General features: G+C 56.7%; 239 protein-coding genes, 5 tRNA genes, 1 other RNA gene and 2 pseudogenes (1 of these 247 only partly in view). 123 read left to right on the forward strand and 124 right to left on the reverse strand.

Features of this window, described 5'->3' with window-relative positions:
* The coding region (locus tag BM320_RS03030) for a metal ABC transporter solute-binding protein, Zn/Mn family (RefSeq protein ID WP_165615042.1) at positions 1–413 on the reverse strand (413 nt) is incomplete at its 3' end.
* Between the two features lie 69 nt (positions 414–482).
* On the opposite strand from BM320_RS03030, the gene BM320_RS03035 reads away from it, so the two are divergent.
* The 3 genes from BM320_RS03035 to BM320_RS03045 are packed head-to-tail and all read left to right on the forward strand — an operon-like array spanning position 483 to position 2,499.
* Positions 483–965 carry a transcriptional repressor gene (locus BM320_RS03035; RefSeq protein WP_090196280.1) on the forward strand — a complete coding sequence of 161 codons (483 nt, stop codon included), beginning with the start codon at positions 483–485 and terminating at the stop codon, positions 963–965.
* Positions 962–1,711 (forward strand): ATP-binding cassette domain-containing protein, encoded by a 750-nt coding sequence (locus tag BM320_RS03040; RefSeq protein ID WP_090196283.1) that lies wholly within the window; start codon positions 962–964, stop codon positions 1,709–1,711. Before BM320_RS03035 ends, BM320_RS03040 begins: the two co-directional genes overlap by 4 nt.
* A complete protein-coding gene (locus tag BM320_RS03045; RefSeq protein ID WP_090196286.1) occupies positions 1,711–2,499 on the forward strand; it encodes a metal ABC transporter permease in 789 nt (262 codons plus the stop codon). Before BM320_RS03040 ends, BM320_RS03045 begins: the two co-directional genes overlap by 1 nt.
* A gap of 15 nt (positions 2,500–2,514) precedes the next feature.
* Here the strand turns inward: BM320_RS03045 and dtd are convergent, their stop codons facing one another.
* From dtd to BM320_RS03090, 9 genes are all read right to left on the reverse strand, one after another.
* A complete protein-coding gene (gene dtd / locus BM320_RS03050; RefSeq protein ID WP_090196288.1) occupies positions 2,515–2,952 on the reverse strand; it encodes a D-aminoacyl-tRNA deacylase in 438 nt (145 codons plus the stop codon).
* A complete protein-coding gene (locus tag BM320_RS03055; RefSeq protein WP_090196292.1) occupies positions 2,949–3,854 on the reverse strand; it encodes a carbohydrate kinase family protein in 906 nt (301 codons plus the stop codon). The genes dtd and BM320_RS03055 overlap by 4 nt, the downstream gene beginning before the upstream one ends.
* A gap of 18 nt (positions 3,855–3,872) precedes the next feature.
* Entirely contained in the window at positions 3,873–4,949 is a 1,077-nt protein-coding gene (locus BM320_RS03060; RefSeq protein WP_090196294.1) for a TFIIB-type zinc ribbon-containing protein, read from the reverse strand.
* A 60-nt stretch (positions 4,950–5,009) separates the two neighbouring features.
* Positions 5,010–6,128, reverse strand: coding sequence for an SPFH domain-containing protein (locus tag BM320_RS03065; RefSeq protein WP_090196298.1), 1,119 nt, complete (start codon positions 6,126–6,128; stop codon positions 5,010–5,012).
* 27 nt (positions 6,129–6,155) lie between these two features.
* Complete coding sequence (locus tag BM320_RS03070) at positions 6,156–7,091, reverse strand: DUF2927 domain-containing protein (protein ID WP_165614976.1); 936 nt, start codon at positions 7,089–7,091, stop codon at positions 6,156–6,158.
* A gap of 23 nt (positions 7,092–7,114) precedes the next feature.
* Positions 7,115–8,305 carry a toxic anion resistance protein gene (locus BM320_RS03075; protein WP_090196303.1) on the reverse strand — a complete coding sequence of 397 codons (1,191 nt, stop codon included), beginning with the start codon at positions 8,303–8,305 and terminating at the stop codon, positions 7,115–7,117.
* The gene (locus BM320_RS03080; protein WP_090196306.1) at positions 8,302–9,198 is read right to left on the reverse strand and encodes a 5-bromo-4-chloroindolyl phosphate hydrolysis family protein; all 897 of its coding nucleotides are present in this window, start codon (positions 9,196–9,198) and stop codon (positions 8,302–8,304) included. The genes BM320_RS03075 and BM320_RS03080 overlap by 4 nt, the downstream gene beginning before the upstream one ends.
* Positions 9,199–9,300: 102 nt before the next feature.
* Positions 9,301–10,119, reverse strand: coding sequence for a TerC family protein (locus BM320_RS03085; protein WP_090196308.1), 819 nt, complete (start codon positions 10,117–10,119; stop codon positions 9,301–9,303).
* A 63-nt stretch (positions 10,120–10,182) separates the two neighbouring features.
* Positions 10,183–10,983, reverse strand: coding sequence for a pseudouridine synthase (locus BM320_RS03090; RefSeq protein WP_090200298.1), 801 nt, complete (start codon positions 10,981–10,983; stop codon positions 10,183–10,185).
* Positions 10,984–11,049: 66 nt separating this feature from the next.
* Here BM320_RS03090 and BM320_RS03095 point away from each other — a divergent pair, with 66 nt between their 5' ends.
* The 8 genes from BM320_RS03095 (at position 11,050) to BM320_RS03130 (ending at position 16,247) form a co-directional block, all read left to right on the forward strand.
* Complete coding sequence (locus BM320_RS03095; RefSeq protein WP_090196310.1) at positions 11,050–11,496, forward strand: nucleoside deaminase; 447 nt, start codon at positions 11,050–11,052, stop codon at positions 11,494–11,496.
* Positions 11,497–11,624: 128 nt separating this feature from the next.
* Positions 11,625–11,912, forward strand: coding sequence for an Asp-tRNA(Asn)/Glu-tRNA(Gln) amidotransferase subunit GatC (gene gatC / locus BM320_RS03100; RefSeq protein WP_090196313.1), 288 nt, complete (start codon positions 11,625–11,627; stop codon positions 11,910–11,912).
* Positions 11,912–13,393, forward strand: a complete 1,482-nt coding sequence (gatA, locus tag BM320_RS03105) for an Asp-tRNA(Asn)/Glu-tRNA(Gln) amidotransferase subunit GatA (RefSeq protein ID WP_090196315.1) — start codon at positions 11,912–11,914, stop codon at positions 13,391–13,393. Before gatC ends, gatA begins: the two co-directional genes overlap by 1 nt.
* Before the next feature lie 39 nt (positions 13,394–13,432).
* On the forward strand, positions 13,433–14,167 hold the full coding sequence (locus BM320_RS03110) for a hypothetical protein (protein ID WP_090196318.1): 735 nt from the start codon (positions 13,433–13,435) through the stop codon (positions 14,165–14,167).
* Positions 14,168–14,226: 59 nt separating this feature from the next.
* A complete protein-coding gene (locus BM320_RS03115; protein WP_090196320.1) occupies positions 14,227–14,847 on the forward strand; it encodes an N-acetylmuramoyl-L-alanine amidase in 621 nt (206 codons plus the stop codon).
* Between the two features lie 12 nt (positions 14,848–14,859).
* An RNA gene (rnpB, locus tag BM320_RS03120) (RNase P RNA component class A) lies at positions 14,860–15,228 on the forward strand.
* 117 nt (positions 15,229–15,345) lie between these two features.
* The gene (gene rpmG / locus BM320_RS03125; protein ID WP_008233681.1) at positions 15,346–15,513 is read left to right on the forward strand and encodes a 50S ribosomal protein L33; all 168 of its coding nucleotides are present in this window, start codon (positions 15,346–15,348) and stop codon (positions 15,511–15,513) included.
* Positions 15,514–15,983: 470 nt separating this feature from the next.
* Positions 15,984–16,247, forward strand: coding sequence for a hypothetical protein (locus BM320_RS03130; RefSeq protein ID WP_131802259.1), 264 nt, complete (start codon positions 15,984–15,986; stop codon positions 16,245–16,247).
* 81 nt (positions 16,248–16,328) lie between these two features.
* Here BM320_RS03130 and BM320_RS03135 read toward each other — a convergent pair whose 3' ends face one another.
* From BM320_RS03135 to BM320_RS03145, 3 genes are all read right to left on the reverse strand, one after another.
* Positions 16,329–16,757, reverse strand: coding sequence for a cupin domain-containing protein (locus tag BM320_RS03135; RefSeq protein ID WP_242650943.1), 429 nt, complete (start codon positions 16,755–16,757; stop codon positions 16,329–16,331).
* A gap of 68 nt (positions 16,758–16,825) precedes the next feature.
* Positions 16,826–17,602, reverse strand: a complete 777-nt coding sequence (locus tag BM320_RS03140) for a Bax inhibitor-1/YccA family protein (protein WP_090196325.1) — start codon at positions 17,600–17,602, stop codon at positions 16,826–16,828.
* 114 nt (positions 17,603–17,716) lie between these two features.
* A complete protein-coding gene (locus BM320_RS03145) occupies positions 17,717–17,941 on the reverse strand; it encodes a DUF1127 domain-containing protein (RefSeq protein WP_090196328.1) in 225 nt (74 codons plus the stop codon).
* Positions 17,942–18,055: 114 nt separating this feature from the next.
* Between BM320_RS03145 and BM320_RS03150 the strand changes: the two genes are divergently transcribed.
* Complete coding sequence (locus tag BM320_RS03150) at positions 18,056–18,928, forward strand: LysR family transcriptional regulator (protein WP_090196331.1); 873 nt, start codon at positions 18,056–18,058, stop codon at positions 18,926–18,928.
* Here BM320_RS03150 and BM320_RS03155 read toward each other — a convergent pair.
* Complete coding sequence (locus tag BM320_RS03155) at positions 18,918–19,877, reverse strand: NADPH:quinone oxidoreductase family protein (RefSeq protein ID WP_090196334.1); 960 nt, start codon at positions 19,875–19,877, stop codon at positions 18,918–18,920. The two genes, BM320_RS03150 and BM320_RS03155, sit on opposite strands and share 11 nt — an antisense overlap.
* Before the next feature lie 275 nt (positions 19,878–20,152).
* On the opposite strand from BM320_RS03155, the gene BM320_RS03160 reads away from it, so the two are divergent.
* The 4 genes from BM320_RS03160 to BM320_RS03175 all read left to right on the forward strand — a co-directional run bounded on the left by BM320_RS03160 (position 20,153) and on the right by BM320_RS03175 (position 23,216).
* On the forward strand, positions 20,153–20,524 hold the full coding sequence (locus BM320_RS03160) for a helix-turn-helix domain-containing protein (RefSeq protein ID WP_090196337.1): 372 nt from the start codon (positions 20,153–20,155) through the stop codon (positions 20,522–20,524).
* A 72-nt stretch (positions 20,525–20,596) separates the two neighbouring features.
* Positions 20,597–21,406, forward strand: a complete 810-nt coding sequence (locus BM320_RS03165) for an inositol monophosphatase family protein (RefSeq protein WP_090196340.1) — start codon at positions 20,597–20,599, stop codon at positions 21,404–21,406.
* Positions 21,399–22,733, forward strand: coding sequence for an 8-oxoguanine deaminase (locus tag BM320_RS03170; protein ID WP_090196342.1), 1,335 nt, complete (start codon positions 21,399–21,401; stop codon positions 22,731–22,733). The genes BM320_RS03165 and BM320_RS03170 overlap by 8 nt, the downstream gene beginning before the upstream one ends.
* A gap of 9 nt (positions 22,734–22,742) precedes the next feature.
* Positions 22,743–23,216, forward strand: coding sequence for a CAP domain-containing protein (locus tag BM320_RS03175; RefSeq protein ID WP_090196345.1), 474 nt, complete (start codon positions 22,743–22,745; stop codon positions 23,214–23,216).
* Here BM320_RS03175 and guaD read toward each other — a convergent pair.
* A complete protein-coding gene (gene guaD / locus BM320_RS03180) occupies positions 23,213–24,502 on the reverse strand; it encodes a guanine deaminase (RefSeq protein WP_090196347.1) in 1,290 nt (429 codons plus the stop codon). The genes BM320_RS03175 and guaD overlap by 4 nt on opposite strands.
* Before the next feature lie 100 nt (positions 24,503–24,602).
* Between guaD and mgtE the strand changes: the two genes are divergently transcribed.
* Genes mgtE through BM320_RS03195 form a run of 3 tightly spaced genes read left to right on the forward strand, consistent with a single transcriptional unit; the run spans position 24,603 to position 27,268 of the window.
* A complete protein-coding gene (mgtE, locus tag BM320_RS03185; protein WP_090196350.1) occupies positions 24,603–25,976 on the forward strand; it encodes a magnesium transporter in 1,374 nt (457 codons plus the stop codon).
* A complete protein-coding gene (locus BM320_RS03190; RefSeq protein WP_090196351.1) occupies positions 25,973–26,524 on the forward strand; it encodes a 5-formyltetrahydrofolate cyclo-ligase in 552 nt (183 codons plus the stop codon). The genes mgtE and BM320_RS03190 overlap by 4 nt, the downstream gene beginning before the upstream one ends.
* A gap of 33 nt (positions 26,525–26,557) precedes the next feature.
* Positions 26,558–27,268 carry a leucine-rich repeat domain-containing protein gene (locus BM320_RS03195; RefSeq protein ID WP_090196358.1) on the forward strand — a complete coding sequence of 237 codons (711 nt, stop codon included), beginning with the start codon at positions 26,558–26,560 and terminating at the stop codon, positions 27,266–27,268.
* Between the two features lie 3 nt (positions 27,269–27,271).
* On the opposite strand, the gene BM320_RS03200 is transcribed toward BM320_RS03195, so the two are convergent.
* The 3 genes from BM320_RS03200 to BM320_RS03210 form a co-directional block, all read right to left on the reverse strand.
* Complete coding sequence (locus BM320_RS03200; protein ID WP_090196360.1) at positions 27,272–28,021, reverse strand: YebC/PmpR family DNA-binding transcriptional regulator; 750 nt, start codon at positions 28,019–28,021, stop codon at positions 27,272–27,274.
* 72 nt (positions 28,022–28,093) lie between these two features.
* Positions 28,094–29,875: an SLC13 family permease gene (locus tag BM320_RS03205; RefSeq protein ID WP_090196363.1), complete on the reverse strand. Its 1,782-nt coding sequence runs from the start codon at positions 29,873–29,875 to the stop codon at positions 28,094–28,096.
* A gap of 47 nt (positions 29,876–29,922) precedes the next feature.
* On the reverse strand, positions 29,923–30,738 hold the full coding sequence (locus tag BM320_RS03210) for a TIGR00282 family metallophosphoesterase (RefSeq protein ID WP_090200300.1): 816 nt from the start codon (positions 30,736–30,738) through the stop codon (positions 29,923–29,925).
* Between the two features lie 106 nt (positions 30,739–30,844).
* On the opposite strand from BM320_RS03210, the gene BM320_RS03215 reads away from it, so the two are divergent.
* A complete protein-coding gene (locus tag BM320_RS03215) occupies positions 30,845–31,747 on the forward strand; it encodes a DMT family transporter (RefSeq protein WP_090196366.1) in 903 nt (300 codons plus the stop codon).
* A 1-nt stretch (position 31,748) separates the two neighbouring features.
* Here BM320_RS03215 and choV read toward each other — a convergent pair whose 3' ends face one another.
* From choV to choX, 3 genes are read right to left on the reverse strand one after another with little or no spacing between them, the layout of a single operon-like run.
* On the reverse strand, positions 31,749–32,762 hold the full coding sequence (gene choV, locus BM320_RS03220; RefSeq protein WP_090196368.1) for a choline ABC transporter ATP-binding protein: 1,014 nt from the start codon (positions 32,760–32,762) through the stop codon (positions 31,749–31,751).
* A complete protein-coding gene (gene choW / locus BM320_RS03225) occupies positions 32,759–33,610 on the reverse strand; it encodes a choline ABC transporter permease subunit (protein ID WP_090196371.1) in 852 nt (283 codons plus the stop codon). The genes choV and choW overlap by 4 nt, the downstream gene beginning before the upstream one ends.
* Before the next feature lie 60 nt (positions 33,611–33,670).
* On the reverse strand, positions 33,671–34,594 hold the full coding sequence (gene choX, locus BM320_RS03230; protein WP_090196374.1) for a choline ABC transporter substrate-binding protein: 924 nt from the start codon (positions 34,592–34,594) through the stop codon (positions 33,671–33,673).
* Between the two features lie 93 nt (positions 34,595–34,687).
* Between choX and betI the strand changes: the two genes are divergently transcribed.
* The 5 genes from betI to BM320_RS03255 all read left to right on the forward strand — a co-directional run bounded on the left by betI (position 34,688) and on the right by BM320_RS03255 (position 40,254).
* On the forward strand, positions 34,688–35,269 hold the full coding sequence (gene betI, locus BM320_RS03235; RefSeq protein ID WP_090196377.1) for a choline-binding transcriptional repressor BetI: 582 nt from the start codon (positions 34,688–34,690) through the stop codon (positions 35,267–35,269).
* Positions 35,266–36,774: a choline-sulfatase gene (gene betC / locus BM320_RS03240; RefSeq protein ID WP_090196378.1), complete on the forward strand. Its 1,509-nt coding sequence runs from the start codon at positions 35,266–35,268 to the stop codon at positions 36,772–36,774. The genes betI and betC overlap by 4 nt, the downstream gene beginning before the upstream one ends.
* 43 nt (positions 36,775–36,817) lie before the next feature.
* A complete protein-coding gene (betB, locus tag BM320_RS03245; RefSeq protein WP_090200301.1) occupies positions 36,818–38,269 on the forward strand; it encodes a betaine-aldehyde dehydrogenase in 1,452 nt (483 codons plus the stop codon).
* Entirely contained in the window at positions 38,269–39,927 is a 1,659-nt protein-coding gene (gene betA, locus BM320_RS03250; protein WP_090196381.1) for a choline dehydrogenase, read from the forward strand. The genes betB and betA overlap by 1 nt, the downstream gene beginning before the upstream one ends.
* A 90-nt stretch (positions 39,928–40,017) precedes the next feature.
* On the forward strand, positions 40,018–40,254 hold the full coding sequence (locus BM320_RS03255; protein ID WP_090200303.1) for an HP1242/YdcH family protein: 237 nt from the start codon (positions 40,018–40,020) through the stop codon (positions 40,252–40,254).
* Between the two features lie 6 nt (positions 40,255–40,260).
* Here BM320_RS03255 and BM320_RS03260 read toward each other — a convergent pair whose 3' ends face one another.
* The 3 genes from BM320_RS03260 to BM320_RS03270 are packed head-to-tail and all read right to left on the reverse strand — an operon-like array spanning position 40,261 to position 43,436.
* Positions 40,261–40,722, reverse strand: a complete 462-nt coding sequence (locus tag BM320_RS03260; RefSeq protein ID WP_090196382.1) for an SRPBCC family protein — start codon at positions 40,720–40,722, stop codon at positions 40,261–40,263.
* 48 nt (positions 40,723–40,770) lie between these two features.
* Complete coding sequence (locus tag BM320_RS03265) at positions 40,771–42,171, reverse strand: helix-turn-helix domain-containing protein (protein ID WP_090196383.1); 1,401 nt, start codon at positions 42,169–42,171, stop codon at positions 40,771–40,773.
* Between the two features lie 53 nt (positions 42,172–42,224).
* A complete protein-coding gene (locus BM320_RS03270; RefSeq protein ID WP_090196384.1) occupies positions 42,225–43,436 on the reverse strand; it encodes a multidrug effflux MFS transporter in 1,212 nt (403 codons plus the stop codon).
* 181 nt (positions 43,437–43,617) lie between these two features.
* Here BM320_RS03270 and BM320_RS03275 point away from each other — a divergent pair, with 181 nt between their 5' ends.
* The 5 genes from BM320_RS03275 to BM320_RS03300 all read left to right on the forward strand — a co-directional run bounded on the left by BM320_RS03275 (position 43,618) and on the right by BM320_RS03300 (position 49,026).
* Positions 43,618–45,141: an acyl-CoA carboxylase subunit beta gene (locus tag BM320_RS03275; protein ID WP_375342063.1), complete on the forward strand. Its 1,524-nt coding sequence runs from the start codon at positions 43,618–43,620 to the stop codon at positions 45,139–45,141.
* Between the two features lie 50 nt (positions 45,142–45,191).
* Entirely contained in the window at positions 45,192–45,980 is a 789-nt protein-coding gene (locus BM320_RS03280; RefSeq protein ID WP_131802261.1) for a hypothetical protein, read from the forward strand.
* Positions 45,981–46,039: 59 nt separating this feature from the next.
* On the forward strand, positions 46,040–46,402 hold the full coding sequence (locus BM320_RS03285; RefSeq protein WP_090196406.1) for a hypothetical protein: 363 nt from the start codon (positions 46,040–46,042) through the stop codon (positions 46,400–46,402).
* 329 nt (positions 46,403–46,731) lie between these two features.
* Positions 46,732–46,932: a hypothetical protein gene (locus BM320_RS03295; RefSeq protein WP_090196411.1), complete on the forward strand. Its 201-nt coding sequence runs from the start codon at positions 46,732–46,734 to the stop codon at positions 46,930–46,932.
* Positions 46,933–47,028: 96 nt separating this feature from the next.
* Positions 47,029–49,026 (forward strand): acetyl-CoA carboxylase biotin carboxylase subunit, encoded by a 1,998-nt coding sequence (locus BM320_RS03300; protein WP_090196413.1) that lies wholly within the window; start codon positions 47,029–47,031, stop codon positions 49,024–49,026.
* 5 nt (positions 49,027–49,031) lie between these two features.
* Here the strand turns inward: BM320_RS03300 and BM320_RS03305 are convergent, their stop codons facing one another.
* Positions 49,032–49,502, reverse strand: coding sequence for a DUF4174 domain-containing protein (locus BM320_RS03305; RefSeq protein WP_090196415.1), 471 nt, complete (start codon positions 49,500–49,502; stop codon positions 49,032–49,034).
* An 87-nt stretch (positions 49,503–49,589) separates the two neighbouring features.
* On the opposite strand from BM320_RS03305, the gene scpA reads away from it, so the two are divergent.
* Positions 49,590–51,707, forward strand: a complete 2,118-nt coding sequence (gene scpA, locus BM320_RS03310; protein ID WP_090196418.1) for a methylmalonyl-CoA mutase — start codon at positions 49,590–49,592, stop codon at positions 51,705–51,707.
* A 189-nt stretch (positions 51,708–51,896) separates the two neighbouring features.
* Entirely contained in the window at positions 51,897–52,529 is a 633-nt protein-coding gene (locus BM320_RS03315; protein WP_165614977.1) for an outer membrane protein, read from the forward strand.
* Here BM320_RS03315 and BM320_RS03320 read toward each other — a convergent pair.
* Positions 52,517–53,113, reverse strand: a complete 597-nt coding sequence (locus BM320_RS03320) for a GNAT family N-acetyltransferase (protein WP_131802263.1) — start codon at positions 53,111–53,113, stop codon at positions 52,517–52,519. The genes BM320_RS03315 and BM320_RS03320 overlap by 13 nt on opposite strands.
* Positions 53,114–53,319: 206 nt before the next feature.
* On the opposite strand from BM320_RS03320, the gene BM320_RS03325 reads away from it, so the two are divergent.
* Positions 53,320–54,438, forward strand: a complete 1,119-nt coding sequence (locus tag BM320_RS03325) for a Hint domain-containing protein (protein WP_090196426.1) — start codon at positions 53,320–53,322, stop codon at positions 54,436–54,438.
* Here the strand turns inward: BM320_RS03325 and nhaA are convergent.
* Complete coding sequence (gene nhaA / locus BM320_RS03330) at positions 54,435–55,613, reverse strand: Na+/H+ antiporter NhaA (protein WP_090196429.1); 1,179 nt, start codon at positions 55,611–55,613, stop codon at positions 54,435–54,437. The two genes, BM320_RS03325 and nhaA, sit on opposite strands and share 4 nt — an antisense overlap.
* A 120-nt stretch (positions 55,614–55,733) precedes the next feature.
* Between nhaA and BM320_RS03335 the strand changes: the two genes are divergently transcribed.
* From BM320_RS03335 to BM320_RS03350, 4 genes are read left to right on the forward strand one after another with little or no spacing between them, the layout of a single operon-like run.
* Positions 55,734–56,333 (forward strand): VOC family protein, encoded by a 600-nt coding sequence (locus BM320_RS03335; RefSeq protein WP_090196432.1) that lies wholly within the window; start codon positions 55,734–55,736, stop codon positions 56,331–56,333.
* Entirely contained in the window at positions 56,330–56,797 is a 468-nt protein-coding gene (locus BM320_RS03340) for a GNAT family N-acetyltransferase (protein WP_090196435.1), read from the forward strand. Before BM320_RS03335 ends, BM320_RS03340 begins: the two co-directional genes overlap by 4 nt.
* 11 nt (positions 56,798–56,808) lie before the next feature.
* Positions 56,809–57,489 carry a molecular chaperone DjiA gene (locus tag BM320_RS03345; protein WP_090200305.1) on the forward strand — a complete coding sequence of 227 codons (681 nt, stop codon included), beginning with the start codon at positions 56,809–56,811 and terminating at the stop codon, positions 57,487–57,489.
* Positions 57,486–58,493, forward strand: a complete 1,008-nt coding sequence (locus tag BM320_RS03350; protein WP_090196437.1) for an endonuclease/exonuclease/phosphatase family protein — start codon at positions 57,486–57,488, stop codon at positions 58,491–58,493. The genes BM320_RS03345 and BM320_RS03350 overlap by 4 nt, the downstream gene beginning before the upstream one ends.
* Here BM320_RS03350 and BM320_RS03355 read toward each other — a convergent pair.
* The 5 genes from BM320_RS03355 to BM320_RS03375 all read right to left on the reverse strand — a co-directional run bounded on the left by BM320_RS03355 (position 58,490) and on the right by BM320_RS03375 (position 65,025).
* Positions 58,490–59,296 carry a PP2C family protein-serine/threonine phosphatase gene (locus BM320_RS03355; protein ID WP_090196441.1) on the reverse strand — a complete coding sequence of 269 codons (807 nt, stop codon included), beginning with the start codon at positions 59,294–59,296 and terminating at the stop codon, positions 58,490–58,492. The two genes, BM320_RS03350 and BM320_RS03355, sit on opposite strands and share 4 nt — an antisense overlap.
* A gap of 94 nt (positions 59,297–59,390) precedes the next feature.
* Positions 59,391–60,932: a Ppx/GppA family phosphatase gene (locus BM320_RS03360; protein ID WP_090196444.1), complete on the reverse strand. Its 1,542-nt coding sequence runs from the start codon at positions 60,930–60,932 to the stop codon at positions 59,391–59,393.
* 107 nt (positions 60,933–61,039) lie between these two features.
* Positions 61,040–63,208 carry an RNA degradosome polyphosphate kinase gene (locus BM320_RS03365; RefSeq protein WP_090196447.1) on the reverse strand — a complete coding sequence of 723 codons (2,169 nt, stop codon included), beginning with the start codon at positions 63,206–63,208 and terminating at the stop codon, positions 61,040–61,042.
* Between the two features lie 57 nt (positions 63,209–63,265).
* Positions 63,266–63,919 (reverse strand): P-loop NTPase family protein, encoded by a 654-nt coding sequence (locus tag BM320_RS03370; RefSeq protein ID WP_090196449.1) that lies wholly within the window; start codon positions 63,917–63,919, stop codon positions 63,266–63,268.
* Positions 63,920–63,921: 2 nt separating this feature from the next.
* A complete protein-coding gene (locus BM320_RS03375) occupies positions 63,922–65,025 on the reverse strand; it encodes an AI-2E family transporter (protein WP_090196451.1) in 1,104 nt (367 codons plus the stop codon).
* 172 nt (positions 65,026–65,197) lie between these two features.
* On the opposite strand from BM320_RS03375, the gene proS reads away from it, so the two are divergent.
* On the forward strand, positions 65,198–66,535 hold the full coding sequence (gene proS / locus BM320_RS03380) for a proline--tRNA ligase (protein WP_090200307.1): 1,338 nt from the start codon (positions 65,198–65,200) through the stop codon (positions 66,533–66,535).
* On the opposite strand, the gene BM320_RS03385 is transcribed toward proS, so the two are convergent.
* The 4 genes from BM320_RS03385 to BM320_RS03400 are packed head-to-tail and all read right to left on the reverse strand — an operon-like array spanning position 66,520 to position 68,523.
* Entirely contained in the window at positions 66,520–67,155 is a 636-nt protein-coding gene (locus BM320_RS03385; protein ID WP_090196453.1) for a class I SAM-dependent methyltransferase, read from the reverse strand. The genes proS and BM320_RS03385 overlap by 16 nt on opposite strands.
* A 13-nt stretch (positions 67,156–67,168) precedes the next feature.
* Positions 67,169–67,816 carry a DUF2306 domain-containing protein gene (locus tag BM320_RS03390; RefSeq protein WP_090196456.1) on the reverse strand — a complete coding sequence of 216 codons (648 nt, stop codon included), beginning with the start codon at positions 67,814–67,816 and terminating at the stop codon, positions 67,169–67,171.
* A gap of 32 nt (positions 67,817–67,848) precedes the next feature.
* Positions 67,849–68,070, reverse strand: a complete 222-nt coding sequence (locus BM320_RS03395; RefSeq protein WP_090196459.1) for a helix-turn-helix transcriptional regulator — start codon at positions 68,068–68,070, stop codon at positions 67,849–67,851.
* A 3-nt stretch (positions 68,071–68,073) separates the two neighbouring features.
* Positions 68,074–68,523, reverse strand: coding sequence for a hypothetical protein (locus BM320_RS03400; RefSeq protein WP_090196461.1), 450 nt, complete (start codon positions 68,521–68,523; stop codon positions 68,074–68,076).
* A 182-nt stretch (positions 68,524–68,705) separates the two neighbouring features.
* Between BM320_RS03400 and BM320_RS03405 the strand changes: the two genes are divergently transcribed.
* Genes BM320_RS03405 through BM320_RS03425 form a run of 5 tightly spaced genes read left to right on the forward strand, consistent with a single transcriptional unit; the run spans position 68,706 to position 72,415 of the window.
* Entirely contained in the window at positions 68,706–69,308 is a 603-nt protein-coding gene (locus BM320_RS03405) for a DUF2937 family protein (RefSeq protein ID WP_090196464.1), read from the forward strand.
* Positions 69,305–70,015 (forward strand): ThuA domain-containing protein, encoded by a 711-nt coding sequence (locus BM320_RS03410; protein ID WP_090196467.1) that lies wholly within the window; start codon positions 69,305–69,307, stop codon positions 70,013–70,015. Before BM320_RS03405 ends, BM320_RS03410 begins: the two co-directional genes overlap by 4 nt.
* Before the next feature lie 25 nt (positions 70,016–70,040).
* The gene (locus BM320_RS03415) at positions 70,041–71,294 is read left to right on the forward strand and encodes an ABC transporter permease (protein ID WP_090196470.1); all 1,254 of its coding nucleotides are present in this window, start codon (positions 70,041–70,043) and stop codon (positions 71,292–71,294) included.
* Positions 71,287–71,970: an ABC transporter ATP-binding protein gene (locus BM320_RS03420; protein ID WP_090196474.1), complete on the forward strand. Its 684-nt coding sequence runs from the start codon at positions 71,287–71,289 to the stop codon at positions 71,968–71,970. Before BM320_RS03415 ends, BM320_RS03420 begins: the two co-directional genes overlap by 8 nt.
* Before the next feature lie 55 nt (positions 71,971–72,025).
* Complete coding sequence (locus BM320_RS03425; RefSeq protein WP_090196476.1) at positions 72,026–72,415, forward strand: c-type cytochrome; 390 nt, start codon at positions 72,026–72,028, stop codon at positions 72,413–72,415.
* Between the two features lie 381 nt (positions 72,416–72,796).
* Here BM320_RS03425 and BM320_RS03430 read toward each other — a convergent pair whose 3' ends face one another.
* From BM320_RS03430 to BM320_RS03440, 3 genes are all read right to left on the reverse strand, one after another.
* A complete protein-coding gene (locus BM320_RS03430; protein WP_090196479.1) occupies positions 72,797–73,576 on the reverse strand; it encodes a hypothetical protein in 780 nt (259 codons plus the stop codon).
* A complete protein-coding gene (parE, locus tag BM320_RS03435) occupies positions 73,573–75,537 on the reverse strand; it encodes a DNA topoisomerase IV subunit B (protein ID WP_090200308.1) in 1,965 nt (654 codons plus the stop codon). The genes BM320_RS03430 and parE overlap by 4 nt, the downstream gene beginning before the upstream one ends.
* Positions 75,538–75,629: 92 nt before the next feature.
* Positions 75,630–76,016: a DUF1761 domain-containing protein gene (locus BM320_RS03440; RefSeq protein WP_090196483.1), complete on the reverse strand. Its 387-nt coding sequence runs from the start codon at positions 76,014–76,016 to the stop codon at positions 75,630–75,632.
* 94 nt (positions 76,017–76,110) lie between these two features.
* Between BM320_RS03440 and BM320_RS03445 the strand changes: the two genes are divergently transcribed.
* The 4 genes from BM320_RS03445 to BM320_RS03460 all read left to right on the forward strand — a co-directional run bounded on the left by BM320_RS03445 (position 76,111) and on the right by BM320_RS03460 (position 79,658).
* The gene (locus BM320_RS03445; protein WP_090196486.1) at positions 76,111–76,995 is read left to right on the forward strand and encodes an NAD-dependent epimerase/dehydratase family protein; all 885 of its coding nucleotides are present in this window, start codon (positions 76,111–76,113) and stop codon (positions 76,993–76,995) included.
* A 113-nt stretch (positions 76,996–77,108) separates the two neighbouring features.
* Positions 77,109–77,549 (forward strand): acyl-CoA thioesterase, encoded by a 441-nt coding sequence (locus BM320_RS03450; protein WP_090196490.1) that lies wholly within the window; start codon positions 77,109–77,111, stop codon positions 77,547–77,549.
* Positions 77,550–77,613: 64 nt separating this feature from the next.
* Positions 77,614–78,021, forward strand: coding sequence for a thiol-disulfide oxidoreductase DCC family protein (locus BM320_RS03455; protein WP_090196493.1), 408 nt, complete (start codon positions 77,614–77,616; stop codon positions 78,019–78,021).
* On the forward strand, positions 78,018–79,658 hold the full coding sequence (locus BM320_RS03460; protein WP_090196496.1) for a saccharopine dehydrogenase family protein: 1,641 nt from the start codon (positions 78,018–78,020) through the stop codon (positions 79,656–79,658). The genes BM320_RS03455 and BM320_RS03460 overlap by 4 nt, the downstream gene beginning before the upstream one ends.
* Here BM320_RS03460 and BM320_RS03465 read toward each other — a convergent pair.
* A complete protein-coding gene (locus BM320_RS03465) occupies positions 79,641–80,276 on the reverse strand; it encodes a TIGR02453 family protein (protein ID WP_090196498.1) in 636 nt (211 codons plus the stop codon). The two genes, BM320_RS03460 and BM320_RS03465, sit on opposite strands and share 18 nt — an antisense overlap.
* Positions 80,277–80,363: 87 nt before the next feature.
* Between BM320_RS03465 and BM320_RS03470 the strand changes: the two genes are divergently transcribed.
* A complete protein-coding gene (locus BM320_RS03470) occupies positions 80,364–81,710 on the forward strand; it encodes an MATE family efflux transporter (protein ID WP_090196501.1) in 1,347 nt (448 codons plus the stop codon).
* A 3-nt stretch (positions 81,711–81,713) separates the two neighbouring features.
* Here BM320_RS03470 and BM320_RS03475 read toward each other — a convergent pair whose 3' ends face one another.
* From BM320_RS03475 to lgt, 4 genes are all read right to left on the reverse strand, one after another.
* Positions 81,714–82,487: a Hint domain-containing protein gene (locus BM320_RS03475; protein WP_090200310.1), complete on the reverse strand. Its 774-nt coding sequence runs from the start codon at positions 82,485–82,487 to the stop codon at positions 81,714–81,716.
* A 320-nt stretch (positions 82,488–82,807) separates the two neighbouring features.
* Positions 82,808–83,563 (reverse strand): peptidoglycan editing factor PgeF, encoded by a 756-nt coding sequence (gene pgeF / locus BM320_RS03480; protein WP_090196502.1) that lies wholly within the window; start codon positions 83,561–83,563, stop codon positions 82,808–82,810.
* The gene (locus BM320_RS03485; RefSeq protein ID WP_090196505.1) at positions 83,560–84,618 is read right to left on the reverse strand and encodes a class I SAM-dependent methyltransferase; all 1,059 of its coding nucleotides are present in this window, start codon (positions 84,616–84,618) and stop codon (positions 83,560–83,562) included. The genes pgeF and BM320_RS03485 overlap by 4 nt, the downstream gene beginning before the upstream one ends.
* The gene (lgt, locus tag BM320_RS03490) at positions 84,615–85,493 is read right to left on the reverse strand and encodes a prolipoprotein diacylglyceryl transferase (protein WP_090196508.1); all 879 of its coding nucleotides are present in this window, start codon (positions 85,491–85,493) and stop codon (positions 84,615–84,617) included. Before lgt ends, BM320_RS03485 begins: the two co-directional genes overlap by 4 nt.
* Positions 85,494–85,587: 94 nt before the next feature.
* Here lgt and BM320_RS03495 point away from each other — a divergent pair, with 94 nt between their 5' ends.
* Entirely contained in the window at positions 85,588–85,827 is a 240-nt protein-coding gene (locus tag BM320_RS03495) for an accessory factor UbiK family protein (RefSeq protein ID WP_090196510.1), read from the forward strand.
* 150 nt (positions 85,828–85,977) lie between these two features.
* Here the strand turns inward: BM320_RS03495 and BM320_RS03500 are convergent, their stop codons facing one another.
* Both BM320_RS03500 and BM320_RS03505 read right to left on the reverse strand, forming a co-directional pair.
* Complete coding sequence (locus BM320_RS03500; protein WP_090200312.1) at positions 85,978–87,009, reverse strand: M42 family metallopeptidase; 1,032 nt, start codon at positions 87,007–87,009, stop codon at positions 85,978–85,980.
* 102 nt (positions 87,010–87,111) lie between these two features.
* A complete protein-coding gene (locus tag BM320_RS03505) occupies positions 87,112–88,044 on the reverse strand; it encodes a hypothetical protein (RefSeq protein WP_131802265.1) in 933 nt (310 codons plus the stop codon).
* Positions 88,045–88,335: 291 nt separating this feature from the next.
* Between BM320_RS03505 and BM320_RS03510 the strand changes: the two genes are divergently transcribed.
* From BM320_RS03510 to BM320_RS03525, 4 genes are all read left to right on the forward strand, one after another.
* Positions 88,336–88,839: a type III secretion system chaperone family protein gene (locus BM320_RS03510; RefSeq protein WP_090196515.1), complete on the forward strand. Its 504-nt coding sequence runs from the start codon at positions 88,336–88,338 to the stop codon at positions 88,837–88,839.
* Positions 88,840–88,918: 79 nt separating this feature from the next.
* Positions 88,919–89,734 carry a pyrroline-5-carboxylate reductase gene (gene proC, locus BM320_RS03515; RefSeq protein WP_090200315.1) on the forward strand — a complete coding sequence of 272 codons (816 nt, stop codon included), beginning with the start codon at positions 88,919–88,921 and terminating at the stop codon, positions 89,732–89,734.
* Positions 89,727–90,065: a tRNA-binding protein gene (locus BM320_RS03520; protein ID WP_090200314.1), complete on the forward strand. Its 339-nt coding sequence runs from the start codon at positions 89,727–89,729 to the stop codon at positions 90,063–90,065. Before proC ends, BM320_RS03520 begins: the two co-directional genes overlap by 8 nt.
* Positions 90,062–91,009, forward strand: coding sequence for a 2-hydroxyacid dehydrogenase (locus BM320_RS03525; RefSeq protein ID WP_090196518.1), 948 nt, complete (start codon positions 90,062–90,064; stop codon positions 91,007–91,009). Before BM320_RS03520 ends, BM320_RS03525 begins: the two co-directional genes overlap by 4 nt.
* On the opposite strand, the gene BM320_RS03530 is transcribed toward BM320_RS03525, so the two are convergent.
* Positions 91,006–91,416, reverse strand: a complete 411-nt coding sequence (locus BM320_RS03530; protein ID WP_090196520.1) for a hypothetical protein — start codon at positions 91,414–91,416, stop codon at positions 91,006–91,008. The genes BM320_RS03525 and BM320_RS03530 overlap by 4 nt on opposite strands.
* 167 nt (positions 91,417–91,583) lie before the next feature.
* Positions 91,584–92,786 (reverse strand): pyridoxal phosphate-dependent aminotransferase, encoded by a 1,203-nt coding sequence (locus tag BM320_RS03535; protein ID WP_090200317.1) that lies wholly within the window; start codon positions 92,784–92,786, stop codon positions 91,584–91,586.
* 82 nt (positions 92,787–92,868) lie between these two features.
* Here BM320_RS03535 and BM320_RS03540 point away from each other — a divergent pair, with 82 nt between their 5' ends.
* Together BM320_RS03540 and BM320_RS03545 are read left to right on the forward strand one after the other, a co-directional pair.
* A complete protein-coding gene (locus tag BM320_RS03540; RefSeq protein ID WP_090200318.1) occupies positions 92,869–93,264 on the forward strand; it encodes a helix-turn-helix domain-containing protein in 396 nt (131 codons plus the stop codon).
* Positions 93,261–93,533, forward strand: coding sequence for a succinate dehydrogenase assembly factor 2 (locus BM320_RS03545; RefSeq protein ID WP_090196523.1), 273 nt, complete (start codon positions 93,261–93,263; stop codon positions 93,531–93,533). Before BM320_RS03540 ends, BM320_RS03545 begins: the two co-directional genes overlap by 4 nt.
* A gap of 43 nt (positions 93,534–93,576) precedes the next feature.
* On the opposite strand, the gene BM320_RS03550 is transcribed toward BM320_RS03545, so the two are convergent.
* Complete coding sequence (locus BM320_RS03550) at positions 93,577–94,518, reverse strand: alpha/beta fold hydrolase (protein ID WP_278246410.1); 942 nt, start codon at positions 94,516–94,518, stop codon at positions 93,577–93,579.
* A gap of 87 nt (positions 94,519–94,605) precedes the next feature.
* On the opposite strand from BM320_RS03550, the gene BM320_RS03555 reads away from it, so the two are divergent.
* The gene (locus BM320_RS03555; RefSeq protein WP_090196529.1) at positions 94,606–95,325 is read left to right on the forward strand and encodes a helix-turn-helix transcriptional regulator; all 720 of its coding nucleotides are present in this window, start codon (positions 94,606–94,608) and stop codon (positions 95,323–95,325) included.
* 96 nt (positions 95,326–95,421) lie between these two features.
* Positions 95,422–95,943, forward strand: coding sequence for a MarR family winged helix-turn-helix transcriptional regulator (locus tag BM320_RS03560; RefSeq protein WP_207496844.1), 522 nt, complete (start codon positions 95,422–95,424; stop codon positions 95,941–95,943).
* Here the strand turns inward: BM320_RS03560 and BM320_RS03565 are convergent.
* The 4 genes from BM320_RS03565 to recJ form a co-directional block, all read right to left on the reverse strand.
* Positions 95,940–96,644 (reverse strand): DUF1194 domain-containing protein, encoded by a 705-nt coding sequence (locus tag BM320_RS03565; protein ID WP_242650944.1) that lies wholly within the window; start codon positions 96,642–96,644, stop codon positions 95,940–95,942. The genes BM320_RS03560 and BM320_RS03565 overlap by 4 nt on opposite strands.
* Before the next feature lie 17 nt (positions 96,645–96,661).
* The gene (locus BM320_RS03570; RefSeq protein ID WP_090196531.1) at positions 96,662–97,090 is read right to left on the reverse strand and encodes a VOC family protein; all 429 of its coding nucleotides are present in this window, start codon (positions 97,088–97,090) and stop codon (positions 96,662–96,664) included.
* A gap of 110 nt (positions 97,091–97,200) precedes the next feature.
* Positions 97,201–97,275, reverse strand: a tRNA-Glu gene (locus BM320_RS03575).
* A gap of 86 nt (positions 97,276–97,361) precedes the next feature.
* Complete coding sequence (gene recJ / locus BM320_RS03580; protein ID WP_090200324.1) at positions 97,362–99,116, reverse strand: single-stranded-DNA-specific exonuclease RecJ; 1,755 nt, start codon at positions 99,114–99,116, stop codon at positions 97,362–97,364.
* Between the two features lie 180 nt (positions 99,117–99,296).
* Here recJ and BM320_RS03585 point away from each other — a divergent pair, with 180 nt between their 5' ends.
* Positions 99,297–101,102 (forward strand): glycosyltransferase, encoded by a 1,806-nt coding sequence (locus BM320_RS03585; RefSeq protein WP_165614978.1) that lies wholly within the window; start codon positions 99,297–99,299, stop codon positions 101,100–101,102.
* Here the strand turns inward: BM320_RS03585 and galE are convergent.
* The 8 genes from galE to BM320_RS03625 all read right to left on the reverse strand — a co-directional run bounded on the left by galE (position 101,062) and on the right by BM320_RS03625 (position 108,231).
* Positions 101,062–102,039, reverse strand: a complete 978-nt coding sequence (gene galE / locus BM320_RS03590; RefSeq protein WP_090196537.1) for a UDP-glucose 4-epimerase GalE — start codon at positions 102,037–102,039, stop codon at positions 101,062–101,064. The two genes, BM320_RS03585 and galE, sit on opposite strands and share 41 nt — an antisense overlap.
* Before the next feature lie 140 nt (positions 102,040–102,179).
* The gene (locus BM320_RS03595) at positions 102,180–102,605 is read right to left on the reverse strand and encodes a hypothetical protein (RefSeq protein ID WP_090196540.1); all 426 of its coding nucleotides are present in this window, start codon (positions 102,603–102,605) and stop codon (positions 102,180–102,182) included.
* Between the two features lie 115 nt (positions 102,606–102,720).
* Positions 102,721–104,196 carry a nucleotidyltransferase family protein gene (locus BM320_RS03600; protein WP_090196543.1) on the reverse strand — a complete coding sequence of 492 codons (1,476 nt, stop codon included), beginning with the start codon at positions 104,194–104,196 and terminating at the stop codon, positions 102,721–102,723.
* Complete coding sequence (locus BM320_RS03605; protein ID WP_090196545.1) at positions 104,193–104,861, reverse strand: glycosyltransferase family 2 protein; 669 nt, start codon at positions 104,859–104,861, stop codon at positions 104,193–104,195. Before BM320_RS03605 ends, BM320_RS03600 begins: the two co-directional genes overlap by 4 nt.
* Positions 104,858–105,610, reverse strand: a complete 753-nt coding sequence (locus BM320_RS03610) for a glycosyltransferase family 2 protein (RefSeq protein ID WP_165614979.1) — start codon at positions 105,608–105,610, stop codon at positions 104,858–104,860. Before BM320_RS03610 ends, BM320_RS03605 begins: the two co-directional genes overlap by 4 nt.
* Positions 105,607–106,668, reverse strand: a complete 1,062-nt coding sequence (locus tag BM320_RS03615) for a phosphoenolpyruvate carboxykinase (ATP) (RefSeq protein WP_090196551.1) — start codon at positions 106,666–106,668, stop codon at positions 105,607–105,609. Before BM320_RS03615 ends, BM320_RS03610 begins: the two co-directional genes overlap by 4 nt.
* 7 nt (positions 106,669–106,675) lie before the next feature.
* Complete coding sequence (locus BM320_RS03620; RefSeq protein ID WP_165614980.1) at positions 106,676–107,047, reverse strand: PqqD family protein; 372 nt, start codon at positions 107,045–107,047, stop codon at positions 106,676–106,678.
* Between the two features lie 80 nt (positions 107,048–107,127).
* A complete protein-coding gene (locus BM320_RS03625) occupies positions 107,128–108,231 on the reverse strand; it encodes an O-fucosyltransferase family protein (protein WP_090196557.1) in 1,104 nt (367 codons plus the stop codon).
* Positions 108,232–108,818: 587 nt separating this feature from the next.
* Between BM320_RS03625 and BM320_RS03630 the strand changes: the two genes are divergently transcribed.
* From BM320_RS03630 to BM320_RS03655, 7 genes are all read left to right on the forward strand, one after another.
* Positions 108,819–109,226, forward strand: a complete 408-nt coding sequence (locus BM320_RS03630) for a TadE/TadG family type IV pilus assembly protein (RefSeq protein WP_090196559.1) — start codon at positions 108,819–108,821, stop codon at positions 109,224–109,226.
* 1 nt (position 109,227) lies between these two features.
* On the forward strand, positions 109,228–110,592 hold the full coding sequence (locus BM320_RS03635; RefSeq protein ID WP_090196562.1) for a Tad domain-containing protein: 1,365 nt from the start codon (positions 109,228–109,230) through the stop codon (positions 110,590–110,592).
* 226 nt (positions 110,593–110,818) lie between these two features.
* Positions 110,819–110,983 (forward strand): hypothetical protein, encoded by a 165-nt coding sequence (locus BM320_RS16340; protein WP_165614981.1) that lies wholly within the window; start codon positions 110,819–110,821, stop codon positions 110,981–110,983.
* Positions 110,984–111,050: 67 nt separating this feature from the next.
* Positions 111,051–111,539, forward strand: a complete 489-nt coding sequence (locus BM320_RS03640; RefSeq protein ID WP_131802269.1) for a hypothetical protein — start codon at positions 111,051–111,053, stop codon at positions 111,537–111,539.
* Positions 111,540–111,578: 39 nt separating this feature from the next.
* On the forward strand, positions 111,579–112,241 hold the full coding sequence (locus tag BM320_RS03645) for a response regulator (protein ID WP_090196566.1): 663 nt from the start codon (positions 111,579–111,581) through the stop codon (positions 112,239–112,241).
* On the forward strand, positions 112,238–113,578 hold the full coding sequence (locus BM320_RS03650) for a sensor histidine kinase (RefSeq protein WP_090196569.1): 1,341 nt from the start codon (positions 112,238–112,240) through the stop codon (positions 113,576–113,578). Before BM320_RS03645 ends, BM320_RS03650 begins: the two co-directional genes overlap by 4 nt.
* 222 nt (positions 113,579–113,800) lie before the next feature.
* A complete protein-coding gene (locus tag BM320_RS03655) occupies positions 113,801–114,385 on the forward strand; it encodes a hypothetical protein (protein WP_131802271.1) in 585 nt (194 codons plus the stop codon).
* Positions 114,386–114,472: 87 nt separating this feature from the next.
* Here BM320_RS03655 and BM320_RS03660 read toward each other — a convergent pair whose 3' ends face one another.
* Positions 114,473–115,132, reverse strand: a complete 660-nt coding sequence (locus tag BM320_RS03660; RefSeq protein ID WP_090196575.1) for a GntR family transcriptional regulator — start codon at positions 115,130–115,132, stop codon at positions 114,473–114,475.
* A 98-nt stretch (positions 115,133–115,230) separates the two neighbouring features.
* Between BM320_RS03660 and BM320_RS03665 the strand changes: the two genes are divergently transcribed.
* The 8 genes and pseudogenes from BM320_RS03665 to BM320_RS03700 form a co-directional block, all read left to right on the forward strand.
* Positions 115,231–116,418 (forward strand): mandelate racemase/muconate lactonizing enzyme family protein, encoded by a 1,188-nt coding sequence (locus BM320_RS03665; RefSeq protein ID WP_207496846.1) that lies wholly within the window; start codon positions 115,231–115,233, stop codon positions 116,416–116,418.
* On the forward strand, positions 116,415–117,635 hold the full coding sequence (locus tag BM320_RS03670) for an ABC transporter substrate-binding protein (RefSeq protein WP_090196581.1): 1,221 nt from the start codon (positions 116,415–116,417) through the stop codon (positions 117,633–117,635). Before BM320_RS03665 ends, BM320_RS03670 begins: the two co-directional genes overlap by 4 nt.
* 26 nt (positions 117,636–117,661) lie before the next feature.
* On the forward strand, positions 117,662–118,546 hold the full coding sequence (locus BM320_RS03675; RefSeq protein WP_090196584.1) for a carbohydrate ABC transporter permease: 885 nt from the start codon (positions 117,662–117,664) through the stop codon (positions 118,544–118,546).
* Between the two features lie 3 nt (positions 118,547–118,549).
* Entirely contained in the window at positions 118,550–119,383 is an 834-nt protein-coding gene (locus BM320_RS03680; protein WP_090196587.1) for a carbohydrate ABC transporter permease, read from the forward strand.
* 3 nt (positions 119,384–119,386) lie between these two features.
* Positions 119,387–120,445 (forward strand): ABC transporter ATP-binding protein, encoded by a 1,059-nt coding sequence (locus BM320_RS03685; RefSeq protein ID WP_090196590.1) that lies wholly within the window; start codon positions 119,387–119,389, stop codon positions 120,443–120,445.
* Positions 120,442–120,774 (forward strand): L-rhamnose mutarotase, encoded by a 333-nt coding sequence (locus BM320_RS03690; RefSeq protein ID WP_090196592.1) that lies wholly within the window; start codon positions 120,442–120,444, stop codon positions 120,772–120,774. The genes BM320_RS03685 and BM320_RS03690 overlap by 4 nt, the downstream gene beginning before the upstream one ends.
* A 21-nt stretch (positions 120,775–120,795) precedes the next feature.
* Positions 120,796–121,533: an SDR family oxidoreductase gene (locus BM320_RS03695; protein WP_090196595.1), complete on the forward strand. Its 738-nt coding sequence runs from the start codon at positions 120,796–120,798 to the stop codon at positions 121,531–121,533.
* A 261-nt stretch (positions 121,534–121,794) separates the two neighbouring features.
* A pseudogene (locus BM320_RS03700) lies at positions 121,795–122,050 on the forward strand (IS3 family transposase); the annotation flags it as partial.
* Between the two features lie 101 nt (positions 122,051–122,151).
* Here BM320_RS03700 and BM320_RS03705 read toward each other — a convergent pair.
* On the reverse strand, positions 122,152–123,045 hold the full coding sequence (locus BM320_RS03705) for a LysR family transcriptional regulator (RefSeq protein ID WP_090196598.1): 894 nt from the start codon (positions 123,043–123,045) through the stop codon (positions 122,152–122,154).
* Between the two features lie 94 nt (positions 123,046–123,139).
* Here BM320_RS03705 and BM320_RS03710 point away from each other — a divergent pair, with 94 nt between their 5' ends.
* The 9 genes and pseudogenes from BM320_RS03710 (at position 123,140) to BM320_RS03750 (ending at position 130,275) form a co-directional block, all read left to right on the forward strand.
* Complete coding sequence (locus tag BM320_RS03710) at positions 123,140–123,433, forward strand: DUF2218 domain-containing protein (protein ID WP_090196601.1); 294 nt, start codon at positions 123,140–123,142, stop codon at positions 123,431–123,433.
* Positions 123,434–123,476: 43 nt separating this feature from the next.
* A complete protein-coding gene (locus tag BM320_RS03715) occupies positions 123,477–123,947 on the forward strand; it encodes an ester cyclase (RefSeq protein ID WP_090196604.1) in 471 nt (156 codons plus the stop codon).
* A gap of 54 nt (positions 123,948–124,001) precedes the next feature.
* Positions 124,002–124,493, forward strand: coding sequence for a nuclear transport factor 2 family protein (locus BM320_RS03720; protein ID WP_242650945.1), 492 nt, complete (start codon positions 124,002–124,004; stop codon positions 124,491–124,493).
* A gap of 57 nt (positions 124,494–124,550) precedes the next feature.
* Positions 124,551–125,396 carry an NAD(P)H-binding protein gene (locus BM320_RS03725; protein WP_090196608.1) on the forward strand — a complete coding sequence of 282 codons (846 nt, stop codon included), beginning with the start codon at positions 124,551–124,553 and terminating at the stop codon, positions 125,394–125,396.
* 53 nt (positions 125,397–125,449) lie between these two features.
* A complete protein-coding gene (locus BM320_RS03730) occupies positions 125,450–126,070 on the forward strand; it encodes a protein-methionine-sulfoxide reductase heme-binding subunit MsrQ (RefSeq protein WP_242650946.1) in 621 nt (206 codons plus the stop codon).
* Between the two features lie 102 nt (positions 126,071–126,172).
* A pseudogene (locus BM320_RS03735) lies at positions 126,173–127,345 on the forward strand (IS3 family transposase).
* Between the two features lie 31 nt (positions 127,346–127,376).
* Positions 127,377–127,574 carry an alpha-ketoglutarate-dependent dioxygenase AlkB gene (locus BM320_RS16585; protein ID WP_090196612.1) on the forward strand — a complete coding sequence of 66 codons (198 nt, stop codon included), beginning with the start codon at positions 127,377–127,379 and terminating at the stop codon, positions 127,572–127,574.
* A 500-nt stretch (positions 127,575–128,074) separates the two neighbouring features.
* Positions 128,075–129,658, forward strand: coding sequence for an AAA family ATPase (locus BM320_RS03745; protein ID WP_165614982.1), 1,584 nt, complete (start codon positions 128,075–128,077; stop codon positions 129,656–129,658).
* Positions 129,658–130,275, forward strand: coding sequence for an HNH endonuclease family protein (locus BM320_RS03750; protein ID WP_090196616.1), 618 nt, complete (start codon positions 129,658–129,660; stop codon positions 130,273–130,275). The genes BM320_RS03745 and BM320_RS03750 overlap by 1 nt, the downstream gene beginning before the upstream one ends.
* A 9-nt stretch (positions 130,276–130,284) precedes the next feature.
* Here BM320_RS03750 and BM320_RS03755 read toward each other — a convergent pair whose 3' ends face one another.
* A complete protein-coding gene (locus BM320_RS03755; RefSeq protein ID WP_090196619.1) occupies positions 130,285–131,289 on the reverse strand; it encodes an HNH endonuclease signature motif containing protein in 1,005 nt (334 codons plus the stop codon).
* 264 nt (positions 131,290–131,553) lie between these two features.
* Here BM320_RS03755 and BM320_RS03760 point away from each other — a divergent pair, with 264 nt between their 5' ends.
* The 5 genes from BM320_RS03760 (at position 131,554) to BM320_RS03780 (ending at position 136,028) form a co-directional block, all read left to right on the forward strand.
* Entirely contained in the window at positions 131,554–132,765 is a 1,212-nt protein-coding gene (locus BM320_RS03760) for a tyrosine-type recombinase/integrase (RefSeq protein WP_090196622.1), read from the forward strand.
* On the forward strand, positions 132,713–133,444 hold the full coding sequence (locus BM320_RS03765) for a hypothetical protein (protein WP_090196624.1): 732 nt from the start codon (positions 132,713–132,715) through the stop codon (positions 133,442–133,444). The genes BM320_RS03760 and BM320_RS03765 overlap by 53 nt, the downstream gene beginning before the upstream one ends.
* Before the next feature lie 113 nt (positions 133,445–133,557).
* Positions 133,558–133,782 (forward strand): helix-turn-helix transcriptional regulator, encoded by a 225-nt coding sequence (locus BM320_RS03770; protein WP_090196627.1) that lies wholly within the window; start codon positions 133,558–133,560, stop codon positions 133,780–133,782.
* A 22-nt stretch (positions 133,783–133,804) separates the two neighbouring features.
* Positions 133,805–135,577 (forward strand): bifunctional DNA primase/polymerase, encoded by a 1,773-nt coding sequence (locus BM320_RS03775; protein ID WP_165614983.1) that lies wholly within the window; start codon positions 133,805–133,807, stop codon positions 135,575–135,577.
* 154 nt (positions 135,578–135,731) lie between these two features.
* On the forward strand, positions 135,732–136,028 hold the full coding sequence (locus BM320_RS03780; protein ID WP_090196633.1) for a hypothetical protein: 297 nt from the start codon (positions 135,732–135,734) through the stop codon (positions 136,026–136,028).
* 344 nt (positions 136,029–136,372) lie between these two features.
* Here the strand turns inward: BM320_RS03780 and BM320_RS03785 are convergent, their stop codons facing one another.
* Positions 136,373–136,603, reverse strand: a complete 231-nt coding sequence (locus tag BM320_RS03785; RefSeq protein WP_090196635.1) for a hypothetical protein — start codon at positions 136,601–136,603, stop codon at positions 136,373–136,375.
* Between the two features lie 293 nt (positions 136,604–136,896).
* On the opposite strand from BM320_RS03785, the gene BM320_RS03790 reads away from it, so the two are divergent.
* The 4 genes from BM320_RS03790 (at position 136,897) to BM320_RS03805 (ending at position 142,207) form a co-directional block, all read left to right on the forward strand.
* Positions 136,897–137,097 (forward strand): hypothetical protein, encoded by a 201-nt coding sequence (locus tag BM320_RS03790; protein ID WP_090196638.1) that lies wholly within the window; start codon positions 136,897–136,899, stop codon positions 137,095–137,097.
* Positions 137,098–137,252: 155 nt separating this feature from the next.
* Positions 137,253–139,028: an ATP-dependent nuclease gene (locus BM320_RS03795; protein WP_090196641.1), complete on the forward strand. Its 1,776-nt coding sequence runs from the start codon at positions 137,253–137,255 to the stop codon at positions 139,026–139,028.
* Positions 139,021–140,478 carry a UvrD-helicase domain-containing protein gene (locus BM320_RS03800; RefSeq protein ID WP_090196644.1) on the forward strand — a complete coding sequence of 486 codons (1,458 nt, stop codon included), beginning with the start codon at positions 139,021–139,023 and terminating at the stop codon, positions 140,476–140,478. The genes BM320_RS03795 and BM320_RS03800 overlap by 8 nt, the downstream gene beginning before the upstream one ends.
* A gap of 178 nt (positions 140,479–140,656) precedes the next feature.
* A complete protein-coding gene (locus tag BM320_RS03805) occupies positions 140,657–142,207 on the forward strand; it encodes a hypothetical protein (RefSeq protein ID WP_090196647.1) in 1,551 nt (516 codons plus the stop codon).
* 208 nt (positions 142,208–142,415) lie between these two features.
* On the opposite strand, the gene BM320_RS03810 is transcribed toward BM320_RS03805, so the two are convergent.
* From BM320_RS03810 to hisD, 8 genes are all read right to left on the reverse strand, one after another.
* Positions 142,416–142,490: transfer RNA gene (locus tag BM320_RS03810), tRNA-Phe, on the reverse strand.
* Between the two features lie 94 nt (positions 142,491–142,584).
* Positions 142,585–142,770: a DNA gyrase inhibitor YacG gene (locus BM320_RS03815; protein WP_090196650.1), complete on the reverse strand. Its 186-nt coding sequence runs from the start codon at positions 142,768–142,770 to the stop codon at positions 142,585–142,587.
* Complete coding sequence (locus BM320_RS03820) at positions 142,770–143,804, reverse strand: ribonuclease E/G (protein WP_090196652.1); 1,035 nt, start codon at positions 143,802–143,804, stop codon at positions 142,770–142,772. The genes BM320_RS03815 and BM320_RS03820 overlap by 1 nt, the downstream gene beginning before the upstream one ends.
* The gene (locus BM320_RS03825; RefSeq protein WP_207496888.1) at positions 143,801–144,379 is read right to left on the reverse strand and encodes a Maf family protein; all 579 of its coding nucleotides are present in this window, start codon (positions 144,377–144,379) and stop codon (positions 143,801–143,803) included. The genes BM320_RS03820 and BM320_RS03825 overlap by 4 nt, the downstream gene beginning before the upstream one ends.
* 78 nt (positions 144,380–144,457) lie before the next feature.
* Positions 144,458–144,676, reverse strand: a complete 219-nt coding sequence (infA, locus tag BM320_RS03830; RefSeq protein ID WP_090196658.1) for a translation initiation factor IF-1 — start codon at positions 144,674–144,676, stop codon at positions 144,458–144,460.
* Between the two features lie 138 nt (positions 144,677–144,814).
* The gene (locus BM320_RS03835) at positions 144,815–145,294 is read right to left on the reverse strand and encodes an arsenate-mycothiol transferase ArsC (protein ID WP_090200327.1); all 480 of its coding nucleotides are present in this window, start codon (positions 145,292–145,294) and stop codon (positions 144,815–144,817) included.
* Between the two features lies 1 nt (position 145,295).
* Positions 145,296–145,775, reverse strand: coding sequence for a UPF0262 family protein (locus tag BM320_RS03840; RefSeq protein ID WP_090196660.1), 480 nt, complete (start codon positions 145,773–145,775; stop codon positions 145,296–145,298).
* Complete coding sequence (gene hisD, locus BM320_RS03845) at positions 145,772–147,082, reverse strand: histidinol dehydrogenase (protein ID WP_090196663.1); 1,311 nt, start codon at positions 147,080–147,082, stop codon at positions 145,772–145,774. The genes BM320_RS03840 and hisD overlap by 4 nt, the downstream gene beginning before the upstream one ends.
* Before the next feature lie 274 nt (positions 147,083–147,356).
* Here hisD and BM320_RS03855 point away from each other — a divergent pair, with 274 nt between their 5' ends.
* Positions 147,357–148,010, forward strand: a complete 654-nt coding sequence (locus BM320_RS03855) for a DUF6000 family protein (protein ID WP_131802273.1) — start codon at positions 147,357–147,359, stop codon at positions 148,008–148,010.
* Positions 148,011–148,179: 169 nt separating this feature from the next.
* Here the strand turns inward: BM320_RS03855 and BM320_RS03860 are convergent, their stop codons facing one another.
* The 3 genes from BM320_RS03860 to BM320_RS16345 are packed head-to-tail and all read right to left on the reverse strand — an operon-like array spanning position 148,180 to position 150,074.
* The gene (locus BM320_RS03860; protein ID WP_090196673.1) at positions 148,180–148,653 is read right to left on the reverse strand and encodes a DUF2948 family protein; all 474 of its coding nucleotides are present in this window, start codon (positions 148,651–148,653) and stop codon (positions 148,180–148,182) included.
* Positions 148,653–149,918 (reverse strand): UDP-N-acetylglucosamine 1-carboxyvinyltransferase, encoded by a 1,266-nt coding sequence (gene murA, locus BM320_RS03865; RefSeq protein ID WP_090196676.1) that lies wholly within the window; start codon positions 149,916–149,918, stop codon positions 148,653–148,655. Before murA ends, BM320_RS03860 begins: the two co-directional genes overlap by 1 nt.
* A 6-nt stretch (positions 149,919–149,924) precedes the next feature.
* Positions 149,925–150,074: a hypothetical protein gene (locus BM320_RS16345; RefSeq protein ID WP_165614984.1), complete on the reverse strand. Its 150-nt coding sequence runs from the start codon at positions 150,072–150,074 to the stop codon at positions 149,925–149,927.
* 86 nt (positions 150,075–150,160) lie between these two features.
* Here BM320_RS16345 and BM320_RS03875 point away from each other — a divergent pair.
* A tRNA-Thr gene (locus BM320_RS03875) sits at positions 150,161–150,235 on the forward strand.
* 85 nt (positions 150,236–150,320) lie between these two features.
* Here the strand turns inward: BM320_RS03875 and BM320_RS03880 are convergent.
* The gene (locus BM320_RS03880) at positions 150,321–151,712 is read right to left on the reverse strand and encodes a surface lipoprotein assembly modifier (RefSeq protein ID WP_242650947.1); all 1,392 of its coding nucleotides are present in this window, start codon (positions 151,710–151,712) and stop codon (positions 150,321–150,323) included.
* 109 nt (positions 151,713–151,821) lie between these two features.
* On the opposite strand from BM320_RS03880, the gene thyX reads away from it, so the two are divergent.
* The 5 genes from thyX (at position 151,822) to BM320_RS03905 (ending at position 155,134) form a co-directional block, all read left to right on the forward strand.
* The gene (gene thyX / locus BM320_RS03885; RefSeq protein WP_090196681.1) at positions 151,822–152,727 is read left to right on the forward strand and encodes an FAD-dependent thymidylate synthase; all 906 of its coding nucleotides are present in this window, start codon (positions 151,822–151,824) and stop codon (positions 152,725–152,727) included.
* A complete protein-coding gene (locus BM320_RS03890) occupies positions 152,724–153,782 on the forward strand; it encodes a DUF4062 domain-containing protein (RefSeq protein ID WP_090196684.1) in 1,059 nt (352 codons plus the stop codon). Before thyX ends, BM320_RS03890 begins: the two co-directional genes overlap by 4 nt.
* Positions 153,783–154,050: 268 nt before the next feature.
* The gene (locus tag BM320_RS03895) at positions 154,051–154,374 is read left to right on the forward strand and encodes an arsenate reductase family protein (protein ID WP_090196686.1); all 324 of its coding nucleotides are present in this window, start codon (positions 154,051–154,053) and stop codon (positions 154,372–154,374) included.
* A gap of 19 nt (positions 154,375–154,393) precedes the next feature.
* The gene (locus tag BM320_RS03900; RefSeq protein ID WP_090196689.1) at positions 154,394–154,723 is read left to right on the forward strand and encodes an arsenate reductase family protein; all 330 of its coding nucleotides are present in this window, start codon (positions 154,394–154,396) and stop codon (positions 154,721–154,723) included.
* A gap of 42 nt (positions 154,724–154,765) precedes the next feature.
* A complete protein-coding gene (locus BM320_RS03905; protein WP_090196696.1) occupies positions 154,766–155,134 on the forward strand; it encodes a hypothetical protein in 369 nt (122 codons plus the stop codon).
* Here BM320_RS03905 and BM320_RS03910 read toward each other — a convergent pair.
* From BM320_RS03910 to BM320_RS03945, 8 genes are all read right to left on the reverse strand, one after another.
* Positions 155,118–155,669 carry a DoxX family protein gene (locus BM320_RS03910; protein ID WP_090196697.1) on the reverse strand — a complete coding sequence of 184 codons (552 nt, stop codon included), beginning with the start codon at positions 155,667–155,669 and terminating at the stop codon, positions 155,118–155,120. The genes BM320_RS03905 and BM320_RS03910 overlap by 17 nt on opposite strands.
* An 11-nt stretch (positions 155,670–155,680) precedes the next feature.
* Complete coding sequence (locus BM320_RS03915) at positions 155,681–156,412, reverse strand: HvfC/BufC N-terminal domain-containing protein (RefSeq protein WP_090196700.1); 732 nt, start codon at positions 156,410–156,412, stop codon at positions 155,681–155,683.
* The gene (gene bufB, locus BM320_RS03920) at positions 156,409–157,263 is read right to left on the reverse strand and encodes an MNIO family bufferin maturase (RefSeq protein WP_090196703.1); all 855 of its coding nucleotides are present in this window, start codon (positions 157,261–157,263) and stop codon (positions 156,409–156,411) included. The genes BM320_RS03915 and bufB overlap by 4 nt, the downstream gene beginning before the upstream one ends.
* A 62-nt stretch (positions 157,264–157,325) precedes the next feature.
* On the reverse strand, positions 157,326–157,628 hold the full coding sequence (locus BM320_RS03925) for a BufA1 family periplasmic bufferin-type metallophore (RefSeq protein ID WP_090196706.1): 303 nt from the start codon (positions 157,626–157,628) through the stop codon (positions 157,326–157,328).
* A 237-nt stretch (positions 157,629–157,865) separates the two neighbouring features.
* Complete coding sequence (gene thrS, locus BM320_RS03930) at positions 157,866–159,812, reverse strand: threonine--tRNA ligase (protein ID WP_090196707.1); 1,947 nt, start codon at positions 159,810–159,812, stop codon at positions 157,866–157,868.
* A 126-nt stretch (positions 159,813–159,938) separates the two neighbouring features.
* Positions 159,939–160,358, reverse strand: coding sequence for an MAPEG family protein (locus tag BM320_RS03935; RefSeq protein ID WP_090196711.1), 420 nt, complete (start codon positions 160,356–160,358; stop codon positions 159,939–159,941).
* A gap of 1 nt (position 160,359) precedes the next feature.
* Positions 160,360–160,806, reverse strand: a complete 447-nt coding sequence (locus BM320_RS03940) for an SRPBCC domain-containing protein (protein WP_090196713.1) — start codon at positions 160,804–160,806, stop codon at positions 160,360–160,362.
* Between the two features lie 14 nt (positions 160,807–160,820).
* Positions 160,821–161,564 carry an ArsR/SmtB family transcription factor gene (locus BM320_RS03945; protein ID WP_090196716.1) on the reverse strand — a complete coding sequence of 248 codons (744 nt, stop codon included), beginning with the start codon at positions 161,562–161,564 and terminating at the stop codon, positions 160,821–160,823.
* Positions 161,565–161,655: 91 nt separating this feature from the next.
* Here BM320_RS03945 and BM320_RS03950 point away from each other — a divergent pair, with 91 nt between their 5' ends.
* The 3 genes from BM320_RS03950 (at position 161,656) to BM320_RS03960 (ending at position 164,090) form a co-directional block, all read left to right on the forward strand.
* Positions 161,656–162,420 (forward strand): alpha/beta hydrolase, encoded by a 765-nt coding sequence (locus BM320_RS03950; RefSeq protein ID WP_090196718.1) that lies wholly within the window; start codon positions 161,656–161,658, stop codon positions 162,418–162,420.
* Positions 162,421–162,428: 8 nt separating this feature from the next.
* Positions 162,429–163,283: an alpha/beta hydrolase gene (locus tag BM320_RS03955; RefSeq protein ID WP_090196721.1), complete on the forward strand. Its 855-nt coding sequence runs from the start codon at positions 162,429–162,431 to the stop codon at positions 163,281–163,283.
* 111 nt (positions 163,284–163,394) lie between these two features.
* Positions 163,395–164,090 (forward strand): alpha/beta fold hydrolase, encoded by a 696-nt coding sequence (locus tag BM320_RS03960; protein WP_242651014.1) that lies wholly within the window; start codon positions 163,395–163,397, stop codon positions 164,088–164,090.
* Here the strand turns inward: BM320_RS03960 and phaZ are convergent.
* Complete coding sequence (gene phaZ / locus BM320_RS03965; protein ID WP_090200333.1) at positions 164,087–165,361, reverse strand: polyhydroxyalkanoate depolymerase; 1,275 nt, start codon at positions 165,359–165,361, stop codon at positions 164,087–164,089. The two genes, BM320_RS03960 and phaZ, sit on opposite strands and share 4 nt — an antisense overlap.
* Positions 165,362–165,427: 66 nt before the next feature.
* Between phaZ and BM320_RS03970 the strand changes: the two genes are divergently transcribed.
* The 3 genes from BM320_RS03970 to phaR all read left to right on the forward strand — a co-directional run bounded on the left by BM320_RS03970 (position 165,428) and on the right by phaR (position 168,519).
* Positions 165,428–167,224 carry a PHA/PHB synthase family protein gene (locus BM320_RS03970; RefSeq protein WP_090196724.1) on the forward strand — a complete coding sequence of 599 codons (1,797 nt, stop codon included), beginning with the start codon at positions 165,428–165,430 and terminating at the stop codon, positions 167,222–167,224.
* Positions 167,225–167,367: 143 nt separating this feature from the next.
* Entirely contained in the window at positions 167,368–167,814 is a 447-nt protein-coding gene (locus tag BM320_RS03975; protein WP_090196726.1) for a phasin family protein, read from the forward strand.
* Between the two features lie 168 nt (positions 167,815–167,982).
* On the forward strand, positions 167,983–168,519 hold the full coding sequence (phaR, locus tag BM320_RS03980) for a polyhydroxyalkanoate synthesis repressor PhaR (protein ID WP_090196729.1): 537 nt from the start codon (positions 167,983–167,985) through the stop codon (positions 168,517–168,519).
* A 9-nt stretch (positions 168,520–168,528) separates the two neighbouring features.
* On the opposite strand, the gene BM320_RS03985 is transcribed toward phaR, so the two are convergent.
* Complete coding sequence (locus BM320_RS03985) at positions 168,529–169,500, reverse strand: hypothetical protein (protein WP_131802275.1); 972 nt, start codon at positions 169,498–169,500, stop codon at positions 168,529–168,531.
* 147 nt (positions 169,501–169,647) lie between these two features.
* The gene (locus BM320_RS03990; protein ID WP_090196734.1) at positions 169,648–171,015 is read right to left on the reverse strand and encodes an aminotransferase; all 1,368 of its coding nucleotides are present in this window, start codon (positions 171,013–171,015) and stop codon (positions 169,648–169,650) included.
* 120 nt (positions 171,016–171,135) lie between these two features.
* Between BM320_RS03990 and BM320_RS03995 the strand changes: the two genes are divergently transcribed.
* Positions 171,136–172,095: a LysR family transcriptional regulator gene (locus tag BM320_RS03995; protein ID WP_090196736.1), complete on the forward strand. Its 960-nt coding sequence runs from the start codon at positions 171,136–171,138 to the stop codon at positions 172,093–172,095.
* Here the strand turns inward: BM320_RS03995 and BM320_RS04000 are convergent.
* The 14 genes from BM320_RS04000 to BM320_RS04065 all read right to left on the reverse strand — a co-directional run bounded on the left by BM320_RS04000 (position 172,092) and on the right by BM320_RS04065 (position 185,507).
* Positions 172,092–173,276, reverse strand: a complete 1,185-nt coding sequence (locus BM320_RS04000) for a DegT/DnrJ/EryC1/StrS family aminotransferase (protein WP_090196739.1) — start codon at positions 173,274–173,276, stop codon at positions 172,092–172,094. The genes BM320_RS03995 and BM320_RS04000 overlap by 4 nt on opposite strands.
* A gap of 68 nt (positions 173,277–173,344) precedes the next feature.
* On the reverse strand, positions 173,345–174,649 hold the full coding sequence (locus BM320_RS04005) for an NAD(P)/FAD-dependent oxidoreductase (protein ID WP_090200335.1): 1,305 nt from the start codon (positions 174,647–174,649) through the stop codon (positions 173,345–173,347).
* Positions 174,650–174,716: 67 nt separating this feature from the next.
* Entirely contained in the window at positions 174,717–176,069 is a 1,353-nt protein-coding gene (locus tag BM320_RS04010) for a glutamine synthetase family protein (RefSeq protein ID WP_090196742.1), read from the reverse strand.
* Entirely contained in the window at positions 176,066–176,749 is a 684-nt protein-coding gene (locus BM320_RS04015) for a type 1 glutamine amidotransferase (RefSeq protein WP_090196744.1), read from the reverse strand. Before BM320_RS04015 ends, BM320_RS04010 begins: the two co-directional genes overlap by 4 nt.
* Before the next feature lie 116 nt (positions 176,750–176,865).
* The gene (locus tag BM320_RS04020) at positions 176,866–178,197 is read right to left on the reverse strand and encodes a glutamine synthetase family protein (protein ID WP_090196747.1); all 1,332 of its coding nucleotides are present in this window, start codon (positions 178,195–178,197) and stop codon (positions 176,866–176,868) included.
* Positions 178,194–179,000: an ABC transporter permease gene (locus BM320_RS04025; RefSeq protein WP_090196750.1), complete on the reverse strand. Its 807-nt coding sequence runs from the start codon at positions 178,998–179,000 to the stop codon at positions 178,194–178,196. Before BM320_RS04025 ends, BM320_RS04020 begins: the two co-directional genes overlap by 4 nt.
* Positions 178,997–179,881, reverse strand: a complete 885-nt coding sequence (locus tag BM320_RS04030) for an ABC transporter permease (protein WP_090200336.1) — start codon at positions 179,879–179,881, stop codon at positions 178,997–178,999. The genes BM320_RS04025 and BM320_RS04030 overlap by 4 nt, the downstream gene beginning before the upstream one ends.
* A 68-nt stretch (positions 179,882–179,949) precedes the next feature.
* On the reverse strand, positions 179,950–180,672 hold the full coding sequence (locus BM320_RS04035) for a transporter substrate-binding domain-containing protein (protein WP_090196752.1): 723 nt from the start codon (positions 180,670–180,672) through the stop codon (positions 179,950–179,952).
* A gap of 23 nt (positions 180,673–180,695) precedes the next feature.
* The gene (locus BM320_RS04040) at positions 180,696–181,469 is read right to left on the reverse strand and encodes an ABC transporter ATP-binding protein (RefSeq protein WP_090196753.1); all 774 of its coding nucleotides are present in this window, start codon (positions 181,467–181,469) and stop codon (positions 180,696–180,698) included.
* 132 nt (positions 181,470–181,601) lie between these two features.
* Positions 181,602–182,042 (reverse strand): tellurite resistance TerB family protein, encoded by a 441-nt coding sequence (locus BM320_RS04045; protein WP_090196756.1) that lies wholly within the window; start codon positions 182,040–182,042, stop codon positions 181,602–181,604.
* 36 nt (positions 182,043–182,078) lie between these two features.
* The gene (locus BM320_RS04050) at positions 182,079–182,867 is read right to left on the reverse strand and encodes a 23S rRNA (adenine(2030)-N(6))-methyltransferase RlmJ (RefSeq protein WP_090196759.1); all 789 of its coding nucleotides are present in this window, start codon (positions 182,865–182,867) and stop codon (positions 182,079–182,081) included.
* 15 nt (positions 182,868–182,882) lie between these two features.
* Positions 182,883–184,526 carry a CTP synthase gene (gene pyrG / locus BM320_RS04055; protein WP_090196760.1) on the reverse strand — a complete coding sequence of 548 codons (1,644 nt, stop codon included), beginning with the start codon at positions 184,524–184,526 and terminating at the stop codon, positions 182,883–182,885.
* A gap of 157 nt (positions 184,527–184,683) precedes the next feature.
* Positions 184,684–185,034, reverse strand: coding sequence for a preprotein translocase subunit SecG (gene secG / locus BM320_RS04060; protein ID WP_090196762.1), 351 nt, complete (start codon positions 185,032–185,034; stop codon positions 184,684–184,686).
* 77 nt (positions 185,035–185,111) lie between these two features.
* Positions 185,112–185,507 carry a DUF6524 family protein gene (locus BM320_RS04065; RefSeq protein ID WP_090196768.1) on the reverse strand — a complete coding sequence of 132 codons (396 nt, stop codon included), beginning with the start codon at positions 185,505–185,507 and terminating at the stop codon, positions 185,112–185,114.
* A 137-nt stretch (positions 185,508–185,644) separates the two neighbouring features.
* On the opposite strand from BM320_RS04065, the gene BM320_RS04070 reads away from it, so the two are divergent.
* Both BM320_RS04070 and BM320_RS04075 read left to right on the forward strand, forming a co-directional pair.
* On the forward strand, positions 185,645–186,940 hold the full coding sequence (locus BM320_RS04070) for an adenylosuccinate synthase (protein ID WP_090196773.1): 1,296 nt from the start codon (positions 185,645–185,647) through the stop codon (positions 186,938–186,940).
* Positions 186,940–187,155, forward strand: a complete 216-nt coding sequence (locus BM320_RS04075; RefSeq protein ID WP_165614985.1) for a DUF2842 domain-containing protein — start codon at positions 186,940–186,942, stop codon at positions 187,153–187,155. Before BM320_RS04070 ends, BM320_RS04075 begins: the two co-directional genes overlap by 1 nt.
* A gap of 58 nt (positions 187,156–187,213) precedes the next feature.
* Here the strand turns inward: BM320_RS04075 and BM320_RS16215 are convergent, their stop codons facing one another.
* Entirely contained in the window at positions 187,214–188,884 is a 1,671-nt protein-coding gene (locus tag BM320_RS16215; protein WP_242650948.1) for a hypothetical protein, read from the reverse strand.
* Between the two features lie 203 nt (positions 188,885–189,087).
* Between BM320_RS16215 and BM320_RS04085 the strand changes: the two genes are divergently transcribed.
* Entirely contained in the window at positions 189,088–189,765 is a 678-nt protein-coding gene (locus tag BM320_RS04085; RefSeq protein WP_090196776.1) for a thiamine diphosphokinase, read from the forward strand.
* Here BM320_RS04085 and BM320_RS04090 read toward each other — a convergent pair.
* The 3 genes from BM320_RS04090 to BM320_RS04100 are packed head-to-tail and all read right to left on the reverse strand — an operon-like array spanning position 189,710 to position 192,658.
* On the reverse strand, positions 189,710–190,615 hold the full coding sequence (locus BM320_RS04090; RefSeq protein ID WP_090196779.1) for a DMT family transporter: 906 nt from the start codon (positions 190,613–190,615) through the stop codon (positions 189,710–189,712). The two genes, BM320_RS04085 and BM320_RS04090, sit on opposite strands and share 56 nt — an antisense overlap.
* Entirely contained in the window at positions 190,599–191,972 is a 1,374-nt protein-coding gene (locus BM320_RS04095) for an L-serine ammonia-lyase (protein ID WP_090196781.1), read from the reverse strand. Before BM320_RS04095 ends, BM320_RS04090 begins: the two co-directional genes overlap by 17 nt.
* Positions 191,972–192,658: a glutathione S-transferase family protein gene (locus tag BM320_RS04100; protein WP_090196784.1), complete on the reverse strand. Its 687-nt coding sequence runs from the start codon at positions 192,656–192,658 to the stop codon at positions 191,972–191,974. The genes BM320_RS04095 and BM320_RS04100 overlap by 1 nt, the downstream gene beginning before the upstream one ends.
* Positions 192,659–192,815: 157 nt before the next feature.
* Here BM320_RS04100 and rpiA point away from each other — a divergent pair, with 157 nt between their 5' ends.
* The 5 genes from rpiA (at position 192,816) to BM320_RS04125 (ending at position 198,761) form a co-directional block, all read left to right on the forward strand.
* Positions 192,816–193,604, forward strand: coding sequence for a ribose-5-phosphate isomerase RpiA (rpiA, locus tag BM320_RS04105; protein WP_090196787.1), 789 nt, complete (start codon positions 192,816–192,818; stop codon positions 193,602–193,604).
* A gap of 28 nt (positions 193,605–193,632) precedes the next feature.
* On the forward strand, positions 193,633–194,988 hold the full coding sequence (gene gor, locus BM320_RS04110; RefSeq protein WP_090196790.1) for a glutathione-disulfide reductase: 1,356 nt from the start codon (positions 193,633–193,635) through the stop codon (positions 194,986–194,988).
* 77 nt (positions 194,989–195,065) lie between these two features.
* Positions 195,066–196,214 (forward strand): FtsH protease activity modulator HflK, encoded by a 1,149-nt coding sequence (gene hflK / locus BM320_RS04115; RefSeq protein ID WP_090196793.1) that lies wholly within the window; start codon positions 195,066–195,068, stop codon positions 196,212–196,214.
* Complete coding sequence (gene hflC, locus BM320_RS04120; protein ID WP_090196796.1) at positions 196,214–197,095, forward strand: protease modulator HflC; 882 nt, start codon at positions 196,214–196,216, stop codon at positions 197,093–197,095. The genes hflK and hflC overlap by 1 nt, the downstream gene beginning before the upstream one ends.
* Positions 197,096–197,279: 184 nt before the next feature.
* Complete coding sequence (locus tag BM320_RS04125) at positions 197,280–198,761, forward strand: Do family serine endopeptidase (protein ID WP_375342064.1); 1,482 nt, start codon at positions 197,280–197,282, stop codon at positions 198,759–198,761.
* A 57-nt stretch (positions 198,762–198,818) separates the two neighbouring features.
* Here the strand turns inward: BM320_RS04125 and BM320_RS04130 are convergent, their stop codons facing one another.
* Genes BM320_RS04130 through BM320_RS04140 form a run of 3 tightly spaced genes read right to left on the reverse strand, consistent with a single transcriptional unit; the run spans position 198,819 to position 202,349 of the window.
* Positions 198,819–199,202 (reverse strand): GFA family protein, encoded by a 384-nt coding sequence (locus tag BM320_RS04130; RefSeq protein WP_090196799.1) that lies wholly within the window; start codon positions 199,200–199,202, stop codon positions 198,819–198,821.
* Between the two features lies 1 nt (position 199,203).
* Positions 199,204–201,291 (reverse strand): TRAP transporter permease, encoded by a 2,088-nt coding sequence (locus tag BM320_RS04135; protein WP_090196802.1) that lies wholly within the window; start codon positions 201,289–201,291, stop codon positions 199,204–199,206.
* 56 nt (positions 201,292–201,347) lie between these two features.
* Positions 201,348–202,349, reverse strand: coding sequence for a TAXI family TRAP transporter solute-binding subunit (locus BM320_RS04140; RefSeq protein ID WP_090196804.1), 1,002 nt, complete (start codon positions 202,347–202,349; stop codon positions 201,348–201,350).
* 280 nt (positions 202,350–202,629) lie between these two features.
* Here BM320_RS04140 and BM320_RS04145 point away from each other — a divergent pair, with 280 nt between their 5' ends.
* Together BM320_RS04145 and BM320_RS04150 are read left to right on the forward strand one after the other, a co-directional pair.
* Entirely contained in the window at positions 202,630–202,953 is a 324-nt protein-coding gene (locus tag BM320_RS04145) for a 2Fe-2S iron-sulfur cluster-binding protein (RefSeq protein WP_090196806.1), read from the forward strand.
* A complete protein-coding gene (locus BM320_RS04150; protein WP_090196809.1) occupies positions 202,953–203,645 on the forward strand; it encodes an FG-GAP repeat domain-containing protein in 693 nt (230 codons plus the stop codon). Before BM320_RS04145 ends, BM320_RS04150 begins: the two co-directional genes overlap by 1 nt.
* On the opposite strand, the gene BM320_RS04155 is transcribed toward BM320_RS04150, so the two are convergent.
* Positions 203,642–204,394, reverse strand: coding sequence for an adenosylcobinamide-GDP ribazoletransferase (locus BM320_RS04155; RefSeq protein ID WP_242650949.1), 753 nt, complete (start codon positions 204,392–204,394; stop codon positions 203,642–203,644). The genes BM320_RS04150 and BM320_RS04155 overlap by 4 nt on opposite strands.
* Before the next feature lie 77 nt (positions 204,395–204,471).
* On the opposite strand from BM320_RS04155, the gene cobT reads away from it, so the two are divergent.
* Positions 204,472–205,482, forward strand: coding sequence for a nicotinate-nucleotide--dimethylbenzimidazole phosphoribosyltransferase (gene cobT / locus BM320_RS04160; RefSeq protein ID WP_090196814.1), 1,011 nt, complete (start codon positions 204,472–204,474; stop codon positions 205,480–205,482).
* Here the strand turns inward: cobT and BM320_RS04165 are convergent.
* The 3 genes from BM320_RS04165 to BM320_RS04175 all read right to left on the reverse strand — a co-directional run bounded on the left by BM320_RS04165 (position 205,479) and on the right by BM320_RS04175 (position 211,427).
* On the reverse strand, positions 205,479–207,353 hold the full coding sequence (locus BM320_RS04165) for a monovalent cation:proton antiporter-2 (CPA2) family protein (protein ID WP_090200342.1): 1,875 nt from the start codon (positions 207,351–207,353) through the stop codon (positions 205,479–205,481). The two genes, cobT and BM320_RS04165, sit on opposite strands and share 4 nt — an antisense overlap.
* 113 nt (positions 207,354–207,466) lie before the next feature.
* A complete protein-coding gene (locus tag BM320_RS04170) occupies positions 207,467–210,025 on the reverse strand; it encodes a hypothetical protein (RefSeq protein ID WP_090196815.1) in 2,559 nt (852 codons plus the stop codon).
* A gap of 109 nt (positions 210,026–210,134) precedes the next feature.
* The gene (locus BM320_RS04175; protein WP_090196818.1) at positions 210,135–211,427 is read right to left on the reverse strand and encodes an O-acetylhomoserine aminocarboxypropyltransferase/cysteine synthase family protein; all 1,293 of its coding nucleotides are present in this window, start codon (positions 211,425–211,427) and stop codon (positions 210,135–210,137) included.
* 86 nt (positions 211,428–211,513) lie between these two features.
* On the opposite strand from BM320_RS04175, the gene BM320_RS04180 reads away from it, so the two are divergent.
* The 3 genes from BM320_RS04180 (at position 211,514) to BM320_RS04190 (ending at position 213,311) form a co-directional block, all read left to right on the forward strand.
* A complete protein-coding gene (locus tag BM320_RS04180; protein ID WP_090196821.1) occupies positions 211,514–211,930 on the forward strand; it encodes a VOC family protein in 417 nt (138 codons plus the stop codon).
* A gap of 6 nt (positions 211,931–211,936) precedes the next feature.
* The gene (locus BM320_RS04185) at positions 211,937–212,461 is read left to right on the forward strand and encodes a hypothetical protein (RefSeq protein ID WP_090196825.1); all 525 of its coding nucleotides are present in this window, start codon (positions 211,937–211,939) and stop codon (positions 212,459–212,461) included.
* A 73-nt stretch (positions 212,462–212,534) separates the two neighbouring features.
* Positions 212,535–213,311 carry a methyltransferase domain-containing protein gene (locus tag BM320_RS04190; RefSeq protein WP_090196828.1) on the forward strand — a complete coding sequence of 259 codons (777 nt, stop codon included), beginning with the start codon at positions 212,535–212,537 and terminating at the stop codon, positions 213,309–213,311.
* A 7-nt stretch (positions 213,312–213,318) separates the two neighbouring features.
* Here the strand turns inward: BM320_RS04190 and BM320_RS04195 are convergent, their stop codons facing one another.
* Complete coding sequence (locus BM320_RS04195) at positions 213,319–214,320, reverse strand: GT-B fold glycosyltransferase domain-containing protein (protein ID WP_090196831.1); 1,002 nt, start codon at positions 214,318–214,320, stop codon at positions 213,319–213,321.
* A 114-nt stretch (positions 214,321–214,434) separates the two neighbouring features.
* The gene (lipB, locus tag BM320_RS04200; protein WP_090196833.1) at positions 214,435–215,079 is read right to left on the reverse strand and encodes a lipoyl(octanoyl) transferase LipB; all 645 of its coding nucleotides are present in this window, start codon (positions 215,077–215,079) and stop codon (positions 214,435–214,437) included.
* A gap of 138 nt (positions 215,080–215,217) precedes the next feature.
* Between lipB and BM320_RS04205 the strand changes: the two genes are divergently transcribed.
* A tRNA-Leu gene (locus BM320_RS04205) sits at positions 215,218–215,304 on the forward strand.
* 416 nt (positions 215,305–215,720) lie between these two features.
* Here the strand turns inward: BM320_RS04205 and BM320_RS16350 are convergent.
* Positions 215,721–215,804: transfer RNA gene (locus tag BM320_RS16350), tRNA-Tyr, on the reverse strand.
* A 132-nt stretch (positions 215,805–215,936) separates the two neighbouring features.
* On the opposite strand from BM320_RS16350, the gene rlmB reads away from it, so the two are divergent.
* Both rlmB and BM320_RS04215 read left to right on the forward strand, forming a co-directional pair.
* Positions 215,937–216,713 (forward strand): 23S rRNA (guanosine(2251)-2'-O)-methyltransferase RlmB, encoded by a 777-nt coding sequence (gene rlmB, locus BM320_RS04210; protein WP_090196836.1) that lies wholly within the window; start codon positions 215,937–215,939, stop codon positions 216,711–216,713.
* A gap of 152 nt (positions 216,714–216,865) precedes the next feature.
* Positions 216,866–217,285, forward strand: coding sequence for a CoA-binding protein (locus tag BM320_RS04215; RefSeq protein WP_090196839.1), 420 nt, complete (start codon positions 216,866–216,868; stop codon positions 217,283–217,285).
* On the opposite strand, the gene BM320_RS04220 is transcribed toward BM320_RS04215, so the two are convergent.
* From BM320_RS04220 to BM320_RS04240, 5 genes are all read right to left on the reverse strand, one after another.
* A complete protein-coding gene (locus BM320_RS04220) occupies positions 217,282–217,587 on the reverse strand; it encodes a phosphoribosyl-ATP diphosphatase (protein ID WP_090196841.1) in 306 nt (101 codons plus the stop codon). The two genes, BM320_RS04215 and BM320_RS04220, sit on opposite strands and share 4 nt — an antisense overlap.
* Positions 217,584–218,342 (reverse strand): imidazole glycerol phosphate synthase subunit HisF, encoded by a 759-nt coding sequence (gene hisF / locus BM320_RS04225; RefSeq protein WP_090196844.1) that lies wholly within the window; start codon positions 218,340–218,342, stop codon positions 217,584–217,586. The genes BM320_RS04220 and hisF overlap by 4 nt, the downstream gene beginning before the upstream one ends.
* Before the next feature lie 33 nt (positions 218,343–218,375).
* Positions 218,376–218,837 carry a DUF2867 domain-containing protein gene (locus BM320_RS04230; protein WP_090196847.1) on the reverse strand — a complete coding sequence of 154 codons (462 nt, stop codon included), beginning with the start codon at positions 218,835–218,837 and terminating at the stop codon, positions 218,376–218,378.
* Positions 218,838–218,981: 144 nt separating this feature from the next.
* Positions 218,982–219,701, reverse strand: a complete 720-nt coding sequence (gene hisA, locus BM320_RS04235) for a 1-(5-phosphoribosyl)-5-[(5-phosphoribosylamino)methylideneamino]imidazole-4-carboxamide isomerase (protein WP_090196848.1) — start codon at positions 219,699–219,701, stop codon at positions 218,982–218,984.
* A gap of 142 nt (positions 219,702–219,843) precedes the next feature.
* Positions 219,844–220,296 carry a VOC family protein gene (locus BM320_RS04240; protein WP_311135489.1) on the reverse strand — a complete coding sequence of 151 codons (453 nt, stop codon included), beginning with the start codon at positions 220,294–220,296 and terminating at the stop codon, positions 219,844–219,846.
* Between the two features lie 200 nt (positions 220,297–220,496).
* On the opposite strand from BM320_RS04240, the gene BM320_RS04245 reads away from it, so the two are divergent.
* Positions 220,497–220,886: a DUF2147 domain-containing protein gene (locus BM320_RS04245; RefSeq protein ID WP_090200344.1), complete on the forward strand. Its 390-nt coding sequence runs from the start codon at positions 220,497–220,499 to the stop codon at positions 220,884–220,886.
* Between the two features lie 91 nt (positions 220,887–220,977).
* Here BM320_RS04245 and BM320_RS04250 read toward each other — a convergent pair whose 3' ends face one another.
* The 3 genes in view from BM320_RS04250 to hisH are tightly spaced (at most 46 nt apart) and all read right to left on the reverse strand, a layout consistent with a single transcriptional unit that may run on beyond the window.
* On the reverse strand, positions 220,978–221,841 hold the full coding sequence (locus BM320_RS04250; RefSeq protein WP_090196851.1) for a hypothetical protein: 864 nt from the start codon (positions 221,839–221,841) through the stop codon (positions 220,978–220,980).
* A gap of 46 nt (positions 221,842–221,887) precedes the next feature.
* A complete protein-coding gene (locus BM320_RS04255) occupies positions 221,888–222,358 on the reverse strand; it encodes a lytic transglycosylase domain-containing protein (protein ID WP_090196853.1) in 471 nt (156 codons plus the stop codon).
* A 16-nt stretch (positions 222,359–222,374) separates the two neighbouring features.
* Positions 222,375–222,728, reverse strand: partial view of an imidazole glycerol phosphate synthase subunit HisH gene (gene hisH / locus BM320_RS04260; protein WP_090200346.1) — the 3' portion only. 285 nt of this gene lie beyond the right edge of the window; 354 of the gene's 639 nt are visible here — the last part of the coding sequence; the start codon falls outside the window, past its right edge — the gene reads right to left on this strand; it ends in the stop codon at positions 222,375–222,377.

The following is a 222,728-nucleotide window of genomic DNA, read 5'->3' on the forward strand; positions in this document are numbered from 1 at the left end:
TCATGCTCGTCATGCTCGTCATGCTCGTCATGCTCGTCATGCTCGTCATGCTCGTCATGCTCGTCATGCATTTCGGGTGCGCGCGGGGTCAGCTTTTCCCAGCCGTCGGAGTCGAGCAGGCTGCGTTTCTGCGCACCGGGGGCCAAGGTTTCAAGCGGTTCTTCAAGCCAAGGGGTCAGCCCGTGCCCGACCCAAATCACCAGATCGGCGGCACCCAGACGGCGGGCGTCGCTGGGGCGCAGCGAAAAATCATGCGGGTCCGCATGTGGCGGCAGCAGCAGATCAGGCGCGCCCAGTTCCCCCATGACTTGCGCCGTTAGACTGTGGATCGGCGCGATATCGGTCAAAACAGTTGGCACATCTGCGGCGGCAGAAAGCGGAAGCAGGCAAATGGCGGTGCACATACGAATCATATTCTTGTCCTTGTCCTTTGATGACGGCACGGCTATAGGGTGTATGTTATAACATCACAAGGCGGAATTATGCCCTCGGAATCGCTTGGCTTTACCAGTCATGACCATACAAGCTGTGTCGCAAGCGCGCTGGCCTGTGCCGAAGCCACCTGCAAAGAGCGCAAGGCGCAGCTGACGCCAGTGCGCCGCAGGGTGCTGGAAATCCTGTTGGAAAATCATAGCGCTATGGGGGCCTATGATGTTCTGGCGCGGCTTGATGCCGAAGGGTTCGGATCAAAACCACCGATCGCTTACCGTGCTTTGGCGTTTTTGGTTGAACAGGGGTTCGTCCACCGGATCGAGCGGCTGAACGCCTTTATCGCCTGCACCCATCCGGGCACCGTGCATGACCCGGCCTTTATGATTTGTCGCGATTGCGGGCTTGTCGCCGAAGCGCAATCCGCAAATCTGGCGCTGCAAAAGGCGGCGACAGAAAGCGGGTTTCAGCTTGAACAAACGGTGATCGAGGCCCAAGGTCTGTGCCCCGCATGCCAGACAGGTGCCACCACATGAGCCTGATTTGCGCACAAAACCTTGAATTTGCCCATGGCGGCCAAACGGTACTGCATGCCGTCAACCTGACGCTTGCACCGGGCGAGATTGTGACCATCGTCGGGCCGAACGGTTCCGGCAAATCGACCTTGTTCCGGCTGCTTATCGGGGCGTTGCAACCGCACAAAGGTCAGGTAATCCGCAAACCGGGGCTGCGGATCGGCTATGTGCCACAAAAGCTGCATATCGATCCGACCCTGCCGATCACCGTCGGGCGGTTTTTGAACCTGCCGCAGCGCGTGTCGGTGGGTGATGCAAGGCAAGCGCTTGAAATCGCGGGCGTTCCTGGCATCAGAGATCAACAGATGGCGCAGCTATCGGGCGGGCAGTTCCAGCGGGTTTTGCTGGCGCGCGCACTTTTGGGCAAGCCCGATGTGCTGATGCTTGACGAGGCCACGCAGGGGCTGGACCAACCCGGATCAGCGTCATTCTACCGCCAGATCGACGCTGTGCGGCGTGACATGGGCTGCGCCGTTTTGATGATCAGCCATGAATTGCACGTCGTGATGAGCGCCTCTGACAGGGTGATTTGTCTTAACGGGCATGTCTGTTGCGAAGGCACGCCTGAAGTCGTATCCGCCGCACCCGCCTACCGCGAATTATTTGGCACGGGGACGGGGGGCGCCTTGGCGCTTTACCGGCATGACCATGACCACGCGCATGACCACGACCACCCGCATACACATACCCATGAGGCCGCTGAATAATGTTGGATGATTTTTTGGTGCGCGCAGCGCTTGCGGCATTTGGCACGGCGGTGGCTGCGGGGATGTTGGGCTGTTTTGTGGTCTGGCGGCGGATGGCCTATTTTGGCGATGCGACAGCGCACGCGGCTGTTTTGGGTGTCGCATTGGCACTTGGGTTTGGCACGTCGATCACCTTGGGCGTTGTGATTGTCGCGCTTGCGATGGCGGTGCTGATCCACGGGCTGACAGGGCAGGGCGCTGCGGTCGATACAATGCTGGGCGTGCTGTCGCATGGGGCTTTGGCGCTGGGCCTTGTGGCGGTCACGATGATACCGGGGCAACGCATTGATCTGGATGCCTATTTATTCGGGGATGTGCTGAGCGTGACGCGCGCGGATCTGGCAGTGATCTGGGGTGGCTGCGCGATTGTGGGCGCAATTCTTTGGTGGCAATGGTCCGCGATGCTGACCGCCACACTCAGCCCAGATCTGGCCTATGCGGCAGGGATCAACCCGCGCCGCGCGCAGCTGGTGCTGACGCTTTTGCTGGCGGGGGTAGTGGCTGTCGCGATCAAAGTGGTGGGAGCGCTGCTGATAACTGCGCTGCTAATCATCCCTGCGGCCACAGCCCGCGCATTTGCCGCCACCCCCGAACGCATGGCGATGCTGTCGGTTGGTATTGGAGGCGTTGCGGCCTTGGGCGGGCTGCGGTTGGCGGTGATCTATGACACGCCTGTTGGCCCGTCGATCATTTGCATGGCTGCCGCGTTATTTGCTGTCGCAACCGTTGGCGGTAAATTACGGAGGTAATGCCGCCAATTGCGCCTAGTGATCAAGCCAGATTGTGACCGGGCCGTCATTGGTCAGGCTCACCGCCATATCCGCGCCGAATGCGCCCGTGGCCGTCGTGATGCCAAGCGCAGCTACATCGCGGATAAATTGTTCATATAGCGCCTTGCCCTCGGCGGGTGGGGCTGCGGCAGAAAATCCTGGGCGATTGCCGCGCGATGTATCAGCGGCCAAGGTAAACTGGCTGACGATCAGCGCCGCGCCGCCGGTATCAACCAGCGATTTGTTCATTTTTCCTACATCATCGGTGAAAATCCGCAATTTGCTGATTTTGGCGGCCAGCTGCGCGGATTTGGTCGCGTCATCGCCCTGCATCGCGCAGATCAGGATCAAAAGGCCGTGGCCGATTTCACCGATGATCTGCCCGTCGACGCGCACAGATGCTTGGGTGACGCGCTGGACTAAAGCTCTCACAATTCGTTGGCCCAAGGCGGGTTTGCGCCTGCGCGGCTGACAGTGATCGCCGCGACCCGTGCCCCGAATGCGGCGGCGGCGGTCAGATCGGCTTGGGTTGCGGTGGCAATCGCCTTTTTGGTCAGCAATCCGCGTGTGTCCAGCTCGGCCAGAAAACCGGCGCTGAACGTGTCGCCAGCGCCCACGGTATCCACAACGCTGGCCTTTTGCGCAGGCACATCAAACTGGCTGGTTGGCGTAACAACGGTCACCCCTTCGCTGCCGCGGGTGAGCAAAATGATCTTGGCGCCGGTGCTTTCCAACAGTTCTTGCGCATCCGTGTTGCCGGTGATCCATTCCAGATCTTCGTCCGAGGATTTGATAATATCCGCAGCACCGAGCATGCGGGTCAATCGTGCGCGATAGGCGGTCTCGTCGGTGATGAAACTCGGGCGAATATTTGGGTCGATCATGGTAACGCGGGTCGGTGCCTCGCGCAGCATCAGCGCCTCATAGGCGGCACCGCAGGGTTCCACGACAAGGCTGATTCCGCCAAAAAACAGCGCGTCCGCTCCAGTCGCGGGCAGATCATCCACGCCCAGCATGCGCCCTGCGGTGTTTTCATCATAGAACGCATAGGACGCATGACCGTCGGTCAATGTGACAAAAGCCAAGGTCGTGGGGCGGTCGGATAGCGCGGCGGGGCTGGCATCGACATGCGATTGCGCCAGCCGCTCGCGCAGGATGTCCCCGAACAAATCATTGGAAAGCCCCGAGAAAAACTGCACAGGTCGGCCCAGCCGCCCCAATGCGACGGCGGTGTTGAACACAGCGCCCCCCGCATGGGGCGCAAAGGTGGGTTCGCCCGTGTCACTGTGCCGTGGCAACATATCAATCAAGGCTTCGCCGCAGCAGATGATCATGGGGATTCTCCGAATTGCTTATTGACCGTTAGCGATAACAATCCCTGCAATTACTGCAAGTATCACCGCAATAACAGCCCCAATTTTCCAGATGGAATAGGGGCGTTCGCCTTGCACTTCGCCTGTGCGGCCATTCACGACAAAGCGGTAGGTCTTGCCTCGGTACTTATAGGCGGCCAGCCAGACGGGCAGCAAGATATGCTTGAAGGTCACATCGTTGACGTTGGTGCTGATCTTGTCGACGCGCTGGTCGTCGCCGCCGATGTCCGACCTTACATCGCGGTTGATGACTGCATCCATATGCGCGCGGGCCTCGGTATAGCCGTCGTCGATTTCAACCTGATATCCTTCGGCGCGAAAACCCGCCAGATATTCAGGCTGATAGGGTTCAAGCGATGAAAGATCCCATGGTTGTAGCCCGTCTGTATAGTGCTTGGGCAAAGATTTCGACGCGAGAACAAGCACATCGTCAAAAAAGCGCGCGACCTGACCGGATGCGGGTTTCCAGCGCGTCTTGCGTTCCTGAACCTGCGTTTTCTTGCCATCGCGCATGACTGTTTTTGTCACATAGTAGTGCGTGCCGCGCTGGCCCGAATATTTGCTTTTGGTATCGGCATCAAAGGTCCAATAGGGCACGTAAATACCGTTCAGCTTGCGGCCCTTGCGCGCATATTCTTGCAGCCCGTTTGGCGCAAACCACAGGCTGCCCAGCCATTTTGTGACGCCGTCCCGTGCGCTTGGTTCATCAAGCCCAAAGGGCAGGACCGCTTGTGGTTTGATTTGGCGGTGCGTGCCCGTATCAGTGACCACAGGCGTGGCGCAAAACGGGCATTCGGTTGCATGCACGTCGGCATCAAATTCGGTTTGCGCCCCGCAGTTGGGGCATGAGGTGACGCGCGTTTCCGCGATATCTTTGGCGGGCAGGTTATTGGCGCTGGCGGCTTGGAAATCCAGTTCTGCAATCGTGCCGCTTGGCGCCGGAATAGCTGCGGTCGCGCCGCAATGGTCACAAGTCAGGTGGCGTCCGGTCGGGTCATACCGCAAATCCGATCCGCAGCTGTTGCAGGGAAACCGGTGTTCAATTTCGGTGCTCATGACAATCACTTTGATGGAAATGGAAATATGCGGCACCCGATCCGGATACCGCAGGTCAATTTAGGCGGCAGGTGGCGGCGGCGGCAAGATGGTGAATAGCTGCGCCAGTTCCATCACGTCGCCCGCTTTCTTCCAGCCGTCCTGACCTTGGGTCCAGACCATGCTGTCGCGGGTTAATGTGCCCTCTGAAACCTTGCGCCCCATTGCAGCCTTTGAAAACGGGCCCGAGGTTTCGCCAGCAACAGCGATGTGCCAGACGTGTTCAACGGGCGGCGGCGGTGGCGGCGGGGCCACGGCAGCAGGGGCGGCGGCGGGCATGGCACCCCATGGCCCTTGGGTCATTTGGCCGGCCATCGCCAGCCCCATACCTGCGCCCAGACCTGCGGCCATCCCGCCACCGGCGGGGTTACTGGCAGCGGCGGTCATGGCTTCGGCGGCAGAAAACTGCGTGTATTTGCCCAGATCGCCCGCAACACCGATTGATGTGCGTTTATCAAGCACGGCCTCGACAGCCGGAGGCAAGCTGATGTTTTCGATATAAAGTTCAGGGATCGACAGCCCGTACTGTTTCATTGTTTCGTCGATCGCCGTGGCAATAAGTTTGCCCAGATCGGCGGTATTGGCCGCCATATCCAGCACCGGAATACCTGACGACGCAATCACGCGGCTGAATTCCTGCACGATGATATTGCGGATTTGATAGCTGATTTCATCCATCGTGAATTCGCCGTCGGTGCCGACGATTTCGCGCAAGAACACGGCAGGGTCTGCGACCTTGATTGTGTAGGTCCCATAGGCACGGATGCGGGTCGGCCCGAATTCGGGGTCGCGCAGCATAATCGGGTTCTTGGTCCCCCATTTGAGATCCGCAAACCGCGTTGTGTTCACAAAATAGATTTCCGATTTGAACGGGCTTTGGAACCCGTGATCCCAATGCTGCAGGGTCGTCATGATCGGCATGTTGTTGGTTTCAAGCATATAAAGGCCCGGGGTGAACACATCGGCCAACTGGCCTTCATGTACGAACACGGCTGCTTGCCCTTCGCGGACTGTCAGCTTGGCACCGTATTTGATTTCGTGGTCTTCACGCTGGAACCGCCAGACCATCGTGTCACGGGTGTCGTCTGTCCAGTGGATAACGTCGATAAATTCGCCGGTTAGAAAATCAAAAATGCCCATCTGTATGGTCTCCGTGTTTGTAATTCTTTAGCTGGCCCCTTGGGCCATCATTTCGCGCGCGATCTGGCGCGCAATGGGGGCGGCGGTGGCAGGGTCCATGCCCGCCTGAAGCCGCGGATCATAAAGCATCCGCAAAAGCATTTCGTCATGCGTCGTCAGCAGTGCAAATTCTTCGTCATCGTTAAAGATCGACGGGCGCGCGCCGGGGCTGTCGTTGGCCAGCCCCATGCCTTGGGCCAGTTCCTCGTGGATGCAGGCGCTGCGCATCAGGCTCGGGTGTTCGGCGCGGATGATCGCAATCGCCTTGCGATAGGTGGACTGGCCCGGATCAAAGCTGCCGATCACCACACAAAGCTGGTCGCGCGGCAGTTCAACAATTGCGCGCACGGTGGCCGCCGATATCGACGGGATCAGCGCACGCAGGCGTGGTTCAATCGCACGCCGGTCGTCTTCGCCAAGGAAAAGCACATGGTAGTTGGGGTGCGGCTGGCCAAAGGAAATCGGCACACCCGTCACCCGCGACAGGCGCGCAGCATAGGCTTCGACGCTGGCGCTATCGCGGTCGCGCTGGGCAAAGGCAACTGTGTCGCCAAATTCGATTTGCATGCGGATCGGTTCCGCCCAGCGGCGCAGGTTCGACACCGTGCTTTGCGCGGTGCGAAAATCGCTGTCGTCGCGGTATTCGTTGAACAAGGCAATGCGAATGAAATTGCGCGCAAGGATCGTGTCGGTGAATTGCGTATCCGGCCCGCCGCCATCACCGCGCAGCAAGCCTTGGGTTAGCAGATCATTCTGCAGCCGCTCGTAATAGGCCGCAAGCCGCTGGCTCTCGGCGCTGGGGGGGCTTGCGGTTGGCAGGGCCTGCGTTTGGGGTTCGGCGGGCGGTGTTGCGGGCAGATCGGGCGCAGGCGTCATGCAAGCCGCCGTGCCTGCCAGAATGGCAAGCAGGCAAAGCCGCCGCATGATCCCTGCACCCACCATCCGGATTAGTCGCTGACCGAAGTGCCGACAGTCGCGCCCAAACCGGTTGCCTTGGCTTTGGCGGCGGCAAGCGTGTCTTTGAGCTCGGCTTCCATCTTTTTCATTTCGGTCTCGGCCTCGGCGCGTTTGCGCTTGCCTTCATCCGCGATCTCAAGGCTTTCGTTGATGGTCGCGATCAGATTGGCGTTGGCTTCTTTCACCGCTTCGATATCAAACACACCGCGTTCCATTTCCTCGCGGATGGTGCGGTTGGCCTGACGCAGGTTTTGCGCATTGGCGGTCAGCAGTTCGTTGGTCAGATCATTGGCATCGCGCACGGCTTCGGCGGCTTCGGAAGACCGCTGGATCGTGACGGCTTGGGCCAGTTGCGTTTCCCACAAAGGCACGGTGTTAACCAATGTTGAATTGATCTTGGTCACCAGCGATTTGTCGTTTTCCTGCACAAGCCGGATGGACGGAAGCGACTGCATGGTGACCTGACGAGTCAGTTTCAGATCATGCACACGGCGTTCCAGATCGTCACGTGCAGAGCGGATATCACGCAATTCCTGCGCTTGCATCACGGCCTGATCTTCGGGGGCTGCTTGTACTTCGACCTCTTTTGCGGGGATGGTATTGGCGTCAAGATCTGCGATCTTGGCTTCGCCCGCCGCGATATATAGCGCAAGTTCATCGTAGAATTGCAATGTCTTGTCATAAAGCACATCAAGGCTTTCGATGTCTTTTAGCAGCACATGTTCATGGCTCAGCAGATCATCGGTGATCTTGTCGATCTGGCCTTGGACTTCTTCGAACTGGGCAGCAAATTTTGCCATTGGCGCCGCGCGGCCCAGCAATTTTTCCCACCAGCTGCGTTTGCGGCGGACATCCAGTTCAGAGATCGAAAAGCCGCGAATCGTCGTGACGATATTGCGCAGGCTGTCACCGGCAGGGCCGACATCCTTGTTGCGCACACCAGCCAGCATTTCCTGACTGATCACCTGCAATTCGGCCTGCGCGGATGACCCGAAGGACACGATTGAATTTGTGTCGGTCACGTCAATTTCGGCAATGCGGCGCGTGATTTCTTCGCTTGTGGGGGCGTCTGCGGCTTCAAGCGTGACGATCTCGCCTTTGGGTTCGGGCAAGACAACGGCGGTGATTTTAGCAACATCAGCAAGGCTGGCTTCGGCTTTTTGGCGTGTGGTTTCGGTCATGCGTCGGTTCCTTTATTTTGCATGGCGACGCCTTCACGTTGGAGGCGGTCACGTAATACGTTAATTTCAATATCCATGTCGCTGCGATTGTCGCGCAACATCACATCGGTGCGCGCGGCAAAATTGGTCTCAAGGTCGTCCAGCAGCGCTGCGTAATTTCCCTGTGCATCACTGTCGGGTTTGCGTTTGTAAAGATCAACAAATTTGATGGTCGCATCACGCGCCCCTTGCAGATAGATGCCCAGAAACTTGCGCGCGGCGGACAGGTCGCGCGGGTCTTCTTCGACGGTGCGGATCATCTTGCGGGCCACGGTTTGGAACGCTGCGACCCGCATGGTCAGTTTGCGGTCGTCCAGCATGTCGATTTGTTCTTGCATGGTTTTTAGATGGGCTTCGGCCTTGTCGACAACGCGTGCGACACGGTCTTGCTGGAAATCGTCAACGCCTTCCATGCGCTTATCCGCCAGCGGATCAATGCCAAAGGCCGCGATATGCAGCCCGATTGCGGCAACCCCGTAAAGCACCGATCCGAAAATGCCGGAATCGCCAGTAAATGCCGCAATTGTGATCCCGATGCCCGTTAGGACGCTGGCCATCATTTTGCGCGGGATGGCGGGGCGGCGTGCAACCTTGCGCGCGTCATAGGCCGCCTGCGCGGCCAGACCTTCTTGCAAAAGCCAAGCCGCCAGCGTCAGGACCGCCCCGCCGATCAGCGCCATGACCAATGTCGTCGGGCCATTGTTGAGCGATGTCACAACAAGGATAATGCCAGGCACATACAGCAGCCGCGCAGGTGATTTTGCCGCGCGTATCTTGCGCGCATCAATCACGGTTTCGCGCGGGGTGTCACTGGTGCCATCGGGGCTGTATTTTCCGCCAAATCGTTTTGCCATTATGACGCCCCTAGCCAGCCTGACGTCACGCCAAACATAAGAATGACAAGAACGATATAGCTAATACGCTTGAATGTCTGATGCATGATCAGGTCCTCGGGGTTAGCGTTTTTGTTCGGCGCGACGCTGCGCAGTCAATTTGCGGCTATAACCGGATTGGATAATCTCGACCGCAACCAGCACCAGCACAGAAAAGTAGAAAGTAGTTTTGGACATCGGGATGATGTCTTTGCCAAAGACCTTGATATTCAAACTATCGTCATGCACCGCGTGGGCGGCGGCAGGGCCTGCTTCGCCCAAAAGCACAACGCCGACAATCAGCAGGATGAAAAGGCCAAGAACCTCGTACATGCGGTTCTTTTCCAAAAACCGTGTCACGCCGTCGGCCAGCACCAGCATCGCAAGCCCCGACAGGATGATCGCAATTGCCAGAACAGGAAAGACATCGGTGATGGCCAGTGCCGAAAGCACGGAATCAAAGGAAAAGATCAGGTTCATGATGACAATCATGATGACCACCTGGGCCGCTGATTTTCCGGCTTTGCCGTTCACATCATGGCCAAGGTCATCCATCGACAGCATATGCGCGATTTCCTTGACGGCTGTATACATGATGAAAATGCCGCCAAAGACAAAAACGATGGTGGCAAAGTTTACGCCGCCTTCAAGAATGCCGGTCCAATCCATGATAAAGAAAGGTTCGGCCAGCGCATCAATGAGTTTGATCATCGCAAACAGCAGCACAACGCGCAGCGCCACGGCGATGATAATCCCCCACGTGCGCACCGATTTTTGTTTCTCGGCAGGGGCGCGTTGGCTCTCGATCGAGATATAAAGCAGGTTGTCGAAGCCCAGGACAGCTTGCAAAAAGCAAAGCATGAGCAAATTGGTTGCGTTTTCAAGCGTCAGCAGGTCGGTCAATGCAAAAGTCCCCTAAAAAGTCTCTGCCCCTAACATGCACAACGCTTGAAACAGAACAAGGGTTCAACTGCGGCGATTTTTCCCCGTAGCGGGGCGATTTACCGGTTTGCGTACCCGCGTCGGTGTAGGCTTGCCCGAGATGCCCAATTGATCGCGCACGACACGCTGTTTGAGTTCCTCAACTTCGCCTTGTTTGAGATCACCCAGCTGGAACGGGCCATAGCTGACGCGGATCAAGCGGTTCACGGTGACGCCGATGGCCTCCATCGTGCGGCGGATTTCGCGGTTTTTGCCTTCGCGGATGGATACTGTCAGCCATGCGTTTGCGCCTTGCTGGCGGTCAAAGGTCACAATCATCGGCTGGTATTTGATACCGTCGACCATGATTCCCGCGCGCAGCTGGTCCAGTTTTGCCTCGCTGACCGATCCGTTGATGCGCACGCGGTAACGGCGCAGCCAGCCGGTGGCAGGCAGTTCGAGCTTGCGCTTTACGCCGCCGTCATTGGTCAGCAAAAGCAGCCCTTCGGAGTTAAGATCAAGCCGCCCCACCGACATCACCCGTGGCATGGTTTCAGGCAAGGTGCCGAACACGGTCGGGCGGTCCTTTTCATCGCGTTCGGTTGTCACAAGGCCCGCAGGTTTGTGATACAGCCAGATACGTGGCGGGTCAGGTTCGCCAACCAGTTTGCCGTCGACCGTGATTCGGTCCGCCTCGGTCACGTTCAGCGCGGGGCTGTCGATGGTCTTGCCATTCACGGTCACGCGGCCGTCAGCGATCATACGTTCCGCCTCGCGCCGGCTTGCGATACCTGCGCGTGAAAGGGTTTTGGCGATCCGGTCGCCAGAAGGTGTGTCATTGCTCATACCCTTGCCCATAGCCGCTTTGATCGCCCCTTGCCAGTGGGTGCGTTGGCAGGGCATGACATTGTCATGAATTTTCGCAGCCATATGGATATCGCCCTGACAGAGGCCCGCGCAGCCGGAGCGCGCGGTGAAGTGCCAGTGGGTGCCGTGATCGTCGGCCCGGAAGGCGTGATTGCACAGGCAGGGAACAGGACGCGCGAGTTGAATGATCCAACTGCCCACGCGGAAATACTGGCGATCCGCGCGGCATGTGCTGTTTTGGGTCAAGAGCGGCTGGCGGGCTATGATCTTTATGTGAGCTTGGAGCCTTGCCCGATGTGCGCCGCCGCGATCAGCAATGCACGCATTGCGCGGCTGTATTACGGGGCAGGGGATCCGAAATCCGGCGGCGTTGCGCAAGGACCGCGGGTGTTTGCGCATCCGCAATGCCACCACAGGCCCGAGGTCTATGACGGGATCGCAGCAAAGGACTCCGAGCAGCTATTGTCCGATTTTTTCGCAGCGCGGCGGTGACAATGCCTTTCAAAGGCATTGGCCACAAACGCTCAATGAAAGTTTGATCACCTTATTTTGCGGCCATTGCTTGCGACCAGAAGCATGTAGCGGTAAACGCGGAGGAAAGATTTACCGGAGAGCGTTCCATGTCGATTGACACTCAAACCGCCCGCCGCGTGGCAAAACTTGCCCGCATTCAGGTGGAAGACGATGCATTGCCAGCTTTGGCCGCTGAATTCAGCGCGATCCTTGGCTTTATTGAACAGCTGAACGAGGTCGATGTGGACGGTATCGAACCCATGACATCCGTTACCCCGCAGCGCCTCAAGCGGCGCGATGATGTTGTCACCGATGGTGATCAACAGCCCGCCGTGTTGAAAAACGCGCCCGATGCCCGCGAAGGGTTCTTTGCCGTGCCGAAGGTGGTAGAATAATGACTGATCTGACAAAACTGACAATCGCCGGCGCACGTGATGCGATGCGCAATGGTGAAACTTCTAGCGCGGAAATCACCGCTGCTTGCCTGTCTGCTATCGAAGGGTCTGGCGCGCTGAACGCCTTTGTCCACAACACGCCCGAAATCGCCACCGCCCAAGCCGCCGCCGCTGACGCGCGGATCAAAGCAGGTGATGCACCCGATATGTGTGGCATTCCGCTAGGTATCAAAGACCTGTTCTGCACCAAAGGCGTGCCGTCACAGGCGGCATCGCGGATTCTTGAAGGCTTCAAGCCTGAATACGAATCAACGGTGACCAGCCAATTGTTTGGCGCGGGCGCCGTCATGCTGGGCAAGCTGAACATGGATGAATTCGCCATGGGGTCGTCCAACGAGACTTCTGTCTATGGCGATGCCGTGAACCCGTGGAAGGTCGACGACCGCGCGCTGACCCCTGGCGGATCGTCGGGCGGATCGGCTGCGGCTGTGGCGGCTGACCTGTGTCTCGCTGCGACAGGCACCGATACCGGCGGTTCAATCCGCCAGCCCGCCGCCTTTACAGGCATCACCGGCCTGAAACCCACTTATGGCCGCGTGTCACGCTGGGGCGTTGTGGCCTTTGCGTCTTCGCTTGATCAGGCGGGCCCGATGACCAAAGACGTGCGCGATGCGGCAATCATGCTCGAGGCCATGTGCGGCTATGACCCCAAAGACAGCACTAGCGCCGATCTGGCCGTGCCGAATTTCGAGGCTGCACTGACCGGCGATATCAAGGGCAAAGTGATCGGCATCCCCAAAGAATACCGCATGGATGGCATGCCCGCCGAGATTGCAAAGCTCTGGGACGATGGCACTGCCATGCTCAAGGACGCAGGTGCCGTGATCAAGGATATCACCCTGCCGCACACGAAATATGCGCTGCCTGCCTATTACGTAATCGCCCCTGCCGAAGCCTCTTCCAACCTTGCGCGCTATGATGGGGTCCGCTTTGGTCACCGCGCGACATTGGCCGCAGGCGATGGCATCACGGAAATGTATGAAAAAACCCGCGCCGAAGGCTTTGGCCACGAGGTGCAGCGCCGCGTGATGGTGGGCACATATGTGCTTTCGGCTGGTTTCTATGACGCCTATTACAACCGTGCGCGCCGCGTGCGGGCCTTGATCAAACGCGATTTTGACAATGTGTTTGCGGATGGCGTCGATGCGATACTGACCCCCGCGACGCCTTCGGCGGCCTTTGGTCTGGGTGAAATGACCGAGGCTGATCCGATCCAGATGTATCTTAACGATGTGTTTACCGTCACTGTGAACCTTGCGGGTCTGCCGGGTATTGCGGTGCCTACGGGGACGGATGCCAGCGGTCTGCCGCTTGGGTTGCAACTGATCGGTCGCCCGTGGGAAGAGGCTGATTTGCTGAATGTGGCTTATAGTCTCGAGCAATCGGCGGGTTTTGTAGCCAAACCGAACAAGTGGTGGTAAGTGTCGACAAAAGAAGACGCTGAGTAGCAGGTAAATGCGATGAGAATAGCTGTTTTGGCCGCGCTGGGCGCAGTCGTTTTGGGGGCTTGTGCGCCATCGGAATCTGTACGTGCGCGCGGCGTAGGGTTTGATGATTATTCGACTTATGAGCTGGAACGCGCCCGCCGAGAGGCGGCTTTGGCATCGGGGAGCGCGTCAATCATTCCGCCTGCGCAGATCAACTCGATCCCCGCGCCGGTCACATCCACACCCGCGATTTCCGCGACAGATCTGGCAAATGCCGGAATCGGTCAGGGGCAACCGACCGCGGCCCTGACACCGGCGCAGCCTGTTGCGCCCGTGGCCACGCCGACACCATTGCCTGCGACCACCACCAGCAATACAGGCATTTCCGACGAGCAGAACTTTGACGCCGTCGCTGGCCGCGAAACGATCGAAAGCGACGCGGCCCGCCGTGAGGCGCAAGCCGCCGCGCGCCAGCAGATCGCGGCTACCGCCGTGCCGGAACGCCCTGCCAACACAGGGCCGAATATCGTGGAATACGCAGTAAATGCGCCCAATGTGAAAGGTCAGGAATGGTATAGCCGGTCTTTGCTTTCGGGTGAAACGCGCTTTCGCCGGAATTGTGCCGATTATGCCACTGCCGATGACGCGCAGCGCGATTTTCTGGCGCGTGGCGGACCAGAACGCGACCGCCGCGGGATTGATCCTGATGGTGACGGGTTTGCCTGCGGCTGGGATCCGGCGCCGTTTCTGACGGTTTACGGCAACTGAGACTAACCACATATAATTCGCCCAATTGCGGGCTGCGACGGGGCGATGTGCGCCCCGATATGGTGGTGCTGCACTATACGGCCATGAAATCGGCGCGGGCCGCGCGTGATACGCTGTGCAACCCCGAGGCCGAAGTATCGGCGCATTACCTGATTGCCGAAGACGGAGAGGTCATGTCGCTTGTGCCCGAAGCCCTGCGCGCATGGCATGCGGGTGCAGGGCGTTGGGGGGCGTTCACGGACGTCAACAGCCGTAGCATCGGGATCGAGATCGCCAATGACGGGTTCAGCCCCTTTGCGGCCCCGCAGATGGACGCGCTTACCAGTTTACTGACAGGTATCAGGGCGCGCTGGGATATCCGGCCCGAACGTGTGATCGGGCATTCGGATATGGCGCCTGGGCGCAAGATTGATCCGGGCGCACGGTTTGACTGGCGCAGGCTTGCGTGCAGTGGTCACGCGGTCTGGCCGCAGGCTGTGGCACCTTGTGATCCTGTCCAATTTGTTCCCGCAATGCACGCATTCGGCTATACGGCCACCGATGATCCCGAACTGTTGCTGTCGGTGTTCCGGCTGCGGTTCCGGCCGTGGGCATCGGGACCGCTGGATGAAACTGATGCGGGAATGATCACCGACCTTGCCAGCCGTTTCCCCGTTGACGTGAATGCCGCTTGGGCCTAATTGCGGACCTGCGCGGATGGCTGGATGGCTGCGGGCGGTAACGTCCGAGGAAAGTCCGGACTCCAAAAAGCACGGTGCCGGGTAACGCCCGGCGGGGGTAACCCTAGGGATAGCGCCACAGAGAACAGACTGCTCTGCATGCAGAGTGATGGTGAAACGGTGGGGTAAGAGCCCACCGCGCGAGCGGTAACGCAAGCGGCACGGCAAGCCCCACCGGGAGCAATGCCAAATAGGGACTGCGCGCCGCAAGGCAGGGGGGCTTGAGCCCGAGCAGTCCGGGTTGGCAGCTAGAGGCCGTCTGGCAACAGGCGGTCAAGATGAATGGTCATCCATTTGGGGCAACCCAAAGGACAAAATCCGGCTTATAGGCCGTCCGCGCATATTCATCCCCGATTTTGGTGTCTTTACGGTTGACTCGGGGCGCGGCTGGCGTAAAAGGCAGCTTCATGAGATTTATGCGCTGTGCCAATGAAGGCCCGCAACCAGGAGAGATGAGACATGGCGAAGCCTACCACCATCAAGATCCGCCTGAACTCCACCGCGGGGACCGGGCACTTTTACGTCACGAAAAAGAACGCACGTACAATGACCGAAAAAATGGTCATCAAAAAGTACGACCCCGTTGTGCGCAAGCACGTGGAATACAAAGAAGGCAAGATCAAGTAATTGATCGCCCTTTGACGGAATTGAAGGCCACGCATTCGCGTGGCCTTTTTCGTTTTCGGCCTCCATCACCCGTTTCGCGAATGGATACGGTCAAATGAAACGCGTTATGTGGCGTTCAAAGCACAATCACAACAAAATCCAGGGTTGAGTGCGTCGCGGCTTTTGCGAATCCAAATGCCGCAGTAAGGGATATCCGTCGGAAATGCTTACAAAAGGAGGGCGACCATGTTTACACCTGTATGTTCAATCGCCCTTTGGCGACGTGCATTGCCGGCAGCGATGGCGAACCGCCATCTGTCAGCATCATAATCTGACCCATTGGATTTCAGTCTGAATTCAGGCTGGACCAACTTTCCACCACCCTAACCGACATTAAAAGCCCAAAGCGTACAGCGTGCGCGCGCTTGATCATGTCATCAATCTCAAAAAAAGGAGCTGTGCGCATTTTTGCGTGCAGTCAGGATATCCAAATGAACGCGACACCTGTTAAAGAACAGTCTTTCCTTAAGGAAGCCATCGATGAACTGGTTGCAACCTTCGGCGCAAAGAAAGTTTTGATCGAAGTTACCGCAAGACTGTTCAGAAAAATTCATCCGCCTGACACTGCGCGGCCAACCGACGTGCAGGTTTACGGCATGTCTGATCACATAAGAAAGGATATTGGTCTGCCCCTGCATGCCGATGGTCCGCAGCAAATCAATCCGGTCGTGGTTCATATGCTAAACCGGTTCTAATCAACATTGGGGCACGCAGTTAAGGGTGCCCCAATGGCTGGTTGCGCTGGTATGGCGAAACGGTCGGTTGCCCGTCCAGCGTCACATACCGCCGTTCACCTGTTGTCCGGTCAAAATGCAGCAGCAGTTATGGTCGGGGTAGGTGATCACGTCACTGCCAGCACGGGTGCCGATGACAAGATAGGTGGCGGCCGCGCCGCTGGTGTTTTCAAGGTAGTGCCCGACTGGCACGCCTGCCTTGAACGTGGCGCTGTCACCGGCGTGCAACAGCGCTGAAGCATCGCCTTCGTGGACGGTGACCGTGCCCGATAGCATATAGATCATCTCGTCTTCGGTTTGGTGCCAGTGGCGCAGGGATGATTTCGAAGACGGCGGTAGAGTTTCGGTAAATGCCCCGAATTGATCTAACCCGCCGCTGTCACTCAAAAGCATGGCGGTAAAGGTGCCAAGCACCGGATGTGGCTGGGTGGACTGATCGGTGATTGCCTGACCCGCGCGAATAATTGGCATTCCTGACACTCCTTAACAAAAAGGGCCGGCGTTTCCGCCAGCCCTTTGTTCGTTCAATCTGCGGCGTGCTATTCGCGGTTGCCGAACAGTTGCAGCAAGAAGATGAACATGTTGATGAAATCAAGGTACAGGTTCAACGCGCCCATAATCGCTGATTTCGCCAACCATTCGCTGTCGCCATGAGCGGCATGTGCGATGTAGTCGGTCTTGATCTTTTGCGTGTCATAAGCTGTCAGGCCCGCAAAGATCAGCACGCCGATGGCCGAAATCGCAAACATGATCGCAGGCGACTGCAAGAAGATGTTGACGATCATCGCGACGATCAGCCCGACCAGACCCATCATCAGGAATGTGCCCATGCCGGACAGGTCCTTTTTGGTGGTGTAGCCGTAAAGCGACAAGCTCGCAAAGGCGATCGCCGTAATCAGGAAGATCTGCACGATTGACGCGCCGGTATAGACCAGGAAGATCGAGCTAAGCGAAAGCCCCATTACGGCGGCAAATGCGTAGAACACAAGCTGTGCCGTCGCGGACGACATGCGGTTGATCATCGCGCTCAGGCCAAAGACAAAGGCCAAAGGCGCAAACATGATGACGTAGCGCAGCGGTGACATATAGATTGTTTCACCCAGACCGGTCAGGAACTGGCCTTCGCGTAGCATAACGGATGCGCCTGCGGGGTCAGTTGTGACCGCAAGCCCGGCAATCGCCCACGCAGCAAGCGCCGTTATGACCATGCCAACTGACATCGTCCCGTAAACTTTGTTCATATGCGTGCGCAGACCTTCGTCAATAACGCTGCCGCGCGCCTGCGCGCCGGTATTTGCCCAATCGGTTTGTGGCATAGTAACCTCCAATAAATCTCGTGGCCCCGTGAACTGGAACCCTTGCTGTCGATATTGGCAGTTAGCCGCGATTTTTCAAGGGCTATGGCGATCTGACCGACCCTTTTTGTCATATTAGTTGCGGCGCGCGCACCAATGCTTGGGTGCATCCCATATCGGACGATTTGCTTCGCGTAGCGCGGCGTCGCGGCTGATACCAATATCACAAAGAAGATGCGCGTCGAGCTGGCGCAGATGGCGCCGTTGCCGCGCGGTTCCGATGGCCGTGCGCAGGCGCGTAAACAGGTTGATCGGCCGATGGGGCTGCCAAGTCGCGGCATGTTGTTTTGTGGTAATCATTGCATGTCCTTTCGTGATGGATTGTCTGCTTCACATTTCGATGCTTGATATATACGGCGCATCTGTGCATTATGAAAATGAATGTTTGAGTAATAACACATCAAGGAATTTGATATGGCCCGTAATCTTGACCTTACCGCGCTGCGGTCGTTTGTGGCTGTTGCCGATACTGGCGGGGTGACAAAGGCCGCGGGGCTGTTGAACCTGACGCAATCTGCGGTGTCGATGCAGCTTAAGCGGCTTGAAGAATCGCTTGATGCTGCATTGCTGGACAGGTCTGCGCGCACGATCGGGTTGACATCGCAGGGGGAATTGCTGCTCAGCTATGCGCGGCGGATGCTCGCGTTGAATGACGAAATCTACGGCAAGCTGACGGCCACGCAGTATGAATGCGAAATCACGCTTGGCGTGCCGCATGACATTGTCTATCCGGTTATCCCCACTGTGCTGAAACGGTTTTCGGCCGCCTATCCGCGCGTGCGGGTGCATCTGGTGTCGTCGTTTACCCGTGAACTGGTGGCGAATTTCAAACAAGGCAAGCTGGACGTGATTCTGACCACCGAAGACACGGTCGATGCAGGCGGTGAGACCTTGACCCAGATCCCGCTGATCTGGGTTGGTGCGCCAGGCGGGCAGATCTGGAAACAACGCCCCTTGCGGCTGGCCTATGAAGAACACTGTATTTTCCGCAAATTTGTGCAGCACCGTCTGGACGAGGCGGGAATCCCTTGGGAAATGGTGGTCGAAAGCAATTCAAGCCGCACGATCGAGGCCACGGTCAGCGCCGATATGGCCGTGCATTCGATGCTCGAAGGCACCCAGCCGCGCCATCTTGAGCAAATCAATCACCAAGGCAGCCTGCCAAGATTACGCGAAATGAACGTGAATATGTATCACGCGAATCTTGATGGCGGTCCGGTGATCCGCGATTTGGCGGTGTTTATCCGAGAAGGGTTTGCGACATTGCGCGCGCAGGTTACGGCGTAACCACGACCTTGCCGATGGATTTGCGGCTGCGCAACAGTTCCAGCGCATCCGCCGCCTGCGACAGTGGAAATTCATCGCTGATATGGGGGTTTAGGCGGCCTTCGACCTGCCATGCCAATAAGGTTTGCAGGCTTTGGGTCAATGCGGCGGGATTGAATTTCAGATAGCCGCCCCAATAGAATCCGATCACGCTGATGTTCTTGACCAGCAATATATTGGCCGGAACCTGTGGCACGTCACCGCTGGCAAAACCGATCGCGAGTACCCGTGCTTCGGGGTTGCACGCGCCAAGCGCTGCATTGAACTGGTCGCCGCCTACCGGATCATAGACAACATCGGCACCACCCAAGGCTTTGACAGCGGATTTCAGATCGGCGGCGGTGCTGTCAATCAGATGATCCGCGCCCGCATCGCGCGCGGCTTGCAATTTATCTGCACCGCGCGCCACCGCGATAACGGTTGCGCCCATGGCTTTGCCAATCTCGACAGCCGTCAGCCCGACACCGCCCGCAGCCCCCAGCACCAATAGCGTCTCGCCGGGTTGCAATTGCGCGCGGCGCGACAGCGCCAGATGCGATGTGCCATAGGCAATCATGAAACCCGCAGCCGCAGCAGACGACAGCGTATCGGGGACAAGGATGCAACGACCGGCCGGAAACACACCCTGATCGGCCAAGCCACCCGCGCCACCAAAAACAACCACACGTGCGCCTATTGCGGGCGATGTGACGCCCGGACCTTGGGCGATGACGGTGCCGCAGACCTCCATCCCCAATGTAAAGGGCAGGGCGGGCGTGTCCTGATAGGTGCCTTTGGACATCAACAGATCAGCGAAATTCAGACCGCAGGCCGCGATATCCAGCAAAACCTCGCCTGCTTTTGGCGTTGGCGCGGGGATTTCGGCGATTTGCGGCGCCTTTTCATGTGATGTGACCTGAAATGCGCGCATGTGACCCCGAATCATCCAAAAAATTGGTAAATATTACTTAGCAGACGCGCCGCTTTGGGTTCAATTCGTCCGGAATATTGCCGGCGCGTCACAATTTCTTCCGGTTGAACCTGTCCTTAAGGGCAGGATAGGCGCTGCAACCGTTGCGTGTTCTTATTTCAAGATGCAATGCAAGTGTATCGGCGACACTTGGCAGCGCGGTTTGCACGTCATGCGGTCCCAAACCCATAAAGCGGATAGCGATTAGCCGCAGTAAATTGCACGAAGGAAGACTGATGAAACACCCTGTAGATGTACATGTAGGCAAACGCATTCGTCACCGCCGTTGGATGAACGGCACCACGCAACAGCAGCTTGCTGAAAATGTCGGGATCAAGTTCCAGCAAATCCAGAAATACGAAACCGGTATGAACCGCGTCAGCGCGTCGCGGCTATGGGACATTGCCAATGTTCTTGACGTGCCCGTGTCGTTCTTCTTTGAAGGATTGGGCGAAGACGTGCAAAACGATAAGGCCAGCGGTAATATGCCTGGCGATATTCTGACGGATAAAGAAGCACTTGAGCTGCTTCGTTCCTATTACGCGATCCCCGAAAACCAGCGCCGCCGCCTGTTCGATCTGGCCCGCGCGCTAAGCGACGCCGCCTAAAGCTGCCTTGACCTGCCTGTCTGCCGCGCGTTACCGCTTTGGGACGCACATAACGCAGACGGGACAGATCACATGACTATCGACAGCAAACTTCAGGCCGAATTGATCCGCGTGGCGCATCTGCTTGCCCAGGCGGCGCGGCCCGAAACATTGCGCCACTTTCGCGCTGCCGGTCTGGTGGCGCAAGACAAGGGCGCAGAAGCATTTGATCCCGTCACGATTGCAGACCGCGCCGCCGAAGAGGTGATGCGCAATATTCTTGCGCGCGAACGCCCCAATGACGCGATCTTGGGCGAAGAGTACGGTGCAACCTCCGGTACAACGGGGCTGACGTGGGTTTTGGATCCGATTGACGGCACGCGGGGCTATATCAGTGGCACCCCGACTTGGGGCGTGCTGATTTCCGTGGCCGATGACAGTGGCCCGCTTTTTGGCATTATTGACCAGCCGTTTATCGGCGAACGTTTTGTTGGCGGTTTCGGGCTGGCCGAAGTGACAGGCCCCACGGGAATTCATTCGCTAACGACCCGATCCGCGCGCGATTTGTCCGAAGCGATTATCCTGACCACCTTCCCCGAAGTTGGCACAAAACCCGAAGAACACGCATTTCACGGGCTGGCCAAACGCGCGATGCTGACCCGCTATGGCATGGATTGTTACGGTTATGCGCTGCTGGCGGCAGGTCAGGTCGATCTGGTGGTCGAAGCGGGCCTGAACGCCTATGATATTCAGGCGCCGATTGCCGTAATTCAGGCCGCTGGCGGGATCGTCACCGATTGGCGTGGCGGCCCTGCGCATCATGGCGGGCGCGCACTGGCGGCTGCAAACCGTGATATCCACGCGCAGGCGTTGACCATTTTGCACGAGCTGATCAATGACTGAAGTCTTGATCCAAAACGCCTCTGTCGTTCTGACAATGGATGACGACCGCCGCGAATTGAAAAATGCGGATATTTTGATCAAAGACGGGGTGATTGCGGCCGTAGGGCAGGGGTTGTCAACACGCGGGCGCGTGGTGGATGCAACCGGCACAATTGCCACACCGGGGTTGGTGAACACGCACCACCATTTGTACCAGACGCTGACCCGCGCTGTGCCCGGCGCGCAAGACGCGCTGTTGTTTGGCTGGTTGCAGCGGCTCTATCCTATTTGGGCGCGCTTTGGCCCCGAGGAAATGTTTGTCTCGGCCCAAGTCGGGCTGGCAGAACTGGCGCTTTCGGGCTGCACGCTGACGTCGGATCATCTGTATCTTTATCCGAACGGGTCGCGGCTTGATGATACAATCGCCGCCGCCCAAGAGATCGGATTGCGGTTTCACGCAACGCGCGGCGCGATGAGCATTGGCGAAAGCGATGGCGGGCTGCCCCCTGATGCGCTGGTCGAGGATGAAAACGCGATCTTGCAAGACAGCATTCGGGTTATCGATACGTTCCACGACCCGAACCCCGGCGCGATGGTGCGCGTCGGTGTGGCCCCGTGCAGCCCGTTTTCGGTCAGCCGCGATCTGATGCGCGAAGCGGCCAGTCTGGCGCGTGACAAAGGCGTGATGATGCACACGCATCTGGCAGAAAACGACGAAGATATTGCCTATTCGCTGGAAAAATTCGGCTGCCGTCCTGGCCAATATGCCGAAGATCTGGGCTGGACGGGGGATGATGTCTGGCACGCGCATTGCGTGAAGCTAGACGGGCAGGAAATTGATCTGTTTGCGCGGTCCGGCACCGGCGTCGCGCATTGCCCCTGTTCGAACTGCCGGCTTGGGTCGGGCATCGCGCCTGTGCGCGCGATGCGTGACGCGGGCGTGCATGTGGGCTTGGGCGTTGACGGATCGGCCAGCAACGATATCGGCAATCTGATCGGCGAGGCCCGCCAGACAATGCTGCTGCAGCGGGTGCAAAACGGGGCCGATGCGATGTCGGCGCGCGAGGCGCTTGAAATCGCGACACGCGGCGGCGCACAGGTTTTGGGCCGCCATGATTGTGGCCAGATTGCGGTCGGTATGCGCGCCGATATCGCGCTTTGGGATGCGCAAACGGTTGAAAATGCAGGGTCTTGGGACCCCGCGGCAATTGTCTTGGCAGGGCCACAAAAAACCCGCGATTTGTTTGTAGAAGGAAAACAGGTCGTGTCGGATGGGCAAATGACAACCCTTGATCTTGACGCGACGATCCGCCGCCAAAACGATTTGGCGCGTAAGCTTATGGATTAGGAGACTACATTGCTTATTCAAAAACTGTTGTTGGCTTGTGCCGTTGCGGCGCTTGCTGCTTGCACTGTTTCTGCGCCGACGACGGCCGCATCGACACGTTCGGCGCCTGTGTCAGGGCAATTTGATAGTGATTTGAACCAGTTCCGCGCGGCGAATGGTGTTGGGGCCATTCAAGCCAGTGCAATGTTAAACGCAATTGCCCAAGCCCATGCCGAAGACATGTACACGCGCGGCTATTTTTCACATGATTCCGTTGGCGGCCCCAATGGTGTTACCATGACGCAGCGCCTGAATGCAGGCGGATGCCGCCCTCCAGCCGCCGCTGAAAATATCGCGTGGGGGCAGCAAACGGATGCCGCCGTTTTCGCTGCATGGAGCGTATCTGACAAACACCGCACCAATATGCTTGGCGCCCGCTATAACCGCTACGGGTTAGGCCATGCGGGCAATATCTGGGTCACGGTCTACGCTGCAGGCTGCTAGGCCCGCCGTTTCCCCGCCACATAAACATCGCGGATTGCCCTGTCGTCGCCCATCATGATGGTCGGAAACAGGGCGTCCCAGATATCGGATGCGCGCGCGCTGCGCTGGCTGATCGCGGGCGTCGATGCCAGATCAATCACCGTGATATCGGCCATAGCACCCGCGCCAAGATGCCCGATTTGCCCTTGCATATGAAGCGCCTTCGCTGACCCTTCGGTCGCAAGCCACATCAATTGCGCAGGGTGCAGTGCTGTGCCCCGCAATTGCCCGATCTCATAGGCGGCCGCCATCGTGCGCAGCATCGAAAACGACGATCCGCCGCCCGTATCTGTGGCCAGCCCGATCGACAGCCCCGCCTTGGCCAGCCCCATCAGATCGAACAGCCCCGACCCGATAAATGTATTGGATGTCGGGCAATGCACCACGGCGGCACCAACGTCCCGCAGGCGGTCAATCTCGCGCGGCTCAAGATGGATCGCATGGCCATAAAGCCCTTTTTCGCCAAGCAAGCCAAAGGCCTCATAGGTATCCAGATAATCGCGCGCATCCGGAAACAACCCGCGCACCCAGTCGATTTCAGGCAGTTGTTCGCTCAGGTGGGTTTGCATCAGGCAATCGGGATGTTCGGCCCAAAGCGCGCCCAATGCTGTTAGTTGGTCTGGCGTCGAGGTCGGTGAAAACCGTGGCGTGATCGCATAGTTTGCGCGCCCCTTGCCATGCCATTTCTCAAGCAGGGCCTTGCTGTCATCATAGGCCGATTGTGGCGTATCGCGCAGGTTTTCAGGCGCATTGCGGTCCATGCAGGTCTTGCCTGCGACCACGGCCATATTGCGCGCGCCAGCCGCCCCGAAAAACGCATCGACACTGGCGGGGTGGATCGTGCAGAAACTGGTTAGCGTGGTGGTCCCGTGATCCAGCGCCAGATCAAGTGTGCGCCCCGCGATGTCAGCGGCATAGGCCGGATCGGCAAACCGCGCCTCTTCGGGGAATGTATAGGTGTTCAGCCAGTCAATCAGCTGCTTGCCCCAGCTCGCGATCATGGCGGTTTGTGGGTAATGCATATGTGCATCGACAAACCCCGCGCTGATCAGCGCATCGCCGTAATCGGTGACGTTCGCATCAGGATGGGCCGCGCGTAGCATGGCCGCGGGGCCGGTTTGCACAATGCGGTCACCGTCGATCAGCACCGCACCGGCGCTGTCGAAAACCACCGCATCCTGCCAATCCTCGACCAGCGGGTTGCCACAAAAGCCAAGCGTTTGGCCAAGAAGAATTTGTTTTGTCATATCCTGATCATAGGGCCGTGATAGGGGCGGGTAAATCGCGGAAATGCCGTTGCCGTTGCTGCATGATCAGATATGTTACGCACGAATTTGGAGGCAAGTCATGTCAGAGCAAGTTGAAATTGACGAAGACGAAGCCTTTGGTATTACCGACCGTTTGGTCGCAGAGGTGCTTGCCGCGGTTGAAGCACAAGATGCGCTGGCGGTTGATGCGCTGCTTGATCCGCTGCATGCGGCCGATATCGCCCACCTGATCGAACAAATCGACAGCCGCGACAGGCGTGATCTGATCACCGTCTGGAAGGGCGGGATGGACGGCGATACGCTGTCAGAGCTTGACGAAAACCTGCGCGAAGAAATTATCGCGCTGCTGGCCCCCGCCGAGCTGGCCGAGGCGGTCCGCGAGCTGGAAAGCGACGATGTCGTTGATCTGGTTGAATATCTTGATGATGACCAGCAAGAGGCCGTGCTGGGCGCGCTGGACGCTGGCGACCGTGTGGTTGTCGAACAAGCCCTGTCCTACCCCGAAGAATCTGCCGGCCGGCACATGCAATCGGAACTGGTGCGCGCCCCAGAACATTGGAACGTCGGCGATGCAATCGACTATCTGCGTTCCGAAGTTGTTTTGCCGGATCAGTTTTACCACGTCATTCTGGTTGATGCCCGGCTCAAGGCCGTGGGCTATGTGACGCTTGGCCGGATTCTTAGCCATCCGCGGAACACACCGCTGCTGGAACTGGTCGAGGATACATTCCGCACCTTCCACGTCACCCAAGATGTCGAAGAAGTCGCCCAAGCGATCAACCACTATCACATGATCACCGCGCCGGTTGTCGATGACGACGACCGGATCGTCGGTGTGATTACCATTGATGATGCGATGGCGTTTTTGGAAGAAGAAGCCGAAGAAGATCTGTTGCGTCTTGCCGGTGTCGGCGAAGGGTCGCTGTCGGACCGCGTGATCGACACAACCAAACAGCGGTTTCCGTGGCTTGCGGTGAACCTGTTGACCGCGATTTTTGCGTCGATGGTGATTTCACTGTTCGAAGACACAATTGCAGGGCTTGTCGCCTTGGCCGTGCTGATGCCGATTGTGGCCTCTATGGGCGGGAACGCCGGTACCCAATCGCTGACGGTCGCCGTGCGCGCAATTGCAACCCGCGATCTGACTGCCGCCAACGTCTGGCGCGTGATCCGGCGCGAAGTATTGGTCGGGCTGATCAACGGGCTGATTTTTGCTGTCGTGATGGGGGTTGTGGGCATCTTGTGGTTCGGATCACCGATGCTGGGCGCCGTGATTGGCGTGGCGATGGTGATCAATATGGTGGTCGCGGGGTTGGCGGGCACCGTAATTCCCGTGCTTTTGGAACGGTTTGGCATTGACCCTGCGCTGGCCTCTGGCGCCTTTGTGACGACCGTGACCGATGTGGTCGGGTTCTTTGCGTTTCTCGGGCTGGCCGCGGCATGGTTGCTATGATCGATAAATCCGCCGCGCGGCAGGCCGCATTTGCGCGGCGCAAAGATGCCCATGCAGCGGCGCATGCCAGTGCAGGATATCTAAGCGAGGTGCTGGCCGGATATCGCGGTGTGCCGATTTCGGGCTACATGCCCATGCGCACCGAGATAAACCCGCTACCCGCCATGGAAGAAGCGGCGGCACATGGCCCTGTTGGCGTACCTGTGATTGTTGCAAGCGGGCAACCCTTGCAATTTCGTACATGGGAACCGGATTGCGCGATGATCAAAGGGGATTTTGGCGCATTGATCCCCGTGGCAGGCGCATGGATGGTGCCAGAAATCGTGATTGTGCCATTGGTGGCTTTTGATGCTCAGGGCGGCAGGCTGGGCTATGGCGGCGGTTTTTACGACCGGACCTTGGAACAGTTGCGCAGCCAACGGCCCACTTTGGCCATCGGTTTTGCCTATGCCGCTCAAGAAGACAACGCGCTGCCGCTGGAACCCACCGACCAGCCGCTTGATCTGATCGTGACAGAAAGAGGTGTCATTACACCAAAATCGCGCTAGGGTTGATGTGCAGCCGGATACGGGGGATATGACATGCGGTTCTTGGCTTATTTTGCAGCGCTTTTGTTTCTGGCAAGCTGCCAACCCGAAGTCACGGTTGAGCAGCGGATCGCAGAACGCGAAGCTGCCGCGCAGGCATTGATTGCCGATTGCGCTGCAACGCGCTGCACGGTGCTGGATCTCGACGGGCAGGGGATCGCGGATTACAGCGTGCTGAACGATTTGACCCATCTGCGGGTGCTGATGATCAGCTACACCGATTTTAGTGATTTGAATGACATCGCGGGATTGTCGGGGCTCGAGGAGCTGCACATCGGATCAACAAATGTGGCGGACCTGACGGCGCTTACCAATTTTCCAAACCTGCGGTTGCTGCATATCCAGAACACGGATTTCACGGATATCGGCAGCCTTGCCAGCCTGCGCAACCTTGAAGAACTGGCTATTGGCGGCAATAGCCTGAACGATATCAGCTTTGTGCGCGGCATGCCGAAGTTGCGAAATCTTGATATCTCAAGCACTGACGTTGCAGACCTGTCGCCGCTGCGCATGCATCCGGCGCTGCAAACGCTCGCACTGGAATATGCGCCGGTCACCGACCTGTCCCCGCTGTTGCAGATCAGAACACTGCGCCAGATCGGTGTGCTTGATCCATACACCCAAGACGCATTGACCGCCCAGCATGAACTGCTGCGCGATCAAGGAATTATTGTAGAATATGAACCAGTTATGGTGGTTTGCTAAAGGCTATTCTTCGGCAAAGGCGGCCATCACCTCGTCCGAGGCCTCAAAGTTGGCGGTGACGCGCTGGATGTCGTCATCGTCCTCAAGCACATCAATCAGCTTCATCAATTTGGTCAGCCCTTCAACGTCCACTTCGGTGGTCATGTTGGGTTTCCAGATCAATTTGGTTGATTCACTCTCGCCCAATGCGGCTTCAAGCGCGGTGGACACTTCGTTCAGATCGGTGTCAGCGCAATAGATGACATGGGATTCATCATCGCTTTGCACATCTTCTGCGCCAGCCTCGATTGCGGCCATCATGACAGTGTCCGCATCGCCGACCGAGGCAGGATAGGTGATTTCGCCGGTGCGATCGAACATGAACCCGACGGATCCGGTTTCGCCCAGATTACCGCCATTCTTGGAAAACGTGGAACGCACGGTTGATGCGGTGCGGTTGCGGTTGTCGGTCATGGCTTCGACGATCACGGCAATGCCGCCAGGACCGTAGCCTTCGTAACGGATTTCGTCATAGTTTTCCGCATCGCCGCCTTGCGATTTCTTGATCGCGCGGTCGATCACATCCTTGGGCACAGAGCTGGATTTCGCCTCTTTTACGGCCATGCGCAGGCGCGGGTTTTTATCGGGGTCGGGGTCGCCCATTTTGGCGGCCACGGTGATTTCCTTGGCAAGTTTGGAAAACAGCTTGGAGCGCAGCTTGTCCTGCCGCCCTTTGCGGTGCTGAATATTCGCCCATTTGGAGTGGCCAGCCATCAGAAAACCTCGTGATTAAGAGTATAAATTTGCGTCTCTATACGGCATCCGCACAGGCCCCCGCAACCCTTCCTATAGGGGCCAGAAATACGGAATCGCAAAGGAAACGATCGGCGCGAGCGTCAGGTTCAGCGGAATCCCGAATTTCAGGAAATCGGCAAACTTATATCCGCCTGGCCCGTATACCAGCGTATTGGTCTGATAGCCGATTGGCGTGGCAAAGCTCGCGCTGGCGGCGATCATCACGGCAACGACCAGCGGGCGCGGATCAACGCCAAGCGCCGAAGCCAGCCCGATTGCGATGGGGGTCATCACAACGGCAACCGCATTGTTGGACACCAGTTCTGTCAATGTAGACGCCAATGCAAACACTGCCAGAACAATAAAGAATGGCGGCAGCACCATCATGACGGGCGATAATGTGTCGGCGATCATCGCAACGGCGCCCGATGATTCCAGCGCCGAACCAACGCCGAGCATCGCAAAGATCAAGGCAAGAAGGCGCCCGTCGATTGTTGAAAACGCCTCGTCCGCGTCGATACAACCTGTCGCCAGAACAAGCGTGACCCCGATCATCGCCAGTAGCAGGATCGGCGCAACACCAATTGCGGCCAGCGCCACAACCGCAAGCAATACCCCGATTGCAATCGGGGCATGGCGGCGGCGGTAGGCGCGTTGCGACGGTTTGGACACATCGCCAAGGTTCATATCTTCGGCCAGCCGCTGGATATCTTCGGGGGCACCTTCCAGCAAAAGCGTATCACCAACGCGCACGATCATATCCTCAAGCTGCTGGCCAAGGTTCGTATCACGCCGGTGTACCGCCAACGTATAGACTGCATAGCGCCGCCGCAGCCGCATCGCACCCAGACGCCGCCCGACCATCTTGCAGTTGGGGGTAATCAACACCTCGACGGTGGTGGTTTCGACCGCAGAAAGCTGATCCACGCGGCGCAGGTCTTTGGTCGCTTGCAAAGACAATAGTTCGGCCATCGCAGTGCGCAATACCACACGGTCACCGACCTGTAGTGTGACGTCTTTCAGGTTCCGGCGCAGCGATGTATCGCCGCGCACAACGTCGATCAGCCGCACACCTTCGCGTTTGAACAGCTGCACGCCGGTGACCTCGCGCCCGATCAGGTTGCTTTCGGGGGGGATGATGGCCTCGGAAAAGAACCGCATTTTGGATCGGTCAGACAGCATGGTTGCCATGCTTGTGCGATCGGGCAGCAGGCGCGGGCCCGCAAAATAAAGATACATGAACGTCCACGAAACAACGATCAGGCCAATTGGGAAAATCTCGACGATACCAAAAGGTTCCATTCCCGAATGCCGCGCAACCCCGTCCACCAGCAGGTTTGTCGAGGTCCCGATCAGGGTCATCGTACCGCCCACAATGGCCGCATAAGAAAGCGGGATCAGCAATTTTGACGCCGATGTGCCAAGCGTGCGCGCAAGCTGCACAAAGACAGGGATCATCACAACGACCAGCGGTGTGTTGTTCATAATCGCAGAGGCGAAAGCCACAAAGATCAGGCTGCCGCCGATTGCACGGGCAGGGCTGATTTTGGCTTGCCGTTCAACCACTTGGGTCATCGCGTTCAGCGCGCCCGTGCGCACCAATGCGCCGACAATGATAAACATCGCGGCAATCGTCCAAGGGGCAGGGTTGGCCAGCACGGCCACTGCATTTTCATAGGGCAATACGCCGGAAACCAGCAGGATTGACACGCCGATCATCGCGACCACTTCGGTCGGGTAGGCCTCGCGCAGGAACATGATGAACATGCCCGCAACAACAGCCATTGTCAGCACGGCCGATTGGCCTTGGGTCAGAGAAATAAAACTATCCATAGCTCACAGTCTTGCGGGTTGTCGCGCCGCACGCAAGCGGTCGCGCATTATTTTGGTCCCGATTGAGCAAGCCGGCCGCCTTGGCGCACCATTTCAACGCGCGTCGCCTTGCCGGTTCGGTCATCGGTTTCGACATAAAGGCCGGACAGCGTGGCATCGCCCGTCGCGGGGGTGAAACGTGCCTTTGGCATGCCGGTGATAAAGCGGCGCATCGGTTCGGCTTTTTCCATCCCGATGACCGAATTGTAATCGCCGCACATGCCCGCGTCTGTCAGATAGGCCGTGCCACCGGGCAGGATCATCGCATCGCCCGTCGGCACATGTGTGTGGGTGCCCACAACGATACTGGCGCGCCCATCACAATAGTGACCCACGGCCATCTTTTCAGAGGTCGCCTCGCAGTGAATATCAACAAGGCTCGCATTGACCTGACCGCCCATCGGGAATTGCTTGAGCACCCCGTCAAGCGCGGAAAACGGATCGTCAAAGGGGCGTTTCATGAACACCTGACCCAAGACCTGCGCGACCAGCACCTTGCGGCCACCGGTGGCGGTGAACACGCGCGCCCCGACGCCCGGCGCGGATTTCGAGAAATTCAAGGGCCGGATGATGCGCTGTTCAGTTGCGATATGGGTCAGCATATCCTTTTGATCAAACGCATGATCGCCAAGGGTCACAACATCTGCGCCTGCGTCAAAGATGATCTTGGCATGATCACCCGAAAGCCCCATGCCCGCCGTTGCATTTTCGCCATTGACGACCACAAAATCAAGCTTCCATTCCGACCGTAAACGCGGAAGCTCGGTGCTGATTGCAGCGCGGCCTGCACGGCCCATGACATCGCCAAGAAACAGTATTTTCATGCACACCCTGTTAAGCCGATCACGCGGCTTCTGCCAGATGATTTTTCGCGAAAAATCATTGCAGCCCCATCTTGCCTTTGCGCGGCCAAGCTGCGACCCATCTGTCATGGATAAGCAAAAACAATCGCGTCCGCTTGCCGGTGTTGGCTGGATGGTCTTCACTGGGCTGATGTTTGTGGGTGTCACAGCCGTGGTCAAACATGTTGGCGATGATGTGCCCGCAGCCGAAGCCGCGTTTTTGCGCTATCTTCTGGGCATCGTGTTTTTGGTGCCGATGATCAAGCCGATCCTGGATGCGCATCTGACCCGCAGGCAGTTGAATCTTTTTGCGCTGCGCGGGGTGGTGCATACATTGGCGGTGATCTTGTGGTTTTTCGCAATGGCCCGCATCCCCATCGCCGAAGTCACCGCGATGAACTATCTATCGCCCGTCTATGTATCTATTGGCGCGGCGCTGTTTTTGGGCGAACGCCTACCGCCGCGCCGTTTGGTTGCGGTCATTGTGGCCCTGATCGGGGCGCTAATCATCTTGCGCCCAGGGGTCAAGGAAATTGAACCCGGTCACATTGCGATGCTTGGCACGGCTGTTTTCTTTGCAATCGGCTATCTGATCGCAAAGCAGCTTTCGGGCGAGGTGTCCGCCGCCGTCGTGGTGGGCATGTTATCTGTCACGGTGACAATCGGTCTGGCGCCTGCCGCAATGGCGGTTTGGGTCACGCCGACATTGACGCAACTTGGCTGGCTGTTTCTGGTCGCCTGCTTTGCCACGGCGGGGCATTACGCGATGACGCTGGCCTTTGCCGCTGCACCGCTGACGGTGACGCAGCCTGTGACATTTCTCCAGCTGGTTTGGGCGGTGCTTTTGGGTGCGGTCGTGTTCGGAGAGGCCGTAGACGGCTGGGTTGTGTTTGGCGGGGCTGTAATTATGGCATCGGTCAGCTTCATCACATGGCGCGAGGCGGTCGCGCGGCGCCATGTGACGCCGCCCGTGCCAGCAACCAAGGTCTAGGTTATTCCGCCTGCGGCCCCAGCCGCGCCAAAAGCGATGCCCGTGTGATTTTGCCAATCGGCGCGCCGTCCTGCATCACTTGCATCGCGGTGGCATCAATCTGCGCGATGATCTTATTGACCGGGGTTTCGACATCAACCTGCGGCCCGTCACAATCCCCGTCCACCATCACATCGCGCGCGGTCAGCACGCCAAGCGGGTTCATATGGGCGACAAATTCGGCGACATAATCATTCACCGGATTGGTGAAAATATCGCGCGGCGTGCCGCATTGCACGATGCGCCCGCCCTCCATGATCGCGATGCGATTGCCGATCTTGAACGCCTCGTCCAGATCGTGGCTGACAAAAACAATCGTGCGGTTGCGGTCGCGTTGCAGGTCCAGCAATTCATCCTGCAATTTTGTGCGGATCAGCGGATCAAGCGCAGAAAACGGCTCGTCCATCAGCAGGATCGGTGCATCGGTGGCAAAGGCGCGCGCAAGCCCCACGCGCTGCTGCATCCCGCCCGATAATTCGCCGACCAGCGCATCCGCGCGGTCCGCAAGCCCGACAAGTGCCAGCTCCTCTGCCACCCGCTTATTGCGTGCCGGTTTGTCCATACCCGCCAGTTCCAAACCCAGCCCGACATTATCGCGCACCGTGCGCCACGGCAGCAGGCCAAATTGCTGGAACACCATCGCGACATCGTGCAGGCGCAGCGCGCGCAGGGTCTTTTTGTCAGCATTGGTGACAGAGGTCATACCCTGCGCCGTTTTGATCCGCACGTCACCGCGCACAACGGGATTTAGCCCGTTGACCGCGCGCAAAAGCGTGGATTTGCCCGAACCTGACAGCCCCATGAGCACCAGAATCTCGCCTTCCTCGACGGTCAGCGAACAATCGTGCACGCCAAGGATCTGGTCGGTTTCGGCGCGCACTTCGGCGCGGTCACGGCCTTGGTCCATCACCGGCAAGGCGTCTTGCGGCTTGTCCCCGAAAACGATTGAAACATTATCAAATTCAACGGCGCTCATTTTGATTTCACCCGCAGCATACGGTCCAGCATGATGGCCACGGCCACGATCACAAAACCCGATTCAAATCCAAGGCCGGGGTCGTTGCGCCCCAAGGCCTGCACCACAGGTTTGCCCAACCCGTTAGCCCCGACATAGGCCGAAATCACCACCATCGACAGCGACAGCATGATGACCTGATTTAGCCCCGCCATGATCTGCGGCACGGCATAAGGCAGTTCAACTTTCCACAACCGCTGCGCAGGTGTCGCGCCAAAGCTTTCGGCGGCTTCAAGCAGCGCAGTCGGCGTGTTGGACACGCCAAGGTAGGTCAGCCGGATCGGCGCGGGCAGCACAAAAATCACTGTCGCAAACAAGCCTGGCACCATGCCAAGGCCAAAAAACACGATCGCAGGGATTAGATAGACAAAGGCAGGCAGGGTCTGCATCAGGTCCAAAACCGGACTAAACGTCTGGTAAAGCTTGGGCCGATGCGCAAAGAAAATCCCCAAAGGGACCCCAAACCCCATGCAAACCACGCAAGACGATAAAACCAGCGCCAGACTATCTGTGGTTTCTTCCCAATAGCCTTGGTTCACGACGAACAGCAGGCAGACCAGCACCAATAGGCAGACAGCCCATGATTTTTGCAGCACCCAAGTCAGCCCGACAAATAGCAAGATGATCAAGAACATCGGCGGCGTTTGCAGGCACCAGACGATCCCGTCGATCATCCAGTCCAGCCCGTCGCTGAGCCTGTCAAAAAACGCGCGCCCATAGGTCTTGAGCCAGTCAACACCCGCTTCAGCCCAGTCTCCGACAGGTATCTTATGCGCGATTAGCCATTCTTCCAAGCTATAGCCGTCCATCGTTGCCCCTTTGTTATCATGAAAAAGGGGGCCGCATTATGCGACCCCCTGATCCGTAACTTATTCAGCCAATGCAGCCGTGACCGCGGCAACGGCATCACCGCCATCAATGGTGGTCACGCCGTCCAGCCAAGGTGTCCATGTGTCGGCATTGCCCGCAAGCCATGCTTTGGCCGCGTCTTCCGGATCGACGTTATCATTCAGGATCGCGCCCATGATTTCGTTTTCCATCGCAAGGCTAAACACGAGGTTTTCCAGCAGCTTGCCTGTGTTCGGGCATTCAGTGACATAGCCCGCACGGGTGTTTGTCGCCACAATCGCGCCGCCCAGATCAGGGCCGAAATAATCGTCGCCGCCCGGCAGGTAGGTCATGTCGTAATTTGCGTTCATCGGGTGTGGCTCCCAGCCAAGGAACACGACAGGCTCGTCGCGGTCATTGGCGCGTTCGACCTGTGCCAACATGCCCTGTTCAGAGCTTTCGACGACGTTAAAACCGTCCAGCCCAAAGGCATCAGCGTCAATCATATCCATAATCAGACGGTTGCCGTCGTTGCCGGCCTCAATACCATAGATATTGCCGTCCAGCGCGTCTTTGGCTTGGGCGATGGATGCAAAATCAGTGATGCCCGCCGCTACGCCCGCCGCATTGGTGGCCAGCGTGTATTTCGCGCCTTCGAGGTTGGTGCGCACGGTGTCGACAGTGCCTGCCTCGCGGTAGGTTGCGATGTCGCCTTCCATTGTTGGCATCCAGTTGCCCAAGAAGACGTCGATATCGCCTTCGGCCATTGACGCGTAGGTCACGGGCACGGACAGGATGTCGGTTGATGTCTCATAGCCAAGCGCCTCGAGCACGATGGATGTCGCGGCGGTGGTGGCCGTGATATCTGTCCAGCCGACATCCGAAAAACGCACGGCGTCACAATCGGCAAGGGCAGGGGTGGCAGCACAAAGCGCCAGAATAGACAGGGTTGATTTCAGTTTCATTTGTTGGTCTCCCGTTGGTGGTCTTTTTTTCTTGATTGACGAGTCAATAAAGAACGAACTAATCTGCTTTGGCAACCTTACAGTGAGAAATTGATGCCAAAGCTTGGGATGGAACCTATCCGGCGCGCCGCCTTAGTGAAAGCAACGATTGATGAAATCGGTGCAACGGGCACGCTTGATATTACAGTTAGTAAGATCGCCAAGCGGGCAGGCATGTCATCGGCGCTGGCGCATCACTATTTTGGCGGCAAGGAACAGATTTTTCTGGCAGCCATGCGTCACACGCTCACTGTCTATGGGGCTGAAGTGCGCGGCGCGCTTGCGATGGCGGATGGGCCAAAGTTGCGGCTTGAAGCGATTATTCGGGCTGGTTTTACGTCGTCGAATTTCCGGCGCGAGGTCATTGCCGCATGGCTGAATTTCTATGTGCTCGCGCAATCGAACCCACAGGCCCAGCGCCTGCTGACGATTTACCAGCGGCGGCTGCATAGCAATCTGGTGTTCAACCTGCGCCCTTTGGTCGGTGGCCATGCCGATGCGGTTGCCGAACGTATTGCGGGGCTGATTGACGGGCTTTACCTGCGCCGCGGGCTTGATCCGCGTGGTGAAGCTGGCGTTGATGCAACGGCACATGTTCTTGCACTTTTGCATGCAGAACTGCGCGCCGCGTCATGAGCCAACCCAATATCCTGATCATCATGGTCGACCAGCTGAATGGCACATTGTTCCCAGATGGGCCCGCCGGTTGGCTGCATGCGCCTAATCTGAAAGCACTCGCCGCGCGGTCCACACGTTTTCAAAACAGCTATACCGCGTCACCGCTTTGCGCGCCTGCGCGGGCGGCGTTCATGTCGGGCCAATTGCCCAGCCGGAACGGCGTCTATGATAATGCTGCGGAATTTGCATCCAGCATCCCCACCTATGCGCATCATTTGCGGCGCGCGGGCTATCAGACCTGCCTGTCCGGCAAGATGCATTTTGTCGGCCCCGACCAGATGCACGGTTTCGAGGAACGGCTGACCACCGACATCTACCCCGCCGATTTCGGCTGGACGCCGGACTACCGCAAACCGGGTGAACGGATCGACTGGTGGTATCACAATATGGGGTCGGTCACTGGTGCAGGTGTGGCTGAAATTACCAACCAGATGGAATATGACGATGAGGTCGCCTATCACGCGACCCGCAAAATCTATGACCTGTCGCGCGGCCATGATGCGCGGCCATGGTGCCTGACCGTCAGCTTCACGCATCCGCACGACCCCTATGTGGCGCGTCAGAAATACTGGGATCTGTACAATGATTGCGCGCATCTGGACCCTGTGGTCGGGGACATCGCCTATGATGATCTCGATCCGCATTCGCGCCGTCTTTATGACGCGATGGACGCCAAAAATTTCGACATCACACCCGAACAGGTGCGCCGCGCGCGGCAGGCCTATTTTGCCAATATCAGCTATATCGACGATAAAATCGGGGATATCCTGCAAACGCTGAACGATAGCCGGCAAGAGGCGACGATTATGTTTGTATCCGACCACGGCGATATGCTGGGCGAACGCGGCATGTGGTTCAAGATGTCGTTCTTTGACGGTTCTGCCCGCGTGCCGCTGATGATTGCCAGCCCGGACATGGAACCTGGCCTGATCGAAACACCCGTCAGCACCATCGATGTGACCCCCACGCTTTGCGATCTGGCGGGCGTTGATATGTCCGAGGTCATGCCGTGGACATCGGGCGAAAGTCTTGTGCATCTGGGGCAGGGCGGCAGCCGCGACACACCGGTGGCGATGGAATACGCCGCCGAAGGGTCCTATGCGCCACTGGTGTCGCTGCGCTATGGCAAGTGGAAATACAACCGCTGCGCGCTTGATCCCGACCAGCTGTTCGACATGAACGCCGACCCGCACGAGCTGACAAACTTGGCCGATATGCCCGCACATCAAGGCACGATCACGCAACTGCGCGCCAAATCCAAAGCCCGCTGGGGCTTGGACAAATTCGATGCCGACGTGCGCCATTCCCAAGCCTGCCGCTGGGTCGTCTACGAGGCGCTGCGCAATGGCAACTATTACCCATGGGATTATCAGCCGCTGCAAAAAGCATCCGAGCGCTACATGCGCAATCACATGGATCTCAATGTTCTCGAAGATGGCCAACGCTACCCGCGTGGCGAATAACCTCATCTTTTTTCCCGAAAATACTCCCACCGGAGGCACCGCAATGACCACACAACCCAAAGCCAGCCATTTTATCGATGGCCAATATGTCGAAGACACAGCCGGAGAGGTGATCGAGGTCATCTACCCCTACACTGGCAAGGTGATCGCGACGCTGCATGCTGCCACCCCGGCGATTGTGGATAAGGCGCTGGCGGCCGCGAAACGTGCGCAAAAGGAATGGGCGGGTTGGACCGCGACGGATCGGGGCCGCGTGCTGCGCCGCGCGGCCGATATCATGCGCGATCGGAACCACGATCTGTCGGTGCTGGAAACCTTTGACACGGGCAAGCCCTATCAGGAAACATCAGTGGCGGATGCCACATCCGGTGCGGATGCGCTGGAGTACTTTGGCGGACTGGCCGCCAGCATCACGGGCGAAACCATTCCGCTGGGCGATGATTTTGTCTATACGCGGCGCGAACCTTTGGGCGTTTGCGTCGGCATCGGCGCGTGGAACTATCCAACGCAAATCGCCTGTTGGAAAGCTGCGCCCGCACTGGCTTGCGGCAACGCAATGGTGTTCAAGCCGTCCGAGATGACCCCGCTTTGCGCGTTGAAAGTTGCGGAAATTCTGGTTGAAGCAGGCGCGCCTGCTGGCGTTTTCAACGTTATCCAAGGCTATGGCGCTGTCGGCGCATCGCTAATCACCGATCCGCGCGTGGATAAGGTGTCATTGACCGGATCCGTGCCGACGGGGCAAAAAGTTTACGCCGCCGCTGCGGAAGGGCTGCGCCATGTGACAATGGAACTTGGCGGAAAATCCCCGATGGTTGTGTTTGATGATGCCGATCTGGAAAACGCAGTATCAGGCGCGATTTTGGGCAATTTCTATTCCACGGGGCAGGTCTGTTCCAACGGGACGCGCGTTTTTGTGCAAAAAGGTATCAAGGATGCGTTCCTTAAGCGGCTGACCGAACGGTTGGTGGGGATCAAAATGGGCGACCCGCAAGACCCGGATGTGAACTTTGGGCCGATGGTATCCGCAAAGCAACGCGATATCGTGGCGGGCTTCATTGCTAAAGGCATCGCCGAGGGCGCGACACTGGTTGCGGGCGGCAAGATCGTGGATGGTGACGGCTATTTCATCGAAGCCACCGTTTTTGCCGATGTCACCGACGATATGACCATCGCACGTGACGAAATCTTTGGGCCGGTAATGGCGGTGCTGGATTTCGAAACCGAAGAAGACGTGCTTGCGCGCGCGAATGCCACAGAGTTTGGTCTTGCGGCAGGTGTGTTTACCGCTGATCTGACACGTGCGCACCGCATGGCAGCTGGGTTCGAAGCAGGTACTTGCTATATCAACACCTATAACCTCGCCCCAGTTGAGGCGCCTTTCGGTGGGTCAAAAATGTCCGGCGTGGGGCGCGAAAATTCCAAAGCCGCCATCGAACATTATAGCCAGATCAAGGGCGTTTACGTGGCAATGGGCGATGTGGAGGCACCGTTCTGATGCAAGCAGATTATGTAATTGTCGGGGCTGGATCCGCAGGTTGTGCGATGGCCTACCGTTTGGCCGAGGCCGGAAAACAGGTTTTGGTGATCGAACACGGCGGGTCGGATCGCGGCCCGTTTATCCAGATGCCTGCGGCCCTGTCCTATCCGATGAATATGAAGATGTATGATTGGGGGCTCAAAACCGAACCCGAACCGCATCTGGGCGGGCGCACATTGGTCACACCGCGCGGCAAGGTCATCGGCGGGTCATCGTCGATCAACGGGATGATCTATGTGCGTGGACATGCACGTGACTTTGATCATTGGGCGGAAAGCGGCGCGCAAGGCTGGTCTTACGCCGACGTGCTGCCCTATTTCAAACGGATGGAGCATTGGCATGATGGCGGGCACGGTGGCGACGCCGATTGGCGCGGCAAAGATGGTCCGCTGCATATCACGCGCGGCCCCCGCAAAAACCCGCTGACCCGCGCCTTTGTAGAGGCTGGTGCGCAGGCGGGCTATCCGGTGACGGGCGACTATAATGGCGAACAACAAGAGGGCTTTGGCCCCTTCGATGCGACAATCTACAAGGGGTACCGCTGGTCGGCGGCCTCTGCCTATATGCGTCCGGCGCTCAAGCGGCCGAACTGCACGCTGACCCGCGCCTTTGCGCGGCGGATCGTGATCGAAAACGGCCGCGCCGTCGGGGTTGAGGTCAGCCGTGGCAAAAAGATCGAAGTGATCAAAGCCAATGTCGAAGTAATCGTCGCGGCATCATCGCTGAATTCACCCAAACTGCTCATGCTGTCGGGGATTGGCCCAGCGGATCACCTGAAAGAACACGGGATTGATGTGGTCGCGGACCGTCCCGGTGTCGGGCAAAACCTTCAGGATCATCTGGAGCTTTACATCCAGCAGGCGGCGACAAAACCTGTCACGCTTTTTGCGCATTGGAACCTGCGCGGCAAGGCCAAGATCGGGCTGGAATGGCTGCTTTGGAAAACCGGATTGGGATCATCCAACCAATTTGAAAGCGCTGGATTTATCCGGTCTGACAAAGGCGTGGATTACCCTGATATCCAGTTCCATTTCCTACCCATTGCGGTCAGCTATGACGGTAAAGTCGCGCCCGAAGGGCACGGGTTTCAGGCCCATGTCGGCCCGATGCGATCCGTGTCGCGCGGGCAGGTCACGTTGAAATCAAACGACCCGAACACGGATCCAAAAATTGAATTCAATTATATGTCCGACCCCTCAGATTGGGAGGATTTCCGCAAATGTATCCGCCTAACACGCGAGATTTTTGGGCAAGCGGCCTTTGATGAATTCAGGGGCCATGAAATCCAACCGGGTGAGGCAGCGCAATCAGACGCGGATTTAGATGATTTCATTCGCGATCACGCCGAAAGCGCCTATCACCCTTGCGGGACGTGCAAGATGGGCGCGGCCAGCGACCCGATGGCCGTGGTAGACCCCCAAGCACGCGTGATCGGGGTTGAAGGCCTGCGCGTCGCCGACAGTTCGATTTTTCCGCGTATCACCAACGGCAACCTGAACGGTCCATCCATTATGGTCGGCGAAAAGGTCGCGGATCACATTTTGCAACGCAATCCGCTGCCGTCCGAAAATGCACAGCCATGGATCAATCCGAACTGGAAAACCGCGCAAAGATAGCATGCGACAGATCATTTGTTGATCGGGATCAAGGTCGGGCGGATCTGAGTGGACTAGGCAGGTTGCAAGACAATGAGCAAAGGAAATGACATGTCACATACTCCGCACGAACTACTTGAAGAATTTCCTGACAAGCATGATATGATGCAAGCGCTAAAGGCGGAAAATACGCATTTTTCAAAGCTTTACGATGAATACCACGTGGTAAACCGTGCTATCCACCGTGCTGAAACCAACGTCGAACCCACCGATGATCTGAATATGGCCGAGATGCGCAAACAGCGCATGGCTCTCAAGGATGAAATCGCGGGCATTCTGGCTGCCTGAAGCCGCTTAGGCGGGGGCGTCCGCGCCCTTGCCTTCGACCGTTTCCTGAAACTTCTCAAAGAACTGGTCGGTCATCTTGCGGGCAAAGCCGCCAATCACGCGGTTGCCCAATTGCGCAAGTTTCCCGCCGACCTTTACATCCGCCATATAGGTTAATTCGGTGCCTTCGGGCACGGTAAGCAGCGCAACATCCGCGCGCCCCTTGGCAAAGCCTGCAACGCCGCCTTTGCCTTCTCCGACGATGGTATAGCGATCAGGGGCGGCGATGTTTTCAAGCGTGACCGCACCTTTGAACGTGGCCGATACCGGACCGACCTTTTGCTTGACCACGGCGGCAAACCCGTCATCGGCTGATCCGGTCAATTCCTGACATCCCGGAATACAGGCGTGCAGGGTTTGCGCATTGTTCAGATGCGCCCATACGGTTGCGATATCAGCCGCAATAATGCGAGTGCCGGTAAGTTCCATGGTTTTCTTGCCCTCTGTTATGCGCCAATGCAGCCCCGCCTGTCAGCATTAGTCAAGCTGATACGGCAGGATGCCGCGCGAATTCGGGTCAACGCTTAGCTGGCGTTCAAGCGGGGGAACGGACCGCTGATGGCAATCGCGGCGTTCGCAAATGCGGCACGATATCCCGATCGGCGCATAGGCGCTGGCCGCCCCCAGATCCATATGATCCGCATAGACAAGCGCGGGCGCATGGCGCACCTCGCAGCCAAGCCCGATCGCATAGCGCCGCGTTGGCAGGTTGTAAGCGCCGCCCGATTTGCTGACATCGCGCGCAAGGCAGAAATAGCGCGCCCCATCGGGGGTTTCGGCCAATTGCCGCAGGAATTGCCCTGGATTGGCAAAAGCCTGATGCACATTCCACAGCGGGCAGGCGCCGCCAAACCGCGCAAACTGCAATGTCGTGGCTGAATGGCGTTTGGTGATTGTGCCTGCCTGATCCACACGCACAAAAAAGAACGGGATGCCTTTGGCCCCTGCGCGCTGCAATGTCGACAGCCGGTGCGCTACCTGTTCAAGCGAGGCCCCGAACCGCGTTGCCAGAAGTTCGAGATCGTGCCTGTCGGATTGGGCGGCGTGCAAAAACGCGCCATAAGGCATGAGTGCGGCACCAGCAAAATAGTTGGCCAGCCCGACCTTGGCGATGCTGCGTGCCTCGGAGGATTGAAATCTGGCAAGATCAAGCGTCGCGTCCAGAAGGTCGCTTTGCGTAATCAGTGCAAGCTGGAGCAGCAGTTGGAAACTCTGGGTTGCGGGGTGGCTGTCGCGCGACAGTGTCAGTGTTTTGCGGCCGGCGTCAAAATGCCGAAGCGTCTTGCTGGTTGCATAGGTGACGGTGATCCCATGTGCATCCAATGCGCGTATTGCGGCATGTGCGATGGTTTCATCGGGCTTGCGTTGTATCGCAAAGCGTTCGGCGCAGCGATCGACCGCATCAATATAGTTGTCGCAATAATGGAAGAAATCGCGCACCTCTTCCCATGGGCTGGGTTGCAAGCGGGCATCTTCGCGGCCCAATGCCTCGTCCAGCGACGCAAGCCTTTCATGGGTCTGCCGGTAAGCGCGGTGCAGGTCCAAAAAGGCCCGCGCAATGGCCGGTGCATTGGCCGCGACCAGTCGCAGATCGGCCAGCGCCGGTGTGGGGCCGGTCAGCACAGGGTCGGCCATGGCCTCGCGCATGTCGCCAACCAGCCGCGCCTCGTCGCCCGCTTGCAATTCGGTGACGTCAAAGCCGAATTCCTGCGCCAGTCCCAGCACAACGGCCGTGGAAACGGGCCGGTTGTTGTTTTCCATCTGGTTCAAATAGGGCAGCGACACGCCCAGCTTGGCGGCGAAATCTTTTTGTGTCAGCGACAGCCGCCCGCGCAATTCGCGCAGTTTTGCACCGGCATAGAGTTTCTGAGCAGCCATCCTTGACCCTTTTGCAAATTAGCTAACCCAAGTTAGCCGTTGCAAATCTGTGGTCAAGTGATGCGGCGTTCGCGCCATACCACCAGTAGAACGGAGACAAGCGCAAGAACGGATGTGCCCAGCATTAGCAACTGCAGCGGCAAGGTGCCCGATTCCACCGTCAGGATCCCGCCCGCAAATTGTGATAGGGCCGCGCCGCCACCGATCATGATAGCGCCGCTCAGTCCGCTGGCTGTGCCAGCCAGATGCGGGCGCACGGACACCGATCCGGCCATAACGTTTGGCAATGCGATCCCGTTCCCAAGGCCTAAAAAGACGCAAAAACCGAAGAAATTCAGCGGATGAACCACGCCCAGCAGGGTCAGAACAGCCGACAGTGCCAGCCCCGTTATCGTGACGCCCGTGCCGATAATTGCCATTTTGTTGATGCCCATGCGCACCGAATAACGCCCCGATAGGAAATTGCCGACCGCATAGCCAACCGCAGGCGCGCCAAGTGCGACGCCGCTCCATTTCGGGGAAAGGCCGAAGATTGTGCTGCCCACAAAGGACGCACCACCCAATAGCGCAAAAAAAGCGCCCGAAGAAAACGCCGCACAAAGCGCATAGCCCCAGAACCGTGGCGAGCGCAGCAATTCGGGATAGCCCTTTATCTGGTCGCGAAAGCTGACCCCGCCTTTTGCGACGGTTTCGCCAAGGTCCATATAGACCAGCAACAAGGTCGCGGCCCCTGCGATTGCCAGAAATGCAAATGTCGCGTGCCAGCCGAAGGCTTCGTCAAGAACGCCGCCGACCATTGGCCCGAACATCGGCACCAATGCAGTGCCCATCGTGACATAGCCCATCAGGGATGCGGCCTCTTCTTGCGAGACAATATCGCGAACAATCGCGCGGCTAAGCGCCATATTGGTGGCAACGGCAGCCTGCAGAATGCGAAAGAACAAAAAGGTCTGAATGGATTGCGCCAGCATCGCCCCGATCGAAGCCGCAACAAAAACGGCCAGCGCACCTAGAATCATAATGCGCCGCCCGAACCGGTCTGAAAGAGGGCCCACAAATATCTGCAAGGCCGCTGTGGCGGCAAGGTAACCTGACAGCGCGATTTGCATGATCGCATAATCCGTGCCGAAATAGCGGGTCATCTTGGCCAGAGATGGCAGGAATATCGACATGCTGAGCGCCGAGATTCCGGTGATCAGAACAAGCGTTACGATATGCGGCGGTGTGCGGCGGTCCAGAAAACGGATGAAGGGTAAATTGCTCATTGAAAAGAGTTAGGGCGCATTTTTGGGCTTGTCTATCCTTTCGGCAAAGATAGATGGAATTAGCAAATTTGCAAAAAATTCATTTTGCTAACTAAGTAGTTTGCAAATATACCCTTTCGTGCTTCGCCCAGTGCGGGTTTCGCGCTAGTGTCGCCCAAAGAACCGAATAGGGGGCGATCTGATGGATGTTTTACAAGCGCTAGAAGCGCAACGCGATGCCGCGCGGCTTGGTGGTGGCGCACGCCGGATTGCTGCACAGCACAGTAAGGGCAAACTGACCGCACGCGAACGCATTGAACTGCTGCTGGACGAAGGGTCATTCGAAGAATTCGATATGTTCGTGGCCCACCGCTGCACCGATTTCGGTATGGAGGCAGAGCGCCCCGCAGGCGACGGTGTCGTGACCGGCTGGGGTACCGTGAACGGGCGCATGATCTATGTGTTCTCGCAGGATTTCACTGTTTTTGGTGGATCGCTTTCTGAAACGCACGCGCAAAAGATTTGCAAAATCATGGATATGGCCATGAAAAACGGCGCGCCTGTGGTCGGGATCAACGATTCCGGCGGCGCACGTATCCAGGAAGGTGTCGCATCCCTTGCGGGCTATGCTGAAGTGTTCCAGCGCAATATCATGGCCTCTGGCGTGATCCCGCAGATCAGCCTGATCATGGGGCCGTGTGCTGGCGGCGCGGTTTACAGCCCTGCGATGACCGACTTTATTTTTATGGTCAAAGACAGCAGCTATATGTTTGTGACCGGCCCCGACGTTGTCAAAACCGTCACCAACGAAGTCGTCACCGCCGAGGAATTGGGCGGCGCGACAACCCATACCAAAAAATCCAGCGTGGCCGATGGCGCTTTTGAAAACGATGTCGAAGCCTTGGCCGAGGCGCGCCGTTTGATCGACTTTCTGCCGCTCAATAACCGCGAAAAGCCGCCCGTGCGTCCGTTCTTTGACGATGTCGACCGGATCGAGGACAGCCTTGATACGCTGATCCCCGACAATCCCAACGCGCCCTACGATATGAAAGAGCTGATCCACAAGCTCGCGGATGAGGGCGATTTTTACGAGATTCAGGAAGATTTTGCCAAAAATATCCTGACCGGATTTATCCGGCTTGAAGGGTCCACCGTGGGCGTTGTTGCCAACCAACCGATGGTGCTGGCGGGGTGTCTGGATATCGACAGTTCGCGCAAGGCCGCGCGTTTTGTGCGGTTTTGTGACGCGTTCGAAATCCCGATCCTTACGCTTGTCGATGTGCCCGGCTTCCTGCCTGGAACCAGTCAGGAATTTGGCGGTGTCATCAAACACGGCGCAAAACTGCTGTTTGCATACGGCGAGGCAACAGTGCCCAAAGTGACGGTGATCACCCGCAAAGCTTACGGTGGTGCCTATGACGTGATGGCGTCCAAGCACCTGCGCGGCGATTTCAACTATGCGTGGCCAACGGCCGAAATCGCGGTGATGGGCGCCAAGGGCGCGACCGAGATTATCCACCGCGGCAAAACCCCCGAGGAAATCGCCGAGCGCACCAAAGAATACGAAGACCGCTTTGCCAACCCGTTTGTGGCCGCGCAAAAAGGTTTCATCGACGAAATCATCCGTCCGCAATCCACCCGCAAACGGGTCTGCCGCGCCTTTGCCAGCCTGCGTGGCAAGCAGCTACAAAATCCGTGGAAAAAACACGATAATATTCCGCTGTGACACAAGACCCGCAATATCCTGCGCGCCAAAAAACGCCGCAACGCATTGCAATGCGCAAAACCCGAGAGAACATATTTCTTGGCGTTGTCGCGGTGTTGATGTTTTGCGGTTTGGGCGCTTGGCTCAACTATGAACCCAAGCCTAACCAGATGTTTGAAACTGGGCAGGATACATTCCTTGTGCGTGCTGATGGAAATGTCTTTGTGGGCGGGGATCTGGAAATTGTGCCGGTTCTGGACAGCCATTACGTGTCTGCCGTTCTCGCGCTGGCGCAGGATCGTGGCGGTTGGACACGGCTTTCGGCGGAGCGTCTGCGCTCGCTATGTGGTGGTCTCATCATGCGCGCAATGCGTGAAGGTGATGTGACCCGCAAGCAAATCTACCGGGTCGAGATTGGGATGATGGTAACGCTGCCAAATGAAGCTGAGCCCCAAGAGGTGAGCTATCCGGTTTCTGTGCGCGACGGAGCGTGTATTTCTGAACACGAACGCGATATGCAAGCGCTGTCATTGCCCGCGCCTATGGATCAGTGGACGCTTGTCGGTCTCGACGTTGATCAGGACGGTGAAAAAATTGAGGCGACGTTTCGCCCGTACCGTGGATTGGATTATGACACGGCGTATGCGCAATTTGATCCGAAGACGGCTTGCAATGCTTTGATGCTGGACCCCAATGAAACTGTCAGCGGACCAGTCACAGAAAATCCGGTTACGCAGATAAGCGTTGTGGCGCAAAACTGGCGCGGCAACAGCATTGCCGGCTTTGGGACTTCACAGGCATGGGAAGTCCCTGTTGCGGGCGGAGTATGTCTTGACAATTTTGACGGAGTGCCCAGTTGATGCGGCTTTGTCACCAGATAGCGGGGCGCAGTAATTTGCACGCCCAAAAGGAGCACTAAATGGCCCTGCCATATATGGATAAACATCGCGGCTTTCCGGGGCGTTTGCCGGGAACGGATTTTCAGTTTGTTTTGCGCCGCGCCAACAAAGACGGCGCAACGGCGCTGTCTGAACGCGTGCGCTATCCCGATCGCCGTCCGGCGGACAAACGTGCGGATGCGGGATTCATGCAGGCATTGCTGGAACATTTTGGCGAAGAACCGTTTGTCCGCGGCAATCTTGATGCGGGGCGCCTAAGCTGGCTGTTCGGCCGCGAGGTCGTGCCCGCCGAGGACCCGTTTGATCCCGCCGATTACGAGGCCATGCTGCGCATTGATATAAATGTCGCGCGCATCAGTTTCCCCGAGTTGTTTCCAAAATAGATGCAACATGTCGCAGATCATATGTGCAATGCGTCCCGCGCCCGGCAGGCACCCCACCAGATTTGGGGGGGGCGAACCGGCGGGTTTGCAATGGCGGATTTGCGCGGCATGATCAATTATGCGGCAGCAAAACTTCGGTTTGATGTCGTCGATCCAGACAGACACACTTACCCTTTCCCACGTCGGTTCGCCCTTTTACAAGGCGGACCGCACGGGCGGGTCGGCGGAAAAGCGACTGTTATTGCATATCATGCAACCCTACGTATTGCTTTATGTGTCAAAGAAGCCGATTCTTCGGTGAGACAATCAAACATAGAGGGCAGCACATCATGCAAAAAACATCCATTCTTCTGGCTGCGGTCGCAGCTTTTGGCCTTGCCGGCTGTATCGACAATGACGCGGAGCGTGGCGTTGTTGGCGCGGGCGCAGGTCTTGTCGCAGCTGAAATTCTTGGCACAGACCCTCTTGGCACCGCAGCAATTGGCGCGGCCGCAGGCGTGTTCTGTGATGACGCAGGCGTTTGCCGGTAACATAAATATGCGCGCCATTCCGGCGCGTCTAAATCTGATGGATCGTCGCGGGGGCCAGACCCCTGCGGCGATTTTTTGTTTGGGGGACAGAAAATAATGTTCAAGAAAATTCTGATTGCGAACCGTGGTGAAATCGCCTGCCGCGTTATCAAGACCGCGCGCAAAATGGGGATCAAAACGGTTGCCATCTATTCGGACGCCGACCGCAATGCACTGCATGTGAAAATGGCCGATGAGGCCGTGCATATCGGCCCGTCCCCTGCGAACCAGTCCTACATCGTGATCGACAAGGTGATGGATGCGATCAAACAGACCGGCGCCGAAGCCGTGCACCCGGGCTATGGTTTCCTGTCCGAGAATTCCAAATTCGCCGAGGCCTTGGCCGCTGCCGGTGTCGCCTTTATCGGGCCGCCAAAAGGCGCGATCGAAAAGATGGGTGATAAGATCACCTCCAAGAAAATCGCCCAAGAGGCCAATGTCTCCACCGTTCCGGGCTATATGGGCCTCATCGCTGACGCGGATGAAGCCGTGAAAATTTCGAACGAAGTCGGCTATCCTGTGATGATCAAAGCCTCGGCTGGCGGCGGCGGCAAAGGCATGCGGATCGCGTGGAATGATCTCGAAGCCCGCGAAGGGTTCCAATCCTCTAAAAACGAAGCGGCAAGTTCGTTCGGGGATGACCGTATATTCATCGAAAAATTCGTGACCCAACCGCGCCACATCGAAATACAGGTGCTGGCCGATGCCCACGGCAACGCGGTTTACCTGCACGAACGTGAATGTTCGATCCAGCGTCGTAACCAAAAGGTCGTTGAGGAGGCACCAAGCCCCTTCTTGGATGCTGAAACCCGCAAAGCGATGGGCGAACAATCCGTCGCCCTTGCCCAAGCCGTTGGATACACCAGCGCGGGCACCGTTGAATTTATCGTGGACGGCGACCGCAATTTCTATTTCCTCGAAATGAACACCCGCTTGCAGGTAGAACACCCTGTGACCGAATTGATCACGGGCGTTGATCTGGTTGAACAGATGATCCGCGTAGCGGCTGGTGAAAAACTGCCCTTTGCCCAAAGTGATCTGAAAATCAACGGTTGGGCAATGGAAAGCAGGCTTTACGCTGAAGACCCTTACCGAAACTTCCTGCCCTCAATAGGTCGTTTGACCCGCTACCGTCCGCCTGCGCAAGAAGCGACGCAGACACGCGCTGTGCGCAACGACACTGGCGTTGTCGAAGGCGGCGAAATCAGTATGTTCTACGATCCGATGATCGCGAAACTATGTACTTGGGCACCTGACCGCGCTACCGCGATCGAAGAAATGCGTCTTGCGCTGGACGGGTTCGAACTGGAAGGGATTGGTCACAACCTGCCGTTTCTTGCAGCCGTCTATGACCACCCGAAATTCACCAGCGGCAACATGACCACCGCGTTCATCGAGGAAGAATTCCCTGATGGGTTTGATGGCGTCACGCTGGACGATGACACTTGTGTCCGTATTTCTGCCGCCACCGTCGCCATGCACCGGATCGCTGAAATCCGCCGCACCCGTGTGTCGGGCCGGATGGGCAACCATGAACGCCGTGTTGGCACGGATTGGGTGGTATCCTTGCAAGGCGCGTCACATGACACCGTCATTGCCGCTGACCCGCGCGGCGCGGATGTGATAATCGGCGGCAAAACCCTGCGTGTGGAAAGCGACTGGACACCAGGTGATCCGCTTGCGCGCTTGACCGTCGATGGCGCACCGCTGGTGATCAAAGTGGCGAAAATTTCAGGCGGGTTCCGCGTCCGCTACCGTGGCGCAGATATCAAGGTCCATGTGCGCACCCCGCGTCAGGCGGAACTGGCAGGCTTGATGATTGAAAAACTGCCGCCGGATACATCGAAATTTCTGCTGTGCCCGATGCCGGGGCTGATTGTCAAAATCGACGTCCAAGCCGGTGATGAGGTGCAGGAAGGTCAGGCGCTTTGCACCGTGGAAGCCATGAAAATGGAAAACATCCTGCGCGCGGAACGCAAAGGCGTGGTCGCGAAAATCAACGCAGCGGCGGGCGACAGCCTTGCCGTTGATGCCGTGATCATGGAGTTCGAATAGGTGACCTACTGCGCCAACAAACGCCGGTCTTCGATCTCTTGTTGGCGCAGGGGCATTTTGTCGATGGAGCGTGAAATTTCGCGGATATCCCACGCGGATGGTTTGCGAAATGCGACGCGCCCGTCTTTGCCCAGCAGGGTCATTGAAAACCCGCGCGGGCGCAGGGCAAGCCGCACAGATGTTTGCGCATCGGGGTCGGTGTCGGTGATGATGATTACATCACGTTCCGCCAGATCATCCAGCCCGTCTGCTAGCAGATCCATTTGCTGGCGAAAATGCGGGTCGTTTGGGCTGTCTGCGAACACAACCAACGGTCGCGCAATCCAGTGGAAATCTTCCAATGTGACATCGGCCGCGTCGAAAATCGCGGTGCGATCCGCCTCCCAACGTTCAAGCACGGTTTGTTCCTGGGCGGCTGCGGCCACCCCAAAAACGATGAACAAGGCGCAAAGCCCGATGTTTGTCAGTAACTTCATACCAATAGATATAGCGCGCGGCGTGCCAAATACTAAGGCCCATGCGCAATTCAGTGAAAAAAATTCGCGCAATGCCGGAGACCACAGATGACCGATAAGAAAACATGGGAAGAGATTGCCACCAAAGAACTGCGTGGCAAACCATTGGACGCGCTGACATGGGACACGCTGGAAGGCATCGCGGTTAAGCCGCTTTATACGGCGGAAGATACCGCCAACCTGCCGCATATGGGTGGCATCCCCGGGGTTGCGCCATTCACCCGCGGCGTAAAGGCCACGATGTATGCAGGCCGCCCTTGGACGATCCGTCAATATGCGGGGTTTTCAACGGCTGAAGAATCCAACGCGTTTTACCGCAAGGCGCTTGATGCGGGGCAGCAGGGCGTTTCCGTAGCCTTTGATCTGGCGACCCACCGCGGCTATGACAGCGACCACCCGCGCGTTGAGGGCGATGTCGGCAAGGCGGGCGTGGCTATTGATAGCGTCGAGGATATGAAAATCCTGTTCGACGGCATCCCGCTTGATAAAGTGTCGGTGTCGATGACTATGAACGGTGCCGTGATCCCGATTTTGGCGAATTTTATCGTCGCGGGCCAAGAACAGGGTCACGACAAGGCGCTGCTGTCTGGGACCATCCAGAATGACATTCTGAAGGAATTTATGGTCCGCAATACCTATGTTTATCCGCCCGAACCATCCATGCGGATCATTGCGGATATTATCGAATATACTGCGGCTGAGATGCCGAAATTCAACTCGATCTCGATCTCTGGCTATCACATGCAAGAGGCGGGCGCGAACCTTGTGCAGGAACTGGCCTATACGCTGGCGGACGGGCGCGAATATGTGCGGGCAGCCATTGCGCGGGGCATGGATGTGGATGCGTTTGCGGGGCGTTTGTCCTTCTTTTTTGCCATCGGGATGAATTTCTTTATGGAGGCCGCGAAACTGCGCGCCGCCCGTCTGCTATGGTCCAAGATCATGGAAGAATTTGAACCAAAGAACCCCAAATCATCCATGTTGCGCACACATTGTCAGACGTCAGGCGTGTCGCTGCAAGAACAAGATCCCTATAACAACGTGATCCGCACCGCCTACGAGGCAATGGCGGCCGCATTGGGTGGCACGCAATCGCTGCACACCAACGCATTGGACGAAGCCATCGCGCTGCCCACCGAATTCAGCGCACGCATTGCCCGCAACACCCAGCTGATCTTGCAAGAAGAAACCGGCATCACCAATGTCGTCGATCCGCTGGCAGGGTCGTATTACGTTGAAAGCCTGACCAATGAATTGGCTGAAAAGGCTTGGGCGCTGATCGAAGAAGTCGAAGAAATGGGCGGCATGACAAAAGCCGTCGCATCAGGCATGCCAAAGCTGCGGATCGAAGAAACTGCCGCGCGCCGTCAGGCGGATATCGACCGCGGCACTGAGGTCATCGTCGGCGTCAACAAATACCGCAAAGACAAAGAAGACCCCATTGATATCTTGGATATCGACAACAATGCAGTGCGTATCGGGCAGGTTAAACGCATTGCCGCAACCAAGGCGGCTCGTGATGCGGATGCTGTTACGGCGGCACTAGATGAGCTGACACGCCGCTCGTCAGAGGGTGGCAACCTTCTTGAGGCCGCAGTCGAAGCGGCGCGCGCACGCGCCACAGTGGGAGAGATTAGCATGGCGATGGAGAAAACATTCGGGCGCCACCGCGCCGAGGTGAAGACACTGGCCGGCGTTTATGGCGCGGCTTACGCTGGCGACGAAGGCTTTGCCGAAATCCAGCGCAACGTCGAAGAATTTGCCGAAGCCGAGGGCCGCCGCCCGCGGATGCTGGTCGTCAAGATGGGCCAAGACGGGCATGACCGCGGCGCCAAGGTGATTGCAACTGCCTTTGCCGATATTGGCTTTGACGTGGATGTAGGCCCGCTGTTCCAGACCCCAGCCGAGGCCGCGCAGGATGCGATAGACAACGACGTGCATGTGATCGGGATCAGTTCTCAGGCGGCGGGTCACAAGACCCTCGCGCCGCAATTGGTGCAGGCGCTCAGGGATGCGGATGCCGAAGACATTATCGTAATCTGCGGCGGCGTGATCCCGCAGCAGGACTATCAATTCCTCTATGATAGTGGCGTCAAAGCGATCTTTGGACCGGGCACCAACATCCCCAAAGCCGCACAAGAGATCCTATCGCTGCTGCGTGGTTAATCGAACTGGTGTGAGCGCTTAGGTTGTGCGCGTACGTTTGGTGGTGCTTTTGAGTTGAATTTTGTGTCATCGCAGCAATAATATATAGTATTCAAAGGCTTATTGTGCGCCAGTGTGCGAATTCGCACATTGGGCTAGGTGACATGTGGTTTACTATTCTTGGACAATTCACATGGGTATGAAATGAGCATGTCAAAACTATCACTCTCCGCAATCGCGCTAGCCACATCTTTGGCTGGTGGGGCATTTGCCGAAACCGCAGATTTTACCGGCTATAGTATTGGGGGATCAATTGGATATGGCGACTTCGTAAGTAACGATGGAAGTAGTTTTAGCGGCGACGACATTGAAGGCGATACGCAAGCGGCTACGCTGGGCCTGCAAGTCGGGTATAATTACGCACTTCAGAACGATTGGATTATTGGCGCACAACTTGGCGTTCAGTTCCTTGGCGATGTCGACAACGACGGCTTTAGTCAGAAAAACGCGTTTGAAATTGACGACACCGAAATCTTCAATGTACGCGGTATTGTTGGCAAAGCCTTCACACCCGATATTTTTGCATACGCAGCAGTTGGCTATGAAAGCTGGGAAGTGGACTATACAGAATTTAACTCTAGCGGCCCTGACATACCGGGATCTGAACGGTTAACAGGGGCAAGTATCGGAATTGGTGCTGAGTATTTGTTGTTTGATCACCAAACGATTGGTGCGGAAGTGAAATACACCGAGTTTGAGAGCAGCGAAAGCTATGGTTTTGATGCCAATTCAATCGCGCCGGACATTACCCAGTTGATTGTTTCTTACAATTACCGGTTCTGACGGGCATTTTCCCAGTCGGTCTTCAAGACGCCATATAATGTTTGATCAAGACGGCTGCGGCCGTCTTTTTCGTAAGTTGATCCAGGTGCCGCGCGCAATTGCCCGCGCAGCACGCCTTCGACCTGCATGCCCGCACGGGCCAGCAAAGCACCCACAGCCTCGTTGCCTCCGGTGACATGGGCCGTGATTTTTTCGAACCCGCGCTTAAGAAACAACCCTTCAATCAAGATCGGAAGCCCGATGATGATAGCGCGGCGCGCTGAACGGGATGTATTTCCAACAACGAGACTGATCCGTACCGAACCATGTTTTTGCGAAATTTCGCAAAGCACCAACCCTATCAGCGCGTTTTCTTGCTTTGCAAAAAGCCCCAAGATCATTTTGCTGCGATTGTCGAAACTTGCCACATAGGCACGCATATCTGCCTTGGTCACACTTTGGGGCGCCATATTGACCGGCCCCATAATGGCCGCATCCTGATACCAGCCGACAAGCGTGTCGGTCACGTCAGAAGGGCGCAGAGAGCGAACCCTTCCTACGGGAGTGTCAATCATGAACGGGGGCGCAGGTCGCGTCGTTTTCATTTGTGCAATTCCAGTCATTTGGTTGTGTCGAACCTATGCGACTCGGCGGGGCGCGGCTATCGTCATTTTTTGACTGCATTGGCAAAACTTAGATCGCTATGCGAAGGTGAAGTTTCCGCGTAACCGGTTTATCGCGGGTTTGCAGTCGTTGAGACTTAGGTCGGCAAACGTAGCAAGCGCGTGACACGCAAAATCAGGGGCGTAAGATGGCATTTATTTCCGAACTACATTTTCGCGGGTCCGGCGTGGTGAATTCAGGCGAATTCGTTGAAATCACGCTTGGCCCAGATGACGACCCAAACGATTTTGTTGTTTCGGTTTATGATGACGACGGGACATTGCACACCAACGCAGGGATTGCTGGCGGTGAAGTGAACCTTGGCACATTGATCGGAATTCCGCACCCAGATGACCCGACATTTACGATTTACGTGATCTCGGTCGGGATAAAGAACGCAAATAGCGATGCCAACGAAGGCAGCGGCATCGCCCTGACTAATGTTGATACAAATACCGTGCTGTCATTCTATAGCGCCGATAATATCGCCGCATTTACCGCCACCGCAGGGGCCGCAAGTGGCGCGACCTCCGATAATTTTCTGGAACACACCAATGTTGCCATCGGCGAAAGCTATCAGTGGGATATCTTTGGCAATCTGACATTCGGGACGATTGATGCCGGCGATTCCGTGCTTTGTCTCTCGGGGCACACGTTGGTTAGCACGCAAAAAGGCGAAATCCACGCGCAAGACCTGAATGTGGGCGATCAAGTCTGGACAGCGGACCACGGGTATCAGCCGATCCGCTGGATCGGACGGACGACGTTAACGCCCCATTACATCGCCCAGCATCAAAACCAGCAACCTATCCGGATTGCAGCCCATAGTCTGGCGCAGGGTTGTCCGGCCAGCGATTTGATGGTGTCACGCCAGCATCGGGTTTTGATAACATCGCCTGTGGCCAAACGCATGACTGGCGATGCCGAGGTTCTGGTTCCCGCCGCAAAACTGGCGGGATTTGACGGCATTGACGTGATCACTCCGTCCGAAGGGATCACCTATGTGCATATCTTATGCGATAACCACGAGGTGCTGATCGCCAATGGCGCCTATGTGGAAAGCCTGCTTTTGACCAGCTATGCGCAGATGGCGGCGCCCAAAGGCACCGATGGCACCCGCCTGACGCTTGCAGATGCAATGCAGCCCGCGCGCAAGCTGGTTGATGGCAAACAGGCCAAACAACTGCTTGCCCGTATTGCCAAAAATAAGCGGCCCCTGTTCGAACCGGATAAGATCCGCCCGAACAGTGTCGCGCGCCGCGCCTAGTCCTTAGCTGGCTCGGTTTGGCGTGCCGCTAGCATCAGCACCGCATAACCAAGCACACCCGACACCAGTGACCCTGACAAGACGCCAAGCCGGACCTGGTTCATAAGTGCCGCGTCGTCAAAGCTGAGCGAGCCGATAAACAACGACATGGTAAAGCCGATCCCCGCGAGACAGGCAATGCCGTAGATATGCGCCCAAGTTGCCCCGTGTGGCAGCCGCGCAAAGCCCAGTTTAACCATCGCAAAGCTGACACCAAAGACCCCGATCTGCTTGCCAAGGATCAGCCCCAACGCGATGCCCAGCGGCAGCGGTGCAAACAGATCGCTAAACGACAGCCCCGTTAGAACCACACCCGCATTGGCAAAAGCAAAGACCGGCACAATCAGATACAGCACATAGGGCGTCAGCCCGTGCTCAATCGCGTGCAATGGCGATTTGCCGTAGCGGTCGGTGAGCGGGATCAAGAAGGCCGTAACAACACCTGCCAGCGTTGCGTGAACGCCGGATTTCAGCACAAAGAACCACATGATCGCACCCAGCAGGATCGAAGGCGCAATCCGGTGTGCGCCGCGCATATTCTGCACGATCAGCCCGATCAATGGCAGGATCGCAAGGAACAGGTAGTCGACCTTGAGATCAGCGGTATAAAACAGCGCGATAATCACGATGGCCCCAAGGTCATCCAAAATCGCCAATGTCAGCAAAAACACCTTGAGCGATGCCGGTGCGCGGGTGCCGACCAGTGCCAGAACACCCAAGGCAAAGGCGATATCGGTCGCCGCAGGGATCGCCCAGCCGTTGATCGTGGCCGCGTTGCCCCAGTTAAAGATAATGAACGCAAGTGCGGGCACAATCATCCCGCCCACGGCGGCCATGCCCGGCAAGATCACATCGCGCGGATTCTTGAGCTTGCCTTCGAGAATTTCGCGCTTCAACTCAAGCCCGATCAGGAAAAAGAAGATCGCCATTAGCCCGTCGTTGATCCAAAGGATCGCAGGCTTTTCCAAACCTTCGCCGTTCACGGTAATCGCGAGGTAAGCCCCCAAAAAGCGGTCATAAAGCGGCGCAAGCCCCGAATTCGCGACGATCAACGCCGCGACGGCGGATGCCATCAATAAGATGCCGCCAAAAGCGTCGTGACGAAAAAAGCGATCGAGCGCGGCGCGAAGTGCCATATCTGGGTTTCCTGACTAATTTTGTTATAGCTTCGTGCCCATCTAAGCTCTGTGGGGCTTGCATCAAGGGGAAATTGCGGATTTCCTAAGAAAAATTGCAATGATTGCACGGTGACCGCCATGTTTACACTTGATCACATTGCCGTTGCGGCAACGGACCTACAAAAGGGCACAGATTGGGTGCAGGCGCGCTTGGGTGTCGCATTGCAGCCGGGTGGCGCGCATCCGCGCTATGGCACACATAACATGCTGCTTGGCCTTGCGGACGGGCTTTACCTAGAGGTGATCGCAAAAGACCCCGCGCAAACGCCACAGGCAGGGCATAGCTGGTTCGGGCTCGATCATTTTTCAGGTGGGCCGCGGCTTGCCAACTGGATTTGTCGGGCGGATGATCTGGCCGCTTATGAAGCTGTTGCAGGCCCCGCGCAGGCGCTGACGCGCGGTGATCTGCAGTGGGATATCACAGTGCCGGATGGCGGTGATTTGCCCCATGGTGGCGCGTATCCGACACTTTTGCGCTGGGCTGCTGGCACGGTGCATCCGGCCCAAAAACTGACCCCGTCGGGGTTGCGGCTGGTGGATTTTTGCGTGGCCCATCCCGATGCCCGAGCGATTGCACAAATGCTGCGCATGGATGACCCGCGCATCAGGTTCGAAACCGGAACGGCAGGGTTTCGCGCGACCTTTGACGGGCCCGACGGCGAAAAGGTGCTGTCATGATCCGCGCCGCAACACCCGCTGATGCCGCGCAAATCGCTGCAATCTGGAACTACGCGATTCGCGAGACGACCATCACCTTTAACCCCGACGAAAAATCCACAGCCGAAGTTGCTGCGCTGACCGCGCAGGCCTGTCTGGTCTGGGAAAAGGGTGGCCGTATTATGGGGTTTGCCCGCTATTTCCAGTTTCGGGGCGGGGCAGGCTACCGGTTTACTTGTGAACATACGATCATGCTACACCCCGACGCGCAGGGGCAGGGCGGCGGGCGGCAGTTGCAGCTGGCGCTTTGCGCCCATGCCAAAGACGCAGGCATGCACACGATGTTTGCAGGTTGCAGCGGTGATAATCCGGGGGCGGTGCCTTTTCATGCGGCACTCGGGTTCGAAAAGGTTGCAACCCTGAGGCAAGTGGGGTTCAAGTTCGACAAGTGGATCGATTTGATCTTGATGCAAAAGCACCTGTGAAAGGAATGCAAATGTCGATCTGGGCGCGCATTGCCGATGCGCTAGCGGCGCTGACAGCGGGCGAAGGGCTGTCAGCAGTTTTTGAAAAACTGCGCACGGCGCCCGACCGCACTGTGGGGTTTGCCATCGCGGTGATTGCATTGGGCGCAAAAATGGCCAAGGCCGACGGGCAGGTGACCCGCGACGAGGTGATCGCCTTTCGCGAGGTGTTCACGATCCCCCCCGAGGAAGAGGCCAACGCCGCGCGCGTTTTCAACCTGTCGCGACAGGATGTCGCCGGCTACGAGGCCTATGCCCGCCAGATCAAGGCGATGTTTGGCGATGATGACACGCCGCTTTGCCATCTGCTCGAGGGGCTGTTTCAGATTGCGACTGCAGACGGGTTTTACCACCCCAACGAAGACGGGTTCCTACAAAATGTGGCTGAAATTTTCGGCTTTGACGAACGGCGGTTTCGGGGCATCCGCGCGCAATTTGTCAAAGACGCAGACCGCGACCCCTATGATGTCTTGGGCGTGGCGCCCGATGCGCCGTTGGATCAGATCCGCAAAGCATGGCGCAATTTGGTGCGCGAAACCCATCCCGACCGGATGATCGCGCGCGGCGTCCCGACAGAGGCGGTCAAGCTGGCCGAACGGCGCATGGTCGCCATCAACCGCGCTTGGGATGACATACAGGCCAGCCGCGCATGAGGATCGCCACATATAACGTTGAATGGTTCGACCGGCTGTTTGACGACAATGGCGCGCTAATTAACGATGACAGCTGGTCAGCGCGTTGGGATGTCACCAAAGCACAGCAAACTGCGGCTCTGGGCATTGTTTTTCAGGCGCTGGACGCAGATGCGATCATGATCATCGAAGCACCTGACACCAGCCCGAGCCGCAGCACCGTGCGCGCGCTTGATCAATTTGCGGCGCATTTTGATCTGCGCTGCAATACCGCCATCATCGGCTTTGCCAATGATACGCAACAAGAAATCGCACTGCTGTATGACCCGCAGGTAATCAAGGTGGCCCATGACCCGCTGCATGACGACCAATTCCCGCGGTTTGACCAGACCTTTGCGATGGATGTCGATGTCGATGCCAAACCGGACCCGATCCGCTGGTCAAAGCCGCCGCTTGAACTGGCGCTGGACGGGCCAGCCGGGCCGCTGCGCCTGATCGGAGTGCATGCCAAATCCAAAGCCCCGCACGGCGCCCGATCGGAGGCCGAAGCGATCCGCATTTCGATCGAAAACCGGCGCAAGCAACTGGCGCAATGCATCTGGCTGCGGGGCCGCGTTGAAACACATCTTGGGCGGGGCGATGACCTGATTGTCTTGGGTGACTTTAATGACGGGCCGGGACTCGACGAATATGAAAAACTGTTCGGGCGTTCAGGCGTCGAGGTGGTCTTGGGCGAAGCCGACGCCGCGCAGATGTTTGACCCGCATGCACGGCTGGCGCTAAGCCGCCGTTTGGGCGCAAGCCCCGTATCGGCGCGTTTCAAACGCAAAGGGCAACCCTATTTGCAGGCATTGCTTGATTACGTCATGGTATCGCCGGGGCTGCGCGCGCGCGGCCCGCACTGGCAGATCTGGCACCCGTTCGATCACCCCGCCTGCTATGAAAATATCGTCCTACGCGAAGCGCTTTTGCAGGCCTCTGATCATTTTCCGGTGGTTTTGGACCTGCCCGATCATCCCGCCTAGACTTGCGCGCATTTGATCACCGCAAACGCAATATTGTCCTGTTCGGGATCATCAAGTGTTTCAAGCGCCGCGAGCAATGCATCGGCCGTCGCTTGCGCCGGTTGCAGTCGGGTTTGTGCCAGAATGTCACAAATCTGGTGTTCTGGCAGGTATAGCAACCCGTCGCTGGAAACGATGATCACGTCGCCCGCGCAAATGCGGGTCGGGTTTTCCGGACAGTCGACGGTCTCGATTTCGCGGCCGCGAATGACGGATGCCAAGGTACTGCGGCTGGGATGATCGCGGCCTTCTTGTTCGCTAAGCGCCCCGATCTTGACCAGCATGTCAATTTGCGGCGCCATCGAGTGATCCGCGTTCAGGCGTTGCAACGCGCCGTCACGGCACAAAAACAATGGCGAATCCCCCACGGATAGCCAAGATAGCGCGCCGTCACGTATCACTGTCGCCAGAAGTGTCGTGCCCATGCCGTAGGTTTCATCATGCGCCTTGGCATGGGCGCCAACCAGCGCATTTGCGCTTTGGGTGGCTTGGGTCAGCACATCGGTGATTGCCACCTGTCCAGCCGCGATTTTGGCCGGTTGCGTGGTGATCTGGCGAAACACTTCGGCGCAGGCAATGCCGCTGGCCACATCACCCGCAGCATGGCCGCCCAAACCGTCAGCGACCACGGCGACGCAGGTGTTTTCACCCTCCGCTTTTTGGGCTTGCAACGTGTCTTCTTGATATGCGCGGGCGCCTTGATGCGTGGCGGTTGCCAGATCATAGCAGAGTGCAACTTCTAAACTGTCTATATTTTCCGCCAATTGCGGTCTCCTACGCGTGGTCTGTCGGGCCTAGCTAGGGGCATATCGTGGTAATCAAATGCTGAACCAGTGGCAAAATCATGTCCAAGGCCAGCTATTTTTTGAACGTAAAGCTCACGGTCGCGTCAAGCGCGCTGGCCAGTGCATTCAGCCGGTTTTCCGCAACCTCGCCAAATAGCGGGCGGGCGTGTTCCGTCAGCACAAGCCGCAATGTACGTTGCCGCGAGTTCCATTTCAAAACACCCGGCGGTTCATCCGCCGACAGCCACAGCATCGCGCCCAATCGCATGGCCTTGCCCAGAATCTGCGCGTCTTTTATTTGGGCGTCGTCAAGCATCGCAAACAGCGGGGCAAAGCGGGTCTTGTCGGTCTTGCTGGTATAGCGGTGCATCAGCGCCATCCCCAGAAATACCCGTTCATAATGCTTGAGCCCGCCAAGATTGGCGCGGGTTGCGTTGTCAAATGTGACTTCGGCGCGGTAATCGGGATGCGCGCGCCAGCTGACGTCATGCAACAGGCAGGCGGCTTTGATGATCCGTGTCCGCTGCCAATTGGCGCGAGGGAACAGCGGTTTGACAAAATCATAAAGCAACCGCCCGAACCCGGGCAGACGCGCGTCCTTGGCTTCGGCAAAACGGCAGGCTTCGATCAGCGGATCACGTTCGCGCAGCGCGCGCGGCATCTGTTCGAACAACATGCCTTCGCGAATACCGTAGGATGAAACGGCAACGTCTTTGGGTTTGAAAACACGTATCAATTCGCGCAACACGATGGATGCCAAAGGCACCAGTGCCATGCGGGTATCGGAAATATTGCAGCGGCCACGCAAATCCTGCAGGTCGGATTGGTCGATGTATTTTGCGGTCTTGCTGATCTGGCGCGATGACATGCGGTATTCGTGCAGCACCGTCAGCGGGTAATTGCGCCGTTCCATATCGACCCGCGCAATCGCGCGCCATGAACCGCCGACCAGAAACAGGCGCATGCCGGTTTCATTACCCATTTCATTATGCAAACGCGCAATCGTCTCGCGTACGAATTCCTTGACGGCTTTCTTGCCGCCCTTGATTTCACGCAATTTCAGTGGCCCCAACGCAGAGGTTACGCGTTGCCCGACCCGCCCGTCGGAAAGATCGGCAAGCTCCATCGACGAACCGCCGATATCGCAAACCAACCCATAGCTGCCTGGCCAGCCAAGCAGCACACCTTGTGCGGAAAGCCTTGCTTCTTCTTCGCCGTCGATAATCCAAAGCTTCACGCCGGTTTCGCGCAGCACTTCCTCGCGGAAATCGGGGCCGTCGCTGGCCTCGCGGACGGCGGCGGTGGCCACGGCCGTCAGCGGCAAAATGCCCATCCCTTCGGCCAGCGCCGCAAAGCGCCGGATCGCCGAAAGCGCGCGCACGCGCCCTTGCGGGTTCAGGTGCCCCGTCTCGGACAGGCCCGCGCCCAAGGCGCACATGATTTTTTCGTTATAGAAATAAGCAGGCGACCGCGCGGCACCATCAAACACCACCAGACGGACAGAGTTCGAACCGACATCAATCACACCGACACGGCTCAGGCCTTTGGCTGCTTCATCGTCAAACAGCGGGCGCCCGAACGGTCCCCAGTCGATTGTTTCGGGTTGCTGTGTCATGATGTCCCCGCGTCATTGCGACCGCAAGCATGAAGGTCATGATCCGGCCAGTCAATCGCTAGCTGCCCTGTTTTCGCCTAGACCGCAAGCGGCCTGTCGGCGTGACATCAGTCATCCGTATGCGTCAGTTGCGGCACGTCGGATGCACCGGCGGATCCGCGTCCCGACAGCGACGGGTTTTCCATAAAGAAGCGGTGGCAATTGAACGCAAATTCGCCTTCGGTGATTTCGGCGCGGGTAAAGCTGCCATCGGCGGCCATCACCCAGCTTTGGGCGACATCTGCCATATTTGCGGCCATGACCTGCCCGACGATTTGCGCTTTGACGGTCGGGTTCTTGATTTCCACCAATGTTTCGACGCGGCGGATCAGATTGCGGCCCATCCAATCGGCCGAGCTGATAAACACCCGTGCCTTTTTGCTGGGCAATGCGGAGCCGTTGCCAAAACAGACGATCCGCGAATGCTCAAGGAACCTGCCAACAATGGACTTTACGCGGATGTTTTCAGATAACCCTTTGACACCCGGGCGCAGCCCGCAAATACCGCGGATCACAAGGCTGATTTTCACGCCATCCTGCGAGGCTGCATAAAGCGCGTCGATCACATCGGATTCGATCAGCGAATTCATTTTTGCCCAGATCGACGCTGGCTTGCCGTTGCGGGCGTTTTCCGCCTCGGCGGCGATGCTATCAAGCAGGGATTGTTTCAGGCTCAGCGGTGAAATCGCAAGGTTTTCAAGGGTCTCGGGCTGGGCATAGCCCGATAGGTAGTTGAACACCTTGGTCGCATCGCGCCCCAGTTTTGCGTCACAGGTGAACAGGCTCAGGTCGGTGTAGATCCGCGCCGTGATCGGATGGTAATTGCCGGTTCCGAAATGCGTATAGGTCACCAGCTTGTCGCCTTCGCGGCGCACAACGGTGCTGATTTTCGCGTGGGTCTTATAGTTCAGGAACCCGTAAACCACATGCGCACCGGCCCGTTCAAGACGGCGCGACTGGCGGATATTGGCAGCCTCGTCAAAGCGGGCTTTCAGTTCGACCAAGGCGGTGACCGATTTGCCGTCTTCAGCGGCTTCACACAGGGCTTCGACAATCGGCGACCGGTTCGACGTGCGATAAAGCGTCTGCTTGATCGCGACCACATCGGGATCGCGCGCAGCCTGCGCCAGAAAGCGCACAACCATATCGAATGTTTCGTAAGGGTGGTGCAGCAGCATGTCCTTTTGCCGGATGGCTGCGAACATATCGCCCTCGTGGTCCTGAACCCGTTCCGGCACACGCGGCGAAAACGGCGGCCAAAGCAGATCGGGGCGGTTGTCCAGAACAAGCTCGCTCAGGTCAGCGATGCCGATCATCCCGTCAACTTCGACAACGGCCTCGGATGTGACGTGTAGCTCTGACATGACAAGGCTTTGCAAGGCGGCGGGTGCCTGCGCAGAAATCTTGAGCCGCACAACCTCGCCACGGCGGCGGCGCTTGAGCGCGACTTCGAATTCGCGCACCAGATCTTCGGCTTCGTCCTCGACCTCCAGATCGCTGTCGCGCAGTACCTTGAAGGCGCAATTGCCCTTGACTTTATAGCCTGGAAACAGCTGACTGATATGCAGCAAAAGAAGCTCTTCGAGCGGCAAAAAACGCTGCCCCTGATCTGACGGCACCGCGACAAAGCGGTCAATTTGCGCAGGCACCGGCAAAAGCGCGCGCAGGCTGCGTTTATCGGTCACGCGTTCAAGCTGCAGCGCCAGTGCAAAGCCTTCGTTGGGGATAAACGGGAACGGATGCGCGGGATCAATGGCCAGCGGTGACAATACGGGGAACACCTGTTCCAGAAACACATCTTCAAGGTATTTGACGTCGTCTTTGGACAGTTCATGGCGGGTCAGCAGATGAATGTCCTGACTGCCCATTTCGGCCTGCAGTGCGGTAAAGATCGTTTGCTGGTGGGCCATCAGTTTACGCGCATCCGCGTCAATCAACACCAGTTGTTCGGCAGGGGTCAGCCCGTCAAGCCCGGGCGTGACATTGCCCGCATTTGCCAGTTCGCGCAGCCCCGCGACCCGCACGCTGAAAAATTCGTCAAGGTTGGCCGCAGATATCGACAAAAACCGCAACCGTTCCAGCAATGGCACACGGGGGTTTTCGGCCTCTTCGAGCACGCGCCAGTTAAACCCGAGCCAGCTTAGCTCGCGGTTCACAAAACGGGCCGGTGTTGCCAGATCAATATCGAGTTCGGTCGGCGCAGGAAACGCGCCATCAAGAAAATTTGTTGTGTTCATAACGGCCTTATACGCCACAGTTGTTGCGGCTTTGTGACAATTATTGCGCTTGGGCGGTTACTTGTCCAGAAGCTCTGCGGCGAGTGTCTTGTTGATCTTGCGCCCGTTGGCCAAAGCCGCCGCATCAAGCCGCGCCACAATATCGGCTGCCGCCGCAAACGAACGTTCGATCCGCGTGGTCAGATATTGCACCAATGCGGGTTTGGGCATGATTTGTCGGTCGGCAAAGAGCTTCATGATCAACGCAGAAAGCAGCGCATCGTCCGGATTGTCGATTTGGGTGATGGTGCAGGCCTGCATCCGGCTGGCAAGATCGGGCAGGGCGATTTGCCAGCGTGTCGGCGGTACCTGCGCGGTCATCAATAGCGTGCCGCCGGTGTTGCGCAGGTGGTTATGAAGGTGGAACATGGCTTCTTGCGCGGTGGCGGGCAGGTTTTCCATATCCTCGACAATCACGCTGCTGGCGCTGGGCTGGAAATCCGCAGGGAGCATTGCGGCTTTGATGGTTTGCGCGTTGTGCTGGGTCTGGAATATGCGCGCCAGATGGCTTTTGCCGCTGCCTTTGGGGCCGACAATTACCAGTTTGCGGTCGGGCCATGATTGCGGCGCGGTCAGCATCGCAAACGCTTGGGCATTTGCGGCCGATACGAAATAATCGTTCGGCCCCAGCGCAACCCCCGTTGGCCAGCGGAATGTCAGTTGTTCGGCCATGTCTATTCGTCCGTCGACAGTCCGCGGTATAGGCGGCCACCTTTGTAATGCTCGATCGCGTAGCGGATCAGCACGCCGATGATCGCTGCAAGCGGCACGGCAACCAGCATCCCCACAAAGCCGAACAGCGACCCGAATACCGACAGGGCAAACAGCAGCCAAACAGGGTGCAACCCGACAGAGCTGCCAACAAGTTTCGGGGTCAGGATATTACCTTCGAGAAACTGACCGAACCCGAAGATGCCCGCGACAATCCCGATCCGCAGCCAGTTTGTACCATGCGCGACGGCCACACCGTCCACCATCTCGGTGCCGCTCCAGAACTGGAACAGCGCCAGCCCCACGGCCAAAACACCGCCGACAAGCGCGCCGACATAGGGGATAAAGGTGACAAGACCCGCGATAAAGCCGACGATGAGGCCAAATTTCAGCCCCGCAATCATCAGCGCAACCGCATAATAGGTGCCAAGGATCAGGCAAACGGTGCCTTGGCCGCGAATGAACGATGCCAGCGTATTGTCGATCTGGCGCGCCAGCATGCGCACCGTTTCTACATGGTCGCGCGGCACAAGTTCATCAATGCGCGCGGTCATCCGGTCCCAGTCAAGCAGCAGGTAAAACGCTACAACCGGCACGATCACCAGCAAGATCACAACGTTCAGCAATCCGATCGCAGAACTCAGCACGCTGTTCATCAATTCGCCGCCCTTGGATTGGATCGCTTCGCCAATTGCCAGCAATTGCTTGTGCACGGTGCTTTCGGAATCCAGAATAGACGGAAACCGGTCTGTCAGGGCTGCTTGGAGACGCGAAAACAATTCCGGCGCGGTATTCACCAGTTGCGTGGTTTGTGAAATCAGCGTTGGAATGACCAGCAAAATCAATATGATAAACACAACTGCGGCAGCAAGCGTGATAATCGTGACGGAAACTGTCCGGCTGAATCCCATCGCTTCAAAACGGTCCGCAATCGGATCAAGGCAATAGGCAATCGCGCCGCCCAACACAAAAGGCAGGATCACATCGCCCAGAAACCACAGGGCGATCAACAGAACAGTCGTTGCGATTCCCCAGTATTTTGCTTGTTGTTGGACTGGCAGCGCCATGGTTTTCCCCTTGGTATTTGCACAATTAGATGCGGTATGCAGCAGGCCCTTGCAAGGGTTGCGGATGAAATATCAGGCAATTGCGGCCCATTTGCTTAAATCTGAGCGCTTGCGAGGGTCGCTTGTGCAGATTAAACCCGATGCAACTGATTTTCCCAAGAAGGCCAATCCCATGCGCATGAGCCGCTATTTTCTGCCCGTTCTCAAAGAAACCCCCCGCGAGGCGCAAATCGTCAGCCACCGCTATATGCTGCAGGCGGGGATGATCAAACAAGCCAGCGCGGGCATCTATTCGTGGTTGCCGCTCGGGTTCAAAGTCCTGCGCAAGATCGAAGATATCGTGCACGAAGAACAGGCGCGCGCGGGTCATATCGCGATCCAGATGCCAACCATTCAATCGGCGGACCTGTGGCGCGAATCCGGCCGCTATGATGCTTACGGCGATGAAATGCTGCGGATCAAGGACCGTGGCGGCCGCGAGATGCTGTTTACGCCCACGGCCGAAGAACTGGTCACCGACATTTTTCGCGCCCATGTGACCAGCTACAAAGACCTGCCGCTGACGCTCTATCAAATCCAGTGGAAATTCCGCGACGAGGTCCGCCCGCGTTTTGGCGTGATGCGTGGCCGCGAATTTTATATGAAAGACGGGTATAATTTCGATCTGACCAAAGAAGACGCGCTGCACGCCTATAACCGTCATCTGGTCAGCTATCTGCGCACCTATGAACGGCTGGGCCTGCAAGCAATCCCGATGCGCGCGGATTCTGGCCCGATTGGCGGCGATGATACGCATGAATTCCTTGTGCTGGCCGAAACCGGCGAATCCGAGGTGTTCTATGATAGCGAAATCACCGATCTGAAATTCGGTGACCGTGAGATCGACTATGATGACAAGGCCGCGTGTCAGGCCGTGCTGGAAGAATTCACCAGCCGCTATGCGCGCACTGATGAAACCCATGACGAAGCGCTGTTTAACGAAGTCCCCGAGACACGCCGCAAAGTTGCGCGCGGTATCGAGGTTGGTCAGATCTTTTATTTCGGCACCAAATATTCTGACGCGATGGGCGCAATGGTCGACGATGGAAAAGGCGGCAAAGTGCCGGTGCACATGGGATCGCACGGCATTGGCGTGTCGCGTCTTTTGGGCGCGATTATCGAGGCAAGCCACGACGACAAAGGTATCATCTGGCCCGAAGGCGTCACCCCGTTCCATGTTGGCATTCTAAACATGCGTTCGGGCGATGAAGCCTGCGACGCTGCCTGTGAAGACCTGTACGCGAAGTTCACCGCAGCGGGGCTGGAACCGCTTTATGACGACCGTGATGAGCGGGCAGGGGCCAAGTTTGGCACGATGGATATGATCGGCCTGCCATGGCGGATCACTGTTGGCCCGCGCGGGATCAAGAACGGCGTGGTCGAAGTCACCTGCCGCCGCACAGGCGAGGCTGTCGAAATGCCGGCGGCAGATGCTATCGCAAAAATTCAGGCGATTTACGCGGCGCTTTGATGGTCCGTTTTCTTGGCGATCAGAAACACTGATCCGTCGGCGCGCGGGCGGAAGGTCTCGGTTATCTGCAGACCGGCCGCCGCGTGCGCTGCGATCAATGCATCTTTGGTCAGGGGCACGACCTTGGGCAGCAAACCGGTTTTGCCGATCCAGGGTAGAATGCGCACCATGAACCCGCCCGTATCGCCCAGGCACGCGGTCGAGGTAACAACATAGCCCTCCGGCTTTACGCGATCTGCAATTTCGCGTAACCCCGCTGCGGGATCATCCAGCAGATGCAAAAGAGACAGTGCAAGCGCCACGTCATAGGTTGCACCGTTGGTCGGTAAATTTGCCAATGCCGCAACGCGGAACGTGACATTACTGATCGCCTGCGCATCTGCTTTGCCTTGCGCAACTGCGATCATTGCAGGTGAAAAATCGATCGCGTCGATATGGGCCACTGACGGTGCGTGATACAAAGCAGTTGTGCCGGTCCCGCAGCCCACCTCGAGAACGCGCATCTGCGGGCGCAAAATCGCCTTGGTCATCGCAAGCTTGGTTTCATAGCTGGGCTGGTCCGCGACAGGGTTGCGGGCATAGCGTTTGGCGATGATGTTCCAGAAGGTTGCTCGGGACATGGGAATTATCCTTTCAGGATGTGGCCAGCGGTGTGGCAGGGCGCCTGTGCAGGCGGGCAATGATCAATTCGGCGACGCCAATTGTGACAACCCAAGAAACCGCAAAAACCAGATCGGCAATGACGCCCGCGGGGGGCTCGCCAGTGATCAGGTAGACCGGAAACAGGATAAACGACACCAGCGATTGCCCGACGCCGACCGCATAGGCGCGGATCATCCAGTCGCGGTGACGTGGCAGGTTGCGTTTGCGGATTGCGGCCAGCGACACCGCAAGCATCACCAACAGGGTCGCGCCCCCCGCGATGCGCATACTATCAATAAGCAGCGATGATGTTTGCGGCAGGCCCGCAATCAGGCCCAGCCCGGTCAGCGCCATCACCGCGCCGGCCAACACGAATATGCGGCCGGTGAATTTGTGCAGCCAGCCGAATTTGCGCGCCAGTACGCGCCCGAATTGCAGCGGACCCAACAGGGCAAACGTGGCCCCAGCGGCAGCATGCCCCCAGTAATGCAAGGGCATCTGCATCAGATGCGCTGTGTCCGCAGGTGTCTGGCCCAACGGGATTTGCACGACCCGCACAAGCGCCATCATGATCGGAATACTTGACAAAAACAGCAGCGCAGCTGCGACAGATATCGGGTTCACAGAACGGCGTTCCATGGGATTTCCTTTCAAAAATAATACCTTGGTGGCTAGTCCGGGTCAGGGTTGAATGTGAAAACCTCGCTTAGGGGTTTGCCGAATAAGGCGGCAATCTGAAAAGCCAGCTCAAGCGAGGGAGAGTATTTCGCATTTTCGATTGCAATGATTGTCTGGCGCGTAACGCCGACCGCCTCGGCAAGCGCTTTTTGCGTCATTTCGTCAGCGTCGAACCGGCAGCGCCGGATATCGTTTGTGATGCGCAGCTTTGCCATTTTTTACAGGCCAAACCGGTAGGCGGCCAGTTTGAACACCTCGCTTGCCACGGCCCCAAGGGCAAAGCTGGCAAGGATCAGATTCAGCACAACCAGCGCAGATGCGCCAATTGCCAAGACACCAAGGGCCAGCAAAAACCCTGCGCTGATCAGTACCATGGACAGTTGCATTGCCCGTTTGCCGATATGCGCGTCCCTTTCATCTGTCACAAAGCTAGGGTTGGCCGTTCCAGTGAAAATGGCGTGCCCGATATTGAAAAGGATCGTGACAACGATCGTGACGACAACACATGCAGGGATCATCCACAAAACCGTGCGCGCCCATAGCGTCAGCCCGTCAGGACCGTCAAAGCCGCCATCGGCCCATGTGCCCCAAATGCGCCCGCCGAAATAGACAAGCACAATCAGGCTGGTGATCAATCCGGCAACGGTATTGCGTTCTTCATAGGACATGGGGGCGGCCCTCAAGAGGTTAATGATTCTATGCTTAAGGTATGTAATCTTGTACTTGGTGTCAAAGATATTTTACACACAAATGATTGACCTTTGATGAATGACCCGCGTGCGCGCAGGCTTTGCTCTGTACGGGCTTGTCTGCTAGACTGTGCGCAAAACAACGGATCGAGCAGGTTCACATGATCAAGATTTTCTCGCTGGCGGCAGGGCTGGCCACGGGGGCATTGTGTAGTCAGGTTCCCGAATTTTCGCAGCAATACCTGCAACGGCTTGGCGGTCAGGTTGATGCGCTGACGGCCGTTGTGCTGGATTTTGATGCCTCTGCGCTTGCGTCGGGGCTTGGCCGCGAAGAAGCATTGGCGCAATTAAGTGGCGCGGCGTTTCTGGATGCCCGACAGGTTGACATGCGTGCGACATTCGCAAGACACGCGCGGCTGAGCGATCATTTGTTAACGCTGCGTGCGGCGACCCCGATGCAACGCATGATGATGCCGCACCGGATGACCGATGTCGCGACGTTTCAGGCCACATGGGCTGATTTCACGCCCGCCTTGCCCATCAGCACCGCAGGCGCCGTTGCGACGGGCAGCGGATTTATCGGCGGATGGGCGTTGGTTGGCGCAGTTTTATCGCTCATAGCCTTGCCGTTCCGCCGCGGCCAGCGCAATGTCGCACCGAAACAGACACACGCGCGGATCAAGGCTGATCCTCCGGTGGCGCGGCCAACGCCGCCCGTCGCAGCCAAAAGCCACATCCGCCCGCTAGCAGGAGCAAAAAGATGACCAAAGCCTTGATTACTTGGGGTGGCTGGGACGGCCACGAGCCGGACAAAGTGGCCGCAATTTTCAACGCCATCCTGACCGGGGCGGGGATTGAAACCACCGTCACCGATAGCCTCGATTGCTTTGATGATTCTGAGGGCCTTAAGGCCTATGATCTGATCGTGCCCGTCTGGACCATGAGCGATCTTTCCCGCGAAGCGGCCACAAATGTATCAGAGGCCGTTGCGCTGGGCACTGGCATTGCAGGTTGTCACGGCGGCATGTGTGACGCATTTCGCGGGTCGCCTTTGTGGCAGTTCATCACCGGTGCCAATTGGGTGGGCCATCCGGGCGGTGACGGGGTAAAGCACCGCGTGCAAATCACGTCCGACGATCCGCTTGTTGCGGGGATTGATGATTTTGATGTCGCAACCGAACAATATTATCTGCACACCGATCCGGCCAACAAAGTGCTGGCGACCACGCGCACCGATGTGGTCACATGGTATCACAGCGCCAACGGGCCGGTTGATATGCCTGTTGCGTGGACCCGTTCGTGGGGCTTGGGCCGCGTTTATTACAACGCGCTTGGGCATCAGGCATCGGTCATCGCCGATGGCCCCGCCAATGAGATGATCAAACGCGGGCTGCTTTGGGCCGCACAAAGCAAAGCCGCTGCCAAGGGCCGCGATGCGACCCAATTCCAAACCCCCGGTAATCACTGGTAATTCGCCCAAGAAAGAGACCGCACCTATGTCCACCAGACCGTTTGCCAAGTTCGAATGGATGATCGCTTGGCGCTATATCCGCGCCAAACGCGCCGAAGGGGGCATCAGCGTGATGACTTGGATCAGCTTGATCGGGGTGACGCTGGCCGTCTTTGCGCTGATCGCGACGCTGGCGGTGCGGTCGGGGTTTCGTGCTGAATTTGTTGACACCATCGCGGGCGCCTATGCGCATGTCACGGTACAGCAACCTGGCGGCACCATTGCCGATTTTGAAGCCGTTGCCGACCGTATCCGCGCCGTGGATCATGTCACCGACGTCTTTCCATTGGTGCGCGGGCAGGCAATGGCCAGCGCGTCGGGGCGGCTGGGGCTTGCGGATATCTACGGTATCCGGCTGGAGGATCTCAAACGCTCGGACGCGATTGTCGAAAGCGACCGCAGCTATGGCAATATCGACGATCTGCCCAACGGGATCGCGCTTGGCTCTGAACTGGCGGCGAACCTTGGGGTAACAATCGGTGACCGGATCGAGATTACAACCCGTGCCGGTGCATCAACCCCGATGGGGCAATCTACACGGCGCAACGCCTATGATGTGGTCTATATCTTTTCGACCGGACGCTACCAGATCGACGAGGTGCGTGCCTATCTGCCGCTGGATGTCGCGCAGTTTATCTTTAACCGCGACGGGGTTGCGGATGAACTGGCGGTACAGCTTGATGAAGTGATGCTGGCCGAAGGGCTAAAGCAGACGATTGGCGAAACTGCTGGCGACGGCAAATGGGCCTATAGTTGGGAGGACCGCGTGCGCCGCTATCTGCGCGCCCTGACCATCGAAGACAATGTGATGTTTATCATCCTGTCGATCCTTGTGCTGGTGGCCTCTATGAACATTATCTCAGGGCTGATCATGCTGGTCAAAAACAAGGGCCGCGATGTCGGGATTTTACGCACGATGGGGCTGACCGAAGGGTCGATCATGCGGGTGTTTTTTATCTGCGGGGCAGGGATCGGGACCATTGGCACGCTGTGCGGTGTGATCCTTGGCTGTCTGTTTGCCATCTATATCGACACGATATTCAGCTTTGTGAATTACGTCTCGGGGGGCGGGGTTTGGGACCCGTCCATTCGCGGGATCTATGCGATCCCTGCGGAATTGCACCTGTCGGATGTGCTGAAATCTGTGTCCCTGTCCTTGGGTCTGTCATGGATCATCACCATTTTTCCGGCGCGCCGTGCGGCCCGCATGAACCCCGTCGAGGCGCTGCGCTATGAGTGAATATACACTGAACGTCAAAGACCTGACAAAGACCTATAACGCCGGCAAACCCGGCGAGGTGCGCGTGCTGCAAGGTGTGTCGCTTGCGGTAAAACCGGGCGAGGTCGTGGGGCTTGTCGCCCCATCAGGCGCAGGCAAATCAACGCTGCTGCATATTGCGGGGCTGCTTGATAGTGCCGACAGCGGCAGCGTGGCGATTGCGGGCACGGATATGACCAAATTGTCGGATCGCAAACGCACCGCCGTGCGTCGCGACACGGTTGGATTTATCTATCAATTCCACCACTTATTGCCCGAATTTAGTGCGCTGGAAAACATCGTGATCCCACAGTTAGCCAATGGGGTAAGTGACACGGCGGCGCAAGCGCGGGCGCTGGATTTGCTTGACCGAGTGGGCATTGCAGATCGGGCGTCACACCGCCCTGCGGCCCTGTCGGGGGGTGAACAGCAGCGGGTGGCGTTCTGTCGTGCGCTGGCCAATGAACCCGCACTTTTGCTCGCGGATGAGCCCACGGGCAACCTTGACCCTGACACCTCTGATCAGGTGTTTGACGCGCTGATGGGGCTGGTGCGCGACACGGGGCTGGCGGCGGTGATTGCGACGCATAATCTTGCGCTGGCTGCGCGGATGGACAGGCAGGTGCGGCTGACGGCCGGCGTGCTTGAGATGATTTAGATCAATACGACCCCCAAAGAAATTGCTAAGCTAAGCAAAACAGGAGAGCGGATAAATGCGGTATATGATGATGTTTGCGGCGCTTTCATTGGCCGCCTGTGTTGAGGCCCCCGAAAGCGGCGCGCAGATTTATGCGGCCGAATGCGCGGGCTGCCATGGCGCAGATGCCCGCGGCGACGGGCCCCATGCGCGCGGCCTGGAAACGGCCCCGCCGGACCTGACAACAATTGCGGCGCGCAATGGTGGCGTGTTCCCGCGCGACCAGGTTATGAGCACCATCGACGGGCTACAACGCGACGCGCATTTCAGCGCGGCCATGCCGGAATTTGGTGCCGGTGATCTGGGCGAAACTGTGATTGTCGAGGAAAACGGGCTGGGCACGCCGGTTCCGACCAAGCTGCTGCTGCTGACCGAATATATCGCACTGTTGCAACGTACTGAATAGGGCAGGTGGGTTAAAACCCACCCTACGGGGTGTGGCGGGCGAATCGTGGGTTAAGCCCTGTATTTTATGGGGTTTGTCTGGTCGGCGCCGCGTCGGATTTGCGTCGGCAAAACGTCGGGCATTTGTCTGGCACCTGTGCGGTTAACGCTGCGTGCTGTGGGATGGTTCGGAATGGACCGCTTTGCCTAATTCCCTCCCCGCCCGGCATCGCCGGGCAGCGCCCGGGACGGGGCTTCGCCCGTTTTCACTTGAATTGATCCACTGGATCAATTCCAAGACGGTTCAAACCCTCCCCCATGGGGAGGGCGCTTCGCACCCACCCCGAGGTCCAAGCGCTGCCCTAGTTTTCGGAAAAGTCTAGCGATCTATGACGCATGTTATCTATTCATCTTCGCGCCAAGCTTTGTCTTGGGGGTGGCACCCGACAGGATGCAAGTTGGCAAGAAAACTCCATCTAACGAACTCTTTGTTCTTAGATATGGGTAACGGAAGATTGAACAGTACCAAATAGACTAAAGTGCTTATCAAAACGAAAATCCCGAAGGCGGCGCTTACTTTGTAGAGTGCCAGAACTGAAGGTGACGAAATAATAATCCACTGTGAATCAAGCAGGTAGATCCAGAGCGCAACCGCCGGGAATGCAATTGCAATGAAAACGATGCCTGAGATTGCGCTGAGCGTGTTGGAAATTGGATATTTCTCTTTGAACGAGCCATATCCTATCACTGGTGTCGCCAGTTCCATCTCGTCTTGCCCAGTGTATAGCCCGTACATACCCATAGAAAAACCACGGAGAGATAGGCGCCTTCCTTCGTGAACTCTTAGAACTATCAGCATTAATACCGTTTGAGCTTGCATGGCGATAAGAAAGAGTCCCAGGCTGGCGACCACCGTTACAAAGGCTGTTGGAACTGATGCTGTTACGCCTTGAAACGTTAAACTAACGTATTCTTCGTTACCTAGTGAGGACATCAACAGGTAGTAAACAAAAATACCCGCACCGGTTTTTGTCAGTTTCTTTGTGGCGTCGTCTTGAAGTGTTCCTAGCTGTGTGTAGACATCACGCCAATTTGCGTCAGAGGCATTTATGTACCTGAGAGTTGTACGAAATTCATGTTGCTTTATGTTACGCAGCGATACTCTTAATCGTCTATGTTTCAAACATCCAACTCCTCCGCAAACTGCGCGTTTTCTTGAATATACTGGAATCGTAGTTCGGGTTTTTTGCCCATCAGGCGCTCGACCAGATCGGCAGTGTCGCCGGGTTCGTCGTCGGTGATGGTGACGCGGATGAGTTTGCGGGTGGCGGGGTCCATCGTGGTTTCTTTGAGGTCTTTTGCGTCCATTTCGCCCAGACCCTTGAACCGCTGCACGTCGATTTTGCCTTTGCCGCCCAGACCTTTGGCCAGCACCGCGTCTTTTTCGGCGTCATCGGCCACATAGACACGCCGCGCGCCTTGGGTTAGCCGGTAAAGCGGCGGGCAGGCCAGATACAGGTGCCCTTGGTCAATCAGCGGGCGCATTTGCGTAAAGAAGAAGGTCATCAACAGCGCCGCAATATGCGCGCCGTCGACATCCGCATCGGTCATGATGATGATCTTTTCATAGCGCAGATCATCGACGTTGAATTTGGTGCCCATGCCGACACCCAAGGCTTCACAGAGGTCATTGATTTCGGCGTTGGTGGTCAGCTTGTTGGATGCAGCCCCCAGCACGTTGAGGATCTTACCCTTGAGCGGCAAAAGCGCTTGGGTTTTGCGTTCGCGTGCGCCTTTGCCGGACCCGCCCGCGGAATCGCCTTCGACGATGAACAATTCAGTGCCGATCCGGTCTTTGGAGGTGCAGTCGGTCAATTTACCGGGCAGGCGCAGCTTTTTGGTGGCCGATTTGCGCGATGTTTCTTTTTCTTGCTTGCGGCGCATCCGTTCTTCGGCGCGTAGCACCAGAAAATCAAGGATCGCGCCTGCGGATTTTGTATCGGCGGCTAGCCAGTTGTCGAAATGGTCGCGCACGGCGGCATCGACCATGCGTTGCGCGTCTGTTGTCGCCAACCGGTCTTTGGTTTGGCCAACAAATTCGGGTTCGCGGATAAAGCAGGACACAAGCGCGCCTGCACCCGTGGTCAGGTCTTCGCGGGTGATGGTGCCCGCCTTTTTGTTGCCGACCAATTCGCCGTAGGCTTTGATGCCTTTCAGGATCGCGGACCAGAATCCGGCCTCGTGTGTGCCGCCTTCGGGCGTGGGGACGGTGTTACAATAGGACTGGATGAACCCGTCGCGCGTCGGCGTCCAGTTGATCGCCCATTCGACCTTGCCCGGGACGTTGAATTTGTCGGCAAATGATACGTTGCCGGCAAAAGGTTTTTCGGAATAGGTGGTTGCGCCCGCGAAGACCTCTGTCAGGTAATCAGCCAAACCGCCAGGGAATTTGAAGGTTGCCTCTAATGGCGTGTCCCCATCGTTGATCCCTGTTTTCCAACGGATTTCTACGCCCGAGAAAAGATAGGCCTTGGACCGCGCCATTTTAAATAGTGTCTTGGGTTTGAGCGTGAGTTTCCCGAAGATTTGTTCATCGGGGTGGAATGTCACCGCGGTGCCGCGCCGGTTGGGGGCTGCGCCGATTTTCGCAAGTGGCGCTTGTGGCACCCCGCGCGAGAATTCCATCATGAACAGTTCTTTGTTGCGCGCGACCTCGACCCGCAAATGGTCTGACAGCGCGTTCACCACCGATGACCCGACCCCGTGCAAACCGCCTGATGTCTGGTAACTGTCGCCCGAGAATTTCCCGCCCGCGTTGAGCGTGCAAAAGATGATTTCGAGCGCGGATTTTTCGGGGTTCTTGGGGTGCGGGTCGGTTGGAATGCCCCGCCCGTTATCGCGTACGGTGACATGGCCGTTTTCGTGCAGTTCGACCTCGATCCATGTGGCGTGGCCAGCGACGGCCTCGTCCATCGAGTTGTCGATGATCTCGGCGACCATGTGATGGAGCGCGCGTTCGTCCTTGCCGCCGATATACATGCCGGGGCGCAGGCGCACGTGCTCCATATCTTCCAGCACTTCGATGCTGCTTGCGTTATAGCTTTCGGCGGCTGTCGTGCCGCCCGAGAGAAGATCATTGGCCATGGTGCTGCTCATACTTTTTGTTTCGTGCAGTATGGCAGGGCCAGCGGACAGGTGAAAGGGGGAAGCGGCGGCCGCCCCCTTTTGATTTTACGCTAGAGCACGCCCTGCACGATGATCATCACCACAAGCGCTGCGATCCAATAGCCCGCGTCGACATTGCGGGCATAGGCGGTTTTGCCCGAAAACGTATTGCCCGAATAGGCCAGTACCGCAAAACCCAGCGTGGCCAAGATGACCGTGGCCAGCATTTCATGCGCGGCGGTGACCCCGACAAACCAGCTCATCAGCAAAAGACCGATGGCCTGGCTGGCCATAGCGGCCAATGGCATATCATTGGCGGTGCCCAACTTGACGCCTGACCCTTCGGCCCATTTGGTCCCGAAAAGCATCGGCGAATACCACGCCCAGCCCGCGATAAACGACAGGATCGCCCCGACGATCACGGCGATAAAGTTCACGTTTGTTGTTAGCTCACCCATTTGAGGTCTCCTCGTTTATGGCGCCTATGGTTGAGGCTACCATTTTTGCGTGAATCCCGCTAATTATTCCGCCAACACAGGTTAGGGGCATCACATGCGTATCTTTTTCACAGGCGGCAGCGGTAAGGCGGGTAAGCACGCGATCACCTATTTGCAGGGGCAGGGGCATACTGTCATTAATGCGGATATTGTGCCGTCGGGGCTTGATGTGTCCGAACTGCTGATTGACCTGACAGACGCGGGTCAAGTGATTGGGGCCATGTCGCAGTTCACCGATTTTCATGAGTTGGACGCAGGCACAGGTGTGCCGAAGTATGATGCCGTCGTGCATTTTGCCGCCGTGCCACGCGTGATGATTGGCACGGACGGTGAATGTTTTCGCCAGAACACGATCACCACTTATAATGTGATCGAAGCGGCGGTAAAACTGGGCATCCCCAAGGTGATTTTTGCCAGCTCTGAAACCACCTATGCGGTCTGTTTTGCGGATGGTGAGATCAAGCCAGATTACATCCCCATCGACGAGGACCACCCCACAGTCCCACACGACAGCTACGCCATGTCCAAGATTTGTAACGAGGCCACCGCCAAATCGTTTCAGGCCCGTACGGGGATCGATATCTACGGGCTGCGGATCAACAACGTGATCGAGCCGCATGAATATGCGCAAAACTTTCCTGCGTTTATGGAAAACCCTGCCAGCCGTCGGCGCAATATCTTTGCCTATATCGACGCGCGTGATCTGGGGCATATGGTGGATTGCTGCCTGAAAACCGACGGGCTTGGTTATCAGGTATTCAACGTCGCCAACGATGATATGTCCGTGGGCATCACTACCGGTGAAGTCATTGCGCATTTCTACGAAGGGGTGCCGCAAAACCGCAAAATGCGCCCCGACGAGACATTCTATGCCAACGATAAAGCGAAAGCGATGGTCGGCTTTGCGCCGAAGCATTCATGGAGGGATGTGTTGGGGTAGAAGGTAACCGTGCCCAATCTTCGGTTGGGCAGCCCGCACCGCACCAGTTGCCATTGTGGTTGCGTCCTAGAATTCTTAGGACTGTTCCAATCCCAGCCCGAAAGCCCACACCAATGACCACCAAAACCAAAATCACGCTCGAACAGGCCAAGGCCCGCGCCGCGCATGGGCGCCAGCAGGACGACGGTGTTCTTGTTATTCGCACGATCGCAATGCCCGCCGATACCAACCCTGCGGGCGATATTTTTGGCGGCTGGATCATGTCGCAGATGGATTTGGCTGCGGGCAATTTGGCGGGGCGTGTGTCGCAGGGGCGTAGTGCCACGGTTGCGGTTGAAGGGATGCATTTTTTGCGCCCTGTGAAGGTCGGTGACGAGGTGACGCTTTATGCGAACCTGACCCATGTTGGTCGGACCTCGATGAAAGTGCATGTCGACGTCTGGGCGCGGGGCCGGTTTGGGAAGGCGGGCGCAAAGGTGACCGAGGCCGAATTCATTTTCGTCGCGCTGGATGATGCCGGATCACCGCGTCCGATCCCTTCGGATATGACCTAGCGCCAGTTTGTCCCATTGCACCCCGCGCGTGCGGCCCGCATAAGTTGTGTGAAGTGGATGCAAAATGACCCTCCGAACCCCGCCGACCGCCGTGATGGATGCGCAATGCGCGCTTTGCTCTTGGGGCGCGCGGATGATCCACCGGCTGGACCGCACAGGCGAGATCAAGATCGCCCCGATCCAATCTGAAACCGGGGCGGCATTGATGCGTGCGCATGGGCTGGACCCGCTTGATCCTGATACATGGCTCTTTATCGAAGATGGCACGGTTTGGCGCGATTTTGATGCGCTGATCCGTGTTGGCCAGCGGTCAGGCGGGCTTGGGCATGTGTTTTCCGTGCTTCGGATTATCCCGCGCCCGATCCGCAATTGGCTTTATGCCCGTGTTGCGCGCAATCGCTACGCGATGTTCGGACGCGGCGATATGTGCGGCTTGCCCGATCCGCAATTCCGCGCGAGGTTGTTGTCATGAAAATTGTCGTCTTAGGTGGCTACGGTGTTTTCGGCGCCAAACTGGCCGATCTGCTGACCCGCGACGGGCATGACGTGATCGTTGCGGGGCGGTCATTGGAAAAGGCCACTGCACTTGCTGCGCAGTTTGGGGCGGGGGCGCTGGCGGTTGACCGCGCCGGTGATCTTGGCCCGCTTTGGGCAGCAAACCCTGATGCCGTTGTCGATGCGGCGGGGCCGTTTCATGCTTATGGTAATGATCCTTATGCCTTTGCGCGGGCCTGCATTGCGCAGGGGGTGCATTATCTTGATCTGGCCGATGATCCGGCGTTTTGCGCGGGAATTACAGCTCTGGATGTAGAGGCAAAAGCGGCGGGGGTATTCGCCCTTTCTGGTGTCTCAAGCGTGCCGGCGATTTCGTCGGCGGCAGTGGCGGCGCTGGCGGATGGCGCGCAGATCGACACGATCAGCACAGCGATCCTGCCCGGCAATCGCGCGCCGCGCGGTCGGTCGGTTGTGGCCAGCATCTTGCACCAATGCGGGGTTGATTTTGACGTGCCGGTGGATGGTGCCGCGTCCCCGATGCGCAGCTGGTCGCGCCCTGCACGGTTTGATCTTGGCCAAGGGATCGTGCGCAAGGCGTGGATGATCGAAGTCCCCGATCACAGGCTCTTTGCTGACGCCTTTGGTGCACGATCGGTCCTGTTTCGGGCGGGGTTGGAACTGGGCGTGATGAACTGGTCACTGGCCGTGTTTTCATGGCTGCGCGGGTTCTGGCGGTTTCCTATACCGCGCTGGTTGGTCAGTTTCCTGCTGTTTGTGGCAAAGCTGCTGTATCCGTTTGGCACCGACGAAGGCGGCATGTCGGTGGCTGTTACATTGCAATCAGCAGAGGGCTGGCAGCGGCGGACATGGCGCATGGTCGCAACGGGCGGTGAAGGGCCATATATCCCCGCTGTCGCCGCGCGTGTGGTGTTACGCGACATTGCGGCAGTTCCCAAAGGGGCAAGGCCCGCGGTCGCGGTTGTTCCGCTTGATGCGATCTGTGCTGGCATGGCTGACCTTGCCGTCACGCACACGACGGTGACCGAAGACATCGAGCCGCTGTTTGCGCGGCACTTGGGGGCGGATTACGCAATCCTGCCGCCGCAGGTGCGTGATTTGCACATTGTCTGCGGGCCACGGCGCTGGGCCGGGCGCGGGTCCGTGACGCGGGGGCAGTCCCGCCTTGCACGGATTTTTGCGGCGGTTTTCCGGTTTCCGGAAGAGGCCAAGGATATTCCGGTGACTGTCACGATGACGCCCTATAATGGCGGCGAAGGCTGGGAACGTGATTTCGACGGGCAGCGGTTCCGGTCATTCCTGCGGCGAAACGGCGAAAGTCTGACAGAACGGTTCGGGCCGTTTACGTTTACGCTTGGCCTGCATGTGCAGGATGATTGCCTGCATTTTCCGGTCACCAAAGGGCGATTTGGACCAATCCCCATGCCGCGTTTTGCCCTGCCCAAAAGCATCGCGCGCGAATATGAAAAAGACGGGCGGTTTCATTTTGATGTGGCGCTGCACGCGCCGTTCACGGGGGCGCTGGTGGTGCATTACAAGGGCTGGCTGGAACGTAGGGTGGATCTTGATCCACCCCTGTCAGGCTTCGGCGATTGATAGCAAAAGCGCGTTCAGCGGCCAAAGTGCAGTGAAGATTGGCAGCAATGGCGCATCATGTGGCACTTCGCGGCTGGCGACGGCGCCTTTCATCCGCATGAACCGCGCAGCAGGGTGGTCCTGATCATAGGGTGCTGGCACGCGTTTGAGTGCGGGTTCGCGGAATGAAAACCCCGTCGCTTCCAGCCCGTCTAGAATAGCCAGCATACGGTCGCCATCCAGATCAAGCATTGTGCGCCAATTGGTCTGCATCGGTTTTTCAAAGCCCATCAGCCCCGCGCCTGCGCTGACGTAATCCACCCCGATCCCGAAAAAGAACACCGGATTTTGCGGCGCATCCGTTTGGATTTGCCACATCATATGCAGATGCGTGTTGTATGGGGTCTTGTCCTTGGAAAACCGCACGTCGCGGTGCGGGCGAAACAGTTTGGGTGTGACGGGTGCGCCAGCGAGGTCCGACAGGGGCGCGGTCAATTCATCCAGTAATTCAAGCGCGCCGGGCTTTAGCCTATCGTCATAGGTGGCCCGATTTTGCGTCCACCAGTCGCGGGTGTTGTTATCCGCAAGCTGCGCATAAAACGCCTGCGCTTGGCTGATCAGTGCGGCGATGCTTTGCATGGTTGTCTCCGTTCGGGTTTGATCATGTCACGCACCGCGCGTCGATGTCTATGGACGGGCCGCAAAATTCACCCTAAGCCTGACCGGATGAATGCAACAATCCAATCATATCCGGACCACGTCAAAGCCATCGCCAAACTGGGGATGCCCCTGATCCTGAGCCATGTGGCGCAGTTTGCGATCCATATGACCGATACGATCATGCTTGGCTGGTATGATGTGACGGCGCTTGCGGCATCGACGATCGCGAGCACCATGTTTTTCGTGATCTTCATTGTTGGCGCGGGCTTTGCACAGGCCGTCACCCCGCTGGTTGCGCTGGCTGCCGAAGAAAACGACGACACCCAAGTCCGCCGCGTGACCCGCATGGGGCTTTGGTTGTCGATTTTCTATGGGGTGATTGTGACCATCCCGTTCTTTTGGGCCGAAGACATATTGACCGCAATCGGACAGGATCAAAGCGTTGCGCAGATGGCGCATATCTATCTGCAAATCACGATCTGGCAGATGATCCCTGCGCTGATGGTGATGACGCTCAAATCATTCCTGTCGGCGCTTGAACATACCGCCGTTCTGCTTTGGGCGACGGTGGGTGCGGCGGTGATGAATGTTTTTGTCAATTACGCGCTGATTTTCGGCAATTGGGGCGCGCCTGAACTGGGTATTCGTGGGGCGGCGATTGCTTCGATCACGGTGACATTGGTGTCTGTCTTGATGCTGGTGATCTATACGTTGCGGGTGCTGCCGCAGTTCCAATTGTTCAAGAACTTCTGGCGCTCTGACCGTGAAATTCTGAACCGGGTCTTTATGCTGGGCTGGCCGATTGGCCTAACCTCATTGGCCGAAGGTGGGCTATTCAGCGCCAGTGCGGTGATGATGGGCTGGATTGGCGCGATTGAACTGGCTGCGCACGGGATTGCGATCCAGTTGGCAAGCCTGACATTCATGGTGCATATCGGCTTTAGTCAGGCTGCCACCGTGCGCGCAGGCCGCGCGCTGGGCCGCAAGGACCCTGTGGGTCTGCGCCGTGGCGGCATCGCCGCGATTGCGATGTCGGGGGTCTTTGCTTTGGCGACTTCGGCGTTGTTCATGCTGTTTCCGGCGTTTCTTGTCGGCCTGTTCATTGATCCGCAAGAACAAGCGCGCGACCTGCTGCTTTCTGTCGGTGTGCAGCTTGTGATGGTTGCCGCGCTGTTCCAGATCGTGGACGGGGCGCAGGTGATGGCATTGGGTCTATTGCGCGGGGTGCAGGATACAACCGTGCCGATGCTGATGGCGACGGTCAGCTATTGGGTCATCGGTCTGCCGACCAGCTATGTGCTTGCGTTCTGGCTGGGCTATGGTGCGGTTGGTCTTTGGACCGGTCTGGTTGTCGGGCTTGCGGTTGCTGCTGTGCTACTGAACCTGCGGTTCTGGACCCGCCGCCGCGCCTAGCAGCTATTCCAAAAGCTCCAGATCGCGCATCCGCAGACGCGGGTAGCGCATTTCGCCAAAATCATCCAGATCACGTTTGTGCGGGAAAAGCGCCAGATATTGCGCCAGAAGATCGCCGCGCAAACCAAGCCCGAAGAATGTTCCCGGATGCAGGCTTTCGATTTCGATGCCGTTGACCATCAGGCTTTCCTGCCGCGCAAAGCCAAGCTGGTAAAGCTGCACAGGTATGGCAGGGCTTAGCGCGATAAAATGGCTGCCATCGACAAAGTCACGCGCCGGAATATAGGCGGCACGTTTGCCGGTTAATGTGCGCACACCCGCCGCACGGTGCAACAAATGCGCGGTTGGCCCCAGCACAAGATCAGGCGTGGGCCGCGACGGGCCAAGCGCTTCGGCTGTGATCCGCGTCAGGCAGCAATGTTCCGAATTGGGTTCAACCGCATCCGGATGCAGCACCATCGACCCGCGCCATAGCAGCGTTTCACATTCACCGTTTGCCAGCCGGATACGATCACCCGGCAACAGGTCTTCGACTGTCATCGGACCGTTTTGCGTATGCACCATTGCCCCGCGCCCCAGCGCCCCGAAGGCGTTTTCGAATGTCGGCAGTGCGGGCGCCATGCGTGCGAATTCAACAATTTCATTTTCGGCGTTCAGGTAAGCGATTTCATATTTGCGCGTTGGATATTTGTTCTGGCTTTGGCGCGCCTGCACATCCGACCCTGCCCGAGGCGTCTTGGTTATTGCGCTTGCCCCCGTAAGATTGGATGTTTTCATTTTGTTGTCGCTTCTTTCTGTCATCAGACGCGCGCGCCATTCTGCGCTGCTAAATGGTTAATATTGACGCGATTTCAATTCCTTACCACCGCAATTGTCAAAAGGTATCATTTACTTAGGCTATTTTTCGCCGGTTTGTGCCCGACGATAATGCGCAGTCATTGCGTGCTGCGCTTTGGTCGCTTGGCACCTGCTGACCGCATGCCGCTGTTGGTCAGCAGCATTTCAAGATGCCTTTTGTTGCGGGGGCGTCCCCGCAGCTTCCAGCATTGGTTGCAATATGGGCATTTTTACGGCGCGGGCGCGAAAACCACGCAAAGCTAGAGTCGGATTGTTGCAATAAGCCGGCCATAGTCGGCTTCTTTTTGGTGCACGCAGCGCCGGTAGCTATAAAAGCGTTGCGGGTCTGCATAGGTGCAATGATGTGTCCAGCGTGCGTTGGCGATGCCCGCAGCGTGCAATTTATGCAGCCCGAATCCGGGGAGGTCAAAATGCAACCTGTCGCCGTTTCCCGCCACAAAGAACCGGTCGAACCGTGGATCAGCGGCAATGAATTGATCCATAAAATCGGGACCCACCTCATAGGCGCGCTGGCTGATGCATGGCCCGATCACAGCCGCGATATTTGCCGGAGTCGCGCCAAGGCCGACCATCTGCGCAACGGTGTTTTCAAGCACGCCGCCAAGCGCGCCTTTCCATCCGGCATGGGCCGCGCCGATGACCCCTGCAACCGGATCCGCAAACAGCACGGGCTGGCAATCGGCGGTCAGGATGGTTAGCGCCAGACCTTTGGTTGCGGTGACCAGCGCGTCCGCCTTGGGTTGCGGGTCGTGCGGGGTGTCCATCACGACCACATCGGCGGAATGCACCTGATGCACCCCTGCCAGTTGCGCAGGCGTTACATCCATCGCGGCGGCCACGCGCGCGCGGTTGATGTTGACAACATCGTGCTGGTCGGAACTGCCATAACCGCAGTTAAGCCCCGCAAACACCCCCGAAGAGGCGCCGCCCTTGCGCGTGAAAAAGCCATGCGCGACCCCGTTCAGATCGGGACTGGTGATAATATCAAGCGTCATGGGTCTAATCCGGGGGGCGGGGTTGCGTTGCTTGGGTAAAGTGCGATGACTTTGAAAAGGTCGCCCATTTCGCTGGGGTGGGTCAAGCGCCGATGTGCTTTGATATGCGCATCAAGCGCGTCACCCGAAAGCAGTTGCGCCAGTTTTTGGGCGCGTTGCGTAATTCCCAACCTTTCAAGAAACACCCCTTGGGGTGTCAGGCGGCTGAATTTCGCTGGCGCTGCATTTGCGGCAATGGCCGCGAAATCGACATGGGCGGTCAGATCGGCCAAGCCGGGCTGGGCCAGCGGATCAACCATTTCATGCGCGCATAGCGCCTGCAGTGTGTCACCCAGTGATACCCAATCGCCATAGTCGATGATCAGCCCCGCACCGCCAAAGCGTTCGATCTTATCGCTGAGTTGCTGCACGATACCGGGCAGGGCGGTGCAATGTTCGACCAGATCGCCGTCTTTGGTGTCATCCAAACGGTGGGCAAGCAGATCAATCGGGGCCGCCGCCGACAACCCGAGCATCAGCGCCCCATCCGAGACACCAACCATCCGTTCGCGCCAGCCGTCTGCGTCACGCACAAACTGCCGGATCGGCAGTGCGTCAAAGAATTCATTTGCAACCAGCCAAAGCGGCTGATCGGGCAGGGTGGTTGCATCATTGTGCCAGATGGCATCCGCGACGGCGGCGGCTTGGGCCTTGCGCAGCACAGGTGAAGTTTCAACAAAATGCACGCTTAGCGCCGCATGAAAGCCGGTCACGGATTTGGTGGCGCGCAGGATGTCGGCCATCAATGTTCCGCGCCCCGGGCCAAGTTCGGCCAATGTGAACTGCGCAGGTGCGCCTTGGTCCTGCCAGCTTTGCGCGAGCGATAGCCCGATGAGTTCACCAAACATCTGGCTGATTTCGGGGGCGGTGATGAAATCGCCCGCTGCCCCGAACGGATCGCGGGTCGCGTAATAGCCGTGTTGGGGATGCATCAGGCAATCGGCCATATAATCGCCTATGCTGATCGGCCCCGTGCGCCCGATGCGCGCAATCAGTTGGGTGCCAAGCGGGGTCATCTGCGGGTGGCTCTGATGATGACGCTCAGCCCGATGATGATCATCGGCAGGGTCAATGTCTGCCCCATGGTCAGCCCCCAGCCGTTATAGTGGAACGCAAGCCCCAGTTCATTCCCGACGCTTTGAAAATGTGCATCCGGCTGGCGGACAAATTCGACCAGAAACCGCGCCATGCCGTAGCCCGCAAAAAACACACCCGTCAGAAGCCACGGTTTTTTCAGCGCACCAAAGCGGAACGCGAGCAGGATCAGGATGGAGCCCAGCAACAGGCCCTCAAGCCCCGCCTCATAAAGCTGCGAAGGATGGCGCGCGCAATCGGCCAGCAATGTGGCGCAAGATTGCGCGGCTTGGCCTGGAAAGATCACACCCCAAGGCAGGTCGGTGGGGCGGCCCCAAAGTTCTGCGTTGATGAAATTCGCGCAGCGCACCAGCAGGATCGCGGGCGTTGCGGCCACGGCGATAATATCGGCCAGTTCGGACAGGACAATCTTGTTGCGCAGGCTGAACAGATAGACCGCGACGATGACACCGATGAAACCGCCGTGAAACGACAGCCCGCCTTCCCAGATCTTGATGATATCAAGCGGGCGCGCGATGAAATCGGCGGGTTTGTAGAACAGCACATAGCCCATGCGCCCGCCCGCGATCACCCCGACCACGATATAGGTCAAAAGGTCTTCGAGCCGGCTGGTCTGCATTGGCGGGCCATTGCGCCAGATTTCCGCACGCCGCAGCGCGTATTTGATCAACTGCCAGCCCAAAAATATGCCAACGATATAGCCCATCGCATACCAGCGCAGCGCAAAGCTGCGGTCAAACAAAGTGACCGAGAAAATCTCGGGGGAGATATCGGGAAAGGGGATGGCTGCTATCATGGGCTATTCCTCTAATGCTGGCACGGTGAAGTCAACCAGCTTGAACGCGCGCGGCTGTGGCCCCATATAGGGGAAAACGTGATCGGAGAAAACGATGCAAACCAAGAATAAAATGTTCGACGACATCAGCCAGTTGATGACCAACGCAATGGGCGTGGCCCAAGGTGCCAAGGACGAGGCCACAACGGCAATGTCATCCATGATGGACCGCTGGTTGGCCGACCGTGATTTCGTGACGCGTGAAGAATTCGACGCCGTGCGCGCCATGGCCCAGAAAGCCCGCGAAGAAAACGAAGCGCTGGCAGCACGGATTGCGGCGCTCGAGGGGAAGTAACTAGCTTCGATGCCAGTGCAGGAATTCTAAGAATTCCTGCAGGCAAATGATGTGTCATCATTTGCGCGTGCGGCGGGCCATAGTTCCAAAATATGCCGCCCAATAATCCGCTGCGACAGGTGCCTGGGTCGTTGTGCAGTTGCGATGTCGTTACTGTTCCGACAAATACGCCACGAGAATATCTAGCGCGGCTTGCAAATCACCCTTTTCAACCATTTCGGTGACCGTGTGGATATAGCGTGTCCCAACCACAATCCCGACGGCGCGTGCGCCTGCGGCGGCTTGTTGTGCGGCGGCCCCGTCTTGGCCCCCTGCGGCGAGCATGGTGCGCTGGTAGGGGATATCGTTTTTGACAGCGATGGCCTCGATCTCTTTGACCAGCGCCTTATCTGCGATGAATGAACTGTCGCGGATGTGCAGGCCGAACCCTTTGCCTTGCTGGGTGGTTGCGTCTTTTTCGGGGATGCCGGGCGTGTCGCAGGCAAGCGTGGTGTCGATGCCAAGCCCGATATCGGGTTTAATCGCAAAGGCCGCTGTGCGTGCGCCGCGCAGCCCGACTTCTTCCTGACAGGTGAAGGCGACATGGATTTCGGCATTGCGCCCTTTGTCACCCAACTGGCGGATTGCCTCGATCCCGAGCCAGCAGGCAATCCGGTTATCAAGCGCCTTGGACACGAATTTGTCGCCCATTTCCAAGAACGGTTCGTCCATCACGACAAAATCGCCGACCTTGACCACATCATGCGCCTTGGCGCCCATGCCGAGATCGACAAAGAATTCTCCGACTTCGGGGATCTTCTTGCGGTCCTCGGGGGATGCGATGTGCACGGGCTTGCCGCCCGGGTTCATCACGCCCTTGTAATCCCCATCGTCGGTGCAAACCAAGACACGGCGCGAAAACAGGTTGCGCGGATCGAACCCGCCGACGGGCTGTAGATACAGGTTGCCGTCCTTGTCGATATGGCTGACCAGAAACCCGATTTCATCCATGTGGCACAGCAGCATGATCTTCAGCGGGTCCGCGCCGCTGGCGCTGCGTTTACACAAAAGCGAGCCCATCGGATCAACCGAAACTTCATCAAACAGCCCGTCAATTTCGGACGTTATCAGGTCGCGCACGCGGTGTTCATTGCCGGGCACACCGGGGGTTTCACATAGGCGTTTGAGAAGATCGGTATTCATGGGTTGGCTCCTGCTATTGGGGCCAACTTGCGGGGTTGCGCGCAGATTTGCAACCATGCTTTGCGCCCGTAATCGGGGCGCAAAGCGCTGTTTAACGTGGCCCTAGAACCGCAGCGCGTAACCTGCGCTGATATAGGCCGCACCGATCATGTCTTCGTCGATATGGGCGGTTGACGCTGTGCCTTCGGCATCAAGGAATGTATCCGCGCCGTTGCCTATACCGCTGAGCCCTTCATAACCGATTTCGAATATCATCATACTATGGTCGTTTATGTTGCGTTCGAGCCTTGCCGCGATCTGTGCTGAATAGGCTGTACCGGAACTGGTGCCGCTGGCTTCTTGGTCGGTAAATCCACCTGAATCAATATTCGCATAATCGTAGGTGAAATTGTTTTCCAAGACACCGAGGTTTGCAGATACGCGCAGCGCCATATCATCGTTGATACCGTGGTAATAGCTGACGCCGCCAAAGACACCGTACATTTCATTGCGCGATGTTGATGTGATGTTGCGGGAACTATTTTGCGAGAAAGCTTCAAGGTCTTGTGCTGCTTGCCCCGCTTGAAGACCCGCGCTGACCCGCCAGGCAGGGTTGATCGCCCATTCGCCACCAACTCTGAGTGTTGCCATCTCTGTCTTGACGGTTGTGTCATAGTCGTTCGCTGACGGAAGTTGGTATCCATCGTCATAACTGCCTGGGAAGGTTTCAGACGTTGCACCAATGGTTATCGTCGTATCACCCGTGACTTCTGCGGCAGAAATGTCCACGATCAATCGCGCATTGTTGCCCAATGGGCGGCTATATGCGACGTCGATCCGCGGCCCCAGCCCGAAATTCAGCGCATCGGTGGATTGCACCTGTGCGCCGCCACCGTTGGGGGTTGTCAACGTGTCTTGCAACGTATTGAGCGGCGCGAAAATGCCTGCGCTCAATTCGATGACCTGCCCTTGGTAAAAGCTGTCTTCGGCGGTGGCTGCAGTTGCGCCCAGCGAAAGGGCAAGCGCGATTGCGGATGTATGCAAGTGTTTGGTCATCATTAATCCAATCAAGTAATTGTTAAAATGCACGGTCTGTGGTGGACCTTATGACAGGTTGGTGGCTTTTTTCATAGGCCAGCGCGTGTCATTGTTGCGCCTCTGACGGTTTTTTATCCACAAGAAATGCCCTGCGCCCCTGACTTATCCCCGACAAATGGCTTTACAGAACGTGAATCCGCTGCAACGATATGTAGTAGGGGATAAACAAGAACACTACTGTCCCTAGAGTAGGTACATAGCGCTTGGGGGCTGCCACCGCCGATGCGCCAAAGTAGCGAGGCAGGCACAATGGCATTATCCGAGCACTACCTAGAGGCCGAGGACGCCCATCCGATCGATCTGGTGGAATATATCGCAGAGCACCATAAATGGGAGTTCGACCGCGTGCATGATGACCAGATTGCGATGCTGGTCCGTGGCCAGTGGCGCAATTATTCGATCACGCTTGCATGGTCCGCCTATGACGAGACCCTGCGCCTGATCTGCACATATGAGATGGAGCCGCCAACCGACCGTCTGCCCGCGCTCTATGAGACGTTGAACACAATCAATGACCGCTGCTGGGCTGGCGCATTCACTTGGTGGGACGCGCAAAAACTGATGGTTTACCGCTATGGGCTGATGCTTGCGGGTGACCAGATGGCAGGCCCCGACCAGATTGACACGATGATCAACGCGGCAGTGAACGCTTGCGAACAGTATTATCCAGCTATCCAGCTGGTCACTTGGGCCGATAATACCCCCGAAGACGCGGTGCAGATAGCGATTGGCGGGGCTTACGGGCGCGCCTGATTTTCGAGCAGTTTAAGGGGTTTAACCTGTCCCCTGTTTTGCGTAATTTTACGGTACGAAAATTTCATAGGTGCAGATGATGAACATGCATGACGTCGCGAAACGCGGTCTTGTTTTATTGGGGTGTGGCAAGATGGGTTCGGCCATGCTTGCGGGTTGGTTGCGCAACGGATTGCCAGCGGCGTCAATCTGGGTGATTGATCCGCACCCGTCAGAGTGGCTTAGGAAACAGGGTGTGAATATTGGCGGCGCATTGCCCCAAAGCCCTGCAATTGTCGTTGTTGCGGTCAAGCCGCAGATGATGGCCGAAGCCTTGCCGGATGTGAAATCGCTGGGCGGCGGGGCCACATTGGTGATCTCGGTCGCGGCGGGCACGCCGCTTGCGTTATTCGAAGACATGCTGGGCGAAAACACCCCGATTATCCGCGCGATGCCCAATACCCCCGCCGCCATCGGGCGCGGGATTACGGCCTTGATCGGCAACGGTGATACAGGCGAATCCGACCTTGATCTGGCCGAGGCGCTGTTGCTGGCGGTGGGGCAAGTTGTGCGCCTTGAATCCGAGGATCAGATGGATGCGGTGACCGCTGTTTCCGGCTCTGGTCCGGCCTATGTGTTTCATCTGATCGAAACCCTTGCTGCGGCGGGGGTGGCCCAAGGGCTGCCTGCTGATCTGGCAATGGATCTGGCCAAGGCCACTGTCGGCGGTGCGGGCGAATTGGCCGAAACCGCTGATGATGATCCTGCGCAATTGCGGGTCAATGTGACTTCGCCCAATGGCACGACCCAAGCCGCGCTTGAGGTGCTGATGGACGACGAAACCGGCTTTGGCCCGTTGCTGCGCCGTGCGGTTGCGGCAGCCGCAGACAGATCGCGGGAACTGGGGCGTGGCTGAAATTAGCTTTGACGATTTTCTAAAGGTCGATGTCCGTGTTGGCACTGTGCTGCGCGCTGAACCCTATCCGGAAGCGCGCAAGCCGGCGATTAAACTGTGGATCGATTTTGGCGATGAAATCGGCGAAAAGAAAACATCGGCCCAGATCACCGCGCATTACACAGCTGATGCGCTGATCGGCAAACAGGTCTTGGCGGTGGTGAATTTCCCACCCCGCCAGATCGGCAAATTCATGTCCGAGGTGCTGGTGCTGGGCATGCCTGACAAAGACGGCGCTGTCGTTCTAGTTGGTCCGGATCAGGATGTACCCTTAGGAGGACGCCTACATTGAAAAAACTGCTGCTGACACGCCGTTTTCCCGATGCGACCATTGCCGCGGCGCGCGCGCGGTATGATGTGACCTTGCGCGATGTTGCCGCAGGCATGACAGTGGCCGAGGCTAACGCCGCGCTTAGGGATTACGATGCGATCCTGACCACATTGGGTGATGATTTCAGCGCGGATGCCTTTGCGGGTGATCTGCGCTGTCAGGTACTGGCCAATTTCGGTGTGGGCTACAATCATATTGATGCGGATGCCGCACGTGCGGCGGGTGTGGCCGTATCGAACACGCCGGATGTGGTGACCGATGCCACCGCTGATATCGGCATGACCCTGATCCTGTCGACCTGCCGCCGCGCGGGCGAAGGCGAACGGCTTGTGCGTGCGGATAAATGGGAAGGCTGGGCGCCGACCCATATGCTGGGCACCCATGTCACCGGCAAGACCGTGGGTATTGTCGGTATGGGCCGCATCGGGCAGGCCGTGGCGCGCCGCTGCCATTTCGGTTTTGATATGCCGGTCATCTATTTTAACCGCTCGACCAAACCCGTGGATTTTCCTGCGCGGCAGGTGGATAGCCTTGCCGATCTGATGGGGCAGGCGGATATTATCGTCGTGACCGTGCCAGGTGGTGGCGGTAATGCGCATTTGATTGACGCAAATATGCTGGCACAGATGAAACCACGCGGGATTTTCATCAATATCGCGCGCGGCGATGTGGTGGATGAGGCGGCGCTGATTGCGGCGCTTGAGACGGGGCAAATCGCGGGCGCGGGTCTGGATGTCTATGCCAAGGAACCGCAGGTGCCCGATGCATTCCGCGCGTTGGAAAACGTGGTGCTATTGCCGCATCTTGGCACGGCCGCGCTGGAAATCCGTGAGGCGATGGGCCAGATGGCATTGGACAACATCATTGCATGGGACGAAGGCCGCCCCCTGCCGCAAGCCGTCTAATCGCCGGGTTTATTGATCCGGTCGGCCTTTTTGCGCACCAGAACAGACCGCAGGTCATGCATCGCCAGCAAGAACCGGTCTGTGACGGCTTCCAGCTGGTCATCGCTGGCCTTTGACTGCGCCCATTGGGTGGCGATATTCATCTGGTCGATGGTGCGGTGGATGTCGTCGATGCCGCGCTGGGCCAGCAATGCGCAGCGGGCGGCAAGCCATGCGTCAATTGCAGCGATATCATCGGCGGTTAGCTGGTAATCACCCTGTGCTTTGTAATCGCCGCGGTTGGTGTTTACGACGGCGATCTGTTCCATCTCGATCCGGCGCTGCCGGTTTTGCGTGTCCAGACGAAACACAGCTGCCCCGTTATCACGGACGCGGAAATAATAGGGCGGGAGCTGTGGCGATTGCATTTTGTGCCTGTGATGATCCGTTTGTGGGTATCCTAACAGGCCGGTGCGCCTTGCCAAGGCTCCGTTTGCAATAATGCGAATTCGGGGGGGCGCATTGCGATCAGCACATGTGTGCCGCAAGAACCCCTTGCGGCGCTTGGGCTGCGCCGCAGGGGGATATCGGGTCTTTATGACAGCTTTGCGCAGAAATCGATGATCCGCTGGCAGGCTTGCTTAAGCGCATCGTCAGAGGTTGCATAGCTGACGCGGAAGTTGGGCGAGAGGCCAAAGGCTGCCCCGAACACGACCGCAACGCCGGTTTCTTCGAGCAGCGCGGTCGCGAACGCTTCGTCATTGTCGATCAGCGTGCCTGCGGCCGTGGTCTTGCCAATGCAATCCGCGATGGACGGGTAGACGTAGAACGCGCCTTCGGGTCTTGGGCAGACGATGCCTTGGGCTGTGTTGAGCATATCGACAACCAGATCGCGGCGCCGCACGAACATGTCATTGTTCGGCGCAAGGAAATCCTGCGTGCCATTCAGCGCCTCGATGGCCGCGTATTGGCTGACAGAGCAAGGGTTGGATGTCGATTGCGATTGCACCTTGCGCATCGCTTTGATCAGCGGCTCTGGCCCGGCAGCATAGCCGATCCGCCAGCCTGTCATGGCATAGGCTTTGGACACGCCGTTCACAGTCAGTGTGCGGTCATACAGTGCCGGTTCAACCTGCGCAGGGGTGCAGAATTTAAAATCGCCGTAGGCCAGATGTTCATACATATCATCGGTCATCACCCAGACATGCGGGTGGCGCAGCAGCACATCTGTCAACGCCTTGAGTTCATCCCAAGAATAACCCGCGCCCGTGGGGTTGGATGGCGAATTGAACAGGAACCATTTGGTTTTGGGGGTGATCGCGGCCTCGAGCTGGGCGGCGGTGATTTTAAAACTGGTGTCCAGCGATGCAGCAACGGTGACAGGCGTCCCGCCAGCGAGCAGCACCATATCAGGGTAGCTGACCCAATAGGGGGCAGGGATGATTACCTCGTCGCCTTTGTTCAGCGTGGCCATAAAGGCGTTATAAAGCACCTGCTTGCCGCCGGTGCCGACGGTCACTTGGGCGGGGGTATAGGTCAGGGCGTTGTCGCGCGCGAATTTGGCGCAAATTGCCTGCTTCAGTTCAGGGATGCCATCAACGGCGGTGTATTTTGTCTTGCCGCTGTTGATTGCGGCAATGCCTGCATCCTTGATGTTTTGCGGCGTGTCAAAATCGGGCTCGCCCGCGCCCAAGGCGATGATATCGCGCCCTGCGGCTTTCAACTCGGCGGCTTTGGTGGTGACTGCAATTGTCGGTGACGGCTTCACGCGGTCAAGGGTCGCAGAGAGAAAGGTCATTTTGGTCATCCGGTGGTAAATTATGCCTATGCCTGTCATAGGATGGGCCGACCTAAAAGCGCAAGCAACAAGGATGACGCAGATGACCGATGTGAATGACGATTGGTTCGGCGAAGATGCCGCAACATTTGGCGACAGGCTGGCAGGCGCGCGTGACGCGGCAGGGCTGGACCAAAAAGAACTGGCGGGCCGTCTGGGCGTGAAAACTGCCGTGATCGCCGCATGGGAAAACGACACAAAAGAGCCGCGCGCGAACCGCTTGCAAATGTTGTCCGGTTTGCTGGGCGTATCGCTTAGCTGGCTGTTAACCGGCGAAGGCGAAGGCCCCGATGCGCCCGAAGATACCCACGAGATTTCTGGCGACCTGCTTGATCTTTTGGCCGAAATGCGGCTTTTACAAACCCAGATCAGCCAGTCGGCCAAAAAGCTCGGGCAGCTTGAAAAGCGTCTGCGCACAGCCATTAGGGAACAGTCATGACCGAAACACGCGAAGCCATGATCAAACGGATGCGGATGCGGTCGATGCGGCGCGGTATCAAAGAGATGGATCTGATTTTATCCGCCTTTGCCGATGCGCATCTGGCAGGGATGTCCGATGCGGAACTGGCGCTTTATGACGCGCTTTTGGCGGAAAACGACCACGATATCTATGGCTGGATCGGTGGGCAATTTGCGGTGCCAGACAGCTATGCGGGCCTGATTGCGCAAGTTACCAAAGGCGCGCATGGGGTGACGCGGCCCGCTTAGGGGGCGTTGCCCTCTGATGAAACCAGAGGGCGCCGCGATCCTGTTACGGCTGCGCGGCCAGCCAGCCCAAAATCGCCGCATTTGTTTGCGCGGGCTTTTCTTGCTGGATACAGTGCCCGCAATCAAGACTGACAACATCCACATTGGGTACAAAATCGGTCAGCCTGTCTGATTTCGGAATAGTATCCCGATCACCATAGATCATCAGCGCGGGGGTGTGGATCACCGGATCAACACCGTCCAAAATGCCCCAATTGCGATCCAGATTCCGGTACCAGTTGATGCTGCCTGTGAATCCCGACGTGGTGAATGAATCGACGTAGACGGCCAGATCATCATCACTCATGAGCGGATCACCCAGCGGCGTATCCGCCTGTGCCAGATCAATCATCACCATACCGGGCGCAGGCGGTGTCAGGGGCACGTTTTTGCGAAACAAATTGCGCAGGAACTGTGCGCAATGCGCATCAAGCACGGCATCGGCTACGCCGGGTTGGCGATTGAAATGCACGAAATAATAGTCGGGGCCCAAGAATTCTTCCATCATGTCGATCCAGGGCTGCGCAGTGCGTGCCTGATAAGGCAGGGCAAGGTTGATGATTTTGCGCACCCGCGAAGGCTGCAAAAGCGCCAAGCCCCAGACGATATTCGCCCCCCAGTCATGCCCCACAAATGTCGCGTCTGTGTAACCGTAGTGATCAAGCAGCGCGGCCAGATCCCCCGTGAGCTGCGTAATGTCATAGGCGCTGACATCATCAGGGCAGGTTGATTTCCCGTAGCCACGCTGATTTGGCGCGATAACGTGATAGCCCGCAGCGACCAGCGCCGGAATTTGGTAACGCCAGGAATAGGCATGCTCTGGCCATCCGTGGCAAAGCACAATCGGGTTTCCGATGTTTTCCTGGCCGGCTTCAAAAACCTCTAATGTGACATCATTGAGGGCGATGCGCCTTGGCGCGGGGAAGCTACGGTAGTGAGTTTGCAAAACGATATCTCCTTGTTTGCTTGCGTGAATCAGAGATAGGATAAAAAGGTGCCAAAAAATGACACCTTTAACGGTCAGGTGATGAAAATGAACGCGCGTCACCGACAAGACAACATTGTCCGCCATTTGCGCCGCAACGGGACGTCGACAATCGCGGAACTTGCGCGCGAAGCGGGCGCGTCACGGCGCACAGTCCTGCGCGATATTTCTGCGTTGCGGGACGCGGGTTTTGTCATTCATTCCGAATCCGGTCGCGGTGGCGGTCTGCAGCTTGATCCGCAATCTGTGCAGACCACGGCGCGGCTGTCAGTCGCAGAAGTGTTTGCGTTGCTGATCAGCGTGGCGTCCATGCGTGCGGCAGGCAATCTGCCCTTTTCGGGGCTTGCGGATACGGGGCTTGCCAAGATTGAAAAGGCGCTGCCTGCCGATAAAATCCGCGATCTGCGGCAGTTTCTTGACTGTTTGTATGTCGGGACGCTCGCGCCGCAGGTTGATATTTCTGATTTAGGCGAGATCGACCCGGCCTTGCTGCCCGCGTTTGAAGCGGCGTTTTTGGAGCGCAGGCATCTGGCGTTTGAATACCGCGATGCAAAAGGGGTGATCACGCAGCGTTCCATTGAACCGCAAGCAATGCTGATCTTACCGCCGCTTTGGTATCTGGTGGCTTGGGATCCTGCGCGCGATGGTTTCCGGCATTTTCGCATGGACAGAATCAGCGGGCCAAATTGCGTAAAAGACACGCATTTTCGGCGACGCCATGTGACATTTGACGATACGGTGCGTCCTTTACACGATGCGCCTCGCTGACCGAAACTGTTTGGATTACCTACAATTTTAGCATTTAACTGAATGTTTTTTATTTTGTTTTAGCTTTCTGGGGCAGCTGAAGACGGAGTAAAAAATATGAGTATCCATACTGATATCGACGGGCCAAAACCCAAGGGCCATGCAGCGGCGCGCAGTGCCAGCTTTATGGCCAGCTATCTTGATGCGCTGACATTGGTTGAACGGCTGCACCGCCTATTGCTTGATGTGATCAAGGACGAATTTGAACGGGTTGGCATCCTGGAAATAAACGCGGTGCAGGCGCTGTTGCTGTTTAACGTCGGCGATAACGAGGTCACGGCCGGTGAACTGAAAACGCGCGGCTATTATCAGGGCTCGAATGTATCTTACAATCTGAAAAAGCTGGTTGATCTGGGCTATATGCACCACCAGCGCAGCGAAATCGACCGCCGGTCCGTGCGCGTGCGCCTGTCGGAAAAGGGGCGTAATGTGCGCGCCATTATTGCCCAGCTATTTGTCACCCATGCGGACGGGCTGATCGCGCGGGACGTGCTTGATCATGACGGGTTGGACAATATCACAGGCGCGTTGCGTCGTGTGGAACGCTATTGGACCGAGCAGATCCGCTATATCTACTAAAGCGATCCGATGGCGATGCTTTGTAGTTCGCGCAGCAATTTGCGTTCCATCGCGGCGGCGTAATCTTCAAATCCGCGCGCGGTTTCGACAAATGCGCCTGCGCCGCGGATCACATAGGACCGGTAATATGCGGCAAGTTCGGTATCATCCGCGGCCGCCACGACAAGCCCGTTCACGATCACACCGACCGGCACCAGATGGGGCGCGATATCTTGCGGGCGCGGACCTGTATTGGCCGCGCCGTCACCCGAAATATCAAGCGTGCGCCGCCAGCATGCGGGCTGCTGGTCAAGCAGCGCAAATCCCGTCATCATCGCCGCACCGATCGCCGTTGTGGGTGCTGCGGCCTGCCTTTGGTGGCCGTGCAGCACTGTCACAAGCCGGTTCAGCTGGGCGGGGTCGTTCAGGGCCATCCATGGCTGGATGACGGTCTGGTCGGTCGGCCCGCTCCATTCATAGATGCTGATGCTGACCGGTGCATCCGGCTGCTGGAACAGCACCGCTTGCACCGCTTCGCTTTGCAAAGCGGCGGCAAGCCCGTCAAGCTGCAGCCGGTATTCCACCGCATCCACAGAGCCTGAAACATCAAGCCCCAGCGCCAATGCATGGCGGCAGGCTGCCGTTGCCGCGACCGGAACGCAAAGCGCTAATATGGCGGCGCGCAGGATCATCGCGCCCGCGCGCAGCGTGCCTCCTCGCAATACAAGGCGCGCGCCGTTTACCAATGACCGGTGTTTTCCATGCTGGCCCAAGGTTCGCGCGCGGGCAGGTTGCCGCCGGCTTGCAAAAGCTCGATGGAAATATTGTCGGGCGAACGCACAAAGGCCATACGCCCGTCGCGCGGCGGGCGGTTGATGGTCACGCCATTGTCCATAAGGTGCTGGCAGGTCGCATAAATATCGTCGACCTCATAGGCAAGATGCCCGAAATGGCGGCTGTCGGATGGCAGTTCGTCATCGCCATCCCAGTTATAGGTCAGCTCTACAGGGCAATCCTCTTGGCCTTCGGGGGCCATGAAGATCAGGGAAAATCGCCCCGCTTCGACGTCATGGCGTCTGGTTTCTTTCAGGCCCAGCAGGGCAAAGAATGCCATGGTTTTTTCAAGGTCTTTGACCCGCACCATTGTATGAAGATATTTCAGCGGCATTTTGTGTTCCTTCGTAAAGATTTCACGGAGGAACCTAATCGGAATAGACCGCAAGGCAACCGCCAAATGCGCATGTTCGATAAAGTCTGAATGGGGTAATTTTACACCAATGGCAGTCCCTAGGGGAATTGAACCCCTCTTTCCAGGTTGAAAACCTAGCGTCCTAACCGATAGACGAAGGGACCGCACTTGGTGTGTGGCGCTTTTAGAAAAACTGGACGAAGGGCGCAAGAGGTATTTTGATTTATTTTTATTTTTTGTGCGAATTTTTTTAGCGGGCGGGTGCCGCGTCCTCGAGCCGCAATTGCACGGATTGCCGCCCGCGCCATGTGTTGACCTCTAGCCGTCCGGCCAGATGGAACCGCGCACCATTATGCCCCATAAGCATCGGACCAAGCGGCCCGTCCATACCGCCAAAGCAGATGGAATCGATGCGCGCGCCAAGCCCGTCGCCAAAGGTGACCTTGAGGTGATTTGCGCCGACCTGTTTGGCAAAAAGGATTTGCACGTCAGGAAAGGCAAAGCGCGGGGCAGGGGCGCCTGCGCCAAATGGTCCGGCCTTTTCAATCTGTTCGACAAGTTCCACCGTGGCCGCACCCGGCATCAGCACCCCGTCCAGTCGCAAATCGGCAGGGCCGATGTCGGCGGCCCCCTGTTTGGCCAGCAGCGCGCCAATGCGTTCCATCGCGGCATCAAGCTGATCGCGCGCGACAGTCAGACCTGCGGCCATCTTGTGCCCGCCGCCTTTGATCAACAGCCCGTCTGCCGCGGCGCGTTGAATGGCGGCACCCAGATCAATGCCGGAAACCGAACGCCCCGATCCTTTGCCTTCGTCGCCGTCGAGCCCGATTACAATCGCGGGGCGGTTGGTGGATTCTTTGAGGCGCGATGCGACAATACCGACCACGCCAGGGTGCCAGCCTTCGCCGGCGGCCCAAACCAGCGGGCCGTCCAGCCCGCGTGCGGTCGCCTGTTCCAATGCCAGATCACGCACCTGTGCTTCGACTTCGCGGCGTTCGGTGTTGAGCTGGTCAAGCTTGGCGGCCATGGCTTCGGCCTCGTGGCGGTTGGTGCAGGCAAGCAGCCGCGCGCCAAGATCCGCCTGACCAATGCGCCCTCCCGCATTCACCCGCGGCCCAAGCAAAAACCCCAGATGATAGCTGGTCGGTGCCTGATCCAGCCCCGCAACATCGGCAAGCGCTGTCAGCCCGATCCGCGCGCGCCGCCCCATGACGGTCAGCCCTTGGCGCACAAACGCGCGGTTCACCCCGATCAGCGGGGCCACATCGGCCACGGTCGCCAGCGCCACCAGATCTAGCATGGCCATCAAGTCCGGCCCTTTTTCACCCGCGGCGCGCATCTGCCGGTTGGCTTCGACCAGCATCAAGAACACAACGGCAGCGGCGCAAAGATGCCCCAGATCGCCGCTTTCGTCCTGACGGTTCGGGTTCACCACGGCCACGCAATCGGGCAGGGTTTCACCGCCAAGGTGGTGGTCAAGCACAACCACGTCGGCCCCTTTGGCCGCCGCAATCGGCCCGTGCGAAAGCGTGCCGCAATCGACACAGATAATCAGGTCGTGATCTTTGGCCAGCATTGCCATGGCTTCGTCGTTCGGGCCATAGCCTTCGTCGATGCGGTCAGGGATATAAAGCGTGGCGTCCAGCCCCATATCGCGCAGCCAGTTGATCAGCAGCGCAGCAGACGTGCCGCCATCCACATCATAATCGGCAAATATCGCAATCCGTTCGCGGGCCTGCACGGCGGCCAGAAACCGTGTCGCGGCTTTTGCCATATCGCGCAGGTCTTGCGGGTCCGGCAGAAGGTCGCGCAGTGTCGGCGCCAAAAAGGATTGCGCTGCGCTATCGGCCACACCGCGCCGCACAAGCGTGCGGCACAAAGGGCCGGGCATGCCGGTGGATTGCGCCATTGCCTCGGAGAGGCGGTCTTCTTCGATCGAGGGGCCGACCCAGCACCGGCCAGTGGCCGATTGGGAGACATTAAGAAAGGATTTTGAATGTGTCATACTGCCAGACACTAAAGAACGGGCGCAGCCGGTGCCACGCCCATTTCGCACGAGATCCGCTAGACGGGGTAATTTCTTGCCGTTACGTTGACCGCAAATACGACGGGGGCAATGATCTGCGCAGGCTATGGCCATGTTGCGCCACAGAAAATTGACCCAAAACAAGATCGGGCAGACCAGATGTCACATATTTACCTGAAACTGGGCGATGCCGTCATCGCGATCAACTGTCCGGATCAATTGACCGAAGTTATCGCGACTTTCTGGCCAAGGGTTGTTGCCTGCGACGCGCAAGAAAGCACCCTTACGACGATCCGGATTGATGCGGTGACCCCCAAAAGCTGGATGATTCTGGGCGAAGGGTTCGCGCCGGTAGGACCGGTCGCAAAGGCGGATATCATTACCGCGCTGACCGACCGTGTCCAACAGATTTTGGCAACCGCAAAGCGGGGATTTGTGGTGCATGCCGCCGCGGCATCATGGGACCAGGAAACGGTTCTTGTCATGGGTGCCCAAGGCAGTGGCAAATCGCATTTGCTTGCGTGGCTGGTTGAACGCGGCCTTGCGATGCTGGCCGATAACGACCTGTTTTTCATGCCTGAATATGACGGGCTTGTCGGGTTGGGAGGGCCGGTTGCATTTGCAGCAGGTGACAAGAACAAGGCCTTGGCGGGGCTAAAGGATTTTAGCAACTGCCTGACATTGGCAGGCACCGACCGCGCGGTTGTCTTGGCCGATCCCGATTGGGTGTTGCCCAATGCGCCAACCCGACCGGCATTTGTGATCTTTGTGGAACATGCCAGTAACAGCCACCTGACGATTGCGCCACTGACGGTGCAGGATGTTGCCGCCAAGATCAAGAATATCCACCCCGATCTGGACAGTGCCGCTATCGAGAAACTGCAGGCCTATCTGGGCGATTTGCCTGCGTTTTCGCTTAATTATGCGGGTTATGACGACATCGAGAATGTCGTCGATCAACTGTGCTATTACGCGATCAGCGTAAAACCCGACGCGGATGTGTTTCGCAGCTATGTGCAGCGCATGTGCGGATCACAGGCCAGCCGCAACAAGGTGATGGAAATCCCTGCGCGCACCGACCGCAAGCTGAGCCCGCGACTGACAATCGGCATGGCCACATATGATGATTACGACGGGGTCTACTTTTCGCTGCAGGCGATCCGCTTGTATCATCCTGAAATTCTGGACGAAGTCGAATTTCTGGTTCTGGACAATAATCCGACGGGTGCCTGCGCGCCGGCGCTGAAGCGGTTGGAAAACAATATTCCCAACTATCGCTATATTCCCGCAACCGGTATCAAAGGCACCGCTGTGCGCGATTACATTTTCTACGAAGCCTACGGCGAATATGTGCTGTCGATGGATTGTCACGTGTTTTTCACGCCCGGATCTCTTAAGCGGTTATTGGACTATTATGCCGCAAACCCCGACACGGATGATCTGTTGCAGGGGCCGCTTTTGCATGACGATTTGAACACGGTTGCTACCCATTTTGTGCCCAAGTGGAGCAGCGGCATGTTCGGCATCTGGAGCGAATCTGAAAATGATTTTGATCCCGATGGCACCCCGTTCGATATCCCCAGTCAGGGCTTGGGCATCTTTAGCTGCAAGAAATCGGCGTGGCCCGGTTTTAACCCGTCATTTCAGGGCTTTGGCGGTGAAGAAGGCTATATTCACCAGAAATTCAGAAACCTTGGGCGCCGGACCTTGTGCCTGCCTTTCTTGCAATGGATGCACCGTTTTGAACGCCCCTACGGTGTGGCCTATCGCAATGTCTGGGAGGACCGGATCCGAAACTATGTTCTGGGATTTGAAGAAGTCGGCATGCCGCTTGACGAAATGCGCGCGCATTTCACAGAGCTGGTCAACAAGCGGACCGTCGATGCCGTGTTCCAAGAGGTTGCCGCCCAAAAGGCAAAGCCGGTTATCGGGCAGGCACATTTTCCCAAGCAAAAGCTGTCTTGAGGATCACGTCGATATCATCAAATGCGGGCGTCCAGCCTAGCCGTTCCCGGGCCAGATCGGCGTTTGAAATGACAATAGCCTGATCGCCTGCGCGGCGTGGTTGGTTGCGGACCGGGAGTGGCGCGCCAGCGGCCCTGCCAACAGCATCCGCGATTTCACGCACCGAATGGCCTTTGCCATAGCCCAGATTGCACAAGATATTGGCGCCGCCTGATTGCAGCGCAACAAGCGCAAGCCGGTGCGCGATGACCAGATCGCTGACATGGATATAGTCGCGCACGCATGTCCCGTCGGGCGTGGCGTAGTCGTTGCCATATATTTCCAGCACATCGCGCTTGCCCGCTGCGACCGCGCAGGCGACCTTGATCAGGCTTTGTGCGTCTGGCGTGGATTGCCCGATCCGGCCCGCCGGATCGGCCCCCGCAACATTGAAATACCGCAAGATCGCAATGCCGATGCCAGAGGCGCGCGACGCATCTTGCAACATCTGTTCGGTAAACAGTTTCGACCACCCGTAGGGCGACGCGGGCTGACAAGGCGCTGTTTCCGCAATCGGTGCGCTGCTGGTTGCGCCATAGACAGCCGCGGTTGACGAAAACACGATATGTCTGACGCCGTAGCGTAGCAGGTTTTGCACCAGCGCGCGGCTGGCTTCGGTGTTGTTTTGAAAATATCGCAGAGGGTCGCCTATCGATTCCGGCAGGCTGGTTGATCCGGCAAAATGAAAGACCGCCGATATATCGCAGCTCTGGCAGATACGGTCGATTATGGCCTCGTCAGCGACATCGCCCTGAAAGAACCGCGCGTCTTTGTGGATGACGGCGCTGCAACCTGTTGAAAGGTCGTCCAAAATAGCCACATCATACCCGTGATCAATCAGCTCCAAGACCATGTGGCTGCCGATATAGCCTGCGCCTCCGGTTACCAGTATTGTCAAAACGGCCTCTTGAATGCGGGGGATACGCCAATCCGCGGCCCCCCAAATAAATGCGCAGCCTGAAATGGATTTGTTTCAGGCTGCGCAATTCTATATTTGTAACAAAGCATTGCGACCCGAGAATGGCCGCCGGCACAGCCCTATGCGGGCGATGTTGTTGGCACGCTTGTGGTGGTCGGGGCTGCTGTCGTTGGCGCCGCTGTTGTCACTGTGACGTCGGGTGTTGTTGTCGGCGCTTCGGCTTCGTCTGCTTCGGCGTAGCCGTAGCTGAACACTGGTGCGTTTTGCAAGAAATCATAGCCGACCATCAGCGCGGTGTTGTCGAAAAGGTAGCCCGCGCTCAGATCCGCACCAAATTCGCCTGAACCCAGGTAATAGCTACCGCCAAGGCCAAAGACGGCCTCTTCGGGTTGGTTGTCGGAAAGTATCTTTGCGGTGATCGCAAACTGTGGCGACTGGCCGCCACCGAAGGCAACACCGCCACCCAGCATGAATGTCGGTTCAGCGCTGAGTGTGGCAGGGCCAAGCAGGGCCGCAGCACAAGTCGAAACTAGAATATGTCGCATAAAGATACTCTCTTGTAGATTGGGGTTCTATAAAATCTGCTTAAAGTCTTATGCATACTGCAAAATACCGACCTGAAAATCAATCAAGTATTACTATGCCGTCCGGTTATTGCAACTAACCCGGGTTTTTGCCCTGACGTAGTTCCAGCAAATGCGGCGCAAACGGCAAACGTTCATATTTGATGCGCGCGGGCGTGTCCGGTTCTGACTGGATGAATTTGCTGTCAAGCGACACCAAAGATATGGGGAAATCTGTCTCCTCCAGCGCAAGATCCATCGAAAACCGGACAGAATAGGGTCCGGCTGCCTTGGACAGATGCAGCACCTGCACATGGCCAAGATTGCGGTCTGCCCCGTTGATTTCAAGCTCGATGCGTCTGCGTATGGCGGGCATTTTAAACACAAGATTTGCGGTCAATGTCCATGTCCCCGCCGCACCCGAATGCGATTGTGCGGCGACATGCGACAGAACCATCGGGCCGGTATCTGCGGCCTGTGCCTTGCGCGTTAACCTGCGCAGTTGGCGCGTGTCGCTTTGTGCGTTTCGGCCCGAAAACCGCATGCGCGCCGCTGCGTGAACGATGGCGCGGGCGCGGGTTTGCAGCGCTGTCAGATCTTGCGCATCGCGCGCGAGTATCAACGAAGGGATATCGCGCAATCGCGCGCGGGCAGAATGGGCACCAAAACGGCGCAGCGCGTCATCCGGCAGGGGGATGTCTAATTCTTGGGCAAGAAACGACAGCGCAATTGCAACAGGCCCGCGCAATCGCCGGCCCTGCGCAATGGCATATAGTTTGTCCCAGTCTACGGTTTCGCTGTTAAGTATCCCGACGATATCGACCAACCAGTCGCTGTGGTGGTGCCCGTCCCATGCGCCGTGTCCCATAGCCATTACCAGCCGTTCTTCGACGCAAGGCACAAAGACCGGTAGGTCATAGTAGTTAACGGGGATCGCGTCGCGGATCAGTGCGGTGTCAAATTGCGGGTGCGCCTGGATGTGCTGATAGGCACAGCGGTGCAGGTCGATGTCGCCAAACCGCCCCTTTTTGAAATTGCGCGCGCGCACGCTTGACAGGCGCGCCTTTAGGCCCAAGGCGCTTTCGCCGCGGGTGGATTGCCAGCCGTCATCAAGCAACATAGCGGCGGCGGTTTCGAAATCCGCGTCCGGCATCACAAGATCAAGATCAAATGCGCTGCGTGATTTTTGCTGTGTCGGATCAAGCGCAACCCGCGCGGCCCCCTTGAGCAAGACAGGCTTGAGCCCCATTTCAACAAATTTTTGCAAGGGCGGCAGGTTGGCAGAGACGGCCAGACGCGACTGGGTCCAATGCAGGCGGTGCATGCCAACAAGGCGCGGGTATTCCGGCAAGGCGTCAATCGCGCGCCCGAAGCGGCTTGTTATCGCGGCAAAAAGCCGGTGTTCGGGAAAGCTGGCATCATCAAGATCGTTTTGCGACAGCCAATCAGACAGGGCCTGACGCGCGACGGTTTCATCGGGGTTCAGGGCTGCTTGCAGCAACTGCAAACGCCCGCCGTCGGGCCATGCCCATGCAAAATTCGGAAATCTGCGCGAAAGAAGGGAGCTGTTCATTTTTGTTCAGCCTGACGCCGGCGCATGATTGCCGCGCGTGCGACCGACAAATAGCCGCGGTGGCTGTAGTCATCTGCGCGATAGGTCATGCTGCCCGCAATGATGCGCCGCAGCATCAAAACCTCGGGCAATATATGCAAGCTATAGCCTGCCGCGCGTGCGCGACCCAGCCAATCCACCATGTCACCGGAACCACCAGGCGGGTCGATGACGGGGCCGACTTTGTCAAATGTGGCCCTGTGCAAAACGATCGACGACCGGATGAGCGCATCGCGTTCTTCGCCCTTTGTGCGATCACTGTCACCATGGTGAAACTGGCGCGATTTTGTGAATGAAATCGCATTTGGGCCAAGGGTCGCCAGATGGGCCATTTGCTGCGCCATTTTTTGCGGAAGCCAGATGTCATCTGCATCCAATCCGGCGATTACAGGCGCGCTTGTCAGGCGGATCGCATGCGTTGTCGCCGCCCCACAGCCCGTGTTGGGCTGGCTGACAATGCGGGCGGCCGCAGGGTGGGCTTTGACACATGCGACGGTGTTGTCTGTTGATCCGTCATCAACCACGACAATTTCGGAGGGTTGAAGGCTCTGCGCCAGAACAGAATCAAGTGTTTCGACAATCGTGCGGGCGGCGTTATAGGCCGGTATAACAACAGCGTAATTCATTTTGCCCAAAAATCCCTTGGAAGTTCTACGTTGAATTCCGGTTTCACAAGGCGACGCCATGGTTCGCGCCTACGCCGCACCACACTGCGCACAAGCGCGCGGTTGAACCATAATGTATTGTCTTCCATTTTGGCGGACATGTTTCCATCATGGCGCAGATAGTAGTGGCAAACGGTTGGTGTCTGGCGAAAATTCACGCCGATCTCAAACGTTCTGAAAATAAAATCCGTGTCTTCAGCCATTTCCAAGCCTTCATCAAACCGGCCAATGCGATCAATCAGGGCGCGCCGATACAGGCAGCACGCCAAGTGGATGCTTGTCAGCGCGATCTGTTTTGCGTCCACGGGGACGCTGAAGGTTTCGCGGTCAATTTCAAATGTAATCAGCATATCGCCGTAGGTGATTTCGACCTCGGGTTCATCAAGCAGGATTTTCAGGTCGGTAGCAAAACGGTCCGGTGCCATAATATCATCAGAGTCGAGAAAGGTCACAAACGCGGTTTGCGGCAGCAGGTTTTCAAGGCCCGTATTCCGTGCACGCGTGACGCCGCCGTTTTCGCGGCGCACAATGCGGACGCGTGGGTCCTGATCCGCGAGGGCGGACAGAACCTTTGGTGTTGCGTCGGTTGACCCGTCGTCGATAACCAAAACATCAAGCGGCAGTGGCGCGTTCTGGCGCAATACGGATTCGATCGCTGACCGGATATGCGTTGCACGATTGTATACGGGGATAATGACGGTAACGGTCAATGTAATGTCCTTAGAAACTGGCGTAGCACGGCGGTGATTTCGTCAGGCTCGGTGCCCAGATCCAGCCGGTAGGCCGGCAGCAGGCGCGCAATTTTGCCGGCAACCGAAAACAGGCGCGGGCGATCACAGTGGATTTGGGTCACGCCCGACGGGGCCAGCGCGATAAACGCGGATTTGGCATCAACTGGCGTGACACTGGTTTGGTCGCCATGCGTAAGATGCGGCAACAAAATCGCCTTAAGGTCGATTTGGGATGCCAAGGCGCCATCTGTCACATCTGGCAGATAGAACTGGTGCTTGCCCTGCCAATTGGCTGCTTTGGGGATTGCGGCATGATCCCATTGCCCCAGACGGCGCAATCCGGCTTCGTCCTGTTTTAATGTATCGAAAACAGGGCAGGCAGCACGTTTGCCCGCATCAACTAGCACGTAATCATCGCCGACGCTTTGCAGTCCGGCGAATATACCGGCAAGCACCGTTGAAGATTTTCCCGCCCCGCCTGCGCCCGCCAGCAGAACCCCCGCGCCGTCCAGCGCCAAAGTGCCGCCATGCAAAAGCGACCTGTCGACGGCGCCAAGGTGCCATTGAACAAAATTGCGCAGCGGCGATCCGGCATCCCAAGCGGGATATCCTTCGCGCGACGCCATCCACTGGATCCCGATTGCGCGATCAACATCAAAGACCTGCCAGAAATCGAGATCATCAAAATAGTGCAGCCGGTAGGGCGTTTTTGACAGAATTGCCTCGATCTCGCGTTCACGGAAACGGTGTGGCGGCCAATAGGGCATCGCGCAAAGCCGGTCATCCGCGTTGATCACGGCAATGCGACACTGGCTTTTATGGCCGGTGTCGCGGGTTGCGAGTGCGCGCTGCGCCTGTTCCAGATAGCAGAGATCGTTGGACCCCACATGCATTGCGGCACCGGCCACGGTCAAAGTCCGCTTATGCGCCACCGCAGCAAAAACATCGTCGAACCCCGCAAGAAATTCTTGGATCGATGTGACAACTGTGTGTTCGCAAAACGATATTTGGTTCGCTTGAAGCGCTGTTCCAATCATCGGGCCGCTATGTGTTTTCAGGAAGTTTGGGCCAGCCCTGTTGTTCGTCAACGTCGTGGATCGGGTCCGCGAGGATGAGATCGGACAGATCATCATAGACATCAACCGTTGGTGCCGCTGCTAAGTCTTGGGCGTCTGCGGTAATTGCGGCTTCGTCTGATGCAACAATCAGGCCAAGATCAACAAGCTGTGCGGCAAAGGCGGCCCCGTGCGCTGCTGAAACATCCGCTGGATCGGCGCCTGCTGCGATGCTCATCCACAATGCCGCCCCGGATTCATTTAGCCCGAAGTACTGGCCTGACTGGAGATTGAGCACGACAATTTCGCCGTCAAATTCTTCGTGGACCACATCGGGGCCTGCCATTTTATAACGAGCCATGAAGCCGCCTTTCATTGTGCAAATTTTGGTAGAGTATTGGTAAATAAAGTCATGAAAGACAAGGCCGGTCCCGGCGCTTGTCATGGGTTTCCAACATAACGGGCGCCGATCCTTTCAGGTGGCACGCTTTGCCGTCTGGCGCGTCTGTTCCGGCTATGCGCCTGGGTGACCACGTGTCTGTTCCAGTGCAAATAATGGGCAAAACGGAGCCATTGCACAGGGCCGTGCGCGGGCCGTGTGCGGGCAAATAGCCGGTCAGCATCTGACGGGTCCGCTGCTGCCAATAGCCGTTTAACCGTGTCGGGGTTCTTGTTCAGAATAAATGCAAGCAATGAAAAGCCCGAAATGCGCAGATCGTCTGTTTGGTCTTCATTCACTGCGGTGAAAAACAGCCTGCGCGACAAGGCCAATGCAAACAGGTCGCTGAGCAGATCGACAAGCGCCTCTGTGCGGTCGAGCGTGGCTGCGTTGTGCAATGGGACGCCACCAAGATCAGGGGTTTGTGTCACGCCGAACACAGTTGTCGTAGGGTGCAAGATTTCCGCGGCGGCAGAAATTGCCTGCGCGCTGTCAGAGCAGATCAGTACCGACCGCCCACGCAAGACCGACCGCAAGCGCGTCAAAAATGTTGCGAAGTCAGTCTTGTAGTCTGAATGGCGGATATGGATGGCATCAAAATCCGCGCTTAGGCTGCGCAGGTTGTCCACAATCAGCCGCGCAATCTGCGGCACAAGGCAAAGCCGGTCAAGCGCCGCAAAGGATGCAGGTCCGCCGCCGGCTTGTTCGTAGACAATGAGCTGTTCGCTGTGGTCTTGTGCGGCATCAAAGTTAAGCTCGCAGCCGGTCAGGGTATCAACGTAATAGGCGTGTTGTGGTACCCATTCGGTTTCATACGAAGATATGCGATGACATATTTCGCGCGGATAAACAGATGTGAGCGCATCAAATGCGGGTATCATTCCGTCGGTCCACCCCAAGACCTCGCAGCCGAAATGTTCTTGTGGGGTAAACACATCCTGAAACGGCATCCGGATGCCAGAACGCGTTGTATCAATAAGCAGAACGCGGTTGTACTTGATCGCGTAGAGACGGCATTTTTCAATTTGGACCATCGCGTCATTAAAGCCCCCGCGCGGCCGGCAAAGCAGATAGGTCTTGCGCGGGTCACAGATAAAATCAGCCATTGTGGCACGCCTTTGGGATGTGTCGGGTATGATGGAACGATTTGTCCGATCTGGCCCCGTTGTCCTGCTTGGCGCTGCCGTGATCGCGCGGTGAAATACCTTTGGCCCTGAAATGGCCGACGGCGCGGCAAACCTGTGCTGTTTCTGTCATGACCTGCCTTTCGGGCAACGCGCAAGTTGCGCTGTGATCCGCGCATGATAGCAGCAGATTGCGCGCGCGAATATAAGGGCGCAGGTCTTTTTCGTTTGTTTAGCTTTTGCGCGGCAGGGGGCAAAGCATCTTGGTGCGGTATGTGTAATGCACGTATAGGTTGTGTAGTTTGTGGTTTGGCATTTCCACTACAGGCGAATCTCTTTGTGAATATCTTCGAAATTAATTGAAATTACGTTGCGTTAAGGCGTCGTTCACCTAGCGTTAATCTTGGGTTTATTTACCGTTTACAAATCTAAATTTTGTTTGCGATAAAGGTGTTCAGACACATTTTGGACATCTTTTTAGCTGCAACTCTTCGCAATTCACGCCTAAACTAATTTAACGCAACGGACCAATTGGGTCCATTCGATTTATGCAATTATAGGGTGTATTCATGCTTGGAAAACTGCGCGCAAAATCCGATCGTTTTCAGGATGACGACAGCGGTTCGGCAACGATTGAATCACTGTTGTGGATCCCGATGTTTGTTTTCGTCCTCGTATTGATTACCGATGTTTCCTTTATTCTTTTCGGCAAGGCGCAGGCCCTGCGGTTTATTCAGGACGGTAACCGCGCGTTGTCGGTTGGCGCGTTGGAAAGCGTCGAAGAAACCGAAGAGTTCATTCTCGCTAATATGGCGGGTTTTTCGTCCACGGCCACGGTAGAAACCTCGATTGTTGACGGGATCATTATCTCGACAACGCTCGTGATGCCTGCCGTCGATCTTATGGTGATCGGCACGATGCCAATCTTTGAAGACACGCTTATCAGTGTCTCTGCAAATCATTTCCTGGAGCAGTAGTATGACAAATCTTCGCCCGCAGAAGCACCGCCCAATCAATGATATTCACGCTGACGACAAGGGCAGCATGACAATTCTTGGTTTATTTATTTTTCTTGCTGTCGCGATTATGGGTGCTTTCGCGATCGACGTGACCAATATCTATATGTCGCGCACACACTTGCAGACCGCAGCAGACCAAACGGCCCATGCCGCACTATATAACCGCCAGCTGATGGAAGAACGCGACGCAAAGACGGTTGCGCTTGCCATTGCCGAAGCGACACTGCCGGAAAACACATTCGGTCAGGTCATCGAAGCGGAAGATATCGAGTTTGGCACGTTTGACACGGCCACACGCGTCTTTGTTGCAGAAGAGGGGCAATCCGGTGCTGTCCGTGTAAGAACCCGATTTACCGAAGATTCGCAAAACGCGCTGCAGAGCCATCTGATGAAACTGGTCGGGCTAGACCAGTTCAACATCATCACTGAATCCGTATACACAACCTATAAGCCGGGCTGTTTGCGCGAAGGTTTTGTTGCCGAAGGTATCGTCGATATTCAATCCAATAACGCCTTTGGGAACGGCTTTTGTATCCACTCGAACACCCATGTTTCGCTGAACAGCAACAACACGTTTGAAGCGGGAACCGTCGTTTCGATGCCCGATCTGGCCGATCTGGATTTGCCGCGCTCGGGATTTGAATCAAACGAAGGTCTGCTTGCCGCGCTACGTTCGACGGGGATGAATATCCGTGTTCTGTCCCGCGTTGAGAATATGATCTTGCATTATGAAGGTACGCCCTTGGACAGCCTGCCAAACGATACAGAGGGGCTTCCGAGCTATATCACGTCATCAACGGTGATCAGTACCCGTACAAAAAAGATCACAAGCGAAGAGATCTATGCGCTTGATAACAATCAGGGCAGCGGGCGCGTGCATGTGATCACCTGCACAGGCGGTTCCGGTCTGACAATTGATGCGTCAACAACGCTCGAGAATGTTATCATTATCTCGCCTTGCGAAATCAAGTTCAGCTCTGGCAGTTCGATTGAAAATGCCCGCATCATTTCCAAGTCGACATCGTCGGATTCGATCAACTCTCCTTCGGGGTTGCGGGTTGGCCGTGATGACAATTGTGCAGAGGGCGGCGGCGTGCAGCTGATCACACTTGGCGGTATGCGTTTCCCTGCGGATTTGCATATCTACGGGTCGCAGCTCATTGCGATGGGTGACATTGATTTTGCCGCCAATGCGGATGGGGTACAGGGTGCGTCATTCATTGCCGGCGGGCAAATCGACGGCACATCCAATATGAACATGTCGCTTTGTACTACGGGTATGGAAGATAACATCGAAATCCCATACTTCCGGCTTGCCTACTAAAATACGCGAACCGTTGTCGCAGGTGCAAAAATACATGCACTTGCGACAATAACTTGCGCGACAAATCCGGGTCGTGCGCCAGTTTTGGCCTTGCCGCCACTGTTTCCAATGTGAACGCAACGTTAAGCTATTGTTTCACGTCTGTTCACCAGCATTCGTTTATAGGATACCAGTTACTGCGTTCAAAAAAGTGAACTGAAAATATCGACCAATCGGGAGCTATCTAATGATCTGCGACGACAAAGCCTATTTCGTGACTTTTGCGCCAAAGCGCGAAGATCCGCCTATGCTTGTTGCCAGCGAGCATCGATTCCCCCATGTAATAGATGTTTTTGACGAGCTTGCCGATTACGCACATGCGCTGCTTGAACGAAAACCTGATACTAATTGACTCAATTGTCTGCATGGGCAATGAACTTTCTTTGGCAAACGGCTGAACTTACACAATGAAACAAAGCTTGAAAATCTTGGCAACGCTTGTTTGCCTTGCTCCGGTGGCTGCGCATGCGCAGATTGTCGAGCTGTCACAATCCGATTTGCGCGCAGCGATTGCCAACGACTCGGTTATTCCGACCCGCCAGATGATTGCCGGAGTCGAGAATTTCACCGGCGGCGATGTGATGGATGTGCGCGTATTCCTTGTGGATGGCACGATCACCTACCGCATTCTTGTCAGCTATGGCGATGGCCAGCTTGGCTCTATCCTTGTTGACGGGGTGCGCGGTACGCAAATTGCACAATCATCCAATATTGGCAGTCAAGTCATGGCCGCAGCCGCGTCGGGCCGTAATCCAAACAGCGTGAATGCCAACAACGGCAACAACGGTAACAACGGTAACGGTAATAACGGGAACGGCAACGGTAATAGCGGTAACGGTAATAACGGCAACGGTAATGGCAATAGCGGCAACGGTAACAACGGCAACGGCAACGGAAATAACAAATAACGCCAAATAATTGACACAACTGCGGGCTAACCACACTTTATGCGTATACTCATTGCCGAAGACGACCGCGTTCTTGCCCAGCAGATAAAAGACGTTTTGTCTGCCAATAGCATTGTTGCGGATATCGCCCAAGATGGCGTTGAGGCCCAGTTCCGTGCCGAGACGGAAACCTACGATCTGGTTATTCTGGATTTGGGGCTGCCGCAGCGCGATGGTTTGACGGTCCTAAAGTCGTGGCGCGCAAAAGGTGTCGATGTCCCGGTGCTGATACTGACCGCCCGCGATAGCTGGTCGGAAAAGGTTGACGGGCTGGATGCGGGCGCGGATGATTATCTGACAAAACCGTTTCATATTCCCGAACTATCTGCACGGGTGCGCGCAATGATCCGTCGCAGGGCCGGCCATGCCAAACCTTTGTTTACAAAAGGCAATGTTTGCTTTGACAGCCGCAATAGCCAGGTCACTGTTGACGGCATGCCGATCAATCTGACCGCGCAAGAGGTTTCCGTACTTTCGTATCTGTTTCACCACAATAACCGGCTTGTCTCGCGGGCCGAGCTTTCCGACCATATTTACGAATATGATCACGACCGCGATTCCAACACGATTGCGGTGTTTGTGAACAGGTTGCGCAACAAGCTCGGGAACGCGCTTATCGAGACAGTGCGCGGGCGCGGCTACGTGATCAAAATCCCGGAATGAGATCGCTGCGATCGCGTGCGGTTTTTGGCGGCGCCATCTGGGCCGTTCTTTCGATATTGGTGGGGCTGTTCGGGCTTGGGTCTTTTCTGGACGGGGTGACGCTCGCGCGGTTTGACGAAATCTTGCGCGACCGGCATACGCAGGTTGTCATTACCGTTGCCAATACGCATGGCAACCCTGATTTGATTGCGCGATCAATTGTTGATCCTGCCTATGTGCGGCCGTTCTCGGGCAATTATTTCCAAATCGAAAATGACGACATCGAACCGATTGTGTCGCAGTCGCTTGTTGATCAATTGCTGCCGCCGCTGACGGAAACATCGGCCCAACCCGCTTTTGCCGAATTTATCGGGCCAGCGGGCGGGCCGGTACGTGGTATTCACCAAACGGTTTCGTTTGATGACGGGTCGGTCTGGCATATCCGCGTCGCGTCATCGCTTGACCGGCTGGACGCGGATCGCAAGGAGCTGCGCGACAAGATTCTTGTGGCTTTGGTGTTCATTTGTGTTGTTGGTGTCTTTGGCGCCGTCTTGCAAGTGTCGGCAATTTTGCGCCCCATCAATAACCTGCGCAAGGATCTGTTAAGTAGATGGGATGGCGAAAAGAAATTCGAAGCAAGCGCTTACCCCAAAGAAGTCGCGCCATTGGTGAACGACATTAACGAATTGATGGACCGCAACCGTGAAATCATCGGCCGTTCGCGCAGACAGGCCGCCGATCTTGCCCATGCGATCAAAACACCGGCGGCGATTGTGCGCAATGAGCTTGAGGTCTTGCAAGAGCAGGGCCACGACATGCACAATTCGATGGATGCCATTGACCGTCTAGACGCGATGCTAAAACGGTCGCTTGCACGGATGCGCGCCGACGGGGCCGTTGCAAACAGACATATGTTTACCGATCTGGATGTGTCGCTTGCGCGGATGTCCAAAGCGTTTTCTGTAATGGCCGCCCAGCAGGAAAAAGCCCTGACAACCGATATTGTGCCGGGGATGCGCGCCCGCATCGACCAAGCCGATTTTGAAGAAATCATGGGCAACCTGCTGGACAACGGTTTGAAATGGTCAAAGCACAAGTTCCAGCTTTCTGCGGGGCTCAATGGCGCCGGTGAAATTGTTGTGTCGATCGAGGATGACGGGCCGGGCATCGCAAAAGCGGACCGCGACCTTGCGACGCGCAGCGGGCAACGGCTTGACACATCGCAGCCCGGAACAGGGTTGGGGTTGGCGATTGCCGATGATCTTGCGCAGGCATATGCCGGTCAGGTTACGCTGGGGTGTTCAAGGATGCTGGGCGGCCTGCATGTCAGGGTCCGACTGCCTGTTGTCGGGGGCTAGATCCCGTCGTTTGGTCGCGCAACTGCATGGCGCGAAACGGTCACTGCCATTGGCGCAGGGTGGCGGTGAACCGCCTATTTTTAACCAATTGATTTAATGTATAATTTTTCGAATTTTGGCACTGATGTCCATTACATGAACAGAGCCTAACAGGGCGTTCAAGCTAGGTTTAGTTGCCGCAATCTATAAGCGTTTTTGAATAGTTTACCTGAGGATCATAAAATGACGTCACGACTTAAGATGATTGCCAAGAATTCCCTGTCGGTATTGGCGGTTTCAACGCTTGTACTGACATCTGCGACCGCTGCATTTGCTGAACGTGGCGGTAACGGGAATGGCAACGGGAACGGAAATAGCAACGGAAATGGCAACAATTCCTCAAATAGCGCCGAGGCCCGAAATAACGGCAATAACGGCCGTGGTGAATTGGCGCGCGAGCTGCGTGGCCTGAACGCAGCGCATGCCAATGCAAATGCGCTTGCGAATGCGGCGCCCAACAGCATGCCTGGCCGGTTGAACGGCTATAAGCTGGCCCAAGAAAGCGCCGCACAGGCAAATGCTGTCGAAACCGCTGCGCAGGACGAATATGACCGGCTGATCGGATTGACCGAAGAAGAAATCGCCGCACAGTATCCCGAAGGCGGCTATGAAGATGCTGTCCTGAACGCCGCCCAAACGTTGCAAGTTGCAAGTGATGACGCTGCCGCCGCGCAGGCGATTGCAGCAGAAAGCCTTGTGGTGCTGACAGACGGTCGCGTCCTGTCTGACGCTGCGATGGCCGAATTGCACAGGCTGCTTGGTCTTTAATTGCCCAAATAGGCTGTTTGCCTTTACCACTTATTGGACCGCGCCAAGTGATCGACCTGGCGCGGTCTGGTCTTTGCAGGCATGGCGTTAGACGCCCAGATTGCGCCCCATCGCATTGGTCAAATGCCGCGCGAGCATGTCTTCGGCCAGATCTGGATCGCGGGCCTCCCATGCGGCGATGACATCCAGATGTTCGCCGATCGATATTTTTGCGGATTGCGGATAGCACACGGCGCCGCCGCGAATAATGCGCCCCATCAACTGGATTCTGCGATAGGAGGCATCGACGAGTTCGTTGCCAAGGCTGGCAACCAATGTGACGTGAAACTTGTCCTCGACCACGCCGAGCTTGGAAAACACGTTTTCCGTCGGGGTCAGGGTCTTAAGGACCGCCAGAAAATCTTCGTGCAACCTGCGCAATTCCAGCAGCTCGGATTTGGTCGCGGTGGATGCAAACCGCCGTGCGGCCGGTTTTTCGATGATTGTGCGAAACTGGATGGTTGACCGGATCAGCTCTGTTGTGGGCTGGATCACTTCGATGCCCGAACGAGGATGCACCACCAGCAGCCCGTCAGCCTCGAGCACTTTCAATGCATCGCGCACCGGTCCGACAGGGATACCTGTCAGCGCGACAAGATCGCCTTGGCTGATTCTTTCACCCATTGGTACGCGGGCGTCAAAAAGCGCCTGCAGGATGCTTTCATAGGCGACGTCAGACAGGCGAGGGGCATGTTTTATTTGCTTCATTTCCCACAGATAACAAATCACTTGATCAATTTCAAACCATCTGTTTAGATAACTGATAAATCAGATGGGCGACTTGATTGATCATGTTAAGCAACAGAATGACAGATTTCGCGATTACGCGCTTTGAATTCAAGCGTGACCGCGTGATTGGCGACAGTCAGGTCGGGTTTGACCGGTTTCACGGGTTTGCGCTGGAAATCAAGGATGGGGCAGGGCGGGTTGGTCTTGGCTTTGGGCATGCGCTTTGGGATGCGATGCCAGCGCTTGCGCAGTTGGAATCGACATTTGCGGACAATGTCTGGCCAATGCTGGACGGGCAGGCCCCGCAGACACTGTTGCACCGCGTAAGCCGCCCGCGCGGCGGCAACCAGCGGGATGCGACATATGATTTTGGCGAGGCGATGCAAATCGCGCTATGGGATCTGGCGGCGCAACAGGCGGGATTGCCGCTGGCGGATTATCTGGGGGGGCAACGTCGCGCGGTCAGAGCCTATGCCAGCGGTCTGGAGTTTCACCTGTCGGACACAGATTTCTGTGCGTTCTTCCAAGATGCCGCCGATGTCGGGTTTACAACATTCAAGATCAAACTGGGGCATGCCGATCCGCAATGGGATCTGCACCGGCTGGAACTGCTGCGCAAAACGGTCGGTGCCGATGCGGGCATCATGATCGACGCAAACGAGGCGTGGTCACCCAAACAGGCGCTGATGCGACTGGATATGTTCCGCCGCGCGGGGTTTGATTTGATTTGGGTCGAAGACCCCATCTTGCGCAGCGATTTTGCAGGCTTGCGCGCCTTGTGCAGTGCTGAGCCGTGGACGCAGATAAATTCGGGTGAATATCTGGATGTTGCGGGGCGGGCCGATCTATTGATGTCGCGGTCTTGCGATATCATCAATCTGCATGGCCGCATCAGCGAGGTCATGCGTATCGGCTGGCTGGCATCCGAAATCGGGCTGCCAGTTGCGCTTGGCAACACCACATTGGAAACCGGTGTGCATGCCGCCTGCGCCTTGCCCGAAGCAGCATGGATGGAATTTGCGTTCCAGAACTACGATCATCTGGTCGATACGCCCGTCGAAATGCGTGACGGGTTTGCGCATGTGTCAGACCGCCCCGGCCTTGGGTTCGCGTTGTCGGACGATGCCCGCAGGCTTTGGTCCGCGCCGGATCCGTTGCATGAAACTGCGTTAAAAACCGGCCCCGTTTGCGCGCCGCTTGCAGCATTGCGCACGCAGGCCGCAGCAGAAAAGACTTCGTCAAATTTGGAGGAAATGACACAATGAAACTGAAGCTTACGCTTACATCCATGCTTGCGCTAAGCGCGGGCAGCGCGTTGGCGCAGGATCTTACCGTATGGGATTGGAAATCCGGCGATCCGGCAACGCAAGGCTATTATGACAGCGCAAAACAAGCCTATGAAGAAGCCCATCCAGGTGCGACCGTCACCTTTGTCGTGCAGCCGCATGACCAGTATTACACATTGCTTGGCACGGCGTTCGGGTCGGGGCAGGGGCCTGATGTTGTGCTGTTGCACGGTGGCTCTCAAACCCAGAGCCGCGTTGGCGCGCTGTCTTCTCTTGGGGATGCAGCAGCGGGGTTTGCGGGCGTTGATGCGTTTTCGGTTGATGGCACGGCATATGCCATTCCGCTGACAATTCAGGGGTTTGTCATTTATTACAACCGTGCGCTTTACGAAGCCGCCGGATTGGACCCTGATGCCGCACCGACAACGTGGGACGAACTTGCGACTGTTTGCGAAGCCTTCATCGCCCAAGATGCGGTGCCATGTTTTGCCTTTGGCAACAAGCAGGGCTTTAGCGGTGAATTTTTTGCAACCTTGGCCACAGCCAGCACATTCACGGATGCGGATATGGCGGCTTGGGCTGCCGGTGATTTGCCTTGGACCGATCCAAAGGTCAGCGCCATCGTCACGCTTTTTGCGGACATGAATGCGCGCGGCTGGCTGCAAGAAGGCGCCAATTCCACAGCGAAATTCATGGATGAATACGAAATGTTCATGCGTTCCGAAGCAGCCCATACAGTTGGTTTGCTGTCGGACGTTGCGCATTGGAAGCAATTCGGAGAGTTTCTTGGCGATGAAAACCTAGGTGCATTTGCGATGCCCGTGCCAGGTGCAGAGGTTGCCAACCTTCCGTTTACGGGCGGTATCGGTTGGGCTGTTTCGGCAAGTTCCGAAAATCAAGAAGCCGCGCAGGATCTTGTCAAAATCCTGACAGATCCGACCCGCGAAGCGATATTTGCCTTTGACACGGGTGCGCTGCCTGCAAACCCCGATGTCGATACATCCGGCCTGAGCAGCCCGACGCTGACGCATATTCTGGGCTTGATGACTGCGCAGCCCGCTGGCATGGCACATAGTGTGATGAACCCTGCGGTTCTGGAAGAATGGAAACGCCAAAGCCAGCTTTTGCTGGGCGAGGAAACCAGCGTTGACGACGCAATTGCAGCGATGGAAGCTGCCCGGCTGGCGAACAAGTAAACGCGGTCGAAAACAGGGAAAAGCAGATGTCAGATGCCACAAATATCGGTAGCAAAGCCGAGAAACGCATAGCGGTTCTGTTTTTGGCACCTGCGCTGCTTTTGCTTATCATCTTCCGGCTCATCCCGCTGGGATGGGGGTTCGGAATGTCGTTTACGGATGCAAACAACGCCGGCACCGCCCGTTGGGTTGGTGCCGACAATTACCTGCGCGCTGTGAACGACCCGACGTTTCAGGATTCGGTAGCCAATACCGTGATCTTGCTTGCGACGATGCCGATGATGGTGATGTTGCCGATGCTTCTGGCCATTCTCATTCACCAAGGCGTGCCCGGCGGCAAGTTTTTCCGCGCTGTCTATTTCCTCCCTGCGGTTTTGTCGTCGGTCATCGTCGGTGCGATTTTCAACGTGGTATTGCGCTATGACGGGTCGCTGAACGAATTTCTGGCGGTATTCGGCTTTGATGCGGTGGATTGGCTGGGGTCATCATCGACAGCGTTGGGCGCGTTGATCGCAGTTCAGCTTTGGTCGACATTTGGCATGTCGGTGCTGATCTTTATGGCGGGTCTGACGACCGTTCCCGAAGACATCATCGAGGCCGCCCGCATCGATGGCGCGCGCTTTTGGCAGCGGCTTTGGTTCATCGTGATCCCATCACTGCGCCCGATCATTGAATTTGTCGCGGTGGTCACGACTGTGGGCCTGCTGACGAATATGTTCGGGCTGGTTTATGTGCTGACTGGCGGCGGGCCGGGTACCGCGACGACGCTGCCCGAATTCCTGATCTGGCTGGAACAGGGCAAATTGAACCGCCCCGGATATGCCGCTGCCCTGTCGATGTTCCTGTTCGTGATGATGGCAGGGGTTGCCTATGCGCAGATCCGCATCATGAAACGCAACGCAGAGGTTTAAGACATGGCGGTAAACAGCAAAAAAGAACGCCGCGGGATGTGGGCCGCGGCAGTGCCGATGTTCCTTTTGGCGCTGACCTGCCTTTACCCGATCTATTTTGCGCTAAATAACGCGCTCAAGGACAATCGCGGCTATATTCTTGACCGGTTCGGCATGGTCAGTGACCCCAACTTCGAGAACTTTGTCACTGCTTGGGGGCGCGCGCGGTTTTCGGAATATTTCATGAATTCGGTGATCACGACCGTCGGGGCGGTGTTTGTGCTGCTGCTGGTGTCATCAATGGCGGGGTTTGCGCTTGCGGTGCTGCGGTTCCCGCATCGCAAACTGGTTTTTGTGCTGATCCTTGGTGCGTTGATGATTCCGGTGCAGGTGATTTTGGTGCCCTTCTACCAGACCATTATCGCAACCGGCCTTTTGAACACCCGCACGGGGTTGATCATTTCATATACCGCGTTTTTCCTGCCGTTTTCGATCTATCTGATGACGGCGTTCTATGCGGGCATTCCGCGCGATCTGACCGAAGCCGCCCGAATTGATGGCGCGCGGTTTTTTCAAGTTTGGTGGTATGTGATGCTGCCTATGGGCAAGCCCGCGCTGTTGACACTTGGGATTTTGAACACGCTCTATTGCTGGAACGACGTGTTGATTTCGCTTTTGGTCTTGCAAAACGAGCGCACGCTCATGGTCGGCATTACGGCCCTGCGCGGCGAATACACAACAAACGTGCCGCTGCTGGCGGCGGGCATTGTGCTGGCCGCTGCGCCGATTGTCATCATCTACCTGCTGTTTCAACGGCACATCGTCGCAGGCATCGCAGCCGGCGCGGTCAAAGGATAACCCATGTCAAATCTCACGCTGAAAAATCTCAAGAAATCCTATGGCGCGGTAGAGGTCATCAAAGGGGTCGATCTTGCGATTACGCCTGGCGAATTTGTGGTTTTTGTTGGCCCGTCGGGCTGTGGTAAATCCACGCTTCTGCGGATGATTGCAGGGCTTGAGGTGGTGACATCTGGCACAATTGAAATTGCCGATCGCGATGTTACACAGCTTGAACCCTATGATCGCGGCATTGCGATGGTGTTCCAGTCCTATGCGCTTTATCCGCATATGACGGTGGCCGAAAATATGGGATTTGCGCTGCGCCTTGCAGGGCATGCCAAGCCCGAGCGGCGCAAAGCCGTCGAAGAAGCCGCGCGTATTCTGCAAATCGGGCATCTGCTGGATCGCAAACCTGCGCAACTGTCGGGAGGACAGCGCCAGCGGGTCGCGATTGGCCGTTCAATCGTGCGCCAGCCCGATGTTTTCTTGTTTGACGAACCCCTTTCAAACCTTGACGCAGAACTGCGCGTGCAAACCCGTATTGAAATTGCGCGCTTGCACCAAACGCTTGATACGACAATGATTTATGTAACCCACGACCAGACAGAGGCCATGACATTGGCCGACCGGATTGTGGTATTGCGGGGCGGCATTATCGAACAGGTTGGCGCGCCGACCGACCTGTACGATGACCCTGACAACGCGTTCGTTGCAGGCTTTATCGGATCGCCTGCGATGAACTTTCTGCCTTGCGTTGCCGCATCCGCAAACGAAGTCACAGTTGCGGGGCTAACGATTGCGCTGCCGCAGCTTCAGACCCAACTGCGCCAGGGCGAGAGCATGAAAATGGGGATCCGCCCCGAGCACCTGAATGGCACCAATGGACCATCGGTTGCGATGAAAATTGATGTGGTCGAACAGCTTGGCGCGACGGCATTTGTGCATGGAATGCTTGGGGGGGACCTGCCGCTTTTGGTCGAAGCGCGCGCCATGCGTCCGAAAGCGGGTGACATGATCAACGTGCCATTCGATCCGCAGCATGTGTTCTTGTTCGACGCAAACGGCGACCGTATCCGATGACAACACCTAAGCGGCGCGGCATGGTGGTCAAATTGCGCGCGGATCAGGTCGCGGCCTATTGTGCGCTGCATGCGGATACATGGCCCGACGTACAGCAAGCGTTGCGCGCCGCCAATATCCGGAACTACACAATTTACCTGCGCTGCCCCGAAAATATCCTGTTTGGCCACTGGGAATATCACGGGAATGATTTTGCCGCAGATCTGGCGGCCCTGGACGCGCGCCCTGTGATGAAAAAATGGCTGGCGATTTGTGGACCGATGCAAGTTGGGCTAGGCATGGAAGACGACGGCTGGGCCGTTATGGAAGAAGTATTTCACCTCGATTGAGGGTATGGACGGAGCAAAAAGATGACAAGACTGGCAGGAAAAACCGCGCTTGTGACAGGTGCAGGGCAGGGGATCGGGCGGGCAAGCGCATTGGCAATGGCCGCACAAGGCGCGCGCGTGATCGCCACTGACCTCAACCCCGCGCCGTTGAAATCGCTTGCCGAACAAGGGCTGGAAACCGGCATTTTGGACATTTGCGACCCTGCAAGCATCGCCGGAATGCTGGCATCAAGCAGTGCGCCGGATGTTTTGTTCAACTGTGCGGGGTTTGTTGCTGCGGGCACGATTCTGGATTGTGACGAAGACCAATGGGCGCGCTCAATCAACCTGAACCTGACAGCGATGTACCGCATGTGCCGCGCTTTTCTGCCCGGGATGATTGCCAATGGTGGCGGTTCGATCATCAATATGTCGTCGGTTGCATCGTCGATCATCGCCGCGCCCAACCGTTTTGTCTATGGCACATCCAAAGCAGGGGTGATTGGCCTGACCAAATCCATCGCCGCAGATTTCATCACCCAAGGCATCCGCTGCAACGCGATCTGTCCGGGAACGGTCGAAAGCCCCTCTCTCGAACAGCGGCTTGCCGATACGGGCGACTATGCCAAAGCCCGCGCGGATTTTGTCGCGCGCCAGCCGATTGGCCGGATTGGCACAGCCGAAGAAATTGCCGCCTTGGTCACTTATCTGGCCTCTGACGAAAGCGCATATACCACCGGCGTGGCACATGTCATTGATGGCGGTTGGGCCAATGTCTAGCCTGCCTGTCTGACGCAAAATGCGGATTTGACGGGGTTATGCGGCGCGTTTTGCAATGCATCATTGCGCTTAACGCGCCGTTCGAGCTTTCAAAGCCGCCGCAAACCGGTGCTGTTGCATTGGTTGCCCCCACAATATTGCGCCCGATATCCTGTCCCGTTTCGAACGACGGGGGCGCGCTATTGTTCAATCCGGCGTGGCCATCAATCTACTGTTAATACTTCATCGCATGTAAGCATCGCGCATCTTCTCTCTTGCCCGTCACGCGACTATCAGAAGATCCTGCGCCAGTAGGGGTTCAAGACATCCAAGAGCGGCAAGGGAGATTGCTATGACAGCGCCGCCGTTGAAACGTGCTTCAAAACTATCAAGGCAGAGCTGATCTGGCGGCGATCATGGGAAACGCGGCGGCAGTCAGAATGGCCACCTTCGAATACATACATGGCTTCTACAATCCACGCCGCGCCACTCGGCATCGGGTTGGGAAAGCCCCGTCGCATTCGCACGAAAAGCGGCCAAAACGAGTACTTGGGGCGGCACTAAAGCGCGGCAGGTCCAAGGTGCTCTTGGCCCATTTGCGTATCCGGTAAGTGACTGTGATGAGTTTGATGTGGATGTTCACAACATCAAATCTGAACGATGTGCTACAAGGTGATCTATCAACCGTCGGGTCAAGGCTTTTTGCGGTCCGATGTCCGGCCAAACAGCGTAAATACCCAAGGTAGGAAGGGTCCAGTCTGGCAGAACGCGCACCAAACGACCTTGGGATATCTCCTGTTCGATCACGCTTCGCGGCAAGTGCCAGATACCAAGTCCGGCCAGCACAGCTGCCTTGGCGGCATTTACGGTGTTCACCTCAATGCGTATGTTGGCCGGGGTGATGCTCACGGATTGGTCATTGCGTTCCATCGTCATCATGGATGGAATTTGCGTGACCGAGATGAAGTCATGTGCCTCCAGATCGTACGGTACTGCAATGGGCGTATGCGCGGACAGGTAGTCCGGCGAAGCGACAAGTAGGCGTTCGAAATCTGCAATACGGCGGCTTTTCAGGCTGCTGCTGCGCAAGGTGCCCAGCCGGATCGCGAGATCAAACCCGTCCTTAACCAGATCAGTCGGCACGTCGCTACACTGAAGCGATATTGCGACCATCCGGTGCAATTTGGCAAACCCCCATAACGCCTGATGCAGTTTGCTGTGCTCGCCGAAAGCAGGCATCGCCACATGCAGTGCGCCGACGGGTTCCTCGTTACCGGCGTGGATAGCGTCAAGGGCCTCTTCGCCTGCGGCGACCATTCGGCGGGCGGGGTCCAGCGCGATTTGGCCTTCTGGAGTCAAAGACATGGACCGTGTCGAGCGAAAAAACAGCGTCACGCCCTGACGTTCCTCAAGCCGTGACAGATGGTGACTGATGACCGATGTCGAAAGCTTCAACCGACGTCCCGCCGCACTTAGGCTCCCTGTGTCAGCAATCGCGACAAAGACGGCGAGGCTGCGGTAATCTTCGATCATCTTTCTAATTCCTGTAAAAATGATTTCTTAACATATGGGATAATCATAAAGATCGGAACTGTCTATTTCTGTGTTCAAGGCAGAGGAGATAGCAATGTTTAGCAGCAACGCAAAATTTACAACTGAACGGGCCAGCGGCTACTTGCAGCAACTCTGCAAGCACTTTGCGCACAAGATCGAGGTGCAGTTTGACCCGCAGGCTGGTCTGATCAAGTTCCCGTTCGGCGCATGTAATTTGACTGCCGACCATAGTGTTCTTGATCTGACGATCACGGCCGAAACCCAAAGCGACCTTACAAAAGCGTGCCGCGTAGTTGGCAGCCATCTTGAACGGTTCGCCTTCCGAGAGAACCCAAAGATCGACTGGCAAACTATCGCTACGACATAACCCAAACCTAACCACCAACCCCCACTAGAAAAAGGAAAATCCCATGACAATTAAGACCTTCTTTGCGTCCGCCGCCCTCGCAACTCTTGCCACAGGTGCATTCGCCGACGACAAAGCCAAAGTGACAACATTCTACGAACTGCTTAGCAATCCGGGTTCCGCAGAACACGTCGCCGCATTTGAATCTGCGACTTCTGAGCAGTGGACCAGCATGGGCGACTATACAGGCAACAACAAAACCCGCGAAGCGTTTCTCGGTCAGATGGGTGGCTTTGCGCAGCTGATGCCGGACCTGAACTGGGCCATTCAAGACATGTACCAGGACGGCAACACATTTGTCGTGCGCAGCCGTGCAACCGGCACACCTGTCGCGCCCTTCTTCGGTGTTGATGGCGAAGGTCGCAGCTTTGACATCATGACCATCGACATCCACGAGTTGGAAGATGGCGTCATCGCACGCACCTACCACGTCGAAGACTGGGCAGGCGCGCTGCAACAGCTTTCCGGTCAATAAATCAAACGGTAACGGCCCAGAGAAATCTGGGCCAACACCCCGCAGGAGGGCATCATGCACCGTAGAACATTGCTCAAAACATCCCTCGGCGCGTCGCTTGCGCTGATCCTTGGCACACAAGTAGGAGCGCAGAACATGGACGAAACAACACAAGCCAGCTTTGATACCGTCATGGCCTTTATGGGTGCCATGGGCAGCGGAGACATGGAGACGATGGGCAATCTAATGGCTGATGATATGGTCTGGCACACTGAAGGCGACACGTCGCTGCCGTGGATTGGCGAGACTGTCGGCAAAGAAGCCATCTTTGAGTTCCTCGGCGTCTTTGCAGCCAACTTTCAGACCACCAAATGGGAAAACACCGACGCATTCGCCTCTGGTGATACGGTTGCCGTGTTTGGTCACATGAATGGGATCACGACGCATAGCGGCAAAGAAATCGGTGAGTTCACATTCGCCCTGCGTGCCAAAGTGCGCGATGGTCAGGTGGTTTTGTGGAACTGGTTTGAAGACAGCTTTGCGATCAGCCAAGCCTACCACGGTTAAGAAATCAATCAGATGGGCGCTTCCTGCGCCCATCCGCCGCAATGAAGGAACCCCACAATGACAATCGCGATTACAGCCGTATCAGGCCAACTTGGCGGGGCAATTGCCCGCAATCTGATCGAAACCGCAGATGGCGAGACCATCATCGGCCTTGCCCGCACCCCTGCGAACGCAAAAGATCTTGGTATTGAAATCCGCGCTGGCGATTACGGGCAACCGGATCAGTTGCGAGCGTCTTTAGCGGGCGTTGATACCTTGTTGCTCGTGTCCGGTATGGATGCCCCCGACGCCCGCATTCAGCAGCACCGCAATGTCATTGAGGCGGCTAAGGCCGCAGGTGTGAGGAAGATCGTTTATACCAGCATTCAAGGGGCCGAAGAGGGCACAGCCTTTTCGCCCGTCGTGCAAAGCAACCGCCAGACCGAGGCCGATGTGCGCGACAGCGGGCTTGCCTTTGCCATCGGGCGCAACGGCATCTATATCGAACCGGATGTGGAATATATTGAAAGCTACAAAGCCAGAGGCGAGATTGCCAACAGCGCCGGAGCGGGCAAATGCGGCTACACAACCCGTTCTGAGTTGGCCCATGCCTACGCTTGTCTATTGACCAATGATAACTTCAACGGCCAGACGTTTAACCTGTGGGGCACTCCCATCAGTCAAACCGAGCTTACTGGTTACTTGAACGGTGCATTCGGCACGTCGCTGACCTATCGCGAAATGACGCCAGAAGAGTACGTCGCAGATCGCACAGCCGAGCTGGGCGATTTCATAGGCCCAATCATCGGCGGCATATATGCGGGTATTCGTCGTGGTATTTACGATGTGCCCAGCAATTTTGAAGCTGTTGCTGGCAGAGATCACCAAAGCTGGCCCGATTATTTCGGATCCCTCGCAGGTTGAGAACCCCTTTTTGCGTTGCGGCTTGAGTGCCCTATTCAGGCAAACGCCACGAGATGAAAGTAACTTCAATGTCCTTAACGAAATCGTTCTTCAATTCACCTTATACTTTTTGGGGCATCCTAACATTGCCTGCCATTCCAATGGTGATCGGCCTGACCTCTGGCGATCCTGAAGCAGCCCATCAACTGCTGCACCCTACCGGTGAATTTGCGGCAAGGTTTATGATCATCACCATGATGATCACGCCGTTGGTGATGTTGTTTAAAGGTTGGCGTGGACCGCGATGGTTGATGAAGCGGCGGCGGTATCTTGGTGTTGCGGCATTTGCCTATGCTTTGGCACATACCGCTTTATACCTTTTTGACGAAGGTGCAGTCGCCTTTACGGGCGGCGAAATGTCCAAACTCTACATCTGGACCGGCTGGCTTGCCTTTCTGATCTTCGTGCCCTTGGCCGTTACATCGACAGACGGCTGGGTGCGCAAACTGGGACCTCGCTGGAAAAATCTTCAACGCTTGGTCTACGGTGCGGCGATGCTAACGCTTTTGCATTGGGCAGCGCTGCATAATTGGGGCGGGGTTGGTGCTGCGATGGTGCATTTTGTTCCGCTGATTGCGCTGGAGGCTTATCGACTGGGTCACAATTTACGCCGCCAGAGGGCCCGGCTGGTTTAACCGGAAAGAACAACAGGGAAGACCGGCTAGTTCAATGCGGTGAGATGCCCCTAGATTTGTAGACGCTTTGCTTGGCAATTTTAGAACCAAGGAGAGACGAATATGAACAAGGGAATACGGTTTACGGATGAGTTCAAGCAGGACGCCGTAGCGCAAGTTGTTGAGCGTGGATATGCGGTCAGTGAGGTAGCTGAGCGACTGGGGATTAGCACCAAATCACTGTACACGTGGAAGGCGCAGTTTGGGAAGTCACCGCGCGTTAGATCGGAGGTGGCGGAACAGGCTGCTGAGATCAAGCGGTTGAAGCGTGATCTGGCCCGCGTGACCGAGGAGCGGACAATCTTAAAAAAGGCGACCGCATACTTCGCGCGCGAGTCTCAGTGAAGTATGCGTTTATAGAGGCCCGCTGTGCCGCGTGTTGATGGTTCATTTCAGCGGTTTTTATGCATGGGTTAAGGAACCGTTAAGCCAGTGTGCGCTTGAAGATGCACGGCAAACGGAGCTGATCCGGCAGGCATGGAGTGACAGCGGCAAGGTCTATGGATATCGAAAGCTGACCGATGACCTTCGAGCCGCAGGCGAGACCTGCTCGGAGAACCGTGTGGCACGTTTGGCCAGCCTTGCAGGCATCGCAGCACAGATTGGCTATAAACGTCGCTCTGGTCGTTATGGCGGCAGGCCTGCTGTCGTCGCTGACAACACCTTGGCGCCAGTTTGAAGTGAATGCGCCTGATTGCGTCTGGGTGACTGATATCACGTACATCAGAACGCACGAAGGTTGGTCGTATTTGGCTGTTGCAATTGATCTGTTCTCACGGCGTGTCGTTGGCCTCATCTCAGCAGATTTGCTTTGCAAATCGCCTGACGGGCAAAGGGTCAATGCAATCTCGGATGACCACAGACCTCGCATTGCAGGCACGATTAGCGGCTGTTTGGCGGCGCAAACCAAAGCAAAAAGTACTGATCCATTCAGACCAAGGTTCCCAGTTCACCGGCAAAGAGTGGCAGTCGTTCCTTAGCAAACACAATTTGGTTGCCAGCATGAGCAGGCGCGGGAATTGTCCTGACAACGCAGTCGCAGAAAGCTTCTTCCACTTATTAAAGCGCGAACGGATCAGGCGGCAAACCTACCTCACACGCGACGCAGCAAGGCAGGACGTGTTCGACTACATTGAGATGTTCTACAACCCAACACGAAAGCAAACGAACAAGGGCATGCAGTCACCGGTTGACTATGAAATAAGACAGCAGCGAATGAACGAGGCAGGTGTCTAGAAAACTAAGGGCATCTCAAACTTCCTGTATCATGCGCTTGGAAAACCGAAGAATCAGCCAGCTGGTCGATCTGGCACTTGAGCCTAGGAGTCTGTTGGTGATTTCAGGTGAGGCGAGACATGTCTGGACGCATGCCATTCCTTCACGCAAAAGCGATATCGTTAATGGGCAGAAACACTCCAGATCACGGCGTTTGTCGCTCACCTTTAGAAAAATGCGTTTTGTATGAGGTTTTGAGGTTCGGTCATGGAGCTAACCTAAAATAGCGGGTCAAAAATGGAGCAGGTCACAACCGGATACGTTTTGTAGCGCAGAAGTAGCCCATTAGGTAGTTCTTCAAGGCTATTGGAAGTAGCTTTGGATAAAAAACCGTTTACATACATGGTTCTAAATGGTGCCCAGGGGCGGAATCGAACCACCGACACGAGGATTTTCAATTAGCGTTGTTATCTGCGCAGGCTGTTTCAGGAAAGCTCAACACGCCGCTTAGCCTATTGAAAATTTTGATCTTTGTACTCGGCAGATCGTCTCGGTCTGTCTCCTACCAGAGCATTCAAGCACACTGCTCCTGCAACCCCAGTGATACCCAAGGTGACTGCGGCTGTGGGACGACGAGAATTTACCATCACCAATTGACGCATAGTGGCTAGCATCCGACTTCAGGACTTGCATGCGCATTTTGATCGCCGCAAAGTTGTGAGGGCGAAAGTTGGTATTGGGATAAGAACTTTGGAAAATTCTGAACTAAAAGATTTCTACATAATTTCGTACAGTACGCCGGAGTTCAATCTGCCACTGTTCGCCAATCAAGAAAACGAGGTTGGACCCAAGGCGTCTATTTTGATCGGGCCGAATGGCTCAAACAAGAGCCGTGTTCTTGCATCTTTGGTCGAAGAATTGACCAATATCGATGGCCTTAGGCGCGAACTGAACGAAGGTGGCGACGCTGCCCAAGATTCCAAATCACAGTTCAGACCACAAAACCAAGAGCTTTTTCCAGACGCGAGACATCGCAAAAGCAGTTTGAGCGTAAAAGGCAAGAACACTCAGAGTTCCCAAGCAACAGTCAAGTATAGACTAGGCAAGGACGTCTGGACGATTGAGAGAAATCAACGCAATTTGCGCGTCTGGCAGAATTCGGAGCTTGTTGAGCCATTTACTTTCCCATTTCCGGACAAAGCAATCGCGGTAGCACACCTCCCAACTGATCGCTTTAAGTTCAACAGACATCATGATGATGACTTCTATATCTATCTTGGATTGCGCCAAGCCACCAACATGACGACTACAGGGGCTCTGGAAAGCAAGGTTGTACTGAGTTTTATTGACGCGATGCAGAGAGTGCGAGCGCCAGCCATCTTTAGTAACTGGCTTTCAGACCTAAGGCTGGGACCCTCTCTAAAAATTGAGATTGGACTTGATCGGAGGATTTACTACGAAACTACAATATTTGAAGAGTTTGCTAATGAAGCTATGTCGCGTTTGGAGCAATTCGGTGGTACACGCCGCCCAATTAGCGAAGATCGTCGTGAAGAAACTCATAGAAATCTAAACGCATTCTGGCCTTTCTTGTGTGCACTTCGAGAATTTCCCACTCGAAAAAGGAGTAGCAGGCTGCGTTATCGGCCGATCGCTTATTCACTTGCATTTGACGTAGACCAAATGCCAGACCTCTTCTCCGAGTTTGATGTGGCCGAAATGATCAAGATTGGGCGAAGCCTGCGCGTCATCTCGGACACGGCCCTCGTTTTCACCAAGTCTCAATACGAGGTTCAGTTTTCTGAGCTCAGTTCTGGTGAACAACAAGTTTTGGGTACAGTTATTCGCTCTGTTGCTGAGCTGGGACGAAACTCGGTGTTGGTTATCGATGAGCCTGAGGTAAGCTTACATCCTGCGTGGCAGCGCCTATATCTTCCCAGACTTCTAGAAACGTTATCTTTCTTCCCCGAAACACATGTCATACTAGCCACACATTCTCACTTCATGGTTGCGGATTTGGCTGAGGGCAAGGCGTCTCTAACGGTTTCGACGAACGAACCGGGAGTCCGGTTCCAATCATTTGACGGCGGTGTCTATGGCAGGTCCCCCGAGAACATTCTCTATCGAGTGTTCGGAATCGCGACTACAAGCAACTTTTATGTAGAGCGTGATCTGACAAAAGCTCTTAGAATTGTATCTGGCGTTGATGACTTCGACCATCAAGAGCTGGTTGAGATTTTTGGGCGTCTGCAGGTAATAAATGAGCCTGATAACGAGGCATTGATAGAAATTCTTGCCCGCATTCAGATAGTTCTCGAACGTGGGGTCGACTAATGCTCAATTTAGACCATAGCGCAGTAATTCCTGCAAACATTCAAACAGCCTTAAACCAGATACCAGACGACGAAAAATCAGGAATGTGGAAAAGCAAAGCAAACCGCGTTGTCAGTTTTAAATCAGAAGTAATGACGCAAGGCCTTGAGATGCAAGGCTCGCGCTGCGTTTGGTGCACTCTGGAGGTTTCGGAAGAAGGTCATCGTACGGCACATCGCGATCATATCGCTCCTAAGGGAACGTATGGCCAGTGGACGTTTCTTCCTGACAACCTCGCTATCGCTTGTGAATATTGCAACGGCTTTGAGATAAAAGGTGAGTTGAACACGGTGTCCATGCCCAACGCCGAGTATTCCAACTCTGAGTTTCATATTGTTCACCCGTATTTTGACAACACTGAAGACCATATTAGGTTCGTGGATGGAGATGTCGGGTTTCCAGTTGTTATTGAAGGTTTGTCTAACAAAGGATTGTGGACGATCGACCAGATGAAACTCGACTCCACACAGTTGACGAAAGAGCGCGCCAAAGACTTTCTTTTTGCGCGTGACACCGAGGCATTGCCAAACGGGTACTCGGATGTTTTGAAACGAGCGGTTGGTCGACCTATCGGCTAACTCGTCTGTTCAACAATAGTCATCCATGCAGTCCACATAGCTGTCTCCGGTCAGTTCACAAAACGCCTTCAGTGCTCCTTGGAGCGAGAAATACTGATGTTCGCTGCGATGGTAAAAGAACTCACCATGGATTGAGATTTGCGCCACCGCCCAATCCTTAATCGCATTCGGGCTGGGATCGTGGGTCAAAACAACCAAAGCATCTTCGGATAGCGATCGCTGAACCACCAAGCTCTGATAAATGTCGTTTCGTGCGAAAACCGTCCCAAAAACAAGGTTCTCCGTATATAGTTCCAGTGCGTTATCCGAAACCTCGGAAGGGCATTCTGGAAATTCCGTCGGAACGCGCCAACGAACTTGGATTACTGAAGGCGTAAGGGACTCGTACTCCTCAGGATCAGGTTCAAAATCTGCGCGCTCGTCAGTACCATACAACCACTCGCCGATTGCTCCTCCGCTGGGAACTGATCCACTTCGCGCCCATGTTTCGAAACGTGATTTCGTTTTGGCAGCCTCGTCTTTCGATACAGTTCGCATCCACGAGACATCTGGAAAAGACGCGTCGCTTTGGAGCTTGGACGGATCGGCGAGAAAGGCTTCGATAGAGCCATACACCAGCTCAATGCGGCGCGCCGTGATTTTATTCAACAGTGCATTTTCCAGCCGCGTCAGCCATCGTAAATTCTCAGGTCGATTGTTCGCGCGGTTTGTGTCGATATGATCCACAACGTGTTGTTCAGTAGGTGGTTCGCCGTGAAAAGCTGAACAAACGATGCGGTGCACTGGGACACCTGCCAAATGGTAATAACCAGTTGTTTGGTTTTGGCGTCCGAAGCTCCAAGTTTTGTCCAGAGGACGGGCCCGTTTTCGATATTCATTGAGACGGTACACCGCACCGTTGTCGCGAACGTGATATCGTTCGCCGCGATATTCCACTTGGATTTCGTTTTCGTAGACTTCCAGCAGGTGTTCTTGACCGCCCACCTGCGAGACCGTTTGGTTCAATGATTGCATTACACTCTCCAGTGCAAAGTTGCCTCGGCCTTCTCCGAACTATTCGATCCGGTGCCGTTTGTTATTGGCAGACGTGAAACTAGGCGTCAGGTGCTGCCTTTTGCTCTGATACGCAAAGGAAGAATGTCGCTTCCATGGATGCGAAGTCAACCGTCGATTGAGACGTCATAGCCTGATGGGAACTCATGCAATATGAGCTGACTCGTTTCACAGCGTCTAGGATTGTCCCTGACGAGGCAAAGCCCAGTCTCTTATCATGGACCTATGATACAGAAACTCACCACTAAGTTCATCGAGACCAGAAAGCCAAACCCAGCCAAGCGGGAAGACTTCCGTGACACTGTGGTTCCCGGCTTGGTCCTTCGTGTGAATAAATCCGGCACCAAGACTTTCAGCTTTCACAAACGCATCAATGGTAAGATGACACGGCTGACGATCGGTCACTTTGGGCCTTTTTCACTCGTTCAAGCGAGAGAGCGAGCGCGGCAAATTCTCTACGAAATTGAGACCGGTAATTTTGAAGACCGCACTGGAATTGAGGCTGAGAACAAGCCTACGCTTGGCGACGTGATCCCTGACTACATTGAGAAGTATGCCAAGATACACAACAAGGATTGCACACGTAAGAACGCCTTGCTCGCAAAATTCACAACCCTGCACGGTAAGCCAATCCATGAAATAAAACGCGCTGATGTAGTCAAAGCTTGTGACACTATTCACAAATCCGCACCCGTCAGTGCAAACCGTGCGCTAGCTTATCTGAAGCACCTTATGGGCTGGTGCGTCGAGCGCGGTATGATCGAGGCCAATCCCATCTCCGGGATGAAACCACTGTCAAAAGAAAAGCCACGTGAGCGCGTGCTGTCGGACGATGAGCTGGGCGCGCTGTGGGCGGCCTGTGATGACCAAGGCTATCCTTTCGGGGATTGCATCAAGCTCTTGATGCTCAGCGGCCAGAGACGCGCCGAGGTTGCTGAAATGCGCTGGTCAGAATTGGACCTTGAAAAGCGCCTTTGGACGTTGCCGTCATCTCGAGCAAAGAACGGTAAACAGCATACTGTGCCAATCACCGACGCGATGCTTGAGGTGCTGCGCAAGCCGCCGAGGTTCTTCAATTCTGACTATGTGTTCACGACCACCGGCAAATCGCCCGTGTCGGGATTCGGGCGCGTGAAGAATCGGCTCGACACGGCATTAACCGAAGGCACGGAGTCATGGATCATTCACGACCTGCGCCGCACGATGTCTACCAACATGGCCCAGCTCGGCATTCCACAGCCCGTCACCGAAGCGCTACTCAACCACAAAACGGGTGTGGTCTCAGGCGTGGCAGCTATCTACAATGTCTATTCATATGCCGACGAAAAACGCGAGGCATTGGAGACATGGAATGCCCGTATCGAAGAAATCACAAAGACCAAGAATGATCCGCAATCTGTTGGATGTAGAGACGCCAGATCGCTGGGTCGAATGTGACGATTTCAGTTATCCTGAGGGCGGCAATCCGTGGACAGAAATCTACACCGAACAGATTTGCCAAGAAATCGCAGCCGCAGTCGCAATTACCGACCCAGATACAATTCAGCGCCTTCGGTTTCAGTTGGCGGCTACGGCGGAGCACCTAACGGATGCAGTTGGTTTCGTGGGAGGAGCGGCAACTCTGTCCCAAAAACATCTCTGGGCGGACAAGTTGGATATTTCTCTAGGAAAAGTCGTTGGCGAACTTGATGATGCAACTGAGCACCTGTCATCAGTCTGTATCAGGGACAACGCAGGCAAAATGAGGTTTTATCCGGCATCTGAGATGCGCACGCGCGTGGAGCGCACGCGCGACGCGATATTTGATTTGCGCCAACTATTGGGAGCGGTCGAAAAATCAGCAGAGAAAACCGAAGGCGGCACAAACCACGCCCAAACCTTGCAGCTTATCGTTGATGCAATGACCGAGGTATTCATCGATATCGTCGGAATTCAACACGTAAAGAGAACGGCCTTCGAAAAAGACATCGACGGCTTGTTTCCCGAGTTCATACGTGAAGCCGCAAAGCCGTTCCTGGCCGTTCACTATCCCAAATTAAAGGCGTCCAAACGAAGCGTGGAGAAGCTGAACGCACAGATACAAGAAGCTGTCGCCCGCTACTCGCAACGTCGCTGAACCAAATACTTAAAAACACCCCCATTTCGTTCATTGATTTGAAATGAAGCACCTTTTTAGATGTGTCACTGTCAAGGCAGGAGCCGGTTCCCTTAGTCATGAAAGGGAAAAATATGACAGACAATGCACTCACGAAGACGCTGGCCACGCGCGAAGACCTAAAGCGCATGGGCATCAACGTTTCGAACACCACGAAACTGCGCTGGGAGGCCCAAGGGCGCTTTCCTCGCCGAATTAGGATGGGCGGAACCACTGTCGCGTGGTTCATGTCCGAGATCGAGGAATGGCTCGCTGAGCGCGATGCTGAACGTGCTCACACACACTACGCAGACTACTGATCATCTAGAAAAGGAGAATGAGATGCCCAAAGCATTTCGCTTTGAGGATGACATGAAGTCGTCCTCGATCACCACAGCTGCGCTGGTATGGGCGCGGCAGGGTGCAAAAATTATTGCCCTACATGGCATCAATGAAAACGGTGCATGCACGTGCGGTAAGCGCCAGTGCAGTAGCCCCGGCAAGCACCCAATCGCCGATCTTTTCCCAAAGGGTCAGCACAGTGCCACCAGCAGTGTCACTAAGATACGTCGTGCATTCAAAGCTCACCCAGACGCAAATCTGGGTGTGATCCTTCCACAAGGGTTGGTGGCACTTGATGTCGATGGCCCCGAAGGCGCTAAGACTTTCGAGGCTCTAGACCTCAAACAGACTTTGGCGGTCCAAACTGGCAGAGGTATGCATCACTACTTTCGGGCCTCAGAGGCGCTCCCCAAGAAAAAAACGCCCCTTGATGGCATCGATATCAAAGATGCTGAGAGCGGGTACATCGTAGTGCCTCCGAGCAATCATCATAGTGGAAAATCGTATCGATGGCGCGGCAACAAAAGACCCATCGGGAAACTGCCCTCGTCGTTTGTAGGTTCGCTTGAACGCAAAGGCAGACGCACAGCAAGCTTTCAAAATGAAGGGACATTCAAAGCCGGTGGCCGTAACAATGAGCTAACCAAGATCGCTGGCTCATTGAGGTATCGGGGACTTGGCGACACAGCCCTCGCTACCGTTTTGCAAGCAGTCAATAGCGCAGTCTGTAACCCACCTCTTGGCGCTGATGAAGTTGACCGCATTGCCGACAGCGTTGGCAAGTATGACACGGGCAGCGACGAAGCCTTTGGATGGCTTGGGGATGTCGAAGAATCCGAACCGCAGTTTCTTGCCTACCCTTACATTATCAAGGGTGCGATTACCGTCCTCGACGGAAACATGGGACAAGGTAAGTCCACCTTTACTTGCGCAATCGCCGCTGCCGCTACAACAGGCAAGCCACCACCCTTTACTGATGAGATTGAGCAAGGGTCGGTGCTGTTCATGTCAGCGGAGGATGACCCGTCGAGGGTTCTCAAACCAAGGTTGATGAAAGCCGGAGCCGACGTTTCGAAGGTGCGATATCAAGATGAACCGTTCACGCTTGATGAGCGCGGCTTGGCGCTGGTGCGGCAAGAGCTAACCTCAAATACCCCCGCATTGGTTATCATCGACCCAATCATTGCGTTCATGCAGGAGGGCTCGAACGGCAACAACGCCACTGAGACTATGCACTTCATGATTCAGCTAGATCAACTGGCGCGGGATTTTGACGCGGCGATCCTCATTGTTCGGCACCTCCGTAAGTCGCGGGCTGATCACGCAATGCACCAAGGTATCGGGTCAATATCGATCTCTGCACGGGTTAGGTCAGGGCTGATACTTGCGCCACATCCAGACAACCCCAAAAAACGGGCAATTGTGCACGCGAAGTCAAACTATTCAAAAGCCGGTCCCGCCATCGTCTTCGAAATGGAGAGCGATGGACCGCGCTCCCATCCGAAGATCGTCTGGCATGAATGCGATCCAGATATGACCGCCGATGATCTTCTAGCCCCGCCCGAAGCTGAACGTGGTCGGCCACCAAAAGCCCGAGATACCGCAACTGCGTGGTTGGAAAGCGTGCTGCGCCGTGGCCCAACTAAGAAAAAGGTGCTGGACGGTATGGCAGCCACAAACGGCATCACGTTGGCCACGCTACGCCGCGCAGGTGACACACTCGGCGTCATTAAGTCGAAAGACGGAAAGGAGTCTGTCTGGGCTCTGCCGTGAGACGCAGCAACAACCGTACAACATTCACTTGCTCAGAATTCAGACACGTATGTGAATATTGAGCAAGTGATCATCCCAGCAAATAAAACGCAGGTTCAGCAATATCAATGAAATCGGGCTGAAACTACCTATCCCAACACATAAGGAACACCTCATGAGCACCCATAAAGTAATGCAAAAACGTCTGAAAACTGCCATCCAAGCAGCGATCCTGAACGAAGGCAAAATTGACGGCACTGATGACAACGCGCTGACGAACACCGACGTTGTCGAAGCTCTGATAGAAGTCGTTGGATTCTATGCGTCGTTTCACGGTTTCGAAACCTACTCTCCCACTGATCTTGCCTTTAAACATGCGACAACGATCAAGAGGCATATATACAGCTACCGGGCATTGCGGCGGGACGGGAAACTGCCGATGAATTTCGTCCCGCGCAATAAGGTTAATTGACCGAGGCTTATAGGCTAGAGCGTCTAAAGCGCGCATGATCGTCAGTTTCGTAAGCGGCTGGCGGTCCAAAACCTTGGAAATCAATGTCACTGCTTGTTTGTCCGCATAGCGCGCCGGTCAAAAAAACACCTCCCTCATCCCCTTCTTGTTACATTGTCGCAGCGCCGCTGTAGGCGATAGGCAAGACGTCCCGAACCGACCCGAGGACTATCTATTAGTCTGTCGGTTTCGAGCCGGGGCCAAATAGCTGAACCTTTTCAGGTGGTCCGCAATCGCGCTGAACTTCAAAGCGATGCTCTGGGTTCCATTCGGGTAGCAATCTGCTTGGTTGGACGCTCTGTCCTTCATTCTTGTACCCATCCTTTTTTGTGGAAGTGGCGCAGTACAATTGTGCGGTTGTAAAGCGGGAAGCCAATCCACAGGCCGTTTATGGTGATCAAAGATAGTATCGACCACAAGAACATGCCCTTGAAAAGATAATAGAAGGGACCGAACAGTAGGCACCACAGGCGGTGTCCGCTTCCGAGTATGGTTTTTTGTTGCCCATTGAATTTCCATGTTGCCCGAATAGCCATTGTGATCTCCTTTGCTAAATACGGTTGCAACAGCGCATTAAGATCGAAGGTGCCACGCGTCAGGGTATTTCCTCGCGCGTTGAGCGTTGGCGCGGCGTACCGGGGCCAGTACTCATGTCAGCAATGATTGCGTCACAACACAACGTTTCGTCCGGCCTCAGGGGGCTGTGGCTCATTGTAACGCGGCCACGTGCGCGTAACGCCGTGTCTTCCGGTGCTTAGTTATGGGTTTGTCCCTGACATGCCCGCTGCCTGCGTCTTATCGATCTGCATCAGAAACCTAGGAGATTGATATGTCCGACATCATCACGCTTAAAGTCCTCTGCGAAGAATTCAAAATCGACACACGCGAGGCCCGCGAAAAGTTACGCGCTGCCGTTAGTGACTCAAATGCGAACCCTGAACTTGCAAAGGCTCGAAAACCGCGTACTCCATGGCAATGGGTGCGGGGATCAAAGGCACTGGAAGAAGCTAGGAATGCGGTAAAGCGATAGCAAAGAAAAAGTCGCCAAGAGATTGGGCCGCTCTGTGCGGCCCTTTTGGCCGGGTATAAGTTCACCTATTGTCTAAATGACTTAACTGCGAATGTGGTACGAAGCAGCAATACTTCTAGCTTTGAGATAACGTCACGATTTACAATCTAAGCGCGATGGAACAAGATGATTTCATCATGAGAATTGCGCACATTTTAATTTCAGAATTCCGTGGCATCAAAGTACTTGAATGGTCACCCTCACCATCCGTAAATTGCATGATTGGTCCGGGGGATTCCTGCAAGACGACGATTTTGGACGCCATTGAGATCGGCCTATCCCCCCGTTACGGCTACACGGGAAGCGATCCCGACCTATTTCGTTGCGACCCTACTAGTAAACCCGAGATTTGTTTGACGCTCGTCGATCTTCCAGATGAGTTGGTCGTGGAGCAAAAATATGGGCTCTACTTGCGAGGCTGGAACGAGGCAGCCAAAAAAATAAATGATGAAAAGGCAGACGGCGACCAGACAGCTTTGACGGTAAAAGCATTGCTTGATCCAGAAACCCTTGAATGGAAATGGGAGATATTCAACGAGCGTCTTGAAGGTGAGCCACCTCGATTTGGCTTTAAGGACGCGAAATCCACCGCACCAAACCGACTTGGGGAATACGCGGACCGCCACCTTACATGGGGTCGAAATTCTGTGCTCGGAAGGCTTGAGAAAGGGCCGAATGCGTCTGAGTTGCTGGCAAGCTCAGTCAGACAGGCAAAGGCATCATTCGCAGCAGGGGACCGTAGTTCGTTTGATGATGTAGTTAAACTGACTGAGAAGGTCGGCGCGGACTTTCTTGTGCCGAAGGTTCAAGGCTACGAAGCCCAGTTAGATATCCATTCCGGTATGCTAGCTTCGGGCGCAGTTTCTTTGCACGATGGCGATATGCCGCTGAGAACCCTTGGAAGCGGATCGTCACGCCTCATGGTCGCTGGTGTCCAGAACTCAGGCCCGAAGCAGAATATCACATTGGTGGATGAGCTCGAACTGGGGCTGGAGCCACACCGCATAATGCGTCTGCTGCGCTTCCTTCGATCAGGATTTCCACAGCAAGGCGACGCGCCACCTATCGTACATCAAACCTTCCTGACAACTCATTCACCAGTCGTTGTTTGCGAATTGGATGTTTCAGAATTATTTTGCGTTCGGAGCCCCGCAGGCAATGTTTCCGTTGAGTGCGCTCGACCATCAGAGGGGCAAGAGGAAACTGCGCAACGGCATGTTCGATCCAACCCAAATGCTTTTTTAGCTCCACGCTTGTTAATCGGTGAGGGGCGAACAGAAGTAGGATTTTGGCGAGGACTGGATGACCTATGGTGCGCCGAAGACAAGGAGTCATTCGCCTATCAAGGCGTCGTTGCAATTGACGGTGGCGGAAACGACAATGCCGTGAAGTTCGGACTGCATATGCAGAAATTAGGCTACAGTTGCTTTACGTTGCTTGACACGGATGTTCCTGTTTCTGAGGTGAACAAGGAAAAGTTTAAGGAAGCTGGAGGGCAAGTCGCGGAATGGGAAGACGACTGTGATATCGAACGCAGGATCTTTCTAGATGTTCCATGGGCCACTGTGCGGGAAATAATCGACTATGCTCTCGAGGTTGTCGGCGAAGGAAGGGTTCTGAGTAATCTATGTTTGGCTGGCATGGGGCCAGCGGACATTGATCGAGCCGCCTTAAACATACTCGCCGACTCTGAGGATAATCGCATATGGTTAGCCGCGGCAGCCACTCTCAAAGTCGCAAAAAATACAGGGGGTAAAGAAGATCGATCATGGTTCAAAGACATGACGCGCGGAGAGCAATTGGGCAAGATTGTCTTCGATTGTCTCAAAGCCATTCCGGAGACCCCACTTGCGATAACAATAAATGAAGTGAGGCACTGGGTCGATGCCTGAGCTTTCCCAAGAGGAAGTCACGGCCATCATTCGCGCGACTAAATCCGGAAGCGTAATCGCAGCCGCCGGGTGCGGTAAAACTGAGCAAATTGCGCGAACCGTGCAAGCAATCAGTGATGATCCGGAGGTTTCGAAACGCTGTCTCATTCTAACCCATACATTCGCGGGCGTAGACGTACTGCAGAAAAGGTTGCGCAGACTAAATGTGCCAGCGGCTTCTTTTAGGCTCGATACCATAGCGAGTTGGAGCCTGCGATTTGCGAACGGCTATCCAAAGACCTCTGGGATCAAAAATATCAACCCACAGAGTAACAAAGATTGGTCAGCTGTATATCCTGCTGCAGAAAAGCTCGTCGGTTCTCACGCTATCGATGATGTGATCCTTGCCACCTATGATTGCGTTTTTGTTGATGAGTATCAGGACTGTAGTGAAAGCCAGCATGCGCTAATTGTGGAACTCAATCGGCTTGTTCCCGTCTGTGTCTTTGGGGACCCCCTGCAATCAATTTTCAAGTTCGATGGTGTTGTCGATTGGTATGAGGTTGTCGAAAGAGATTTCCCTAACATCGCAAAGCTGACCAAGCCTTGGCGTTGGAGGAATGACAATGCGAATGCCGAACTCGGCGATAGATTGGTTGAGCTGAGGGCACAGCTTGAAGCTGGTGAAGCGATGGATTTCAGAGTCGATGGAAATGGTATTCAACGGCATTGGTTGCCTGATTGGCCTGTCCCAAAGTCGAAAAAGGTATCAGAGGTTTGCCTTGATACCATGGCCCTAGAAGGCACTTTGGTGGTCGTGGCTCAATCAGCGTCCGAGGGATCGCGCGCTAAGATCGCAGAGAATCTTGCAAAGCAGAAGTTTGCTGTTGTTGAGCCAGTTTCGTGCAAGGCGCTACGGAAGCACGCGAAGTCCATAGAAGAGGCGGACGATGAATACAGGCTCACAGCAGTTTTAGATTTCGTGAAGCAATGCGTTGTTGGGCTCAGGGCTGACTTCGCAAAATCTGTTGTGTCTCACCAAAAGGGAGGTAAGTCTGGGCGACCCAAATTCGGTGATCTCATAGACATCGGAGACCATGTTGCAAAGCCGGGCGGATTGCTGCACGTGCTGGAACTTGTTGAAGGGATATTGAATCGAGACGACATTTTCCCTTATCGTCGAGAGCTTCTTCGCATGATGCTCGCAGCGTTGCGAACATCAAGAGCAACGGGCGCACTGCTTTCTGAAACAGCGGGGGACATTGAAGCCAAATCCCGGCACCTAGGCCGTCATGTCGCCCGAAGGAGTGTCGGCAGTACACTTCTATTGAAAGGCTTGGAGTTCGAGCATGTAATAATCGTTGAGTACGATGGAATGACCAAAGAAGATTGGTATGTCGCTCTCACGCGTGCGACGAGGTCGGTGACCGTGTTGTCATCTCAATCCAAAGTTTCATGGGGAGATAAATGATGTTTAGGGCATTCATTCTCGTGTCTTCCAAGATATCGCGTGACAGGGTGCGTGACTGTCTCCAACGAGAAGGTCTAATAAGTCTTTGAAATCATTGGGGCATGAAGCCGCAAAAAACAATACGGCCCTACAATGTAGTTCTCTTATAAATAGCGCAGTGTGACACTATGTTTCTGAAATGACTAATGACATATCAAAGTACCTTCTAAAGAATGGCCCGAAGCTCACTTCGGATATCCTTCGCCACCTTGAGGAAACAGGGCTCTCACCCGATACCGCTCGTCAAAGGCTTAGGCGCAGACCCACTTCGGTCAAGACACTGTTGGGACTAAGCTTTCCAAAGAACGCTCGTTTCTACTTTCACGAGGCGCACTTTGGCACCCATCGGTATTGGGACGGACTTTTTGATGCCCTGACCGAAGGCAGCCCAACCTACGGGCCAGCAATCGCCGCTATGATTGCGAAGGGAGGGATCATTCCAAGTGATTTCTTCCCGATCATCTCTGGCGCACCGCTGAAACAGAAAAAGAAGACAGGCAGCGATGCAGTTCTAGCGCGCCTCAAAGGCATTGGGTTTCTAACTGAGTTCACTGTCGGCGAGACACCTGTTGTAGCCTTTCACCACCATTCGGGCTTTTCAGTCGACTTTGACGGTTACCCCGCGCAGCTCACAGTCCAGCGCGTCCTCTTGGATGCGGTTGCCGACTGGGCTCGTAAGCTCGGAATGGTAAGCTACAATAAAGTTGCCATACGAGAGCGCGGCCAAGCGCTCCCACAGTTTGGGACCCACGCTTTTGACCTAGTTGCGCCCAGCTACCTGACACCCATGGTGCGCTATGCCGACGGCAAACCGAAACCGGGCTTCCTCGTCGCGGATGTCTATTTGGGTGAACTGAACAAAGCGACTGCCCAGGCGTTCTTGCGCAAGTGCGAAAGTTCGCGTGCTATGCGGCGGTTGCCGCCGTTCCTCCCAGTAATAATCGCTGACGGCTTCCACCCTGATGCATTTCACGAACTGCGCGCCAACGGCATCATCGCAACAAAACCATCGGCTCTTTTTGGCCGAGATGTCGCGCGCGGTTTGGCAGGCCTGTTGGAAACCCTTCATCACGCCAGTGCAATTGCTGCCAAGAACCCGGAAGTCATCGAAACCCTATTCAGTCAGTTGGGTCACATCGAAGGAGCGGCGGGCAATCTGCGCGGTGCACTGTTCGAACTGATCGTTGGACATATCGCAACACTGCAAGGCGGCGGTTCAATCGATATCGGGAAAAAGGTCTTCATCGACACTGATGAGAGATACGAAGTTGATGTGTTCTGTGTTTCGGCAGAAACCGTCCGGCTCATCGAGTGCAAAGGCTACGCGCCAACCCATAAGGTGGATGCGGAAGAGCTAGAGGCGTGGATTCGAACCAAGGCGCGTCGCCTAAACAAGCATTTTCGTGCGCAAGAGACGTTGCAAAACCGCGCGTTCAGCGTTGAGTTTTGGACCTCCGGCGGTTTTACTAACGAGGCGCTACAACTAGCCGAAACTGTTTCCAATGAAACCAAACGCTACGGCGTCAAACTGGTGGCAGGACAAGATGTCCGCTCGCTTATTACAAAAGTGAATGCCAAAGGTCTGGGGAAAGTCTTTGACGAGCACTACGCCAAACACCCGATCACCAAAGCAGAACGTAAATTTGACGCCTTGGAGGATTTCGGTTCGGTTATTAAAGACGCTATGTAATGCACCGACAGGCCGCACGGGTACGTAAAATGTTTCCAGCATGTATTCGAGAAGCGGGCATTGGTCGACCCTGATGCAGCAGGTTTGGATAATAACCCTTTTTTAGACCTAGAGGCTGAAATGATACCCCAGTGCTACCCAAGACAAATGGCATCGGCCTACCGGTAACGAAATCTCCATCTAGCAAATTGTTTTTATTATATAAAATTGGTGCCCAGGGGCGGAATCGAACCACCGACACGAGGATTTTCAATCCACTGCTCTACCCCTGAGCTACCCGGGCACGGGTTGGTGTTACGCGGTGTAACGCCTTGGGTAGCGGGGTTTTAGACGCGGGCGGCGGGGGTGTCCAGAGGGAAGTTGCGATAAAACGCGCCTTAGTGCGGTTTCTTTTCATCGGCCGCGCGCAGTTCGTTTCCGAGGTCTTCGTCGTCCTCTGATGCGGCTGCCGGAATTGCGTAGCTGCCGCTAAACCACTTGCCCAGATCAATGTCCGCGCAGCGTTTGGAACAGAACGGGCGGAACGCGGTTTGGGTGGTTTTTTTGCAGATCGGGCAGGCCATCACAGATCCGCGAAAAGTTGTTTGGGAAAGGGCGGGCGTTCGCGTTTGCGCTGGAGTTCAAACAGGCCCATCGGGCTCCAACCGACGAGCGATGTTTCAATCGGGTCATTGCGGAAGGCGGCGCGCAGCGTTTGTTCTAGCTGCTTGCGGTGGGCCTTGGACATGGACACAAAATCAACGGTGATTTGCCCTGCAAGCCCGCGCAGGCGCAAGGCACGCGGCAGGGCGCGGGCGGCGGCCAGATTGGCCTTGAGCGCGGCGGCAGGCGAGGTATCATTGCCGGTGTTCACATCCACAGCGACCAGCGCACGCGTGGGTTCGACATACATCGTGCCTTCGCCAAGCGGCACCAGCGGCCCGTCAAGCATTGCCAGCTGATCAAGAACGCCGTGCGTTTCAAAACTGCCCGCATCGGTCACAACAGTCGCCACGCTGGCCCATTCGCGCCAGGCGATCGTGTGCGGCCCGTCGCCTTCGGTCAGGGCTTCGGGTTCGGTGCCAGTCGCGTCGGCCAGAACCGCATCGGCAAGCGACAGCATCGCGATGATATCTTCTGCGATCTCTTCACCGTCGGCATCTTCACACGATGACCGCAGGATCAGCCCATGTGCGCTGTCAAAGACGCTATGCGCGATGGCCATCAGGTTGTCGCGCGTGTCTTCGTCGGTGATCTGGCGCGAGATATTTAGCCCCGGTTTGCCGGGAGTCACAATCGCGTAGCGGCTTTTGAACAGCACGCGATCGGTGACGGGGATTGCTTTGCCATCATCCGCGTGGCCGGTGACCTGCACCAGCAACGGCTGTCCGGGACGCAGCCCTTTGCCAGCGCGCAAAAACGCGGTTTCGCCGTCGGGCAGGCGCAGCATCATGCCGCCTTGCCCCTTGATCGGACGGTCGCAAATCCCGCGATAGATCGCGCCTTGGCGGGGTGCATCGGGGTGGTCGATCAGCAGATCGTCCAGCTTGCCATCGATCATATATGCGGCGACTTCGACGTCTCCGATATGGTCAAGAATAATTGCGCGGCCCTTCATGCGTCACCTTTGTAAAGCGGGAAACCGGCGGCAGTCAAAAGCCCTGCGGTTTCGGTCAGCGGCAGCCCGACGATGCCGGTATAGGATCCGTTGATCCATGGAATAAACGCGCCTGCGGGGCCTTGGATGGCATAGCCGCCCGCCTTGCCTTGCCAGTCGTTGCTTGCCAGATAGGCGTTAACTTCGGCGTCGGACAGGCGTTTCATCGCGACCGTGCTTTGCACGTCTTTCTGCCAGACCTTACCCCCGCGTTTCACGGCGACCGAAGTGATCACCTTGTGACGACGGCCCGACAGCGCATAAAGAAACGCGGCCGCTTCGCCTGCGTCCGCAGGTTTGCCCATGATCCGGCGGCCAAGCGCCACGGTGGTATCGGCGCAAAGTACGATCTCATCAGGGCCAGCCGTCACAGCCGCCGCTTTTTCAGCCGCAATCCGGTTGACATAATCGCGCGGTAATTCGGCCTTGCGCGGGTCTTCGTCGATATCGGGGGGGCGAATATCGCTTGGCACAACGCCAAGCTGGGCCAATAGCTCAAGCCGCCGTGGCGAGCCCGAGCCAAGCACAAGCGACAGCGTCATGGCGACACCGTTTTGCAATTTGGATATGTCAAAACACCCACCCGATTGCTGCCGCAAAACATGCGTATCAGCTTATTTAAAGCGATAGTTGATCCGACCTTTGGTCAAATCATAGGGGGTCATTTCGACCTGTACCTTGTCGCCTGCCAGTACGCGGATGCGGTTTTTGCGCATCTTGCCTGCCGTATGCGCGATGATCTCATGGCCGTTTTCCAGCTCGACCCGAAACGTCGCGTTTGGCAGAAGTTCAATTACGACACCTGGGAATTCGAGCAGTTCTTCCTTAGCCATGTGATCTCCTGTATTTCACGTCCGCCCAACGTCTGGCGAACGGCGCCTAAATGCGCCCGAACCCGCAAGTTTTCAAGGCCTAATTGCCATGGCGCGCCCGAAGGTGCGGTTTTGGCGGGCGGAATGTGTGAATAATGCCTAGTTTTCGGCAGGTTTGCCCGGACCCCAGCGTTCAATCAGCCGCGATTTGATCTGGTCGCGGGCCTGACGGTACATATTCAGCCGTGCTTCGCGGTCGTCGCCAAGCCCTGTGGGGTCAAGGATCGGCCAATATTCGACCTCGAGATGATAGAACTGGGTCAGATCAAGCGCGCGCCGCTGGCTGGCAGGGGACAGGGCAAGCACCAGATCAAACGAAGATAGATCGTCGCCCCATTCTTCCATTTCATCAAAGGTGCGGGCGCGGTGGCGCGACAGTTCAACCCCGATTTCACCGCAGACAGTGACCGCAAACCCGTCGATTTCAAGGTCGTTCTTGACCCCGACAGATTGGATGTAACATTCCGTGCCATAAAGGTTTTTCATGATGCCTTCGGCCATTGGCGAACGCACGGAATTATAGTCGCAGCAAAACAGCACCGACTGCGGTAAAGGGTCAAATTTGGCGTCTTCCCCCAAATCAGCCCCCAAAATGCAAGACGCAGATCAGGGTAAACAGACGGCGGGCGGTGTCGGTGTCGACTTCGGCCTTGCCTTCAAGACGTTCTTGCAGAATGCGCGCGCCTTCGTTGTGGATGCCGCGCCGTGCCATATCAATGGTTTCGATCTGACTGGGTGGCATGGTCTTGACCGCGTCAAAATAGCTTTCGCAGATTTGGAAATAGTCTTTGACCACTTGGCGGAACGGCCCCAGCGACAAATGGAATTCGCCCACGGGGTCTTCGTTTTCTGCTTTGATATTAAAGACTAACCGCCGTTCGATGATCGACAGACCCAACCGGTATGGTCCTTGGGCCACCGCGCGCCCTTCGCGCGCGGGCAAGGCAAAGCTGTTATCCTCGAGCAGATCGTAAAGCGCAACTTTGCGCTCCTGTTCGATTTCGGGTGTGGGCACTGGCAGCCCTGAATCGTCAATTGTGATATGGCTTAGCTTGTTCATGTGTCACCTGTATTCAAACGGTCCAAGCGGGCGCGCACGGATAGACCATGTGCCTGAAGGCTTTCGGATTTGGCAAGCCGTTCCGCCGCAGGACCAATTGCCGCCAGCGCCTTTGGCGTCATTTTGGACAAGGTTGTGCGTTTGATGAAATCCATCACAGATAGTCCGCTTGAGAAACGCGCAGACCTTGCAGTGGGCAGCACGTGGTTTGGTCCGCCAATGTAGTCACCGATTGCCTCGGGAGTCCAACCCCCGATAAAGATTGCACCAGCGTGCGTAACCTGATTGCTCAGATTTTCAGCGTCAGCTGTGCAAATCTCGAGATGTTCGGGCGCAATGCGGTCTGAAAGCGCCACGGCCTCGGCCATATTTGCCACGGTAATCACCGCGCCAAAATCCCGCCAGCTTGCGATTGCAATCGCGCGCCGTTCCAGCGTTTCCAGCCGCTTTTCGACAGCGGCAACAACCGCCTGCCCGAATGCCGCATCATCGGTGATCAACAGCGATTGCGCGCTTTCATCGTGTTCGGCTTGGGACAGCAGATCAAGCGCGATCCAGTCGGGGTCGTTGTCGTTGTCGGCGATCACCAGAATTTCGGACGGGCCTGCGATCATGTCGATGCCCACCTTGCCAAATACGCGCCGTTTGGCGGCTGCAACAAAAGCATTGCCCGGTCCTGTGATCTTATCGACAGGCGCAATTGTATCGGTGCCGTAAGCCAGCGCCGCAACGGCCTGCGCGCCGCCAATGCGGTAAATCTCGTCCACGCCTGCGATTTTGGCAGCCATCAGCACCAGCGGGTTTGTGATGCCGTCCGGCGTTGGCACAACAATCGCCAAGCGGCCCACGCCTGCGACCTTGGCAGGGATCGCGTTCATCAAGACTGACGATGGATAGGATGCAAGCCCACCCGGCACATAAAGCCCTGCCGCTGAAACTGGCGTCCAGCGCCAGCCAAGCGTCGCACCGACCTCGTCTGTCCACATGTCATCGCTGGGCATTTGGCGGGCGTGATAGGCGCGGATGCGGGTTGCGGCCAATTCCAGCGCCGCGCGGTCGGCGTCGCTCACCTTGGCGCATTCGGCGTCAATCTCGGCCTGCGAAAACCGCATCGTGTCGGGGGTGAGGTCCAACCGATCAAATTTGCTTGTCAGCTCAATTACCGCCGCATCACCGCGCGCGCGCACATCGGCAATAATCTCCGCCACGATATGATCGACATCCGGACTATCTTCGCGCTTGGCGCCCAAAAGGGCGGTAAATCGGGTCTCGAAATCGGCGTCAGATGTGTTCAGAAACTGTGGCATTGTGCACTCCTTCGCGGCCCGACATACAAGGCAGCGGCGCGCGCTTCAATGCGGCATTGTTATCGGGTGGTGTGCGAAGGGTTTGACTGTTTCGCCAAGAATTGAGTTGATTTTGGAAATTCAGGAACGGCCGTTCTTTCAAATCGCGGCTGATGTCCGCTTTGAGCCCATTTTGACGATTGCTGCGCTGTGCACTAACTTCGGCTTGCAAGAAGGTTGCCCCAACAGGCCGCATTGGAATGCTTTCGCTTAGTTTACAAAATTGGAGTCTAGCTTGAACGATGCAACGAAAAAGCAAGTAGAATTACACGTAGCGGGTGCAACAGTCAGGCATCAGAGCCCCTTTGAAAACATGACCACCTATAGAAATGATAAGGAGTGCGACCTAGCACTAATCAAGAAATGGGTCGTACCGCTCTATCTGACGGGTTTGCGCGTCAATGACAAGACACTCGCAACATACAACGACCTGTTTCCACAATTGTCGCATGATATTTTGCTGACAATGCTAGGAGAGTTTAATTGGCGCCCAAGGAAAGTTGGTGCAATTTTTGCTGCCATCTCGAAAAATCAAGATGTTGAAAACATTATCGGAACGCATTTACTGAAAAGCGAAGTTTGTTACGCTGGGCAAGGTTACTGCTTGGCTCTGGCATCATTTGAAAGCGTATCAGCACGAACATTTTTAATTCAGTACCTAGACTATTATTTGCAGCGTACCGATCTGGATTTCGATCAAGGGTCGGCACTGGGAGCCCTAGCTTATTTGGACCCTATACTTGGAAGTGACATCCTCTCTGAATTAATCCCTGCATATTACCTCTGGCAGCAGCACCGACCGCACAGAAGTGCGGCAGAAAATGTAATCAACAATTTCGGGCAGCAGATGGCAAGTATCGCTACCATTCGAGGGGCAGTCGGTTTGTAGCTTTCCCTAAAATGAGAGTTTCTAGCGCTCTTCGGGAATCTGCCATTGGCGCAGCCGCAGCGAAATGGCGCTTTGTCCCGCACATCCGACCTTAGCGCACACTACGTCCAATGTCGGGTTCGGGAAAAATGCTTGATGTTCGGACCGATATTGCCTGACGCTGCCCTCATCAGGCTGGATGCGACGGTGCTTTGCCTGATGGTGCGCCGTAGGGGCGGGTGACGTCGCGTAGGATGACTTCGAGCGCTTCGACCTCAAACGCGATCGCGCCGTCGCCTGCTAGGGTCAGCTCGATCCGGCCTGTGCCGTCTTCGCCGGGGGTGAAGGTGATGGACAGCAGGGAAAACACCATTTCAGGGTCGGATTTATCGACGCCTTGGCTTTGCACGCGCATCACGTCTTCGAACACCAGCACCGATTGCACCCGTTCGTGCCCGTGGCGCGGTGCGTTTTTCGCATCCTCCCAGCGGAACCGGTTCAAAAGTACGGCAAAGCGGCGTGCCTTGCGGTCCCATTGCATTTCAGCCGCCGGAAAAACCGCGTCTTGCACCAGCGCGGCGATCACAGTCAGATCATCCGCATCCAGCGCCTTGAGCCGTAGGGGTGATTCTTTGCCGTCTTCAAAGCGTGCGTCTTCGACCATTATTCGGATACCCGTTCAATTTGCGCGCCAACCGCGCCCAGTTTTTCCTCGATATGCTCGTAGCCGCGATCAAGGTGATAGACGCGGCTGACCACGGTTTCACCTTCTGCGGCAAGGCCGGCCAGAATCAAGGACGCCGAGGCGCGCAAATCGGTCGCCATGACGCGCGCACCCTTGAGCCGTTCAACGCCGTTCACCGTCGCGGTGCCGCCGTGGACTTCGATATTCGCGCCCATGCGGATCAATTCGGGCGCGTGCATAAAGCGGTTTTCAAAGATTTTCTCTTCCAGCACGGATGTGCCTTGGGCCGTACACAGCATTGCCATCATCTGCGCTTGCAGATCGGTTGGGAAGCCTGGGAAAACTTCGGTGGTGACATCAACAGCGCGGGCGCGGTCACTGCGGCGCTTGACCTTGATCCCGTCGGGGGTTTCGGACACGTCGACGCCGGCGGCGTCCAGTTTCTCGACAAATGCACCAATCAGATCGAGCCGCCCGCCAAGGCATTCGACCTCTCCGCCTGCAAAGACAGGGGCGAGCATATAGGTCCCCAGTTCGATCCGGTCGGTGACAACGGGGTGGGTGGCAGCACCCAAGCGGTCAACGCCATCAATGGTGATCGTGCTGGTGCCTTCGCCGTCGATCTGCGCGCCCATCCGGCGCAAACATTGTGCCAGATCAACGATTTCGGGTTCGCGCGCGGCGTTTTCGATGATTGTGGTGCCTTTGGCTAATGTCGCGGCCATCAGGATGTTTTCGGTCGCGCCAACGGATGCAAAACGCAGCGGCACGCGCGCGCCTTTCAGCCCGCCTTTGGCAACGGCATGCAAGTAGCCGTCCTTGAGTTCGATCTGCGCGCCCATCGCTTCAAGCGCGGTGACGTGAATATCCATCGGGCGCGCGCCAATCGCACAACCGCCGGGCAGGGACACAATCGCCTGATGATGCCGGGCAAGCAGCGGACCCAGCACAAGGTTAGACGCGCGCATCTTGCGCACGATTTCATAGTCGGCAGTGGTGGATGTCATGTCATGCGACGACAGCACCTGCACCTTGCCGTTTTGCATGGATGTGACCTCGACACCCAAAGACTGCAAAAGCTGCGTCATGGTCTTGATATCGGACAGGCGCGGCGCATTGGTCAGCGTCAACGGCTCTTCGGACAACAATGTCGCGGGCATCAGTGCAAGGGCGGCATTCTTGGCGCCTGCGATCTGAATTTTTCCGTTCAGCGGCGTTCCGCCTTTGACCACAATCGAATCCATGCCTGACTACTCTTTCTCTTTTTTATCCGGCTCTGCCGCGCGGGCACGGGCCTGTGCCTTGCGTTTGGCCATATTTGCCTTAAGCGCCGCCTTCAATCGATCTTCGCGATTTGTGGCGGGTTTGCTCTTGCTATTGTTGTTTTGTTTGTCGCTCATGACAGCCCTGTTAGCAATAAGCGCAAAAAGGGTCCAGACAGGGCTTGCGCCCTCGGGCATTTGCGTCTAATTCCCCGCTCACGGATGCTGCTGTAGCTCAGTGGTAGAGCGCGTCATTGGTAATGACGAGGTCGGGAGTTCAATTCTCCCCAGCAGCACCATATACCCACACCAGTTTCATATTGCCCGTTCCGGCATGCGGCAAACGCATGTTGTGGCGCCTTGTGGCATCGTTACCTGTTGTGATCAGAACTGCGATGTCAGCGTAAACCCGACCGAGACCGTTTCGCGGGTGAACCGGCTGACGTTGCTATCCGCAAAGCTATGATTGATCACCACCCCCGGCGTAAAACCGGCATAGGACAGATCCGCAAACCCCATATTTACGTTGTAAAACAAAGTTGTATCCTGACGGCCGCCTGTGACGGGCAATAAAAGCCGATACGCGGGGTAATCCGCCCAAGTCACACCGGCACCGACCGCAAGCGTGACCGGACCGATCTGATTGTGCCACTGGTAGCTGCCCTGCACAGTGAGCGTTTCATAAAGATAGTTCACTGCCTGCGCGTCACTTTGCAGGTATTTGATCGCCGCATGCCAGCGATCGCCATTCGCGCGGCGCTGTGTAAAGGATGCGTTGAACGACGCGCGCGTGAGCTCGCCGATTGCGGTGGACTGATACTGCAGTTGCTCTGATTGCGCGCCGATGCCGATTTGCGCAACTGTGCCAACGGGCCAGTGATAGCTGACGCCCAAACGCTGCATGTCGTAGCTTTGGTAATCCAGTTCCTGTTCGCCTGATTGTGTTTGCGCATAGTTGGATCTGCCCGCAGCCACGTTCAGGCTGATTGTGCCAAGAGGCACTGCGCGTTCATGGGTGAGGCTTATGATCGCCGTGTCGGTGGCAAAGGCGGCATCCGGCAGGGGGGCATCATCGCGCAAGCGCACCCGTGCGCCGCTATATTGCAAGCCAATCAGACTGCGGCTTTTGGCATCGGCGTGCAGCCGGTATTGTGTCTGGAAACCGAGTGTCGCGCGCATCCCCGCCATGGCCAATGCGTCCTCCGACAAAGTGCCGTCAGGATTGCCCGGTGCGGTCAGCGTGGCATCATCGGCACCGCCATTCACGTTGTTGGACGGCGCAATCGAAAATGATAGCGCCGTTGACCACGGATTGCGCTGCGCGATGGCGCGGGCGTCCGCGATTGTGCGCGCATATTCTGTCTCGTCGGGGGCAACGGTCAGCGCGCGCCGCAACCAGATGGTCGACAGGGTAAAGCGTTCGCCATTTGCGGCCGCCAATGCGGTCAGCCGCGCGGCCTCGTATTTTTGGTCATCGGTTTGTGATAGCCGCCATGCACGCGCACCGGCGCGGCGGCCCTCCTCAAAATCACCGACCTGCGGTGCGGCGGCAGCCATCACCACCAGTGCGGCGCGATCATCGGGGTCTTGCGCCAAAAGCTGGCGCGCGATTTCCAAGGCCAGCCGCACATCACCCGCCTGCACTGCGCGCAACGCAATGACCCGTGCCTGCTCGTTCGGAATATCAACCGTTTCTTGCGCCCAAACCGGAGAGGCCGCAAGGCAGGCCATTATGGCAATCAGGCGCAGGGGCGGGGTGTCTTTCAGGTCTGTCATTGGCCGCACAATGCCATAGGTTGAATGGCGGGGCCAGCACATCTTGGGTGTCGCGAAAGGCTTCACACTCTATAGTGTCCCAAACCGAATCTATCTGCCGGAGAGAAAGATGCCCATTAGCCCCGACCAACAGGCCGAAATCGACGACCTACGCGCCCAGCCAAAACCAACCCTGCGTGCCGTATCCGAAGGGATGGAAACGCATCTTTACAAGGCGCATGAGGTTCTTGACCACGGGTTTATCCGTGTCATCGACTATATGGGCGATGACGCCGCGATCTGTCAGGCGGCGCGGGTGTCCTATGGCAAAGGCACCAAATCGGTGCAAAACGACGAAGGGTTGATCCGCTACCTGATGCGCCACTGGCATTCGACCCCGTTCGAGATGTGCGAAATCAAACTGCACGTCAAACTGCCCGTCTTTGTGGCCCGTCAATGGATCCGGCACCGGACGGCGAATGTGAACGAATACTCCGCGCGCTATTCGATCCTTGACCGTGAATTCTATATCCCCGAGGCGGGTAATCTGGCCGCGCAATCCGTGATCAATAATCAGGGCAGGGGCGAAGCGCTGTCAGGCGAAGAAGCCGCGCGCGTGCTGGAATACCTCAAGGGGGACGCGGCGCGCTGCTATGATCACTACGCCGAAATGATCGACCAGGAAGGGCAACAAGGGCTTGCCCGCGAGCTTGCCCGCATGAACCTGCCCGCCAATATCTATACGCAATGGTACTGGAAGGTGGACCTGCACAACCTGTTCCACTTCCTGCGGCTACGCGCCGACGCCCACGCCCAATATGAAATCCGGGTCTACGCCGACGCAATCTGCAAAGTCGTCGCCGACTGGGTCCCCGCCGCCTACGGCGCATTCGAAGACTACCGCATGGGCGGCGCCAACCTATCGGGCAAAGCAATCGACTGCGTCCGCCGTATGCTGAAAGGTGAAAAGGTCACGCAAGAGACATCAGGGATGTCCAAAGGCGAATGGCGGGAGTTTGAAGGGATTATTGGGTGAGTAAGAAGTACCAAGTCTTTATCAGCTCAACTTACACCGATCTGATTGCCGAGCGAAAGGCGGTCGAGGAAACCATTATTCGTGCTGGCGATATTCCAGTTGGAATGGAAGCATTTCCTGCGGCGGACGATGAACAATTTGAGTTTATTAAAACAGTAATCGACGATTGTGACTACTATGTTCTCATTCTAGCCGGGCGTTATGGTACCATTGCCGAAGATGGACTGAGCTATACTGAGAAGGAGTTTCGATACGCCGTAGAAAAGGAAATACCGATTTTAGTTTTTCTTCACTCGGATACCGGATCAATTCCTATCGACAAAAGCGAAAGCGTTGACCGTTCGAGAAAGAAGCTTGAGAAATTTATCAAGCTTGCCTCAAAAAAGAGAATGAGAACGCCGTGGGAAAATATTGATGCACTGAAGTTGGCGGTTAGGGTGGCATTGGATCACGCAAAAGCTACAAAGCCTAGACCTGGCTGGGTTCGGGCCGACCGATTAAGTAGCCCCGAGATACTCGAAGAAAATAGAAACTTGCGCAAGCGCATAGATCAATTGGTGTCCGAGAATGGGGCAGGTGCTTGGGAAACTAGTTTGCCTAAGCCTCCAAGTATCGAAGAAACCACATCTATTAGGGTAATCAGGGATTCGCCTGGTTACGGCAGCGATCCTATTGAAGTTTGTAAAATTGAGGTGAGTTGGCGGGATTTGTTCCCATATTTTCAAGCGTCGCTCGCGTGCGAATTCGGTGATTGGGGCGGATCAGAGTATTTTAGTATAGACGCGAAGAAAAGCACGAATGCCTTTGCAAATGAAATTTTGTTTGAACTCCAGGGCTTCGCGGTTCCGAATTGCTCTATCAATGAGGCCGACTTTCAGCGTCTCGTAGCATATTATACAGAAGTTAAGTTCATGTATGACGGTGCCGGCGCTGAACCTTTTACGGCTGACGGAAAAACTGCCGGGCGTAGAATGCGAATTGCTACTGGCTCATTAAATGAAAGAGTAAACGTAGTCACTGGCTCTCTCCCGATTTCAGACGAAATCCCGTTCTAGTCATTTCGCCCGGCACAGCCGGGCAGCGCCCGGACCTCCCCCATGGGGAGGGCGCTTCGCACCCACCCCGAGGTCCAGACGCTCCCCTACTGATGGGGCACCACATAAACGCAACGCACCCCCTGCGCTTCGCGCGTTCCCCGCTGAAAAGGTCCACTGGACCTTTTCCAAGACGCGGGTCACCCCCTCGGTCCAGACGATGCCCTGATGTTGTGCACAACTTGCATCGCCCATATGATCCTCAAGAAATAGATTGAAAGCGCACCCCATGATCCTCTACGGCCTCCCCACCTGTTCTGACTGTAAAAAAGCACTGCGCGCGCTGGATGACGCGGGGCATGATGTGACGTTTCGTGATGTGCGGGCCGATCCTTTGTCGGAAACCGAATGGGCGCCGTTGATCGCTGAATTTGGCGATAATCTGGTGGACCGCAAATCCCAGACCTATCGCAATCTCAACGCGTGGCTGCGCGAGAGCGAGGCCGAGGAGCAGCTTGCCGCGCAACCCGCGCTCATGGCCCGCCCTGTCATTACAGACGGCAGCAAATACACGCTTGGCTGGGATGATGACGCCCGTGCGGTCTGGCTTTAACCCAATTACAGGAGCCAAAATGCGCTTTTTCGGACTAAAAACATGTGACACCTGCCGCAAGGCTATCAAAGCATTGCAAGCCGCAGGCCATGACCCGCAGATCATCGACGTGCGCGCCGATGGCGTATCAGACGCCGACCGCGCACAGATCATCGCCCAATTTGGTGATAAGGCGATCAACCGCGCCTCGACCACTTGGCGCGGGCTGACTGACGCCGAAAAGGCAGGCGATCCCGATGCGTTGCTGGCCGCACATCCCACATTGATGAAACGCCCCGTGATTGATGCGGACGGTCAGTGGAGCATCGGGTGGAAAGCCGATGCGCAGGCGATGCACCTTGGCGGTTAGCCCAAAGATGCCTATGTAGTCCCCAAACAATAGGAGAATTTCATGCGCAATGCCGCACTTACGCTGGGTCTGATAGCGGGGCTGATGGGGATTGTTGTCGGGCTGTTCGGCTATGGATACGCCGAACTGACCGAACGCCATACCGAAGTGGGCGAGCTTTTCGGCGCGTTCGAAAACCCGAATTTCATTCGCTTTGCCAGCTTCATGGCACCGCTTCTGGCCATCGCCGGTGGGGCCATGGCACGCGCCCGCGCGCTTTGGGGCGGGGTGCTGATGCTGGTCTCAGCGCTTTGTTTCTATGCAGCTTTCGGGTTCAACATAGGCACCATGTTCCCGATCGGCTTTGCGGGGCTGGGTGGCATTCTGGCCATTGCCGCCGGTAAACCGGACGAGCCTAAGGCGCATTTCTGAACAACAGGCGGTCGGCGGATATCGCGCCGGCCCCTTTGACCACCAAGATCGCCAGACACAGCACCCAAAACGCACGTTGATCTAAGATCAAATCGCCGGGAACCCGGTCAAACCACGCGCCAAGCGTGCCTTCGTGGGCAATGCCGCCATGGCCGTAAAGATCGGTCAGCGATTGCACCGCGATAAACCCGATCATGCCAAAGGCCGCCAGCCGTGTCAGCAAACCGGTTACGATCAGCAGCGGCAGCACAAATTCCGCGACGGTGCCTGCAAAGACAACCGCCCAGTGGAAAATGGACAGTTGCGAGGTGTCATAGCCCACGGCCTCCATCGCGCGGGGGAAGATTTGCACGTAGCCGCCCGAAGAGGGCGTGAAAATGCCAAAGATCCCGTCGCCCAGTTTGGTGGTAGCCGATTTCCAGAAATACCCGAGCAACACCCCCGCAAACACCAGCCTTGCCAAAAGCGGCAGCAGTTGGTCGCCAATCCGGTTCAATTGCGCGGCGGTGCGGTCGAAAATGGCGGGCAGGTACATGAGAAAACCTTTCAATAAATAGAGGTGATGGCGGATTGGCCAAGCAAAAGCGCGAGTGTCGCGCCCAGATCAAGCCTGTCGTCAACAAGCGTTTCACCCAATGTCGCCCCATCCTTTAGCGCGGCGATACAGGTTGTAGCGGCCTGATCGAGCAGATGAATTTGCGGATCAAAGCCTGCGCGCGTGATTAACACGTTTTCAGGTTTCATCACCGGTTTGGGCGCGTCAGCCGTCGTGTTTGCGCGGTAAATGGCGTGGATCGGATAGCCGGATTTCAGCACCTGCACCGCAGGGGCAAACCGCAGCCGCGAGGCGAGCAAGGCATCAGGGGCCAGCGCGCCAAGCGATTGCGGATCAACCGACCCTGCGTCTGCAGCGTGATATGCGCGGCGCATCGCAAGCTCTAGCAGGGCGATATCAGGCAGATAGGGCAGGCTTTGCGCTGGGCCAAAGCGGCGCAGGAATTGCGGCATGGCTTGCCCGTAAAACATCATCAGCGGCGATTTGGGCGGATGCTTGCGCAGATAAACCCCGGCCATTGCGCGAAAGAAATTGTCGCCGACAAGTTTGCGGATCACGGGAAACGCGGCTTCGAGCGCGTCCGATAGCCCCACCGCGACGTTGTTGCGGTAGACGTCAAAGCGTTTGCTGGCCTGCGCGCCGTCGGGGTTTTGCAGGCCGTTTGGTGCGGGCAATTCAGGGTCGAACAACCCTGCACGAAACGCGGCTTGGGTCACGTTCATGCTGCAACCCCATCCAGCGCTTTGGCCGCGCGTTTGGCCTCATCCGCGAGCGTCGCCCAATCGGGTACATCATTGTCCCATTCGATCAGCAGCGGCTTGGGTCCGGTCCGTGCAAGCGTATAGTCAAGCAGCGCCCAAACTGGATCAACCACCGCTTTTCCGTGGCTGTCGATCAGCAGCGGCGCGCCGGTTTCGTCTTGGTCCTCGTCATGACCACCAAGGTGGATTTCGCCAACCGCGTCGACGGGGAAGGCATCAATATAGGCCTGCGGAGAGGTCTTTAGATTGGTGGCGCTGACAAAGACGTTGTTTACATCCAGCAGCAAACCACAGCCAGTGCGGGCCACGATTTCGCGCAGGAAATCGGGCTCGGAATAGGTGGATTCCGCGAAGGCCAGATAGCTGGACGGGTTTTCGAGCAGCATCTGGCGGCCAAGCGTGTCTTGGACTTGGGTGATGTGGCTGGCAACTTTTGCAAGCGTCGTTTCGGTATAGGGCAGGGGCAAAAGATCGTTCAGGAAATGGCTGTCGTGTGTGGACCACGCCAGATGTTCGGAAAAACTGGCAGGGTTCAGCCAGTCGACAAGGTGCTTGAGGCGGGCAAGATGGTCGGGATCAAGATCGCCTTCGGATCCGATCGACAGACCAACACCGTGAACAGAGATCGGAAAACGTTCGGCAAGGTGACGCAATTGCGCAATCGGGCGTCCGCCGTCACCCATGTAGTTTTCGGCATGGATTTCAAGCCAGCCTACGGGATCAGCGTCTTTGATGATATCCGCGTAATGCTGGGGCTTGTAGCCCACGCCAGGCAGGGCGGGTAGCGGGGTATCGCGGGGCTGGTCAAACATCGCTGGCTCCTGAGGCGTTGCGTAGGGTGGATTTAAATCCACCCTACATGGTTTTGCAGCGTTTACGCAGGGATATCACGCTCGAGCGCTTCGAGAGACCCCATGCGTGCAGAACCGTCGTCCATTGCAGGCAGTTCCATTGCTGTGCATGTACCTTCGGGGACGAGCGACCATGCGTTGCCTTGGTAATCGACAGTCGATGTGCCGGCGCATGATGTGCCCGGGCCCGCGGCGCAGTCGTTTTCACCAGCCAGTGAAACACCGTAGCATTTTTCGTCGCCCGCAGCGGCGGCAGTTGTGGCCAGACCGGCAACAGCGGTAGCAACAGCAGAGGCAAGGATGATTGTTTTTGTTGTGTTGGACATAAGACGTTCCTTTGGTTGGGATCAAATTTCGTGCACCGCCATTCAGCGGCGATGACCAAAGATTAGCCTTTGAAACGATTACTATTCCATTCACAGGGCCGTGCATCACGCGCCCGTGAGCTGCTGTGAGGGCGCAGTTTTGCATGTAGCCCAAGCGCCAAAAAGGGGGCGCGCCCAAAAAAGAACCCGCCGGTTGGCGCAACCGGCGGGTTTGTTACAGCTTCCAGCGCTGGAATGTTACAAAAGATCGGGCGGTGTTGCGGCTTTTTGCAGCTCGCTCACGATTTCCGCCAGAGATGTTACAGAGGTCCGGTTTTCGCCAAGGCGGCGCACGGTCACTGTTTTCTCTTCGACTTCGCGCGCACCCAAGGCAAGGATCACCGGCACTTTGCCGACCGAATGTTCGCGGACCTTATAGTTGATCTTTTCATTGCGGGTGTCGGCCTCGGCGCGCACGCCAGCCGCTTGCAGGGCGGCAACCACCTCTTGCGCATAGTCATTGGCGTCCGAAATGATCGAGGCCACAACAACCTGACGCGGCGCGAGCCAGAACGGCAGTTTGCCTGCGTGTTCTTCGATCAGGATGCCGATGAAACGTTCAAACGACCCCAATGTCGCGCGGTGCAGCATATAGGGCAGGTGCCGTTCACCATCGGCCCCGATATAGGAGGCCTCGAGCCGCTCGGGCATGTTGCTATCGACTTGGATCGTGCCGCATTGCCAGTTCCGTCCGATTGCATCGGTCAGCACAAATTCCAGTTTTGGCCCATAGAACGCGCCTTCGCCTTCTTGCAGTTCATATTCGTGCCCTGCGGCTAGACAGGCCTTGCCCAATGCGTTTTCAAGTAGATCCCATGTCTCTTCCGATCCGATCCGTTTTTCGGGGCGGGTGGACAGTTTGATCGACCAGTTTTCAAAGCCGAGCTCGGCATAGATTTCTGACAGGAATTCGATGAATTTCTTGGTCTCGGATTCGATCTGGTCTTCGGTACAGAAAATATGCCCGTCATCTTGGGTAAACCCGCGCACTCGCATGATCCCATGCAGCGCGCCCGAGGGTTCGTACCGGTTACACGATCCGAATTCCGCGATGCGTAGCGGCAGGTCGCGGTAGGATTTCATGCCTTGGTTAAACACCTGCACATGGCAGGGGCAGTTCATCGGTTTCAGTGCGTTTACAGTCTTTTCGCGCGCATGGTCTTCGTCCACTTCGACGATGAACATGTTTTCCTGATAGCTTTCCCAGTGGCCCGATGCTTCCCACAGCTTACGGTTCACCACCTGCGGTGTGTTCACCTCGACATAGCCGTCTGCGCGCTGTTTGCGGCGCATATAGTCTTGCAACTGTGTATAGATTGTCCAGCCGTTGGGGTGCCAGAACACCTGACCGGGGGCCTCTTCTTGCATATGAAAAAGCTCCATCTCGCGGCCCAGCTTGCGGTGGTCGCGTTTGGCAGCTTCTTCCAGCATGTGCAGGTGGGCTTTTAGCCCTTCTTTGTTGGTAAAGGCCGCGCCATAGATGCGTTGCAACATCGGACGGTTGCTGTCACCGCGCCAATAGGCACCGGCGATATTCATCAGCTTGAAGCCGTCAGCGGGCACCTGACCGGTGTGCTGCAAATGCGGGCCGCGGCACAGATCCTGCCAATCGCCGTGCCAATACATGCGCAGCGGTTCATTGCCCGGAATGCTTTCGATCAGTTCGACCTTATAGGGTTCGCCACGATCCTGATAATAGGCGATTGCCTTTTCACGGTCCCAGATTTCGGTGCGGACTTCATCACGCTTGTTGATGATATCCTTCATCTTCTTTTCGATGGTAGCCAGATCTTCGGGGGTAAACGGTTCTTTGCGGTCAAAGTCGTAGTACCAGCCGTCCTTGATCACGGGGCCAATGGTAACCTGCACATCCGGCCAAAGTTCCTGCACCGCGCGCGCCATAATATGCGCGAGGTCATGGCGGACCAGTTCAAGCGCGGGCGCTTCGTCTTTCATTGTGTTGATGGCAATACTGCTGTCGGCATCAATCGGCCATTGCAGATCCCAGTGCTGGTCGTTGACCGTGGCCGAGATCGCTTTTTTGCGCAGGCTGGGCGAAATATCGGCAGCCACATCGGCCGCAGTTACGCCAGCCGCATAAGTGCGGATGTTGCCATCAGGAAAAGTAAGAGAGATTTGGGCCATCTGTTGGGCTCCTCGTCAGTTTGGCGCCCACGGAACGCCCGGTTGCGGGTTATGTGTATGCCGCTAAATGGAGCCAATGAAATCGGCTGTCAAGCAAAGCCTGACAGCCGGTGCAAGTCTTAGGGGTTAAGCGGCTGTAAAGACCGCATATCCCATGATCAGTATGCACAGAACACCCATGTTATAAACGATCGGGCGAAGGGGCATTTTGAGGTGACCCGCTATCATGCCGACAGCATGGATGGCCCTGATCCAGAAAAATGCGACCGCTGCCCAGTAGGTCAGTGCGGTGAACCCATCAAGCCGGTCAAGGATCAGCACCAGAATTGCAAAGGGAAGAAGCTGTTCCAGCAAATTCAGGTGTGCCCGATGCGCGCGGTGAACCCACGCAGGAAGCATGCGTAAATCATAGGGGCGCTCGAACGGGTCAGGTGCATTTTCCAATGGGGTCATCTTCGAGATGCCCACGATATAGGGGATCCACAGCAATGCAGCGAATAGCGCGAGCCACGCCAGGATGCCCAGCTCTGTCGGAAGTGCCGCCATATCACATGCCTTCCATCAGATATGCGCCGCCAAAATGCGCGGGCTTGCCGGTTTCCAGATAGGTCTTAAGCCCTGCAATGCTGCGCACCCAGCCGTCACCCGTGCCGTCTGACGGGTCATTGTTCAGGTCTTCGTGCAGGACAGTGAGGCAACAAAACTCTCCCTCGACCGCGATCTCATAGGTAATGCGTGACGGGGGCGCATCAGGCGCCCAGGTCGGCTCGAATGATGTGACCAGTTTCGACTTGGGGGTTACTTCGATGTCGGTAGTGTAAAGCGTTACGGTGCCGTCTGGCATAAAATATGTGACCTTGTCGTCGGTGCGTTTGGCCGTTTGTTCAAGGAAGTCGTAGTGTTGGAACTGATCAGGATCAGTCAACGCATCCCACAATGCGTCTTGGCTGCAGCGGATGTAGGTTTGCATCATGAATTTGGGTTTGTCGGTCATTATCGTGTCCTTTGTTACATTGCAGCTTTTAGTGCGCTGCCCGTTTCGAGATAAGATTTGAGAGACGCAGCAAGGCGCGCCCAGCCTTCGCCAAACCCTTCCTGGCCGGGGGCGATGTCGTAATGTTCAATGGTCAGCTTGCACTGGCCGCCCTGATCTTCGATCAGATAGACCATGTGGCTTGTCGGGGCGTCAGGCCCCATGAACAGGGGCTCAAACGTCATCGCGATCCGCGATTTGGGGTCAAGCGCGGTCGTCACCTGACGCAGCATCGCCTCTCCGTTTGGCAGAATAAATGCCGTGGATGACCCGATTTTTGCATTCCCTTGCACGGCATTACAGGCAAAATGATAGGCGGCCATTTGATCGGCTTCGGTCAGGGCTGCCCAGAGCGCGTCTTGGGTGCAGCGGATAAATGTTTGCATGATAAAATCGGGTTTTCCCATTTTGGCGTCTCTCTCAAGTTTTTGTTTAAGCTGTGAAAGGCTGCGGGCCTGTGGTTGCAAAAACGGCGCAACCCAACGGTCCATCAGTTCCTGTAGGGGCAGGGCATTCAGATAATGGTATTTGAACCGGCCCTGTTTGCGGGTGACGATCAGGCCCGCGTCTTCAAGAACGCGCAGGTGTTTCATAACCCCGAACCGGCTTTGGTCCAGCACCTGTTCCAGTGCGCTCAGGCTTTGACCGTCTTGCGCGCGCAAACTGTCGAGCAGGGCACGGCGCGCGGGGTCGTTCAGGGCTTTGAATATCTGATCCATAGAATCGCTTATACGTGACTATAAGGTCACGTGTCTATAGGGTAACCTAATGACACTTGCAGCGGGTCGCGGCTTATGGTGCTGTCACGCCATGACAAAAGACGCACAAACCCCGACATTCACCACGCCCCAAGGGCGCGAAATTGCCTACCATCTGACCCAAGGCACCGGACCAACCGTTGTGTTTTTGGGCGGGTTCAAATCCGATATGGGCGGGACCAAGGCCGTCTATCTTGAAGACTGGGCGCGCGCGCAGGGGCGTGCCTATCTGCGGTTCGACTATTCAGGTCACGGCGAAAGCGGCGGCGCGTTCACTGACGGGGCCATAGGTGACTGGTTCGAAGATGCCTGCGCTGCGCTGACCCTGACTGACGGGCCATTGGTGCTGGTCGGGTCATCCATGGGCGGCTGGATTTCACTACAAGTGGCACGCGCCATGCCCGAACGGATCGCAGGGATGGTCACCATCGCCGCGGCCCCCGATTTTACCGAAGACAGCATGTGGGGCGGTTTCTCCGACGCGCAAAAGGCCGAACTGATGGCGGGGCAGGTGGCACTGCCATCTGAATACGGTGAACCCTATATCATCACTCGCCGCCTGATCGAGGAAGGCCGCAACCGGCTGGTGTTGCGCGATCCGCTGCCATTGCCATTTCCTGTGCGGTTCTTGCAAGGCACGGCGGACGCGGATGTCGATATGTCGGTGGCGCTGCGCCTGCTGGATCATGCGCAAGGGCCGGATATGCGGCTGACGCTTGTTGACGGGGCGGATCACCGGTTTTCGGATGATACCTGTTTGAAATTGATAACGGATGCGGTGACTGACGTGCTGCAAACCGCCACGGATAAAGGCTGAAGACGCAAATGGATATCGCAACGATTGAAAATGATCTGGCCACAGCCGAAGCACAGGTGCAGGGCCTGCGCCCTGACTGCGAAGCGCGCGTGGTTTGGGCAGATAAACCCGCGGTAAAAACCCCGCTGGTGATCCTGAATATCCACGGGTTTTCGGCATCGCCTGCGGAATTGCGGCCCCTGCCTGATCTGGTTGCGCAGGATCTGGGCGCAAATATTCTTTTCATGCGGCTGACGGGGCACGGGCAGGACGGTGCGGCGATGGCCGCGGCAACCTATGCCGATTGGACCCGCGATGTTGCGGCCGCCATAAAGCAAGCGCAGATCATCGGGGATGAGGTAATCTTGATGGGCTGTTCAACGGGCTGCACGCTGGCGACTTTGGCGTTGGCAGACGGGGCGCAGGCAAAAGCGGCGGTATTCATTTCGCCAAACTTTGGGCTGCGCAGTTGGGCCGCGCAAACATTGCTGGATATGCCTGGCGCGCATAAATGGGGGCATTTTGTTGTTGGCAAAACGCGGCGGTTTACCCCGATCAACGACGGCCATAGCGCCTATTGGACGACCAGCTATCCGACGCAGGCGCTTTATCCGATGGCCGATGCGGTACGCGCTGTGCGCCATGCCGACCTGTCAAAGATCATGACACCGGCATTATACGTGATCAACGAAGATGATCAGGTCGTACACCCGAAGCGCGCGCGCAAAACCATGGCGCGTTGGGGTGGTGCAACCACCGAACATATCGTCACACCCGGGCCGGGGGACGATGAAAACGGCCATGTGATGGCGGGCGATGTGTTCAGCCCAAACCAGACTGTGCCGCTTGCTCAGCGGATTTGCGCTTGGCTGCGCGAGGTGTAGCCCAGCAATAGGTTGCGGCAAATGGCAGAGCAGGTCAGACTTGACCAAAATCAAACCCCGAAAGCGGGGCAAGCAGACAGGTCGCGCGAAATGCCATGTGAAACTTTGGTGATGATTCCACCGATGCTGTGCGATGCACGCATATTCGAGCCGCAATTTCGCGCGCTGGGCTCTGACCACGCGGTCATGTTTGCCCCCACCACCACAGGCGAGCGGATGGAAGAGATCGCCTCGCAAATCCTGAGCTGGGCACCGGCGAAATTTGCGCTGGCTGGCATGGGGATGGGCGGCATGGTAGCGATGGAAATCCTGCGCCGCGCATCTGATCGGGTCACAAGGATCGCATTGATCAGCACCAGCCCGCTTGCGGAAACGCCGCAAACTGCCGCCTTGCGCGAGCCGCAGATCATCGCCGCGCGGGCTGGCCGCTGGGATGATGTGCTACAGCATGAAATCCATTCGACATGGATGTCACCCGATGTGGATAAGGCGGCATTTGTGCGGTTGCTCACGACGATGGGCCATGCGCTGGGCCCAGAGGTCTATGTCAGGCAGGCGCGCGCGCTGCAGCGGCGAAAGGATCTGCAAGCCCAGTTGCGCAAGATCACGCAGCCCGCGCTGGTGATCTGTGGTCGCCATGACGGGCATTATCCGGTCAAGCGCCATGAAACCATGGCCGCCATGATCCCCTTTGCGACGCTCGATGTCATCGAGGACGCAGGTTACCTGCCGACAATCGAAGCACCAGAGGCGGTCTCTGCGGCGCTGCAATCATGGATGCGCGCGCCGCTGATGTTGCGCAGTTAGGCGGCGGCGTTTTTGTTCGCCGGTTTTGCCTTTTGCGGCTCTGCGGAATTGGCATCAATAAAGTCCAGCACCAGCGGCCGGATGTTATTGCGCCAGCTGCCGCCCGCAAAGATACCATAGTGGCCCGCACCTGGTTCAAGATGCGACGCTTTTTTGCTGTCTGGCAGGTTGGTCAGCAGGTCAAGCGCGGCAAGACATTGGCCGGGCGCTGAAATATCGTCATCTTCACCTTCGACAATCTTGACGGCGACGGTTGTGATCTTGCCCATATCGACCTTGCGGCCAGCCACGGTAAATTCATTGCGCGCGATGTCGCGGTTCTTGAAGATACGCTCGACCGTCGAAAGGTAGAATTCGGCGGGCATATCCATGACGGCCAGATATTCATCGTAGAAAGTGTTATGTTTATCGTGATCGCGCGCTTCGCCTTTGGCAGCGCGGGTGATCTGGTCGCGGAACGCGGTGGCGTGGGTTTCGGCATTCATCGAAATGAACGATGCCAGCTGCAACAGCCCCGGATAGACGGTGCGCCCGACGCCTTCGTATTTGAAACCGACACGCTGGATCATGGTCTGTTCCAGCTGCCCCATGGTAACGGAACGCCCGAAATCGGTGACTTCGGTATGGTTTGCCTCGGGGTCGACAGGGCCACCAATCAGCGTGAGCGAACGCGGCTGCGCCTTTGGGTCTTCTTCGGCAAGATAGGCGGTTGCGGCCAAGGTCAGCGGCACAGGCTGGCAGATCGCGACAACATGGATATCGGGGCCAAGTTTGCGCATGAATTCGACCAGATACAGCGTGTAGTCTTCGACATCAAATTTGCCGGCGCTGACAGGGATGTCGCGGGCATTGTGCCAATCGGTGATATAGACGTCACAATCAGGCAAAAGGCTGATCACGGTTTTACGCAAAAGCGTCGCGTAATGGCCTGACATCGGCGCAACCAGCAGCACGTGGCGTTTGCTTGACGCGCGGCCCGGCATGGTGAAATGGATAAGATCGCCAAACGGCTTTTCAACGACAGTCTTGATCACAACCGGATGATCCTTGCCCTTGCTGCATGTGATCGGCGGAATGTTCCAATCGGGTTTGACAACCATACGGGCAAATGTGCGCTCGGTGACTTCGCCCCAAGCATTGAGCCAGTCAATCGCGGGGTTCGCGGCCAAAGACATCATCGGATAAGAGGCAAATGCCCGCGCCGTGGCACCAAGCCACTGGTTTGTGTTGCGCGCACTTTCCATCAGGTCGTAGGTCATCATATACTTCATTGTAACATCTCCGGTTAGGGCGCGCAGTTCATGCTGCACGTGCAGCATAAGCATAGGAACGTTAATATGACAACAAACGATTTAGATCCGCAGGCTGCCGCTGATAAGAACTTTACAAAGTTAGAAGAAAATATAGCCAAAATTGAGACGCTCACGCAACGTCTGCTAAAGGCGATGGCGCACAAGCGTGCGGTGCCACCTTCGCTGCAAGGGCCAAGTCAGGAGTTATATGCGAAGGCTGCAACCGGATATATGACGGAAATGATGCAAAATCCGGCCAAGCTGGTCGAGCATCAAGTTGAATTCTGGGGGAAATCTGTCAAACACTTTGTCGAGGCCCAGCATCTTTTGGCGCAGGGGAAACTCGAACCTGCGACGGATAACACGCCCAAGGACCGGCGCTTTGCCCACGAGATGTGGGATACCAACCCTTACTTCAATTTCATCAAACAGCAGTATTTGATGAACGCCGCTGCGGTGCAGAAAGCGGTCGATGATATTGATACGCTCGAATCAGAAGAAAAAAAGCGACTGCGCTATTTTAGTCAGCAAATCGTTGATATGGCCTGCCCGACGAATTTTCTGGCAACCAATCCCGAGGCGCTGGCGCTGGCTGCCGAAACCGAAGGCGACAGCCTGATCGCCGGTCTGGAAAACATGATTGCCGATCTCGAGGCCAACAACGGCGAACTGGTTGTGACATTGGCGGATAAATCGGCCTTCACATTGGGCGAGAACCTTGCCACGACGCCCGGATCGGTAGTGTTTCGCAACAGAATGTTCGAACTGATCCAATATGCGCCCACGACCGAAAAGGTACATGGCACCCCGCTGATCATCTTTCCGCCGTGGATCAACAAATTCTATATTCTGGACCTGAAGCCGCAAAACAGCCTGATCAAATGGGCCGTGGATCAGGGATATACGGTGTTTGTAGTGTCATGGGTGAACCCTGATCCAAGCTACCGCGACACATCCATGACCGATTATATCGAAGAGGGGTATTTGACGGCCATTGATACGGTCAAGAAAATCTGCGGCGTCAAAAAAGTGAACGCGGTCGGCTATTGCATCGCTGGCACCACGCTTTCGCTGACGCTGGGCGTGATGAAAAAACGCAAGGATGCTTCCGTCAATTCCGCCACATTGTTCACCACACTGACCGATTTTTCGGATCGGGGCGAAGTGGGCGTGTTCCTTGACGATGATTTTGTCGATGGCATCGAAGCCGAGTCGATGGAAAGCGGCATTCTGGATTCTTTCTATATGGCACGCACGTTTTCCTACCTGCGCTCGAATGACCTGATCTACGGTCCGGCTATCAAAAGCTATATGATGGGCAAGGCACCGCCCGCCTTTGATCTGCTTTACTGGAACGGCGACGGGACAAACCTGCCTGCAAGCATGGCCGTGGAATACCTGCGCGGCCTGTGCCAAAGCGACAATTTCGCTAATGACGGCTTTGCGGTTTGCGGCGAGACTGTACAGCTTAAGGATGTGACCGTGCCGCTATGTGCGATTGCCTGCGAGACCGATCATATCGCCGCATGGAAAAGCAGCTATACAGGTGTGCAAAAGATGGGGTCCAAGGACAAGACGTTTATCCTGTCCGAATCCGGACATATCGCGGGGATCATCAACCCGCCATCCAAGATGAAATATGGGCATTACACCAATCCTGAAGCCGGACTGACGGCAGACGACTGGTATGACAGCGCGGACAAGCACGCGGGGTCTTGGTGGCCGCTATGGGATTCGTGGTTATCCAAAAAATCAGGCAAACTGGTGGATGCGCGACAACCAGGGAGCGATGAATTTCCGGTTCTCGGGGCGGCTCCTGGGACATATGTGGTGGCTAAGTAGCGGCGCGCATTGAGTTTTCTGCGACCGCAAAATAATTCATGCTGCGGTGCAGAAAAAGCTTGAAATGCTGCGCTGCAGCATGCATATTGGTGTCAGAAATTCACAGCGGGGATAATCCTCGTTCCACCGGAAAGGCTGATACCATGGCTACGAAAACACAAGATTTCACTGCAATCTTCAAAGACGTTGCAGATGCGTTCCCCGTCGACACAAAAGCGATGGAAGAGCAGTTCAAAAACCAGACCGCGCTTGCTGAAAAACTGTCAGCTGTTGCGCTGGACGCTGCCGGCAAATCTGCCGAGCTTTCTGCAAAATGGACACAAGACACCATTGCCAAGCTGGAAGCGATGTCAAAATCCAAAGTTGAACCTGCTGACTACGCAAAAGCAGTTACTGATTTTGCGTCAGCAACCGCTGAATCAGCTGCTGAAAACATGTCTGCTTTCGCTGAAATCGCGAAAAAAGTACAAACACAGACAATGGAACTTGTTCTTGCTGCTGGCAAAGACATCTCTGACGAAGTGACTGCTGCTGCCAAAAAAGCAACGTCTGAAGTGACTGCTGCTGCTTCAAAAGCAACAAAGAAATAAACGTGGCCAAATCTGCCCGTGCCTCCCTAAGGGCATGATTTGCCAAAACGGTTCGCAGCAATGCGGGCCGTTTTTTTATTGGCACGTGTGTGATGCGCTAAAATGCTTTCATTTTGCGCAGTTGCGGCATAGGCTTCTCTGCACTGCAATATTTCGGGAGAGATCGCCGTGGCCGATACGAATAAACCGCTTCTCATTAAACGCTACGCGAGCCGTCGTTTGTATAATACCGAGACAAGCGATTATGTGACGCTTGAGGATATTGCGCTGTTCATCCGTGAAGGGCGCGAAGTGCAGATTGTCGATCTGAAATCCGGTGACGACCTGACACGGCAGTATCTGCTGCAAATCATCGCCGAACACGAAAGCCGCGGCGAAAGCGTGCTGCCGGTGGATGTGCTGACCGATCTTGTACGCAGCTATACAAGCCAGGCCGCATCCGTGGTGCCTGAATTTCTGCAAGCCAGCTTCGAGATGCTGCGTGAGGGCCAGTCAAAGGCGCTTGATAAGATGGGTGCGGCCAATCCAATGGTCGCAATGCCCGGGTTTGAAGCCATGCAGGCCCAGCAAGCCGCGTTCTTTAAGGCGATGACCGGCGGCATTATGCCAAAAAGCAGTGTGCCCGAAAAAGAAAGCGATGATCTTGGCGAAATCAAGGATCAGCTGGCGGCCCTGCAAGAAAAACTCGCTAAAATGGGGAAGTAGCGCGGCGCGCTACTCTCCGGTTTTTCGTAGATCAAAGGTTGACAGCAAACTGCAATTTGCTGCCATGCCAGCGGCTGCCGCAGCGGTCGCATCCATATCCATTTCAAGAAATGAATCGATTACGATGTGCTGACCTGATTGCACAGCAAGATTGAAAAGGATGCTCAGGCGGACGACGCCGTGATCCTGATTGACGACAAGCGCCGACCATCTGCCATTATTGGCGCGCCAGCCGCGCGGGAATTCTGTGTCGGGGATGATTTCGGCGGGGGTAAATGGTGTTGGCCAGACAACCCTGTGTTCCTGCGCAAATGCGGCTGCGACTGCTTCGGCCTGTGCAACAGATTGCGGCGGACAGCCGTTGTTTTGGGTTTGTCGCAATGTTGCCGACCAGATCCCGTCTTCTGGTGTGTTTTCAGGGGGCGCTACGATACACGCGCCGCGCATCGCGGCAGTATCAGGCAGATGCCAGACCGAAGAACCGTCACCGGGACGAAATACGACTGCGTCAGGGCTGGGGGGTTCATCAAGTCCGAAATAACTGCGCAGATGCTCCGGTGTATTCGGGATCATTGCATGGCTTAATTCGCCATCCGGCAGGCACGAATATAGCGCCACTTCGGTTGGCGGCGCATCGCAAAGCGAGACGCTGCCGTCATCGTTGCGCCGGATTAGTGGACCGACAGCCAGACCGGTCACTGCCGCAGGCCCCGGAATGCAGGCCTGCCAATCGCGGCAGACACGCATCATTTCGCTTGTTCTGGCCCAAGCATAAGTGCCATCTGGCCGTTCAAAAATTTGGCGCCCAAAGTCCGGTCGCGGTTCAAGACCGACAATGACTGTCCATTCATCAAGCGTGACAGCGGTGCTGGATTTAAAGGCGAGCTTGCCGCTATCACAATAGTAGTTTCTGGTTTCCGCCATGGCTGTGCTGGCAAGCAGCGCCAAGAACAAGGCGAGCAAAAAATTTGTTGATTTCATGATCATTCCTCAAACGTCACAGCATTATTGGAACCAAGAATTTATTTTGATCAAGTAAGGAAATCATGTCTTTTGATGGTGCCCGCCGTCGCCGGTATCAAAAGGGACCATCGCCGCAGCAAAGCGACGGCGATGGCAAATCATGTATTAGGCGACTTCGGCAAACACACCATCGAGAGCTTTTTCAAGCCGGTCAAACATTTTGTCCATATCTGACGGCGTAAAGATAAACGGCGGACATAGCACAACCGCTTGCCCGAGCGGCCGACAGATCAGACCTTGGTCGGTACAGGCGTTTGCGATCCGTTCGGAGACCGACAGCGACCCGTCAAACGGGCGTTTGGTGTCCTTATCAGCCACCGCCTCGAGCGCGCCCATCAATCCTTTGCCACGCCATTCGCCGATATTTTTCTTCTCTGATAGCCGCTTCAGCCCTTCTTCGAAGAGCGGGGTCAGAGTGCGCACATTTTCCGCAAGGCCTTCGTTCATCACCACATCAATCGCCTTGAGAGCAATCGCGCAGCCGACCGGATGGCCGGATGCGGTAAACCCGTGCGGGAATTCCTCGATCGCATCAGCAGCCGCTTGCAGCCGGTCGGTAAGTTCCGGCCCCAAAATCACGGCCCCCATCGGGAAAAAGCCCGCTGTCAGGTTTTTGGACGAAATGATCGCGTCGGGGATGAAATCATAGGTCTGGCAACCCCATGTCGCGCCTGTTCGTCCGAACCCTGTAATCACCTCATCGGCGATCAGTGGAATGCCGTATTTCTTGAGGATCGGCTGCACCGCCTGAAAATAGCCCGCAGATGGCGGAATCACCCCGCCTGCGCCCATCACAGGTTCCGCAAAAAAGCCCGCAATTGTGTCAGCCCCTTCGCGCAGGATTGTCTCTTCCAGCTCTGCTGCCATGCGCGCGGTGAATTGCGTCTCGGTTTCGCCGTCCTTGCCAAAGCGCCAGTAATGCGGGCAAGACAGGTGGATAAACCCGTCCAGCGGCAGGCCGAACACGCTGTTATAAGGCTTGCCTGTCATCGAGGCCGATACAGCCGTCACCCCGTGATAGCCGTTCGTGCGGGTCAGGATCTTGCGGCGTTGCGGCTTGCCTTCGGCGCCACCAAGAAACCACAGCATCTTTACCATCGTGTCATTGGCTTCGGAGCCGGAGTTGGTGTAAAACACTTTGCCCCGCGCAAATGGCGAGACTTCGACCAGCTTTTCAGAAAGCATAACGGTCTGGTCCGACATGCGCCCAAAGAAAGCATGGTATCCGGGAAAACGGTCGTATTGTGCTTTTGCAGCGGCGATCAGCCCGGGGTGGTCAAAGCCTGCAACCATGTTCCAAAGCCCGGAGTTTGCATCAAGAAATTCGCGCCCGTGTACATCATACACATAAGCGCCTTTGCCATGGGTCAATACGGTGGTGCCGCGTTCCTTGATTGTGGGCAGGTCGGTGAACCCGTAAAAGGAATTGGCGTCTGCGCGGGCTTCCCAGCTGTTTAGGGTTTGGTCGGACATTTTAGAACCTCATGGTTGAACTGCGCAAACGATATGCCTGACTGTAAGACCTTACAATGACTTGATTGATGCGCACTGCATTTCCCCATAGCTTGACGTTAGGGCGGGCAGGGTATCCAGATGACGACGACAGGTAAAATTACGCTTTGGGGCATCGAAGTCTTTGTTGCAACCGCGCAAGAAGCCTCGCTTTCGGGTGCGGCGCGCCGTTTGGGCAGTTCATCCGCGACCGTAAGCCAACAAATCAGCAACCTCGAGAGCGCAATCGGCGCCACACTTTTGAACCGCAATGCACGGCCTGTTACGCTGACCCCTGCGGGTGAAATGTTCTTGCGCCGTGCCAATACGATCCTGAACGAGGCCGACCAAGCCAAAGCAGAGCTGGCAATGGCGGATTTCAGTCGGCTTACGCGGTTCCGGCTGGGGATGATCGAGGATTTCGATGCCGATGTGACCCCCGGCTTATTGACCGCCATGAGCAGTGATTTGAAGAACTGCCGGTTCCTACTTGAGACCGGCGCATCGCACCGCTTGTTTGATCTGCTTGATAGCCGTGCGCTTGACGTGATTGTCGCGGGTGACATGGGCCAGACCGATGCAGGAATGGAAGTGCATCCATTGCTTGAGGAACCATTTGTTGTGGCGGTGCCAAAAGGGGCGATCACGGGCGATGATGTGGCGGGCCAGTTGCACCGGATGCAATTTATCCAATACACCACGCGCCACTATATGGGGCAGGTGATTGCGGCGCATCTGGCGCGGCAAAACCTGCGGACTGCGCACCGTTTCGAACTTGATAGCTATCACGCGATCATGGCGATGGTCGCGGCGGGTGCAGGCTGGACAATTCTGACGCCGCTTGGCTGCATGCGTGCGCAGCGTTTTACAGATGCGGTTGACCTGCTGCCGATGCCGTTTGCGCCGCTTTCACGGGTGATTTCGCTCACTGCGCGGCGCGATGTCTTGGGGGAGATGCCACGCACGATGGTTGCGCGGCTCAAACCTTTGCTCGAAACCTTGATCGTGCAGCCCGCGGTTCAGCGGTTTGCATGGCTCGACGGAAAAATGCGCCTGCTTTAGCCGTAGGCGCGCTGCGCGTGCATGGCTTGCGCGGCGCTGCTAGTGATAATCTGCGCAATCACATCGCATTCAGCCAAACTTAGCCGCGCGGGCAGTCGCACGTCGCAGGCCTTTATCAGCATCGCTCGGGTCTTGGGCAAATCAGGGATCGGCCCGATAAACTGCCAGTTCCAGAATGCGCGGGCATTATCGGTGCTTTGGCCAAAGACCTGGATTTTCACACCTGCCGCTGCGGCAGCGTCAACAAATGTGCCGGCCTGCGCGGCGGACATGGCAACCATGTTGAACTGGATCGAATCGGGCGCGCGGCGTTCGGGCCCAAGGCGGTCTGGAACCTGCAAATAGGGCGAGGCATTCAATAGGGCCGCAACATGATCATGGTTGCGCCGCCCGTCAAAGACGCGGCGGGCAAGCTCGGCCAGTTGCGGCCGGATCAGGGCGGCCGACATATTGCTAAGCCGTTGATTATAAAGCGGCAGTTTGTTTTGCCATTTCGCAAAACTCTCCATCAGGACGGGGTGTTTTTGCCAATTATGTTCATAGGCCCCCGACATGATGACCGCGCGCGCAATCAGATCGGGGTCGTCGCTGACCATGATGCCGCCTTCGCCTGCGTTTAGAAGCTTATAGGACTGAAAGCTAAAACAGCCGATCTTGCCAATGGTGCCGATGTTTTGCCCGTGCCACGTGGTGCCTAGCGAATGCGCGGCATCTTCGACAACGGGGATTCCGGCGGCGTCACACAGGCGCATGATCGCATCCATATCCGATGTGTGCCCGCGCATATGGCTGATAATCACCGCCGCACAATCGGGCAGTTTTGCGGCAAAATCTTCCAGATCAATCCGGTAGTTGTCGCCGCATTCGCATAGCACCGGCTGGCAATCGGCATGGACAACCGCCGAAGGCACCGCGCCAAATGTAAAGGCGGGGATCAGCACCCGTGCGTCACGCGGCAGGCCTAGCGCCTTGAGCGACAAAAACAGCGCTGCCGAACACGAGGACACAGCCAGCGCGTATTTTGCGCCCAACATTTGCGCAAATTCCTGTTCAAGCAGGGCCACAGGCGCGTTGTCGGAGGTATAGCGAAACAGATCACCCGTCTGCAAAATGCGCGTGACCTCGGCCATCGCGGCTGGCGGGATTGGCTCTGCGGCATATACATCGGGAATCTTGGGCATGTGTTCAGCTTTTCCGAAATCTTATTTCGCAAAAATCTAACATGCGCAGGGTGACAAATCTATGACAGTTATAGACCCAGCCGGTCGCGCAGCGCGTACCATGTCATCGCCAATGTCAAAAGCGGTGCGCGCAATGCCGGACCGCCGGGGAAATTGGGCACCTTGAGCGCTGATAATGTGTCAAACCGCCCCGCCTGACCTGCAATTGCCTCTGCCATGACCTTGCCCGCGAGTCCCGAAAGGGCCACGCCATGTCCCGAAAAACCGGCGCCCGATACCATGTTGGGCGCAACCCTTTGCACCGCGGGCAGGCGGGTCATGGTAATGCCCAATGTCCCACCCCATGTGTAGTCGATTTTGACGCCGCGCAACTGCGGAAACAGGGTTGTCATCCGCTGGATCAGGGCTGTGTTGATATCTTTGGGAAATCCGATGCCATAGCTTTCGCGCCCGCCAAACAAGAACCGGTTGTCTTCGGACATGCGGAAATAATTCACCACAAATTTGCTGTCAGCCACCGCAATATCGCGTGCAAGCACTGTTGCCGCACGGTCGCCCAAGGGTTCTGTTGCGCAGATAAAACTGTTGATCGGCATGACTTTGGCCGCGGTTTTACGGTCGATATCGGGCAGGTAACCGTTGCCTGCGATGACCACATGGCGCGCCGTCACGGTGCCATTGGGCGTAGTAATCCGCGCAGGCGTGCCTTGGGTGATTTTGGTGACTTCGCTTTGTTCAAATATGCGCGCGCCGGCTTGCTCTGCCAGTTCAGCAAGCCCAAGCGCGTAACGCAACGGGTGGATATGCCCCGCGCCCATATCCAGAATACCGCCCTGATAAAGCGGCGATTTGACCAGATCGCGCATCGCTTCCGGGCTGAGTACCGAAATCTGGTCATAGCCATAGTTTTCGGCAAGAAATTCGGCGTCTTGCGTGTAATTCGCGGCGTCTTTTGCGGCGTAGAACCCGTGTGCAACGCCTGGACGGAACCGCGCCTGCGGGATATGGGTGGCGCAGATGTCGCGGATATCTTGCTTGGCCTCTTCGGCCAATGCCCATAGGTCCGCTGCCGTATCCTTGCCCAGCGATTTTGCCAATGCGCGCTGGTCCCAGTTATAGCCGCTGCCAACCTGCCCGCCGTTGCGCCCAGAGGCACCAAAGCCGACGCGGTGCGCATCCAAAACCACAACATCTTGCCCCCGCGTGGCCAGTTCACGTGCGGCAGAAAGGCCGGTAAATCCGGCACCGATGACGCAGACATCGACCGAAAGATCATGATCAAGTGTCGGGCGTAGCGGCGGAATGTCAGCGCTTGCCGCGTACCAGCTTGGGGGAAACTGGCCGCGTTGATCATTGCGGTAGAGCGGGTTCATTGCAGCGGTTTCCTTTGTCAGCAGGGCCAACCATAGTGCAGGTTGGTCACCAATTCCCTATGTCGCGCTAAACGTTCAGCAAAAGATGTTCGCGCTCCCACGGGCTGATTACTTGCAGAAATTCCTTGTATTCCAACCGTTTGACGATGGTATAAACCCGCGCGAATTCGGGCCCCAGAACTTCGTGCAGTGCGGTGCATTCTTCAAACAAATCCAGCGCTTCGCTTAGAGAACCCGAAATTTCAGCTTCGGAATCGTAGGCTTCGCCGCGGCAACGCTTGTCAGGGCGGATTTCGTTCTTGAGCCCCAGATAGCCGCAGGCCAGCGACGCAGCGATGCATAGATACGGGTTGCAATCCATTCCAGGCAGGCGGTTTTCGATCCGGCGCGCGGAAGGGTCGCTGATCGGGATACGAATGCCCGTGGTCCGGTTGTCGCGCCCCCATTCAAGGTTCACCGGCGCCGCACTGTCAGGCACATAGCGGCGGTAGCTGTTTACATAGGGCGCGATGACGGCGATCGCGCTTGGCATATATTCCTGCAAGCCGCCAATAAAGTGGAAAAACGCGTCGGTTTCTCCGCCATGCGGGCCGTTAAAAATGTTGCGCCCGTTTTCATCAAGCACGGATTGATGCACATGCATCGCGCTGCCTGGTTCGCCTTCGATCGGTTTTGCCATGAAGGTCGCAAAGCAGTCGTGTTTCAGCGCGGCCTCGCGGATCAGGCGTTTGAAATAGAACACTTCGTCCGCAAGCTTGAGCGGATCACCGTGCCGCAGGTTGATCTCAAGCTGGCCGGCGCCGCCTTCTTGGGCGATACCGTCGATTTCAAACCCTTGGATTTCAGCAAATTCATAGATGTCGTCAATTACGGGACCGTAATCATCGACCGCCGACATCGAATAGGCCTGACGCCCGGCCGCAGGGCGACCGGTGCGGCCCATCATCGGGGCGATTTCCTTGGCGGGATCGATATTGCGCGCAACGAGATAGAATTCCATCTCGGGGGCGATCACAGGGGTCCATCCTTCGGCCTTATACAGATCAATCACGCGGCGCAGCACGTTGCGCGGGGCAAAGGGCACTGGCGCACCTTTCTGGTCAAAGGCGTCATGGATCACCTGCAACGTGCCGTCATCTGCCCAAGGTGCCGCTGTCGCGGTCGAAAAATCGGGCTTGAGGATCATATCGGGTTCAAGAAACCCGCTCGGGCCGTAAGCCTCGCCCCATTCGCCTGTGATGGTTTGAAAGAAAATCGAGTTGGGCAGGTGGAAATGCGTTTGCTTTTCCCATTTGCCGGCAGGCACCGCCTTGCCGCGCGCAATGCCGGGCAGATCGGCGATGACGCATTCGACCTCGTCCAAGCGGTTGTTTTCCATATAGCTGCGTGCAGCAGCAGGAATATGATCGGTCCAGCTCATGCGACTTTCCTCGTTTTAAAAAACTGTACGATCTGGGCCGCGATGCGCTGGCTATCGACAGGTTTTTCAAGATTTTCGCGCACCTGCGCCAATTGCGGATCGGGCACATTGCCAGGGCCGCGGTAGGTTACAAGCCCGTCAATCACGGCCCTGTCAAATTCGGGGTGTGGCTGGATCGTAAAGATCCGGTTGTCATAAACCAGCGCGGCATTGGCGCAAAAATCATTCTCGCCGATGACGGTTGCACAATCGGGGCGGGTTGTGACCTGATCCTGATGCCATGCGTTCAAGGTAACCTTTTCGCCGTTCAGCGTGTAATCGGTGCGGCCAACGGCCCAGCCTCCGGCGAATTTCTCGACCTTGCCGCCCAAGGCCTGCGCGATGATCTGATGGCCAAAACAGATGCCAACCAAGGGGATACCGGCCGCATAAATTTCGCGGATCAGTGATTCGAGCGGGGGAATGAACGGATGGTCTTCGTAGGCGCCGTGTTTTGATCCGGTGATCAGCCAGCCGTCGCAATCGGTGATGGATGCAGGGAACTGCATATCGACGACGCTATAGGTGGCAAAGTCAAAACCGTTCCCGTCCAGAAGCCGTTCAAATAGCTGCGCAAAATCGCCAACCACTGGGCGCAATTCATCCGGCGCATGGCCTGTTTGCAAAATGCCGATTTTCATGGGGTCACCGTCGTTTGGAGTTCAATTTCAATCTATATACGCACATGGGCTGCCGCAAGCGCGAAGGATTTTCGCGAAAACCGTCAATGGCCAGAAATCGCGCGGATTTCTGGCGATCAAACCGTATCGAGATAAAGATCCAGCTGTTCTTCGGGGCTGAGATCCTGCGCGTGATACATCTCTTGGCGCTTGGTGCGGACCAGATTATCGACAAGCTGCGGGTCAAAAATGCGGCGCGCCAGCGGGCTTTGTTCAAAGGCATCAATCGCGGCACCCCAATCGCCAGGTACCTGAGCAAGCTTTTGGCTATAGGCGTTGCCGGAAATAGGGGCGGGTGGTGTCAGCTTGTCCTCGATGCCGATCAAGGCAGAGCCCAAGACGGCCGCCAAAAACAGATAAGGGTTCACATCCCCCCCCGCGAGCCGGTGTTCGATCCGGCGCGCCATATAGCTGCCCCCCGGCACCCGCACAGAGGCGGTCCGGTTGTCGTAGGCCCAGCAAATGCCAGTTGGCGCGTGGCTGCCCGGGACCAGCCGTTCATAGCTGTTGCTATGCGGCGCAAATATCAACGCCAGATCGGGAATGCCTTGCAGGCAGCCTGCAATGGCATTTTGTAGCATAGGGGTGCCAGCGTGGGTGTCATTGGCAAACATGTTGTTGCCATCCGCGTCGATGACCGAAAAATGCGTGTGCAGCCCGTTGCCAGAATAATCCGCATAGGGTTTCGCCATAAAACTGGCCGCCATCCCGTGGTTGCGCGCAAGCCCGCGTACCAGCATCTTGAACAGCCATGCATCATCCGCAGCCTTTAACGCGTCGGGCACATGTTCAAGGTTGACCTCGAACTGCCCCAATCCGCCTTCGGAAATCGCCGCTTCGGCGGGGATATCCATTGCTTCGCAGGCATCGTAAAGTTCGTTGAAGAACTCGTCGAATGCGTCAAGCGCGCGCAACGACAATACTTCGGCGCCTGCGCGGCGCTTGCCTGATTTGGGGGATTTGGGCTGGCGGATGCCGCGCCCTGAATCATCAACCAGATAGAATTCCATCTCGGTTGCGACAACGGGCGTTAGCCCCAGCGCCTTGTAACTTGCGACCACTTGCGCCAACGCATGGCGCGGATCGCCGGCAAATCGCCGACCGTCCTCGTGGAACGCCCAAAGCGGCAAAATGGCCGAAGGCGACGATAGCCACGGCATCGGCACATAGCCGCGTTCGGTCGGCAATAGCACCCCGTCGGCGTCACCGCTTTCGAACACCAGCGGGCTGTCGTCGATATCTTCGCCCCAGATATCCAGGTTAAGCACCGACAGCGGAAACCGTGTGCCTTCTTTTTCGAGTTTCGCCGCAAATCGGCGTGGTACGCGTTTGCCACGGGCCTGACCGTTCAGGTCTGCCGCGCCGCAACGCACATTTTTTACGTCTGGGTTGTCGTCCAGCCAGCTCATCTTATGACCTGTGGTTTGATTCGCAGCTTCTTGTGCCGCTCTTGCGGAAGATGGCGGTTTAACCGTGTGTTCACCAGCCCGAAAAGGCCAATCACCACCAAAGTCAGCAAGATAAAGTAACCCGCCAGAATCGGGTAGGGCACAAATGGGTTAAACGTCTTATCCGCAAAGTAATTCGCGTAATAAAGCGCATCACCACGTTGCTTGAGAATCGGAAAGCCGCCAAAAAACGCAAGCGTGGTTGCGTGAAACAAAAAGATTGCCTCGTTGGTATAGGCAGGCCAGGCCAGTCGCAGCATGGTCGGCCAAATAACCCGCCGGAACCGCGTAAACCCCGACAACCCGTAGGCATCGGCGGCCTCGATATCGCCCTTGGGGATGGATTGCAGCGCCCCGTAAAAGATTTCGCCGGTATAGGCTGCCGTGTTCAGGAACAGGACAAACAGCGCCCCATAAGCCGCAGAGGTCAGTGGCGTAAAGAACGGAAACTGCCCCTTGAGCGACAAGAACAGGAAATAGGCAAAAAAGAACTGGATAAATAGGGGCGATCCGCGAAACGCAAAGATGAACCATTCCGACGGTTTGCGCAGCCAGAACGATTTGGATGCCTTGCCCATCGCCACAGCTGTGGCCAGAAAGAAGCCAAGCACCAGAGCAAAGACCCCGAAGTAGATATTCCAGATCATCCCCGAACCGATCAGCGTGAATTGCTGGCACAGCGTAAAATCACTGCGCGGAAGCAACTGTTCGCCAATACCGATACTGCGCAGCCCGTAAGCGGTGATTGTTTCCCAGCATGTCATGCCTGCGCCCTCCGCTGTGCTTCGCCTGCGGCGGTTGCCTGACCGTGCGTTAAACGGGCCATGATCTTGGCCAGCACAATTTCAGACAGTTTGGTAAAGCAAAGGTAGAACACCAGCAGCGCGAGGAAATACCACATCCGCCATTCGGCATGGGGGTAGTCGGTGAAGCGCGGGCTTTTGAATGATCCGAGCTCACGCGCCCAGTAAACGATGTCTTCGACACCGAGCAGGAACAAAAGCGGCGTGGCCTTGATCAGGACCATCCACAGGTTCGACAGGCCCGGCAGGGCATAAACCCACATTTGCGGCACGAGAATGCGCCGGAAAGTCTGGCGGCGCGACATGCCATAGCTTTCGGCGGTTTCAAGCTGCCCCTTGGGCACGGCCTGCATCGCGCCATACATCACGTTGGCCGCAAAGGCGCCAAAAACGATGGCAAAGGTCAGGACAGCCAGAACAAAACCGTAGGTTTCATGCACCCATTGCGGCGCATTGCCCTGCGGCAGTTTTGCGGCGGTGCAGACGACAAAATCGCTGCCCTGTCGGATGGGTTCATCCCAGTCGGGGCATTTGATCCGGTGCCGGATATATTCAAACGCCTGATCCAGTGCGATGACAAAAAACAGGAAAAACGCGATGTCGGGAATGCCGCGCACCACGGAAATATAGGCTTTGCCGATCCAGCGCAGGGGCAAAAAATGGCTGCGTGCGGCGGCCGCGCCCCCGAAACCGAACGCCAATGCAACCGGTGCGGTTATCGCCAGCAATAATAGCACCGTGCCAACCGACCAATACATGCCCATGTGCTTGCCTGTGGTCAGGTAGCACGACAGCCATGTCAGCCCTTCAAGGGCGGCGGGATCGGAGCAATAACTAAAGATGGTGGGGCCTATTTCGTTTGGGTTGCCCCGGCCCGGATCGTACCGGACCGGACCGGAGCAGTGAGCGCTTAGTAAGTTGCGGTTTCTTCGCCGAACCATTTGATCAGCAATGCGTTCAGCGATCCGTCTTCTTTCATTGAAGTAATCGCCGCATCGAATTTTTCGCGCAGTTCTGTGTCGCTTTCGCGGATACCAAGGCCGATACCGCCACCCAGTGGCACACCTTCGCCAACCAGCATCAGGTCAGGCTCGTCGGTATAGGGCAGCAGGAAGTCGAGATCGGCAAACACGGCTTCGGCTTCGCCGTTGCGCACCGCTGCGATCGTTTCGTCGCCGGTTGCGAATTCAAGCAATGTCGCGCCAGATTCTGCAACATAACCCGCCTGAATTGTGCTTGTCTGTGCGGCAACTACGCCCATCAGATCAGCGTCTTCGGACAGGGCCACATAAACAGATTCGGTTGGCGGGTAGTAATCTTGGGTAAAGTCGATGACTTCGTCGCGTTCAGCGGTGATCGACATGCCAGCAATGATTGTGTCGTAGTTGCCGGACACAAGGTTTGGAATGATGCTGTCCCATTCGTTGGTGACCCATTCGCATGTCAATTCGGCACGCGCGCAAAGCTCGTTGCCCAATTCGATTTCAAAGCCGTCAACTTCGCCAGCGTCATTGATAAAGTTATAAGGGGCATAAGCGCCTTCAGTGCCCATTCGCACAACAGAATGGCTGTCGGCAAATGCCGCGCTGCCAACAAGGGCAAGCGTTGCAGTGCTGAGGATTAGGTTTTTCATCAGTTTTCTCCTGAGTTGGTGATTTACGAAACTGTAGCGGATAGAAATCCGCGCAGACGGTCGGTTTTAGGCTGTCCGAACAAAGTGTTCGGCGGGCCTTCTTCTGCGATTTTGCCTTGATGCAAGAACACGACGTGATCGCTGACATCCGCAGCCAGACGCATGTCGTGGGTCACGATCAGCATGGTGCGCCCTTCGGTTGCCAAGTCTTTGATGACTTTGACAACTTCTTGTTCCAGTTCGGGGTCAAGCGCGCTGGTGGGTTCATCAAAGAGCAGGGCTTTGGGTTCCATACACAGCGCGCGGGCAATCGCGGCGCGCTGTTGCTGGCCACCCGATAGCTGGGCGGGGAAGGCATCACATTTATCGCCGATCCCGACCTTATCAAGATATTTGCGCGCGCTGGCCTCGACCTCGGCCTTGTCGCGTTTCAGGACGGTGACGGGCGCCTCCATCACGTTTTGCAGAATCGTCATATGCGACCAGAGGTTAAACTGCTGGAACACCATCGACAGATTCGTGCGGATGCGGATCATCTGCGCGTGATCGCCTGGCTGGCGGTTCGCGCCGGTGCCTTTCCAAGTGACTGGTTCGCCGCAAAACAGGACGTCACCCTGCTGGCTGTCTTCCAATAGGTTTGCACAGCGCAAAAGCGTTGATTTGCCCGATCCGGAAGATCCGATCAGCGACACGACATGTCCGGCAGGGGCCGTGATGTCGACACCCTTCAGGACCTCGAGTTCGCCATAGGATTTATGGAGGTTTCTGATTTCGATAACGGGGGCTTGGTTAGTCACGTTGGGTCGCTTTGCATTAGGTTTCCGAGATTAGGACCTAAATCGGACGCATTTGCAACGGGCGCTTCGCGTCAATTGCCGATTTGTGCGGCAGGTGCCTGTTTGCTACGCGTATTGCGGCGCGCGTAGGCGTTATTGGTTCGCGGTGACGCGCAGGCGGGCGGCGTGGCTTTCTTGATCGGTCACGCCCAGCAAGGATGCAATCATACGCATAGTGCTGTCTTCTGCGTCGTCGCGCGCGCCGTCCGCCATGACCACGGCCCACATTGCCTCGATCACGCCGACGCGGTGGTCCAGATCGACCGCATCCTTGATCGCGCGGGTAAAGCGCACGGTGTCAGGGGCTTGGGCCTCGAAGGCTTCGCATTCCATGCGCAACGCCTTGGCCGCATCGGCGGTCAGGTCAAACCGCGCGGCCAGAATGGTATCAATCTGCGCAATTTCATCGGCGGCGTAATCGCCATCGGCGCGGGCCAGCCGGACCAGTAAGGCCCCCAGCGCAAGCCGCGCGTCATCATCGGATTGCGGGGCAGGGGCGGGTGCGGTCAGGCGCTTGAAAAAACTGGAAATCATGGGGCTACCTTAGCTGGAAGTTTGCGGCCTGCAAAGTCACGCAGGTTTCAGGTTTTTGTGAAAAAGCGCGGCAATACGTGCGGATTCTTCGGCGAAACCGTAGGGCGCATTCACCACAAACAATCCCGACCCCACCATACGGTGGCCGGGGCGGGCAGGCGGGAACGCGACTTCGGACACAAACCCGTCAGGGATCGCGGATTTCAGCGCCTTGATCATCGGCTTGTGCGGCGCATCGGTCAGGACCGGATACCACAGGATAATTACCCCTACGCCCCATTTGCGGTGAATTTTCGCGATGGTGTCAGGGATGGTGTCGTAATCCGATTTCACTTCGAACGAGGGATCAATCAGCAACATCCCCCGCCGCGGGTCGGGCGGGCATAGTGATAGCGCCATTTCCCAGCCGTCGCGCTGGCGGAACACGCCGCCATAGGGGGCCATGTTTCCGGAGAGCGCGGCAAATTCCTGCGGATGCAGCTCAGAAAGGTGGATGTCATCCATCGGGCGCAGGCTTTCGGCCGCGACAAGCGGTGATCCGGGGTAGGCTGTCAGCCCGTGCTTGGCGCGAATGCGTTTCAGAACCTGTGCATAGGGGTGGTCACGTTTGAACCAGCCTTCTGCAATGGCGATGCCTTTGGCAGCCTCGCCTGTTTTCACGGCCGCTTCATCCGTCGTGTCATAAAGCCCGCGCCCTGCGTGGGTTTCAAGATAGCTCAGCGGCTTGTCCTTGCGGGTCATATAGGCAAGCGACCATGCCAGCAGCGCGTGCTTGTGCACATCCGCCAGATTGCCCGCGTGATACCCGTGTTGATAAGAAAGCATCAGCCGCGCGCCCGATCAAACAAGCCGCGACACCTCGACCGCTGCGCGGACAAAATCGGCAAACAGCGGGTGCGGCGCGAACGGTTTGGATTTCAGTTCGGGATGGAACTGCACGCCGATGAACCAAGGGTGGTCTTTCCATTCAACGATTTCAGGCAACTTGCCGTCGGGCGACATGCCCGAGAACTGCAAACCGACCTTTTCAAGCGCGTCACGGTATTTCGTGTCGACCTCATAGCGGTGGCGGTGGCGTTCCTCGATCACGGTGGTGCCATAGATCTGTGCGACATGCGATCCTTCGGTCAATGTTGCGTTATATGCGCCCAGACGCATGGTGCCGCCTTTGTCGTCGCCGGCCTTGCGGGCCACAGTATGGTTGCCCTGCACCCATTCCTTGAGGTGGTAAACGACAGGTTCAAACCGTTTTTTGCCTGCTTCATGGTCGAATTCTTCTGATCCGGCCTTATCCATGCCCGCGACATTGCGCGCGGCCTCGACCACGGCCATCTGCATGCCCAGACAAATGCCCAGATAGGGGATTTTCTTTTCGCGGGCGAATTGAGCGGCTTTGATTTTGCCTTCGGTGCCGCGTTCGCCAAACCCGCCTGGAACAAGGATCGCGTGGAACCCTTCAAGGTAGGGGGTCGCGTCGCCCTCATCGAACAATTCGGCGTCTACCCATTCGATCTTGACCTTGACGCGGTTGGCCATGCCGCCGTGGGTCAGGGCCTCGGCGATGGATTTATAGGCGTCTTCAAGCTGTGTGTATTTGCCGACAATCGCGATTTTGACGTTGCCGTCAGGGTTATGGATACGGTCGTTGACATCGTGCCAGACATCCAGTTTCGGCGAAGGGGCAGGGGAAATGTCAAACGCATCCAGCACCGCCTGATCCAACCCTTGTTCGTGATAGGCAAGCGGCGCCTCGTAGATGGATTTCAGATCATAGGCCGCAACAACGCATTCCTTGCGCACGTTACAAAACAGCGCGATTTTCTCGCGCTCTTTTTCGGGGATCGGATGTTCGGAGCGGCAAACAAGCACATCAGGCGCGATCCCGATGGACTGCAATTCCTTGACGCTGTGCTGGGTCGGTTTGGTTTTCAACTCACCGCTGGCTGCCAGATAGGGCAACAGGGTCAGGTGCATGAAAATACACTGGCCGCGCGGTTTGTCGTGGCTGAACTGGCGGATTGCCTCAAAGAACGGCAGGCCTTCGATGTCGCCCACGGTGCCGCCAATTTCGCACAGCATGAAATCAACTTCGTCTTCGCCGATGCTTAGAAAATCTTTAATCTCGTTGGTGACGTGTGGGACGACCTGAATGGTTTTGCCCAGATAATCGCCGCGCCGTTCTTTTTCGAGAACGTTGGAATAGATCCGGCCAGAGCTGACCGAATCTGTGTTGCGCGCCGGCACGCCGGTGAACCGCTCATAGTGGCCAAGATCAAGATCGGTTTCCGCGCCATCATCGGTGACGAAAACCTCGCCATGTTCAAACGGCGACATCGTGCCCGGATCGACGTTCAGGTAGGGGTCAAGCTTGCGCAAACGCACGGAAAAACCACGGGCTTGCAACAAGGATCCAAGCGCCGCCGACGCAAGACCTTTGCCAAGCGATGAAACAACGCCGCCCGTGATAAAAATATAACGTGCCATGTGCAGGGGCCCCCGTGAAAATATCAATTATTGCAGGAAAACGAATGTCGAAATTCGTACCATCACGGGATTTAACTCTTACCTCAAAAGCAAGGGTCGCGCAACCGCTGACGCAAGATCATGTTGCCGAACGCTGAGGTTCGGCAATCCATAGTGGTTAGTCCGCAGCAGGAACCAGCGGCGCGTCATCGCTTGATGGCGGCAGCAGGCTTTCGCCAAGATCGGGCGCTGTGGTTTCTTGGCCGGCCTCTGTGTCGACACGGTCAACAACAGATGAATTGGCCGAATTGCTGGCCGCGATCAATGTCAGCGCGATAGATGTGCAGATAAACGCAATCGCCAAAATCCATGTGACTTTGCTCATGGCTGTGGGGGCCGGACGCCCGCCAGTGGCACCGCCGCCACCGCCGCCCATACCAAGGCCGCCACCCTCGGACCGTTGCAAAAGAACAGTACCAATCAGGCTCAGGGCCAGAATCAGATGGATGACAAGGACAACATTTTCCATAAAGGAGCCTTTCGGGCGTGCGTGAACACGCGGTATCTAAAAGCTGCGCGCCAATGCTGCAACCCCGAAATATCAGCTTATTCGTCTATATCATCCACATCGGCCTGCCCGCTCAGCTTGCGGCGCACGATTGACCAGCTTAGCCCCACCGCCAAAACTACCGAAAGCGCGACAATCGCGATCCATGTGTTCAGGGTCGGATTGTCCAGACTGATCAGCCCCTGATCATACATCACCCATAGCAATGTTGCGACCACGGCCAGAATCAACACCATACCGAATATGCCGATGGAACGCAGCGTGGCGCGCAGATAGATAATATATCCAACCAGCAAGACCAGCCCGAACAGCACTGTCAGCGACAGGCTGGTTTCATAATTACCCATGCTCCAGCGCACAAAATTCCACTGTGTCGGGTTATATGTGGCCGCAAGCAGCGCAAATGCAAAGATCCAGCGAATGACAAAGCCCATTTGTGCCTCTTTTTGTCTGTTTAGGGGACAATGCCGCCCGGATTGCGCCCTGTCTAGCCGATAGGCGCAAATTTGCGGTTCCCCATGCCTGCTTGCGACGATATAGGGGGCACGAAGTTCAAAAAGGACGAAGTCTTATGGCAAATGTGGTTGTTGTTGGTGCCCAATGGGGTGACGAAGGCAAAGGTAAAATCGTTGACTGGCTTTCAGAACGCGCCGATGTGATCGCGCGCTTTCAAGGCGGGCACAACGCGGGCCACACGCTTGTTATTGATGGCAAAGTTTACAAACTCGCGGCCTTGCCTTCGGGCGTTGTGCGCGGTGGCAAGCTTTCTGTTATCGGCAACGGCGTGGTGCTGGACCCTTGGCATCTCGTCAAGGAAATCAAATCCATTCAGGAACAAGGCGTCGATATTTCGCCCGAGAACCTGATGATTGCCGAAAACACGCCGCTGATTCTGCCGATCCACGGCGAACTGGACCGCGCCCGTGAAGAGGCAGCTTCAAAGGGTACAAAAATCGGCACCACCGGTCGCGGCATTGGGCCCGCCTATGAAGACAAGGTTGGCCGCCGGTCTGTGCGCGTTGCCGATCTGGGCGACGCGGCCACGCTGACCGCCCATGTCGACCGTGCCTTGCAGCACCACAACCCGCTGCGCAAAGGGCTGGGTCTGCCGCCCGTTGACCGTGATGCGCTGATTGCCCAGCTGCAAGAAATTGCGCCGCAAATCCTGCAATACGCCGCCCCCGTCTGGAAGGTGCTGAACGAAAAGCGCAAAGCCGGCAAACGTATCCTGTTCGAAGGGGCGCAAGGCGCACTTTTGGATATTGATTTCGGGACCTACCCGTTTGTGACATCGTCCAATGTGATCGCGGGCCAAGCGGCCACAGGCGTTGGCATGGGGCCAGGTGCGATTGATTATGTGCTTGGCATCGTCAAAGCCTATACTACCCGCGTCGGCGAAGGGCCGTTTCCGGCTGAACTTGATGATGCGGACGGACAACGTCTTGGCGAACGTGGCCATGAATTTGGCACCAACACCGGCCGCAAGCGTCGTTGCGGATGGTTCGATGCGGTTCTGGTGCGCCAGACCTGCGCGACATCTGGCGTGTCGGGGATTTCATTGACCAAGCTGGACGTGCTGGACGGGTTCGAGACGCTGAAAATCTGTGTCGCCTATGATCTGGACGGCAAGCGGCTTGATTACCTGCCGACCGCCGCCGATCAGCAGGCGCGCTGCACGCCGATCTATGAAGAAATCGAAGGTTGGTCAGAATCCACCGAAGGCGCGCGGTCATGGGCCGATCTTCCGGCGCAGGCGATCAAATATGTGCGCCGCATCGAAGAATTGATCGATTGTCCGGTTGCGCTGGTGTCCACATCGCCAGAGCGCGAAGACACAATCCTTGTCACCGATCCTTTCGCCGACTGATGGCGATGGGATACAAAGCCCGCAAACGGCTCGCGCTGTTTATCCTCGTCGTGGGTCTGCCCGCCTATATCGTGTTGGCCGTCACCATGATGGGCATCGCGCCAGGCTTTGCCAAACCCGTCGAGCTGGCAATCTATGTGGCGTTGGGCATTGCGTGGATTTTTCCCGTAAAATGGGTTTTCAAAGGGATCGGGCAGCCTGATCCTGATGCCTAAAACAAGAAGGCGCGCGGCATATGCCACGCGCCTTTTTCTATTCGCATTTCAGGGTCTTTTAGCTGCCGCTTGGGCGGAACCGCGTGTTTTCAGCCACTTGAAAGCGGCCATTGTTGAGCTTTACGATCTTGTTCTGGCGTAACAGCCGCCCGAACGACCGCAGCCCGTCTTCACGGCTAATTTCTTCTTGGGTGACGCTTTGTACTTTGCGCATCACTTGCGGGCGCGAGAAATCGGCGACGCCTTCGACAAATGCACTATAGGCAGCGGCCGCTTCAATGAGGTCGGACAATTCGGCGGCATCATGGTCAGCCGCGAATTCTGCAAAGCCGCCGGTTGTCGGGGCCATGTTTTCTTCGACCTTTGATGCGATCTGGCGCAGGCGCTCAGCGGCGGCATCGGTGGGCGCATCGGCATCGCTTGCGGATTCAGACGGGACCAATCGCAGCGGAGAAGAGGCCATGGCCTGTCCGCCTTCTTCGGCGTCATGCGCGCCAAGGTCTTCGCGAAACGCGCTGTCTTTTGACTTGGCGGGGCTTTCGTCGCCCAATTCGCGCGCAGCCTCTGTCGCGGCAACGGCGGCCTTGAGCTGTGCAAAGGCGTCACGGTGGCGGCGGCCTTCGGGTTCGTTCAGATGTGCGTCGGTCTGGCTCAGGATGCGGCTAAATGCAGCATCAGGGCTATCACGCAGTTCGGCAGCTTTGGCACGTTGCGCATCACGCTCTTCGATTTCGCGGGTGACGACCTTCAGCTCTTCGGTCAGATCAAAGGTGTCGTCGTCGTCCTCGTCTTCTTCAAACGCATCCGCGTCGATTGCTTCAAGATCATCGAATTCATCGTCCGGTGCTGCGGTCAGCACCAACGGATCATGCGCATCATCTGCATCGGTTTCGACATCGCTACCGTCGTCCGCGTCGGTGAAGTCATCTTCATCTTCATCGTCATCGTCTTCGGCTGCTTCTTGCGCTGCGCGTGCTTCTTCTTGGGCCGCATCGGCAGCGGCGAGCTCCTGATTGCGCTTGGCAAGGTCGGCAAGGCGCTGCGCCAACGGATTGATGACAGGCGCATCGTCACCATCGTCATCGCGCGCGTCAAAATCCTCCATGTCGTCGTCATGGTCTTCATCTTCGACCTCGGCCACCGGCATGGCTGGGGCCTGCACATGGCCACGCCCGACAACGGCGCGAATGCGCTGCAATTTTGCGGCGATGCTTTCTTCTTCTTCGTCGTCTGCGGGCGCGATTTCCGCGTCCTCGGCTTCGGCGGCAAGCGGTTCGTCTTCGTCAATGTCTTCGACGTAATCATCATCTTCGACATCGGTAATGTTTTCGAAATCCGCATCGTCGAATGCGGCTTCATCATCGTCATCATCAGGTGACGCGGCGCCGGTCAGGACGATTTCTTCCTCGTCTGCTTCGGCTTCTACTTCGTCAAAGACGTTTTCAATCTCATCATCGTCTTCTTCGTCTGATGCGGCGACTTCTTCAATTTCTTCGTGATCATCCGCATCATCATCAACCGGATCGGATTCGGCCGTTTCTTCAGCGTCACCTTCATCATCGGCTGCGCGCAGGATCACGTTGTGACCTTCGCCTGCGATTTCGATATCCGTGCCGGCCTGTGCGGCAGTCAGCAGCGCCAGCTCTTCCATATCAGGGGCTTGGGGTTCGATATCCATGAACCGGTCATGGCCCGCAAGATCGTGAAAAAACGAGACAACAGTTTTCATCGTCTCAACGGAATCTTCAAACCCTTCTAGACGACAGGAAAAAGTTCCATAGGAGACATCTAAGATCTGTGTGCTCTTTGTCATGGATTAAGGCGCTTTCTTCGGTTTGCGTAGGGTCTGCTCGATTAACGGCGTATTTACTCAGAATTACGTTGCGGTGTCATTCGGGTTCATTTTATGTCCCTTTTAGGGAATGTTTGTGAATGGACATTGAATCTGTGCAAGATGCTGTGATTGTTTCGCGTAATCATACGGTTTGCCTTGTCGGTGGCGCAAGGGTCAACCCGCAGGTAATTACGTCTATTTTGCCGATAGTTGATCACTTTGTTGCGGTGGATGGCGGAGCAGATCACCTGCTGGATGCGGGGATTTCGCCGCGCGCGGTGATCGGTGATCTGGACAGTCTTTCTGAACACGCGCGTGCCACATTTGCCGCGCAGATCACCCATATCCCCGAACAAGCCACAACCGACTTCGAAAAAGCGCTGACCCGTGTTGCAAACCCGATGATCATCGCGCTGGGGTTCACCGGCGGGCGGATGGATCATATTTTGGCGGTGCTGAATGTTCTGGCCCGCAACACGGCGCGCGCGGTGATATTGCTTGATGAGACCGATCTTTGTTTTGTGGCGCGTATTGGCGAAACGCGCATTGCGCCGCCCGCAGGCACCCGCATTGCGCTGATGCCGCTTGCGGCGGCCCGTGTGACCGCCACAGGGTTGCGCTGGTCATTTGCCGATCAGGACATGCATCCCACAGGCTTTATCAGTTCATCAAACGAGGTCGCAGGCCCTGTCACCGTGCAAACCGACGGGCCAGTGCTGATTACACTGCCGGCGGCGCATTTGCAGATTGCGATGCAAGCCGCCGCTCGCGGATGATCACATAAAGCCCTGCGGCCACGGTGATGCAAATCCCCAATGCCGCCAGCCCATTCGGCAAATCCGCAAATATCAGCCAGCCAATCGCGGTACCGAACGGGATTTCAAGATATTGCATCGGCGCAAGCGTGGTCGCGGGCGCGAACCGCAGGCTCCATGTCATGAAAAGATGTGCAAGCGTGCCAATGACGCCCAAGCATAGCAGCATCGCAATGGTCGGGGCGCTGATGGCGCCTGTATCAAAAGGCAGAAACGCAAACAGGGGTAGCAATGCTATACAGGCCTGCAACCCGCTGATGGCTTGCAGTTTGACCGCGTCGATTTGTCGGGCCAGCCTGCGGGTGACCATCATAAACAGCGCAAACACCACCGCGACCCCCAAGGGCAGCAATGCCGGAGCGCCGACAGCGCTGAAATTTGGCTGGATCACCAAAAGCGTGCCGATGAACCCTACAGCGCAGGCCATCATCCGGTGCTTGCCGACCTCTTCGCCCATCACGAAATGCCCAAGCAGAAGCATGATAAAGGGCATCACAAAGGCAATGGCCAGCGCATCGGCCAGCGGCAAATAACGCAGCGCGCTGAACATCAGCCCGATCCCCGCGATATGCAATGCGGTGCGCAGCAGGGTCCAAGGCAATGTGCCCTTGGGCAGGTCAAAGCCCGCGCCACTGCGCCAGACCAGTGGCACAAGGATCAGCGCTTGAATGGCAAAGCGTACAAACACCAAGCCCCCAAGCGACACGGCACCGCCGAGCAATTTCGCCATGCTGTCGCCCAAAGGTGCAAGCACGCAAAATCCCAGCATCAGCAAGATGCCAAGAAACGGCCGGTCAGCAGTTGGGGACATTGACAGCCAAACCACCAAGCGCGGTTTCTTTATATTTTTCAGACATATCGACACCGGTCTGGCGCATGGTTTCAACGGCCACATCCAAAGACACAAGGTGGTGCCCGTCGCCGCGCAATGCCAATGAGGCGGCAGAAACCGCCTTGATCGCGCCCAGCCCGTTGCGTTCGATGCAAGGCACCTGCACCAGTCCTCTGACCGGATCGCAGGTCATGCCAAGGTGGTGCTCAAGCGCGATCTCCGCGGCGTTTTCGATCTGCGCGGGGCTGCCGCCCAATACCGCGGCCAATCCAGCAGCGGCCATGGCTGCGGCGCTGCCGACCTCGGCCTGACAGCCGCATTCAGCCCCCGAAATCGAGGCGTTGAATTTGATCAACCCGCCAATCGCCGAAGCGGTCAGCAAAAATTCGGGCACGCGCGCAGATGTCGCACCCGGCACATGGTCCAGCCAATAGCGGATCGTCGCAGGCACCACGCCCGCAGCGCCATTTGTCGGGGCGGTTACAACCTGCCCGCCGGCTGCGTTTTCTTCGTTAACGGCCATCGCATAGGTGGACATGTAATCGTTGATCGTATGCGGCGCGGTCAGGTTCAGCCCGCGTTCACGCATCAGCGCGTCATGGATGCCCTTGGCGCGGCGGCGCACTTTCAGCCCGCCAGGTAGAATGCCGTCGGTGGCAAGCCCGCGATCAATGCAGGCGTTCATCACATCCCAAATGCGGTCCAGTCCGCGATCCAGATCGGCATCGGGCATGCGGGACAATTCGTTTGCGCGTTTCATCTGCGCGATGCTTTTGCCCGATTTTGCGGCCATTTCCAGCATCTTGTCAGCGGTGTGAAATGGAAATGGCACCGGCGGGCCTGTGTCGGTGTCCTTGCCCGCTACCAGTTCGGCTTCTGTCAGGACAAACCCGCCACCGATAGAATAGTAAGTCACTTGGGTAAGTATGTCGCCCTGCGCGTCGGTGCCCGCCAGAACCATGCCGTTCGCATGGCCGGGCAAGGCGGGGCCATAGTCAAAAACCAAGTGATCCTTGTGATGGAACTTGAGCGTGCCAAGCCCTTCGGGTTGCACGGTATTTTCGGATTTGATGCGGGCAAGCTCTGCTTCGGCTTTGTCAGCGTCATAGTCATCCGCGCGCATGCCCGCCAGCCCGAGGATCACGGCGCGGTCAGTGGCATGGCCAACGCCGGTAAAGGCAAGACTGCCGTGCAAAGTGGCGCGCAATCCTGCAACCTTAAACGGCTGCGCGCGCAAGTGATCCAGAAACCGCGCCGCGGCGACCATCGGGCCGATCGTGTGGGATGAAGACGGGCCAACCCCCACTTTGAACATGTCAAAGACAGATAAAAACATCAGAGCGCACTTCCTTCGGGTGGAACACAAGGGGACGGGGCCGAGACCGGCAAGGGACCAAGCCCTTCGGCGCGGGCAGCTTGGATCAGGGCGGGGCGGGTTTCAATGCGTTTGGCAAAGGCGTGCAGCTTGGGCCAGCGCGCCAGATCAAACCAATCGGTCGATCCGCCATATAACGCGCACCAGCGCAGCATCGGCGCAAGGTAGCAGCCGTGAATAGATGCCGCATCGGCATCACGCCAAGGTGCGGTTGTTGCGGCCTCAAGCATATCAAGCTGCGCAACCAATCGCGCACGGGTGCGCACGTGCAGGATTTCAGGCGCGCCATCGGCGTATTGCGCAGGGTAGAACAACATCCGCAGTGTTGCGTGCAACGTGTTGGACAGCCAGAACAGCCATTGCAGGTCATGCGCGCGCTGCGGGCTGTCTGCAGGGGCGATCAGCAATTCTGCGCGGTCCGCCAGCCACAAAAGAATCGCGGCGGTTTCAAACATTGGCCCATCAGGTGTTTCAAGCACCGGGATCAAACCATTTGGATTCATTGCCAAAAACTGCGGTGCTTTTTGTGCATTCTTGCGACGATCCACAAGGATGGAATCAAACGGCAAACCCATTTCAAGCAAAGCTATGCGCACGCAAAGCGAGGCATTGTCAGGCGCATAATGAAGGCGAAATCGAAAGGTCATGGGCGCACACTAGACGATGATATTCTGCCCGGCTGCACAAAACCGACACGCTGGCGCGAAAAACGCAGCAAACCTAGGAATAATAACAGCAAATGAGGTCTCGCGCCCGCGCCGTATCTTGCCTATAAGTCCGGTGGGAATTTGAGGGAATGTTTAGATGGCTAGTGAATTGTCACCGATTGATCGGGCAAAGTTTCTCGCGGCAAAGCAAGCAACCGAATATGTCGAAACCGGCATGAAGGTCGGGCTGGGCACCGGATCAACGGCCGCTTGGCTTGTACAATGTCTGGGCGAGATGGTCCGCGAAGAAGGGCTAAAAATCAAAGGTGTCCCCACGTCGACACGCACCGCGCAACTGGCGCGCAAAGTGGGCATCGAAGTGATCACTCTGGACGAGGCCAAATGGCTTGATGTCACAATTGACGGCACCGATGAATATGACAGCGACCTGACCCTGATTAAGGGCGGCGGCGGCGCGCATCTGCAAGAAAAGGTCGTGGCGACCGCAAGCGACCGGATGATTGTCATCGCGGATGCCAGCAAAAAGGTTGATACGCTCGGGGCTTTTCCGCTGCCGGTCGAGGTGATCCCGTTTGGCGCGAAAATCACGAAAAAGCTGATCGAGGAAACATTGATCAACATGGATGTGCTGGGGCGCGAGGTCACGCAGCGCATGAACGGCGATGTGCCTTTTGTGTCCGACGAAGGGAATTTTATTTTTGATCTGCATCTCAAACGCATCGGCAACCCGCAACAGTTGAGCCTCGCGCTCAATCAAATTCCGGGACTGGTTGAAAACGGGCTGTTCATTGATATCTGTGACGTTGTGATTGTTGGCCATGCCGACGGGCGCGTTGATGTACGCGATATCGATAAAGACAGCGACGAGGTCGTGCGGTTCGACCTGCGCGACGATGACAATATTTTTGCCGATCTGGATGACTAAGATCCGCTGATGACGAATGGAGCCTGAAATGACGTTTGATTATGACCTGTTTGTCATCGGTGGTGGATCGGGCGGCGTACGTGCTGGCCGTGTGGCGGCGGCCCAAGGGGCCAAGGTCGCATTGGCCGAAGAATTCCGCATGGGCGGCACCTGCGTGATCCGTGGCTGCGTGCCGAAAAAGCTGATGGTTTTTGCGTCGGGTTATTCAGAAATGTTTGACGATGCCCGCGCCTATGGCTGGGATCTGACGGCTGGCGATTTCGACTGGTCAAAGTTTCGTGGCAAACTGGATGCAGAATTGAACCGCCTTGAAGGCATCTATCGCAAGCTGCTGAACGGATCGAACGTGGAAATCTTTGACGCGCGCGCGACCATCAAGGACGCGCATACTGTCACCCTGTCCACCGGCCGCGATATCACTGCCAAACATATCCTGATCGCCACAGGCGGGCGTCCTGTGCTGCCCGAAATTGCGGGCGCAGAACACGGGATTACGTCGAACGATATCTTCAACCTTGATGAACTGCCCAAATCTATTCTGATCGTGGGCGGCGGCTATATTGCGTCGGAATTTGCGGGCATTTTGAACGGGCTTGGCGTGAAGGTTACGCAGTATTATCGCGGCGAACAAATCCTGCGCGGCTTTGACGGCGAGGCCCGCGGGTTTGTCGCCGACGGGATGCGCGCCAAGGGCGTTGATTTGCATCTGGGCACGAACATTGTCGAAATGGAAAAACGCGACGGTCGTTTCTGGGTCAAGGCCACCTGTGGCGGCGAATCCATGTTTGATCAGGTCATGTTCGCAACGGGCCGCGCGCCCAATACGGATAATCTGGGGCTTGAAAACGTCGGCGTGGCATTGGGCCGCAAGGGCGAGATTATCGTTGATGAATTCAGCCAGACCAAAGTGCCGTCGATTTATGCGATTGGCGATGTGACCGACCGCGTGCAGCTGACACCGGTTGCGATCCGCGAGGCGATGGCCTTTGTCGAAACCGTGTTCAAAGGCAATCCGACCCCCGTTGATCACGAACTGATCCCTTCTGCCGTGTTCACACAGCCAGAACTCGGCACCATTGGGCTTAGCGAGGAAGAGGCCGCCGAAAACGGCCCGATCGAAGTTTATTGTTCTTCGTTCAAACCGATGAACCACAGCTTTGCCGGTCGCGAGGACCGCGTGCTGATGAAACTGATCGTTTGCGCCGACACCCGTAAGGTGCTTGGCTGTCATATCGTCGCGGATCACGCGGGCGAAATGATCCAATTGGCGGGGATTGCCGTCAAAATGGGGGCGACAAAAGAAGATTTTGATCGCACTGTTGCCGTGCATCCAACGATGGCCGAAGAACTGGTCACAATGAAACAACCTGTCCGCACTGCTTGATTTTGCAGTTTTTGCGCACACATGGCATAAGATAGCCCAGCACGATGGGTCATGAATAAAGGAAGCTGAGACACAAGATGGCAGGAAATTCAGGTGGCCCATGGGGCGGCGGCGGAAATAACGGCGGCAGCGATGACGATAATCGCAAGCCCGGCGGCGGGCGCAAACCCGGCAACGACGCGGGAATCCCAGAAATAGACGAGCTGGTGAATAAAGGCCGTGAACAACTGCGTGTGCTTATGGGCGGGCGTGGTGATGGCAGTGGCAACCGCCCGAATGGCGCTGGTGGTGGCGGTGGCGAAGGCCCCGAAATCACACGCGGTATGGTTGGTCTTGGGCTTTTGGGCGCTGCGGCGCTGTGGGTTTTTGCATCGATCTATACGGTCAAACCCGAAGAACAGGCGATTGAACTGTTGTTCGGCAAGCACCTTGAAACCAACGGTGAAGGTCTGAACTTTGCGCCTTGGCCGCTGGTCACTTATGAAATTCAGCCTGTCACAACCGAACGCAGCATTGATATCGGCACCAGCCGGTCCGGTCTTGATGCAGGGTTGATGCTGACTGGCGATGAAAATATCGTTGATATCGATTTCCAGGTGGTCTGGAATATTTCGGATCTTGAACTGTATCTGTTCAACCTTGCTGATCCACCACAAACCATTGGCGCTGTTGCTGAATCCGCGATGCGTGAAATCATCGCGCAAAGCCAGCTTGCTCCGATTTTGAACCGTGATCGCGGGTCGATTGCCGAACGCCTGACCGATGAAATCCAACTGACGCTGGATTCGTATAATTCGGGCGTCAATATCGTGCGTGTGAACTTTAACAAGGCCGACCCGCCAGAGCCGGTAATCGCATCATTCCGCAAGGTGCAGGATGCCGAACAAGAACGCGACCGGGTCCAAAACGTGGCTGACGCCTATGCAAACCGCGTTGTCGCCGAGGCCCGCGGTGAAGCCGCGCAAATTCTGGAGCAAGCCGAAGGTTACCGCGCCCGCGTGGTCAATGAGGCCGAAGGTGAAGCCAGCCGTTTCTCGGCCGTTCTGGCCGAATATGAACGCGCACCCGAAGTGACACGCAAACGTCTGTATCTTGAAACAATGGAACGTGTTTTGGGTGGCACCGATATTATCATACTTGATGAAGGCGCAGGCGGGGGGCAGGGCGTTGTCCCGTATCTGCCGCTCAATGAATTACGCCGTACCCAAGATGGAGGCTCGAACTAATGAAAAAGACAGCATTTATCCTGCCCGCCGTCGCGGTGCTTGTCATTACTGCCATGTCATCGCTGTTCATCGTCGATGAACGTCAAAAGGCATTGGTCCTGCAGTTCGGCCAAATTGTATCGGTGAAAACCGAACCTGGTCTTTATTTCAAAATGCCGATCATCCAGGATGTGGTGCGTTACGACGACCGGATCCTGAGCCGCGATCTTGATCCGCTGGAGGTCACCCCGTCGGACGACCGCCGTTTGGTGGTTGATGCCTTTGCGCGCTACCGGATTTCGGATGTCGAACAGTTCCGCCGTGCGGTGGGTGACGGCGCAGAAGCGCGCGCTGCCGAACGTCTGGACGGTATCTTGCGCGACAAGACCCGTAACGTGCTTGGTACGGTGGCCAGCAACGATATTTTGTCCACGGACCGCGCCGCATTGATGCTGCGCATCCGCAACGACGCGATCCCAGAGGCGCGCGGGTTGGGGCTGGAACTGATCGACGTGCGTCTTAAACGTACCGATTTGCCGCCTGAAAACCTCAATGCGACTTACGAGCGGATGAAAGCCGAACGTGAACGCGAAGCCGCGGATGAAATCGCCCGTGGTAACGAGGCCGCGCTGCGTATTCAGGCGGGTGCCGACCGGACCGTGATCGAACTTGTGTCGGATGCAGAACGTCAAAGCCAGATTACGCTGGGTGAAGCGGATGCGCGCCGCAACGAAATCTTTGCGAATGCCTTTGGCGCAGACCCTGAGTTTTTTGAATTCTACCGGTCCATGACCGCCTACGAGCGGGCGTTACTTGGCGGCAATGCGACAATGGTCTTGTCGCCAGACAACGAGTTTTTCAGCTATCTCAAGTCGGATACAGGTCCTGATGCCGCTGAATAATGCGGCATAGCTTCAAGATTTTCAAAGGGCCGGCCATTGCGCTGGCCCTTTTCTTTCAATGGCGCCCAAAAAGATCACAAGCTGGTGAAATAGTTTGTGTTGAATGTTTTTGCTGCATCGGCGCACTATGGTATTCAGCACTGCGCGGCAGCGTGCAGGCGTGAAAAGATAAGGAGTTATCCCAGTGAAATCTAAGGCAATCGCAATCCGGCAGGACCAAGGCCAGCTGCGCCGGCTGTTCACGGTAGGTTTTGCAATTCTGACATTGGCAGTGGCATTTGCGCTGGCACAGGTCAGTGCCGCGCATGCGCAACAGCGCCCCGCGACATTTGCCGATCTCGCAGAGATGGTCAGCCCTTCGGTGGTCAATATCACGACCTCTACGGTGATTGCAGGCCGGACAGGCCCGCGTGATCTGTTGCCCGAAGGATCGCCGTTCGAAGACTTTTTCAACGACCTTGACCGTGGGCCGGATGGCGGCGCGCAACGGTCGTCAGCTTTGGGGTCGGGTTTTGTAATCTCGGCCGACGGCTATATTGTAACGAATAACCATGTCATTGAAGATGCGGACGAGATTTTGATCGAATTCTTCCCTGGTGGCGGTGAAGGCGTGCCAGCCCAATTGATCGGCACCGATCCCAATACGGATATTGCCGTGCTTAAGGTCGATCTTGAGAACCTGCCATTTGTGCAATTTGGCGACAGCAACGCCGTTGGCGCGCGTGTTGGCGATTGGGTCATGGCAATGGGCAACCCGTTGGGGCAGGGGTTCTCTGTTTCGGCGGGGATCGTGTCCGCGCGCAACCGGTCGCTGCAAGGCACCTATGATGACTACATCCAGACCGACGCTGCGATCAACCGCGGGAACTCAGGCGGGCCGCTGTTCAATATGGACGGCGAAGTTGTTGGCGTGAACACGGCGATCCTGTCGCCCAATGGCGGTTCCATCGGGATCGGCTTTGCGATGTCATCTGCCGTGGTGCAAAACGTGGTCGATCAGCTGATCGAATTTGGCGAAACCCGCCGCGGTTGGTTGGGTGTACGCATCCAAGACGTGACCCCCGATATGATTGACGCCATTGATGGGCTGGACATGGCGCGCGGGGCTTTGGTTACCGATGTGCCCGCAGGCCCGGCCGAAGATGCAGGCATGCTTGCAGGCGATGTGATCGTGAACTTTGACAGTGTGGCCATTGAAGACACCCGCGAACTGGTGCGCATCGTTGGCAACTCACCCGTCGGCAAAGAGGTGCCTGTCACTGTGCTTCGCGGTGGTGAACTGGAAGAATTGACCGTCGTTCTTGGCCGCCGCGAAACATCCGAAGCGGTTGCTTTCCCAGCTTCTCAAGAGCCGGAAATCGCGCCAGAAGATGCGGAAATCCTTGGGCTGATGCTGTCGCCTGTGACACCTGAATTGACTGATCAATTTGGTCTGAATGTTGCCGAAGGGCTTGTGATTACAGCGATCAACCCCGCGTCAGAGGCGGCATCAAAAGGCCTGCTTGAAGGGGATGTGATCACCGAAGCCGGGCAGCAGCCCGTGGCGGCGATCAGCGATCTGGAAAGCCGCATCCAAGAAGCCAAAGACGGTGGCCGCAAGTCGCTCTTGATGCTGGTGCGTCGCGGTGGCGACCCGCGCTTTGTCGCGCTGCCGCTGGACGAATAATCCGGCCAATGACCCAACAAAAATGGGGCGGGATGCGCAATGCATCCCGCCCTTTTTTTATGTTTCGTTTTGTGGCAACCCATCGGCGATATCGTAATAATCGCCTTTTTCGCTGACATAGATATGCAGTGAAAGACGCATTTGCGTAGGGCTGTCCAGCGCGCCTATCGCAACCGATGTCCAGTCTTGGAATACTGGATCCCAAAACAGGGTTGATCCGCAGGTGTCACAAAACCCGCGCCGCACCTTTTCCGACGATTGATACCAGCGGATGTGGTCAGCGTCTTGGATCGCAAGCGCCGTGCGCGGCACGTCTATCGACGCCCAGTAATGCCCGGATTGCTTGCGGCAACTGGTGCAATGGCAGGCGTTGCCGGTTGCGATATCACCGTCGATTGTGAACGCGACTGCGCCGCACATGCAGCTGCCTTGATGGGCCATGTCAGGCCACCGCTGCCATACCGCGCCGGTTCCAGACCAGCAGCGCGATCACAACCACAGCGCCCCCAAGCTGCACCGCCAAGGGCGCAGGCCATATGCAGGCCGCACCTGCCACCATAAGCAGCGCACGGATCGGAAGCCCGACAGGTTGTTCCATACAGCCCTGCAAAGCGCCCGCGATGGCGTAGATGCCGACGACGCCAAAGGCAAAGATCGTGACCATCACGCCCCAGTCGCCCGAAAGAAACGGGGTGTAGGCGATCATCAGCGGCACGATGTATAGCCCTTTGGCCAGCTTCCAGCTGGCGAAACCTGTCGCCATTGCAGGTGCTTTGGCAATCGCCGCCGCGGTAAAGGCGGCCAAGGCCACGGGTGGTGTGACGTTACTGTCTTGCGACAGCCAAAAGATGATCATATGCGCCGACAAAAGCGCGGCCATCGCCACCTCTTGCGGGACAACAAGATCACGTAGCGGGGCTGCGACCTCTAATGGCAGGGTTTTGATGATTGCACCCGCTTCGGCGCTGGTCAGCGGTCCGGCCAGCACAGATGGATCAGGAATGCCGAACATCAAGATTGCATTGCCCGCGTCGCCCAATGTGCCAGCGGCAAGCGCTTCGATCACAAAACGGTCGCTGATCATGCCTGCAAGCGCTGGTGCCGATAGCGTGGCCAGCACGATATAGGCCGCCGTGACAGGCAAACCCATGCCCAGCACAAGGCTTGCAATGGCAATAAGCACAATCGCGATCAACAGGTTGCCGCCCGCCCATTTGGCGATCATCAGGCTGAATGTATTGCCGATGCCTGCCGTGGCGATCACGTTCACAACCAGCCCCACCGCGCACAGCAGCACGGCCGTCATGATCATGCCTTTGGTGCCCATGATCATGGCCTCGGCGATTTCACGCGGGCCCATGCGGTTCTGGGTCAGCCAGCTTGATGCGACAACGGCCAGAATGCCGAATACGGCAGCATAGGCGGGCGTGAACCCTACCACCAACATGCCGATCAGGCCACCGATCGGAATGACAAAGCTCGCGCCGCCTTTCTTAAAGGCCGACCCGAGGGTTTCGCCGTCACTTTCCATCGGCTTGAGACCCAAGCGGCGGGCCTCGATGCGGACGAAAAACGTGACTGACAGGAAATAAAGCAGCGCAGGCAATGCGGCGACGGCGACAATGGTTTCATAGGGAATCTGGGTAAAGCTGGCCATGACAAAAGCGCCAGCACCCATGATCGGCGGCATCAGCTGCCCGCCTGTGGATGATGCGGCCTCGACCCCGCCTGCAAATTTCGGAGGGAAACCTGCCTTTTTCATCAGAGGGATCGTGATTACGCCGGTTGATGCCGTATTGGCCACGGCAGAACCTGAAATTGTGCCCGTCAGCCCCGATGCGATGACAGCCACAATGCCCGGGCCACCGACCAAACGGCCCGCGACTGCCCGCGCAATGTTGATCACAAAATCACCCGCCCCCGACCGCAGCAGAAATGCGCCGAAGATGATGAACAAAAAGACATAGGTCGATGAAATCCGCGCGATGGTCCCGAACATCGCGTCATCGCCATAGATCGACCGGAACGCGATGGATTCCCACGACAGGCCAGGAAATGAAAATACGCCGCCGATATATTTGCCCCAAAACCCGATATAGGTCAGCGCAAGGATGATCAGGACGGGAATCACCCAGCCGGTCAGCCGGCGGGTCAATTCGATAGCGCCAATGACGCAAAGGCTGGCCGCGATCCAGTCGAGCGTGACAAACTTTACCCCGCGATCATAGACAGCTTGTTCTGCGTAGGGCAGGTAAATGGCCGAGGCTGCGATCAGTAGTCCAAAGCAAAAATCGAATGCCAACAGCCCCTTGCTACGGGTCTTGCCCGCCAGCACCGGATGCAGAACCGCCGCCAGAAACGCGAATCCGGCAAAGTGGTAGGCATTGCGCTGGAGCTCTGAAATGATCGGATCAAAGGCCACATAGATGTGGCCCGCCGCAATCGCGAAACATAAGATGGAAAGGGCGATATTGGGCAGGCCGGTGAAGGCGCGCTGCACCAAGCCTTCGGCGGGGCGTTCATCGGACATGGGATTTCCTTAGGTGCAAAAATGGCCCGCAGTTTCCTGCGGGCCAATAAATGTGATTACTCTGCGATCAGACGCGCGGGGATCTCGACGCCAACCTCTTGGTAATAGCGTGCCGCACCGGGGTGCAGGGGCACGGGCAGACCAGCGATAGCAGATTCGATTGCCATCACTTTTGTTGCCGGATGAATCGCCTGCAGGAAGGGCAGGTTTTCATAGATCGCTTTGGTGATCTGATAGACGTTTTCTTCGGGCAGATCAGCATGTGTCGCAAGGAAGTTCGGCTGTGCGATGGTGTTTACGTCAGCGTCTTGACCTGGGTATGTACCAGCCGGAATCAGGTATGGAGTCCACAATTCGCGGCCTGCATCGGCAGCAGCTAGTTCTTCGTCGGTAAACGACAACAAAGTGACACTATCGCCAGCAGCGGCCATCAATTGGCTGATTGCGCCTGTTGGCACGCCTGCGGGTGTCCCGATGCCTTTTACCTGACCGTTTTGCAGGGCTTCGGCTGATGGGCCATAGCCACCGTAAACAAGTTCATAATCGGTTTCGATATCGACACCGAGACCGGCCAGCAGCGCGCCGTTTGAACCGATTGTCCCCGAATTCTGGCTGCCAAACGCCATGGCTTCGCCCTTTAGGGCCACCATATCGGCCATGGTACCGGTGGTTGCCGCGTCAGACGAGATCACAAACTGTTCGACGTTTTGCCACAGCATGGTCACCGAACGCAGGTCTTCTTGCGGGCCAGCCTCGGCAAGAGGGCCGGTGCCGGATGCTGCGTAATAGCCGTAAAGCCCCTGAAGAATCGCAAACTGTGCTTCGCCTTCACGGATCAAACGGACGTTTTCGCCAGAACCGGCAGAGCTGATCGCGGACATGCCGATGTTTTCGCTTGGTTCGAGTTTGACCTTAACAAGTGTGGAAAGCGCAACACCAACAGGGTAATAAGTGCCCCCGGTTGAAGCGGTTGCAAGAATATAGCTGGCTTCTTCGGCCTGTGCCGATGGTGCGGCCAGTACAAAACCTGCCGCGACAGCGGCTTTCATAAATGACATAATGTTCTCTCCCAGTTTTTGCGTCGCGGCTATTCGCAAGGACCGCGCCCGCGCATAGGAAACTATTTCGCTGACTTGGGGGCAAGCCGATATTTCCAAATTGTCAAATAATGAACAAATACAGCCGATTTACGCAGCTTCCCCGGAAAGTATGTGCGGAAATCCGCACGCTTGGTTTGTTCACGATTTAGGCAACATGCTTGTGATTTGCGCTGGAACCGCGTCTGTAGGTGAATTAGAACGCACCAAGTTACCAATTATGCGCGAAGGATGACATTGCATGGCCAAGATTACCTATGTTGAACACGGCGGCAAAGAACATATCGTCGATGTGGCCAATGGGCTGACCGTCATGGAAGGCGCGCGCGACAATGGCGTTCCCGGGATCGAGGCCGATTGCGGCGGCGCCTGCGCCTGTTCGACTTGCCATGTCTATGTGGATGATGCCTGGGTTGAAAAACTACCTGCCAAAGACGGCATGGAAGAAGATATGCTTGATTTCGCCTATCAGCCCGACGCCAAAAAATCGCGCCTGACCTGCCAGATCAAGGTTACAGACGCGCTGGACGGTTTGCGCGTGCAGATGCCGGAAAAACAGATCTGATGCGGATTTGCGCGCTTGCCTTGGCCCTTTGGCCTGTCTGCGCCAGCGCGCAAGCGATTACTTCTGCCGAATTTGCCGACCCGACAACGCGCTACGACCACGGCATTTTGGGCGATGCTGTCGAATGGGGCGCGTTGCGGTTCACGGCTGATGGCACGACCTATCAGATCACTTTGCCCGACACCCATGTTTTTGAAGACATCGCGCCCCGACTTTGGGATGTGACGGGCGACGGGCAGCCCGAAATTGTCGTGATCGAAACCGATATGGCGCGCGGCGCGGCGCTGGCGATCTATGGCCAGCACGGCAAGATCACTCAGACCCCCTATATCGGCCGCACACATCGCTGGCTTGCGCCGATCGGGGCTGTTGATCTGGATGGCGATGGCGCGATCGAGATTGCCTATATCGACCGCCCGCATCTTGCAAAAACCCTGCGCATCTGGCGTTTTGAAGATGGCGCGCTGACACACTTGCACGATCTGCCCGGTCTGACCAATCATCGCATTGGCGAAGATAATATCGCGGGCGGCATCCGCGATTGTGGCCAAGGCCCCGAGATGATCACCGCCGACGCAAACTGGACGCGGCTGATTGCCACGACATTTGCAGACGGGCGCAGCCAGTCGCGCGACATTGGCCCGCATGTTGACCGCAGTTCATTTGCGGCGGCAATTGCCTGCCAAAACTAGCTGAGCAGCACCAACAGCAGCGTGATTTCGGTGATTTGCTGGGTTGCGCCCAAGACATCACCGGTTTGCCCGCCAATCTTGGCCCGCGCAATTAAACCGCAGGCGAGCACCGCCAATGTTGCTGCGATAATCAGCGCGAACTGGCCCAGCGATCCGGCGATCAGCAAGGAAATTCCCGCCGCGATCAGGGCAGTTGTTGCTGACGGGCGGCCTACCGATTTGCTAAGTCCCGTGTCGCGCGCATTTTTCATCAAGGCCATCAGCACAACCATGCCGCCGCGGCTAAGCACAGCAATCGCGATCAGCCCCGCCCAGTAAATATCGAGCGCAATCAGCGCGCTAACCCCCAACCAGCGGATCAGCAACGACAATCCCAGCGCCAGCACGCCGTAAACGCCGATATGGCTGTCCTTCATGATCTCGAGCCTGCGGGCCACATCCCAGCCGCCCCAAAACCCGTCCGCACAATCGGCGAGCCCGTCTTCGTGCATTGCGCCGGTAATGATGACATTCGCCGCAATCACCAGTGCCGCCACAATCCCAACGGGCAAGCCGCCCCATGTCAGAACCGCGACAAAGGTTGCCAGAATGACGCCAACCACCGCGCCCGCCAGCGGATAGGCCCAAGCCGCCGCCGCGCCACGGGCCACGGCCTGAGTTTGCGGCACAGGGATCGGCAGCCGCGTCAAAAGCCCCAAGGCGGCGGGCAGGTCGATCAGTGCGATCAGCTTTTGGTCGGAATTGGTCATTGCGATGCCCTTTTGTCGCCTTTTCATTACCGGCACTTAGGTTAGATAGGGGCAACAGTTTACACAACGAGGTTCCGATGCAAGCGCCCTTCACCACACTTTCCGAATTTCGCGATATTCTGGGCCGCGCCCCGCAACCCGATGCCGCCGCGACACAAGGTGCGCAAGACCGCAATGGTCAGTTGACCAAACCGCCCGGGGCATTAGGGCGGTTAGAGGATTTGGCGATTTGGTACGCAGGTTGGCGTGGCACCGACAGACCGCAGATTAGCGCACCACAAGTGGTGATTTTTGCAGGTAACCACGGGGTTTGCGCGCAGGGTGTTTCTGCTTTCCCCGCCGAAGTGACCGCGCAGATGGTTGCGAATTTTGAACATGGCGGTGCGGCGATCAACCAGCTTTCCAAGGCCTTTGGCGCGAAAATGCAGGTGCATGCGCTGTCGCTTGATACGCCCACGGCGGATTTTACAACAGCACCCGCCATGACCGAAGCCGAAGTTGTTACCGCGTTGCAAATCGGCTGGATGGCGGTTGATCCGGCCAGCGATTTGCTGGTCACAGGCGAAATGGGCATCGGCAATACGACATCTGCCGCGGCGGTCGCGGCGGCGGTTCTGGGCGGTCAGGCCGCCGATTGGACAGGGCGCGGCACGGGCGTTGATGACGCAGGGCTTGCGCGCAAAACGGATGTGGTGGCCAAGGCGTTGGCACTGCACAATATGGATGATCCGCTCGAAGCCCTGCGCTGTGTTGGCGGGCGTGAACTGGCCGCAATGGCGGGTGCAATTGCCGCCGCGCGCCACCACCGTATTCCGGTGATCCTTGACGGGTTTATCTGTTGCGCTGCGGCGGCAGTGCTGGCCAAAACCAGTGACGGCGCGCTTGATCATACGGTTGCGGGCCACCAAAGCGCCGAAGCAGCACATGCGCGGCTTTTGCACGCACTTGGCAAAGAGCCGCTATTGAACCTTGGCTTGCGGTTGGGCGAAGGGTCGGGTGCCGCATTGGCGATTGGTGTGCTCAAGGGCGCGATTGCCTGCCATTCGGGCATGGTCACATTCGCCGAAGCCGGCGTCAGCGCGGGCTAGGATTTCTTGTTTTCATTGGCCTGTTGGCGCGCGGCAAGCGCGGTTTCAAGATCGTTGTTCAATTCGCGCGAACGGGCCACATAATCGGGCAGGTCGGCCACAGGCACACCCGGTTTCCACAGTTCGGCCAGTTCGCGCATCGCGGCGCGGTCGTGATGATAGAACGTCTGTTCGGCCTCGGCGGCTTCGAATTCGGTCAGGCCAAGGTTTTCAAGCGCATAGCGCCCCGCCCGCAAGGAACTGTCGAACATTTCGCGCACAATATCATTCGCGCCCGCATCATAAAGTTCATAGACATGCACCCTGTCACGCGCCCGCGCGACAATATGCAAATCGGGGCGGGCCTTGCGGGCATAGGCAACCAGTTTGGTCGCTGATGCCTTGTCATCAATCGCAACCACCAGAACGCGCGCATCGTCAAAGCCTGCCGCGCTTAGCAAATCGGGGCGCGTTGGATCACCAAAGAACCCGCGAAACCCGAATTTGCGCATCATCTGAACAGTTTGCAGGTTGCTGTCGATGATAACCGTTTTGAATCCCGCACTTTGCACCAACCGGTTCACGATCTGCCCGAAACGGCCGATCCCAGCGATAATCACGGTGCCTTGCTCGTTGACCTCGTCATGTTCGGGGGTATCGGCGTCGACCATCTGGCGGCTTAGCAAATCATAGAGAATGAACAAAAGCGGCGTGATCAGCATCGATAGCGCAATCACCAGCAACAGCTGTCCGGCCAGCCCGTCGTTTAGAACGCCTTGTTGTGATGAAAACGAGATCAGAACAAAGCCGAACTCACCCGCCTGCGCCAGCCCGAGCGTGAACAGCCACTGGTCCTTGCCCTTGAGCTTGAACAGGCGCCCCAGCCCGTAAAGGATGATCCCCTTGATCGTCATCACACCGAAGGTCAGCGCAAGGATATAAAACGGGTCGCCAAACAGCAGATCAAAGTTGATGCCGGCCCCAACGGTGATGAAGAACAGGCCCAGCAGCAGCCCCTTGAACGGCTCAAGGTCGCTTTCCAATTCATGGCGGAATTCAGAGTTTGCCAGCACAACACCGGCCAGAAACGTACCAAGCGCGGGCGAAAGCCCGACCATGCCCATCAGCACGGCAATCGAGACCACCAAAAGCAGCGCAAGCGCGGTGTACATCTCGCGCAGGCGGGCGTGGTGGATATAGCGGAACAAGGGCCGGATCAGAAAAATGCCGGCCAGAATGATCGCAATCACCGCACCCAGCGTCACCAACGTCACCCCCCAACCGGGCAGGCCGTCAACAAGGCTGATTGCGCCATGTGTGTCATGTGTGTCCTGACTGGCGCGGTGCAATGAACCATCGGGCGCGAGTGTCAGAAATACCGGCGTCGCTAGCAGCGGCAAAAGTGCCAGCATCGGAATGACGGCAATATCCTGTGTTAAAAGAACCGAAAACGTCGACCGCCCGCCGCCGGTTTGCATCAGCTTCTTTTCGGTCAGCGTTTGCAGCACAATCGCCGTGGACGAGAGCGCAAAGATCATCCCGACCGCAAGCGAAGTGCCCCAATCATAGCCAAGCGCCATACTGACGCCCATCACCGCGAGCATCGTCAATACAACCTGAAGCCCGCCCAGCCCGATCAGCCGCTTACGCATATCCCAAAGCGCGCGGGGTTCCAGCTCGAGCCCGATCAGGAATAGCATCATCACAACGCCGAATTCGGCAAAATGCTGGATGTCCTGACTTTCGGTGCCCACGAGCCCCGCCACAGGGCCAATCACGATCCCCGCCAGCAGATACCCCAACACAGACCCCAGCCCGAGCCGCGCCGCAAGCGGCACCGCGATGACGGCCGCGCCCAAGTAAATCGTGGCTTGAAGAAGAAAGCTTTCCATGGATCCAGATATGGCAATGCGCAGAAGATAGCGCAACGCGTGAATCCGGCATCGGGGTAAATATTGCGTTTGTTTACGATGTGCTGCCGCCGGTTTGGGCATGTCGCAAAGATTTAGTCGCCCGGAACCTCGAGCACGATAGTGCGACCGCGTTTGACATAGTTCAGCACACCGTTGCCGATCGCGGTGACCTGTCCGCCGTCAAGACTGCTGCCGACTTCGACATGCGCATAGCGCCCGTTGGCCAGCCGCACGAGCGCGCGCGGCGCGTTTGGTCGTCCGTAAATCCCGATCAGGTTAATTTCGCGCAGGCGGATCACGCCCTCTTGGGTTGCGGCGACCGCCACACCACCAGGCACGGGCGCATAGTTTTGCGGCGCAACCGGCGCTGCGGCGGCTGGGGCCGGTGTTGGGGCGGCTGCGGGCTGTGCGGCTAGGCGTTCGCGGGCCGCGGCCACGACTGTGGCAAAGTTGCGTGGTCGCGCTGTCGGTCGCAATGATGTCGCAACCGCCTGTTCGGTTGTATCGATAAAGGGCTGGCTGCCGTCTTCGGCGATGATGCTTTCAAGTACGGCCGTTATATCGGGCGTAGCGGGGTCTTCGGTCGCGGCGGGCGGCACCAGATCGTCGGGGCGCGGGCGCGGGCGCGCGATCCCTTCGGGGGGGGCAAGTCCGGCCAGTTGCGCGGCATCGTCTTCCAGCCCGTCAAGCCCGACCGCACCAGCGGTTGGTGTGCCATCGGCGGCGGTTTCATCTTGTGCCGCTTGTGGCACCAGATCATCCGGACGCGTTGGCGGTACAATGTCGGGGCTGCCCAAGATCACCACAACCCCGTCCGGCACATCCGCCAAAGCGGCCATCGTCGCCAGTTGTTCGTCGGTCAACGCAGGGCGCACGCGCATGGGCAGATCGGGCAGGCCCGCATAGACGACGGCCCCTTCGGGGGTCAGCGCACCATCGGCTGTGGGTACGATATGCCCGTTTTCATCGACCTCAAAAACCACGTCGGGGGCTGGCGGGTTGACCGGTGCAAGAAAGCTGAGGTCGGGCGCCATTGCGTCATGGGACAGCGGGGCGGGCTGGGCGGCGCGCTGCGGTGTTGCGCCAATGTCGGGCAGGGTCACTGCGGCTTGGCTTGCGATGCGTGGCGTATCAAACAGACGCGGCGCGCGCTGCCATACGCCTGTCGCCTCATAGGCGGCTTGGGCTTCGGCAGGGCTTAGCACCTGACCCGCAGGTTGGTCGGCGCCGCGTTCGGTTGGGGTTTGGCTGTCTTGCGTTGAAAACTGCGGCGGCGTTTCAATTTGCGCCGCGACAACCCGCTGCGGTTCCACCCGAGAAGAAGGCGCGGAAAGCGGCGCAGGCATGACCACCAATGCGGGGCGCATTGCCGGTGGTGCCATCGGAAAAATATCAAGCGCGGGCACATGCGGCGCAGCCTCTGCCGTGACGGTTGGCGCATCAGGCGCGGGCGCCGCTTGCGTGGTTACTGTCACGCTGGTCGCGCCGGCTGTTTCTTGTGGTCCCAATGCGCCCCATTGCGACCATGCAAAGACAGCCGCCGCCGCCGCAACGCTTGCGGCCAGCCCAAGCGCCACAACCGGCGCCTTTTTGCGCGGCTGCACTGCAAATTGCGGTTTGGTTGCGGTCAAAACCGCCCCCGTTGCTGCGGCGGGAATATCGGGTGCAATCGCTGTCAGCACAGGTTTGGGCGCCGCGGGCATATCAGGCCGGAATTCGGCAATAATCGGGTCCATCCGGCTGATATCGGCGAAAGCCGGATCTTGGGCCAGCACCGGACGGGCGGCAGCCGCGGGTGGTGTGATTTCCACGGGGGCAGGCCAATGTTCTGGCACTGTGCGATCAACCCAGATCACGCGGGCCGCAGGGGCCGCCGCAACGGGGGCGGGCGTTTCCGGTACGATTGCGGCCAGTGCAACATGCGTGGCCGCAAATTCAGGAATGATCCGGTCTATTGCGCGCTGTTCCAACGGCGGATCGACGCGCGGTACGGGTATGTCGGCCACTGGCGCCAAATCGGCAACGGGTTGCGGTGGCAACGCAAGGGCTGTGTCAGCTTCGGTTTGGGCGATTGCATCCGGCAGCGGATCCATGATCAGCACGCGCGATTTGACGCGGGTGCCGACCTTCATCACTGGCAGATGGTCACGTTCAACCGCGACACCCGCACCAAGGATTTGCACCGCCTCGGAGGTGGGGCCAAAGAAGACTTCTTTTTGAAAGGTAAACGGTTCGGGAACCGCAACAAATGCGACCGGATTGAACTTGTGCGCGCTGGCAAAGGCCTGCGCCTCTTGCAAGGTTTCGCGCGCCACGGCAGCGATATGGGTACGCCCGCCGGAACGTTCGTAGTCAATGACCAGTTCGTTCAGATCATAAGGAGTCGCGCCGTCAAGTGCGGCATGGATGTCATCAAGATTGGTCTGGGTCGAATCAATCGCCAGATATTTGATCTGGTCCATCGGGATGATCAGCTTGGTTGCCAATCCATCAGGCGCGATTTTCAGCGCTTTTGCGCGCAAACCGGCCAGCGCCTCGTCAAGGTTATCATCTTCGACCGATACCGTGCCGACCTGTTTCCAGCCGCGTTTGGCGCGGTGCAACAATTCGATTCCCTCGAATGATAGCAATAGGGCGAAGTGAATGGTCATAAGCCGGATCTAGCATATTGAAGTTGGCAGCAAAACGCGGTTTGCCTTGCTGCCGGACCCTATAGCAACAACCCGCCCACGCCAAGGGCATGGACGGGTTTGTGATGTCTTATGCGGTCGCTTTTGCCAGCGCCTGATCAAGGTCCGCGATCAGGTCGTTGGCATCCTCGATCCCGATGGACAGGCGCACGATATTGGGGCCTGCGCCTGCGGCTTCTTGTTGGTCAGGCGTTAGCTGGCGGTGCGTGGTGCTGGCCGAATGGATGACAAGGCTGCGCGTGTCGCCAAGGTTGGCCACATGGCTAAAGATTTCCAGACTATCAACCAGTTTGACACATGCGTCATAGCCGCCCTTGACCGCAATGGTGAACAGCGCACCCGCGCCTTTGGGGCAGATTTTAGTCGCCAGACCGACATAGGGCGATGAAGCCAGCCCGGCATAGGTCACATAATCAACGCGCGGATCATCGTTCAGCCATTTGGCCAGTTTTTGCGCGTTTTCAACATGGCGGGCCATCCGCAGTGACAGGGTTTCGATCCCCATCAATGTGTAATGCGCGGCCTGCGGGTTCATTGTCATGCCCAGATCACGCAGCCCGATCGCAATCGAATGGAAGGTAAAGGCCATCGGCCCCAAGGCCTGTGCGAATGTCAGCCCGTGATAGGCGGGCTCTGGCTGGCTGAGCGAAGGGAACTTATCGCTGGCCATCCAGTCGAATTTGCCCGAATCGACCACGCAACCGCCTGTGACCGTTCCGTTACCCGTCAGGTATTTTGTGGTGGAATGCACAACCAAAGTCGCGCCATGCGCAATCGGGTTGCACAGATACGGGGTGGCGGTGGTGTTATCGACGATCAGCGGAACGCCTGCCGCATCGGTAATTGCGGAAATCGCATCAAGGTCGCTGATATGACCGCCGGGGTTGGCGATGGTTTCGCAAAACACGGCGCGGGTGTCATCATCAATGGCCGCTGCCACGGCGGCATGGTCATCAAAATCAACAAATTTCGCGGACCAGCCAAAGCGTTTGATGGTCTGGCTGAACTGGGTGATTGTGCCGCCGTACAGACGGCTGGATGCCACAACATTGCGCCCCGGTCCCATCAGCGGGAACAGCGCCATGATCTGGGCCGCGTGGCCAGATGAACAGCAAACCGCCCCTGCGCCGCCTTCAAGTGCAGCAATGCGGGTTTGCAATGCGGCGACAGTCGGGTTGGTCAGGCGCGAATAGATATAGCCGACCTCTTCGAGGTTAAACAGTTTTGCGGCGTGATCCGCATCGCGAAACACATAGGCAGTCGTCTGGTAAATTGGCACCTGGCGTGCGCCTGTCGCCGGATCAGGTTCAGCGCCTGCGTGAATCTGCAGTGTATCGAACCCAAGTTGTGGACCGTCGGTCATGTCTCTCTCCCTTTGAAAATGCGTTGTGGCTTGTGTAGGAGGACAGTAGCTATCGTTTGCCGCGCGTCAATCTCAGGAGCCATAAGATGCTTGTACCGTTTCATTTTGCCTTTCACGTGACCGATCTTGCCGTTGCGCGCGAATTCTATGTGGAGGCGCTGGGTGCCACCGAAGGCCGCTCTGCCCCGACATGGGTCGATTTCGATTTCTTTGGTCATCAGCTAAGCCTGCATCTGGGCGATCCGTTTGAGAACGCTGCCACCGGCAAGGTTGGCGACCATATGGTGCCAATGCCGCATTTCGGGGTGGTCTTGCCGCTGGATGCATGGAACGCGCTGGCGGATCGGCTGACGGCGCGCAAGACAGAATTCATCATCGCGCCGTCGGTCCGGTTTCAAGGTGAGCCGGGCGAACAATGGACCATGTTCTTTCGCGACCCGTCCGGAAACCCGATCGAGATCAAGGGCTTTGCCAGTGCGAGCGGCGTATTTGCCAAAGGGTAGGCGCAGGTGCGCGCGGTGAATGCCGATCTACTGGTTGACGATTGCACGCGCTGCGCGGCGCTGTGTTGCATGGCGTTTGCCTTTGACAATGGCGGGGGCTTTGGCGTGGACAAGCAAGCCGGTCAAGCTTGCCCGCATCTGGCCGCCAACGGGGGCTGCGCGATCTATGACCAGCGCGATGCGCGCGGGTTTTCGGGCTGCGCAAAATTCACTTGTAACGGGTCCGGCCAAAGGGTCACGCAAGAGGTCTTTGCAGGCCAAAACTGGCGCGATGATCCCGCGCTGACAATCCCGATGATGCAGGCCTTTGCGATGGCGCGGGCGGTGCATGCGCTGTTGCTGCTGTTGCAAACGGCGCAAAAGCTGCCGCTGAATGGGGATCAATCGCGCGAAATTGTCGGATTTATCGCGGCCCTGACCCCCGCAGGCCAGATGTCGCAAGGCTGGCTGCGGGACGTGACAAACAGCGATATCGAAAGCCGCGTGCATCGGTTCTTGCGCTCTTTAGCGCCGCTTGTCGGTAATCGCTGAACAGGCGCTGGGCGACAAATCGGCGCACATCTGCTAGGTTGGGGCAATTGCGGCACAGGTGAAAGGATCTGCGATGCTCTCGTTTGATGCGAAAACCGCGCGGCTTTTGGATGATGTCTATGCAGGCAGCGATTGCACGCGGCGGCGGCAAGAATCATTTGACGCGCTAAAACCTGCGCCGGGCGAGGTTATTTTGGATATCGGGGCAGGAAACGGCCTGTTGACTGGCGAACTTGCGCGCGCGGTCGGCCCGTCGGGGCGGGTGATCGCGGTTGAACCCAGTGCGGATATGCGCGCGTCCGCGCAGGCGCGCTGTGCTGGGTTTGACTGGGTTGAAATCGTCGACGGCACTGCCGACAGCCTGCCTGCACCAGCCGAAACGATTGACAAAGCCGTTGCCGTTCAGGTGTTTGAATATCTGCAAGACATCCCGCGCGCCGTGACTGAGGTGCACCGCGTCCTGCGCAAGGACGGGCGGCTGGTGATCGGCGATATCCATTTTGACAGTCTTGTTTGGCACACGGATAATCCCGACCGTATGGCCCGTATGCAGATCGCGTGGGATCATCATTTCACCACCCGCAACGTGCCCGCCCAGCTGCCTGCGATCTTGCGCGCGACAGGGTTTTGCCTTGACGCAGTCACACCGGTAACAGTTTGCGACTATCAGCTACGGCCTGACGGGCTGGCGCGGATGATGATCATCTTGATGCGCGATTTTGCGATTGCAGGCGGGCATGTGCCCACGGCAGAGGCGACCGCATGGGCCGATGAGCAAACAGCGCTGGCCGCCCAAGGGCGGTTCTTTTTCGCGGTAACGCATTTTGTGACGTCGGCGCGCAAGACTTAACCGCACGCTAGCGCATCCAGTAGCCCGCGGATTTGATCTTGTTGCGCAGGGCTTTTTCATGGCGCGGCAGGTCGTTTTGGTCAAATAGCGCGCGCACCTTCTGGCCGCGCCCCTGATAGATCATCCGCTTGAACGGATCATATTGCTTGAGAATTTTCTTGACCTTATTGGGGGCTGCAACAGTTTCAAGCGCTGCAATCGCGGTATCGCGCGCGCGCGCGTAAAACATCGGCAACACGCGGTAATGGTTGCTGATGTCGCCGTCCAGCCCGTCCAGTGCGGGCGCGGGCCGCCCGCCGCCCAACGCATGGATCACCAGCGGCAGCGCGATCTGATCAAGCCAGGGGTCCAGCGGCTGGATCACCAATTCGGGCGGCGGGTTGTCACGGATCGACAGGGCGTATTGCGTAAACAATTCTCCAAAGGCGACTGGGTCCGCGCCGTAAAACCAGCCCGCGTTGAAGTAGAGATATCGTTCCCAATATTCATCGGGCTGCGACCGGTCGAGGCTGCTTTCGAAATCCAGATCGAACCGGTCGTAAAGCGATTTCCAGATCGCGGTATAGCCGGGCCAGTATAGCTCTTCGACGGGCCATGTGCCTGTGCGCTGCATGGATGCGGCGGGGCGGTCGAAATCAAGGGGCAAGGTGGTGATGTCGCCCGTGATAATCGTATCGCTGTCGAAAAATATGAACGGTTCGCCGGCGGGCAGGGCGGTCAGGCATTCGATCTTGTTGCCATAAGGGTAGCGGCTGCCAAAATGTGCTGACGTAAAGGGCAGGATTTGCGCGCCCATCGCCCCGAGCGCGTCTTTGACATCGCGCGGCATGCGGGGGTCGGTTTCCCAACGGGGTCCGGGCTGCGGTTCGGCGATAAACAGCGCGCCCGTGAACCCGGGAGAGAAATGGCGCAGCGACGCGGTGAACAAAAGCGCCTCATAAGCGAGCCGCCCCGACTGGCCGATGATCACGATGTTAAAGGCGGGGGGCTGTGCCGCGTTGGGTGCCATTTTTGAAATCTGCCTTCAGGTCGCTGCTATTTCTTGTCCTACACTGCCGCAAGCAGATGAGGCAACTCTTGCGGTGCGCTTTCAATTGCCCCGTAAGGTGGATCAAGATCCACCTTACATGGTGGCTGCAAAGCTTTGCTTTAATGCAATATCGAGATCATGCATTGTCACGGGCAGACCTAAATCAACAAGGCTGGTAACGCCGTGTTCGGTTATCCCGCAGGGCACGATACCGCTAAAATGTTCTAGATCCGGGTCTACGTTGATCGACATGCCGTGAAACGACACCCATTTGCGCAGCCTGATACCAAGCGCTGCAATCTTGTCTTCGCGCAGGCTGCCATCGGGCGCGCGCGGTTTTTCGGGACGTTCGACCCAGACCCCAACCCTGCCTTCGCGGATTTCGCCTTTGATGTTGAAGCTGTCCAATGTGGCAATCACCCAGTTTTCCAGGTCTTTGACAAATTTGCGCACATCGCGTCCGCGCTTTGTCACATCTAGCATCACATATACAACGCGCTGCCCCGGGCCGTGATAGGTATATTCGCCACCGCGGCGTGCCTCGATTACGGGAAACCGGTCGGGATCGATCAGATCCGCCGGTTTTGCCGATGTTCCCGCAGTATAAAGCGGCGGGTGTTCGAGCAGCCAGATGCATTCTTCTGCCGCGCCACGCGCAATTGCATCGACCCGTTTTTCCATAAATGCCAACGCTGTGGCATAGTCGGTCAACCCGTCGGATATGATCCATTCAACCATGTTTGGTGTCTCCTACGGTCCCTGATATGGCGACCAATCGCCAAAATGTCACCCCTGGTTTGTTCAGCCGTTCGAATGTTACGTTTTGCACTTGGCAAGCGCGGAACGCTGCACTAGAAGCGCCCCAGCTATTGACTTGCGGTCGTGGCGGAATTGGTAGACGCGCAGCGTTGAGGTCGCTGTGAGGTAACACTCGTGGGGGTTCGAGTCCCCCCGACCGCACCAGTTTGTCCCTTGGCGACAAACGATTGATGGCTATTGCGTTCAGTCTGGTCTTGGTGCGTGTTGCGCTGCTGCTATGCGCTGGGGCTCTCTCGTGACGTTGGCATTGCTTGATTAAAGTGTGGCCCGCGAAATGCCTTTGCCCATTAAGAAACGGCGATCCGTTTGTGACTATCTGGTTGCTGGCGGCGGGGCGCGGATAAAGACAACCGGCTATGCGGCGACCTGTCTTGCGACCGGCTTAGGGTCGGGGCGCAGGGGCAACTGAATGCCCCGTTCTTAGATTTTGCGCTGGGTTGTCCGCAGTCATCAGATACACCAAGAAAACGTCGCAATGCGTTGTTCGTGCAGTGTAAAGCAGGTTCATCACAGCGTTGATTTTGGTACGAATACCGTAAAAAATCAACGCTGTAGAAAAATGGTGGGCGACCCTGGAATCGAACCAGGCGTGAGTCGCCTCGAGGGAGTTACAGTCCCCTGCCACACCTTGCGGCCTGTCGCCCACTGGGTGGCTGATTACCTGCGCCCCTATGCCCCGTCAACCGCAAAAGTGACGGATTTTGCGACAAGCCTTCACAGAGTGCATTTTGTCGGGTATCGCCCCTTTGAAACCGGTCAGAATTGGAAATACGCAGATGAAAAAGCCAAAGTGGGTAATTGCAAAAGAGCAGGGCAAACGCGCTGCCGCAAATGAAACCGTTTGGCTGTTTGGCCTACATGCGGTGCGCGATGCGCTGGAAAACCCCAAGCGCGAGAAGCTGCGGCTTGTGGTGACGCGCAACGCGCTGGAACGGCTGGGCGACAGTGTTGCCAATAGCGGGATGGAGCCCGAGATTTCGGACCCGCGCAAATTTGCAGCCCCGCTTGATCCGCAATCCGTGCATCAGGGGGCCGCGCTCGAGGTCAAGGCGCTGGATTGGGGCAGTCTTGAGGATATCGCGCTGGGCGACGGGCCGCAGCCGCCGCGCATTGTGCTTTTGGACCGCGTGACCGATCCGCATAATGTGGGCGCGATTCTGCGGTCCGCCGAAGTGTTTGGCGCACGGGCAGTCATCGCCATGCAGCGCCACGCCGCCCCCGAAACGGGCGCATTGGCGAAAACCGCAAGCGGCGCGCTGGAACGCCAACCCTATGTGCGGGTGCGCAATCTGGCGGATGCGATTACGGCTTTGCAAGGCATGGGGTATCTTGTGCTTGGGCTTGATGGCGATGCCGAAGCCACCATTGAAACCGCTGTCGAAGGCAAACGCGACCGCGCTGTCGCGCTTGTCATGGGTGCCGAAGGGCCGGGCTTGCGCGAAAAAACCCGCGAAACCTGCGACCAGCTGGTGCGCATTGATGCGGCGGCGGAATTCGGGTCGTTGAATGTGTCGAATGCTGCGGCGGTTGCACTATACGCTGCAAAAGGATGATCACATTTTGCTGATCAGCCCTTTATATCGCGGGTTTGGCGCATATGTTGATCGGTGAAGGCGCGCATTGGAACCTGCGCGCCCCTGTCCACTGTCCCTTGTTCCACGACTTGCGCCCGGTTTATCTCCGGGCGCTTTTTTGAGAGTACACGATGGATTATTCTGACGCCCATATCCGCAACGTGCTGAGCCGCGCCAAAACCATTGCGCTGGTCGGCGCGTCGGCCAACCCCGCGCGGCCAAGCCGTGGCGTGGGCGCATACCTGACCGCCAAGGGCTACCGCGTTATTGGTGTAAACCCCGGTCTTGCGGGGCAGGTCCTGTTTGGTGAAACGGTCTATGCTGATCTTGGGTCGGTTCCCGATGATGTCGATATGGTTGATATATTTCGCAACAGTGCTGCGGTGCCTCAAATTGTGGATGCCGCATTGGCGCGCTGGCCCGATCTGCAAACGATCTGGATGCAGCTGAATGTCATCCATGACGGGGCCGCAGCCAAGGCGCAGGCGCGCGGTGTTGACGTGATCATGGATCGCTGCCCAAAGATTGAAATCGCGCGGTTGGGGCTTTAGCGCGCGGCCTTTTCGGCGATGCCGGATGTGCCCTGACGGCGCGCCAGTTCCGCGATCACTGCGTCAAGGCTGACATCGTTTGCTGCCAGCATCACCAGCAGATGATAGATCACATCGGCGGCCTCTGATGTCAGTTTTTCCTTGTCGCCTTTGACCGCCTCGATGATGGCTTCAATCGCTTCTTCGCCAAATTTTTCGGCGCATTTTTCGGGCCCTTTGGCAAAAAGCTTCGCGGTCCAGCTGGTGGCGGGGTCGGCCCCTTTGCGCGATGCGATCAGCGTGTAAAGATCGTCTAATGTCATAGCCGTACCTCGATCCCTGCGGCGGCCATATGGGCCTTGGCCTGCGCAATTGTATAGGTGCCAAAGTGGAAGATAGATGCAGCCAGAACGGCGGATGCGCCACCCATCGTCACGCCCTCAACAAGGTGATCCAGCGTGCCCACGCCGCCAGAGGCGATAACAGGCACATCAACCGCGTCCGAAATCGCGCGGGTCAGTGGCAGGTTAAATCCCGCTTTGGTCCCGTCGCGGTCCATTGAAGTCAGCAGGATTTCACCTGCGCCCTTTTCAACAACTGTGCGCGCGAATTCGACGGCATCGATGCCTGTGGGTTTGCGCCCGCCGTGGGTAAAGATTTCCCATTTGCCAGGGCCCACGGTTTTCGCGTCAATCGCCACAACAATACACTGGCTGCCAAAGCGCAGCGCGGCCTCGGCCACGACATTTGGGTCGGCCACGGCGGCAGAGTTGAAACTGACCTTATCCGCCCCCGCAAGTAGCAAGTCACGCACGTCATGATGCGTGCGCACGCCGCCACCAATGGTTAGTGGCATAAAACATTGTTCCGCCGTGCGTGTGGCCAGATCAAACATTGTACCACGGTTTTCATGGGTGGCTTTGATATCCAGAAAGACCAATTCATCCGCGCCCGCCGCATTATAGGCAATGGCCTGTTCGACGGGGTCGCCTGCGTCGATCAGATCGACAAAGTTCACGCCTTTCACGGTGCGCCCTTCGGCGACATCAAGGCAGGGGATGATCCGTGTTTTCAGCATTTTCGCGCGACCTTTGGGGTTGTTGCCCCGTCTTTACGGGCTAGGAGCCGCTGATGCAATCCGGCGCATGGCCCCGCGTGTCAGCAGGATGTGAAACGGCATCACAACGGCAAGGTAAACCCGCCCGAGCAGGTTATTGCGATGCACCCATGTGGCCATATGGATCATGCCGTTCTGGCGTATGATCGCGATGCGAAAATTCAAATGGCTGTCATCGGTGCCGATGACCAGTTCGTCCATCGTGTCGACATGCACGGGGAAAATGGCCTGATCGCCTGTCGCGCTGGATTCGGTCTTGAGGCCGAAGGGTTTCATGATCAGATTGCGCAGCCGCATCAATGCATTGGCCCAGCCGGGCAGGGCAAACCCTGTTTGGGCGGCTTGTTGCGGTGAAAGATGGCTTTGAACTGCGTAGCCATCGATGAAATCACCGGGCTGAACTTGCGCCCATAACGTGGAGGTTTGCGGCAGGGCTGTTTTAATGATCTTTGGCATCGCAGTGTTTCCTTTGCTGGATTGGAGCCAGACAATACCAGTTTGGGGCGCTGCAAAAGGGGCGTGATGCCGCAGCTTACGCCGCGACGTTTTTTGAGTATTTTGGCAAGATGATATAGGGGCGTCTTGCGATTTTATTGCGGGTCAGTTTTTCAACGCGGCTAAAGCCGCGGCAAGGTCAATCGCCCCGTCATAAAGCGCGCGGCCCGAGATTGCGCCCGAAATCACGCCCGTGTCTTTAAGCGCGGTCAGATCGGCCATAGATGACACCCCGCCCGATGCGATCACCGGAATGCTGACCGCGCGCGCAAGATCGGCAGTGGCGTCGATATTGGGGCCTTTCATTGCGCCGTCGCGCATGATGTCGGTGTAGATGATTGCGGCAATGCCCGCATCCTCGAATGATTTGGCCAGATCGGTGACCATGACATCGGTTTCTTCGGCCCAACCGCGTGTCGCCACCCGCCCGTTACGTGCATCCAGCCCGACGGCAACCTTGCCGGGGAATTCTTTGGCGGCCTGCCGGACCAGATCGGGGTTTTCAACCGCAACCGTCCCTAGGATAACCCGCGCAAGGCCCTTGTCGATCCAGCGTTCAATCGTTGCCATATCCCGAATGCCGCCGCCAAGTTGCGCAGGCACAGGGCAGGCTTTGAGGATCGCCTCGACCGGGGCGGCATTGACGGGTTCGCCCGCAAAGGCGCCATTGAGATCAACCAGATGCAACCATTCGCAGCCCGCATCGACAAAGGCGCGCGCCTGCGCTGCCGGATCATCGCTGAACACGGTGGTCTGATCCATATCCCCATGCACAAGCCGCACGGCATTCCCGTCTTTGAGGTCAATTGCAGGGTAGAGGATCATGTGAGCGGCCTTTCATTGCTGTTGGCGCGTTTATGCACGGCCATTGGCGAAATGCAACGCAGGCAAGGGAGGCGTTGGCAGGCGGACAACCTATTGATCGCGCGCATCCGTACCCTTGCGGGCCGCATTAATCGCGGCGACATCAATCTTTTTCATTTGCAGCATGGCGTCGAAGGCGCGTTTTGCCTCCTCGCCGCCCGCTGCCAATGCGTCGGTCAGGGTGCGCGGTGTGATCTGCCATCAACCCCCCCCATTTGTCATTGCACCAGCCGCACATGTTTTCTTTGCCGCCGTTGCCGACAATTGCCTGCCAGTATTTGTCTGTTTCTTCCTTGGTTTCGGTGGTCACCTGAAAAGAGAAGGCTTCGGAGTGTTGGAAATGAGCGCCGCCGTTAACCCCTATGCAGGGCATGCCAAGCAGGGTGAATTCAACAACAAGCACTGCGCCTGCGTTGCCGGAGAGATTATCGCTTGGCGCAAGCTGTACGCGACCCATGGCGCTGTCAGGGAGGGTTTGCGTATAAAATCTGGCCGCCGCTTCGGCGTCCTTGTCGAGCATCAGGCAGATTTTGTGATTTGGACCGGTCATGTTCATGGCGCGTGGTTATTGCGTATTTTCGGGGTTTGCGTTTGGTGCATGTGTTTAGTCTGGTGGCGCTAGGCCTATGATACAGGCAAAAGACAGCCGGGCGGGAAAGATTTTAGGTCCCGATGCGGGCGACGCAACCTAACGTCACGCTTGATCGGGGATATCGTTCAAAGGCATGGTTTGCACAGTTCTAGGGAGGAATGAACATGAAGGCTCGGATTATTGCGATTCTCGCGGCATTGACGTTTGGCGCGCAGGCGCAGGCACAAGACGCCGCAATTGGCACGTGGCAGACCGAAGTTGATGATGGCGCTTTTGCCTATGTGACGGTCGATCAATGTGGTGCCGCGATCTGCGGGACAATTGCACGCACGTTCAACACGGAAGGTGAATACCAGTCCGAAAACATTGGCCGGCAGATCGTGATCGATATGGTGCCCCAAGGTGACGGATCATACGAAGGTCAGGTCTGGCGCCCGTCAAACAACAAGATTTACATCGGCAAGATGGATGTCAACGGCAACGCGCTGCGTCTGCGTGGTTGCGTGGCTGGCGGTTTGATTTGCGCAAGCCAGAACTGGGTGCGCGTCCAGTAAATAGCTATCACGTGTTGAAGGGCCCTCGCTGTTTGTGGGGGCTTTTTTGCATCTATAGGGCACGCCACATGCGGCACGGGTGGAATCTGGCTTAGGCGCGGCGTCCAATTATTTTGCTGCGTATGAGGATGCATATGAACCCAATTTCCAGCAGTTTAAGAATAGGGTGTGACAGGAAGAAATTCTTTGGGTGGTCCGCAAAAGATGTGCCTTGCGCAGGCCAGTATGACGCCAGTTCAAATAGCCGTGCAAAGCTATAGGACGACACAAACGCGACGATCAACAGCCACAACGCAGCCGTAGACCTGAGCCAAAGTGCAACCGCGATAGCGACAGGGAACGCGAGGTTTCTAATGTCGGCCATAAGGAACCGCACCGGATCTTCCCTTCGGGGTACCAACGGATGCAAAATGTCGAAAACAACCTCGCTTATCGGGTTGAGCGCTAAGACCGTAAACCAGAGCGTGACAAGCCAATAGAGCGCGTTCACCCAAATTTCGCCCGGTGCTTGTACATTCTCTGCGGTGCCGGCCCGTCGAAACTGACCTATGATACACGCACGGATTAGTTCGAGGCTGGCAAGTATTGTGAGCGCTACCCAAGCAAGTTGCACCCACCCAGGCGCGATCCAGTGAACGCCCTGGTAATAGCTTCCATTTAGAAGAATTAGGTCTTGCGTACTGCCATCAAAAATAATTGGCGTCACAACACCCGTGGCCATCACACAAAAAAGAGGCAAGGTGGTGTGGTGATGGTTGTAAAAGGCCCACAATAGCCCTGCAGCAAGTCCGGAAAGCAGCAAACCGGCTATGAAGGTCTGCGTAGATGGGGTGCCAGCACCCCAAAAACCATATTCTAGCAGCACTTGCGCTTGTCGCCACACTGCCAACAGCGCAAGAATTCCAACCCACAACGCAAGAATGTATGTTGCGCCAAAAAACGAATTACGCTTCATCTTCCGCTCTCCCGTGTGATTTCGTCGCGCGGCGATGAAATTGTTATTACCCCGCCCGCAGGCCCGTTTCAACCAACATGCCGCGCCGCTTGGCTTCGTAATAATAGCCGCGCGCGTACCAGCTGACGGCTGTTTCCTCGTCCCCTTCGGACACCAGCCATGCCCCCCGCAGGTATTTGCCCGCATAGATCAGGTTGGTTTCGGCATCCAAAAGACCTTCGGGCGTGCCGCTATAGCCCATCGTGCGCGCGGTTTGCGGCAGGATCTGCATCAACCCGTAATAGGGGCCATTGCGCGCCGCCGGATTATGTCTGCTTTCACGCAAGATCACACGGTGCAGCAGGGTTACCGGTATGTCATGGATATCGGCGTATTTGTTGATTAGCCCGCGCAGCTGGGGTGTCTCGTTGGGGTAAAGTTGCAGATTGCGGGTGGTTTCGATTTCCTCGGAAACGTGGCGGCCGCAGCCGGCAAGACCGGACAAAGCAGCAAGAACAAACAAACGACGTGTCAGCATGGCAATTTCCCTTGTCTTATGGTGCCCATGTCAGAAAATTGCCAATCATCCGCAATCCGGCCTGCTGGCTTTTTTCGGGGTGGAATTGCATGCCGATAATTGTATCGCGCCCGATGATGGCCGTGATATCGCCGGCGTAGTCGACATGCGCAAGCCGCTCAATGGGGTTGGCAACTGTCATCGCGTAGGAATGCACGAAATAGGCGTGATCGCCTGATTTGATTCCATCCAGAACCGGGTGGTCTGTGTCGATCACAAGATCGTTCCAGCCCATATGCGGCACTTTCAGGCTTGGGTCGGCGGGGGCGATTTTGCGGATGTCTCCGGCAATCCAGCCAAAACCGGGGGTGGATTCGTATTCATGGCCGGT

Source organism: Yoonia tamlensis (assembly GCF_900115105.1).
Classification (GTDB): Bacteria; Pseudomonadota; Alphaproteobacteria; order Rhodobacterales; family Rhodobacteraceae; genus Yoonia; species Yoonia tamlensis.

Coding starts and splice junctions, on each gene's coding strand:
- BM320_RS03295 (WP_090196411.1), top strand. CDS start 46,732: ATGCAAAAAACATCCATTCTTCTGGCTGCGGTCGCAGCTTTTGGCCTT.
- BM320_RS04100 (WP_090196784.1), bottom strand. CDS start 192,658: ATGACCTTTCGATTTCGCCTTCATTATGCGCCTGACAATGCCTCGCTT.
- BM320_RS03160 (WP_090196337.1), top strand. CDS start 20,153: ATGAAACACCCTGTAGATGTACATGTAGGCAAACGCATTCGTCACCGC.
- pgeF (WP_090196502.1), bottom strand. CDS start 83,563: ATGACGCTTGATATTATCACCAGTCCCGATCTGAACGGGGTCGCGCAT.
- BM320_RS03040 (WP_090196283.1), top strand. CDS start 962: ATGAGCCTGATTTGCGCACAAAACCTTGAATTTGCCCATGGCGGCCAA.
- BM320_RS03130 (WP_131802259.1), top strand. CDS start 15,984: ATGAACGCGACACCTGTTAAAGAACAGTCTTTCCTTAAGGAAGCCATC.
- BM320_RS03545 (WP_090196523.1), top strand. CDS start 93,261: ATGACCGAAACACGCGAAGCCATGATCAAACGGATGCGGATGCGGTCG.
- BM320_RS03110 (WP_090196318.1), top strand. CDS start 13,433: ATGAGAATAGCTGTTTTGGCCGCGCTGGGCGCAGTCGTTTTGGGGGCT.
- BM320_RS04195 (WP_090196831.1), bottom strand. CDS start 214,320: ATGGCACCCAACGCGGCACAGCCCCCCGCCTTTAACATCGTGATCATC.
- BM320_RS04020 (WP_090196747.1), bottom strand. CDS start 178,197: ATGAGCTGGCTGGACGACAACCCAGACGTAAAAAATGTGCGTTGCGGC.
- BM320_RS03935 (WP_090196711.1), bottom strand. CDS start 160,358: ATGGCGGCACTTCCGACAGAGCTGGGCATCCTGGCGTGGCTCGCGCTA.
- BM320_RS04175 (WP_090196818.1), bottom strand. CDS start 211,427: ATGACCGACGGTCCACAACTTGGGTTCGATACACTGCAGATTCACGCA.
- BM320_RS03365 (WP_090196447.1), bottom strand. CDS start 63,208: ATGAACACAACAAATTTTCTTGATGGCGCGTTTCCTGCGCCGACCGAA.
- BM320_RS03955 (WP_090196721.1), top strand. CDS start 162,429: ATGGATATCGCAACGATTGAAAATGATCTGGCCACAGCCGAAGCACAG.
- BM320_RS03540 (WP_090200318.1), top strand. CDS start 92,869: ATGACCGATGTGAATGACGATTGGTTCGGCGAAGATGCCGCAACATTT.
- BM320_RS03625 (WP_090196557.1), bottom strand. CDS start 108,231: ATGGCTGATTTTATCTGTGACCCGCGCAAGACCTATCTGCTTTGCCGG.
- cobT (WP_090196814.1), top strand. CDS start 204,472: ATGCAAGCGCCCTTCACCACACTTTCCGAATTTCGCGATATTCTGGGC.
- BM320_RS03655 (WP_131802271.1), top strand. CDS start 113,801: ATGACGTCACGACTTAAGATGATTGCCAAGAATTCCCTGTCGGTATTG.
- nhaA (WP_090196429.1), bottom strand. CDS start 55,613: ATGGCACTTCGCGCCGCGCTCGATCGCTTTTTTCGTCACGACGCTTTT.
- BM320_RS03715 (WP_090196604.1), top strand. CDS start 123,477: ATGACAATTAAGACCTTCTTTGCGTCCGCCGCCCTCGCAACTCTTGCC.
- BM320_RS03910 (WP_090196697.1), bottom strand. CDS start 155,669: ATGTACCTGCCCGCCATTTTCGACCGCACCGCCGCGCAATTGAACCGG.
- BM320_RS03925 (WP_090196706.1), bottom strand. CDS start 157,628: ATGTCCAACACAACAAAAACAATCATCCTTGCCTCTGCTGTTGCTACC.
- pyrG (WP_090196760.1), bottom strand. CDS start 184,526: ATGGCACGTTATATTTTTATCACGGGCGGCGTTGTTTCATCGCTTGGC.
- BM320_RS03895 (WP_090196686.1), top strand. CDS start 154,051: ATGATCCTCTACGGCCTCCCCACCTGTTCTGACTGTAAAAAAGCACTG.
- proS (WP_090200307.1), top strand. CDS start 65,198: ATGCGCATGAGCCGCTATTTTCTGCCCGTTCTCAAAGAAACCCCCCGC.
- BM320_RS16215 (WP_242650948.1), bottom strand. CDS start 188,884: ATGAAAACTGTTGTCTCGTTTTTTCACGATCTTGCGGGCCATGACCGG.
- BM320_RS03680 (WP_090196587.1), top strand. CDS start 118,550: ATGGCGGTAAACAGCAAAAAAGAACGCCGCGGGATGTGGGCCGCGGCA.
- BM320_RS04085 (WP_090196776.1), top strand. CDS start 189,088: ATGGACATTGAATCTGTGCAAGATGCTGTGATTGTTTCGCGTAATCAT.
- BM320_RS03600 (WP_090196543.1), bottom strand. CDS start 104,196: ATGAACAGCTCCCTTCTTTCGCGCAGATTTCCGAATTTTGCATGGGCA.
- guaD (WP_090196347.1), bottom strand. CDS start 24,502: ATGACAAAACAAATTCTTCTTGGCCAAACGCTTGGCTTTTGTGGCAAC.
- BM320_RS03790 (WP_090196638.1), top strand. CDS start 136,897: ATGTCCGACATCATCACGCTTAAAGTCCTCTGCGAAGAATTCAAAATC.
- BM320_RS03350 (WP_090196437.1), top strand. CDS start 57,486: ATGAGGATCGCCACATATAACGTTGAATGGTTCGACCGGCTGTTTGAC.
- BM320_RS03280 (WP_131802261.1), top strand. CDS start 45,192: ATGCGCAAAACCCGAGAGAACATATTTCTTGGCGTTGTCGCGGTGTTG.
- BM320_RS03470 (WP_090196501.1), top strand. CDS start 80,364: ATGAATGCAACAATCCAATCATATCCGGACCACGTCAAAGCCATCGCC.
- BM320_RS03765 (WP_090196624.1), top strand. CDS start 132,713: ATGATCCGCAATCTGTTGGATGTAGAGACGCCAGATCGCTGGGTCGAA.
- BM320_RS03385 (WP_090196453.1), bottom strand. CDS start 67,155: ATGTCCCGAGCAACCTTCTGGAACATCATCGCCAAACGCTATGCCCGC.
- BM320_RS03905 (WP_090196696.1), top strand. CDS start 154,766: ATGCGCAATGCCGCACTTACGCTGGGTCTGATAGCGGGGCTGATGGGG.
- BM320_RS03560 (WP_207496844.1), top strand. CDS start 95,422: ATGAGTATCCATACTGATATCGACGGGCCAAAACCCAAGGGCCATGCA.
- BM320_RS04045 (WP_090196756.1), bottom strand. CDS start 182,042: ATGATTTCCAGTTTTTTCAAGCGCCTGACCGCACCCGCCCCTGCCCCG.
- BM320_RS04250 (WP_090196851.1), bottom strand. CDS start 221,841: ATGAAGCGTAATTCGTTTTTTGGCGCAACATACATTCTTGCGTTGTGG.
- BM320_RS03315 (WP_165614977.1), top strand. CDS start 51,897: ATGTCAAAACTATCACTCTCCGCAATCGCGCTAGCCACATCTTTGGCT.
- BM320_RS03705 (WP_090196598.1), bottom strand. CDS start 123,045: ATGATCGAAGATTACCGCAGCCTCGCCGTCTTTGTCGCGATTGCTGAC.
- BM320_RS03305 (WP_090196415.1), bottom strand. CDS start 49,502: ATGAAGTTACTGACAAACATCGGGCTTTGCGCCTTGTTCATCGTTTTT.
- BM320_RS03530 (WP_090196520.1), bottom strand. CDS start 91,416: ATGCAATCGCCACAGCTCCCGCCCTATTATTTCCGCGTCCGTGATAAC.
- BM320_RS04070 (WP_090196773.1), top strand. CDS start 185,645: ATGGCAAATGTGGTTGTTGTTGGTGCCCAATGGGGTGACGAAGGCAAA.
- BM320_RS03395 (WP_090196459.1), bottom strand. CDS start 68,070: ATGGCAAAGCTGCGCATCACAAACGATATCCGGCGCTGCCGGTTCGAC.
- BM320_RS03750 (WP_090196616.1), top strand. CDS start 129,658: ATGCTCAATTTAGACCATAGCGCAGTAATTCCTGCAAACATTCAAACA.
- BM320_RS03775 (WP_165614983.1), top strand. CDS start 133,805: ATGCCCAAAGCATTTCGCTTTGAGGATGACATGAAGTCGTCCTCGATC.
- BM320_RS03265 (WP_090196383.1), bottom strand. CDS start 42,171: ATGGCTGCTCAGAAACTCTATGCCGGTGCAAAACTGCGCGAATTGCGC.
- mgtE (WP_090196350.1), top strand. CDS start 24,603: ATGTCAGAGCAAGTTGAAATTGACGAAGACGAAGCCTTTGGTATTACC.
- BM320_RS04150 (WP_090196809.1), top strand. CDS start 202,953: ATGCGGATTTGCGCGCTTGCCTTGGCCCTTTGGCCTGTCTGCGCCAGC.
- lgt (WP_090196508.1), bottom strand. CDS start 85,493: ATGATAGCAGCCATCCCCTTTCCCGATATCTCCCCCGAGATTTTCTCG.
- BM320_RS04065 (WP_090196768.1), bottom strand. CDS start 185,507: ATGGGCTTTGTCATTCGCTGGATCTTTGCATTTGCGCTGCTTGCGGCC.
- BM320_RS04095 (WP_090196781.1), bottom strand. CDS start 191,972: ATGTTTTTATCTGTCTTTGACATGTTCAAAGTGGGGGTTGGCCCGTCT.
- BM320_RS03495 (WP_090196510.1), top strand. CDS start 85,588: ATGCAAACCAAGAATAAAATGTTCGACGACATCAGCCAGTTGATGACC.
- BM320_RS03620 (WP_165614980.1), bottom strand. CDS start 107,047: ATGGCTCGTTATAAAATGGCAGGCCCCGATGTGGTCCACGAAGAATTT.
- BM320_RS03195 (WP_090196358.1), top strand. CDS start 26,558: ATGCGGTTCTTGGCTTATTTTGCAGCGCTTTTGTTTCTGGCAAGCTGC.
- BM320_RS03345 (WP_090200305.1), top strand. CDS start 56,809: ATGTCGATCTGGGCGCGCATTGCCGATGCGCTAGCGGCGCTGACAGCG.
- gatC (WP_090196313.1), top strand. CDS start 11,625: ATGTCGATTGACACTCAAACCGCCCGCCGCGTGGCAAAACTTGCCCGC.
- hisD (WP_090196663.1), bottom strand. CDS start 147,082: ATGCCACAGTTTCTGAACACATCTGACGCCGATTTCGAGACCCGATTT.
- BM320_RS03570 (WP_090196531.1), bottom strand. CDS start 97,090: ATGCCGCTGAAATATCTTCATACAATGGTGCGGGTCAAAGACCTTGAA.
- BM320_RS04140 (WP_090196804.1), bottom strand. CDS start 202,349: ATGTCATTTATGAAAGCCGCTGTCGCGGCAGGTTTTGTACTGGCCGCA.
- murA (WP_090196676.1), bottom strand. CDS start 149,918: ATGGATTCGATTGTGGTCAAAGGCGGAACGCCGCTGAACGGAAAAATT.
- BM320_RS03410 (WP_090196467.1), top strand. CDS start 69,305: ATGACCAAAGCCTTGATTACTTGGGGTGGCTGGGACGGCCACGAGCCG.
- BM320_RS03780 (WP_090196633.1), top strand. CDS start 135,732: ATGAGCACCCATAAAGTAATGCAAAAACGTCTGAAAACTGCCATCCAA.
- BM320_RS03585 (WP_165614978.1), top strand. CDS start 99,297: ATGTCACATATTTACCTGAAACTGGGCGATGCCGTCATCGCGATCAAC.
- BM320_RS03950 (WP_090196718.1), top strand. CDS start 161,656: ATGACAAAAGACGCACAAACCCCGACATTCACCACGCCCCAAGGGCGC.
- BM320_RS04090 (WP_090196779.1), bottom strand. CDS start 190,615: ATGTCCCCAACTGCTGACCGGCCGTTTCTTGGCATCTTGCTGATGCTG.
- BM320_RS03190 (WP_090196351.1), top strand. CDS start 25,973: ATGATCGATAAATCCGCCGCGCGGCAGGCCGCATTTGCGCGGCGCAAA.
- BM320_RS03995 (WP_090196736.1), top strand. CDS start 171,136: ATGACGACGACAGGTAAAATTACGCTTTGGGGCATCGAAGTCTTTGTT.
- BM320_RS03275 (WP_375342063.1), top strand. CDS start 43,618: ATGGATGTTTTACAAGCGCTAGAAGCGCAACGCGATGCCGCGCGGCTT.
- rlmB (WP_090196836.1), top strand. CDS start 215,937: ATGAAAAAGCCAAAGTGGGTAATTGCAAAAGAGCAGGGCAAACGCGCT.
- BM320_RS04180 (WP_090196821.1), top strand. CDS start 211,514: ATGCTTGTACCGTTTCATTTTGCCTTTCACGTGACCGATCTTGCCGTT.
- BM320_RS03840 (WP_090196660.1), bottom strand. CDS start 145,775: ATGAACAAGCTAAGCCATATCACAATTGACGATTCAGGGCTGCCAGTG.
- BM320_RS04220 (WP_090196841.1), bottom strand. CDS start 217,587: ATGACATTAGACGATCTTTACACGCTGATCGCATCGCGCAAAGGGGCC.
- BM320_RS04050 (WP_090196759.1), bottom strand. CDS start 182,867: ATGCTTTCTTATCAACACGGGTATCACGCGGGCAATCTGGCGGATGTG.
- BM320_RS03145 (WP_090196328.1), bottom strand. CDS start 17,941: ATGATTACCACAAAACAACATGCCGCGACTTGGCAGCCCCATCGGCCG.
- recJ (WP_090200324.1), bottom strand. CDS start 99,116: ATGACACATTCAAAATCCTTTCTTAATGTCTCCCAATCGGCCACTGGC.
- BM320_RS03710 (WP_090196601.1), top strand. CDS start 123,140: ATGTTTAGCAGCAACGCAAAATTTACAACTGAACGGGCCAGCGGCTAC.
- BM320_RS16340 (WP_165614981.1), top strand. CDS start 110,819: ATGATCTGCGACGACAAAGCCTATTTCGTGACTTTTGCGCCAAAGCGC.
- BM320_RS04010 (WP_090196742.1), bottom strand. CDS start 176,069: ATGAGCTGGACCGATCATATTCCTGCTGCTGCACGCAGCTATATGGAA.
- BM320_RS03685 (WP_090196590.1), top strand. CDS start 119,387: ATGTCAAATCTCACGCTGAAAAATCTCAAGAAATCCTATGGCGCGGTA.
- BM320_RS04130 (WP_090196799.1), bottom strand. CDS start 199,202: ATGGCCCATCAAGGCAGCTGCATGTGCGGCGCAGTCGCGTTCACAATC.
- BM320_RS03420 (WP_090196474.1), top strand. CDS start 71,287: ATGAGTGAATATACACTGAACGTCAAAGACCTGACAAAGACCTATAAC.
- BM320_RS03115 (WP_090196320.1), top strand. CDS start 14,227: ATGGTGGTGCTGCACTATACGGCCATGAAATCGGCGCGGGCCGCGCGT.
- BM320_RS04245 (WP_090200344.1), top strand. CDS start 220,497: ATGAAGGCTCGGATTATTGCGATTCTCGCGGCATTGACGTTTGGCGCG.
- betA (WP_090196381.1), top strand. CDS start 38,269: ATGCAAGCAGATTATGTAATTGTCGGGGCTGGATCCGCAGGTTGTGCG.
- betC (WP_090196378.1), top strand. CDS start 35,266: ATGAGCCAACCCAATATCCTGATCATCATGGTCGACCAGCTGAATGGC.
- BM320_RS04075 (WP_165614985.1), top strand. CDS start 186,940: ATGGCGATGGGATACAAAGCCCGCAAACGGCTCGCGCTGTTTATCCTC.
- BM320_RS16345 (WP_165614984.1), bottom strand. CDS start 150,074: ATGAGCGACAAACAAAACAACAATAGCAAGAGCAAACCCGCCACAAAT.
- BM320_RS03755 (WP_090196619.1), bottom strand. CDS start 131,289: ATGCAATCATTGAACCAAACGGTCTCGCAGGTGGGCGGTCAAGAACAC.
- BM320_RS04165 (WP_090200342.1), bottom strand. CDS start 207,353: ATGGAAAGCTTTCTTCTTCAAGCCACGATTTACTTGGGCGCGGCCGTC.
- betB (WP_090200301.1), top strand. CDS start 36,818: ATGACCACACAACCCAAAGCCAGCCATTTTATCGATGGCCAATATGTC.
- BM320_RS03375 (WP_090196451.1), bottom strand. CDS start 65,025: ATGGCGCTGCCAGTCCAACAACAAGCAAAATACTGGGGAATCGCAACG.
- BM320_RS03320 (WP_131802263.1), bottom strand. CDS start 53,113: ATGAAAACGACGCGACCTGCGCCCCCGTTCATGATTGACACTCCCGTA.
- BM320_RS03645 (WP_090196566.1), top strand. CDS start 111,579: ATGCGTATACTCATTGCCGAAGACGACCGCGTTCTTGCCCAGCAGATA.
- BM320_RS03535 (WP_090200317.1), bottom strand. CDS start 92,786: ATGACCTTTCTCTCTGCGACCCTTGACCGCGTGAAGCCGTCACCGACA.
- BM320_RS04230 (WP_090196847.1), bottom strand. CDS start 218,837: ATGCCAAAGATCATTAAAACAGCCCTGCCGCAAACCTCCACGTTATGG.
- BM320_RS03170 (WP_090196342.1), top strand. CDS start 21,399: ATGACTGAAGTCTTGATCCAAAACGCCTCTGTCGTTCTGACAATGGAT.
- BM320_RS03815 (WP_090196650.1), bottom strand. CDS start 142,770: ATGGCCTGCCCGATCTGCAAAAAAACCACCCAAACCGCGTTCCGCCCG.
- BM320_RS03300 (WP_090196413.1), top strand. CDS start 47,029: ATGTTCAAGAAAATTCTGATTGCGAACCGTGGTGAAATCGCCTGCCGC.
- BM320_RS03485 (WP_090196505.1), bottom strand. CDS start 84,618: ATGACCCCGCTTGGCACCCAACTGATTGCGCGCATCGGGCGCACGGGG.
- BM320_RS03415 (WP_090196470.1), top strand. CDS start 70,041: ATGTCCACCAGACCGTTTGCCAAGTTCGAATGGATGATCGCTTGGCGC.
- BM320_RS04025 (WP_090196750.1), bottom strand. CDS start 179,000: ATGACATGCTGGGAAACAATCACCGCTTACGGGCTGCGCAGTATCGGT.
- BM320_RS03285 (WP_090196406.1), top strand. CDS start 46,040: ATGGCCCTGCCATATATGGATAAACATCGCGGCTTTCCGGGGCGTTTG.
- hisF (WP_090196844.1), bottom strand. CDS start 218,342: ATGCTGAAAACACGGATCATCCCCTGCCTTGATGTCGCCGAAGGGCGC.
- gor (WP_090196790.1), top strand. CDS start 193,633: ATGACGTTTGATTATGACCTGTTTGTCATCGGTGGTGGATCGGGCGGC.
- hflK (WP_090196793.1), top strand. CDS start 195,066: ATGGCAGGAAATTCAGGTGGCCCATGGGGCGGCGGCGGAAATAACGGC.
- BM320_RS03820 (WP_090196652.1), bottom strand. CDS start 143,804: ATGAAGGGCCGCGCAATTATTCTTGACCATATCGGAGACGTCGAAGTC.
- BM320_RS04170 (WP_090196815.1), bottom strand. CDS start 210,025: ATGACCATTCACTTCGCCCTATTGCTATCATTCGAGGGAATCGAATTG.
- BM320_RS03200 (WP_090196360.1), bottom strand. CDS start 28,021: ATGGCTGGCCACTCCAAATGGGCGAATATTCAGCACCGCAAAGGGCGG.
- BM320_RS03055 (WP_090196292.1), bottom strand. CDS start 3,854: ATGATCATCTGCTGCGGCGAAGCCTTGATTGATATGTTGCCACGGCAC.
- BM320_RS03090 (WP_090200298.1), bottom strand. CDS start 10,983: ATGAGCAATGACACACCTTCTGGCGACCGGATCGCCAAAACCCTTTCA.
- BM320_RS03720 (WP_242650945.1), top strand. CDS start 124,002: ATGCACCGTAGAACATTGCTCAAAACATCCCTCGGCGCGTCGCTTGCG.
- BM320_RS03165 (WP_090196340.1), top strand. CDS start 20,597: ATGACTATCGACAGCAAACTTCAGGCCGAATTGATCCGCGTGGCGCAT.
- BM320_RS03445 (WP_090196486.1), top strand. CDS start 76,111: ATGCGTATCTTTTTCACAGGCGGCAGCGGTAAGGCGGGTAAGCACGCG.
- phaZ (WP_090200333.1), bottom strand. CDS start 165,361: ATGAAGTATATGATGACCTACGACCTGATGGAAAGTGCGCGCAACACA.
- BM320_RS03615 (WP_090196551.1), bottom strand. CDS start 106,668: ATGATTGGAACAGCGCTTCAAGCGAACCAAATATCGTTTTGCGAACAC.
- BM320_RS03770 (WP_090196627.1), top strand. CDS start 133,558: ATGACAGACAATGCACTCACGAAGACGCTGGCCACGCGCGAAGACCTA.
- BM320_RS03975 (WP_090196726.1), top strand. CDS start 167,368: ATGGCTACGAAAACACAAGATTTCACTGCAATCTTCAAAGACGTTGCA.
- BM320_RS03045 (WP_090196286.1), top strand. CDS start 1,711: ATGTTGGATGATTTTTTGGTGCGCGCAGCGCTTGCGGCATTTGGCACG.
- BM320_RS03400 (WP_090196461.1), bottom strand. CDS start 68,523: ATGTCCTATGAAGAACGCAATACCGTTGCCGGATTGATCACCAGCCTG.
- BM320_RS03880 (WP_242650947.1), bottom strand. CDS start 151,712: ATGACAGACCTGAAAGACACCCCGCCCCTGCGCCTGATTGCCATAATG.
- choX (WP_090196374.1), bottom strand. CDS start 34,594: ATGAAACTGAAATCAACCCTGTCTATTCTGGCGCTTTGTGCTGCCACC.
- BM320_RS03340 (WP_090196435.1), top strand. CDS start 56,330: ATGATCCGCGCCGCAACACCCGCTGATGCCGCGCAAATCGCTGCAATC.
- BM320_RS03460 (WP_090196496.1), top strand. CDS start 78,018: ATGAAAATTGTCGTCTTAGGTGGCTACGGTGTTTTCGGCGCCAAACTG.
- BM320_RS04135 (WP_090196802.1), bottom strand. CDS start 201,291: ATGTCCGATGAACGCCCCGCCGAAGGCTTGGTGCAGCGCGCCTTCACC.
- BM320_RS04015 (WP_090196744.1), bottom strand. CDS start 176,749: ATGAAAATCGGCATTTTGCAAACAGGCCATGCGCCGGATGAATTGCGC.
- BM320_RS03215 (WP_090196366.1), top strand. CDS start 30,845: ATGGATAAGCAAAAACAATCGCGTCCGCTTGCCGGTGTTGGCTGGATG.
- BM320_RS03960 (WP_242651014.1), top strand. CDS start 163,395: ATGATTCCACCGATGCTGTGCGATGCACGCATATTCGAGCCGCAATTT.
- BM320_RS03800 (WP_090196644.1), top strand. CDS start 139,021: ATGCCTGAGCTTTCCCAAGAGGAAGTCACGGCCATCATTCGCGCGACT.
- BM320_RS03455 (WP_090196493.1), top strand. CDS start 77,614: ATGACCCTCCGAACCCCGCCGACCGCCGTGATGGATGCGCAATGCGCG.
- BM320_RS16585 (WP_090196612.1), top strand. CDS start 127,377: ATGCGCTTGGAAAACCGAAGAATCAGCCAGCTGGTCGATCTGGCACTT.
- BM320_RS03505 (WP_131802265.1), bottom strand. CDS start 88,044: ATGACCAAACACTTGCATACATCCGCAATCGCGCTTGCCCTTTCGCTG.
- BM320_RS03725 (WP_090196608.1), top strand. CDS start 124,551: ATGACAATCGCGATTACAGCCGTATCAGGCCAACTTGGCGGGGCAATT.
- BM320_RS04005 (WP_090200335.1), bottom strand. CDS start 174,649: ATGAACCCGCTCTACCGCAATGATCAACGCGGCCAGTTTCCCCCAAGC.
- choW (WP_090196371.1), bottom strand. CDS start 33,610: ATGGACGGCTATAGCTTGGAAGAATGGCTAATCGCGCATAAGATACCT.
- bufB (WP_090196703.1), bottom strand. CDS start 157,263: ATGTTTGACCAGCCCCGCGATACCCCGCTACCCGCCCTGCCTGGCGTG.
- BM320_RS03900 (WP_090196689.1), top strand. CDS start 154,394: ATGCGCTTTTTCGGACTAAAAACATGTGACACCTGCCGCAAGGCTATC.
- BM320_RS03065 (WP_090196298.1), bottom strand. CDS start 6,128: ATGGGCATTTTTGATTTTCTAACCGGCGAATTTATCGACGTTATCCAC.
- BM320_RS04155 (WP_242650949.1), bottom strand. CDS start 204,394: ATGACCAATTCCGACCAAAAGCTGATCGCACTGATCGACCTGCCCGCC.
- betI (WP_090196377.1), top strand. CDS start 34,688: ATGCCAAAGCTTGGGATGGAACCTATCCGGCGCGCCGCCTTAGTGAAA.
- BM320_RS03605 (WP_090196545.1), bottom strand. CDS start 104,861: ATGAATTACGCTGTTGTTATACCGGCCTATAACGCCGCCCGCACGATT.
- choV (WP_090196368.1), bottom strand. CDS start 32,762: ATGAGCGCCGTTGAATTTGATAATGTTTCAATCGTTTTCGGGGACAAG.
- thyX (WP_090196681.1), top strand. CDS start 151,822: ATGCCCATTAGCCCCGACCAACAGGCCGAAATCGACGACCTACGCGCC.
- BM320_RS03370 (WP_090196449.1), bottom strand. CDS start 63,919: ATGGCCGAACAACTGACATTCCGCTGGCCAACGGGGGTTGCGCTGGGG.
- BM320_RS04240 (WP_311135489.1), bottom strand. CDS start 220,296: ATGAACATGACCGGTCCAAATCACAAAATCTGCCTGATGCTCGACAAG.
- BM320_RS03425 (WP_090196476.1), top strand. CDS start 72,026: ATGCGGTATATGATGATGTTTGCGGCGCTTTCATTGGCCGCCTGTGTT.
- BM320_RS03210 (WP_090200300.1), bottom strand. CDS start 30,738: ATGAAAATACTGTTTCTTGGCGATGTCATGGGCCGTGCAGGCCGCGCT.
- proC (WP_090200315.1), top strand. CDS start 88,919: ATGAACATGCATGACGTCGCGAAACGCGGTCTTGTTTTATTGGGGTGT.
- BM320_RS03270 (WP_090196384.1), bottom strand. CDS start 43,436: ATGAGCAATTTACCCTTCATCCGTTTTCTGGACCGCCGCACACCGCCG.
- BM320_RS03475 (WP_090200310.1), bottom strand. CDS start 82,487: ATGAAAACATCCAATCTTACGGGGGCAAGCGCAATAACCAAGACGCCT.
- BM320_RS03510 (WP_090196515.1), top strand. CDS start 88,336: ATGGCATTATCCGAGCACTACCTAGAGGCCGAGGACGCCCATCCGATC.
- BM320_RS03555 (WP_090196529.1), top strand. CDS start 94,606: ATGAACGCGCGTCACCGACAAGACAACATTGTCCGCCATTTGCGCCGC.
- BM320_RS03360 (WP_090196444.1), bottom strand. CDS start 60,932: ATGACACAGCAACCCGAAACAATCGACTGGGGACCGTTCGGGCGCCCG.
- BM320_RS03760 (WP_090196622.1), top strand. CDS start 131,554: ATGATACAGAAACTCACCACTAAGTTCATCGAGACCAGAAAGCCAAAC.
- infA (WP_090196658.1), bottom strand. CDS start 144,676: ATGGCTAAGGAAGAACTGCTCGAATTCCCAGGTGTCGTAATTGAACTT.
- BM320_RS04145 (WP_090196806.1), top strand. CDS start 202,630: ATGGCCAAGATTACCTATGTTGAACACGGCGGCAAAGAACATATCGTC.
- BM320_RS03070 (WP_165614976.1), bottom strand. CDS start 7,091: ATGCGGCGGCTTTGCCTGCTTGCCATTCTGGCAGGCACGGCGGCTTGC.
- BM320_RS03785 (WP_090196635.1), bottom strand. CDS start 136,603: ATGGCTATTCGGGCAACATGGAAATTCAATGGGCAACAAAAAACCATA.
- BM320_RS03730 (WP_242650946.1), top strand. CDS start 125,450: ATGAAAGTAACTTCAATGTCCTTAACGAAATCGTTCTTCAATTCACCT.
- BM320_RS03945 (WP_090196716.1), bottom strand. CDS start 161,564: ATGGATCAGATATTCAAAGCCCTGAACGACCCCGCGCGCCGTGCCCTG.
- BM320_RS03985 (WP_131802275.1), bottom strand. CDS start 169,500: ATGAAATCAACAAATTTTTTGCTCGCCTTGTTCTTGGCGCTGCTTGCC.
- BM320_RS03405 (WP_090196464.1), top strand. CDS start 68,706: ATGATCAAGATTTTCTCGCTGGCGGCAGGGCTGGCCACGGGGGCATTG.
- BM320_RS03255 (WP_090200303.1), top strand. CDS start 40,018: ATGTCACATACTCCGCACGAACTACTTGAAGAATTTCCTGACAAGCAT.
- rpiA (WP_090196787.1), top strand. CDS start 192,816: ATGGCTAGTGAATTGTCACCGATTGATCGGGCAAAGTTTCTCGCGGCA.
- BM320_RS03260 (WP_090196382.1), bottom strand. CDS start 40,722: ATGGAACTTACCGGCACTCGCATTATTGCGGCTGATATCGCAACCGTA.
- BM320_RS03650 (WP_090196569.1), top strand. CDS start 112,238: ATGAGATCGCTGCGATCGCGTGCGGTTTTTGGCGGCGCCATCTGGGCC.
- BM320_RS03665 (WP_207496846.1), top strand. CDS start 115,231: ATGACAGATTTCGCGATTACGCGCTTTGAATTCAAGCGTGACCGCGTG.
- BM320_RS03695 (WP_090196595.1), top strand. CDS start 120,796: ATGACAAGACTGGCAGGAAAAACCGCGCTTGTGACAGGTGCAGGGCAG.
- BM320_RS03465 (WP_090196498.1), bottom strand. CDS start 80,276: ATGCAAAGCATCGCCGCACTGATCAGCCAAGCGCAGGCGTTTTATGCG.
- BM320_RS03075 (WP_090196303.1), bottom strand. CDS start 8,305: ATGACCGAAACCACACGCCAAAAAGCCGAAGCCAGCCTTGCTGATGTT.
- BM320_RS04255 (WP_090196853.1), bottom strand. CDS start 222,358: ATGCTGACACGTCGTTTGTTTGTTCTTGCTGCTTTGTCCGGTCTTGCC.
- BM320_RS03500 (WP_090200312.1), bottom strand. CDS start 87,009: ATGAATACCGATCTTCTCAAACGCCTATGTGAAACCCCCGGTGTGCCC.
- BM320_RS03990 (WP_090196734.1), bottom strand. CDS start 171,015: ATGTCCGACCAAACCCTAAACAGCTGGGAAGCCCGCGCAGACGCCAAT.
- BM320_RS03080 (WP_090196306.1), bottom strand. CDS start 9,198: ATGGCAAAACGATTTGGCGGAAAATACAGCCCCGATGGCACCAGTGAC.
- secG (WP_090196762.1), bottom strand. CDS start 185,034: ATGGAAAATGTTGTCCTTGTCATCCATCTGATTCTGGCCCTGAGCCTG.
- BM320_RS03630 (WP_090196559.1), top strand. CDS start 108,819: ATGCTTGGAAAACTGCGCGCAAAATCCGATCGTTTTCAGGATGACGAC.
- BM320_RS04215 (WP_090196839.1), top strand. CDS start 216,866: ATGGATTATTCTGACGCCCATATCCGCAACGTGCTGAGCCGCGCCAAA.
- BM320_RS03795 (WP_090196641.1), top strand. CDS start 137,253: ATGGAACAAGATGATTTCATCATGAGAATTGCGCACATTTTAATTTCA.
- BM320_RS03390 (WP_090196456.1), bottom strand. CDS start 67,816: ATGGAACGCCGTTCTGTGAACCCGATATCTGTCGCAGCTGCGCTGCTG.
- hflC (WP_090196796.1), top strand. CDS start 196,214: ATGAAAAAGACAGCATTTATCCTGCCCGCCGTCGCGGTGCTTGTCATT.
- thrS (WP_090196707.1), bottom strand. CDS start 159,812: ATGGCCCAAATCTCTCTTACTTTTCCTGATGGCAACATCCGCACTTAT.
- gatA (WP_090196315.1), top strand. CDS start 11,912: ATGACTGATCTGACAAAACTGACAATCGCCGGCGCACGTGATGCGATG.
- BM320_RS04000 (WP_090196739.1), bottom strand. CDS start 173,276: ATGCCCAAGATTCCCGATGTATATGCCGCAGAGCCAATCCCGCCAGCC.
- scpA (WP_090196418.1), top strand. CDS start 49,590: ATGACCGATAAGAAAACATGGGAAGAGATTGCCACCAAAGAACTGCGT.
- BM320_RS03940 (WP_090196713.1), bottom strand. CDS start 160,806: ATGACCGACAAACCCAAATTCATGATGCAAACCTACATCCGCTGCAGC.
- BM320_RS03325 (WP_090196426.1), top strand. CDS start 53,320: ATGGCATTTATTTCCGAACTACATTTTCGCGGGTCCGGCGTGGTGAAT.
- BM320_RS03440 (WP_090196483.1), bottom strand. CDS start 76,016: ATGGGTGAGCTAACAACAAACGTGAACTTTATCGCCGTGATCGTCGGG.
- BM320_RS04190 (WP_090196828.1), top strand. CDS start 212,535: ATGCTCTCGTTTGATGCGAAAACCGCGCGGCTTTTGGATGATGTCTAT.
- BM320_RS03970 (WP_090196724.1), top strand. CDS start 165,428: ATGACAACAAACGATTTAGATCCGCAGGCTGCCGCTGATAAGAACTTT.
- BM320_RS03135 (WP_242650943.1), bottom strand. CDS start 16,757: ATGCCAATTATTCGCGCGGGTCAGGCAATCACCGATCAGTCCACCCAG.
- BM320_RS03860 (WP_090196673.1), bottom strand. CDS start 148,653: ATGGTCGAAGACGCACGCTTTGAAGACGGCAAAGAATCACCCCTACGG.
- BM320_RS03675 (WP_090196584.1), top strand. CDS start 117,662: ATGTCAGATGCCACAAATATCGGTAGCAAAGCCGAGAAACGCATAGCG.
- hisA (WP_090196848.1), bottom strand. CDS start 219,701: ATGATCCTCTACCCTGCAATTGACCTCAAAGACGGGAATGCCGTGCGG.
- BM320_RS03095 (WP_090196310.1), top strand. CDS start 11,050: ATGAATTTTCGCAGCCATATGGATATCGCCCTGACAGAGGCCCGCGCA.
- parE (WP_090200308.1), bottom strand. CDS start 75,537: ATGGCCAATGATCTTCTCTCGGGCGGCACGACAGCCGCCGAAAGCTAT.
- BM320_RS03635 (WP_090196562.1), top strand. CDS start 109,228: ATGACAAATCTTCGCCCGCAGAAGCACCGCCCAATCAATGATATTCAC.
- BM320_RS03150 (WP_090196331.1), top strand. CDS start 18,056: ATGGCCCGTAATCTTGACCTTACCGCGCTGCGGTCGTTTGTGGCTGTT.
- BM320_RS03450 (WP_090196490.1), top strand. CDS start 77,109: ATGACCACCAAAACCAAAATCACGCTCGAACAGGCCAAGGCCCGCGCC.
- BM320_RS03140 (WP_090196325.1), bottom strand. CDS start 17,602: ATGCCACAAACCGATTGGGCAAATACCGGCGCGCAGGCGCGCGGCAGC.
- BM320_RS03205 (WP_090196363.1), bottom strand. CDS start 29,875: ATGGATAGTTTTATTTCTCTGACCCAAGGCCAATCGGCCGTGCTGACA.
- BM320_RS03660 (WP_090196575.1), bottom strand. CDS start 115,132: ATGAAGCAAATAAAACATGCCCCTCGCCTGTCTGACGTCGCCTATGAA.
- lipB (WP_090196833.1), bottom strand. CDS start 215,079: ATGGTTGAATGGATCATATCCGACGGGTTGACCGACTATGCCACAGCG.
- BM320_RS03060 (WP_090196294.1), bottom strand. CDS start 4,949: ATGAGCACCGAAATTGAACACCGGTTTCCCTGCAACAGCTGCGGATCG.
- rpmG (WP_008233681.1), top strand. CDS start 15,346: ATGGCGAAGCCTACCACCATCAAGATCCGCCTGAACTCCACCGCGGGG.
- BM320_RS03690 (WP_090196592.1), top strand. CDS start 120,442: ATGACAACACCTAAGCGGCGCGGCATGGTGGTCAAATTGCGCGCGGAT.
- BM320_RS03915 (WP_090196700.1), bottom strand. CDS start 156,412: ATGAACGTGACCCAAGCCGCGTTTCGTGCAGGGTTGTTCGACCCTGAA.
- BM320_RS04035 (WP_090196752.1), bottom strand. CDS start 180,672: ATGAAAAACCTAATCCTCAGCACTGCAACGCTTGCCCTTGTTGGCAGC.
- BM320_RS03595 (WP_090196540.1), bottom strand. CDS start 102,605: ATGCGACATATTCTAGTTTCGACTTGTGCTGCGGCCCTGCTTGGCCCT.
- BM320_RS03670 (WP_090196581.1), top strand. CDS start 116,415: ATGAAACTGAAGCTTACGCTTACATCCATGCTTGCGCTAAGCGCGGGC.
- BM320_RS03035 (WP_090196280.1), top strand. CDS start 483: ATGCCCTCGGAATCGCTTGGCTTTACCAGTCATGACCATACAAGCTGT.
- BM320_RS03155 (WP_090196334.1), bottom strand. CDS start 19,877: ATGCGCGCATTTCAGGTCACATCACATGAAAAGGCGCCGCAAATCGCC.
- BM320_RS03335 (WP_090196432.1), top strand. CDS start 55,734: ATGTTTACACTTGATCACATTGCCGTTGCGGCAACGGACCTACAAAAG.
- BM320_RS03805 (WP_090196647.1), top strand. CDS start 140,657: ATGACTAATGACATATCAAAGTACCTTCTAAAGAATGGCCCGAAGCTC.